The following is a 230,686-nucleotide window of genomic DNA, read 5'->3' as shown; positions in this document are numbered from 1 at the left end:
GACGAAGTTCGCGTCCGGCGACGCTCCGGACATTTTCTCGAACGGCGGATTTGCGGAGCTTGATATGTGGCAGGACAAAATCGAAGATCTGTCCGACCAGCCTTGGGTGAAGGACCTCGTGCCTTTGGCCGCGGAACCGATGACCAAGGACGGCAAAGTGTACGGCATGCCGATGAACCTGGAAGGGATCGGCTACGTGTACAACAAGGATTTGTTCGCCAAAGCCGGCATCACCGAAACGCCGAAAACGATCACCGAGCTGGAGGAAGCGGCCAAGAAGCTGCAGCAAATCGGCGTGACTCCGTTCGGCAACGCTTATCAAGAATGGTGGCTGCTCGGCAACCAGGGGATCAGCACCGCTTTCGCAAGACAGGACAATGTCGACGAATTCATCAAAGGCCTTAACGAAGGAACCGCAACGATCGTCGGCAACGAACAGTTCAAAAACTGGAGCAATCTGCTGAACCTGACTGTGAAATACGGGCAAAAGAACCCGCTGACCACTGACGCCAACACGCATCTGGCCATGTTCGCCAGCGGCGAGGTCGCCATGATGCAGGAAGGCAACTGGGCGCAAACGCTGATCGACAACATCACGCCGAACATGAACATCGGCATGTTCCCGCTGCCGATCGACGACGATGCCGAGAAAAACGACAAGCTGACGGTCGGCATTCCCGCGAACCTGGTCGTAAACAAAGATTCCGCTTCCAAAGAAGAAGCGAAAATCTTCCTGAACTGGCTTGTGACCTCTGATTTGGGGAAAGAATACATCGTAAAAAAATGGAAATTCATCCCGGCTTTGACGACGATCCCGGCAACGTCCGAAGATATCGGGCAATTGGGCGCGGACGTGAAAAAATACGTGGATGAAAACAAAGTGTACGGTCTGCAATCGTCCAAGTTCCCGGACGGCGTAACCCAGGAATTCGCCAGCGCCATTCAAGAGCTGATCGCCGGCAAAGTGGATGAGGGCGGCTGGATGGCCAACATGCAAGCGGCTTGGGACAAGCTGAAAAAGTAAATATAAGCCCGTCTTAGTTTTGGCATCATGGACTGCTTCCGCCATCTTTCGAGAGGATCGATCGGGCGGGAGCAGTTTTGTTATTTTGCAAAATACATAAGTACTATCTCGGCACGCATCCCGAAGCAAGTTATCTTAAGGAGCTGTTCGCGCCGATCGCCGGGGAGCTGAAAATTCCGGTGGTTTCGGATTTGCCGGAGGGCGTGCAGGTCGCAGCGCGGAGCGGCGAATCGGGGGACCTACCTGGTTGTTGCTGAACTTAAGCCGGGAGCCGCTTTGCCGGCAGGTTATCCCAGCGTGCTATACGGCGTCATGAGAGAGAGAGAACGCTTAGCCTTGCCCCTTATGACGTGGATATTTTACAGATATCCTAGAGACGTAAGGCGCTTTAATCGAAATACGTTCCGAAATGCTTGATCAGGAAAGAACAGTGGACGCGCACCGGCATTTCGCTGTACATGTCGTGCCACGCTGTTCTTTTCCATTCCGCGTAGCTCATGCGGTTCCGCACGTACCTGCCGATCCCGATGCCGTCGGCGCCAATCTTTTGCATTTCCTTGACGATTCGGGCCGCTTCCTCCGCGATGTAGTCGCTGACCATGACTTCGACTTTTTGGCGATCGGCGCCGCTGAGCTTTAAATTGCCGATGTATTCTTCGACCCCGCTCACGACATTTATAAATATATCCGCTTCGTATTCTCCGCTTTCGGTTTTTGTGATTTTGATTTTGCGCTTGCTTTTTACGGAGTGGAAAGAAATCGCCTCAAGGTTCGGGTTATCCGTCTTTATGCTGAACTCGCCTCGCGACATATTTTGATACATCAAAGAAAAGATAAACATGTCTTTACATGGAATTTTTCCAACCATCCGGTCTTTCTGAAACATGGCGAGGCCGCTGACGGTAATATCCTTTTTCTGTTCCTTAATCATGACGGCGATCGGGTCCTGGCCGTCGTCAAAATAATCCCGGACGAACTGGTGAAGCATGGTGCGCGGCGAGCCCTGCCTGTTGTATTCTTTTTGCAGCAGTTTGTTAATATAGTTCGCCGTCTTCGTATGGCGCGGAAATTCCTGGCTGATGACCGTCCCGGCGTCACCTTCCACGACAACGACGGAGGTCCTTTGGGAAATGGTCGGATCGCGATAGAATGTATCCATATGCTTCCATAAACCCATACGGGCCAAAGCTTCGCCAAACATCAGCGTCCGGATCTGGCCGCTTACGATGATGCGGCTTGTCCTCAACCCCAGTTCTTTATTCGCTTCTTTGGGGCTTTTGGCGACGGTGGTCAGCAGTTCGTCGGTCGTCTCTCCGTTCTTGGCAAATTGGGTAACCAGCGGAATGCTGACCGTAACCTTGATTTTGCCCTCGGGAGAGGCATCGAAGGCGGCCGTTTCCACATAACCGATCCGTTCCAAAATCCGCTGATCCTGGGCGCATCCCGCCAACAGAAGACAAGCCGAGGCGCAGAGCAAGCCGATCCGTTTACGCATGTTTTTTTCTCCCCCTTTGAAGGAGCAGAAGGATAATCAACAAGAGCGGAAAACCTGCGGAGAAAGCAAGCTGGGCCATCGTAAAATACCGAAACCAGCCTTCCACCTCGATCAGCGTTTTCGGAATGAGACTGATTAGGATCGTCATTACCATGGTCACCAATATGAGAACTTTCCAATTGATCCGCCGGAATACCTGCGAGAGAACTTCCTGGCTTGACCAATAATACATCCCGGCTGTCTGCAAAATCGAGAATAGAAATACGCTGAACAGAAAGTTTTGGACCCGCTCGACGAACGGAAATCTTAAATAGGCGTACATGTCGAGAAGCGGAAACGCGATATGGGTCAGCTCGTCCGAATTAAAATAGCCGTAACTTAAAATGGAAACGATCAGGTAAATCGACACCGTGATGGCGTTTCCGACATGAACGTACCTTAGCCATTTTTTTGATTTCTCCGCATACGGGAACAAGAATAGCGACAGTTCGTAGCCGGCATACGCCCCAAATACCCGCAAAAAGCCCTCCTGCATATCTGTGCCGCCCCGGAAAACAAACGGCGTCAACCGTACGAAATCGAAATCCCTCATAAAGTTGAAGGCCAACGGCAGTTGAGACAGCAGCGCCGCCACAAAAAAAGTGTTGGCCTTGGACATGGTGTAAATCCCTTTGGCAACATACAAAAACACAAGAACGTCCACAAACAGCTTCAGTACCATTTCCGAGGTCGTAGGAAAAATCAGGATCTGATAAATCATGGCGTATTGCTTGGCCACGAGGCAGCCGATCATGCCGAAGATGCCTCCAAGCAGCAAATAAAGCGGGTATAATATAACCCGCGGCAGGGATGCCTGGAGAATTTCAAATACGGAAGCCCCGCGCCCCAGTCGGTAAACCGCCGAGATCAGCATGATATTGAGGGTGACAAACAGGAATACGATCACGATCGCAAGCCAGCCGTTCGTTCCGAAATACTGGGCCGTAAGCCGCGGCAGGATGAACAGCACAATACCGCTTTGGGTATTAAAAATCAGAAACGCGATATGGATACGATGCAGCTTTTCGTGTTCCAAGCAAAGTCACCTATTTCTTCATTTTGTTGGTATGTTGGTTTGGGGTGCGAGACTGTGTCGGTCGTTTGCTCATCATCCAGAACGGCCCGCGGATAAAAATGTCCTTCCAGTCGGCCGGTTTCATCGGGGCGGCGGGAATCGTATACGGCGCGCCGAGGCTGGTCAGCTCGGAGGCGTGAATAATGACCAGGGCAATTCCAACCATAAAACCAAAGTTGCCAAGCATGCCCGATAAAATGATCAGCCCGAACCGGATGATTCGAATCGAACCGCTCATCGTATAGCTGGGGATAACAAAGGAAGCGATGGCAGACATCGCCACGGCGATGATCAGTATATTGCTTGTAAAGCCGGCTTCGACGGCAGCGGTGCCGATCACGATCCCGCCGACGATCCCGATCGTTTGTCCGATTTTCGAGGGCAGCCGGGCGCCCGCCTCGCGCAAAAGCTCCAGCGTTGTTTCCATGAGCAAAGCTTCCAGGATAGGCGGAAACGGCACGCGGCTGCGCGATTCGGTCAGGGAGGCGAGCAGATTTTGCGGAACCATTTCATAATGGTACGTCGTCACCGCCACATACAAGGAAGTCAGCGAAAGCGTAAGTAAAAAGGCGATATATCTGAGCATCCGTAAAAATGTACCGACCGCCCAGCGGCTGTAATAGTCGTCCGGAGTAGTAAAAAACTCGAAGATCGTGGTTGGACCTACGATTACGGACGGACTTTGGTCCATAATGGCGACCACCCTGCCTTCATTCAGCTTGGAAACGGCTACGTCGGGGCGTTCGGAGGTCATAAGTATAGGGAATATCGTACTTGGAAAATCCTCGATCATTTGCGCAAGCATGTTGCTATCGTATAATCCGCTGTATTCAATGCTTTGAATTCGTTCGGACATGCGGTTGACGTAGTCCATATTGGCCAGCTCGTCGATATAGATAACGCAGACCTTGGTTTTGAGGACTTCGCCAACCTCAAACTGCCTGACTTTGAGCCGATTGCTCTTGATCCGGCGGCGGATGATGGACAGATTGGTGTCCAGCGATTCATTAAAAGCGTCATGGGGTCCGATGATGACCGATTCCGTTTGCGATGTTTCGATGGCGCGCGTTTCCGGCCCGTACACATGCACCAAATAAACACCTTGCGGCACAAAAAGCGCCGCATCGCCCGCGCAAATGCCGTTTACGACCGACGCGGCATCTTTGGCTTCGTTGAATTGGGATTGCCGCAGCAATGCTCCGAGTTATTCCTGCCGGATATTTTCCAGCGGCCCCAAGACGTCGCGTTTGAAGATGTTTTTGTCGATCAGGTGGCTGAAATAGATTAATTCGGCCTTAAGGGAGGGAAGCGAACGGCGGGTCAGATCCGAGCAGCCGCGGAATTCGCCCATCACGTTTGCGAGCGAAAGCGGGCCGGGGGCCTGGGGTTCGTTTACATGGGGCCCTGCGTCCACCTGCATCAATTTTTGTTTCTGCTGTTTTGTTTGCTTCGCAAAAAATTTGAAAAGGCGGAATAACACCAAAGTTCCCCCTAATGAGGCATTTTCTTCTATTGTGCGTAGATGGAGGGGAACTATGCAGAGGGGAGGGGGACAGGCGCTTTGAAGCGCGCCTTATTCCCCGAGAAGGAGGCGGCTTAAGTCGGCGTAGCTGAACGCCTGCTCATGCGGACGAAACGCGGATTCGGGCTGGGCGCGCCGGTGGTTGAACCATATGGTCCGCCAGCCGGCACCGGCGGCGCCTACGACGTCATTGCGCCATGAATCGCCGACGTAACAGCATTGTTCTGGGGCTAAGCCGGCCTCCGCGGCCACGCGGTCGAACAGCTTCCGGTCCGGTTTGGTGATGCCGACGGCTCCGGAAATATAGATCAGGTTCGGTGGAATCAGGCGATCCAACTCCAGCGCGCGGATTTTGCGCCATTGGTGTTCCGGCGGCCCGTTGGTAATTAAACCTACGAGGGCTTTGTCCGATTTCAGCTTCCCGATGAGCTCGAATGCACGCTCAAAGGGGCGGATGCAAAACTGGCGGTCCAGATAAGCGGCCTGTACGGCGGCTGCCTGTTCCTGCTTGAGCGTTACACCGAACTCGGCCAGGGAGCGCACGAAACGCTCCGTTCGCATTTCCTCAAGCGCCGGGCCGTGGGTAGGCGTGCCGCCGGCCAGGGCGGACAGGTGGTCGCTGTAATAGCGCATCCGGTGATAAGCGGGTTCATACGGGAAATCGTCTCCAGTGTTAAGCACCGCTTGCAGGGCTCCGCGAAAGGGAAGCAAATGATCGTAGAGCGTATCGTCCAGATCGAAAAAAACGGCATGTGCGCATGCGGCAGGTTTTGTAGACTTCAAGGTTGAATTCCTCCTTCTATCGTTTGGCGCGTAAGGCCGTCTCTCTATTTATTTCGGCCATGTACCGTATATGCTAGATTGATCCTGGCAGACTGCTCCTAAATAACGTGGGCGAAAACATAAGAACAAATCTACTAGTCTAACGTCCATTATACAGGATACCGCGTTTTACCGGCAGACCCGAACGAATTTTGCTGACGCCTGCCAGGCGCTTGGATTATATTATTGGTGGATGTTTTGCAACTTAAGATTGCAGGGAGGAGACCTTTCGAGGTGAGAAAACCGAAACGATGGTTCACCTTAAAAAATCAAATCTTCGTCGGCTTTATGCTTGCCATGGTTCTCGTGCTTACGCTAGCCAGCATCCTGACCTACACCCAGGGCTCCGCCCTGCTGGAGAACAATGCGGAGAAGCATATCGGCCAAACCGCGCTGCAGGCCAACGGCCGGCTTGACGCTTTGCTCGCCCAGATCAAAACGCTGTCGACGCAGGTGGCGACGGACGGCAGCATCCAGCAGCTGCTGCTGTCCGAGGTGGAGGGGACGAAGACGCCGTTCAGCGCACGCCAATCCCTTCTATCGATTCTGGGAAATTATCAGTCGTACGTCACGGGGATTAAATCGCTGGAGCTGTATACGACCGATTACCGCCGGCTGTTCCCGCTGAACGATATTCCGCTGCAGGACACGATCGATCCGAAATGGATCGCCGCCGCCGACCGGGGAAAAGGGGAACTCGTCTGGATCGGCGCCGATCCCAAAGATCCCTCTTCAGTGCTCGCCTTAAGGCGCGTCAGCCTGATCGACCGCTGGTTTTCGTCCGGGGGATATCTGATGGTGCGGATCGACCGTACCTACTTCCAGCTTCAGGAGCAGGTGAGCGGAGAAGGCGGCGAATATATTTTGCTGGTCGACGGGAATTTCCACACGATCGCTTCCAATTTCGGCCGGTCGGCCGGGACGCTGAATTTGTCCGAACTGCTTACCAACGAGGGGAAAAACATTACGATCGGCGGGCAGGAATTTATCGAGGTGAAGCAAAAGTCAGAGCCTACCGGCTGGACGCTCGTATTTTTTACGCCTGTCAGCTACGTCACGAGCGGGATTTCCGCCCTGCGCACGGCCGTGCTCGTGTCCGGCGCGATCGGGGTGCTGTTGTTTCTGATTATGTCGCTATTGCTGTCGACGATGATCACCCGGCCGATCTTCAAGCTGATCAAGGCGATGCGGGGGGCGAGATTCGGGGTGCTGCAGCCCAATCCGATGTTCTCCAACACGATGGAGATCAACGAACTGAACAATACGTACAACCAGATGGTCGACAACATGAACGAATTGATCCGGGTCGTTTACGAGAAGGAACTGCTGCAAAGCCGGACGGAGCTGAAAGCGCTTCAAGCGCAGATCAATCCGCATTTTCTGTTTAATACGCTGGAGGCTTTTTATTGGTCGCTGGAGGAGAAAGGCGAAGAGGAATTGGCCAGCCTTGTCGTCAGCATGTCCAGCCTGTTCCGGTATACCATCAGCCGACCGAACCAGGACGAGTGGGTCACCGTCGAAGAGGAGCTCGAGCATGTCGAGCATTATTTGCAGCTTATGGACATCCGGCTGGGCGAGCGGCTAACTTGGTCAATCGAAGCCGGAACTTTCGGGGGTGTGAAAATTCCCAAGCTGCTGATCCAGCCGCTGGTGGAGAACGCGATTCTGCACGGTGTGGAGACAAAGGAAGGCCCGGGCGTGGTGACGGTGAACGTATCGCCTTCCGGCCGGGAAGGTTACGTAAAAATCACGGTCCGGGACAACGGCCCCGGCATGGACGAAGAGATGCTGCGCAAGCTGAAGCAGGCGTTGGACGGCGGGCCGGCCCTGTCGTCCAAGGGGAGCGGATTCGGGATCGTCAACGTGCAGCGGCGGCTGCGGCTTTATTTTGACAAGGAACAAGGCGCAAAACCGGGACTGGACGTATATAGCCGGCCGGGAGAGGGCACGCTGGTGAGCTTTGAAATTCCGAGCGAATATGGGGGAGCGGTATGATTCATTCCAAAACGATTTTAATCGTGGAAGACGAGCCGAGAACGAGGCAAGGTTTTGTCAAAACGCTGGAGGCCTGGTCCTGCGGGCGCTACCGGATCGAAGCGGCGGAGAGCGGCCAGGCAGCGCTGGCTTGGCTGGAGAACCACGCCGCTCATCTGCTGATCACGGACATCCGCATGCCGGGCATCAGCGGGTTGGAGCTGATCGAAATGCAGCGAAAGCATAAGCCGTTTAAACCAGTAACGATCATCATTTCCGGCTATCCGGAATTCGATTATGCGCAAAAAGCGATGCAGTTAGGCGTCGTCAACTATTTGCTCAAGCCGGTGGATAAGCATAAACTCGTGCAAGCCGTGGAGCAAGCGCTTCTGGTCGAGGGCGATCGGCACCGCATCGAAACGCTGGAGAAGCTGGCCGACCCGCGGCTGCTGGAGACGAAGGAGACCGATGCCCGGTACAATCCGCTGGTTAGCGATGCGCTTCGCTATTTGGACGAGCATTTGCACGAGCCGGTGACACTTCGCCAGGTGGCCGATATGCTGCATTTGAACCCGAGTTATTTCAGCGTCTTGTTCAAGGAGCAAACGGAAATGACGTTCAGCGAGTACCTCAGCCGGCTGCGGATGCTAAGGGCGAAGGAGTTGCTGCTGCGCACGTCTTTACCCGTCGGTGAAATCGCCGAACGCGTCGGGTATCAAACGGACAAATATTTTATCAAAGTGTTCAAATCGTTCGAAGGCATGAGTCCCAGCAAATATAGAAACAGCGTCAAGAACTTTTGATATCTAAAGGGAAAATATGAACGACTCAACCTAGGCGTTGAAAGCTTGAGGATAGGGAAGGCCGGTGGGTTGGTCGGCAGATCAATATCCGCTGGCCAGACGCTTTGCATGATTATCCCTTTTGATCAGGAGGCAGAGAAGAAGATACATTCAGGAGAAGAAGATACATTCAGAGAAGAAGATATATTTGGAAGAAGTGGATATGGGAGAAGCAGACCTGTTCGAGATCATTAAAACTGTTTAAGATCATAGACAGGCTTAAGAGAAGGGAAGCAAGCCTGAGACGGGAAAAATGGGGCAAGACACAAGAAAAAATGAAAAGACCGTGATCTTGCTGCAGCCTGAAATCCGTTTGCAGCAACGTCTGTACCGTTCAAGCATTTCTATCAGGCTGCAGCCGCAAGGGGCTGATTCGGTTGGCGCGCGATCAGTCGGCGGTAAGAGATCGTCGGAATCGCCACACACATCTGCAGTAACTTCTGCCGCATCGTTTCTTCCGCTCCCGGCAGTCCTTCTTGCAGGCGCAGCCGGCGGCGTCCGGTGTACTCGTTCAGGTACGCCTGCAGATGCTTCAGTCCCAAGGCTCCATACGTACTCTTCAGCGATTCCCACGCCTCTCTCACCACTTTCCGTAAGGGCACATACAGCCGAAAGGCCTGAGGGAACAACTGTACCGCCGATGTACGGACATCCACATGCCCGCCAATAAACGCGGTTAGATCGTGACGGTTTGCCCATTTTTCACTTCCCCGCTTATGCGGTACCAGACGGATTTTGACCTGTTCCGGCTCGCCCGACTCTGTGACCGTGCAACCGGCTACGACCGCCGAGGCGTACGGATGCAAAACCTGACACCGGGATGGATTACGCCCATACTGATCGCTGTTCACCTTCACTTCTCCGGAGAGCAGTTCCCGGGCATCGAACTCCCCCACGGCATGGCGTATTTTGTGCAGCATCGACCAGGCGGTTTTGTAGGTGACCCGGATCACCTTGCTCAGCCGCAGCGCCGAGATGCCGCCCTCCAGCAGGAATAAATCCAGGGCCTCGAACCACTTGAGCAAGGGCAGATGCGTTCCTTCAAAAATCGTACCGACCAAAGGCGATGTTTGATGCTTGCACTTTCCGCACTCGAACAAGGGGATATGCCGGGAGGTCAGACGGCTGCACCGGGTGTGAGCGCAACGCGGGCAGACAAAGCCATTTGGCCACTTCATCGCAATCAACGCCTCCATACAGTCCTGCTCGCTGTTAAAACGGCTGCTGAATGGCTGAAGTTCCGTTCCCGCATTGACCTCCATGTTTACTCGCCCCCGAATCAAGAATATACGAACATAAATTCCATTTATTTCATTATACCAAACGTACGTTCTCGAATCAAGCCGAACATCTCACCTGAACCGCCTCATTTTTTCTGTTTCTCTTTTTTCTTTATCCCGTACAATCCCCACCCCCCGCCCCCTGAACGTAAGGGATAATCGTGCAAAGCACCATGCATGGACACCAAGACACAGACACAGACACAGACACAGATACTATAGACAGCCACCGCAGAGGCAAAGTCATAATTTATTTCGTCAAGCACTGGTTTTGAGCCGCTTTTATTGCAAGAAATTATACTTGGTTTATTATATAAGTTTGTAGGTATTTTTCGTTCAAGTTAGCCGAGAAACAAGAAAAAACTAAAGGAGCACTTAATTTTTTTAACTTTTACTAAATGATATGTACTAGTCTGCCGCTATCACTAGCTTTGTAAATGTTTAGCATAAACGGACGCATTAACAACCTAAAAAAAGTGGAATTTTAGCTAATGAGCGTGATCTTATGAGGACGAAACGAAGGTGCTAGAATTCAGGTTAAGCGGTTACATAAAACCGTTAATAATGATGGGGGGATATAACAAATGTCCAACAAAAAGACAGCATCAATCCTTTTGATTGCGCTTTCACTATTGCTGGTGCTTGCCGGCTGCGGCGGGAAATCGAACGGCGGCGCGGCGAGCGGCGGTGGAGGAAATGCTGGCGCCAATGCCGGCGGCGAAGCAGTCAAACCGGCGGACGGCGAGAAAGTCACCATCAAGTTCATGCATTTGTGGCCGCAGGGCAGCTCGGCCCAGCAAAATAAACTGGTCAACGAAATCATTACCCAATATCAGACCGACCATCCGAACGTGACGATTCAGCAGGAGGTGCTGGAAAACGAGCAGTACAAAAATAAGCTGAAAATTTTATCCGCTTCGAACGAGCTTCCCGACGTCGGCGTGACTTGGGCGGCAGGCTTTATGGATCCGTACGTCAAAGGAAACCTGTTTACCCCGCTCGACGATTTGCTGGACGGAGGTTTGAAGGATAAATTCGTCCCGGGCACGACCGACGCTTACGCCGTGGGCGGTAAGACGTACGGGTTGCCGATCGAGCTCAACATTTCGCCGATTTATTACAACAAAGCGATTTTCGAGAAATACAATTTGCAAGTACCGCAAACGTACGATCAATTTTTGCAAGTCGTGAAAACGCTGTCGGAGAACGGCGTGGCCCCGATTGCCCTCGGCAACAAAGACCGCTGGACCGGTTCGCTGTGGTACATGTATCTGGCGGATCGGCTCGGCGGACCGGAAACGCTGAAGAAAGCGATCGACCGCTCCGGGTCGTTTGAAGATCCTGCGCTGATCCAGGCTGCCGCGGAAATTCAAAAGCTGGTGGATACGAACGCGTTCAACAAAGGCTTTAACGGCTTGTCCAACGATGAAGGCAAATCCGAGTTTATGAACGAAAAAGCGGCGATGTACCTGATGGGCACCTGGGAAATTCCGAACTTCACGACGAATCCGGACGTCCCGCAGGAATTCAAAGACAAGGTAGGCTTCTTCAAATTCCCGACCGTGGAAGGCGGGAAAGGCGACATCAACAGCTGGGTCGGCGGTCCGGGCGTAGGCTTGTTCGTCGCCGAAAACTCCAAGGTCAAAGACGAAGCGAAAAAATTCGTGGAGTATTTCATCGGCAAATGGGGCGCGGAATCGGTTAGCACGGCGGGCGTTATTCCGGCCACGAAAGTGGACACCTCTTCTTCCGATCTTCCGCAAATGTACATCGACCTGCTGAACGAACTGAACAATGCCAGCAACCTGACGTTGTTCGCCGACGTGCAAATGAAACCGAACGCGGCGCAAACGCACTTGAACATGATTCAGGCGTTGTTCGGCAAAGCGGTCACGCCGGAGGATTTCGCCAAGGAGCATGAAGCTGCCCTGCAAAAAGGGGAGTAAGGCATGATAGATAGAAAAGGATGATGAAACCTTATGAATAAGGTCATGTCGAATAAATGGGTCATTGCCCTGTATGTGCTGCCTTCTCTGCTGCTGATCATGGCCATGATCTATATTCCCATCGTACTGACCGGTTACTACGGGTTGATGGACTGGGACGGCATCGGAGCGATGACGTTTGTCGGCCTTGCCAACTACAGCACGCTCGTCAAGGATCCGATGTTTTGGCAAAGCGCGTACCATTCCTTGCTGCTGGCCGTTTTCTCCGGGCTTAGCCTGATCGGATACCTGCTGATTGCGCTCGTCTTGTCCGGAAAAATTAAAGGAGCCAACCTGTTTCGAAAAATTTACCTGATCCCAATGCTGTTGTCTTCGGTCGCGATCGCGCAGCTATGGCTGAAAATTTACCACCCTTCGAATGGGGTGCTCAACAGCTTCCTGACCGGGGTAGGCATTACGGACGCGCCGTCCTGGCTGGCGGAGCCGTCGATGGTGCTGTATGCCCTGTTCGTGCCGATCATCTGGCAGTATGCCGGCTTTTACATCCTGATCTATTACGCCGCGCTGAAGAACATCCCGGAATCGCTCGTGGAAGCGGCGCGCATCGACGGTGCGGGCGCAATGTCGATCGCCTTTCGCATCAAGCTGCCTCTGATCGTGGAAGTGATTAAAGTGACGATCGTACTCGCAATTGTAGGCTCGCTTAAGTATTTCGATCTGATCTATGTCATGACCGACGGGGGACCCAACGGAGCGAGCGAAGTGATGGCCTCCTACATGTACCATCAGGCCTTCCGCGGCTTCGACTTCGGTTACGGCAGCGCGATCGGGTTCTCGCTGCTGCTGATCTGTCTGGTCGCGACATGGCTGATCCGCAAATTGACGGCCTCGGACGACACGATTCAATATTCCTAAGGAGGGGCCAATGATGGAAACGCAAAAATCGATCCGTTTGGAACCGGCGGTTTCCGGTCCCGGTCTGCAGCTCGGCCGCAAGCTGGGGTACGGGCTGCTATATATCGTGCTCGTCCTTGTGGCGGCGCTGCAAATTTTGCCGCTGATCTGGCTGCTGTTCTTTTCGCTGAAAAACAATCAGGAAGTTTTCAACATGCCGCCTTTCTCCATTCCGGCGCATCCCCGCTGGGAGAACTACGAAAAGGTATGGACCCAAGGCAATATCAGCGTTTATTTCCTGAACAGCGTATGGATCACCGCCGTATCGCTCGTCTTGACCGTAATACTGGCGAGCTTCGTCACCTTTGCCATCACCCGCATGAAATGGAAAGGGAGCTCGTTTGTTCTCGGTTTATTTATGGTCGGGATGATGATTCCCGTACACTCGACGCTGATTCCGCTGTTTAGCCTGTTTTTGAAAGTCGGCTTGACGGACCATCCGCTGTCGGTCATCCTGTCCTATGCCGCGTTTAACCTGCCGATCACGATTATGATTTTGCTCGGATTTTATTACGCGCTGCCGAAGGAAGTGGAGGAGGCCGCCATTATGGACGGCTGCTCGATCCATCGGATGTTCTTCCGGATCATCCTGCCGATGACCGCTTCGGTGCTGTCGACGACGGCGATCATCAACATGATCTACAATTGGAACGAATTTATTTTCGTCAACACTTTCATCAGCTCGGATCACTTCAAAACGCTGACGGTCGGCGTCCAGAACTTCATCGGCCAGTATACGACCGATTGGGGCGCGATCGGCGCGACGCTGATGATCAGCATTTTGCCGATTCTGCTCGCCTTCTTCATCATGAGCAACCGCATTGTGGAAGGCATCGCCGCCGGATCGGTCAAAGGCTGAAATGAAATATTCATTGCTTTACCGCGATAATGCAAAATAAGAGAATCTGGGAGCAAACGGGAGTATGTTTATGCCCGGCCGGCAAGTGGGCGCTTTCATGACCCTTCACGCTGCCATCCCCGGTCATATCGGGAGCGAACCGGTTTTTCAGCCCGGCCCCAAAACTTTTATACTTATAAGGATTGTACGGATAAAGTATAAATAGAGGAGTGGGCAGCTTGAGTAATGGGGACGCGTTTGAGCGCCGCAGCGAATTGTTGAAAAGACGGATCGGCCGGATGATTTGCAGGGAGAACCAGTACGGATTGGGGCGTCAGGACGCCCTTCTGCTGCAGCGGTTTATTAAGGAGCTGCATCAAAACGAGCAGGAACGGAATGCGAAAGCGGGCAGCTAAGAGAAAGAGTGAAAATTCTCATATAGAGCGGACACGATATGTTAAATACCCCTTATTTTTTTAAGGGGTATTTTTTATGTACGCCCAGCATGGGCGTCATCTATAGGGTGAAAGTCCCGAGCGGGGGCTGGCGAGCGCCTACCGCTAGCCAAGGGCAAGGGTGTCCATCGCGAGGTGGAATCTGAAGGAAGCCGGAGGCAAAAGCACGGGCCAAGGTACACAAACTGGATTTGAGGCAGGATGAACCGGATGAGCTGCCATAACACAGCGAAATCCAAAGCCGCCAAGGATCACTCCTGTAAACTCCAGTGGTCGTGGGCGGAAAGATGACGTTCTTATCTGGGGAGGCCTGCGGGAGAAAAAAAAAATGCGAAGTCACTTCGTAACCGCAACCGAGAGGCTGCGCTGAACCCGCAGGAGTCAGCAGAGGCCATAGTACGCAAGTACGGGACGCCGGAAAGCGGAAGGGCCGAACCGAAAGGAGAGAGGAAACCGATGCGTTCGCGTGAAGAGCAAAGACAGCCGAATATCCCAAAAGGGAGCTGCCAACAAAGAGAAGCGGTGAAGCCGTCAGGGTATGTTGGAGCGCCGAGTTCTTCATCGGCACAAATCGATCCTTCCTCTCACGAGGCAAGTAACGACTTGTTGGAGCGAATGCTCGAAGGGGAGAACCTCAGGCTCGCCTATAAGCGAGTGGTACAAAACGGAGGTGCCCCCGGTGTAGACCGAGTAACGGTAGCGGGGCTACAGGCTTACCTGAACACACGCTGGGAAACGGTGAAAGATGAACTCCTAACGGGAACGTACAGACCGATACCTGTCAGACGGGTGAAAATCCCCAAACCCGGAGGCGGTGTAAGGCTGCTCGGTATCCCGACCGTGATGGACCGCTTCCTCCAACAAGCACTTCTGCAAGTGATGAACCCGATTTTCGATGCCCCCTTCTCTTGGTACAGCTACGGCTTTAGACCGGGGAAGAGAGCACACGATGCCGTGAAGCAAGCCCAGCGATATATCCAAAGCGGTCTGCGATGGGTCGTAGATATGGATTTGGAAAAGTTCTTTGACCGGGTGAACCACGACATTCTCATGGCAAGAGTGGCAAGGAGAGTGACAGACAAGCGAGTCTTGAAGCTGATTCGGGCCTACTTGGAAGCCGGAATGATGGAAGGTGGCATCTGCCAGAAGACGGACGAGGGAACTCCGCAAGGCGGTCCGCTAAGTCCGCTTCTGGCAAACATCTTACTCGATGATTTGGATAAAGAACTGACAAAGAGGGGGCTGCGGTTTGTTCGTTACGCGGACGACTGCAACATCTTTGTAGCGAGCAGGCGAGCAGGTGAACGAGTCATGGAATCGGTCACACGATTTGTGGAAGGAAAGTTGAAACTGAAAGTGAATCGGGACAAAAGTGCAGTGGACAGGCCATGGAACCGGAAGTTTCTTGGCTTTAGTTTCCTGTCGAATAAACAGGCGACGATTCGATTGGCTCCCAAGACAATCTCTCGATTTAAAGAGAAGATCCGGGAGTTGACAAACCGTACCCAATCAGTCTCCATGGAGGAACGTATATCTAGACTGAACCGTTACCTCATGGGATGGATTGGATATTTCCGAATCGCATCGGCGAAGAGCCACTGTGAAAGATTCGACCAGTGGATTCGAAGAAGACTTCGAATGTGCCTATGGAAACAATGGAAGCGGGTACGCACCCGAATTCGTGAACTTCGGGCACTCGGAGTCCCAGAATGGGCCTGCTATGTTATGGCAAACTCCCGCCGGGGTGCATGGGAAATGTCTCGAAACACAAATAACGCCCTTCCGACTTCCTACTGGGAAGTGAAAGGGCTGAAGAGTTTGCTTTCTCGTTACCTGGAGCTTTGTTAACCTTTTGGAACCGCCGTATGCGGACCCGCATGTACGGTGGTGTGAGAGGACGGGGGTTAGTCACCCTCTCCTACTCGATTTTGAATACCCTAAATTTTATATATGGATATGTCGAAATACGTAGTATAATGGCGAAAATATCACAAAAGGAGATACCGCTATCATGAAAACTTTCCGCATGAACGCTTTACGCCCCAAATTTCTTTTAATTTGTCTTTTACTATTGGCCGTTCCCTCCCTTTTGCTTGGCTTCCTGGCTTTTAACATCTCCAAGCAGCAGTTGGATGCGTCGGGCCGGGCGCAGCTGAAACACAGCGTTAATTTGAGCATCGCCATGATCAACAACTTGGACAAAGAGGTCAAAGCGGGACATTTAACGCTTGAGCAAGCGCAGGATATGTTTCGCGAAGAGATTCTCGGGCCCAAAGGCTCCGACAACAAACGGCCGATTAACCCAAAATACGTGGTCGGTCAAAGCGGGTACTTGTATGCGGTCGACAAAAATGGCGTTTCCGTAATGAATCCCGCCAACGAAGGGTCGGATTTGAATACGGTCGTGACCAAAGACGGCGTTCATATGGGCAAGACGCTTACTGAACTTGGCGCGAAAGGCGGGGGTTTTTTTACATACATATGGAACAATCCATTATCCGGCCATGACGAAGCTAAGATTTCGTATGTGGAAATGGACGAAAACTGGGGGTGGATTGTAGGTTCGGGGGCTTATATGAGCGAGTTTAATCAGGGAGCCAACGAGGTGCTTCGGGTTCTGATCATTACCCTGGCCATCTCTATGGTCATCGGCGCGGCCGCCGCATGGTTGTTCGTCAGCTCGATCGTGAAACCGATCTCCGTCATGGCCGGTCAAGTGGAAAAGGTATCCAACGGCGATTTAACGATGGAGCCGCTGGTTGTCAAAAATAAAGACGAAGTCGGAAGACTGGCGCAGGGTTTCAACACGATGACCGCCAACCTCAGGGAACTGATTCGCCATGTGTCGAACAGCTCCGGGCAGGTGGCGACTTCATCCGAAGAATTAAACGCAAGCGCGCAGCAAACCTCCAAAGCCACCGAACAAATCGCGCTTTCCGCCCAGGAAGTCGCGGTCGGAGCGGAACAGCAGGTCAAAACCGCAAATGACGCCAATGAAGTCGTAAGCGAAATATCAAAAGGCATGGAGCAGGTCGCCTATTCGATCCAGGCGGTTGCCGAGGCGGCAGTAAGCGCAAATCAGGAAACGATGAAGGGCAATGAAGTGATTCAGCAAACGGTGGAACAAATGAGTGTGGTACATGACCGGGTTGAAGCTACATCCCATGTGATTCACTCTTTAGGCGAGAAATCGAGCGAGATCGGGGAGGTTGTATCCCTCATTACGGAAATCGCGAACCAAACCAATCTGCTTGCCTTAAACGCGGCCATTGAGGCGGCCAGAGCCGGGGAAGACGGCAAGGGATTCGCCGTGGTGGCCAATGAAGTCCGTAAATTGGCCGGGCAATCATCCGCAGCCACCGAAAAGATACGGGCCATTATTCAGGACATTCAGAATGAAACGCGCGATGCGGTTACGGCTATCCAAGAGGGGACGCAAGCTGTGGACGAAGGGATGAAACGGGCGCAGCAGACCGGGAACAGCTTCAGAACCATCACCAAAATGATCGAGGAAGTATCCTCCCAGTCCCAGGAAGTTTCCGCCATCGTGCAGGAAGTAAGCGCCTCTTCCCAAAACATGGTGGCGATGATCGAAGCCGTAGCGCTGATCTCCGAACAATCCGCAGGGAACTCTCAGAGTACGGCGGCGGCTTCCGAAGAGCAGCTGGCGTCGATGGAAGAGATCACGGCTTCCGCGACCACTTTAGCCACCATGGCGGAAGAGCTGCAGAGTTTGGTCGCTAAATTCAAAGTCTAATTTTTGTGTGATGGAAATGATGAAGGGCACGCGCCAATCCGAATGGCGCGTGCTTTTTTGTTTGCCGTGCATCGGCTAAGTGACGTATCCCCCACAACCTTGCAAAATAGCGGCACTTTATGTACTTATTGTCCGAATGCAGGCATGTACCTCCACATTAACGGCATTTTTTGCCCTTATTTTTCCACGAACGGTCCAGCAGACCGGGATTTTCTTGCGACGGGGAGAAATAACGGCATAAAATGCACTAGCGTTGCATAAAACCTAACGCGAATAATCAAATATTAGTTAAATATGGGTAATTATGATCATTTTTCATGGAAAAAGCATAAAAAATCTCCTATTGTAAAGAGGTAGGTACGTTGTCCATAACTCTCTACAAAAGGAGACCAACCATGGATAACGTTAAAGCTAAAACGGTCATTTGTCAACTGATTTCCTTACTGCCCATCGATGTGCATCAACGTTTACTCTTCGACCATTACACCAAGAAACTTACCACGATGAAAGCGATCATGCTCTTCATCAATGCTCAGTTGAAACAATGGTCATCTTACGGTGAAATGGAAATTGCACTTCGTGCTGAGCCGAAACTTCAGCAGCTTCTACAGTTGGAGAGTATCAGCGGCTCGCAATTATCCCGAAAACTCGATCAGATCCCAACGGAGCTGTTGGAGTGGATGTTTCAGCATCTGGCATCACAAACACAGCAACGTGCTTGCCACCAGGGCCAGAGCGGGAAATTGCACATCATTGATTCTTCCAGCATTCGACTGCCGCTTCAACTTGGAAGTTGGGCCAAGATGTCAAATAAGAGTAGCGGCGTCAAGATGCATCTGCGCCTCGTTGTTACAGCTCCCGACAAGCTATTTCCTGATGCCATGATCCCCAGTTCGCTCAATGTAGGGGATCGTGCGGGGGCCGTTGAACTGGTCGTCCCCTCGGATGCGATTTATGTGATGGATCGCGGTTATGATGATTATGCCCGGATGGATCAATGGGTCCAGGACAACATCCAGTTTGTGATCCGTATGCGAGATCGCGCGCTTGCCACCGTCATTGAGGAGTATCCTGTTCCGGAAGGCTCGAACATCACGCGGGACGCCAAGGTTTGCGTGGGCAGTTCCTTCCGATCCATGGAACATTCCGTTCGTTTGGTGGAGTTTTATGACGAGCAGGAACGGACTTATCGTATTTTTACATCGGTATGGGATAAGACCGCTGAAGAAATCGCGCAGATCTATAAAAATCGCTGGCTCATCGAGTTGTATTTTAAATGGCTGAAGCAACATTTGCGATTGAAGAAGCTGCACAGTCATAAACCACAGGCTATTTGGAACCAGTTATTCTTGGCTTTAATTACTGCCTTGCTCGTGGAGCACATCCGGCACAGCACCCAAACGGCAAAAACAAACTGGCAAGTGCTCCGGATTCTCCGCGAGTACTTGTACCGTTCATGGCGATCCTTTCGAACCGAACTGGATCGGAAACCCAGTCGAAGTAGTCCGGGGAGACGTCCGGGGTCAGGTCCCAAAGCGTTATCGGTGCGCACAATGGTTGGGATAATTAAGCCAAGCAAATTCAAGTAATAATATCCATTATATACATTTAATGGGACATCGCGACCTACGCATTAGGTAACCTTGACTTTTTGGTCTTAAGCTTAAAAAATGACTGTAAAAAAATCCATTTATAGTTTCAATAATCCAAATGTGGGTTTTGCTGAAAATTGATGTTAGTGTTCTTGCAACGCTAGTGCATAAAATGCCTCTATTTCACTCAAAATGGGTGAGCTCACCGAAATAGCGGCTATTGTTGTCCTTATGTTTACGGTCGGAAAAATAATTTTTGCGTTGACATGTAAGCGCTTTTAAAATACAATAAAAACGTATTAGCAATACGTTTTAGCAAAACGATTTAGCTTCGCTTTGCTAACGTGTCCGGCGGATTTCATTGCTCTCGTCTTCAAGGGCCATGTACAATGGAGATTAGGCTGTTTGTTTTTTCCAAGAATATGAACGGGGTGTTATAGTCATGGCCAGTATTAAAGAAATCGCCAAACTTGCCAATGTATCGCAAGGGACGGCCTCGATGGTCCTGAACGGCAAAGGGGACAAATACCGGATATCCGCCGCAACCCAGCGGAAAATACTTGAAGCCGCCAAACAGCTCAACTATCAGCCGAACATCTCGGCGCGCCGTTTGCGCAGCGGGGGAGAGACGGTCCTGCCGATCATTGCGCTGTTCTGGACGCTCGACACCCGCGCCGCTTTGGTCGGGCGGTTTTTGAAGGGACTGCAGCATGCGATGAGTGAGCTGGAAGACGAATACGAGCTGCTCATTCACCCTTACGTGGGCACGAAGCTGAGCGAAGTCCAGAGCCTCGTGACCGGCACGCGGTTCAATGGGGCGATCATCGCCAACTCGACGGAGGAGGACGATGAATTTCTGGAGGCGGCGGACTTGAACGTGCCGGTGGTGCTGTACCAGCGGGATTCCGGCAAATATGCCTCCGTCAGCGTGGACAGCTTCAAAAGCGGCGGGATGGTGGCCGAGCTGCTGCATAGCCGCGGACACCGCAAGGTGGGGCTGATCGTTCCGGACGTTTCCTCCAGGGCGATCCGGCTGCGCGAGGAAGGCTTTATGGCCAAAGCCGCGGAGCTTGGGTTGGACGTCGGCGAAGCGTGGATCGTTTACGAGGACTTTTCGGAACAGGGCGGTTACGAGGCCGTTAAACGCCTAAAGCCGGAGGGCGGGGGGTGGCCGTCGGCGATATTCGCCCTCAGCGACCAGATGGCCGTCGGAGCGTTGAAGGCGCTGGACGAATGCGGCGTGAAGGTGCCCGAAGAACTGGAGATCATCGGTTACGATAACGATGAAGTGACGAACTACACCGTACCGACGTTATCGACGGTTCATCTGCCGGTGGAGGACATGGCCGGCGAGTGCCTGAAGCTGCTGATCGAGATGATGCGGTACCAGACCAACGTAAAGGCCGCCAAAAAGATGGATACGCGGATCGTTACGCGCAAATCCTGCGGCGGGCCGAGCAACTAAGCAAAATTTGTGCCCGAGGCAACACCGGGGGGCGGCCCAAAGCTTCTCCCCGTTAATAAATAAAAGTTGCAAGCTTATTTAAATCCGGTTCAGGAGGTGATCGGCGCATCAGCAACGGCATATAAGAAAGCGCTTACATTATCAAAAACGCTTAACTGCTCGGAATTAATCCTTCAAGGGGGATGAAAACACATGAAAATGAAGAGATGGTCCATGAGAGTGTTACTGGCAACAATGGCAATGGCTTTGACGCTGGCGGGATGCGCGTCCGACCCGAAGCCGCAGGGCGGGCAATCCGGAGCGGGCGGCACGTCTTCTACCGGGAGTGGAGACACCGTCAATATCGACTTCTGGGGCGGATGGACGGGGCCCGATCTCAACACGATGCAGGCGCTGGTCGAAGTGTTTAACCAGCAGCAGACGAAGATTCACGTGGAATTTACTTCCTTGCAGTGGACGCCGCTGTTCACCAAGTTTTTGACGGAAATGAAAGGCGGCAACCCGCCGGAGGTGCTCGTGATGCATCCGTTCGAGCTGGGGCAGTTCGTGGAGATGGGCGTCCTGGACAGCAAGCCGGTGGCGTCGGTGGGAATGGATGAGGCGAATTACTCCGGCTTTGCCTGGGGAGGCACGAAGTATAAAGGCGAGCAATACGCCGTACCGCTGGACGTCCATATGCACGGCCTTTATTACAACAAAGAGCTTTTGGAAAAAGCAGGCATAAGCGAAGCGCCGAAAACCGGGGAAGAACTGATCGCCGCGGCGCAAAAGCTAACCGTGGACAACAATGGAAAACATGCGGGCGAGGACGGCTTTGACGAAAACAATGTCGTGCAGTACGGGCTGGGCTTCTCAATGAACCACCACGTATTTTATCAAATCTACGCCCTTCTGAACCAGCAGGGGAGCAACCCGTTTACCGAAGACATGGCCTCGGTGGACCTGGATGAAGAAAAAACCGCCAAAGCGATCGCTTTTCTTCAGGACCTCGTTTTCAAATATAAAGTTGTACCGAAGGGCGAGAAATCCCCGGTCGACGATTTCATGGGCGGCAAGGTTGCGATGTTCATCGACGGCCCGTGGCAGATGCCGAAGCTGGAAAGCTCCAACATCCAGTGGGCGAGCGCGCCTTATCCGCAGGTATTCGACCGGCCGGCCGCCTGGGGGGCGGCGGAAATCATGACCTTCCCGCTGCAGAAGGACGAAGATCCGGCCAAGCTGGAAGCGGCCGTGGAGTTTGTACGCTGGCTGGACAAAAATTCGGGCCAATGGGCCAAATCCGGACAGCTTCCGTCCAGCAACAACGGCATGAAAACGGCGGAGGGCATGGATGGACGGGAAGCATTCATAAACAGCCTGGACAACGCGGTGCTGCTGCCGGCGCATCCCAAAGCGGCGCAAATCTTCTCCAGCACGGCGCCGAGCCCGATTCTTACGGCGGCGCAGGACGCCGTTTTGAACAACAAGGATCCGCATGAAATCGCAAAACAGCTTAAGAAAGACATGGATAGCTTGCTGGCCGAATAGCGGCCGGCTGGAAAGGTTGTCGACTTTATGAAATCACAAGGAAAAGTCGCGGCGCTGTTTCTGTTGCCTTATTTGCTCGTTTTCCTGGTTTTCCGGTTTGGCCCGAGCGTGGCCGGGCTGTTTATCGGCTTCATGAAATGGAACATCGTGGGCGACGCGGAGTTTGCCGGTCTGAACAATTTCAGGAAGCTGCTGCATGATCCGATATTTTGGGTCTCGCTGAAAAATACGCTGCTGTTCCTGCTGCTGACGCTGCCGCCGCTGATTGTCTTCAGCCTGCTGGTCGCGGTGCTGCTTAACCAGAAGCTGCGGTTTCGAAACGCCGTAAGAACGATTTCGATCATCCCTTACGTGCTGATTCCCGCAGTGGTCGGCATCATCTGGAACTGGCTGTACGACAACAATTTCGGGATTCTGAATTACTATTTGAAAGCGGCGGGGCTCGGCCCCGTGGAATGGCTGACGAGCGAAAAATGGGCGCTGCTGTCGATCGCGATCGTGACGGTATGGTCGTTTCTCGGCTACAACATGATTTTGTATCTGGCCGGCCTTCAGGATATTTCCGCCGATCTGTACGAAGCGGCCAAGATCGACGGGGCGACGGGCGCGCAGGCTTTCATGCGGATTACGCTGCCGCTGCTGAAGCCGATCACCTCGATGGTCATTACGCTAACCTTGATCAATACGATCCAGATTTTTGACCAGATCTTCGTCATGACGAACGGCGGGCCGGGGACGGCCACGCTCACCCTGGTGCAGTATTTGTACGGTACGGCGTTCCAGAACTACAATCTTGGATACGGCTCCGTACTTGGCATGGCCACTTTGCTCATTTTGATCGTATTCGTGCAAATTCAATCCAGACTGCTGAAGCTGGAAGACTAGGGGGGACCTGTGACATGAAGCTCAAAATAACGCTGACATACCTCGTCATGGCGGTCATCGGGGCGGTATTCGTCTTTCCGCTGCTGTGGTCCCTCGTCTCCTCGTTGAAGCCGGAAGCCGAAATCATGAACTATCCGCCAAAATGGATCGCCGCCTTCACCTTCGTCAACTACAAGGCGGTGCTGGAGCAGTACCCCTTTACCGGCTGGATGGCGAACAGCGTGCTGATCACGGTGCTGTCGACGCTGTTCGTGCTGGCGCTGACGACGCCGGCGGCCTACGCTTTCGGACGGCTGAATTTTCGCGGCAAAAAATTGATGTTCACCCTGATCGTGTCCATGCTGCTCATTCCGATTCAGGCCTATATTGTACCGCTGTTCCTGCTCGTCTCCGAACTGAAGCTGCTGAACACGTTCGCCGCGCTGATTCTCGTGGCGGGAGCCAACGTAACGAGCGTGTACATTTTGACCAGCTTTTTCAAACGCATCCCCAACGAGCTTGAAGAGGCCGCCCGTATCGACGGGTGCAAAGATTTCGGCATCTTCGCCAAAATCATGCTGCCGCTGACCAAACCGGCCGTGTCCACGGTGACGATTCTGATGTTCATCTCCAATTGGAACAATTTCCTGTGGCCGATGATCGCGATCCGCGAGAACGCGCTGAAGCCGCTCACCGTAGGGATTGCGCAGTTTATGGGCGGAGCCAACTCCACTGCCCAGTTCCAGTACGGCACGTCGTTGGCCGCCGCCTGCATGGCGATTATCCCGTCGATCATCGTGTTTCTGTCCCTGCAGCGCTACTTCGTCGAAGGGATTACCAATTCGGGGATCAAAGGCTAGGTGAACGTGATGGAGAGGGGGCATGACATGTTAAAAAAAATCGAGAAAGAGCTCATCATGAACGGGGAAAAGCCGTTTGCCTGCTGTCACGCTTCGCATCTGGCCGTGCTTGAAGGCGGCGACGCGCTGGCGGTTTGGTTCGCGGGCAGCCGGGAGGGGGCGGACGACACCGCTATCTGGGGGGCGCGCAGAAGCGGCGGCGTTTGGTCGGAGCCCGGCAAGCTGGCGGACGAACCGGATGAGCCTTGCTGGAATCCGGTGCTGCTGGTTTTGGAGAGCGGCGAAATCATTCTGTTCTATAAAGCTGGCCGATTGATTAAGGAGTGGCGGACGCTGTTCAAGCGCTCGGCTGACGGCGGGCGCACCTGGACCATGGCGGCCGAGCTGGTTCCGGGAGATCGCGGCGGGCGCGGGCCGGTGCGCAACAAAGCGATCGTGCTGGCGGACGGGGCCTGGCTCGCGCCTGCTTCGACCGAGGACGGGCTGTGGCGCGCCTTCACCGACCGCTCGGACGATCGCGGCAGGAGCTGGCGCCGCAGCGGCTGGGTCGGCATCCCCGGCATCGGCGGGGAGGATGCCGGGCCGGCCGGCGGCATATCGGGGAGCGTCACCGCATCGGCATCCGGCAGTCTAGCGGGAAGCAGCGGCGAATCGGCGTTCGGGGCTGCAGCGGGGAACGGAGGCGTTCCTGCGGACTGCAGTGTTCCGGAAGGCGGCGTTGCTCCCGTGGACGACGCGCCGTTAAATGGCAGCGCTCCCGGGCACGGGGCCGCTTCAGCTATTGGCGGCGCCGCTCCGGCCAGCGACATTCCGGTATCGGAGCAGTCCTTCTACGGGCGGGGTGTGATTCAGCCGTCCCTGTGGGAGTCCCGGCCCGGGGAGGTTCATATGCTGCTGCGCAGCACCGAAGGGCAAATCTACCGCAGCGATTCGCCGGACGGCGGGCTGACCTGGAGCGAAGCTTATCCGACCGGGCTGCCCAACAACAACAGCGGGCTGGACGTTGCCCGCCTTGACGACGGGACGCTGGTGCTGTGCAGCAATCCGGTCGGTGCCAACTGGGGACCGCGAACGCCGCTGACGCTGGACATTTCGCGCGACAACGGGCTGACCTGGAGACGCGAAGCGGTGCTGGAGGACGGGGAAGGCGAGTACTCCTATCCGGCGCTGATCGTTCATGGCGGCATCCTATACCTGACTTACACCTGGAACCGGGAGAACATTGCTTTTGTGCGGCTGCGGTGGAAATAACGGGGCTGGAGTCCGTTAGGATTGGCTTTACGATTCCGGAGGCAAAACATAATGACTAACGTGGAGGAACGCACATGAATAGGCAGAGTAATTCGCCCATGGCCGGCGGTGTCTGGCCGACGATGGTCACGCCATTTACGGCGAGCGGACAAATCGACTACGAGGCGCAGGCGCGGGCTGTGGAATGGTATATCGCCCATGGCGTAAACGGGCTGTTTGCCGTATGCCAGTCCAGCGAGATGTTCCATTTGAGTTTGGAAGAGCGGGTGAAGCTGGCCGCGTTTATTAAGGAGAAGGCGGCTGGGCGCGTACCGGTCATCGCTTCGGGGCACATCTCCGACGATTTTGCCGAACAGGTCCGGGAACTGAACGCGATGGCCGGGACGGGCATCGACGCGCTTGTGCTCATTACCAACCGGCTGGCCCGGGAAGAGGAAGGGGACGACGTGTGGAAACACAATCTGGAGCGGCTTCTGAAGGAGCTGCCGGAGCAAATTCCGCTCGGCTTCTACGAATGCCCCTATCCTTACAAACGGCTCATTTCGCCCGAACTGCTCCGCTGGAGCGCCGGCACCGGCCGTTTTTGCTTCCTGAAGGACACGAGCTGCGACACCGGCAATATCCGCTTTAAGCTGGAAGCTACCCGGGACAGCGGCTTGAAAATATACAACGCCAACACGGCCACCCTGCTGGAAACGCTGGAGCTTGGCGTACATGGCTACAGCGGGGTCATGGCCAATTTTCAACCGGACCTGTATGTATGGCTGCTGCAAAACTGGCGGGAACAGCCGGAGAAGGCCGATGAACTGACCGGTTTTCTAAGTATGACCTCGCTGATCGAGAAGCAGCTGTATCCGGTCAACGCCAAGTATTTTCTTATGCTGGAGGGCATTTTCGGCAATTATGGCTGCCGCGTCAAGGATCACCGGAGCTTCACGGAAACGAACCGCTTGGAAGTCCGCCAGCTTCGCGATTTATCGCGGCGTATCTCCGGGCAACTTTCATTATAATTGGGAGGGATAAACAACATGAGCTTACCTATCATAGTAAATCGTCTGGCGGGCGAAATGCCCAAAATCGGCATCCGCCCGGTTATCGACGGACGCCGGGGCGGCATCCGCGAGTCCCTGGAGGAGCCGACGATGAAGCTGGCCGAGGCCTGCGCCCGTCTGCTCACCGAAAAGCTGCGCCACGCCAACGGGCTGCCGGTGGAATGCGTCATCGCCGACACGACGATCGGCGGCGTGGGCGAAGCGGCCAAAACGGCGGAGAAGTTCCGGCGCGAGGGGGTCGGCCTGACGATCACGGTAACGCCTTCCTGGTGTTATCCGCTGGAGACGATCGACCAAGACCCGTGGATGCCGAAAGCGATCTGGGGCTTCAACGGCACGGAGCGCCCGGGAGCGGTGTATTTGGCCGCCGCGTTAGCCGCCCATAATCAGAAGGGTTTGCCCGCGTTCAGCATTTATGGGCGTGATGTGCAGGATATCGGAGACGATACCATTCAGGACGACGTCCAGGACAAGCTGCTGCAGTTCGCCAAAGCGGGACTGGCGGTCGCGGCGATTCGCGGCAAATCGTATTTGTCGATGGGAAGCGTTTCGATGGGGATCGCCGGCTGCATTGTCGACGAGGGCTTTTTCCAGAACTACCTTGGCATGCGCAACGAGTACGTGGACATGACCGAGTTCATCCGCCGGATGGAGCGGGGCATTTACGACCGCGAGGAGTACGCCAAAGCGCTGGCCTGGACGAAAGCCAACTGCCGCGAGGGAGAGGATGTGAATCCCCCTGAACGGCAAAGATCGGCGGAGCAGAAAGAGCGGGATTGGGAGACCGTCGTGAAAATGGCCTTGATTGCCCGCGATTTGATGATCGGAAATCCAAAGCTCGCGGAGATGGGCTATGGCGAGGAAGCGATAGGCCATAACGCGATCGCCGCCGGATTTCAGGGGCAGCGGGCTTGGACCGACCATTTGCCGACCGGCGATTTCATGGAGGCGGTGCTGTGCAGCTCCTTCGACTGGAACGGCATCCGCGAACCGTTTGTGCTGGCGACCGAAAACGACAACCTGAACGCGGTCACGATGCTGCTGGGCCACCAGCTCAGCCAAAGCGCGCAAATCTTCGCGGATGTGCGGACTTACTGGAGTCCGGAGGCGGTGGAGCGCGTTACCGGGCAGCGGCTGACGGGCCGGGCGGCGTGCGGCGTGATTCACCTGATCAATTCCGGCCCGGCCGCGCTGGACGGCACCGGGGAACAGAGCTTGAACGGGCAGCCGGCGATGAAGCCGTTTTGGGAGATCGGCGAGCAGGAGGTTCAGCGTTGTCTAGACGCGGTAGCCTGGTGCCCGGCAAAGGACTTTTTCCCGTCGGGCGGATTTTCCACCGATTTCACTACGCGCGGCGGCATGCCGCTGACGATCGCCCGCATCAATCTTATCCGCGGGTTGGGACCGGTGCTGCAAATCGCCGAAGGTTATTCGGTGGAGCTGCCGCCGGAGGTGCACGAGAAGCTGGACCGCCGCTCCGACCCGACCTGGCCGACCACCTGGTTTGTCCCCAATTTGACCGGTTCCGGTCCGTTCCGCGACGTCTACGCGGTGATGAGCCATTGGGGCTCCAACCACTGCGCGGCCAGCTACGGGCATATCGGCTCGGAGTGGCTGACGCTTGCCGCCATGCTGCGGATTCCGGTCACCATGCACAACGTGCCTGAGGAGCGGATTTTCCGCCCAAGCGCCTGGGACGCCTTCGGCGCAAACGATCCGGTCGGCGCCGATTACCGGGCGTGCGCGGCGTTCGGCCCGCTGTACAAATAGAGGGGCGGAAAGGATGGAGATGGACATGGGCAAGGAGACGGAACCGCGTTATGCGATCGGAATCGATTTCGGAACCGCATCGGGGCGGGCGGTGCTTGTTGATGCGGCGGACGGACGGGAGCTGGCCTGGCATGCAACCCCTTATCCGCACGGTGTAATGGAGGAGGAACTCATCGGCTGCGGTATCCGGCTTGGCCCGGAGTGGGCGCTCCAACACCCCGGCGATTACGTGGAGGTGCTGCGGCGGTCCGTACCGGAGGTGCTGCGCGCAGCGGGCGTTTCCCCCGGGCAAGTGATCGGCATCGGCGTCGATTTCACCTCCTGCACGATGCTCCCGGTGGATGAAGCGGGAACCCCGCTGTTCTTAAAAGAAGGATTCCGCCGCGAGCCGCACGCATACGTCAAACTGTGGAAGCATCACGCCGCCCAGGAGGAGGCGGACCTGATCAACGCCGTGGCGGCAACGCGTGGCGAAGCTTTTCTCAGCCGCTATGGCGGAAAAATCTCCTCCGAGTGGATGTTCCCCAAAGCGCTGCAAGTGCTGCGCGAAGCTCCTGAGGTGTACGCTGCGGCGGATCGTTTCGTCGAAGCGGCGGACTGGATCGTGTTCTGGATGACCGGGGAGCTGAAGCGCAGCAGCGGCTGCGCCGGCTATAAAGCGCTGTGGCACTCCGGGGAGGGATACCCCTCCGCGGCGTTTTGCCGGGCGCTTGATCCGCGGTTCGAAAGCTTCGCGGAGACCAAGCTGCGCGGGGAGATCGCGAAGCTGGATGGGGCCGCGGGCCGGTTGACGGCCGAGGCGGCGGCCGTGATGGGGCTGCGCCCCGGCATCGCCGTCGCTCCGGGGATGATCGACGCCCATGCGGCCGTCCCCGGCGTCGGCGCTACGAAGCCGGGGCAGATGGTGCTGTCTATGGGAACGTCGCTCTGCCACCTTTTGCTCAGCGGCAAGGAGGTGGCGGTAGAAGGGATCTGCGGCGTGGCCAGGGACGGTATTATCCCCGGACTGTACGCTTATGAGGCCGGGCAGGCGGCGGTCGGCGATTTGTTTGGCTGGTACGTGCAGCAGGCTGTGCCGGCGTATGCCGAACAGGCCGCTGCACGCGAAGGCGTGACGGTGCACGAATGGCTGGAGCGGCGGGCAAGCCGGCTGCAGCCGGGGGAACACGGACTGGCTGCGCTCGATTGGTGGAACGGCAACCGCTCCGTACTCGTCAATGCCCATCTCAGCGGCTTGATCATGGGCTTGACGCTGCAAACGAAACCGGAGGAAATTTACCGCGCGTTGCTTGAAGCGACCGCTTTCGGCACCCGCAAAGTGATCGAAACCTTTGAGGCGGCGGGCGTGGAGGTGCGCGAGCTGTTTGCCTGCGGCGGCTTGCCCGGGAAAAACCGGCTGCTGATGCAAATATTCGCCGATGTTACCGGCCGCGAAATCAAGATCGCCGCTTCCGCGCAGACGCCTGCGCTCGGCGCGGCGATGCTGGGCGCGGTAGCCGCAGGTTCGCGCTGCGGCGGTTACGATCGCATCGAGGAAGCGGCGGGGCATATGGCCCGGGTGCAGGAGGCGGCCTATCGCCCGAACCCGGCGCACAAGGCGGTGTATGACCTGTTATACAGGGAGTACACCGAGCTGCACGATCTGTTCGGGCGCGGAGGCAGCGAGGCGATGGCGCGGCTGAAGCGGCTGCAGCGGACGGCCGCGGCGGCAGGAGAACAGCGCGATCCCGAGCTGCCCGGGATGGACGGCGGCCGCGCCAAAGGAAGCGGACGCCGGTGATGGCGGGCGACATCAGGCGTTTCGAGCGGGATAAGCAGGTGTATCCGGCTGCCGTTCGCAGGGGCTTGGAGCATTTGTTTACGGGCCGTCTATCCGCTCTGCCGGCCGGCAGGTACGAACTGGAAGGGGAGCGGATGTATGCGCTGGTGCAGGAATATGTTACCCGCCCGGCAGCCTCGCTGAGCTTCGAGTCCCACGAGACGTACGTAGACATCCAATTCATCGTCAGCGGGGAAGAGCGGATCGGATGGACGATGGATGGCGGCCGCCTGAACATGATTGAGGATCGGCTGCCCGGGGAGGACATCCGGTTTTACGAAGCCGCCGCTGCCGGGTGTGTAAGCGAGCTGCTGCTTGGGCCGGGGCAGTTCGCGGTGTTTTTCCCTTCCGAGCTGCATCGCCCTTGCGGTTATATCCACGAAGAGAGCCCAGTCCGCAAAATCGTGATCAAAATTCACCTGGAGCAGTTCCGTTAATAGGGGAACGGATTTGGCCGTACGAGTACGACAATCGGAGCTACCTAGCGGATTCCAATGGTGCAGCCTAGCGTCGCCGTTGAATCATGCAGGCGGCGCGCCGCCCGCTCCGGCCGGGCCGTAGCAAGCGCCGCGCCGATCGCCCCCGTTCGGGCGCTGCAACCGCCCGCTGCAATCGCCCGCTGCTGCCGCTTCCGATCGCCGCCGGTAAGCGTTGGCGCTGTCACCCCACGTATTTGGCGAGCGAAATCAGCGCCGTCATCGTCACGATATTCAATAAGGTGGAGATAAGCACGGTTTGCGAGGCGAAATCGGGTTCATTGTCGTATTCCTCGGCCAAAATGGTGCTGTTCACGCCGGTCGGCATGCCGGAGGCGAGCAGCAGCGCCTGGGCCGGAACGCCTTTCAGCCCCAGCAGCAAAATTAAACCAAAGCCGATCGCCGGGCCGATCAGCAGGCGCAGGGCGACGCTGACATACACGTCGAACCGGTCGAGCCGCAGCGGGTATTTAACGATTTGCGCTCCAAGCGTCAGCAGGGCGACGGCGACCATGGAGTCGGCGATATACCCCATCGGCTTCGAGACAAAGTACGGCAAGGGCAAATTCAGGACGTGCAAAGCCATGCCCAGCACGAGAGCGTAAGGCACGGGCATCTTCAAAAATCCGATCAGGGCGGCTTTCAGCGTGCCGCCGGATTTGGCCCGCTGCACGGACATCACGCCGTATGTGAAGGTGACCAGGCTTTGAAACGTCATCACCAACGCCTGCACCGAAGCGGCAAGCGGGTCGCCCTTGAATGCCAATTGATTGATCGGCAGCCCGTAGTTCCCGGAATTGTCGAGGATAAGGCTGTTCGTGAACGCGGCCCGCAGCCCGCGGCTGAACTTGAGGGTGCGGCTGACCAGCATGCTGATTCCCCATAACAACAACACATATAATACGTAAAAACCGGTGACGCTGCCGAGCAGCTCCGCGGACATTTGAGATTGGTACATGCTTAGAAACACCACCGCCGGGGTGATGAAATAAAAATTGATTTTGGACAAGGTGTACAAATCGAGCCGGAACGCGCGCTGCATCAGGCAGCCAAGTCCGATCAGCACGAAAATGGGGAGGACGACCTCCAAAATGATATCGCCGATCATCGCGGTGTTCTTCACTTCTTTCGGTAAGAGATGTTATTCTAGCAAAAGGACAACCGATTGTTATTATATCATGCCCCCCGGTTTCGAAGGCGATCGGATTTGAGCAAGCGGAAAGGATGATGCTGGCATGCACAAGCCTCAAGAGCGAAAGAACCGGATTGTTGAGGATGTGGAACGGATTGCCGCTCTGGAAATGAAGATGACGGTGTTCAACAACGAACGGTCGTTATCGCATCTTGAAACAAAACTGACGGCGACGAAAATGGGCGGCGCAACCCTGCTGATGGACCGTCAGTCGCCCCAGTCGAGTTATTATAATCGCGTCATCGGGTTCGGACCGGCCGAAGCGGAGCGGCTGCCGGACATCCTGCGGCATTACGGCACGGCAAATATCGTGCCCTGCTTCGATATGACGCCGGACAAGCAAAGCGGCGCAGTCGCGGAGGCCTTATCGTCGCAGGGCTTTGTTCCGAGGCTGCAGCTTGTTTTTCTTAAACGGGAGCTGGAACCCGAAACCGGCCCCGGCCCCCGGAATCAGGGAGAAGCGGGAGTTCCCGCGCTATCCGTTCGCCGGGTCGCCACGCCGGAGGAGGCAAAGCGGTTTATCGCGCTGATCGGCCGCTCGAACGGCGGCGCAGCCAAGCTGGACGAGCAGGGGATTGAGCGGAAATGCCGCTACTTTTGCCGGGACGACTTTCAAAATTTCGTGGCCTATGCGGACGAGGACCCGGCCGCGATGGGCTCCCTGTTTATCCGCGGCGAGGAAGGATACGTGGCCAACGATTTTACGTTCCCGGATTACAGGGGGCAAGGCTTGCAGACGGCGCTGATCCGGCATCGCCTTCAGGCTGCCGCGGCGCTGGAATTAAAGCGGGTTTACGTCGACGTGGAATTCGGCACGGCCAGCCATCGGAATATGCTGAAAGCAGGGTTTGAACAGGTGTATATGAACACGTTTTGGATGAAGTCGGCGATAGAGGAATAACGGACGCCTGGTTGTGATATTTATCTCATCTTCCCGCGGAAATCCTTGCTACAATTCGAGTTAAAGGATGGCGGGGAGGTGAGCTTAGATGGCGGTATGGAAATGCGAAGCTTGCGGGGAAACGAAGGAAGGGCGCTGCAAGCCGCAAAAATGCCCTAAATGCGAAGCGAAAGGCCAATTCGTCAAAGTGGAAGCCCAGTAAGTAATCCCAAAACATCATACAAAGCGTTGGACAGGCCCCGTAGCGCTCCGAAGAAATGCGGATGCGAGACAGGGCCTATTTGCCGTTTAAGCGGCGCGGATATCTGATCAGAAGCTGGCCGAGCACCTCGGACAACACCAGTCCGATGGCGATCGAACCCGAGATCAAGAAAGCCTGGGCGGCCAACTGGACGGCCAGGTTGTACTCGTTCTCCACGAATTTGCGCATGGCATCGTAGGCGAGGCCGCCGGGTACGAGCGGAATGATTCCCGCGACGCTGAAGATGATGACGGGCTTCTTGTAATATCTGGCAAAAAGGAGGCTAATCACGCCGACGATAAACGTGGCCGCGACGGTGGAGAAAACGGCGTCCGCCCTCTGCTCGAGCAGCACATAGGCGATCCAGCCGATCATGCCGGAGAAGCCGCACTGCAGCAGGGTGCGCCCCGGGGCATTAAACAAAATGCCGAAGGCCGCCGAGGCGATAAAGCTGGTAAGCAGTTGAACGATCAAGTTCATAGGTTTAAAATTCCCTCCGATGCGTCACGACATTTGGTCCGGTGAACAACATTTTGCTGCCGTCAAAACAACGTAAACATCACCGCGATGCCCGTACCGATGGCGAAGGCGGTAAGAAAGGCTTCGGCCCCGCGGGACAAGCCGGAAACGAGGTGGCCGGCCATTAAATCCCGGACGGCGTTGGTGATCAACAGGCCGGGAACAAGCGGCATGACGGAGCCGATGATGATTTTGTCGAGCTCGCGGCCCAAGCCGAGCGATACGAGGAGCGCCGCCAGCAAGCCGATCAGCAGCGAAGCCGTGAATTCGGCAAAAAATTTTACTTTGACCAGGCGGTGAAAAAGAAGAAAGGCCGCAAATCCGGAGCCGCCGCACAGTACCCCGGGGATGAAATCGGGCAGCCCGCCCCGAAACATCAAGGTGAAGCAGCCGCTGGCCACCGCGGCGGCGGCGATTTGCAGCGCCACCGGATAGGCGTTCGTGCCCGCCTCGATTTCCAGGAGTCGGGCGCGGGCCTCGGCGCAGGTCAGCTCTCCGCCGGCCAGCTTTCGCGATACATCGTTGACATCGGCGACCTTTTGCAGATCCGTCGTGCGTTCGACGATCCGGATCAGTTTGGCCGATTCCGTATCGCCGGATTGAAACACGATTCCCGTCGGCGTTACATAGCTGTGCGATCCGGGCAGTCCCAGCGCGCTGGCCATCCGGTTCATCGTATCTTCCACGCGGTAGGTCTCCGCGCCGCTCTGCAGCATGATTTTTCCCGCCAAAAGGCATACCTGGACAGAATCCTGCGGCAACTCCGCAGCCTCATTCAACTCCGCAGCTTCATTCAACTCCGCAGCTTCATTCAACTCCGAAGTCTCATTCATCCGTTTTCACCCTTTCGTCGATCTCCAGAGCCATTATAGCACGCAGTCTATCAAGCCGGAATATGGGCCATCCAGCGCTTTATCCGAGAGGCGCGATGTTTATAAATTTAAAATTTTAAATAATTTGTCGAATTTTTATATAAATAGTGTCGAAATATGACGAAATTTAGGAGGGAAGATGATCTTTTTCATCTATATCTGTGCTATGCTAGCATTATGAATCATCGATTTGCCTGCACTTCCTTCAGAGAGGTACATTCATGATGCTGCACAGTTTACTATCCAATTTTGCCTTGCTTACGGCTTTTATTTATTTCGGCTATATGATTCAATGCAGGTTTTTGTCCAAAAAACAAAGCACGCCGTGGACCCGGGCGTTCCTTGGATTGATGCTGGGGTTGTTCGGCGTCGTTCTGATGTATTATACCTTTCCCATCGGCGCGCAAACGGTTGCCGATTTCCGGCAGCTGCCCGTTCTGATCGCCGTTTACGCGGGTGGAGGGATCAGCGGGGGCATTTCCGCCCTGATTATTGCAGTCTACCGCCTGTTCTTTTTGCACGGGTTTAGCTTCCATTCCATGGCCGGCGCCGTGAACGTGCTGATCACGCTGGTGATTGCCCTGTTTTTTCTGCGCGCGCGAAAGCTTTCGCTGAAGAGGTGGCTGCCGGCCTTGATGTTATCCGCCGCCAATACGATGGTTCTCTTTTTGCTGGTGTTAAACATAAGTTCATGGGCTGCTATAGTTATGTATACCCTTTTATTTATTGTCGCGGGGATGTTTACGTATTTAATGCTCCAGCATTTGCGCGAAGCGGACGAGTCCGTGAAAATGATGAGGGAGGCCGCTACCCGCGATTTTTTGACCCGTCTGTACAACTCGCGGGCGTTTGAGGCCATGATGGCGCAAAAAATCGCCTCCTCCAACCGAAACGGCGCCCCCTTTACGCTGCTGTTTGTCGACATCGATTTTTTCAAACAGGTCAACGACAGCTACGGCCATTCGGCGGGAGACGCCGTTTTATTGCAATTTGCCGATGTGCTGCGGGACACGTTCCGGCCGGGCGATCATATTTTTCGCAAGGGCGGCGAAGAGTTCGTCATCCTGGTCGACCAGTGCGACGCGGAGCAGATCGAGAAGATCGGCGAACGGCTGCGTCAAAACGTGGAGGCGCATCCGTTCTTCCTGCCGGGAGGCGGGGAGCTTAGGCTAACGATCTCCGCCGGCAGCGCAACGTATCCCAACGTTCGTCAGGAAGAGCTGATCGACAAGGCGGACCAGGCGCTGTACGAGGCGAAACAAGCGGGCCGCAACCGGCTGTGCCGGGCGATTTATTAAGCATACGGCGCCAGCGTCGGCATTGTCAGGGGGATTCCCGCAATTTACCGCTAATCCTCATCTCCGTCGTACCCGTTTAACAAATCGGTTCCATGCATTGCGTCCGGATCGGGTGCGACCGGATCAACCGGGCTGTCCTTCTGGATAGCGTCGGCGTCAGGCACATCGGTCAGCTCGCCGAACAGCAGATCGGGAAGGCTGTCGATATCGTTTTGGCCGTCCTCGCCCGTATTTTCGCTGATGCCCTGGGCTACACGCGTATCGTGGTGCAGCAGATCATCATCGGGAATATCGTTCTCCGGGCGGTCTTCGGCTAACAGTTCGTATCTTTCATATACAAAATCCGCCTTGGTTTTATCGTGGTTTGGAGCCATGAACAAGTCCCTCCTATTTAATTCGCGATTATGTTGAGTTTGCCCCAAAATCCGGTGTTCCTCTCGCTTTCATGGAAACTTCCACTTGAAAAATCTGGATCGCCTTACGTCTTATAATGAGAACGTATGTTTGGTATACTAAGAATTGACGATAGGCAAAATTGATTGGCAAAAATGAACGGCAAAAATGAGAATCTACCTAGAAATCGGTGCTTGACAGTTCGGTGCTGGTATGGCGAATCCTCGGCCTTCAAATAGCGGCACATTATGTACTTATTGTCCGGAACCAGCCATGTTCATTCCCATTAGGGGCACTTTTTGTCCTTATTTTCCTATGGATGGTCCAGAATATGGGCATTTCCTTGTGATTCGAGAAAATAGCGACAAAAATTTCCTCTATTTCTCTCGAATGGACGGTTATCGCCAGAATAACGTGCGTTTTTGCCCTTATTTTTTTTCGGTGGAGCTTTAATGTAAGGAGGGAAGGGGATGTCCGAAACCCGGTATGAACATATTCAGACGAAGACGACGTTAAACCGCGTCAAGGAGGAGGCGATGCCCTTCGAATGGTCGATTAATCCGTACCGCGGCTGCGGCCATGGATGCAGCTTCTGTTATGCCAGAGCGTTCCAGACGTTTCTTGGGAGAAGCGCGGAGGACGAATTCCAATTTCATATTTCGGTCAAGGAAAATGCGGCGGAGGCGCTGGAGCGGCAGCTAACGGCTTTGACCCGTAAGTTCGCCTACGATATTGAGGCCGTTAGCCGGCATGTCGGGCAGGTGGCGATCGGCACGGCGACCGACCCGTATCAGCCTGTCGAAGCCAAGGAACAGATCACCCGGGAGTGCCTGAAAGTATTGGCCAAATACCGGATTCATACCAGCGTGACGACGCGTTCTCCGCTGGTGATGCGGGACATCGATATTTTGCGCAAAATGCGCGGCGTTTCGGTGAACATCAGCGTCAATACGCTGGACGCCGAGCTGATCCGCAAGCTGGAGCCGGCTTCGCCTCATCCCGGCAAACGTCTCTCCACCGTGAAATATTTGGCGGAGCACGGTATTCCTGTCGGCATATTCGCCGCACCGGTCCTTCCGTTTCTGACCGATTCGGAGGAAGGTTTGGACAACCTGCTCCGGTCGGCCAAGGAGCATGGCGCCGGGTTTGCCATGATCTCATTGCTTAGGCTTTCGCCGGACGTGAAAGCCTGGTACTTCCGGACGCTGCAGCAGCATGATCCCAAGCTGGTATCCCGCTACCGTGCGCTTTATGCCGGGGCCTACGCGGAGCCGTGGTATACGGACCGTTTTAAGCGGATGGCGCGCGCCCTTTTGGCCAAACACGGACTAGACGGTTCGGAAACGCGCGGGGCCCAGGCTTCATCCGGCATCGGCACGGAGGTCCCGGCCTTGCGGCCGGGGGCCGTCCCGCAGCCGGCCTGCACCGTATCCGAGCGGGAAATTACCCCGGAGGTCGAGCAGCTTTCTTTTCCGTTTTAAGACTGTAAAGGGGTCTTATTTGCAGACATAGAGATATGGTAAATTGCTTGATCAATAATTTTCATGACGATGGCGGATTTGTGACCTCTTTACTTGTTATAGAATTCGGCCACACTCTTACCGCAGGCACTGCCTGCGGTTTTTCGCGTTGCAGCGATAGCTCCTATAGTTCACGGCACTTATTCCTCGTCCAACGGTTATTCGTCAAACGCCGATTTCTAAAGTTGAGCCCAAAATTTCTGGCTCAAAACCGAGATCAGTCCTTGACAAAATAAATTATAGCGTTCGTGTCTTGGTATCCCTGCACGCTGCTTAGCACGATTATCCCTTTGGTTCAGAGGGTAGAGGGTGGGGGCTAATCACGGACCTTTCATTTTTTCCGGTGTCTTGCCCTTCCGGATCAAACGGGATATTCGTGCAAAGCGTCCGGAAAGTGGATATTGATCTGCCGACCAACCCACCGGCCTTCCCTTTCAAGTGCTGATTATTAGGTTGAGCCAAATTTTTCTTTCATTTTTTTGCACCTATTCATAGCTAAAACTTCATATAAACGTTAAAATAACTGTGGTGCATAAAGCTTAAAAAAATTTCTCTAAATTTCCATAAAATTGGAGGTTTTAATAGGGATTGTAGCGAAATGTACAAGGTAGCTCGTTTTATTTTAAGTGCAGAGGTGCTGTAATGAAGGCTTGGATCAAAGGCGTGGCTGTTTTTTTCGTGCTGCTTCTGGCGGCTTTTTGTGTCTTTCTATTTAATAGTTCAAGCGATTCGGGATCGGATGTTATCAAAATAGATCGCTGGCAAATTGCTTGGACGGACCGCTTAGATCCGCAGATGAGCATTGAGCAGCTTGAGGCGCTTGATGGTTGGATCGATGTGAAAGCGGGCGAGAAGATTCCGTTGAAGCCAAACGCGGAGATGGCTCAATGGATCAAGATCCAGCTTCCCGAATTAACCGACAATTCCCTGGTTGTTCTAATCGATAAAATATACGGTAGGCACATTGTAGTTGATATGGATGGAGTTCAAGTTTACGAAACCCAGCGAAAATTCAACTATAACCTAAATAGCGTCCTGTTCCCGATCACTGCTGAAAATTCCGGGCAAACAGTCTATATTGGAGTATCGTCAGCTACCAACAAAATTGGCGTTTTCGATGATATCAAAATCGGTCATTATCAGGGATTGATGAAGGACTTTGTTAGAGGCAACATTGCGGATTTGATTGTGGGCAGTACGCTTATGTTTATCGCCGTAATTATGCTCGTTTGTTCTCTTTTTTTGAAATATGTAAATATGTCGATGTGGTTTTCGCTTTGCGCGGTCATTTTATCTAGCGGGCTGCTCGTGCTTACGTATTCACCGTTTGTAAATTGGCTTTTCGACTATACGACAGCGGGCTCATTATTGTTGATGCTGTTTGACATATCGTTGTTTACCATGCTTCCCTCGGTGATCTTTTTCTTTGAAAAAATATTCGGTCCCGGGTACCGTGGCCTCATTCGACATACTCGGAATTTTTTAGTCGCTTACTTTATTTTTTGTTTCCTTGTTATGCTTGTCAATGAGATGTCGTTTAATCATTTTTACATGATCTACTCCGTGGTTACCGTTCAATTAGTGGGATACATCATGATTGCAGAGTTTATTATTTTGGCCTGCACCTCAACGATCTATATCATGAATCGGAACAAAGAGGCGGTTGTTTTTTTCGCCGGATTTATTACTTTTGCGTTGATCTGCGTTGGGGACCTGTTACAGTATTATTATAACGGCGGGTATTATAAACTTTCTTTATGGAAATGGGGAGTCGTCTGCTTCCTCGTCTCACTGGTTATTATTTTGGGCAGAAGAATTGCCGCCAATCATGAGCAAGTGGTTGAGTACTCCAAGCAGTTGGAGATGTTTAACAATGAGCTGCAGCGTTCGGAGAAAATGGAGATCATTAGCGAACTGGCCGCTTCCGTAGCCCATGAGGTTCGCAACCCGCTGCAAGTTACTCGCGGATTTCTGCAGCTGCTGGCCGAGAAACAGCAAAACTCAGATAAAGTTTATTTAAGCATGGCCTTGGAAGAATTGGATCGTGCGTCGGGGATTATTACGGACTTTCTGACTTTTGCCAAGCCTGAAGCCGGAAAGGTAACGGTCCTCAATGTGCTTGATGAATTTATCCATATCGAAGGAATATTAATTCCGCTCGCCAACCTTCAAGGCGGCAAAATCTCCGTTCATATTCCCAAAAATCTCTACGTTCGGGGAAACTCCTCAAAATTTAAGCAGGCGTTCATCAATATTATTAAAAATAGTATCGAAGCGCTTAATGGGGAGGGCGAGATTCTGATTTGGGGTTATGAGGAAGAGAACAGCATCGTGATTCATATTAAGGACAACGGGGAAGGGATGGGCAATGAGGTGTTGGCTCGGCTAGGAGAGCCTTATTTCTCCAACAAAACCAAAGGGACCGGATTGGGGCTGATGGTTACGTTCCGGATTATCGAGGTGATGAACGGCGAAATACACTTTACAAGTGAGAGAGGGGCAGGGACGGAAGTCGTTATCCGGTTTCCCTCCGTAAATCAAGAGGAACAATCTAACGGATAAGCGTTTCCGCTCCCTGTCCGTTTTGGTGTTAACTGCCCGACGTCGCTGAGTCTGGCTTATTAACTATCCCCAACTTCCGAGCGGTTTGATCTCGCTTTTCACCACATTCGCCGGATTGGGCGGCAGCACCACGTAAAATTCGTCAGAGCTTTCTTCGACGGTTTTAATTTTGATATGATCCGGGAGAATTACGCCGAGTGCCTCCTGAATAGCGGCTTTCGGGTCGGCGAGCAGCTTCGCCTTAAAGCTGGGGTCCTGCCATGCTTTCTCAATAACTTGCGATTGAAGGAGAGCTCCTGTTGTCATAAGATCACCCTTTCCTGAAAAATAGGTTAATATTTCCTCTTAACTATACCATGGAACTCGACAAAGTGCTAGGTAAGCGACTTGTTTTTCGACAGCCAATACTCCAATCCGCCATGAATCAACAAATTTCGCTGCTGCCGGAGATCCAACGCCCCTTGCTTGAGGTTTTGCCGGAGATGTTCGTGAAACTCCCGCAAATGGACAAGGCCGGGGGCGGCCGAGGCCAGAGCCGCGGTGTGTTGATCCGTCCGTTCCGCATAGGTGAGCAGGATGTCCCGCACGTACAACGCCTCTCTGATCTCCTCCGGCGTAGGCCGGCGGTCTCTAGGAATCTGCAGCTCCCGCTGGACATCGGATATCAGGCAATTGTAGCTGCCTTCCCTTAAATCCTTCTCCCAATCCTCCCAATCGTCCAGCATTTGCAGCGTGACCAATACCGTGTCCACCGCCGCTTCTAAAGCGGGAATCCGCGTTTTCCGCCCGGTCAGCAGCAGCGCCCCAGCAACGGACAGTTTGACTGGAGCGGCCTTGTGAGCCACCCGTACCGGGTCCTCTTGGAAAAAATCACTTTCGTGCTCAAACGCGACCGCTTCCGCCCACTCCGCCGCGTATTTGCGGAAATAGCCCCAGAATGGAGAAGCGGCGGGAAAATAGCTGCCGTAAATATGTAAAAATTCAAGCTGAATCAGATTCGCCAACGGCAGTTTCCGTTTATCCGCAGCTTCCGGATCGTCCATTACTTCGTCGATCAAATGGTAATACATCATGACGAAAATCATGGCGACGGTTAAGCGCCGGCTGTCCTCCGTTTTGGTGCCGGCAGCCTCCTGCAGCCAAAACGGCAGCAGGTAGCATATGTAGTTTTGGGAAACGCCCCTTTTAAGCGCGTGAAACCTGTCAAGGTAGGCGGCAGCTTGTCCCCGGAAGGCTTCAGGCATTCCCGATAAAATCTTTTCCGCGTCGCTGAAAGCTGTTTCCAGCTCTTTTTCAAAACTAGTAAACCAGTTCAAGAATACGACCTCCCCCATAAATTAGGAAACCTGTAATCATTATATAATGGGAGGCCGTGCTTGTTCCAATTCGCCAGAGACAGCGTCTGTCCCCGGCATAGTCGCCGCCAAGGTGCGGGGCATCCGCAACCATGATGAAGAACTGGGAGCCGGCCGAATCGGGAATTCGCCCTTAATGCCGTAGCCCGGACCGCCGGTACCATTGCCATCCGGGTCGCCGCCCTGAATCATGAAGTCCGGAATGACGCGGTGGAAGGTGGTTCCGTCGTAAAATCCGCTTTTCACCAGCGAAATCAAGCTGTTTACGGTATTCGGAGCCACCTAAATTTTACAAGTTCTATCTTTTATTATAGCATTTGATGAATTCCGATAAAAATCAGCAGCAGGCCGGAGATAACGGTAGCGTAGTCGCCGAGTTTCTCCGCGGCGTATTTCTCACCGAATCCGGAGCATAACGCCAGCAATAGGAAGCTGAAAATGCCGACCGACAGCGAGGTATACCAAATATTCAGGCTCGTGATTCCGGCGTTAAATCCGCCCGCCAACGCGTTCATGGCTAAAGCGATCCCCAGCACGATCGACTCCCCCAGGCTGATCGATTTGGAACTGTCTGTATCGGCTTCCTCGGGATTGCGCAGCAGCCGGGTAAGCGAATTTGCTCCGTTTGCCGGGGGCAACGGTTTTTTCTCGATGAACGGCTGCAGCAGTACCCATACTCCGACCCCCACGATGACGAGCGTTCCCAGCATTTGCCCGATCCAGGGGTGAAACCACAGGGAGAGCCAACTGCCGAACAGCCCCGATACTAGTGTGGCCAGAAAAGAAATGAAGGAGATGGCCAAATTGGAATACCAGGGAATGTGGATTTTCCGCACCCCATAAGCAATACCGACACCCGCATTATCCAGGTTGGACGCGAGTCCAATGGCGATGACAGCCCACAGACCGTAAGAATCCATGATGTTCGCTCCTTTGCGTTACGTGATGACACAGCATATGCCCAGAAGCGGTTTTTGGTTTCTGGAAGAAGCCGTTATCCTGTCCGCAGAAGACGAAGGGGCGCCGATAAAAGGTTTTCATTATCTTTATAAAGTAGTATAATTGCCACAAAGATAATCCTTAGGGGTGATAAATGTGCTTGAGAATTTGTTGCGTCCTTCTCATTTGCTGCTTTTGGTCATAGCTGCGCTGCTGTTGTTCGGTCCCAGCAAACTACCGGAACTTGGGCGCAGCTTTGGCACGATGTTGAAGGAGTTCAAGAGAGGAGCGCGGGGGGACATCGTTGAGGAGGAGAAACCTCAGGAAATCCAAACCGCGACGGAAACGAATAAACCATCTTAGCATAAAAGAATGAGGCGCCCTCGCGGGCGCTTTTTGTTTGTTCTGGGGGAATTCGCGATTGCCATCAAATAGACAAATTTTTTTCAGCGGGCCAGCTTTGGAAAGTATTGACTTTCATTTTAGGCAAGTGTATAACATTATTATAGGCAATTGTCTAAAAAGGAGATGGATAGCGAATGAGCCGCTTCAAAAAACTGCCTGACACCGAGTTTGAAATCATGAAGGTCGCTTGGGCCAATGAACCCCCGATTACGACAGCCATGGTCATGGAACAGCTGGGCAACAAACGTGAGTGGAAAGCGCCCACCGTCATTTCCCTCATGATGCGCCTGGTTGAAAAAGGTTTTCTGCGAACGGAGAAAAAAGGCAAGGAACGCACCTATTTCCCGCTTGTAACCAAGGAGGATTATCTCAAGTTTGAAACAGGAAAATTTATGCAACTTTATCACGAAAACTCTTTCCTTAGCTTTGTAAATGCGCTGTATGACGGAAAACGGCTCAGCGACCGCGATATCGAAGAATTGGTAAATTGGGTGAGAGAAAGGGGGAAGTAATATGCGGGGATTTCTAGGTACCTTGATCGAGTGTTCCATTTCCATGACCGTCCTTATATTCGGCTTTATGGCCGTCACTCCATGGCTGTCGAAAAGATATGCCGCAAAATGGATTTACTATGCTTGGGCGATCATTGTGGCCGGACTTATTTTTCCGCTCAGGTTCCACGCCGGCGCGGCTTTAATCCCGGTGAATATTATTCCCCCCGCCGAGGTTCGTCAAGCCATGCAGGAATATGGAGATACGGCGGGCACCCAAGCTTTAATCCCGGCCGGAAAAGAGAGCTTGGGATTGACGGCGGCAAGTTCCTGGGAACAAGCGGCGGGAGGCTTATGGCTGGCTGGGGTTGTTATATTTGCCGCTTATTATGGCCTGAAGCATTATCGTTTTCTCAAGCTGGTCAAACGGTGGAGACAACCCGCAGATCCGCAAATGTATGAAATATTGTTGAATATTAAAAGCGATCTCGGCATAACCAAACAGGTCGGATTGTATATCGCCCCCTGCGTGACCAGCCCGATGCTCACCGGTTTCGTAAACCCGGCTTTATTACTGCCCGCACAGCATTTCTCCGCCGATGAATTGCCGTATATCCTCAAGCATGAGCTTATTCATTTTAAACGAAAAGATCTTTGGTATAAAAGCCTGGTATTTGTCGCGGCGGCGATGCACTGGTTTAACCCCGCGGTGTATCTGATGGCCAAGTCGATTGCCAAGCAATGCGAGATTTCCTGCGATGCGGAAGTGGTGAAAGGGGCGGATGATGCCGCAAGGCAGCAATACAGCGAGACGATCCTTCGGGTAATCAGGAATCAATCCAAGCTGCAAACGATGTTTTCCACCAATTTTCACGGAGGTTTAAAAGAGATGAAGCAGCGAATTTTCGGCATAATGGATATAGCCAAGAAAAAGAACGGAATCGTTGTCCTTGGTCTTATCCTCTTAGGAACAATAGGCTCGGGGATAGCCTTTCCGGCGAATCAAGAGGCGGCCGCCGGGTCATATGCTGAAGAAGCTGTCGCATCGGCCCGGGAGCAAGCGGGCACGGCGAACTGGATGGACAGCGAAGAGACCGCGCAGAGTTATGCCGAATATGAAAAGTATGGTTTAACCTTTGATAAAAAAATACACCGTTTTTATTACCACGGCAAATTAGTCCGTTCTTTTGCGGATGAACTGGACGGGAACGGGACTTACCGTTTTTTCACCTTTCCCGACGGCGCGTTCGATTTAGAGGCTGTGCGGAATGCCGATGGCCGCATCGAAAAATTGGTTGAAATCTCGGATAAAAATTGAGATATACCGGGGGCGGTTAAATTGTTTAAGGAGAAATACGCATGGGGGATATTGATCATCTTTGCACTGCTTCTCGGAGGGTGCGCAGGCAGTCCGCAAGCGGCTCCAAATAAACCGAAATCGTTGAAAGTGATGTACTATAGCGAGGAATATTTCAATCAACAATATGGCGATGTGTTTAGAGCGAAATACCCCGATATAGAAATTGAAGTTTTGGACAACAGCCATATAGACTACGCTTCCGAAGACGATGTGGACAAAGCGGAAATCGAATTTATAAAGCGGGAGCAGCCGGATGTTCTGTTGTTGGAGGCGGAGCAATATGAGCGGTATATCGAAGAAGGACTGCTCATGGAATTGGACACGTTTATCCATAAAGACAATTATGATTTGCAAAGTATCTATCCCGCGATTATCGAATTGCTGCAAGAGAAAGGGAATGGAAAAATTTACGGGCTAAGCCCCCGGTTTTACGAAACGGCGGTTTTTTACAATAAAACCTTGTTTGAAAAATACGGAATAACACCCCCTCAGGATAAAATGACTTGGGCGGAACTGATTGAGCTGGCCAAGCGGTTTCCGCAGTACGATAGCAATGGGGGAAAATTATACGGATTTGGCTTAAAGGACGGCCTGTCCTTCGACATTTTGGCTGATCGTATCGCTTTAACACAAGGACTGCGCGTTGTTAACTCTAAAGATATGAAAGTCACGATAAATTCGGATGCTTGGCGGGAAGTTTTGCAGCTTGCGCTGGATGCTTGCGCCTCTAAAAACGTTTATATTCCGCCGGATGAGCGGACAGGCAGTACATATCGCGATTATTTAATGAACGATCCGTTTATAAACGGTTCTATGGCGATGACGGTGGATAATTTGCTTTTGCTCCAGGATCTTGAAAATGCGCAGGGCAGGAATCGGGACTATGCCGCATTTTCATTGGGAGCGGCGGCCGGGCCGGTCGATTCGCACGCACGCGATCTATCCAATGATATACAGCTTAAAGAGATATGGTCCATTAGAAACGGATCGCCTAATGCGGAAACGGCATGGGAGTTTATCAAATACGTGAATAGCGACGATTACGCGAGAGTGAAGGGGAAGACCATGGATGGTTTTATTTTGTCCAGAAGGGGGCATTATGAAGACCTCGGAATTGACCTTAACGCTTTTTATTCACTAAGACCCAATATTGCAAACCATAGTATGGAAGACAATATTCCGGACAAATTTTATCCATCGTTCGAAGAACTGATGCAAAGAGAACTGCAAAAGGTTGCGGAAAACCAAGTTTCCTTGGACGAAGCTATCAAGCAAATTCGACAGCGGGGCAATTTATATTGGATGATCTTTTGAAGAAAAAATAAACGGGCGGCCGGCCTTCCGAAGGACCAAATTCGGAGACCGGCCGTTTGCTTTTGTCCGCGCGCCGTCGTTATGTTTGCAGCAGCAACAATATAATCGAGGACAGCCCTAGGCAGGTGCTGACCAAATAAAGCACCACGACCGCCTGTTTCTGACTGAAGCCGGCGCGAAGCAGCCGATAATGGACCTGGCTGGCATCGGCCTGATACGGTGATTTGCCTTCCATCATCCGCTTAATGACGACGAACAGATTGTCGAAGATCGGCACGCCGAGCGCCAGAACCGGGATAAACAGGGACAGCACCGTCGCTTGCTTAAATGCGCCGTCCAGCGCGATCACGGCCAGCATAAAGCCGAGGAAAGTCGCTCCGGCGTCGCCCATAAACACTTTGGCCGGAGGTTTGTTATAGCGCAAATAAGCGAGCGTTACCCCGATCAACGTGATCGACAGCATGGCGGAGTTCGTTTGTCCTTTCGTCACTGCCACCACAAACAACGTTACGGCCGATATCGCCGACAATCCCCCGGCCAGCCCATCAAGCCCGTCCGAGAAATTGACCACCGTCGTTACGCCGAAAATCCACAAAATCGTCAGTATAAATTGCAGCCATTCCGGAAGAAATACATACTGGCCGCTTAGCGGATTCACGAACCCGTTGAATTGAATGCCGGCAAAATAGACCAGCACGGCTGCCGATACCTGCACGATTAGCTTGGGCAGCGCCGGAAAATCGCGGCCTTTCGTTTTGTACCAATCGTCGACGGTGCCGATCGCCAGCAGCAGCAAGCCTCCGCCAAATAACGCCCCGGTTTCCCAGGAGAAATCCCGCGTGAACAGCAGATACGAAACAAAAAAACCGGTAAAAATGGCGTAGCTCGCCGTCAGCGGGATCGGCTGCCGGTGGATTTTCCGCTCGTTGTCGGCGCGGGGCTTGTCCACAAAGTCGAGACGAAAGGCCAGCTTGCCCAGCGGCGGAATGAGAAAATAAACGATCAAAAACGATAGCAAAAAGGAAAGTACGTATAAAATCTTGCTCACCACCAGATGGATAGACTTATTAACTTTTACATCCCATATTATAAAAAGAATCTTAAAACTTGTCGAATACATGCTACAATAGCTGCATACAGTTAACAGGCGAAGGGTGAACCGAAGCCCGTATCTGTGGTACATTATAGGAAAAGGCAAGAACCGTACGGGGGGATAATAAGAATGCAAGACGATTACTCGCGTAAACTTGAAGACCAGAAAGGTCTGTTCAAACAGCTTGGCATCAAGCTGGATGCGCTCTCCATTCATGAAAAGGAATTTGACGTCAAAATGCGCGGCTACGACAAGGAGGATGTGGATCGTTTCCTTGACGAAATCATCGTCGACTATGAGCGCTTTTACGATATCATCACCGATTTACTGGACAAATATAAGGAAATCCAGCGCCGCCAGGCTTATTGGGAAGAAGAGAAAAAGGCGTTCGCCGCCCGCAAGCCGCAGCTTGAGCTGGAGAACGCCGTAGACCGCCGCCTCGTCGAAGACGGGATCCGCCAGTTGGAGCGCAGCCTGGAGCAGCTAAAACTGCAGGTTCGCAAGGACAAATAAATAGGGAACAGATAAAAGGATGTGAACATTCTAAGGACCGACGCGAAAGGCGCCGGTTTTTTGCATATTGGCGCCGCTTTAGGCGAAGAATAGTCGGTAGCCCCGAAAATAAACAGCCCTGTTAACAGCCCTGTTCAATCTTCACGGGATGTTCATGTTTCCAAGACTTGCAACTTGGGACGTCAAGTGGTAATATATAAACAAGATTTAGATTTAGTCTAAATTTAAGATTTTAAAAGACACAAATCGAAGCGAAAAGGGCATTAAAATTATTGGACATAGGAGGAATTTAAAATGGCAAATCAAACGATGACTCAAGTTGATCAACAGCTGCAGAAACAATTGAACCTGCAAATCGCAAACTGGACTCTGATGTACACAAAGCTGCACAACTTCCACTGGTTTGTAAAAGGCTCGAATTTCTTTACATTGCATGAAAAATTCGAATCCTTGTACGACGAAGCTGCCGGGTACATCGACGATATCGCGGAACGCCTGCTGGCCATCGGCGGAACTCCGGTAGCTACGCTGCGCGAATCGCTGGCGATCGCCAGCCTGCAGGAAGCGAGCGGCAAAGAGACGGCCGATGAAATGGTAGCCGCCATTGTCGCCGATTTCGAGACGCTGTCGAGCGACCTGAAAGACGCCATGGAAACGGCCGCCCGCGTTGAAGATGAAGCGACCGGCGATTTGCTTCTCGGCGTTCTTTCCGCCCTGGACAAACATCGTTGGATGCTGAACGCTTACCTGGGTAAATAAGCTGGCCGATTAAACACCGCCGCAAACAAAAGACCTGCCTTGCAGCCGAACCGCTGCCGGGCAGGTCTTTTTGCAAGGCTTAAACCACCTTGAAGCGGTCGATGAGCCCCTGAAGCTTCTCCGACAAGGAAGACAAGAAGCTGGCCAAAGCATCGATTTCCTGCATCGCGGCGAGTTGTTCCTCGGAAGCGGCGGACATGTTTTGCGCGTTCTCCGCGGTCTGGTTCGCGAACTTGACGATGTCCTCCAGCGAATGAACCAGCCTTTGCGAACTGTCGGAGAGCGCCTGTACGTTTCCGCTGACATCGGTTATAGCCTGAGCGGTAAATTCCGCCGAATTGCCGACATCGGCAAACGAATGCCCGGCGCTGCGGACCAGCTCCGCGCCGCGCCTAACTTCCAGGACGGTCTCGTCCATCGCCCGGCCGGTCGCTTCGATCTGGTTCACGATATGCTCGATCAACGCGGCGATTTGCCGGGCGGAGTCGGCCGACCGCTCCGCAAGCTTGCGGACGGAGGCGGCGACGACGGCAAAGCCGCTGCCGTGCTCCCCGGCCCGGGCCGCTTCGATCGAAGCGTTAAGCGCGAGCAGATTGGTTTCGGCGGTAATTTCCGTCATGATGTCCAGGATGCTTTGGACCTCTTTGGAATTGTCCCCAAGCCCCTGAATCAGCGAGGAAAGCTGCACGATTTTCAGCTCCATCGTCTCCATTTGCCCGCTGCCGAGGCGGATCGATTCCCTGCCTTGCCGCGATGCCTCGGACGATTGCCGTGCCGCCTGCGCCACGTTTTCGGCCCGGCTTGCGATTCTAGCGATCGTACCGGACATTTCGCGCAGGGCCTCCGAATTTGCCTCCAAATTGCGGAGCTGCGTCTCCGCGCCTTCCGCCAGCTTCTGCGTAATGTCCACGGTCTGCTCTCCCGCCCGCCCCGTCTGTTCGGCGCTGGCGGAAAGCTCCTGCGAAGAGGAAGCCACCTGCATGGACATATCGTTCACCTCGGAAATCAGCCGGCGTAAGCTGACGATCATTTCTCCGAAACCTCTCGTCAGCTTTCCTACCTCATCCCGGCTGCTTAGCAGCAGCGGCTTCACGGTCAAATCGCCTTGGGCGACGCGGTCGACCTGGCCCGACAAAGTTTCCAGCGGACGGATCATGCGGTGAATGAAGAAGTAAATAAACGCCACGGCGGCCAAAAATACGACCCCGCCGACGGCGAACGGCAGCGCGATGATATCCCAGGTGCGCTCCCCGATAATGGAAGCGTCGAAGTTAATGACCATCAGGCCGATGATCTCCTGGTTCGGATCGTGGCTTCTGTATATCGGTCCGTAACCGCTGAGCAGCTTGGCCCCATCGTAGTCATAAACCTTCGTATAAACGGAATGTTTCATCGTCATGATCATATCCCGGTCCTGCGGACTGAAGTAGAACGAATCCCCTGCCCGGTACCCGCGTTTTTGCAAATTTTCGTCAGCGGCGAGGATTTTGCCGTCCAGGGACATCAGGAACGCTTCCTTGAACAGCGGCTTATGGGCCACCGTCCAGTTCAGTCGTTTCTCCAGTTCCGTCAGGCCGGACCTGTCCCCTTGAGCCAATGCTTCGATATCCTTCGGATCGACGAGGCCGGTCGTTATGTTGGCGCAGCCTACGGTTTCGATGCCGACGGACTGTTCGACTTGGGCGTACGTCATCCGGTAACCGAAAAAACCGAGCAAAAGCCCGACGATAACGAGCAGTCCGATTAACACGGAAGTTATTTTTTGTGCGAATCCCATGGTTTCTCCCCTATCTTTTTTGCGGAATGATGTCTGAATATGTAGAATGGTCTAAGACACATTATAATGAGAAAATATTTGCATCAAATAAACAACGTCACTAAAAATAAAATATTGGGAAAAAAATCACAAGAGGTGACACGACATGACAGAAACCGGGGAGAAATGGCGTTTGTTCTTGGCGGTTCCCATTCCGGCCGAGGTGAAGCGGAAGCTGGACGACTGGTGCCGCCAGCGGCGGGACCGGCTGCCGTTCCGCAAATGGGTGCACGCGGAGGATTATCATATTACGGTGCAATTTTTGGGAGACATGCCGCCCGAGCGGCTGGGGGAATTGGAAACTTCCCTTACGAAAGCGGCCTTTGGCGTTGCCCCTTTTTCGCTGGAGGCGGGCGGCTGCGGCACCTTTGGCCGGCCGGCCAGTCCGAGCGTGCTGTGGGCCGGAGTGAAAGGGGACCTGCCGGCGCTGGGCCGGCTGCACCGAGAGGTTGCCGAAGCCAACCGGGAGCTTGGTTTCGTCCCCGAAGACCGGCGCTATAGCCCGCATATTACGCTGGCCCGCAAATACCGCGAAGACGCGGCGGCGATAAGCGCCGAGGCGCTGAAGGAGGCTGCCGCGTTCGGTTCGTGGACGGCGGACCGCTTGGTGGTCTACCGCACGCATATGCATGAACGCCCCATGTACGAGACGGTGGCCACCGTCAGCTTTAGCCAATGAAAAAAGGCCCTGGCGGGCCTGGCGGTTTTGCCGGTTAATTCCGGCCGGCGCTTTTTTCTCTCGCTCTGCTAGTTGGCCCGCTGCGCGGCATGGCTTTTGCCGGGGAGATGAGCTCTGGAGGACAAGCGGTCCGCCGTTTTCAGCATCTCCAGCACGCTTGCGGCGCATTGGCCCGGCCGGTAAGGCGAGGAAAGGGCGGTCCGCGTGCGGCGCGGCTGAACGGGGGCGGAATGCCCCTTGCCGCTGCGGATCAAGGCGAGCCAATCGTCCAAAACGTCCAGCGAAGTCAATTCGGAGCCATAGCCATGGCTGACGAAAAACTCGCGGTTTTTCTCCTCCTGCCCCGGAATCGCTTCGAAAAACAGCATCGGAATGCCTTTGGCCAACCCTTCGGTGCAGGTCATGCCCCCAGCCTTCGTGATCAAAAGATCGGCGGCGTCCATCCATTTGCTCACCTCGCGGGTGAAGCCGAGAACTTTCATGTGGGGATGCTGCAGGGCCGGGTGGTTGCGGAGCTTTTCGGCCAGCTTGCCGTTGCTTCCCACGCAGCACACGAATTGCACTTGATCCAGCCAACCCGCTATTCCGGCAATCAGCTCCTCGTCAAACAACAGTCCCCATCCCCCGCCCATCACAAGCACGGTGGGCATATTTTTGAGTCCCAGCTCGGCTCTGGCCTGAGCGGGGTCCTGCTTGACCCAGAATTCCGGATGGACGGGGATGCCGGTCACCTGGATTTTGGCCGGGCTTACGCCGCGGCCCAGCAGCAGCTCCTTTACCTCGGGCGCGGAGACGAGAAACCGGTCCACGCCGGGACTGATCCAGGAGCCGTGAGCATCGTAATCGGTAATGATCGTACATAACGGGATATCGATCCCGGACGCTTTCAGCCGCGACACGATGGCGGCCGGAATCGGATGCGTACAAACGATAAGATCGGGATCCAATTGATTGATCACATCCGCGGCATGCTGATAAAACATTTTATGAAGCGCCAGGCGCGTCAGTTTGCTCACGGGTTTTTCGTAATTTTTGCGGTAAAGCTTGCCGACCAGGGCCGGACTTGTGCTCACGGTCATCCGGTAAGCGGATATAATCCACGGAGCTACCGTCGGATGCAAAAACGACCCGAGCTCCATCACCTTCGTCTGGATATCCGGAGCGAGCTTTCTAAGCCCGGCGGCCAAAGCGTGTCCGGCCTGAGTGTGGCCGCTTCCGAATCCTTCCGATAAGATCAGTACTCTTTTTTTGCGCATGTCGTTCACCTGCTCCAAAGTTTAATCCGGATTCTCTCTTTTTCCTATGGATATTTTATTTCTTTTTTTCATCGGTTTAAAGGGGCTCGGGACGGGTACGGCGCTGGACCTTGGACGGGGAGGCGGCCGCAGATGGGGAATTCGGGCATGTCCCCAAAAGATGATAAAACACCTTGCAGCCGATACTTAATAGTGATAGAGTGAAAATTGACTTAATGACCAAAAATGATATTTCGTTTGATTTTTTTATGCGTTTATTTCTTAGATTATATCATGTACTTTGTACAAGGAGGTGTCCCTTATGGTACTGGTGGACCGCCGCAAGCAGGTCGTCGAAGCCGCGGAAAAATCGTTTTCGCTGTTCGGGTACAAAGCGACGACGATGGACCATGTGGCCAAAATCGCGAATGTGGCCAAAGGAACGATTTATACCTTTTTTAAGAACAAAGAGGAGCTGTTCGATGAAATCCTGCGCTCCGTGATTGTCGATATGCGCCGGATCGTTGAGCGTGAGGTGGACGAGAACAAGCCTTTTTTTGATAATTTGCACCGGGTGATGGATGCGATCTTGGAGTACCGGAGCGAGCATGAGCTGCTTATCAAGCTGTCGCAGGAAGTGCGGGAAATCGGCACGCCCAAGGCCCGCGAAGGTCTGGAACGGGTCGAGAACAACATTTTGGATTATCTGGAACGGCACATCTCCCGCTCGGCGGAGCGCAAAGAGATTCGCGATTTCGACCCCAAGCTGGTTTCGTTCGTGGTGTTCAAGCTGTACATCACCCTTACTTCGGATTGGAACAAAGCGCATAAACCTTTAAGCAAAGACCAGATCAAAAATTTCATCCGCGATTTTTTGGCAAGCGGACTGTCGCCGGTAAAATAAGCCGGGCAAACCCGCTATCTCGCCGATCATCATCCGTTTCCGGAACGTAAGGCCGGGAGCGGATTTTTTTTTGGCTGATATTCACACCGGAAGAATATCCTGCATAAGTAAGAACGCTTTCGCGGCAAGAAGCGGCAGAGTTCCCTGAAAAATATAATCAATAGTGCAAAAGAAATAGAATATAGTGCAAAAACAGACGTGACATTTTCCGTTAGAATAAAAGAAAGATTGTTCCGGGCTTATCCGGCCAAGCAAAGGTGATCAGACTCATGAAATGTTTCGTTAATTATCGCTTATTTTACTTATAGAAAGGTTGCGTCAGATGATGAAACACACCGTTACACCACCCAAGCAGGGACTGTACGATCCCGCTTTTGAAAAAGACGCTTGCGGCATGGGGTTTGTCGCCCATATCAAAGGCCGGGCCTCCCATGATATCGTCAGCAAAGCTTTGACGATGCTGGCGAACATGGAGCACCGGGGCGGTCAGGGCAGCGAACCGAATTCGGGGGACGGCGCAGGTATTTTACTGCAAATCCCGCATCGTTTTTTTGCTGCGGAAGCGCAAAGCCTTGGATTCGCTTTGCCCGAGCTGGGCCATTATGGCGTCGGCATGCTGTTTTTGCCGCATGACGAGGAGCTGCGCAGCAAGCAGGAGGCGCTGCTGACGCAAATTATCGAGGAGGAAGGCCAGCGGCTGATCGGCTTCCGCACCGTGCCTACCCGGGACGACATGCTCGGCAAATCGGCCAAGGAGGCCAAGCCGTTCGTACGCCAGGTGTTTATTGGACGCGCCGAAGGAGTGCGGGATGAGCTGGCCTTTGAACGCAAGCTGTACGTAATCCGCCGGCGGGCCGAATTGGCGATCCGGTACGGCGGGGCGGAGGGCGGAGACGCTTTTTACGTATCCAGCCTTTCCTGCCGCAAAGTGGTCTACAAAGGGATGCTGACGACGGAACAGGTCGGCCGGTTTTACCTGGATTTGAATGACGAACGCCTGGAATCCGCAATCGCGATGATTCACTCGCGCTTCAGTACGAACACGTTTCCGAGCTGGGAGCGGGCCCATCCGTACCGCTTTATGATTCACAACGGCGAGATCAACACCCTGCGCGGCAACGTGAACTGGATGCACGCACGCCAGTCGATGCTTGAAACCGATGCCTTCGGCGATGATCTGGAAAAAGTTAAACCGATCATCAATCCGGACGGTTCCGATACGGCGATGTTCGACAATACGTTTGAATTTCTGTATTTGAGCGGCCGTTCCCTGCCGCATGTGGCGATGATGATGGTCCCTGAACCTTGGGCCGGCCGGGACGATATGGATGACGATAAAAGAGCGTTTTACGAGTACCACAGCTCGCTGATGGAGCCTTGGGACGGACCCGCGGCGATGGGCTTTACCGACGGGATCCAGATCGGCGCGATTCTCGACCGGAACGGCCTGCGTCCGTCGCGTTATTATGTGACGAAAAACGATCTGATCGTGTTGTCGTCGGAGGTCGGGGTGCTCGATATCCCGGCGGAGGACGTACTGTACAAGGACCGGTTGCGCCCGGGGCGGATGCTGCTGGTGGACACGCGGGAAGGACGGATCATTTCCGACGAGGAAGTGAAATCGGCGATCGCCAAAGAGAACCCGTACCGCGAATGGTTAAGCGAGCATATGATCACGCTTGAGGACCTGCCGGAAGCGCCGGAGCTTCCCCAGGAAAGCCATGAGGATATCTCGCTGCGTCAAATGGCGTTCGGCTATACGTACGAGGATTTGCGCAAAGTATTCGAGCCGATGGCCTTGACCGGGGCGGAAAATATCGCTTCGATGGGCTACGATGCGCCGCTGGCCGTGCTGTCGGACCGGCCGCAGCGGCTGTACAACTACTTCAAGCAGATGTTCGCGCAGGTAACCAACCCGCCGATCGATGCGATCCGCGAGGAACTGGTTACTTCCACGATCACGACGATCGGGCCGGAGCGCAATTTGCTGAAGCCGGAGCCGGAAAGCTGCCGGCAAATCCGCCTCGATTCGCCGATTTTGTCCAACGAGGACTTTGCCAAGCTGCGCCATGTGCATCGTCCGGGATTCAAGGCGATCACGATTCCGATCCTGTTCCCGGCCGCTGAAGGAGCCGCAGGGCTGCGCAAGGCGCTCGATACGCTGTGCGAGGCGGCGGACCGCGTCATTGCCAAAGGCCACAACATCCTGATTTTGTCCGACCGCGACGTCGATCCGGAGAACGCGGCGATTCCCGCGCTGCTGGCGGTCTCCTGCCTGCACCACCATTTGATCCGCGAGGAGACGCGGACGAAGGTGAGCATTCTGCTGGAGTCCGGGGAGCCGCGCGAGGTTCATCATTTTGCGCTCCTGCTCGGCTACGGGGTCAGCGCCGTAAACCCTTATCTCGCGTTCGAAACGCTGCAGGATATGATCGGCCAAGGCATGCTGAAAGGCGTGTCGTACGAAAAAGCGGTCTACAACTTCATCAAGGCTGCAACCAAGGGCGTGGTCAAAACGCTGTCCAAGATGGGCATCTCGACAATCCAATCCTACCGCGGGGCGCAAATTTTCGAAGCGGTCGGTTTGGAGGCGTCGTTTGTCGACCGGTACTTTACATGGACGCCTTCCCGGATCGGCGGGATCGGGCTGAGCGAAGTGGCCAAGGAAACGCTCGACCATCACTTCCGGGCGTTTACCGACAAGGACGGCAAAGACAAGGTGCTGGATTCCATCGGGGAATACCAGTGGCGCGACGGCGGGGAAGAACACTTGTTCAACCCGCAGACGGTGCATCTGCTTCAACAGTCGGTGCGCACGGGCGACTATAAGGTGTATAAAAAGTTTGCCGAACTGGTTCAAGGAGAGAACGAAAAGTATCTCACGCTGCGTTCCCTGCTGGAGCTGAAGCCGGTTGGACCGAAGGTGCCGCTGGAGGAGGTCGAATCGGCGGAATCGATCATGCGCCGGTTCAAGACGGGCGCGATGTCGTTCGGCTCGATCAGCAAAGAGGCGCACGAGACGATCGCGATCGCGATGAACCGCATCGGCGGCAAGAGCAATACCGGCGAAGGCGGCGAGGACCCGGCGCGTTACGTGCCGGACGCAAACGGCGATTTGCGCCGCAGCGCGATCAAGCAGGTGGCCTCGGGCCGGTTTGGCGTCACTTCGCATTATTTGGTCAATGCGGATGAGATCCAAATCAAGATGGCCCAGGGGGCGAAACCGGGCGAAGGCGGACAGCTGCCGGGCCGCAAGGTGTATCCGTGGGTTGCGGAGGTGCGCGGATCGACGCCGGGCGTAGGCCTGATTTCGCCGCCGCCGCACCATGACATCTATTCGATCGAGGACTTGGCGGAACTGATCTACGACCTGAAGAACGCCAACCCGCAGGCTCGCATCAACGTTAAGCTGGTGTCCGAAGCCGGGGTCGGCACAATCGCGGCCGGGGTCGCCAAAGGCCGGGCGGACGTGATCCTGGTCAGCGGCTATGACGGAGGAACGGGGGCTTCGCCGCAAAGCTCGATCCGCCATGCGGGTCTGCCTTGGGAGCTGGGCCTCGCCGAAACCCATCAAACGCTGATGCTGAACAATCTGCGCGACCGCGTCGTGCTGGAAACCGACGGCAAGATGCTGACCGGACGGGACCTGGCCGTCGCCGCCCTGCTGGGCGCCGAGGAGTACGGCTTCTCAACGGCGCCGCTCGTGGCGGTCGGCTGCATCATGATGCGCGTCTGCCAGCTTGACACCTGCCCGGTTGGGGTGGCCACGCAAAATCCGGAGCTGCGGAAAAACTTCACCGGCGATCCGCAGCACGTGGTGAACCTAATGAAGTTTGTCGCCGAGGATCTGCGCGAATGGATGGCGGAACTTGGCTTCCGCTCGCTGGACGAAATGATCGGCCGCACCGACTGCCTGGATACTATTAAAGCAGTGGACCATTGGAAAAAGAGAGGCATCGACCTGAACTCGCTGCTGCATATGCCGGAGCTGCCAGAAGGCGGCAGCCGCTATTGCACGAAGCGGCAGAACCACGGGATCGAGGAGACGCTCGATGTGACGAAGCTGCTTCAAATCGCTGCGCCGGCGCTCGAGCGCGGGGAAGCGGTCAGCGCGCGCCTGCCGATCTGCAACGTCAACCGGGCGACCGGCACCGTGCTGGGCAGCGAGGTGACGCGCCGCTACGGAGCCGAAGGGCTGCCGGAGGACACGATCACGCTGCACTTCGAAGGTTCGGCGGGCCAAAGCTTTGGCGCCTTCATTCCAAAGGGCATGACGCTAACCGTGGAAGGCGACGCCAACGACTACACCGGCAAAGGGCTGTCCGGCGGCAAAGTGATCGTGAAGCCTTCGCCGCGGGCGACGTTCGTGCCTGAGGAGAACATTATCATCGGCAACACTTCGTTCTACGGCGCTACGAGCGGCGAAGCGTACATTCGCGGCATCGCCGGCGAACGGTTCGCGGTCCGCAACTCCGGCGCGAATGTTGTCGTCGAAGGCGTGGGCGACCACGGCTGCGAGTACATGACCGGCGGACGCGTTGTCGTCCTGGGTGGAACGGGCCGCAACTTTGCGGCCGGGATGTCCGGCGGGATCGCATACGTGCTCGACGAGAGCGGCGATTTTGCCGGCCGCTGCAACCTGGAGATGGTGCTGCTCGAAGCCGTGGAGGATCCGGCCGAAGCCGATCAGCTCCGCACGATGATCAGCCGCCATGTCCTGTACACGGACAGCGCGGTGGGGCGGCGCGTACTCGGCAATTGGAACGAATGCCTGCCGAAGTTCGTTCGCGTCATTCCGAAGGACTACAAACGGATGCTGGAGCAAATCCGCAAAGTGGAGAACGAAGGCCTTAAAGGCGAAGCGGCCCTGCTCGCCGCCTTCGAAGCCAACGCGCGCGAATTGGCCAGAGCTGGCAAGGACTGACGAGATAACGGCATATTGAAACGAATATACGAGAGTTAAACCGGAAAAACCCGGAGGACCTGCGTTGATCAGGCCTCCGGGTTTTTGTATAAGTGCGAGTTCAAAAAGTCAGGTTTTTAGCACCGAGACATACGCTTGCCTCTCGGCTGAACTTAAGATTCGAACTACTCCTTCTGGCTTGTTTGCTTCTTCAGTTTCGCTACTTGCTCTTCGGACAGCCTTGTAACTTTAATCCCCAGCGATGTCTCCATTCCCTCTCGAAGCATATTGAGTGCCGCCTTCTTCAAGCCTTCATCCTTCATCCTTCATCCTTCATCGTATCCCAAGCGCTTCCACGCAGGCATCAGTTCCATAATAGACTCACCCTCCTCCGGGTATTGTTGCTTCCGCAGTTCCACCTCCTTGTCCGTATCCCCCTGACCCGTGGCACGTTGGAAAAATCCAATAGAATTTCCGGATTGATGGCCACACTGATACATTCATTGGAAAAATCCAATAGATTTCTTCAAATCGGATCAATTTGCCGCTTTGTGGACCAATTCTATTGGAAAAATCCAATCAAACTTGCAGCGAGGGGCCCCATTTTAAATTCTATTGGAAATTTCCAATCAGAATTAACTCAAGTGTTATCCGAGGCAAGTAAAGTGAGAGAAAAACCGCCAGTAAATTTCAAAACGTTTCTAAATTGCTCTACGGAAGGAGCGCATGTTATACTAGGTTCAGACGAAGAACGTCCATTACGCATATCGTGGTATGCGTCGGGACGTTCTTTTTTTATGGTTAATGGGGAGGGAAGCTCATGGAGTTTGAAAAAGCTCATCAGGCGTTTTTAGAGTATCATTTGTCCGGCAGGGCGGGGGAAAGGAAAGGCAGGCTGCTTCGCGGGCATCAATATGCCGAGAAACTTCTATTGCAAAATGTGTGGTGGCCGCTGTTCGGAACTCTTGATAACCTGCACCCGGAGTATGAAGTGTATGATTGGAACCGAAAGTCGCAGTTTCTCGATTTTGCCTTTTTGCCGGCCTTCGGCCGCTTTGGTTTGGAGTGCGATGGGTTTCAAAGCCATGTTAAAGACATGGATCGTGAGAGGTTCAGCTATTCGCTGAATCGGGATACGTTTTTAACCGGGATGGGCTGGACAATGATCCATTTTTCCTTCGATGATGTGCAGCAGCGTCCCGAGGTATGTCGCATGCTGCTTCAGTTAGTGATCAGTCCTTACCTTCTGCGAGACGGCAGGGATCAGGGGTTGCCCGTCAGGGAGAAGGAAATTCTCCGTTTGGCTTGGAGGCTGGGCGGGCGCGTCCGGCCAAGGGACGTGATCCAAGAGCTTGATATCGACTTTAGGACCGCCCGCAATCGCCTTCGAGTCCTTTCGGCCAAAGGAATGTTGGGCCCTATCGAAACGGGACGTGGGGTTCGTGCATACGAGCTCCAGGAACTGGCATTAAACTATCTTCACTAGGCTCAAAAGAATTAGCACAGCAAAAAGGAACTGGGGAGCAGAAGGAGCGGGTTGGGTTGCCATGCAAGGCGTGCAGAAGGAGTAAACTTGTTTGTCCTTGCAAAGCGGCAGGCCGTGCAAAACTTAGCAGTAGGTCCGCAACTTATGTATAACTATAATCGTGTATTCTTCTATATAGGTTTGGCCTGGAAACAAGCGGGTTAAAGGGCATGCCCTTTTGTGGTAGAATATAGAAATATTCTTGATTATAATATTACCTGATTATAATGGTGAAGTTCGGTGATATCGTGCAATCAATGTGCCATGCATTCCAGGTGTTGTTTTGGCCAGGCATTATTTTTGTTGCACATTTTGAAGTATAATAAGAAGTTTCGAAGCAAGGAACTATCGACAAACAAGAAGTAAAGGGGGAGCAACATGACGGTGACGGAGGAGCCTGTTGTGCGGATTCAGGGCGTGAGCAAAACGATCGGCTCCAAGACGTTGATCGATTCTTTGACGCTGGACATTCCGGCGGGACAGGTGTACGGGTTTCTTGGGCCGAACGGGGCCGGGAAAACGACGACGATCCGGATGATGGTCGGCCTGATGTCGATCTCCAAAGGCGATATTTTCATTCAGGGGGCCAGTATCAAGCAGCATTTCGAACAGGCGATTTCGCATGTGGGGGCGATTGTGGAAAACCCGGAGATGTACAAGTTCCTGACGGGGTACCAAAATTTGCTGCATTACGCCCGGATGTCGCCGGGGGTGACGAAGCAGCGGATTTGGGAAGCGGTTGAGCTGGTGGGCCTGGAGCAACGCATCCACGACAAGGTGAAAACCTATTCGCTGGGGATGCGCCAGCGGCTTGGCGTGGCGCAAGCAATCCTGCACCGGCCCAAGCTGCTGGTGCTGGACGAGCCGACCAACGGCCTCGACCCGCAGGGGATTCGCGAGCTTCGCGATTACTTGCGGACGCTGGCCCGCGAGGAAGGCACGACCGTGTTCGTTTCCAGCCATTTGCTCGCGGAAATGGAGCTGATGTGCGATACGGTGGCCGTGATTCAGCAGGGGCGGCTCATCGACGTCAAACCGCTGCGGACGGAAGGGGAAGCGGAACAAGGGCGGGAAATCGCCTTTGAGGTTAGCGACCCGGAGCGGGCTGCCGGGGTAATCGGAGCCGGCCGCATTCAAAACAGCCGCCTGATCGTCGCGGCGGATCGGACCAAGGCGGCGGAAATCAACGCGAAGCTGGTCATGGCGAGCATTTCCGTTTATGAAATCCGGGCGTTGACGCGTTCGCTGGAGGATCAATTTCTGGAGCTTACGGGAGGTGGGCGCATTGAGTAATTTTTGGCGGCTCGTCCAAAACGAAAATATGAAAATATACCGCCGTTTGCGCACCTGGATCATGGCCGGACTGCTGGTTCTGCTGACGTTCCTGTTTGGGACTTTGTATGCGCTGGATGGAGGAATTTCCACGCTCAGCGCCTGGGACGCCGTGGATCAGCTGACCTTTCTGTATTATCTAGTCGGCATTTTCGCCGCCATCGCCGCCGCCGATGTGGTTGCCGGAGAATTTACGTGGGGAACGATCAAGCTGCTGCTGATTCGTCCTTGGACCCGCACGAAGGTGCTCGCTTCCAAGCTGCTGGCCGTGCTGTTGTTTACGCTGGCGATGTCGGCGGTGTTTTTTGCCGCGGCGCTGGCGGTCTCTTTTCTCATCTTTCCGGACATGCCTTCGGCCGTGTTTCCGGAAGGGGCAAGTCCGGCCCTGTCCATTCTGGAAAATTGGCTCTATAACTACATAAAGTTTTTCGTGATTACGATTTTTTCTTTCATGCTGTCCACGGTTTTTCGCTCCGGCGGACTTGCCATCGGTTTGTCCATTTTCATTTTGTTTGCTGGAGACCTGTTCGCGGCGCTGTTTAACCCGGTGCGCTTTCCGTGGGCCAAATACATCCTGTTCACCAATATGAATTTAAGCCAGTACTACGGCGGACGTACAGGACCCGCAGGAATGACGCTCGGCTTTTCATCGGCGGTGCTGGCCGCGTACGTCGTGCTGTTTCTTCTTATTTCCTGGTTTGTATTCAAAAAAAGGGATGTCGCGGCTTGACCGTCAAAGCAAAAAGTTCCCGTTGGCATCTGGCAGGCGGGAACTTTCATGGATACCCGGGGGGTTCCAGTGCCTTGGGCGCACCGGAGATTACCCTGCTTCCGGCTGCGCCGATTTTTTTCGCTTCTCCTTAGCGTTTGCGGGTGCGGGAGCAGGGGCGGGGGCGGCCGGTTCCATTTTGCTTGAGCCGTTGAGCTGCCCGCCTTCGAGAATGATCAGCTTGGCGACGTCGACATTTCCGTCAACCTGGCCGTTTCCCGTAATTGTCAGCTTCCCTCTTGTCGATATGTCGCCGACCACTTTGCCGGCCACGACCACTTCGCCGCCTTGAATATTCGAGCGGGCTTCTCCGGTCTCGCCGATCACGACCTGTCCCAGACACTCGATTTCACCGCTGAATTTTCCTTCCAGACGCAGGTTCGATTTGCACTCCAGTTTGCCTTCGATGCTGCTGCCTTGGCCGATTAACGTGTCGGTGAGTCCTGCGGCATTTTTCCTGTCTTTTAACATCGTTCACTTCAATCCTCCATACTTAGGATATTTACTTCAAATAGGGCAGGGGATCGACGGGTTTGCCGGCCTTCACGATTTCAAAATGAAGATGCGGCCCGGTGCTGCGCCCGCTGCTGCCCAGCTTGCCGATCTGCTGTCCTTTGTCGACCGTGTCTCCTTCGATAACGCCGATCTCGTTCAAATGCAAATACCAGCTTTGCAGGCCCCCGGGATGCTCGATCACGATATATCTCCCATGCGAGCTGTCCTTGTCGGTGGTGATGACTTTGCCGGCTCCGGCGGCGTAAACGGGATCGCCGAGCTTGCCGCCGATATCGATGCCGGCATGAAAAGCGGCCCGGCCGGAAAAAGGATCCGTCCGGTACCCGAAATTCGAAGTCAGCCGCGTGGACAGCGTGGGCCATTCCGAAGGCGTGCCGGAAATGGAGTATTGCGTTTGCCTTGCTTTTTTGAGCGTAACCGGGACGTTTTTCTCCATTTCATCCAGCATGTCGCTCATCATCGCAAAATCGTCGCTCGTCTCCCGGGCAAGGGTTTCAATTTCATTGTCGTGAACGGCGATAAATTCGCCGCCGATCCCGCTGTCCGCAAGCGAATCCTGCGAATTGTCCCAGGACAGGGAAGACAGCTTGCCCAGCTCCTTCGAATCGCCGTACTTATCGATGAATTTCTGAAGCTGGGCCTCCAGCTCCGCCACGCGTTCCATCCGGTCCATCATGTCCTTGGATTGTCCGGAAAGCGCAATCACTTCATTTTGCAGACGCTGGATCGCTTCGTTTTTGTCGGTAACGACCGCTTCAAAAGCGATGGTCTGCGATTTTAATTGTTTTTCCAGCCTGGAAACGGTGTGGTCCGATTGGATTTGCAGGCTGACGATCAGGCCGGAAATCGACAGCAGCGCCAGCAGCGGGACGGCAACAACGAGCGGCTTGGACACTTGAACTTGCTTGACGGGCTGGTTGGCGTCGCGAAGGACAAGCAGCGTCATCCGGTTAGGGTTCGGCAAGCTTACACTCCTCATGGCATCTCCTCCCCTACTTCTCGAGTTGGTTCTATATCTTATCTATTCCTATGACTCTTAAATCATGTCAAAAATGTAATCCCTGTCTGATATAAATCGCGTTTTACGTACGAACCGTCATACAAGGCGAGCGGGATGAATAAACCGGAGGCCGGATGGTTAAAGCTGATGGCTAGGGGAGGCTGAGCCTATGATCTGGTTGCTTGTAGTTTTACTCGCGTACATCGCTCCAATCGCTATGATTCTCATTTTGGAGTTCAGGAACCCTAGCAAGGCCGTGGCTTGGATGTTTATTTTGTTCCTCTGTCCGTTCATTGGATTCATTACCTATTATTTCGTGGCGAAGGATTACACCAAACGCAAATGGCTGCGGCTCCGCAGCCGGCGGCCGTTTCCCGAAGCCCAGGCGAAGCTGCGGAAGCGGATGTCTATCGTAAGCACGGCCGAAGAGGCGCAGAATCCGGCTTTTCAAAATCAAAAACGGCTGTTCGGGCTGCTGACGCATTGGCCGAAAAGTCCCATCACGGGCCGCAATCAAACGCAGGTATACTCGGAGGGCGAAACCGCTTTTTCCGCTATGCTGGAGGAAATGGAGAAGGCGAAGGACCACATCCATGTACAATTTTACATTTTCCGCGCCGACGGGATTGGCTCCCGATTTCAGGAGGTCATGATCCGCAAGGCGAAAGAAGGGGTGAAGGTGCGGCTGCTTTGCGACGGCTTGGGCAGTTATCTGCTGCGGGCTTCCTTTGTCCGCAGGCTGCGGGCGGAGGGAGTGGAGGTTTATTTCTTCCTGCCGCCGCTGACCGCTTTGCAGAGCCGCCGGTTGAATTACCGCAATCATCGCAAAATTATCGTTGTGGACGGAACCGTTGGCTTTGTGGGCGGGCTGAATGTCGGGGACGATTATTTGGGGCTGTACGCTAAAACCGGATACTGGAGAGATACGCATTTGCAGCTGCGCGGCGATGCCGTTTATTTTTTGCAGATGACGTTTGTGCACGACTGGCGGCTGGCTTCCGGCCAGCGGATCGAAGGACCGGGCTTGTTTCCCGACCATCGCTGCGAGGGCAGGGAGCAGGTGCAAATTTTAACGAGCGGCCCGGGCCAGCCGAGGAACAACATCCGGGAAATGTGCTTTGGCGCGATGTCGGTGGCGACACGGAGAATCTGGATCGCATCGCCTTATTTCATCCCGGACGAGGCGGTTTATACGGCTTTAAAAACGGCGGCCCTCAGCGGAGTCGAAGTGATCGTCATTTTGCCGTATCACGCCGATCACCGGCTGGTCAAGCTGGCTTCGCTGTCGTACGTTGAGGAACTGCTGGCCGCCGGGGTGAAGTTCTATCAGTATACGAAGGGTTTTATCCACGCCAAAGTCCTGCTGGTCGATGATTTGCTTGCTTCCGTCGGAACGGCGAATATGGATATGCGCAGCTTTTTCTACAATTTTGAAATGACCGCGCTGCTGTTCGATCAGGGACCGATCGCAAAACTCGCGGACGATTTCGAACGGGATATATCCGACTCGGTCCCGATCCGGCTTGCGGAATTTGCCCGGCGTTCGCGCTGGCAAAAAGGAATGGAGCTGCTTGCGCGTTTGCTGTCGCCTTTACTGTAGCCTTTGCTGTAGCGGGTTACACCTTCACGGGGCCGCGCAAATGCTGCAGAATCAGCTTGACGGACTGGGGCGGAACGGCCGCCAGCAAATCCCTGCGTTCCTTCAGGCGCCGGCCGATGTTCAGCAGGTTGAAGTCGGACGGTTTGGGATCCTTGCGCACCTCCTCCCAAGTCAAAGGCGTCGAGACGCTGGCTGCGGCGCGGGCTCTCGGCGTGTATGGCGCGGCCAGCGTTTTGCCGCCGTAATGCTGCAGATAGTCGAAATAGATTTTGTCGCCCCGGTCCTTTTTCAACCGTTCGATGGTGAACAGGCCCGGATGTTTTTCGGTGACGTAGCGGGCCACAAAGTGGCCGATGGAGCGCAATTCATCGAAGGTAACTCCGTATTCGACGGGGACGATGATCTGCACGCCGGTGGCCCCCGACGTTTTGGGCACGGAGGCAAGTCCCAATGAAGCCAAAACATCGCCGACGATGGCGGCCGCCTCCATGATCCGCGGCTCTTCCTCCCGGGACGGATCGAGGTCGATCATCCATTCGCAGGGCAAGCTTTCCCCTACGTAATGCAGCGAAGGATGAAATTCAATGCAGGCCAAATTGCCCAGCCAGAGCAGGACGGGCAGGCTGTCCATAACGACGTACCGGATGTTCTCGTGCAGCGCCGTGCGCACGAACGGCGGGAGCGGGTCGGGCGCGTTTTTCTGGTAAAAAAATTTGCCGTGGATGCCCCCGGGATAACGGATCGTCGTCAGCAGGCGGTTTTTGCAGTATTTCAGCAGGTACGGCGACAGCTCGGCGAGCTTCTCCAAATAGATCCGTTTGCTGATGCCGGCTTCCGGCCAGAGCAGCTTGTCGGGATTGGATACGGGCACTTCCGCGCCATCGACGAGGATGGTGCCTTTGATCGATTTCGGCATGCGCTTGGGACAGCTCCTTTCAAGCGGGAAGGTCGGTTGGCTGGGGCGATCCGGCCGCGCTTCCCGCGGGGTTATTATCTCTAGGCTTGCCTGGGGGCGCGGAAACTATGAGCCGGCGGGAGAATGGAGCTTGGCGGCGATGGGCAAACTTGGAAACATAACGCTGCACGTATCTTTTTCTGACGGATGGAGGCAAACACTTATGGATTTAAAACCGGTCGCGCCGTTTGAACCGATTCGCAGCGAAACGATCCCGCAGGGGGAAAACTGGGTGGCCCAGGTCAAATGGGACGGCGTGCGGATGCTGACCTACCGTGACGGGCGGGAGACGCGCCTCATCAACCGCAAAGGCAACGACCGGACGGCGCAATATCCGGAATTCATCGACGTCCCCTCGTACTGCCGGGCGAGCTCGGTCATCCTTGACGGGGAGATGATCGCTTTATCCGGGGGCAAGCCTTCTTTTCATGAGATCATGCGGCGCGACAGCCTGCGGCGGGAACGGGAAATCCGCTTTGCGAGCGGACGGATTCAGGCCATTTACATGATTTTTGATATTTTATATTACGACGGCGGCTGGGTGACCGGACGTACGCTGGCCGAACGCCAGCAGCTGCTGCAGGAGATCGTCGTTCCCGGCGACCGGGTGCAGCTTGTTCCCAATACCCGGGATGGACAGCTTCTGTTTAACCTGATGAAAGAGCGGGGCTGGGAAGGCATCGTCTGCAAAAAGCTTGACAGCCCGTACCTGATCGGCGGCAAGGATGGCAGATGGGTCAAGCGGAAGCTGGCCCGGGATCTGCATGCGGCGATCGGAGGCGTTACGTACCGGGACGGCATCGTTAACGCGATATTGCTCGGCTTATATGACGACGAAGGGCGGTTTTTGTACATCGGACATGCGGGGACGGGAAAATGGAAGGTTCGGGAGTGGCGCGAGCTGACCGCCAAGATTCCGGGGCTCGCCGTGCCGGAGCGGCCGTTTTACAACGTGCCCGAACGCATCAAAGGGGCCGTCTGGATTCAGCCGGCCCTGACCGTAAAAGTGCAATTTCTGGAGTGGACGCCCGGCGGAACGATGCGCCACCCGATCATACAAGGCTGGGGGGGCGTCCCGGCGGAGGAATGCAGCGTTTCGCAAAACATGTAGCGTCCGGCCCGTTATTCGGCTTTCGTTTTGGCGGGGCTTTTGCGTTTCGGCTTCGGTTTGACCGCGACGGTTGGCGTTCCTCCCGTTGCTGCGCCTCCCGTTGCTGCGCCTCCCGTTGCTGCGCCTCCCACTGCACCCCTTCCCGCTACCGCTCCTTCCTCCGGCTGCGCTTTGGCTTTTTTGGCGGCGGGCTTGCGCGTTCGTTTGGCGGGGGCGGGGCCGGGATCGGTCGCAACCGGTTTGACCGCCTCGATGCTGGCCTGCAGCGCGGCCATCAGGTCGATGACATTGGTCTCCGGTTTCGCCGGAGCCAGGCTGATCTCCTCGCCGGACACCTTGTGCTCGATCAGTTCAAGCAGCGCCTCCCGGTAGTCGTCGGTATATTTTTCCGGCTCAAACGGGGTGGACAACTGCTCGATCAGCAATTTGGCCATCGTCAGCTCTTTGTCGTTGACTTGAATCGTTTCCGGGAGGTTGGGGACTTGGGAAATCGGCCGGATTTCATCGGGATAAAAAATCGTCTCCACCGCCAGGCAGCCCTCCAGCACCCGAATCGCCGCCAGGCTGCTTTTGGAGCGGATGGCGATTTTGGCGATGCCGATTTTCCCCGACTGCTTCATCGCTTCGAGCAGCAGTTGGTAGGCGTTCGAGCCCGCCTGATCGGGCGAGAGGTAATACGTTTTTTGAAAATAAATCGGATCGATCTCTTCCAAATCGACGAAATCGAGAATGGTGATCGTTTTTTCGACGTGATCGTTCAGCTGCTCAAGCTCCTCTTTTTCAAACAGGACGAATTTCCCTTTTTCGTATTCGTAGCCGCGGGAAATTTCCTCCCAGTTGACATCGACATCGCAAGCCGGACAGCGCCGGACATAGGAGATCGGGCTGCCGCACACTTTGTGGATATATTTCATGGAGATGTCCTTGTCCTCCGTGGCGGAAAACATTTTGACGGGAACATGGACCAGCCCGAAGCTGATCGCCCCTTTCCAGACGGTATGCATGAGGGGATGGCTCCTTTCTTTTTAGGCGTTAGGCGATTTATGCATGTTTATGTGGTTTATGCGGCTGAATTGGTTGCTCAGTTGGCGCATGAAACGCTCATAGGTCTTATTATGGTTTTAAAATATTTTTCTATTAGCGGGGGTTTCGAATCGAAACTATCGTCCGCCGGAGCTCTGACGGTTGTAGCAGCGGCTATTTTACGAAAAAGGATCTTTTCTAAATTCTAACGGTTGCAGGCGCCGTTATTTGCCTGAAAAGACGCCGGTTTGATTTCTAACGGACAGGGGAGTCGCTATTTGCCGGGTAAAGGCCAGATATGTCACTGGCGTTGCATTAACGCCTACACAAAATCTCTGGTACACCTAGCCGGCTATTCCATTTGAGATCACGCCAGAAAATCTAACGGTTGTATTAGTCGCTATTTTGCCAAAAAAGTCCCTTTCTAAATTTTAACGGTTGTGAGCGCGGTTATCTGCTCTAATCTGAGCCCAAATACCCGGGTTATAGCTAAATAAGCGCTATGGCAACCGTTAGAGTGGTTGTGACCGCAAAAAATTGGCCGATTTTGGAACTCTCATGGGGAAAAATCCTGTAGAATACGCTCAAATTGCCCAGTTTGCATCCTACCGTGCCTCATCTATTGGAAATATCCAATCAGGATGCTATATTTACTATTAATTTACAATTCTATTGGAGATTTCCAAGCACAACAACCGTATTGAACAGATAGGTTTCGTGGTTGCGGGGGCTTCGGCGGACCGATATAATGGGGACATACGTTTTTTTGCGATCGTTTCATCCGGCGGGCCGTAAGGACGGGGCCTTCAAGGGCCACGGGGCTATACTGGCTCGCTTAAAGGTGGTTGAGCATGGTGGAATTTGACAAACCCTTTGCTTCGTACGTTTATGAGGCCGAGGATCTGCACGGAACGGAAAAACTGGCGGCCCATTTGGCCCGGCAGGCGCTGCCGGGAACGGTGATCGCGCTGGACGGCGATTTGGGAGCGGGGAAGACGGCGTTTTCCCAATTGTTCGCGAGACACCTGGGGGTAACGGACACGGTCAACAGTCCGACGTTTACGTTGATCAAAGAATACGAGGGCAGGCTGCCGTTTTATCATATGGACGTGTACCGGTTGTCGCTGGAAGAGGCCGAGGAGCTGGGGCTTGACGAATATTTTTACGGGGCGGGCGTTTCTCTGGTGGAGTGGGCCAGCCTGATTGAGGAGCTGCTTCCGGCAAATTTGCTGCAAATCTATATCGAAACCGTGTCGGCCACGGCGCGGAAAATGCATATCAAAGGGCGGGGCGAACCCTATGAAGCGTGGGTGTCCGCCCTGCAAAAGAATGGGGTCTCCTGAAGATGAACAACAATTACGAACAGCGGCCGCAGCAGCGGCTTTTGGCGTTTGACACCTCGACGTCGTCGCTGGCGGTAGCGGTCATGGAGGATGGCCGGTTGCTGGCCGAGCGGAGCATGCACGCCGAACGGGATCATTCGTCGCTTTTGGTTACGGCGATCAAGGAATGTCTGGACGCGGCGGGGCTGTCCAAACGGGAATTGACCGGGATCGCCGCCGGGGTCGGGCCAGGCTCGTATACCGGAATCCGGATCGCCGTCACGACGGCCAAAACTTTGGCCTGGGCGCTGCGGCTGCCGGTATATGGCGTCTCGAGCCTGGAGGCGCTGGCGCTGGGCGGCTGGGCCGGCGCCAGCGGGCAGGACGCGGCCAAGCTGGGCGCTTGGGCCGCTGCCCCGGCTGAAGCCGGCCGGGCCAAGCCGGCCGCCGAGAACCGCCGCTACGCCGGCGGCCACTGGATCGTGCCGCTGGTGGACGCGCGGCGCGGCCAGGCCTATACGGCGCTGTTTGCCGCGCCGGCGTCCGGCGGCTGGCCGCAGCGGCTCGCGCCCGACGCCATCCGGCTAATGGACGGCTGGGCCGGCGAGCTGTTGCAGCGCCTTACCGCGCTGGAGCCGCAGGAGCGCCCGGCCGCGGTTTGGTTTGTGGGCGAAACCGGGAAGCACGAAGCGGCCATTGGCCAGCTGCGTTCCGCCGCGTTGGCGCCGGTCCATCCGGTCCCTTACGAACTGGAAGGTATCTTCATGGGAATGGCCGGCGTGAAGCGGCTGCGGACGTTTCCGGCCGACGAGGTTCATTCGCTTGAGCCGAACTATACCCAGTTGGCCGAAGCGGAAGCCAAGCGGCTGCGCAACGGGTGAAGGGGGGAGCCGATATGATCTCAAGGAAAGCGGAGAATTTCAACCCCGAAAACGTCGGCTTCCGCACCATGAAGCTGGAGGACATCCCGGATATTATGGTCATCGAGCATGAATCGTTTACGTTGCCCTGGAGCGAAGAGGCGTTTCGCAACGAATTGACTCATAATCATTTTGCCCGCTATTTGGTGATGGAATATAACGGCCAGCCGATCGGCTATGCCGGCATGTGGACGATCGTGGATGAAGCGCATGTGACGAATATTGCGGTGAGAACCGCATACCGCGGGTTGCATTTGGGGGAAAAGCTGCTCCGCCGCATGATGAAATGGGCGGCCGAGCTCGGCATGGTCCGGATGACGCTGGAGGTTCGCGTTTCCAACGAGGTAGCGCGTTCACTCTATGGAAAAATGGGCTTTTCCCCTGCAGGAGTAAGAAGAGGGTATTATTCCGATAATCATGAGGATGCGCTCATTATGTGGTGCGAGCTGCCGAAGCGGCCGCACCGGGCAGGGAACACGGAAGGAAGCGAATGGTATTGATGCAGGAACAGGATTGTTATATTTTGGCGGTGGAAACGAGCTGCGACGAAACCTCCGCCGCCGTCGTCAAAAACGGGACCGAGGTCCTCTCCAATTTGATCGCCAGCCAGATCGAAACGCACCGCGCCTTCGGCGGCGTGGTGCCGGAGGTGGCCTCGCGCAAGCACGTGGAGAGCATTACGCGCATCCTGGAAGAAGCGGTTCGGGAGGCGGGTATCCCGCCGGAGTCGCTGTCCGCGATTGCCGTTACGGAGGGGCCTGGGCTTGTGGGCGCGCTGCTCGTCGGGATTATGGCGGCCAAGAGCCTCGCTTTCGCCCTCGAAAAACCGCTGATCGGCGTACATCATATCGCCGGGCATATCTACGCCAACCGCCTGATGGAGGACATTTTGTATCCTTCTATGGCGCTCGTCGTTTCCGGCGGACATACCGAACTGGTGCTGATGGAACGCGAAGGCAGCTTTAAGCTGCTGGGCCATACCCGCGACGACGCCGTAGGGGAAGCTTACGACAAAGTGGCCCGGGCGCTCGGTTTTCCGTATCCGGGCGGACCCTATGTGGACAAGCTGGCCGGCGAAGCGGAGGAGGCCGAGGAGCTCCCGCGGGCGTGGCTGGAGCCGGATTCCTACGATTTCAGCCTGAGCGGATTGAAATCCGCCGTGCTGAACGCGGTGAACCAGCACCGGATGCGCGGGGAAGACGGCTATCAGCCGGCCATTGCCCGCGGGTTCCAGGAGTCGGTGATCGAAGTGCTGGTGGAGAAGGCAGTACGCGCGGTACGGGCGACCGGTTCGCGCCAGCTCTTGCTTTGCGGCGGAGTCGCCGCGAATCGCGGCCTTCGTTCCGCGCTGACCGAGCGCTGCGCCGGCGAAGGGATATCCTTGATTATTCCGCCGCTGGCTTATTGCACGGACAACGCGGCTATGATCGGCGCCGCCGCTTACCTGAAATGGAGAAGCGGGGAATTTTCCAGCCTTGGGCTGAAGGCCGAGCCTTCCTTGTCGCTGGAGGGCTGGTCCGTTCAAACGGATAACTAACTCCATATAAAAAAACAGCTGTGCCATAGACCGTTGCCGGATATTCTATGGTACAGCTGTTTTTGCGTGGTGCCGTTCGGCAATGAATCCTAGCGGTTTTCCCCCGCATTCGCCGCTTCGGCCGCGGCCGCGGTTTCTTTGATGCCGGGGCTTAAGACCGCTGCCGAAGCAGCGGAGGCGCCGCCGCTCATTTTGCTCGTTCCTTCAAAAATACTGCCCTCTTCAACGGAAAGCGCCGCGGTTACGATATTTCCGTAAAGCTTTCCTTTGGACGTGATCGACAGCTTGTTTTTGGCCTGTACATTGCCGTGGACTTCCCCGGCGATAATGATGTTTCTGGCCAGAATGTTGGAGTGAACCAGCCCCTTCTCCCCGATCGTAACGTCCCCTTCGCATTCGATGTCTCCGGTAATTTGACCCTCGATGCGCACGCCGGCCTCCGATTTGATTTTTCCTTCAAAAACGCTGCCTTCGCCAATCAACGTGTCGGTCGTGTTCGGGTCGAGCCTCTCGGGCTGCTGCCTATTGCCTCTTAGTTTCATTTTTGATCTTCCTCTCCGGGTTTTCTTAAATACAGCTCGGGATCAACCGTAGCTCCGTTCTTCTCTACTTGAAAGTGCAAATGGGGCCCCGTGCTTCTGCCGGTCGAACCCATTTCCGCGATCTTCTCGCCCTGTTTGACGGAATCTCCTTTTTCCGCTTCGATTTTGCTTAGATGCATATAGATGGTGCTGAGTCCCGAAGGATGGGAAACCGTTATGTAATTGCCCCGTGCGCTGTTGTGTCCCGCATCCGTCACTGTGCCGTCCGCGGCGGCATATACCGGATCCCCGACCCCGCCGCCGATATCGAGACCTTTGTGCAGCTCATGCCCCCTGCCGTCAAAAGGGTTGTCCCGTTCACCGTATCTGGACGTAATCCGGACCGATTCCGTGGGCCAAAAAGTCGGGAAAATGAGCATCATTTTTTTATACTGCTGCAGCGATGATTTGGCCAGTTCCAGCCGCTGCTGCAATTTCGGCAGTTCGTTTAACGAGCCGGTGATGCTTTTCTTCGTTTCCTCCACGAGGGAGGCGATGTCCTGTTCCATTATAGGAACTGCGTCGCCGCCAACGCCTCCCGCCGCCAAAGCTTCCGTAGCGGTATTTTTGGATAAAGAGGCGGAATTGACGTTGGTTCTCTGGATGATGCCGTCTTTGGTGATCGACTTCAGTTCGGCCTCCAGCTGTTCCAATTCACTCATTTTCGCTTCGATCGTTTTGGATTTTTCGGAAAGCTCCATCAGCTCCGACAATAGCCGGTCAATCTCCTTCTCCTTGTCGACGAATAGGTTCGACGAATCGGAAAGCTCCGCCTCCAGCGAACCGATGCGGCTTGTGTGGCTGCGATTGACGGCAAATAAGGCCAACACTGAGCCAAGCAGCAGGGCTGCGGCGATCAGAACGGCTAACATATGAGTAAAATGAAATTTAAAGCGAAATACGGGATTTGTACCTTCGGGTACGACCAGCATGGTATATCGCCGGTTTAACTTTTTCTTGAATCTTCCCCTCATGTCATCCTCCTGTCATTCTAGCGCCGATATATCTAGTAGGACAAAAGTCATTATTTCTACTTGCCCCTACAATTATTTCGGCAAAATGTTCCAAATTCCTCCATTGTGAAAAAAATTGCTCTTTTTTTCACCATTCAAGCAGGATTTTGTCGAAGGCAAGTGAATGTGCTCATCCGGCTGGTGTATAATGATGGAAGTGCGAGCGGGCATTCCGCCGGGGTGCCGGGATGGGAGGAACATGGTGAAACCGGTTAAAAGGTCAAAATTTCGAATTTGGTTAGGAACTTGTTTCTATCGGACTCAGCGTTACCTGAATTGGTGGTTTGGTCCGGATAAGCTGGCCAAACAGCGGATAACCGAACTTTTTCCCCACCGGATTTTTCAGCATCAAACGGTTTTGCTTAGGCAGCTCAAGGATGTCGATATGCAACTGCAATACAACAAAATAATTAACCTCAAGCTGGCGGTGAAGAACATTGACTGGCTGATCATCCGGCCGGGGGAGACCTTTTCGTTTTGGAGAACGATAGGCAAACCGACGCGGAAAAAAGGGTACGTAAACGGCATAGTATTGCACTACGGGAAATTCAAGCAGGGAATAGGAGGCGGTTTATGTCAACTAGCCAATTTGCTTTATTGGATGGCGTTGCATTCACCGCTTGAAATAACGGAGCGCCACCGCCACAGCTATGACGTATTTCCCGATTCGGGAAGAACCCAGCCCTTTGGAAGCGGAGCCACCTGCTCCTACAACTACCTTGATTTAAAGCTGTATAACCCCGGTCCGGAACCGCTGCAGCTCCACGTTTATTTAACGGAGCGGTATTTGGCCGGAGAAGTCAGATCCATGAAGGAACCGCACTATCGCTATGAGGTTTATGAAAAGGATCACCGGATTTCCCAGGAATATTGGGGAGGTTACATCCGGCATAATTTGCTGTTCCGGCGCACCTACAACCTTGCGGGTGAAATAATGCGGGACGAGTACGTCACGGAAAACCATGCGTTGATGATGTATGAGCCGCTGCTGGAGTCCGGAAGCGGAGGCAAGAATGCCGCCGAACCCTCCAATGGAAGGAGTCGGGTTATGTGAGCTACAAGAACGCGTTTATTCGGGTTTCTCCCGATTGTCCGGCGGATAGGGCCGTTGTTCCGGAGGCGGGCAAGAAGGGAAAACCGATTCATATGATCCAGTACGAGCTGCTGTCGCAGGCGCCTTACCGATACAATCATGAGGAACTGATTTTCGAGGTGCATATCCGCCATAAAGGCATTTCCGAGGAAGAACTCTGCGAGCGCAGACAGGAGATTGGGGACGAATTGTTCAGCAAACCGCACGCCTGCATGCGGGCTTCGGCCCTTCCGAAAAAATACGGATGGGGCGTGCATTACGATGAACATGGAAAAATCGCCTTATACGGCGTGGATTCCCGCGAATACCGCGAGTTCTGCGAAGTGCAGGACGGCCGGGTCAAGCTGCTTGACGGGATGCGCAGCAGCCGGAAGTAGCGAGCAACCAAAAAGGAGAAGGAGAAACGAAACATGGAAGAGATCAACGGCAAGTTAATTACGGTGGAAACGCTGCGGGCGGATATGGTTAACCTTGGCGTTCGGGAGGGAGCGACGCTGCTCGTACACTCCTCTTTTAAATCGTTAGGGGAATGGGTGTGCGGAGGGCCTGCCGCCGTCGTGCTTGCCCTGGAAGCCGCGGTGGGGGAAACGGGCACGATCGTGATGCCGACCCATAGCGGCGATTTGACCGACCCGTCCGGCTGGGGGAATCCGCCGGTGCCTGAGGCGTGGTGGGAGGCGATCCGCGAGCAAATGCCCGCGTACGATCCGTCGCTAACGCTTCCGCTCAAGATGGGCGTCATTCCGGAAACGTTCCGCAAGCAGGAGGGAACCCTGCGCAGCGGGCACCCGCTTTATTCCTTTGCCGCCCGGGGCGCTCGCGCGGATCGCATCGTTACGGCGCATTCCCTGGCGTACGGGCTTGGAAACGAGTCGCCGCTGGCCCGGATTTATGATCTGCGCGGAGACGTGCTGCTGCTGGGCGTCGGGCACGGCAACAACACCTCCATCCATTTGGCGGAATGCCGGTCCGATTATCCGGGCAAAACGAAGCTCATCAACAAGGCCCCGATGAATGTTAACGGCGTAAGACGTTGGGTCGAGTTCCCGGACGTCGCCTACGATGCCGACGATTTTGAACAGCTGGGGGCGGATTTTGCGCAGGATACGGGGTTGGTGAAAAAAGGAAAGATCGCCGGGGCCGAGGCGATGCTCATGCCCCAGCGCGATTTGGTCGACTATGCCGTCGAATGGCTTGCAAGCCATAGAACGGAGCTGGAAGGATAAGCTAAAATGGTTTGGCTGCCGGTGCGATCATTCGGCGGGGAGCCCCGCTTCCACATCGCCATCCCAATTCAGCATGCCTCCCCTGTAGTTGTGAACCCGTTCAAAACCGTTATGCCGGAAGAAGCGTGCTACCTCAAAACTGCGGCTGCCGCTGCGGCAGATAAACACGTATTCCTTGCCCGGATCGAATTCCTCCAGCCGGTGCGGGATTTCGCCCATCGGGATCAGCGGAACACCGGGAATGTGGCCGGCTTCGTATTCGAAAGGTTCCCGGACATCGATAATGATCGTTTGGTCATCCGGGTTTTGCAGCAGGTTCTTCAGTTCATCCGAGTTGATATGGGAAATGCCGTCAATGATTTCGCTCATGAGTAGCGCCTCTTTTCATTAAAAATGTATATGCCTGGTTCGGCGCGGCATTAATGGAAAACGTCCATGCTCAGATAACGTTCGCCGTTATCGGGAGCGATGCACAATATGCGTTTGCCGGCTCCAAGCTTTTTGGCAAACTGCAGCGCCGTCCACACCGAAGCGCCGCTGGAGGGTCCGACGAGGATGCCTTCCAGGGCCGCCAGGCGCCGGACGGTGTCCAGCGCAGCTTCATCGCTAACCTGGACGATTTCGTCATATACTTCGGTGTTCAGAATCGGCGGGATGAAGCCTGGGCTTGTTCCAACCAGTTTATGCGGCCCCGGCTGCCCTCCGGACAGCACGGGCGAGCCCTTGGGTTCGGCGACGACGATGGAGATGCCGGGAATACGCTCGCGCAAATATTCCCCGGTCCCCGTAATTGTCCCGCCGGTTCCCGCGGTGGCGATGAATAGATCCAATTGTCCTTCCATTTGTTGTACGATTTCCGGACCGGTCGTCAGCCGGTGGACTTCGGGGTTGGCCTCGTTTTGAAACTGCTGCGGCATAAAGCTGCCCGGGATTTGAGCGTGAAGCTCCCGGGCTTTTTCGATTGCCCCGGGCATCCGCTTCGCGGCCGGCGTCAGCACGACTTCGGCGCCATAGGCTTTAAGGATGGCGATCCGCTCCTTGGTCATGTTATCCGGCATGACCAAAATCGCTTTATAGCCTTTGGCCGCCGCATTCATCGCCAGGCCGATGCCGGTGTTGCCGCTGGTCGGCTCGATGATCGCGGCCCCTGGCTTCAGCAGGCCGGCCCGTTCCGCGGCCGCGATCATATGGAAGGCGGCGCGGTCTTTGACGCTCCGGCTTGGATTGAAATATTCAAGCTTCACAAATACCTCGGCATCCTGCTCTCCTGCCAACCGCCCCAGTTTAACGGCCGGGGTGTTTCCGATCAGCTCTGTAATATGATTTACTGCTTTGCTGGACATGTCGTGGCGGCACCTGCTTTCCGATACCCGTTATTTTTAATCCATTTTGATCTGCAACTGTCTTCGCTTATTGTATCGGGTTTCAGGGCATTTGGGCAACTCGAAGTAACAAAAGTCACTGCGCAAATAGGTCCTCTGTGTTAATGTACACGCACAGCGTAGAAGGGTTCGGCGAGAACTCTTCTTTTTTTTACACACATGGACGAAAAAGGGGGCTTAAGTTGGCGAGGATTTCAAACAGGTCTGTCGGTACTGCAAAATAATGGCGGGGAAACGGCAAACGAGGAGAATACAAGAAGGAGAAGACAAGCGAGGAGACGGCAGCAAGGAAATGGAGCGGGCTAAGGCAGGGCAGATACCGTAAAGCTGCCGCTGCCCGCACCGCTATTTTACCGGCATTTCCGGCATTACCAGCTAGATAAGGCGGAGCGTTTCCACGTATCTTTGGCAACGCAAACGTAGACATAATTTTCGTCCCAGGCGATTTCCCCCGGGTTGCCCGGCGCATTGGCGGAGGCGGGAGTCCGGGATTGCTGGACCCGGATGCTGTCGCCGTTTACGTCGAGCGCCGCTTGCGGGTCATTGGTTCCGATCCCGACATGGGCGTCGTCGCGTTTGATCGTCAGAGCGCTGTCGACGGCCTCTCCCTGATCGGAATAGCGGACGATATTCAGGTCGGCCCCGGAGTTGTTCCCTTTTTGCTCCGCGCTATTGGCCCGAATGCTCCAAAGCGGCGTCGTGGCGTTATCCTTCCCGTTTTTGGCAAATTCCAGAACCCGGTTTCCTTCCCCGGCAACCCGCAAAATCCCGTTCATTACGTTGAAGTTCGAAGAATGGGTGCGAATCTCGGCGACATCGGTATCATAAGGAATTTCAAAACGGGTGAACAGCTGGTCCTTATACTCCCCGTCAGGGGACATCGTCGTTTCGATCGATATATGCTTATGATCGTGCTGCTCCGGGTTGTTGGCCTTGTCGTGCGAGATGATGGCGGTCTTGTCCTTCCCTTCTTCATTGGCCCAAGCGATGGCCGGTTTGGCCCGCTCCGCCGTCCATTGCAGCCGGATCAAATCGGACAGATGGCCTTCCTCCGCAACCCACTTTTGGTCTGTCGACAAATGAATCCGCTCGTTTAGAGGCAAAGCGAGCCCTCCGCCCGGGAGCTTGGATTCCGTAAAGGCTGGAGCCGTGGATGAAGCGTCTTGCGTCGCGCCAAGCACCTGGCAGCCTCCCAAAAAAGCGAGGCCGGCTCCCAGTGCGGCCAGTGAAGCGGCTTTGACAAGTTTCATTCATTTCTCTCCTTTTCGGCAATCTTTTACAGCTTTCTCTAGTTTTGCTCTATTCGATCATAAAGAGTTTAAAACCGGGAGGGCAATAGGCATTTCGGATGGTTTGCAGGCGGGATGCGGGCGGTGAAACGGTTTAACGGAAAAAGCGGGAAAAAAGAATCAGTAACTTGACAGTAGGAATTAGCATGAAAACGAAGACCGAGGCACCGAAATTCACAAAGTATGTCATTTTGCTTACGCTAAATCCCGGGAAAAGCCTTGACGAGGGGCTGATCCGCGAACATGTGGCCCATTTAAGGGAACTGGATAGGCTGGGATATTTGGTCATGTGCGGTCCGTTTACCGATTATAAAGGCGGGATGATCGTCATCGAAGCGGACACGATCGAGCAGGCTCGGCAAATCGCCGGACAAGATCCGTTCGTGAAATCGGGAGCCGAGAACTATGAGCTTCGAACCTGGGAGATCTCCTGTGAAGAAAACCGGCATTTGGGAATGGGATAATGGAAGGGGAAGAAAAAAGTCTGATTTTGTCAAGATGTGGACAAGGTTATCCACAGATTGTTGGCTAAATTTATGAAAGAAAGATGAAAGCTTGTCCGTCAACTTATGAATGCGGATACGAAAAAAGCCCCGGTTTGTTTTCTGAAAACTGTGGATAATGTGAATAAGTTGGTGGATAATTAGGCGTTTTTGTGAAAAAACCTAGTTAACCTGCAAAAAAAACGGCCCTAAGGGCCGTTTTAATGTGAAAATAATTCAGGATAATGTGGATAAATTTGTGCATAATTCGCTTTATTGTTTTCGTTTTGTAAAATAAAAAATTTTTGTGAAGGTGTTGTAAAATCCATTTTACGCTTCGGCTAAAGTTTCCCATTCCTCATAAGCGGAAGACAACTGCTCCTTGTGCCGTTCGATGGCCGATTGGCGTTCCTGAACCGCCATGTAATCCTGGTAAACCTCAGGCAGCGCAAGTTCGCTCTCCAAAGCGGCGATGTCGCCTTCCAGCTTAGCGATCGTTTCCTCCAACTGCTCCATCCTCCGCTGCCGGTTGCGTTCTTCGCGTTTGGCCTGTTTGTCGGCCTCGTACGAAGCGGCTCCCGTCTTCTGGGAAGCGGAGGCCTGTTCGGGCGCAGGAACGGCCCGGTTGGCCGCGCCCGGTTTAACCTCGCCGGCTCCGGCTTTTTCCGCGGCAAGCTCCGCAAGTTCCTGTTTTTTCGCCAAATAGTCGTCATAATTGCCCAGGAAATGCTCCGCTCCGTTCGGATGAAGCTCCACGATGCGCTCCGCGATTTTGTTCAGGAAATAACGGTCGTGGGATATGAACAGCAGCGTTCCGTCATATTCGAGCAAAGCGGACTCCAAAACCTCCTTGCTAAACAAATCCAAGTGGTTGGTCGGCTCGTCGAGAATCAGGACGTTCGCTTTTTGCAGCATCAGCTTGGCCAGGGCGACCCGGGCTTTTTCGCCGCCGCTTAGCGCGGCTACCTTCTTCAGCACGTCTTCGCCGCTGAACAGGAAATTGCCGAGCACGGTGCGGATGCGTGCCTCTTCCATATGGGGGAAGGCGCTCCACAGTTCTTCAAGCACCGTATTGTCCGGATTCAAGTTGGTCTGCTCCTGATCGTAAAAGCCGATTTTCACCTTAGCGCCCCAGGTGATTTTGCCGGCCGCAGGCTTCAGATCCCCGGTCAGCATTTTGAGCAGCGTCGATTTGCCGATGCCGTTGGGGCCGATCAGAGCGACCGTCTCGCCGCGCTGCAGTGAGAAGGAGACGTTTTGAAACAGCGGTTTTTGCTTGTTTTCGAACGAATATGCAAGATGATCGGCCTGCAGCACGTCCTTGCCGCTCATAACCTCGGCTTCAAAGGAGAAGCTGGCCCGTTTCAGATCGCCCTGCGGGCGGCCGATGACGTCCATCTTTTCCAGCATCTTGCGCCGGCTCTGGGCCCGTTTGGTCGTAGACGCTCTAACGATGTTCCGCTGAATGAAAGCTTCCATCCGGGCGATTTCGTCCTGCTGTTTTTCATATTGCTTCATTTGGCTCTCGTATTCCGCCGCCTTGAGTTCGATAAACCGGCTGTAGTTGCCGGTATATTTACGCGATTGATGGCGTTCGATTTCAACGATGGAAGTGACCAGCCGGTCCAAAAAATAACGGTCATGGGAAACGACCAGCAATGCCCCGGAATAATTCCGCAAATAATCCTCCAGCCAGGTCAGCGTTTCGATGTCCAAATGGTTAGTGGGTTCGTCAAGCATCAGCAAATCGGGCGCTTGGAGCAATATACGCGCCAGCGCCAGCCGGGTCCGTTGCCCGCCGCTTAACGTGGAGATGACGGTGTCCGGCGGGAAATCGCCGAAGCCCATGCCGTGCAGGACGCTGCGGATGCGGGTCTCGATCTCGTAGCCGCCGTGATCCTTGAACCAGTCCGATTTCAGCGCGTAGCGGTTGAGCAAATCCTGATGCGCTTTCTCGTCCCGGGCCAGCTCCGGATCGGCAATCTGCTCCTCCATCCGCCGCAGCTCGCGCTCCGTTTCGATCAACGGGGCAAATACGGCGAGCATTTCCTCCCAGATGGTGCGGTCCGACTGCAGCCCGCTGTTTTGCGCCAGGTAGCCGATCGTCGTTTCCTTCGCTTTGAATATTTGACCGCCGTCATAGGATAATTCACCGGCTAAAATTTGCAGAAATGTCGACTTGCCGGCGCCATTGACGCCCACGAGACCGATGCGGTCACGTTCCAGCACCTGCAGGTTGATTCCCTCCAGAACGGCGGTTACTCCGTATAATTTTGTGATGTTTGTGGCTTGAAGCAGCATATCCGATTCTATCCTCCAAAAACATTATCATTAGAATATGAACATTATTGTATATTTAGTGTACATGAAACGAACGTTAATTGCACCGCTCATTGTGGGAGAACGTATGGCCGGGTTGCCTTTTCCGGTTTAGTTTTCATTTTCATATAACAATGATAAACTAGTTCATAGAGAATACTCGACTTTTTTTGCCATGATCAATGATGAAATCGTACTTTTGCCGTGAACGGAAGGGGATAAGGAATGGAGCTTGCGGAAGCGAAACAAGAGCTGCGCCGGCGGATGCTCCAAGTTCGGGCAAGCATTCCCGAAGCTGCGAGAGCGGAGCAGTCGGTTGCCGCGGCCGCCCGGGCCGAGCGGGACGTGCTGAAACCGCTTCGCGGGCAGCGCGGCGGCCGGCTTAACGTAATGTGTTACGTGTCTTTCCGGGATGAACCCGACACGCGTCCGCTGATCCGAAGCTGCCTGGCGCAAAGCGATCGGATGCTCGTCCCCAAAATTCGCGGGAACCGCACGCTTGCCCTGCACGAAATCAGCGCGGAAGAAGCTTTGCTTCCCGGCACCTGGGGCATTCCCGAACCGGGGGACGAAACGCCGGTTTGGCCGCCTGCCCGGTATCCGGAGATCGATCTTATCCTCGTTCCGGGGCTGGCCTTTGATCGCGGCGGCGGACGGATCGGCTTCGGTGCGGGGTATTACGACCGGCTGATCGGAGATTTGGCGGAGCGCAGCGGGGGAACGGGCCGGGTGGTCCTGGCCGCGCTGGCGCTTGAGGAACTGATCGTTCCCGGCAAGGTTCCGATGGAGCGGCATGATTTTAAGCTGGACCTGCTGTTTACGGCTGCCGGAACAATATATATGAAGGAAAGTAGTGATAAGCTTGATGAACTCGGAATCGGGCCAAGGCATGACTCACTTTAACGAGCAGGGAAGAGCCCGTATGGTGGACATTTCCGGCAAGGCGCCGACCGTCCGCGTCGCCGTGGCCGAAACGAAGATTTCGATGCTTCCCTCCACGTTTGAGGCGATAAAACAAGGCCGGATCGGCAAAGGGGACGTTCTCGCCGTTGCCCAGGTGGCCGGGATTCAAGGGGCGAAACGGACGTCCGAATGGATTCCGATGTGCCATCCTCTGCCGCTGACGGGCGTGGATATCGCGTTTTCCGATAACGGGCGGGACGAGCTGTATGTGGAGGCGACGGTAAAAACGGAAGGGAAAACCGGCGTTGAAATGGAGGCGCTAACAGCGGTTTCCGCCGCGGCGCTAACCGTGTACGACATGTGCAAAGCGCTGCAGAAGGATATGGCGATCGGCCCGACGCTGCTTCGCTCGAAAACGGGCGGAAAAAGCGGGGATTACGTCCGGCCGTGAAGGCTGGGGAGGACTTAAAAATTTAAGCACACGGAACTCGCATTGATGATCCCGGCATGACCGTACTGAATTTGGAGTTCCTACAATGGATAAGGAGGGTGACTTCATGGTTTGGAAAACAGCGATCCTTACAGCAAGCGACAAAGGGGCCAGAGGCGAACGTGAAGATACGAGCGCCCAGGTTATCCGCGAGCTGGTGGAAGAGGAGTTGGGCGGCGAAATCGTAGAATACCGGATCGTTCCCGATGAGCCGGATGAAATTATTGCGGCTTTGATTGAAATGACCGATTATTTTCATGCGGACTTGGTATTCACCACCGGGGGGACGGAGCTGGCGATCCGCGACGTTACGCCCGAAGCGACGAGACGGGTCATCGAGCGCGAGGTTCCGGGCATGGCGGAAGCGATGCGTTACGCGGCGATGCAAAAAAATCCGGCGGCGATGCTGTTCCGCGGGATTGTCGGCATCCGCGGCCGCACGCTGATCGTCAACCTGCCCGGTACGCCGAAAGGTGTGCATGAAAATCTGGCGGCCATTATGGAACAGCTGCCGGAAGCGCTGCTAATGGTAACCGGTCAATTCCGCCTGTAATCGACCGCACTTTTACCGTCGTTTTTTGCTTGAATGTAAAATATATGGACTGTAACTGTGACATTCGTTATGGTATGATGTGGGCGTGTGGTTAAAACATGTTATATCCCTGCCTATTTTGGACGTAGCGAAAGGAGAATATAGCGATGAGCGCAGGCGGATTTTTATTGATTGTCATCGCGGCTTTGCTGCTGTTTGGACCGAATAAATTACCGGATTTGGGACGGGCCGTAGGCCGTACGTTCCGGGAGTTCAAAGAGGCGACGCGGGACATTGTGGACGATGTGCCGGAAGCAAAGCGGACGGAAGCGGCCCCTGCCCGCGCCGAAAGCCCTAAACCGGAGGACCGCCGGCTGCCGGAATGAGCTCAAGGCGGGAAAAGGAGGACGGTTGATGGCTGAAGAGCAGGAGATGCAGAGCATCGTCGACCATCTGTCGGAGCTGCGGCGGCGGTTGATGCTGGTCTGCATCGTTTTTGTCATCGTGCTGGTCGGCGCTTTTTTTGTGGTCGATCCGATTTATCATTATTTGACGACAAACGCCATTTCCGGCGCGAAAATCGAATTGAACGCCTTTTCGTTTTGGGACGGCGTCGGCGTCTACATGAAAATCGCGATGCTGGTGTCGCTGGGGATTACGCTCCCGTTTACACTGTACCAGGTCTGGGCGTTTGTCAGTCCGGGGCTGAGGCCGGCAGAACGCAGAGCGACCGTGAAATACATTCCGTTCGTATTTATCTGTTTTTTGGTGGGGCTCGCCTTTGGTTATTATGTCGTATTTCCGTTGGCGATGTCGTTTACGGGGTCGCTCAACAAGCAGCTTGGCCTGGTCGAAACGTACGGCATGGCGGACTATTTCAAATTCATGATGAACCTCGTTTTGCCGATTTCGCTGTTGTTCGAGCTGCCGCTTATCATTTTGTTTTTGACGCAGCTGAGAATCGTAACGCCGAAGCTGCTGCGGAAAATGCGCCGGGTCGCTTATTTCGCGCTGGTCGTTATTTCGGTGATGATCACTCCCGCCGATTTATTCTCCGCCTTTATGGTGCTGATTCCGCTCGTTATTTTGTATGAGCTGAGCGTGCTCTTGTCGCAGCGGGTGCATAACAGGATCGTGGCGGCGGATGCGGAGCGGGCGGAGAAATATAAATAAGGAAACGCGCCTTTGAGATGGGGCGTGTTTTTTTGTGCATGCGGTTGGTGTTGCGGCAGGTTGGGGAAGGGGCAGAGGCAGAATTTTGGTGGGAACGGTGATTAAGCATCGAGGGGGAGGGAATCAAGCTTAAAAATACTCCGCCGAGAAAATCATATTAGAGGATATTGCAAAGGCTGGGCAACTGAGTATCAGGAATATTTTTCCAACTCATAGGATACAATGGGAAGGGCATCTCCACGCCCGTAAAATATAGAAAAAAATTGCATAAAGGAACTTGAAATCTGTCCGCAAGTTGAGTAATATAAAAGTGGTTGTTAGCACTTGAACAGATCGAGTGCTAATACATATGACCTTACAAACCCTTAAACCAACATATTCAAAGGAGGCTGTTTTTTCATGATCAAACCTTTAGGTGAACGCGTTCTGGTACAACCGATCGAGCAGGAGGAGACAACGGCATTTGGCATCGTGCTTCCGGATACGGCCAAGGAAAAACCGCAGGAGGGCAAAGTAATCGCCGTAGGCAGCGGTACTTTGAAGGACGGGGTGCGCGTTCCGCTTGAAGTTAAAGAAGGCGACCGCGTGCTGTTCTCCAAATACGCAGGAACCGAAGTGAAATACGAAGGCAAAGAGTATTTGATTATGAAAGAAAGCGACATTCACGCGATCATCGGCTAAGAACAGCAGCTAGGTGAAATTTAGCCGAAATATACGAATGAATTTTCATCCAACATTTTCAGGGAGGTAATCTAATCATGGCAAAAGAGATCAGATTCAGTGAAGACGCCCGCCACGCAATGCTTCGTGGGGTTGACGCTTTGGCGAACGCAGTAAAAGTAACGCTTGGACCGAAAGGCCGCAACGTGGTGCTGGAGAAAAAATTCGGCAGCCCGCTGATCACGAATGACGGCGTAACGATCGCTAAAGAAATCGAACTGGAAAACGCTTTTGAAAACATGGGCGCCCAACTCGTTAAAGAAGTAGCTACCAAAACGAACGACGTTGCCGGCGATGGTACGACGACCGCTACGGTTCTGGCGCAAGCGCTGATCCGCGAAGGTTTGAAAAACGTTACGGCAGGCGCCAGCCCAATCGGCCTGCGCAAAGGGATCGACAAAGCGGTTCGCGCGGCTGTTGAAGAATTGAAGAACATCTCCAAAACGATCGAAGGCAAACAATCGATCGCGCAAGTTGCCGCTATCTCCGCTGCTGACGAAGAAGTCGGCGAACTGATCGCCGAAGCGATGGAAAAAGTGGGCAAAGACGGCGTGATTACCGTTGAAGAATCCCGCGGTTTTGCCACCGAACTTGAAGTGGTGGAAGGGATGCAATTCGACCGCGGCTATGTATCTCCTTACATGATCACCGATACGGACAAAATGGAAGCCGTACTCGACAATCCTTACATTCTGATCACTGACAAGAAGATCAGCAGCACACAAGAAATCCTGCCGTTGCTGGAGAAGATCGTGCAACAATCCAGACCGCTGTTGATCATCGCTGAAGATATCGAAGGCGAAGCGCAAGCGATGCTGATCGTGAACAAGCTGCGCGGCACGTTCAACGCGGTAGCCGTTAAAGCTCCTGGCTTCGGCGATCGCCGCGAAGCGATGCTGCAAGACATCGCCGCTCTGACGGGCGGTCAAGTGATCACCGAAAAACTCGGCCTTGACCTGAAGAGCACGACTGTGGATCAACTCGGTAACGCACGTCAAGTTATCGTTACGAAAGAAAATACGACGATCGTGGACGGCAGCGGCGACAAAGCCGACATCCAAGCTCGCGTCAACCAAATCCGCGCGCAACTGGAAGAAACGACTTCCGAGTTCGACAAAGAAAAACTGCAAGAACGTCTGGCTAAACTAGCCGGCGGCGTAGCGGTTGTTAAGGTCGGCGCGGCTACGGAAACCGAGCTGAAAGAACGCAAACTGCGCATCGAAGACGCCCTGAACGCAACGCGTGCAGCCGTTGAAGAAGGTATCGTATCCGGCGGGGGCGTGGCTCTCGTGAACGTATACAATGCGGTGGCTTCCGTTCAAGCTGAAGGCGACGAAAAAACCGGCGTGAACATCGTGCTTCGCGCACTGGAAGAACCGGTTCGCACGATTGCCGCTAACGCCGGCGAAGAAGGCTCCGTGATCGTGGATCGCCTGAAGAAAGAAAAAGTGGGTATCGGCTACAACGCCGCTACCGGCGAATGGGTGAACATGATCGAAGCCGGTATCGTAGACCCTGCTAAAGTTACTCGTTCCGCGCTGCAGCACGCAGCTTCCGTTGCTGGTCTGTTCCTGACGACCGAAGCGGTGATCGCCGACAAACCGGAACCGGAAAAACCAGCCGCTCCGGACATGGGCGGAATGGGCGGCATGGGCATGATGTAATAAGGGCCCCCCGCCCTTATTATCAAAAGTTTCCGTAAACGGAAATGCCGTTTAACCACATAAAATATTAAAAAAAGCTTCTCCGGGCATATGCTCGTGAGAAGCTTTTTTGCGAACATTATAGCATTTATAACTCAACTTTCGCAGAGCAAAAATCAGCTTGAGTCCCTGAGCTAGAGGTGTTCAAAGAATTAAGATAGGCGGACGGAAGAGGTGTCTGGCTCAACCTTATAATCCTTGCTTGCCAGTCAAGTCGAAAACCGCTCGTGGCAAGAAACGCGGAAGGCCGTTGAAAGCTTGAGGACAGGGAAGTGGGGTGGGCGTGGGCGGTAGATCAACACTTGCTGTCCGGAGACTTTGCACGATTATCCCGTTTGATCAGGCAGCTAAGAGTTGATCATGCATCAGAGAAACAGACAAGCTCGGGAGAAGAAAATTTGGTAGAGAAGCAGATAGGTTCGAGATAATTTAGACGGCTTAGGAGAAGGAATCAGGTTTAGGGTAGGTGAAATAGACCGGACAAGAGATCAAGGCAGGAGATCAAGGACCCATTAAGTTGATCTGCATCAAACTCCTCCTAGCGTTCAAGCGCCACGATTCAGGCCGCAGCCGCAAGGGGCTGATTCGGTTGGCGTGCGACCAGCTTACGGTAAGGGATCGCCGGAATCGCCACACACATTTGCAGCAACTTCTGCCGCATCGTTTCTTCCGCTCCGGGCAGTCCTCCGGACAGGCGCAGCCGGCGGCGTCCGGTGTACTCGTTCAGGTACGCCTGCAGATGCTTCAGTCCCAAGGCTCCATACGTACTCTTCAGCGATTCCCACGCCTCTCTCACCACTTTCCGCAAGGGCGCATACAGCCGAAAGGCCTGAAGAAACAACTGTACCGCCGATGTATGGACATCCACATGCCGGCTAATAAACGCGGTTTGATCGTGACGGCTTGCCCTCTTTTCGCCTCCCCGCTTATGCGGTACCAGGCGGATTTTGACCTGCTCCGGCTCGCCCGACTCCGTGACCGTGCAGCCGGCCACGACCGCCGAGGTGTACGGATGCGAAAGCTGACACCGGGACGGATTACGCCCATACTGATCGCTGTTCACCTTCACGTCTCCGGAGAGCAGTTCCCGGGCATCGAACTCCCCCACGGCATGGCGTATTTTGTGCAGCATCGACCAGGCGGTCTTGTAGGCGACACGGATCACCTTGCTAAGCCGCAACGCTGAGATGCCGCCCTCCAGCAGGAACAACTCCAGCACCTGAAACCACTTCACCAAGGGGAGATGCGTTCCTTCAAAAATCGTGCTGACCAAAGGTGATGTTTGATGCTTGCACTTTCCGCACTCGAATAAGGGGATATGCCGGGAGGTGAGACGGCTGCACCGGGTGTGAGCGCAGCGCGGGCAGACAAAGCCGTTTGGCCACTTCATCGCGATTAGCGCTTCCATGCAGTCCTGCTCGCTGTTAAAACGGCTGCTGAATGGCTGAAGTTCCGTTCCCGTATTGACTTCCATATTCGCTCGCCCCCGAATTAAAAATATACGAACATAGGTTCCATTTATTTCATTATACCAAACGTACGTTCTCCTATCAAGCCGAAAATCTCACTTGAACCGCCTCATTTTTTCCTCAGCATTTTTGTGTTTTTTCTTCTCTTTTTTTGGAACCCTTGACTTGCTCTAGCCCCACCCCTGCTCCCTGCTCCTTAACGAAGGGGATAATCGTGCAAAGGCAGACAGCAGGCAGGGACACCACGACACGAACACCACGACACGAACCTTTTAGATAGCCCCTCACCAGGCGTCGATTTGTGACACGGCTCGAAACGGCTACGGTGCAAAAGGTAGATACGCTGCCCCCGCCGGATCGTGACGCTTCCACATCGTTAACGCTTCCTCAACGAAGCAGCCCTGCTGCATCAAGGCTTGTCTGCCGTTTTTTTGCCGCGAAAGTTGAGTTATAACCTGTGTGAAAAGAACTATACTAATAGAACGAATGGATACGTCCTTTCAGATCGTCAATCACCCCAACTAATTGTCATAGAAAAGACATAAAACATCGGTTATTTATGATTATTATCACTCGGATGGGCTATATAAAGAATCAACAGTTATAGCTTATGATGCTATTGGGATATTTTGTGAGAGGAGTGTCCGAATAGGGAGGAAAAGATGAATGTCAAAAGTAAATTCATAATTTTTATTCTGTCCGGCGTCTTTCTGCTAGGTTATCCATTTTGGGATACGTCCGCTGTATATGCCTCCGATGGCGATAACGGGTTTTTACATGAATCCGCTCCTTCTCTGCAGGATATCGTTGATCAAGCCAAACCGGGGGACCGCATTGTGTTGCCGGAAGGGAACTACTCGGGACCGGTCCTTATTAATAAGCCGTTAATCATTCAGGGGTTGGGCAGGGCGACGTTATTAAATGAAGAATCCGAATCGGCGATGACGATACAAGCTGACGGGGCAACGGTTGAGGGACTGCGCATTTTTCAGAAACAAGCCGGGGAAGAGCTGGCGGCCGTCGATGTACGAGGTAACAACGTAACCGTACAAGATTTGCGGATTACCACCCGCGGATTCGGAATTGTCCTGCGCGATTCCAATGACGGCGTGGTGACAGGCAACTTCATTTCTTGGGACAGAAGCCTGGGGACCGCCAAGATGGGGCAAAAAGGCAATGGGGTCGATCTGTACAATGCGGATAATACCGTCATTGAACAAAATAAAATCGTGAATATGAGAGACGGTGTATATCTGGAGGACAGCAAGAACTTGGACATCACGGGCAACCAAATTTTCGGCTCACGCTACGGCATTCATTGCATGTATATCGATGGAACGAAAATCGTCGGAAATCGGGGTGAATTTAACATCACTGGGGCCATGATTATGGGGGTTAGAGATGTGCTGGTCTCGGACAATTCCTTCGCTAAACAAAGCGGCAACGTCAATGCGCAAGGCATTTTGCTTTATGATGTGCAAACGTCCCTGGTTGAGAAGAATGTGGTGGACGGAAACCGGGTGGGATTGTATCTTGAGCAGTCCAGCCGCAATGAAATAAGAAACAATTCGATATACCGAAATTTTGTAGGTATCCAGTTTGTTGATGCGGAAAACAACCTCATTCATGAAAACGATTTTGTAGCTAATGTGATTGAGGCGGAAGCGGCGGACAGCCAAATAAACCAAATGGAACGGAATTTCTGGGATTCGTCCCGTGTCTTGGACTTGAACAATGACGGGATTAGCGAAATCGCCTATTCGATCAATCCGTTTTACCGGGAGTTAACCGCCAAAGATTCCGCCTTTCAGCTTTTTTTCCAGTCGCCCGGGATCAGCTTTTTAAGCGCTATGTATGAGAATGATCGGACCAGCTGGACTACGGACAGCTCACCGCGCATGAATCTGAATACGCCGGTGATCACCGGGGATTCATCAGCGGAGGGGGAATATATTTCGGGCAAAAGCTTCATGCTCATCGTGGCTTCTTTGCTGTTTTTCACATCGGTAATAACCATAATCTATGCGGGGGTAAACAAATCATGAAAAAGGGATTCGCTGCTTTAAGTTTAATTTTGATCGCTATGCTTGCGCTGGCCGGCTGCGGAAAGAAGGCGTACACGGCGCAGCCCGTCAATGAGGATGTCGATGTTTGCGTCATTTGCAACATGCAGGTCAAGGACGATGCCTATGCCACCCAGATCGTGACGAAGGAAGGCAAGAGTTTGAAATTCGATGACATTGGATGTATGAATGAATGGAAAAAGCAAAACGGTACGGACGATATCGGAATGGATTTTGTACGCGATTACAACGATAAAGCATGGATCGAGTTTGCCAAGGCGACATACGTCTATGATCCTTCGATCCGCACGCCCATGGCTTACGGGATCATTAGCTTTAAGGACAAGGCGTCCGCGGAGGCATTTATCAAGGAGCAGGGCGTGGGACGATTGTTAAGCGCGGCGGATCTGAATAATCACACCTGGGAGCAAAGCAAAGGAATGATGGACATGGGGTTATAGCCATGTCAGATATGCTGCAGGTTGCGAAGAAAGAAATCAAGGTTGGACTGCGAAACCCGTGGGCTTACTCATTTTTAGCTTTATTCTCGGTGTTTAGCCTTTGTTTGCTGCTGGTAAATTCGCAAAATGAGATTAGCGGGTATTCCGGGGTAACCGGCTCGATGTTAAGTTTAATATTGTACTTGCTCCCATTGATGGCGCTTTTTCTAGGGTCGTTTTCATTAACCGCAGAAAAAGAAGAAGGCAGTTGGCAGCTGTTATCGACATTTCCTTTGGGAACCATCCCGTTTCTGCTTGGGAAATACTTTGGTTTATCCATCGTCGTGTTAACCATTATTTCATTTGGCTATGGCTTAATGGGCCTAATCACCGCGCTTTTTGGGATCGTTTTTGAAGTAAATACGTATGTGCTCTTTTTTCTGTTTTCGTGCGGGCTGGTGCTGCTTTTTTTGACGCTGGCGTTATTGATCGGGTCATTGTCCAAAAATCGCTGGCAGGCCATGACCATTTCGGTGATGATCTGGTTTTTTGCGGTGATTGGCTGGCCGACGATATTAATCGCTGTCCTTGGATTCCTGCCGTATTTATGGATAAAACCGCTGCTCGTGTTTCTGACGTTTTTAAACCCGGCGGAATTTGTCAGGCTGTTTGTGGTGATTAAGCTTGGAGGCGGTTCCGTGCTCGGGCCGGAATATTACCAATGGGTAAGCTGGATTCAACGTCCTGGCGGCAGTCTTATGTTTGTGGTCTTGCTTGTGGTTTGGCTGGTCATCTCCTTGACGGTTGTCTGCTGGATTTGGGAAAGGGGGAGACGGCGTGGCTGAAGCTTTTGTGATAGCCGAGAGTGTAAACAAAACGATCAAAGGGCAAAGGATCGTCCGGGATGTTTCTTTCCGGCTTCAACCTGGCAGTATCGTCGGATTATGCGGCGGCAACGGGGCGGGAAAAAGTACGGTGCTGCGTATGGTCGCGGGGATCCTTCAACCCACCTCGGGAGAAATTTACGTCAACCGGCTGCAGTGGAAACAAGACAGAAAGAAATTCGCCGGACAGATAAGTTATATGCCGGATGATTTTCAGTTCCCGCAGGGAATGACGGCGGAAGAAATATTAGCTTTTTGGGCTGCATTGCGCAAGGTGCCCGGGCAAAGAGTGCAGGAAGTATTAAGCCTTGTTGGATTGGCAGAAAAGAAAAACAAACTGGTCAGCACCTTTTCAAAAGGGATGCGGCAGCGCGTTCTTTTTGCCCAGGCGATGCTGTCGAAACCTCCTTTGGTCATCATGGATGAGCCGACCAATGGCCTGGATCCTTACTGGATGAAACAGTTTGTAAGCCTGGTGAAAGCCGTAAAGCTCAAAGGCCAAACGGTTCTCTTCTCAACCCACCAATTGGATATTGCCGAAGAGTTGGCGGACTACGTCATCTTTCTGAACTCGGGACGCATTTGCGGCGAAGGCTCCGTGCGGCATTTTCGTGAGATATACGGCTCTTTTCCGCTCCATAAAGCTTTTCAGCATAGTTTGGATGCGGATGCGCCGCAGGGCGGGATAGAGGATGAATAGGACGTTAACCTATTTGATCGTATTTTTATGCGCCGGTGCCGTACTTTGGGTTGCCCTGTCCAATCGTCATAGCAGCGAGGCTCATCAGGGCCATGAGAAACTGAGTATCGGCAGCGCCGCTCCCGTATTCCAGGCGGTAAGTACTTACGGAGAGAAGCTGTCGCTTGACGAGTATCGCGGCAAAGTTATCGTACTTAATTTTTGGGCGTCCTGGTGCGGACCTTGCGTTAAGGAAATGCCGCTCATTCATCGTATTTCCCGAAACAACGCCCCGGATGCCGTAACCTTGTTTGTGAATGTGGGGGAGTCCAAAGGGACCGTAAATGAATTTTTGTCCGATCATCAATTGGATTTCCCCGTCATCATCGACGCAACCGGCAAAATATCGGGATTGTACAAGGTTACAGCCTTGCCGACTACATATGTGATCGATCAAGCGGGGAACATCGCCCACCCGATCATCGGGGAAATCAGCAGCGAGGAGCAGCTTCAAACTTATATAGATTCCGTCAATTAAACGTACAGCGCGGCTCCCGAGATTCTCGGGGCCGCGTTTTTTGCCTTAAAGCTTTTGTTGTCTCCGAAAAAGTGTTGAATTGTATAAATAAGTAAAACCAGATGCCGCTAAAACAAATTCATTTCCTGCAATGGAAAAAATAAACTAAACCCGCATCCTTATCGTGATTTTTTGTTTGACAGATATGGAGCTGAGGTTCATAATACTATTCATACTAAATTAATGGGAATTATAAGTTAAGGAGGGGGCAGCTGTGTTAAAGTACAAAGCGTCTTTAAAGAAATCATTAGGGTTAGGCTTGTCGGCCATTTTATTATTGGTATGGGTCGCCGGATGCTCCGGAGCTAAAAATGCTGCGGATCAAAATAATGGAGCACAGCAAAACACCAATCAAAGCGCGGATCAAAGCGCAAATTCGAAAGAGCCCGCGGCGGGAGGAACCTTCGTCTATGGACGGCCTGCATCGGTCACCTCCTTTGATCTGCATAATCAGATAACGGCGAACAATGCTTTTGCCATTGACAAAGTATTCGAACCCTTGGTTTCGTTCGATAGCAACGGCAAAATTATCGATTGGCTGGCAAAGTCCCATAACGTTAGTGATGATGGATTGACCTATACGTTTGTGCTGCGCGACGGCTTGAAATTCTCCAACGGTACGGACGTAACGGCGGAGGATGCTGTATTTTCGCTGAACCGGCATTTGGAGGTTGGCGGTCCGCTTGCGATCGCGGCCAAGGTGGATTCCGTTAAAGCGCAGGATGACCGCACGCTGGTTATTACGCTTAAGGAGCCGTACACCCCGTTTATTTCGGAGCTGTCCAATTTCTCCAACGGGATCATTCCGAACAATTTCGGCGGGGTTTCCGAGGAAGAATTTTTCAAAAAACCGATAGGCACGGGACCGTTCGTTGTTGAAAAGTGGGATCCGGCAGGCGATGTAACCTTTACGAAAAATCCCTACTATTGGCAGGAAGGGAAGCCTTATATTGATAAGCTTGTCTACAAGCTGATTCAAGATGACAGTCAGGCGATCAACCAGCTTAAGGCCGGGGAAGTGGAAGCGATCGAGTCCCTGGCGCTGCAAAATGCCAATGAAATCAAGCAAGGCCCCGACACCACCGTATTAACCAATGGCAGCTGGGTGACGGAGCAGCTGTTCTTCAACACGCTGGATGAGCATTTTTCCGATGTCCACGTTCGCCGCGCATTGGCTTTGGCCCTTGATCGGGATGGTTTGACCAATGCGCTTACTTTCGGATATGCGAAACGCGCGGATTCCTTGCTGCCGACGGCGATTCCCTATAACGCCAACGATACGATCAAACCGCTGAATTTCGATTTAGCAGCCGCCAAGGCGGAGCTGGCCAAATCGGCTTTCCCTAACGGTTTCACAACCAAACTCCTGGTGGCGTCAGGCAATAGCACAAGAGCGCAGGAAGCGCAAATTATCCAGGCGGCCGGCAAGGAAATCGGGATTAACATCGAGATTGAATCCATTGAGTTGGCGACCTTCCGCGAGCGGTTTTTCGCTTATGATTTCTCGGCCATGCTGAACAGCGGGCAAGCCGATTCGCCCGACGCGAATTCGATTATTGCCTTCCAAACCGATCCGGAGGGCTTCAGCAAATCCTACTGGACGCATTACACAAACGATGAAGTAACCAAGCTTCTGCATGAAGGCCAAACAACGCCGGATGGCGAAGGCCGGGCCGGAGTTTACTCCAAACTGCTGCAAACGCTGGCGGATGAAGTACCGTATATTCCGCTTTATTATCCGGATATTCTGAAAGGCGTCCGTTCTTCCGTGGAAGGCCTCGTGGTTTTGCCTAATGGGAGCCTCCGCTTTGAAGATGTGCGTATCCAGAAATGATGAAGCGGAGCAAAACGTTGAATCCGGCGGCGGGCGCCCCGTCCTCGTACAGGTGGCTGGGGGCGGCTGTCGTAAGAGCCATCGCCGTGATCTTCTGTGTGATGACCGCCGTTTTTTTTCTGATCAGAATCGTGCCCGGGGACCCGGCGAAAATGATCCTGGGAGAGTACAGTACGCCTGAGGCCATCGAGAGCATGCATCATGCTCTCGGGCTGGACCTCCCCTTGTGGGAACAGTTCGCCCGGTTTGTGAAGACGCTCTTCACCCAAGGAGACACCGGCAATTCCATCATTGCCGGCACTCCTACAAGGGAGCTGATTGCCGAGCGGGCGCCGATTACTTTGCTTCTGATCGGGCTGGCTTGTTTTGCGGCGATCGTGATCGCCCTTTTGCTGGCCGTACTTGCCGCTACGCAGAAGGATAAACTGCCGGATCATTTGATCCGTATTTTTCCTACCGTAACCTTGGGTATGCCAATCTTTTGGGTTGGCTTACTTTTGATTCTGGCTTTCAGCGTTCGGCTGGGCTGGTTCCCGGTAGGCGGGGTGCGCGAAGGCTGGATCGGGACATTTCACAGCCTTGCGCTCCCGGCGATTACGGTCGCGTTTTCGCAGATCCCCACCCTCGTCCGGTCGTTAAGAGTGCAGATGCTTGAAGTGCTGGAAGCGGATTTTGTCGTCACCTTGAAAGCCGCGGGAATACCAAGCAGAGTCGTTTTGTTCAAGCATGTGGTGCGGAATGCGGCCCTGCCGACGCTGATGCTGCTTGGCGTAAATATTTCGTATCTGATCGGCGGCACGCTGGTCGTGGAGCAGGTGTTCGGCATCAAGGGGATCGGCAGCCTGTTGTTCACTTCCATTTCCAATCGGGATTTCCCGGTCATTCAAGGCATCGCGCTTTATTGTGCGATCGGTGTCGTGATGATCAGTCTTCTGGTTGAAATCATCTCCTGGTGGCTTGATCCCAGAACGAAAGGAAAACAATGAGACCTATAACCATAAACCCCGACTTGCAGGAAGGCGGTAAAAGAGCGGGCGTCTTCGGCCGGATCCGGCGTACTCCTTCGCTTCTGGCGGGAAGTGTGATGCTGGCGGTGCTTGCCCTGCTGGCGGTGTTCATTCCGTTTATTAGTCCCTATGATCCATCCGGGCAAAATTTGAGCGATTTTTTGCAGCCCCCGTCGGCCGAGCATTGGCTGGGAACGGACCAATTGGGCCGCGATTTGTTTACGAGGCTGATTTATGCGGCGCGGACGGATTTGACCATTATGGTGCTGGCTGAAATCATTCCGTTTTGCACCGGTGTCTTTCTCGGCATGGTCGCGGGGTATTACGGAAAATGGGTGGATACCGTCATTTCGCTGATTACCGATACATTTATCGCTTTTCCGTTCTATTTGATGGTGATTATCGTCGCTTTTGCCAGCGGTGCCGGCCAGCGCGGAATTTATATCACCTTTATCCTGGTCGGCTGGATTGTATTCGCCCGGGTGACCAGGGGGTTGACCGCTTCGTTTCGCCGGCAGGAATGGGTAGCGTCCGCGCAAACCTTGGGCCTGCCCGGTGTAAAAATCATTTTGCGTCATATCTTGCCCAATGTGCTCCCTCAAGCGATCGTCGTCCTCATGACGGATATGGTGGGGCTGCTTGTTGCCATTGTGACGCTCGGGTATCTGGGCATCGGCATCACCCCGCCAACCCCGGATTGGGGGACGATGATTTCCGACGGCCAGCCGTTCATCACCACAGCCTGGTGGCTCTCGGCGGTTCCGGGCCTTGCGGTAGTGTATACGGGAATCGCACTGTCTCTTGTGGGAGATGGATTGGCCGACATATGGAGGAAAAAATAATGTCAACAACTCCAATCCTTGAAATAGAGTCATTGTCCCTGGCGTCCAAAACAAACCCCAAATTGGTCGATAACGTCAGCTTTTCGTTGAACAAAGGAGAAACGTTGGGGCTGGTAGGGGAATCAGGCTCCGGAAAATCGCTTACGCTCCGCGCGATTCTGGGACTGCTTCCGCGCGGTGTCGAGCAGGCCGGCGGGGTCATTAAGCGCGAGGCCGGAAGCGCGATGGTTTTTCAGGACCCCAGAGGGGCGCTGGACCCGCTTTGTCCGGTTGTACAGCAGCTGACGGAAGTCGTGTATTACCGGCAGCGATTGAGCCGCAAAGCTTCCCGCAGAGCAGCGCTGGAGCTGCTTGAAATGCTGGGTCTGCCGGATTCCTTGAAGAAATCCGACCGCTATCCGAGCCAGCTGTCGGGCGGCCAGTGTCAACGCGTCGTCATCGCCATCGCCCTGGCGTGCAAACCGGGGATTCTGCTCTGTGACGAGCCTACAACGGCGCTCGACGTAACCGTGCAGCGGCAAATCATCGAAACGATTTCGGCTTTGCAGCAGGAGCTGGGTTTTGCCATGGTGTTTGTTACGCATAATTTGGCCATTGCGGCGGCGTTGTGCTCCAAGCTGTGCGTCATGAAGGAAGGAAAAATTGTGGAGCAGGGAGAGGCGCGTAATCTTTTGCAAAACCCTCAAGATCCTTATACTCGAATGCTGATGGACTCGGTGCTTCCTGTACCTGAGCTTGAAGGGAGCGTTTAAAGATGGAGTCAGCCCTGCAAGTCAAAAATATCAAGGTGCGTTACGGCGGATTTACGGCGCTGGACGGCATCGATCTGCATGTGCCGATGCATACCACGCTTGGGCTTGTCGGAGAGTCGGGCTCGGGAAAATCCACGCTGGCGCGGGTGATTGCCGGGCTCATTGTGCCTGACGAGGGGCAGATTGTGCTGGAGTCGGAGCCTTTGAAGAAAAAGAGGAGCCGCGAGCAGCGCAAAAAGATCCAGATGATCTTTCAGAATCCCGATGCGTCGCTGAATCCCAAGCATTCGATCCGGCAGATTTTGTCCGAGGCGTTATTGTTTCATCGGATTGTGGACCGCGCTCAAGTCGAGCAACGCTGCAAGGAGCTGCTGGCCCGCGTGCACATTGCCGACAGTGCCTTGGACCGGTTTCCCCATGAATTCTCCGGGGGCCAGCGGCAGCGGATCGCCATTGCCCGCGCATTAAGCGTGGAACCAAGCATTTTGATCGCGGATGAACCGACGAGCGCTTTGGATGTTTCCGTCCAACGGAGCGTGCTGGACCTCTTTAACGCGCTTAAGGCCGAGCTTGACCTTACGATGCTGTTCATTTCCCATGATTTAGGGGTTATTCATGAAATCAGCGATACGGTGGCGGTAATGAAACAGGGAAGGCTGGTGGAGATCAATGCCAAGGAGCGGTTTTTCGCCAGTCCTGAAACGGCGTATAGCCGCGAGCTGTTGTCCGCTGTTCCGAGAATGCCGAAACTAAATACCACAGGAGGTTTGCCTGAGCATGAGCCGAGAACCTAAAGGATACGTACCGCTTTCACGCTCCGAGTATGACACGCTTAAACATCAGCTTTCCAAATTGCTGTTTACAGAGCACGCTCCGGTCATCATCCCCGGGGAGGCGATCCTGGGCATTGAGGCGGTGGCCGCCGGGATCTCCGCGCCCGGCCGGACGATTTTGAATGTCGTGACCGGTCCCTATGGAAGCTTGTTCGGAAAGTGGCTGGAACGCGGCGGGGCCACGGTCGCCCAAGTTGCCGTCCCCTTTGATGAGGTCATTACTGCCGAAGCGATATTGGCGGCGATTAAAAAGCATAAGCCGTGCGCGCTCTCTTTTGTGCAGGCTGAAGTAGTGACGGGCGGATCCAATCCGGCTCGTGAAATATTGAAAATCGCGCGCGACTTCGATCTCATCACGGTGATGGATTCCGTGTCGGCGGTGGGAGGAGAAGCCCTGCCGGTGGATGAATGGGGCGTGGATTTCGCAGCTATTGGCGCGCAAAAAGCGTTGGCCGGTCCGAATGGCGTCAGCGCCGTAAGCGTTTCGCTGCGCGGCTGGGAGTTCCTTGAATCGAACCCGCATGCCCCGCGCAATTCGATCCTGTCCCTGCTGGATTTGAAGCCGGACGGGAATGGTACGGCACCGGTGCGGGTTCCGCCCAACATTCCGGCTTTGGAAGCTAGAGCTTTGATCTCCGCCTTGACGCTTGTGGAAGAGGAGGGATTGGAGCGGGTGATCCGGCGTCATGAATTGGCCGCAGCCTCCGCGATTGCGGGAATAAGAGCCCTGGGGCTTGTGCCTTGGCAGAAGGACAGCCGGTTTTATTCCACGCTAACGACAACGGTGCGGATTTCCGGGAAACCGGGTTTGCTGATCGATCAGCCTGTGGGCATCGTCGCTCCCGGAGATGGGGAATTGTTTGGGCAACTGCTGCGGATCAACCATTTTGGAGCGAACGCCTGCCGGCCAAGCGTAGAAGAGGCTGTCAGGACGCTCGCCCGGTTGTTAAGCCAAGAGCCGGAACACGCCATCGCGGCCGTTTCGCAGGTTTGGGGGGATGAAGTTGATCGATAAAAGCTCCCGCCACCAACCGCAAATCTTGAATCAAGTCCATATAGCAGGGATTGCCGGTAAACGTTTTGATATTACAATCCAGGACGGCCGCTTTGCCTCGATCGTCGAAACCGGCCCGCATCGTGCCGAGGCGGAGTCCCCGGGCCAGGATCTATGGATAAGCCCCGGGGTCATCGATTTGCACACCCATCTGGCCTGGACCGATTTTGACCATGCCGATCAATTGAAGCGAGACCCGCATGAGATTGAAGTGATGCAAGCGGAGGCTTTTGCAGCCACCCTTCGCACCGGGGTGACGACAGCGAGGGATGCCGGCGGCATCCGGCCCGGCACCGTACGGCATATCGTGCAGCACTATGGCCATCCTTTAAGGGTGCACGCCTGCAGCGATATGCTTGGGGCCGCCGATGCCCGCCGCGGCCTGGGGCACCTGGAGCTGCGGCTGCAGCAGATTTTTGACACCGGCGCGGGCTGGATTAAAATTATGGCCACGGGCGGCCTTGGAGCGCCAACGGAAAAGGTGCTCGATCCGACTTTTTCGGAAGAAGAATTCGCCTCCATCGTTCGCCATGCGCATGCTCATCACAAAAAAGTTTTGGTTCATACCTGGGGTGGAGTGACCATAGACTGGTCTATTGCTGCGGGGGTGGAATCTATAGAGCACGGTATGTTTTTGACGGAGGATCAGGCCGGCCGGCTTGCCGCGTCCGGCGTTGCCTTTGTCCCCACGACATCGATCTACCGCATTGCCGCCGACCCCAAAGGTGTGTTGGCTTTGAACCAGGCGATCTGCGACCGGGCAGCCCGGGCGGCCGAAGCCCATCCCAAGGCGATCGCATACGCCCAAAGGGCGGGAGTCCGGATCGGTTTCGGAACGGATTACGCCACCCCTCTGCTTCACGGACACAATCTTCAGGAATTGGATACTTTGATGGATTACGGATTGTCTTGGTCAGATGCGTGGCAGGCCGCCACAACAACCGCCGCCGATATTCTCGGCAGCGGCCGCGAATTGGGAAGGATCGCGGAAGGTTACCTGGCGGATGCGATCCTCTTCAACGCCGATCCTTATCAGGCGCGGAATGCGGAGCAACTGCGGAAGAGCATTGTTTCCGTAATAACCGGCGCCGCTTAACTGCAGCTTCCCGGTCTGGACGAGCGGTGGCCCGGGATTAACGGGGCATAAAAGGGCTCAACCTAAAAATCGGGGCTTGAAGACGGGCTATCGGAACAAAAGACCGCCAGAGCAATTTCCCTGGCGGTTCGCATTACCGGTTTTTTAATTTTTCGACTTCCATTTCGAGATCGGCGATCCGATGGTTAAGGAACCGGACATCCCCCCGAAGTTCGGACTCGTTTTCGTCCAGCTTTTGCTCAATCCGGACCAGATCGCCGTGCATATGATTCACGTCCAGGCATAACGCTTCAAGCTTGGCGTCGGTTTCTTCCTGCCGGTCGCGAATCGCGCTAGTGATTAGCCGCAGTTCTTCTTGTCCTGTCTTCAGCAGTTGGATTTCATCCTTCACTGAACGAATGTCATCCTTTACCGGCTGTTAGGACTCGTTTATGACGAATTGTAGCATTTCTTTTAGCTCCGCGTTGCTCATTGTACAAAACTCCTCATCGTGTTCCTCATCGGCGAGGGAGTTGCTTAATAACCCAATTATACTTTTCCGTCGGCCCTTTGAAAATAAAATTAGGACAAAACTTCACATTTTTCGCAAGAAATTGAACCGAAGCGAGGGACGATGAACATAAATTAAGTCTTAAGAGTGGCTCAAAACCGAGATCGGTGCTTGACAAAATAAATTATGATAGCGTTCGTGTCTTGGTATCCCTGCCTGCTGCTTTGCACGATTATCCCTCTTGTTCAGGGGGAGAGGGGGGGCGGTAATCATATCACGGCCCAATCATTTTTCCCGGTGTCTTGCCTCCAAATCCTCCCGTCAGCTCTGCTCCACTTCTCCTAAACCTCCTTCTGACAAACCTGCCTAACGATCTCGGAACATGTACGCTTCTCCAAACCTATTTTCTTCTCTTAAATTTATCTTCCTCTCTGCTACCGGATCAAACGGGATAATCGTGCAAAGCGTCCGGAAAGCGGATATTGATCTGCCGATATTTATTGTCATGATCGGTTACCGGCCCTCCCTGTCAAGCGCTGATTATTAGGTTGAGCCTTAAGAGTTATATCAAACTAGCTAACCTCGGACCTTCTTAATCTTTAGATAGTATGCGTACAGCCGGAAAATGCTGTCCTAGTCATTACCATTAGCAAATTAATAAAAGGCTTTTTTAGCGAATTGGCAACATTCTCCTCACTTCATACGTTATATAAATTGATGACTCACATTTAGCACAGGAGGGAATTTAAGGAGTATGAAGAAATGGAAATCAATCGCAGCAACCGCCGCAGCACTGTCGCTTATGTTTACCGCGGTCCCGATCCACGCCGAGGAACAGCTGTCCCAATCGGTGGAGCAAAACGGGCAAACCGCGCCGAACATCGATCAGGCCGTCTCGGATAAACTTACGGATGCGCTGAACAAGCTGGCTCCGAATTCGAAAATTACGTTTACCAGCGTAGACGAAAATCTTTGGGTCTTTGAGGGGACGCTGAGCGGGAAGACCGACGCAACTTTCAGCCAACTCTACAACCCCGAGAAAAACCGGGTGGAGTCCACGTCGATTATTTATAAGGCCGACGATATGGATAAAGTGATGGACAAAACTTTGAGTTCTCGTGTAACGTCCTTTCTGAAAACTTTTGACACCGACAAAAAATTCAAACCCGAAGCGCTCTGGCGGTCCTACTCCCCGTACCAAGAGGATAAACAGCTGCGCAATTACTGGGTATTTTTCGGCAATGCCCAAAACCTGTACATCGACTTGGACAATAACAATGCCATTAAAGCAAGTATTTCCTATTCTTTGAAGAGCGCCAATGCGAAGTCGAACAACAAAGCTTCCCGCGCCCTGAAAGCGTTGGGGATCAGCTCCACCAAACCTTTCAACTTCGTCACTCGCGAGAAGGAAGGGGATAAGAAGTTCATATGGAATTATCAGGACGACAACGACTTTAACCATGTTCTGATCGGGGCGAAGACCGGCAAAGTTTGGGAGGTTCTGAATATCACGGGAGAGGACTGGAACGATGAGAAGGATTTTGCCAAATCGTTTGCCAAACCGAAGCTGAGCAAGGCTAAAGCCCTGTCCGTGGCCAAACCGGCGGTTCAATCCATCTTTTCGATCAATCTGAAAGGCTACTCGGTAACGATCAAAGCTAACGAATATACGTTCACCAAAAAAGGAGCCCCCACGCTGGTCGGCAAAATCAACAAAAAAGGCAAATTTTATTCGTGGCAGCAAATCCCGGCGAACGGCGTTATGTCCTAAGCGGAATATTCGCGGCAAAGATTTAAAAACCGTCCGACTTCATCATCGGACGGTTTTTTGCGGTTGCGATTTTATACTCTAATATCCAAATGTTTGCCCAGGTTGGGATCCAGCTGGCTTTGCTCCAACATTTTCACCAGGTTCTGGCCTTGGATTTCGGCCTGGTTTTTGGCCATGCTCAGCACTTGGATGCCGACGGCTTGGGACAGTTTGGCTTGGCTCATAGCGGTTGACGCTGCTGCGATATCCATGTTCTCACCTCCTACCCGGTTTTATCGGCATCTATAAATCAATCGATTAGCTTTGGAATTGGCCATTTATAATTTAAGAGGAAGTTCAAAAAGTCATCTTTTGATCACGAAGCAGGTCAAGAAGCGGATTCGACATCGAATCTTGAATTCAGCCGGGCCTTCCGGTGCTCACGTACCCAAAACGTACGCTCCGCTCCTCAGTCCCTAGCTTCATCCAACCTTCTTGGTGCTGAAAAGCCGACTTTTTGAACACGTAATTTAAGGTAATTTTCAGCTTTCTGTAAGGTTCCTTTAAGCAAGGAATGATATATTTTAAATACTCCCTCTTCTTAATTGATATATATGAAGAAGCCGTCCCGAATAGGGGCGGCTTCTTCTTTTGCGGATCATGTTTATTTCAAATCTTCAATCGAATTGATATCGACGTAGCTTGGAACGACAAGCCCCGTTTTCACACCCGTCATGTTCGGGCCCAGGTCTTCCAACTGATCGCCGTACTTATCCCAGTAGTCCGCGTGGGTCAACGGCAGCCAAGCGGCCGCGGTCGCATCCACGTCGCCACCGGCAACCCCGGTCCACATCGGGCCAGCTTCGACCTGCAGCGCTTCTACCTTATAGCCAAGCTTGTTCTCAAGGATGTATTTCAGCAAATTCGTGCTGGAGATTTCCGAATCCCAAGCGACATAACTCAATTTGAGCTTATCGCCGTTCACCGGCGTCAAGCCCTGGGTCCAACCGTTCACGCGGTCCTCGTGGCTGTCCGCCCAAGCTTTGGCCGCTTCGGCCGGGTCCTGGCCGTCCTGGATCGCCGTCATCATTTCGCCCATTTCGTCCGAAGTCCATTCGAAACGGTCCAGGAATTCATAGGCGGTCGGCTGATCCTCTTTCAGGCCTTTGCGCGCCAGGGTGTGAATTTCTTCGGCTTCCCCGTACACTTTTTGCGGATCATCCAAATATTTCAGATCGTATTTGGCAAACATCCAGTGGGGCGTCCAGCCCGTAATGATAATCGGTTTTTCGGCTTTAACCGCTTTGTCCAGCATCGCGGTCATCGCCGCGCCGGAGCCTTCGATCAGCTTCCAATCGCTAAGTCCGTATTGTTCGATTGCGCTGGCCGTCGCTTTCATGATGCCCGCGCCGGGATCGATGCCGATGATTTCGTAGTTCACTTGTTTGCCGATGGAGCCGGCCGCCGCGTTTCCGCCGGCATTGCTTCCGGCACTGGTGCCGCCCGTTTGACCGCAGGCGGACAGCAGCAGCGTTCCGGCCAATCCTACCAGCATCATCAGGTTCCTCGTTTTTTTCATCTTAATCTCCCCTTTTTTTGGATTTCAACAAATTTTGCGTAAAGCGGTCCAGCACGATCGCGAGTACGACGACGGCCAGACCGGCTTCGAAGCCTTGACCGATTTTAAGCTGGGTCACGGCCCGGTAAACGGTGGCCCCGATTCCCTGCGCGCCGATCATGGACGCGATGACGACCATGGACAGCGACAGCATGATCGTTTGGTTCACCCCGGCCATCAGCGTCGGCATCGCCAAAGGCAGCTCGACCTTAAACAGCTTCTGCCAGGACGTGGAGCCGAAAGCGTTGGCCGCTTCGGTTAATTCGCCGGACACCTGCTTGATGCCCAGATAGGTTAGCCGAATTGTCGGCGGGATCGCAAAAATGACCGAGGCGATGACGCCGGGAACGACCCCCAGACTGAAAAAGGTAACGGCCGGCAGCAAATACACGAACGCCGGCATCGTCTGCATGAAATCAAGCAGCGGTGCGATGATCCGGTGGGTAACTTTGCTGTAGGCGCTCCAAATCCCGATCGGAATCCCCAGCAGGATCGAAATCAGCCCCGACGTGATGACAAGGCCAAGCGTGTTCATCGTTTCTTGCCAATAACCGAGGTTATCGATCAGCAGAAAACCGATCACCGTAAACAAGGCAAGCTTCCATTTGCCGATCAAATAAGCGAGAATGCCGATGATGGCGATAAACAGAAGCGGGTGAGGCAGCAAAAACAAACCGGCAAAGAAATTCACGATCGATTCGATCACCAGGGACAAGCCGTCGAAAAATCCTCCCAAATACGTGCTCATCCAATCGACGATCGACTCAATCCAGTCGGCTAGCGGCAACTTCGGAATCGAGTTCATGACCGGTCACCTCCTTCGTCTCATGATGAGTTTCTCCGGCAAGCGCGCCGAGCACGGCGCCGCGCACGATAACGCCAAGCAGGCGTTCCTGTTCGTCCACAACCGCCAGCGGCACTTTGGACGAGCTAGTGACCTCGAACAAATCGCTCAGCACGGTATCCGGCATAACCCGCGGACCGTCCTGAATCAGGATGTCGCTGAGCGAAGCTCCGGTTTTCGCCGCGGACGAGGCGTCCTCGGCGGTAATGACGCCGAGCAGGCGCTTGCTGCGGTCGATGACAAACAGGTTGGAGATTCCCCGTTCGCGCATCAGCTCCAGGGCCACCCGCGGCCCGCGGTCCGGGTAAATCGTCTCCGGACGCCGCATCACGCGCGCGGCGGTCAGCACTTTGGACAGATCGACGTCTTCGATGAACCGCTCGACGTAGCGGTCGGCCGGGTTCGTCAGCATTTCCTCCGGCGTTCCGATCTGCACCAGCGCGCCGTCCTTCATGAGCGCGATCCGGTCGCCGATGCGCAGCGCTTCGTCCAGATCGTGCGTAATAAAGACGATCGTTTTTTTCATTCTTTCCTGCAGCTCGAGCAGTTCGTCCTGCATGTCGCGGCGAATCAACGGATCCAGCGCGCTGAACGCTTCGTCCATCAGCAAAATCTCCGGGTCGTTGGCCAGCGCCCGGGCCAGACCGACCCGCTGCTGCATGCCGCCGCTAAGCTGCTCGGGATATTGATTTTCCCAGCCCTTCAGTCCGACGAGCTCCAGCGCCTGCATTGCTTTTTCCTTCCGATCGCTTTTGTTTACTTTTTGAACTTCAAGCCCGTATTCCACGTTTTGCAGCACCGTGCGGTGCGGGAACAAGGCGAATTTCTGGAACACCATGCCGATCGATTTTCTCCGCACTTCGCGAAGCTGCGATTTATTCATTTTCAGCAAGTCCTGTCCGTGCAGCAGAATTTCACCTGCCGTAGGTTCGATGAGCCGGTTCAGCATCCGCACAAGCGTCGATTTGCCGCTGCCGGACAGGCCCATGATGACGAAAATTTCCCCTTCGCGGATATCCAGGCTCACCTGGCCGACGCCAATCGTAATGCCTTTCTCTTTAAGCAGGCGTTCTTTCGTATAACCTTGCTTCAGCAAAGGTATGCCCTGCTCCGCGTGCGGGCCAAACAATTTGCTTACTTCATGGACACGCAATATTTCCTTACTCATATATTCACTCCTCTTCTTAACAACTTTGCCCTCCGATGCCTGACTTCGCTGCAGCAAAAAGCAAGGCGAAGCGGTCAGCATCGCATCAACCTATGTATAACAGTCTAACAGGTAAAACAAACATATATCAAAGCTCAAATCCGTACGTAAGGAACGTACAGAAAAAACTGAACGTAACGAATCTACGGATAACTCTCGTATGCTCCCATATCCTGCCGAAGTCGCTTCTTTACATTTCGGCAGGCTTTCCTTAAGATAGAATAAGCGTTAGACTACGCAGTGTTAGATGGCGCCAACACCATAGAATCATGGTTCGCAATGAATAGGAGGTTGCAAGCATGAGCTTGGACCAGCTCACGGAAGAACAGCATGCGTCATTAATGAAGGTACGCAAGCGTGTTATAGAAGCGATTGGCAGAAATATGGACTTATATGGCATTTCTCTATCAACGGGCCATTTGTACGGGCTGCTTTTTTTTGCGGATAAGCCGATGACCCTGGATGAGATGGGCGTCGAAATGAGTATGAGCAAGACCAGCATGAGCACGGGCGTGCGAACGCTGCTTGATCTCAAAATGGTGAATAAAGTATGGGAGAAAGGCTCGCGCAAGGACTTATATGAAGTCGAATACGATTGGTATCAGACGTTTACGGACTTTTTTGCCATTAAATGGAGAAAAGCCGTGGAAGGCAACATTCTGGTGCTGCGCCGTTCCCTGGATGAATTGAACCGCTGTCTGGCGAGCGAGCCGGAAGGACCGCTTCGCAAGGTGCTGGAGGAAGATGCTCGCAAAATGAGGGAAGCGGTAAAATATTACGAGTGGCTGGACCGTTTGATCGATACGATGGAAAGCGGGGACATCTACCAGCTCGTACCTAAACCTGAATAATACGCGCCTTATTGTAAAAAAACGCTTATTCCCGGCCTGTAGATAGGCCGAAGGGAATAAGCGTTTTTAATATACCCCGATGTTGTCCAGCATGATTTTGGCCGGGCCGCCATTCAAGCGGAAGGCCAGGCGGGTAATGCCGGGCGACGGGTCAAAGCCCGGCTTCGCCGCGGCGAAGGCCGCTAACGGCAGGCGGCAGGTTTGGAATACCGCTTCGGTCGGATGCTTGTATTTGCCTTCCGACAGGTTCCGCTCCAGCCACGGATGAATTGTGAAAGTGGTCTCCGGAAGCGGAGCCCTGTCCATAAATGCGGACAATGGCAGGACGGCGGATGTGCCATGGCCGTCGGTCAGCTCTACGCTGATCTCCGCAGAAGCGGCCGCATCGGCAGCCCCCGAATCGTTTGGTTCAAGTTCATGGTTTAAGGCCGCCAATGAAAAGGACAACCATTCGGGAGCGGACCCGCCCGGCCCGGGAACGGGGGCGCCTTGCTCCCATTGCAGAGCGTAAACGGAGCCGGCGCCGCCCCTTGCCGCGCTTTCGCTGCGCTCCAGCACGATGCCGCGGGTCGGTTTGCTGACGTTGTGCCGGTTTTTGGCGTTTTGCTCCGTCCAGATGAGGCCGCTGGCCTCCGCTTTTCCGCCGCCGGGAATCGACGCCCTGTTTGTGTCCTCGTCAAAGCGGGCCCATGGGATAAATGATCCGCTCTCAAACCGGTTATAATAGTCCGTATCCGGCAGCCAGGACATTCCGGCGCGATAGTCCTGAAACAAGGCAAGGTATGACTCTTGCTCCTGTTGTTCCTGCTCCTGCCGCTGCAGCGTTTCCTCCAAAAATGCGGAAATGTACACCTTCGCGATTTCCCGCTGCTCGTCGGGAGCCAGCATGCCGCTTCGGCTAAGCAGGATGCCTTTCGGATAACTGACATCGCTGGCCCCCCAGCTGCTGTTAAACTGGCTGTGGTTGGCGTCGGCGATATAGAGCGAAGCTTTGAATTTGTCCGACCCGCGGGAAAACGTGGTCCTCATGTACTGGCGGTCGCCGTCGAAATCGTTGACATCGCCGTCCCGGGCGCCCTGCAGCGTCAAGTAGCTGACGTCCCGCAGCCTGGTGTATTTGTTGTCCACCTTTTTGTCGGTGGGGGCAATGGCAACCGCGGCTTGAATCCGGAACGAGTCCAGGCTTTGCAGCGACGCGTCGGAACCGAACCAATTCCGGTAATCGGCGGCCATGGCGGCCGCTTGCCCTCCGCGCGAATGGCCGATCAGGGCGATTTGTCCGAAGTCGATTTTCCCGTATAACGGATTGCCCGGCTCGGCGGCAAACTCTCCGATTTGCTGCAAATGCTTCAGCAGCATCCAGGCGCGCACCTTCATATCATTGTCGGGAATCCCCGACCATGCCGAATAGTTCAAAAAGTTTTCGTCCACCGAAACGGCCACATATCCCCGGCTGGCCAAAAGCTCGCCCAAATAAGCGTATCCCCCGTCGGAAAAGTCCTCCATCAAATGGTTGCCGTGAACGATCAGAACGAGCGAATAGGGGCCGGCGTACCCCGAATTTCCTTTGCCCGCATCCGGCATCCATACCCGGCCGTTGACGGGAAGCGCGCGCTGGTCATAACCCCAAAACCAGGTGCGGAGCCTCGGCCAGTTTTTAATGTAAGCGGAGGCGTCAACGGATGCGGACCGCAGATCCGTCTCTTTCCCGAATTCCGGCTGCCAGCGGTCTTTACCGCTCCCATAATATAATGTAGAAACTCGATAAGGTCCCGGATTGGCCGGATTATCGGCCGGTTCGAAAGCGCCGGAAGCGGTAAGGGAAGCCGGCATAAGATCGGTTTGCGGCGAAACCTCCGGCCAGACGGCGGCGGTAAGTCCAAACAGCGCAAGCGCCGCAAGCAGGCCGGTTTTGGCGCGAAGCGGGACACGCAGGCGGACGATCCATGCGGCAATCAAGCCGGCGATGGCTCCGGCCAGCGTCGCCGCGCCGGATATTACCGCCGCAGCGGCAAGAGGCACATCATTATAATAGAAGATGAAAAAAATGACGATCAGATCATACAACACGGTTCCCGCAAACAGGCGGGGGACCGGTATTCCGATCAGCGCCAGCAGGGCCGCGGCCGCGTGCGCGGCGGCGAACATTCCCATCGTCCCCGTCAATACGAACAGCAGCATGTCGAAGGCGGACCCGAGGCCTGTAGGCATGCCCAAAGCCAGCAGCATAAAAGCCAACATACCCGCGCCCCATGGACCGGCTGCGGCAAAACGCCAATAGGCGGTATCGTACCGGTAAGCGCCTTGAATCCGGCGGATCAGCCGGTAACGCAGCGTCGGTTTCTGCAGAACAAGTTCGGTTAGTACCTGTAGTTCCATAATTCCCCCAAACCGGTTTAGACTTCTGACGTTATTGTAACATGCCGGGCATGGACGGAGGAACAGGGGCAAACTGTCTTTCGCTTAGGTTCGCAGGTTAACGGCGTTCTAGCGGCCGCGGCCGGCGCCGGAGCGAAACCGTACCGCCGACCAGACGATCAGCAGGGTCAGCACGGCGAGACAGACCGATATGCTGATCCGGTTTTGCGCGTCAAACAAAAACATCAGGGCGATGACCGATAAGCAGATAATCGTTAAGATCGTAATATAGGGATATCCCCAGACTTTAAAGCCCGGCGTTCCCGGATAGGATTTGCGCAGCTTAAGCTGGGACAAGCAGATCGTAATCCAAACGAGCACCACGACGAAACCCGGCACGGCCATCAGCAGGCGAAATAAGCCGGCTTGATTCAAATAGGCGACCAGCGAACCGAGGATCAGCACGCTGCCGCAGAGCTTCAGGCTGTTGACCGGAACCCCTTGGGCCGAAATTCGGGCGAGTAAAGCCGGAGCTTCGCCGCCCGCCGCCATGGAGTGGAGCATGCGGGTAGCGCCGTAAATGCCGGAATTGGCGGCCGACAAAACGGCCGTAATCAGGATGAAATTCATCAGGTGCGCCGAGCCCTGCAAACCGGCGGATGCCAGCACCTGGACGAACGGGCTGGTCTGTTCGTTCAGGCTGTTCCACGGGACCAGTCCGCAGATGATGAGAATCGGCAGCGTATAAAACAGGACGACGCGCAAAATAAAGCTTTTGACGACCCGGGGCAGCACCTTTTCGGCATTTTGCGCTTCCGATAACGTCAGCCCGATCAGCTCGGAGCCGCCGTAAGAGAACATGACGACCAGCAGGGCCGAGAAAATGGCGGTCCAGCCGTGAGGGAAAAAGCCGCCGTAAGCGGTGTAGTTGTACGGGAACGGTGCCCCGTCCCCGGGAATCCAGCCGAACAGGATGGCCGCGCCCAGCACGATGAACACCACGATCATGGCGATTTTGATGCCGGCGAGCCAAAATTCGAATTCCCCGTATCCGCCGACGCTCATCGTGTTGACGGCCAGGATGAAGGCCGCGCTGGCCAGGCTCAAAACCCAGAGCGGCACGCCCGGGAGCCAAAACTGCAGGAAGCTGCCGGCGGCGATGACCTCGATGACGCAGACGGCCAGCCACATAAAGCAATACAGCCAGCCGATGATAAAAGATACCCGTTCCCCGAACGCTTGGCGGATGAAGTCTTTCATATTCCGGCCCGGATAAACGGTGGCCATTTCGGCGATCGCCCCCATCACGACAAGCAGCAGCAAGCCGGCGAAAACGTAGGAAAAAATGACGCCTGGACCGGCCAGGCTTACCGTTTCCGCGCTGCCTTTGAAAATGCCGGTGCCGATCACGCCGCCCATCGCCATAAAACTGATATGGCGCGGCAGCAATTTTTTTTGCAAAGTGGTTTGGTTGTTGGATTTCATAACGCTAAAGGCCCCCTGAAAAGGATGTTGGTCGTAAATGGATATTTACTAATCTTACTGCAAAATGGCGGAGATAGGAAATGACAAACCTCGTCTTTTGTCTTGACAAATATTTTACAGCCGGGGTTTAATAGGTAAATAGTTTTCGCATAAATGTGAACAAAGAAAGGCGAACTCCATGAATACGCATCTCAAAAACATTCATCCTTTATCCTGGACTATTATTGTTGGCACGATCTTTGGCCGGATGGCCACATCCATGAGCATTCCGTTCTTGTCCATTTATTTGATCAAATCGATGGGCGCGACCGCCTCGGAAACCGGGATCGTCGTCGCCGTCAGTTCGCTGATCGGCGTGTTCGCCAGCTTTTACGGAGGATACATCTCGGACGTCATTGGACGAAAAAGAGTGCTGTATATATCCATTTTCGGCTGGGCGCTCGTGTTCGTCGGCTTTGCTTTGGCGGACAAGGTATGGGTATTTTTCGTCATGAACGCGCTCAACGGGCTGTGCCGGGCGATGTTCGAGCCGACCTCGCGGGCGCTGCTGGCCGACATTACGACGCAGGAGAGCAAGATACTCGTATTTAACCTTCGTTACGCGGCGATCAATCTGGGCGTGGTCATCGGGCCGATTCTCGGCATGCAGCTCGGCGCTTCGGAATCGGGCATCGCTTTTTATTTTGCCGGCCTCGTCTATTTCCTGTACGGCATCGTGCTGCTGATCCAGTTCATGGCCCATAAAAATATCGGCACCGCCGAACGGGGGGCCGGCGAGCGCCTGACATTAAAAGGGGCCCTGCAGGTGACCGGCCGGGATCGGACGTTTGTGTACGTACTGATCGGGATGATCTTTTGCGTGCTGGGCTACGGCCATTTCGACTCCACGTTGGCGCAGTATATGGAAATGAGCCCGGATATCGAAAACGGGGCCAAGTGGTTCAGCTATATGCTGTCGCTCAATGCGATCGTCGTATTGGCCGTGCAGTTTCCGCTCGTCCGGTTGGCCAGCCGTTTTTCGCCGATCGTCCCGATCATCGCCGGCAATTTGTTCGTTTCTTGCAGTTTGCTTCTGTTCGGATCGTTCCATACGATTTGGGCGTTTATCCTCGGGGTCGTTATCTTTACGATCGGGGAAGTGCTGATGTTTACGATGACGGATGTGCTGGTCGACCGGATCGCCAAGCCGGAGCTGCGCGGCACTTATTTCGGCGTTTTCGGGTTCAACAACCTGGGGAACACGCTGGCCCCGCTGCTCGGCGGATTTTTGCTGGATTCGCTGGGCGCCGGGGCGGCGCTGCCCATTTTCGCGATCCTTGCCTTGACGACCGCCTGCGGCGTGCCGTTTCTGCTGTTGGCCAACCGCCATTCGGGGGACGGCAGGCCGGCCAAAGCGGCCGAAGCCGCCGAGGCTGCGGCGCAAAGCTAAGACGGCGCTGGCCACGGCCAGCTCGGCTAAGAGCTCCGTTGCTATACGGCAACGTGTGACTATGTTTCGCCCCGGTGCCTTTTGTAATACTGCGTTGGCGAGACGCCGGCGTATTTTTTGAACAGCTTGCTGAAATGATACGGATCGTCCAGCCCTGTCAAATACCCGATTTCGCCGAAGCTGAGATGGGTCGCCTCGATCAGTTCCTTGGCATGGTTAATGCGGATCAGGTTCACGTAGCGCATGATGCTGTGCCCGGTGAACTTGCTGAAAACCCGGTTGATATAGTCGTAGTTGCAGTCGAATTCCTGCTCGATGTCCGAGCTGGTTATTTTGCCGGCATAGTTTTGGTGGATATAATCGAGCAGGGCATGCACTTTGATGAACGATTTGGAGTTGTTTCTAGGGTCCGCCTGCAGCGCGTTCATAAAATGCTCCCGGGACACCTCGATCAGCCATTCGGTCAGCTTCAGCGCGGTCAGCCCCCGGTTGAAATATTTGCGTCTGTACAGCTGCAGCATGTCGTTCATCGCATGGAAGGACAGCGGCTGGCTGTTTTTGGACAAGGTGTAGGCTTTGGGAAAATAACAAAGCGGGCTGCCCGGCCCCGACTGCTCGGCGCCTTCCTCCACGATCAAATGCCGGGCCAGCGTGAGCAGATCGGGAATCTCGACGGACTTCATGTCCGGATGCTCAAAATGAATGTAATAATAGTCGCAGGCGCGTTTTTCGATCCCCTCGTGCTCCAAGTCCGGTTCAAGGATGAACACATCCCCTTTTTTCAATATATATGGAACCCCGTTCTCCCGGATATGCAATTCCCCGCTTTTAATAAAGTACAAAATATGCTCATTGATCGTTCTTTTAAAATGAATCCACGGATTCGGGTAAGAAACGAACCCCATCAGTTTGATTTTGGGCATCACCTCGATGTTGATGGCAAGCATACGGATATCCCCCTTGGGCAAAATGAAAAAGTCGTTTTTGTACAAAAAGAGTATGTGTTAGGCATTCCCGTTCATTCTATCACAGCCTATACTGGAGTAGAAATTGAAAGCGATTTTGTGTGAAGAGGCGAGGCAGCATGGGAAAGTTGAAAATCGGCGTGATCGGTTTGGGCGGAATTGCGGGGGCTCACATCGCCGGTATTTTGGCCAGCCCGGACGCGGAAGTATGGTCCATTTGCGATGCCAATAAGGAGGCTCTGGCGAAGCGGGGAGAAGAGCTGAATATTCCCGCAGCGCGGAGATATGAAAGTTACTTGCGGCTGCTTGACGACCCCGAGCTGGATGCCGTGACGATCGCCACGCCGAACCAAAGCCACTTTGCGATCGCCCGGGAGGCGATCCGGCAGCGCAAGCCGTTTGCCCTGGAGAAGCCGGTATCCCTTGATACGCGCGAGGCGGCCGAATTGCGCGACGCAATCGCGGCCGCGCCGCTGCCCCACATGGTATGTTTCAGCTACCGCTACAAAAAAGCGGTCAGATATGCCAAGGCGCTGCTCAGCCAGGGGCGTTTGGGCGTAATTAAACATGTGTACAGCCAGTATCTCCAAGGCTGGGGGCTGGACGAACGCATCCCGCTGGTCTGGAGATTCCGCAAAGATCTGGCCGGCTCCGGAGCGCTGGGCGATCTGGGCTCGCATATCCTTGATCTGCAGCGCCTCCTGGTCGGCAACGTCGAGCGGGCGATCGCCGACGCGGACACGATCGTGAAAGAGCGCGCTTTGCTGGACGGCGAAGGCAAAGGCGAGGTCGATGTCGACGACTTCTGCCATGTGCTGGCCCGGCTCAGCGGCGGCGTTTCCGCGACGATGGCGATCTCTAGGTTCGCTTACGGGCGGGGCAATTACCAGCGGATGGAGATTTACGGCAGCGCCGGGGCGCTCGTTTACGATTTGGAGGAAGAGGATGCCCTTTATGTCCGCTTCGACGAAGACGGAGACAAAGATTTCCGCAAAGTCGACATCCCGGATTCCTATCAGGCCGGTCAGATTCAGTCGTTTATCAACCTCGTTCTGGGCAAGGGCGACGGATTTGACGCCACGCTGGAAGACGGTTATATGAACCAACGAACGATCGACTCCATCATCGCTTCGTTTACGGAAGAGAAATGGATCACTATTCAGCAGGAGGATGTTTGGCATGTCAACCATTAAGGTAACGGTATGGAACGAGTTTCGTCACGAGAAACTTAGTGATCAGGTCAAAGCGATTTATCCCGAAGGCATTCATATGGCGATCGCGGGTTATTTGAAGAACAATGAAGATTACGAGGTGAAGACGGCCGTCCTTGACGATCCGGAGCATGGACTGACCGATGATGTGCTGGATCAAACGGACGTGTTGATTTGGTGGGGGCATGTGGCCCATGATGAAGTCAGCGACGAAGTGGTGGAAAAGGTGCGGCAAAAAGTGCTCGGCGGGATGGGGCTGATCGTGCTCCATTCCGGACACGCTTCGAAAATATTCCGGAAGCTGATGGGAACGAACACGGAATTGCTGAAATGGCGCGAAGACGGGAAGAAGGAACGGATTTGGGTGATCGAGCCGGGTCATCCGATCGCCCGCGGCCTCGGGGAATACATCGAAATCCCGAACGAAGAAATGTACGGGGAGCGGTTTGAAATCCCGGCGCCGGACGAGCTTGTCTTCATCTCCTGGTTTGAGGGCGGAGAAGTGTTCCGCAGCGGCTGCTGCTACCGCAGGGGGCAGGGAAAGATCTTCTATTTCAGACCGGGCCATGAAACGTTCCCGATCTATCATCAGCCAGAAGTGCTCAAAGTGATTTCGAACGCGGTGGATTGGGCCGCTCCGGTTCAAGGACCGACGCCGGTTTACGGGAACACCGCGCCGCTGGAGAACATCTAAGCATAGACTTGCGAAAAGCAGAAAAGCCAACCGCCTTCGTGCCAATGCGGTTGGCTTTTCTTTTCATAACGCGATTGAAGTTGAATGCTTATTTTAACGCTCCGATTGCTGTTGGCCTTGGCCGAATGCCGCTTTGGCATCTTCCGCCATTTCTTTGGCAAACTCTTCTCTTTCCTTGCTCGGAACCGGCATTTTGTTGAACTCGTCTCTTTGCACTTCATATTTGCTAGGACCTTGAGACTTTTTCTCCATACTGCTACCCTCCTTCGAGCTCCCGATAAGTCAACAGTAGGGTGCGTTGGCATGATGGGTTTTATGCATGGTAAAAGCGTTTCGGCTTAGGCCCTTGATTATTTTTTGAGTTGTTTCGGCCAAATGAAATATGTGACGGTAATGACCAAATCCACACACAGTACAACACCCCACACTCGCAGCACCCCAAGCAAAGCTTCGGTCCGGCTGGAATCGTTGATGAAATAAATCATCCCGGCGAGCAGCAGACCTCCGATCAGAAACGCGAGGATGTGACGGATAAATCCTTTCAATTCATGTTTGGCATGGTCCATGCCGTAACGCTTTTCCGGCTTGGCGGCTTCCTCTTTGGCCACGTAGTAGCGGAACTTGGCGTCGGCCCAGTCTATCATGCTTTTTCCGCAGGCGATCGATACCCCGATATATACGGCGGCAAGCGCATGGGCCGTCGTGGCCGTTGCCCCGTTGTACAGGTCGACGCCGGTAATGACGAACAGGATCAGGTCGATGACCGGAGTCAGAGCAAGCAAGGCCAACCCCAGCTTGGGTCTTTTCCATAAATAACGAACGATTAATCCTGCGGCAATGACCACCCAAAAGGCGATTTCGCAGGCGACGATTGTCCAGGCCACCGTGTTCATGCGTGTTTTCCCTCCTGCAATTTGCAAAGTCTTGAAGTATTGTAGCATCCTTATTTATTTAATACAACTGTATTTAATAAATTGTATTGTTGGCCCAGGGCTGGTAAACTGAAGATATGCCAAAACAAGTAGATCATGATCAAAGAAAACAAACGATCGCCGAAGCGACGTGGCGGGTTATTTTGCAGCAGGGGATGGAAGGGGCGTCGGTGCGCAATATCGCCAAGGAGGCGGGGATGTCGGCCGGCGCGCTGCGCCATGATTTTTCCTCGCAGGAGGAACTGCTTCGCTATGCCATGAATTTGGTGAAGGAGAAGGCGGCGGCCCGGATTAACGAGATCGCTGAGCTGGACCTGCCGCCGAAGAAGAAAGTGCTGAGATTATTGCTGGAGATCGTGCCGACCCGCGAGGAAACCAGGGCGGAAATGGAGGTGTGGCTGGCGTTTACGTCCTATTTCCGGCACAAGCAGCCCGGCTTTGACGCGCAGCATGACGGGATACATCAAATGATGCGGCAGATCATCGCTTATTTGGGTGAGCAGGGGCTGCTGAATGCGGGAGCGGATCAAGAGCTGGAGGCGGAGCGGTTGTACGCCCTGATCGACGGCATCGCGCTCCATGCGCTGCTCGATCCGCAGCGGCTGGGCGCGGACAAGATCAGCCGCATCCTGGTGCATCACCTGGACTCGATAATGAATGTGGCCGAGAAGTAGGCGGACTGGGCGGGAGCCGTTACGCCGCTACGGCTTATGCCCGCGGGCCTGAGCTATTTGTTTTTCCGCGACAAATTCAGCAGGGACAAGCCGAAAAACAAAACTGTAGTCCCGAGCAAAATGACGATGCTTAGCCAGTTCTCCACCGTGTAGCCGCCGAATTGATACACCACGCCCATGCGCCGCGTGAACTCCGCCTCCATTCCGGCCGGCGCTCCGGCGAAGGAGATCGCCAGCGGCCGCTCCAGCATTACGCTGCGAATGAGCATGCCGGCGTGCGATACGGGAAATGCCTTGATGACCCATTGCACCGCTTCCGGCAGGCTGCCCATCGGGTACGTAAATGCCGGTCAGGAAGCCGCTCAGCGTTCCGATCACCGTGCTGGCCGCCGAGAAGGCGTTTTGGCTGCGCAAAAACGTGGTGAGGAAAAATACGATCGAGCTGCTGGACAGCTTCATGATGTTCAAAATGCAGCTTTTGCTGATCCGCACAAAATCGGCCCGGGCGAATTGCTGCTCCAGCTCGTAAAGCCGCAGACTGCATTCATAAACGTCCTTCTCGCAATAAGCGAACGTTTTGTCGTCGATGGACTCGAAATAGTAGATGTCCTCGGGCCGCAGCGGATAGGTTGCGCCGTCCTTTTTTCCCGTGATGGAAAAGCCGTAAAGGCGAATTTGCGCGATCAGCTTCTCCAATTCGGCGTCGATCAGCCTGCATTTGATGGTGATTTCCACGTCCTCATGGTCAAGCGATTGGTCGATAATCAATTTCAAAGGGTTCACTCCCCGGTATCCTTATCTATTGGTGAGTTAACCATATCACGGCGATTTTTACGGAAGCAATACCGCCGCAGGCAAGCTGCACGCTGAAAGGGGTAAGATGCGTGAGCGAGTTCGCCTGTTCGGCGGGGTAAGGCTTGCGCCATCTTGCAATTTCGGGCGGGGCCCAATGCATCCGCCTGCTTGGCCAACGTTGGCCGAGCCGGAGCTAGTCTGCATAATCGGCCAAGTTCCCTCATAGACATGTATCAGTTTAGGAAATCAAACTGCAGAGGGGATGATCTCATGCGCCGTTTCTCATGGTTGGGGATGCTGACCATCGTGCTGGCTTTAAGCGTTGTGCTGGCTGCATGCGGGAAAAAGGACGCTGACGGCGTCGTCAAGGATTTGGACAAAGTGGTCGCCGGATTAAAGAGTTATCAAGGTTCAGGTACGATGACGCTTTATACCGGCGACAAGCCGCAGGAGTATAAGGTGGAGGTGTGGTATCAGAACCCGTCGTTCTACCGGATCGCGCTGACGAATGCGCAGAAGGATATCACGCAAATCGTGCTCCGCAACGAGCAGGGCGTTTACGTGCTCACGCCAAGCCTGAACAAGAGCTTCCGCTTCCAGAGCGATTGGCCGGAAAACCAAGGCCAGGTTTATCTGTATCAGACGCTGGCCCGCAGCATTTTGACCGACGGCTCGAGGCAGTTCGAAACCGACAAGGACAGCTATATTTTTGAAGTGGCCGCCAACTACAACACCCATGCGCTCGTACGGCAAAAAATCTGGCTGGCCAAAGACAACTATGCGCCGAAACAAGTTCAGGTCTCCGATGCCGAAGCCAAAGTTGTTGTCGAAGTGAAATTCGACAAATTTGATTTTGATGCGAAGTTCAACGACAAATCGTTCGACATGCAGCACAACCTCGACGCGGCGGCACAGGACGCCCAAGGGACGCTGCTGGAGGTCGATGAGAATGGGATGCTCGTCGAGAAGCCGGTCTCGGAACAAGCGGACGGAACCGGAACCGCATCCGCCGGCGGAGCCAGTGCGGAGCAGCCGTCGAGTCCGGCTCTGTCGGAACCGTTCGGCGTCATTATTCCCACCTATTTGCCGGACGGCGTGGAGTACAAGGACGATAAAGTTGTGGAAGGCAGCGAGCGTATCACCGTGCTTCAGCGTTATGACGGTACATATCAGTTTACGCTGTCGGAGACGCGTTCCCCGGACCGCACCGCCTCGCTGGTGCCCGGCGAACTGGTCGACATGGGCTTTACCTGGGGCTTCTTGACCGGCGAGGAGCTGCAAACCTTGACCTGGACCGTGGACGGTTTGGAGTTCCGGATCACAAGCGAAAACCTGCCTGTCCATGAAATGGTTAAAGTCGCCGCTTCTATGCAGGATCAAACGGGTAAATAATGATATGAACAGGCGGATTACGGCTGTTCCGGCTATCGTGACCGAGTTGGCCGGGCCCGTCTTTTCGCCTGCTTTTGTTTGGCCGCCTTCACTTGCCTTAAAATGGGTGCTTCTGCAGAATTGACAGCCGCCCCCCTGACCATTACGATTAGTGTAATGCTCAGGATGTTTTTGGACTTTCAATCTTTAGAGAAGGTGACCTAGAAGTGCAAGTGAAGTATCGACCTACCCATGCAGAAATTGATTTGGACGCGCTTGAAGCGAATTTCTTGGCGCTGCGGAGAAGATTGCCCGCAGACATGAAATTGCTTGCTTGTGTAAAAGCTAATGCTTATGGACACGGTGCCGTGCCTGTGGCGAAAGAATTGGAAAGGATCGGCGCGGATTATCTCAGCGTCGCGTTTTTGGATGAGGCGCTTGAACTCCGGAGCGCCGGGATCAAGCTTCCGATTCTCGTATTGGGGTATACGCCCCCGCATGGCGTCCGTACCGCTTGGGAGCACGACATCACGCTGAACGTGTTCAGCGAAGAGGTGCTGGAGGAAATCGCTACGCTTGATCCGGCGGAATTCCCGCATAAGCTGAAAGTCCATGTCAAAATCGACTCCGGGATGGGGCGTTTGGGCCTGCTGCCGGGAGATGGTGCGGTTGCCTTCGTACGCAAGGCCTTGCAGATTCCGCAGGTGGAAGTGGAGGGGTTGTTCACCCATTTCGCCACGGCGGACGATGCGGACAAAAGCTATACATTGGAACAGTTCAGCCGGTTTCAGGGAGTGGTAAACGCGCTGCGGGAGCATGAAATTGAGATCCCGATCATACATACGGGTAATAGCGCGATCTCCATCGACTTGCCGGAATTGTCGCTCCGGATGGCAAGAATCGGCATCGCTTTATACGGTCTTTATCCGTCCGATGAAGTGCGGAAGGACGAGGTGCAGCTCACCCCGGTGCTGTCGCTCAAAACGCGGTTGGTTTGGGTGAAAACGCTGCCCCCTCATTCCGCGGTCAGCTATGGGGCGAGATACGTAACCCGGCGGGAGGAGCTGATCGGCACCCTGCCGATCGGTTACGCGGACGGGTATTCCCGGATGCTGAGCGGCAAGGCGCAAGTACTGATACGCGGGCGCCGCGTCCCTGTGGTCGGAACGATTTGCATGGACCAATGTATGGTTTCGCTTCAAACTTTGGCTGATGAAGCCGAAGTAATTCAAGCCGGCGAGGAGGTTGTGCTCATCGGTCAGCAGTCCGGCGAGGAAATTAGCGCCGGCGAGCTGGCTTCCGCACTTGGAACCATTCATTACGAAGTGGTGTGTATGCTTGCTCACCGTGTACCCCGGGTATACAAACGCAAGGGTCAGCCTGACGTGTTGATCAATCCGCTGCTGTAAACATTCGTTTCCGCAGACAAAATTCAACAAAACTTTTCGCCCGCATGAAGGATTTTGTGCCAGGTCCATCGAAATAGCAAATAGATGGAAGTTGTTCAGGTATGTACGGCATTGTCATTTTTGTTTATAATGAAATGCAGCATACTTGATATACCAATGGCATATATTTTTGTATAAATTCCCTTGAATAATGCTATACTGATGACAGGGAATCAGGGTCGACAAGGTTTTGGGGGTGGAAGTTAAGGATGGCCAATATGCACAACACCAAAAGAATCATGATCAGTTTGCCGGATCATCTTTTGCAGGAAGTGGATGGGATCGTTGCGATGGAAAATTCCAACCGCAGCGAGTTGATCAGACAGGCCATGAAGCTGTATCTGAACGAACGCAAGAAGCGGTTCATTCGCGAATCGATGCAGCGCGGGTATATGGAGATGGCTAAAATCAATTTGTCCATGGCCTCGGAAGCATTCCATGCGGAGGAAGATGCAGACATCACTCTGGACCGCCTAGTAAGCGGGGTGTAAACATTGATCGTAAAGCGCGGCGACGTTTTTTTTGCAGACCTCTCTCCTGTCGTTGGATCAGAGCAGGGCGGGGTAAGACCTGTGCTTATCATCCAGAATGATATCGGCAATCGATTTAGCCCTACGGCCATTGTTGCCGCTATTACGGCACAAATCCAAAAAGCAAAGCTGCCGACCCATGTGGAGATCGATGCGGCTACGCACGGATTTGACAGGGATTCCGTGATTTTGCTGGAACAGATACGTACGATCGACAAACAACGACTTACCGATAAAATTACCCATTTGGACGAAGAGACGATGAAAAAAGTTAACGATTCGCTGCTGATTAGTCTCGGTTTGATCGATTTTTGATATGTGCGCGCGAGTTTGATGCGCGGACAGACGCTCCGGAGTGTTTCCGGGGCGTTTTTTGTGTTGGTTTAGAAGCAAACCTGAATCGGAGCTTAATATTTTCTGAAAGGATTATCCACAAACAGAAAAACGGGAAAATATTCATGGCATCATTCCCAAAGATCAAGTACAATAATTATAAGGAAAAATCTAGGGAGGACCGCTTTACATGGATCAACATCCGTCTGACACATCTTATCCGTACGCATCATTCAACAGCAATTACCCGCCAGGCCAGCCGCCGCTGCCAGCCAAAACGAACGGCAAATCGATCGCTTCGCTGGTGCTTGGCATACTGTCGATCGTTATACCTTACATCGGCTTTATTTTGGGCATTGTCGCTATCGTATTTTCCACATTGGCATTCAAGGAACTTAAAAAGACGAATGAACAAGGGAAAGGCTTAACCGTAGCGGGACTCGTCTGCGGCATTATCGGAACGGCATTATACGGAATTATCCTGCTGTTCATTGTTATCTTTATCATTGCGTACGCGGCAACGCCGGACTTGTACACGAACTTTTAGGATGAATGTAAGAGAGGGAGAGAGCATCGGTGCCTTAGGGCCCGGTGTTTTTTCGTCATTATAGGCACACTGCCAGCGTTTTGAGAGGTCGGGAGATTGACGGTAAAAAAGGGCCCTATTTTCATCAAAAAAGGAGCTAAGCGAAGATAGAGGAATTTTTTACACCTATTTCCTGCAACGAGGCTGCCCCAACCCCGTTCCTATTCCTTCTCCATAACACGTCAATGGACCGCGGTATAATCGCGGGGAAAAACTACCGCTAATTGCGGTCTGTCTGCTTTGAATTTTACGTTGATGGATGTTTTACTTATAATAGAAACAATCGCTATTTTTTATGAAAGAGGGATCCACATTGTCGCAATCGGAATCGAACGGAACCGCCGGACAGCAAGTCATGGATGCAGGGGAACAGGAACGGATTGCCGGGCAAATCGCCAAGGAGCTAAGCTTGTCCTTGAAGCAGGTGCGCACGACGATCGGGCTGCTTGACGAAGGCAACACGATCCCCTTTATCGCCCGTTACCGCAAGGAGATGACGGGGGAGCTGGATGAGAATCAGCTTCGCAGTATCGAGGAACGCACGCAGTATCTCCGCAATCTGGAGGAACGGAAAAAGGAAGTCGTCCGAATCATCGACGAGCAGGGAAAACTGACGGACGAGCTGGCGGCGGCGATCGCCCGGGCGGTGAAGCTGCAGGAAGTGGAGGACCTGTATCGCCCTTACCGGCAAAAACGCAAGACACGGGCCAGCGTTGCCAAGGAGAAAGGGCTGGAGCCGCTGGCCGAATGGCTAATGTCCCAGCCGAAGCAGGGAGAGCCGCTGGCGGAAGCGGCCAAATACGTGAACGCCGAAGCGGAGCACCCCGTGGAGACGCCGGAGGAGGCGCTGCAGGGGGCGATGGATATCATCGCCGAGATCATCGCGGACGACGCCGCGGTCCGGGCCTGGGTTCGCGCGCACACGATGGATCGCGGTCTGATGGTGTCCGAAGCCAAAACGCCTGGCGAGGAATCCGTGTACGAGATGTATTACGACTATCGGGAGGCGGCCAAAAAAATGCCTTCCCACCGCATTTTGGCCATGAACCGCGGCGAGCGGGAAAACGTGCTTAAAGTGACGCTCGAGGTGGAGACGGAACCTATTCTCCGCCATATTGCCGGCAAAGTGATCAAAGGCCGTTCGGCCACGGAAGACGTGTTGAAGACGGTGATCGAAGATGCGTACAAGCGCCTGATCGCCCCTTCGATCGAGCGGGAGGTTCGCGGGGAATTGACGGAGAAGGCGGAACGCCAGGCGATCTCCATCTTTGCCGCCAATTTGCGCAGCCTGCTGCTGCAGCCGCCGGTTCGCGGCAAGATCGTGCTTGGCGTCGACCCGGCATACCGGACCGGCTGCAAGCTGGCCGTCGTGGACGATACCGGCAAGCTGCTGGAGGTCGCGGTGACTTATCCGACGCCGCCGAACAATAAAAAGCGGGAAGCGTCCGTCAAGTTCAACGAGCTGATCGACAAATACGGCGTGGAACTGATCGTCATCGGCAACGGCACCGCTTCCCGCGAAACGGAGCAGTTCGTGGCCGAGGTGATCGCCGAGCGGCGCGACCGGAAGCTGGCGTATTTGATCGTCAACGAGGCGGGGGCAAGCGTGTATTCCGCCTCCAAGCTCGCCCAGGAGGAGTTTCCCGATCTGGACGTTGCCGAGCGCAGCGCGGCTTCGATCGCGCGGCGGCTGCAGGACCCGCTCGCCGAGCTGGTCAAGATCGAGCCGAAGGCGATCGGCGTCGGGCAATATCAGCATGACGTGTCCCAGAAGCTGCTCGACGAAAGCCTCAAAAATGTCGTGGAATCGGCCGTTAACCATGTCGGGGTGGACGTCAACACGGCATCGCCGGCGCTGCTGTCCTACGTTTCCGGGGTCAATGCCACGACGGCGAAAAACATCGTGAAGTTCCGCGAGGAAAACGGCCGCTTCCGTAGCCGCAAGCAGCTGCAGAAGGTGCCGCGGCTCGGGACCAAAACATTCGAGCAATGCGTCGGTTTCTTGCGGATCAATGAAGGCGAAAATCCGCTTGACCAGACGCCGATCCACCCCGAGTCTTACGAGGTGGTGAACCGGCTGTTCGCGGAGCTCGGGGTCAGCCTCGATCAGCTTGGCTCCAAAGAGCTGGCGGAGCGGTTGTCCGCCCTTGATCCGCAGGAGCTGGCCGCCCGGCTGGACGTCGGCGTACCGACGCTGCGCGATATTTTGGACAGCCTGCGGCGTCCGGGTCGGGATCCGCGCGAAGAGCTCCCGCTGCCGATTTTCCGCACCGACGTGCTGAAAATTGAGGATTTGACGCCCGGCATGGAATTGCAGGGCACTGTCCGCAATGTGATCGATTTCGGCGCTTTCGTCGATATCGGCATCAAAAACGACGGGCTCGTGCACATCTCCCAGATGAGCAAAGGGTACGTCAAACATCCGATGGATGTCGTCTCGGTCGGGGACAACGTCACCGTATGGGTGCTGAATGTGGATGTCAAAAAAGGCCGGGTCGGATTAACGATGCGCAAACCGGCCGGAATAGAGGCTTAATCTTTAGCCTCAGTACGTTTAAGTGTTTAAATTTTTCAATGTGCCGGACGCTGAGCTTTAGCGGGCCGGCGCTTTTTTAAAATCATAGTGGGAATGCCGTTGAAAAGTCTTTAGACTTTTCGGCTCAAAACCGAGATCAGTGCTTGGCAAAATAAATTATGATAGCGTTCGTGTCTTGGTATCCCTGCATGCTTCTTTGCACGATTATCCCTCTTGTTCAGGGGGGAGAGGGTGGGGGGGAATCTCGGCCCTTTCATCTTTCCAGGTATCTTGCCCCGTTCCTCCCGTCAGGTCTGCTTTACTTCTCCTAAACCTCCTTCTCACAAACCTGTCTAACGATCTCGAACATATCTGCTGCTCCCAAACCTATTTTCTTCTCCTGAATTTATCTTCCTCCCTGCTGCCGGATCAAACGGGATAATCGTGCAAAGCGTCCGGACAGCGGATATTGATCTGCCATTCGCAGGACTGGCGCAGAAGTTTGGATGTAGTTGCAGGAAGGGCTCCGAATAAACTCCAATTCGTTCATCGCATTGCCTCCTATGCAAAAAATACGTTCGTCCCGCGTAAGATCGACAACTTCCTTCAAATTTGAAAATACCGAATAAGAAACCGCTTGCAACCAAAAACGGGTTGTGATATAAAAGGATTATAAATCTAAACGATTAAATTATGTTTTGCGGAGCAAATCCGGGGGAGGTGGAACAAGAACAATGTCCAATCCTAGCTCCAATCCTAGCATCAAAGATATTGCCGCCAGAGCCAACGTATCCACGGCAACCGTTTCTTACGTGCTGAACGGCACGCGGAACGTCCGTCCCAAAACCCGCGAACGGGTGCTGGCCGTGATCGAGGAACTGAATTACAAGCCGAACGACATCGCCAAAAGCCTAAAGCGGCGGCGTACCGACACGATCGGCGTGATCGCCGAGGACGTCACCGTGTTCAACACGCCGGAGATCATCGACGGAATCAACGATTATGGCGACCGCCACGATTTACATATCCTGCTGACGAACCTGCGGCTCGACAAACGGATCGGCCGGGATTTCGAACATACGGACAAATACCGGAAATATGCGGCAAGCGCGGTTTCCGAACTGCTCAGCAAGCAGGTTGACGGCATGATATACATCGGCGTGCATCCCCGGGATTTAACCGGACTGATCGACAGCGAAGGCAAACCGATCGTTTATACGTACGCCTATACCCAAAACGACATGGCTATCCAATACAATGATGAACAAGCTTCTTACGAGGCGATGTCTTACCTGGTTGCCAGGGGACACCGGAGAATCGCGATCATCAGCGGTTTAATGGACTCCATTCCATCCCGGCTGCGCCTTAACGGTTACTACAAGGCGGTGACTGAATTCGAGCTTCCTTTTGACCCGGTGCTGATTAAAATGGGGGATTGGGAGCGGGAATCCGGATATCGCTTGACCCGGGAGCTGCTATCCTTGCCCGCGCCGCCTACGGCGATTCTGGCGATGAACGACGTGATGGCGGTTGGCGTGCTGCAGGCTGCGAACGAAGCGGGAGTGAACATCCCGGCCGACTTGTCCGTCATCGGGTTCGACAACCGGGAGTTTAGCGATTATTTAAGCCCGCGGATTACGACTATGGATCTGCCGCTCCATGAGATGGGATACCGTGCGATGGAGACGCTGCATGAAGTGATCAACGGAAAGCAGGCCTGGCGTCCGGAAATGCCGGTGTGCCGGCTGATTGAGCGCGATTCCGTGGCGCCTCCCAAAGGAGGAAAGCCATGACATGAAAACTTTGATATGGAAATTTGGACATAGAAACTTAAACAAGGAAACTATAACACGGAAACTTCGAAACGAAGGCTTTTACGGGAAACTTTCGCGCTGAAGGTTTCTTTAACCGGAAAAATCTAAACGTTTAGATTTTGCTGCGGTGATGTCTTGCGGAAGTGAAGCCAAAAGCCAAAGCTCGCCCCCGCAAGTTCACATATAACATCAACCATAAATTTCAAGGAGGGGTTCGTATGAAAAAGAGCAAAAAATGGTTAGTCCTTGCCTTGGTCAGCGCGTTATGTCTCGGCCTGCTGTCCGCTTGCGGGGGCAAAAATGAAAGCGGTGCCAATCCGAACGGAGCGGCAAACGGCGGAGAAAAAGGAGCGGAGCAAGTGACGCTGCGGTTTATGACCTGGGACTCCGGCCAAACGCTGCAGCCTTATCAAAACGCGATCAACGCTTTTATGGAACAGCATCCGAACATCAAGGTCAAAGTGGAATCCGTACCGGACAACTACGATCAAAAGCTGCTGACTTCCCTTGCTTCCGAGACGGCGCCCGACGTGTTTATGGCTTGGAATTATCCGCTTTATGTTCCTGGAGGGGCGCTGGAGGATATGCAAACCTGGGTGGACAAGGACAACTACGATCTAAACAAATATTATCCCATCATTATGGATTACATGAAATATGACGGAAAACTGTGGGGGCTTCCGACGACCTATTCCACGCGGGCGATTTACTATAACAAGAAGCTGTTTGACGAAGCGGGCGTTCCCTACCCTAAGGACGGATGGACCTGGGACGAGTTCGTCGATACGGTGCAAAAACTGACCAAACCGGGCCAATACGGATTTATTATGACGCCGGACGATGTCATGACGATGCAGCCTTATTTTTGGAGCAACGGCGGGGATATGGTTAGCGATGACGGCAAAACGGTCGATGGAGTGTTGAACAGCCCGGAAAATGTGGAAACGATGACGTTCCTGAAAAAGCTGTACGACGCCTCCTCCAAAATCAATTCGGCCGGCAAATTCAGCACCAACAACGGGCTGGAGTCTTTCCAAACCGGGCAGATCGCCATGTTTGACAACGGCATGTGGCCGCTGGGGGATATGCTGAAGGAAGGCAAGCTGGATATCGGGACCGTAACGCATCCGCTTCCCGAAGGCGGCAATCTGAAAGGTATCATCCATACTTCAGGATATTCCATGCCGAAAGCCGGCAAAAACAAAGAAGCCGCCTGGGAGTTGATCAAGTTCATGTCCGGCGAGGAAGGCATCAAAATCATTACGGCCGACAAATTCGCTTTTTCACCGGTCATTTCCGTGGATGAACAGAACGGTTACGCCAAAGATCCTTATTTGGAGTCCTTCGCCAAGGAATTGGAAGGCACCGATAAGCTGATCGCCAGCATGCGCCATGAGAAGTGGAGCCAAGCGGAAGATTTGATCCGTGCCGGGGTACAGGCCATTTTCTACGGCAACGCCGATATTCAGAAAACGCTGGATGACGCATCAAAGCAAGCGCAAGCGGTATTAAAGTAACGGAATTGCGGGAAGCGCTTACGGCGTTTCCCGTGTTTCCCCAAACGAGGTGATGACAAAATGCAAGCAGCCGGCTCGGATGCCGCCATGTTGCGCCGTACGGCCAGACGGAAAAGACGGCGCGAAAATTTCGCAGGCCTGTTTTTTATCTCTCCGTGGCTGATCGGGTTCCTCCTGTTGATGTTTTTCCCGATGATGTTTTCGTTAGGTATCAGTTTTACCGAGTGGAATATGGTCGGCAGCCCCGAATTTATCGGGATTCAGAATTATGCGCAGATGTTTACGGCCGATCCTTTTTATTGGAATGCCATGACCGTCACGTTTAAGTATGTGTTTATTATGGTTCCGCTCCAGGTGATTTTCGCGATCCTTATCGCCGTGCTGCTGAACCGGGCTTCGTACGGCATCAAGCTGTTCAGGGCCGTTTTTTACTTGCCCTCCTTGATTCAAGGGGTTACCCTGGCGCTTATTTTCAGCTGGATGCTGAACGACGATTTCGGACCGGTCAATTACATGCTGGAGCTTGCCGGCCTGCCGCGGGTGCATTGGCTGACCGATCCGAATGTCGCCTTATACGCTTTGATCTTCATCGCGCTGTGGGGCGTTGGATCGCCGATGGTGCTGTACCTCTCGGCACTGCGTTCCGTTTCGTCGGAATATTACGAGGCCGCCGATATCGACGGCGCCGGTCCGATCCGCAAATTTTTCAACATTACGCTTCCGCTGATCACGCCGACGATCCTGTTCAACATCCTGACCAGCCTGATCTCGGCTTTCCAGACGATCGTGCTCGCGTTTGTTCTGACCGGCGGCGGCCCGGCCAACTCGACGTATTTTTATTCCCTGCACGTGTACCGCAACGCTTTTACCCATTTCAAAATGGGGTACGCTTCCGCGATGGCATGGGTGATGTTTGTTCTGATCGTGCTGCTGACCGGACTTATTCTCAAATCGTCGAAATATTGGGTGTACTATGAAGCCGATGGAGGTGGACGCTGATGCACACGCTGGCGCGAAAAAAACGAATTCAGAATCTGCTGTTCCAAATTTTGATCCTGCTGCTTGCCGCGGCGTTCCTGTTTCCGATCGCCTGGATGCTGTCCACCGCGCTGAAAGCGCCGGAGGATATTTTTACGCCGAAGCCGGAGCTGATTCCCGATACGTGGCAGTTCCGCAATTTTGCCGATGCCTGGAACGCCCAGCCGTTCGGGCGGTTTTTGCTCAATACGCTGATCGTGGTGGGCGTTTCGACGCCGTTTGCCATGCTGTCCGCGACGATGGTCGCCTTCGGGTTCGCACGGATTAATTTCTGGGGCCGGAACGCCCTGTTTCTGCTCGTCATCGGCACGATGGTGATTCCCTGGGACGTCACGGCGATCCCACTGTATATCGAATACAACAAGCTGGGGATGATCAATACGCTGTGGCCGATGATTTTGCCCGGGGCGTTTGGTTCCGCGTTTTTCATTTTCCTGGCCAGGCAGTTTATTATGGGCGTGCCGCGCGACCTGGACGAAGCGGCGGAAATCGACGGCTGCAACCGCTGGCAGATCTACTGGAAAATCATCCTCCCGTTATGCCGGCCGATCGTCGTTGTTATCGGCGTATTCCATTTCGTGTGGTGCTGGAACGAGTTTTTGACGCCGCTGATTTTTATCAACGACCAGAGTATGTATACGCTGCCGCTGGGGATCAATCTGTTCAAAAATGCGTTCAACATCGAATACGAGAAGCTGATGGCGATTTCCTGCCTGTCGGTGCTGTTTCCGGCCACGCTGTTTTATTTTACGCAAAATTTGATTCTGGGGGGCATCTCGCTTAGCGGTGTCAAAAAATAACGAGCCGTCATGACGGAGGGTGGAGAAATATGACCATACTGAGCAATGCAAAGTTTAAGCTGGAGTTTAACGGACGCGGCGCAGTGACGGCGCTGTTGATGAAAGAAGATCCCGCCGCTATGAACTGGGTGGTGGATCCGGAGTATCTGGCCGAAGCGGGGTATGAGGATACGCTGGATAAACTGTTTGGGGAATGGATGGCGGTGGTGGACGGCCGGACGCTAAACAGCGCGGAATTGACGCCGGAAATCACGCGGGAAAGCGATAGCCGGATGCGGGTCCGGTTTATGGCGGAGAAGCTGGAGATTAACCTGACCTATGCGCTGGAGGAGGAGTGCATTCGCTGGATTGTGGAGTGCAAAAACAGGGCGGACAGGAGTGTTCGGATCGAGGGGCTGCATATTTGGTTTGCGCTCGCTTACGTGATGTTCCGGGACGAAAACGTGCTGCGCAATATGCGGCAATCGTGTGCGGTTTTCGCCCATTTGGGCGGCGATTTTGCCAAGTTTGCGGCGATCCGGCGCAGCGATGAGGCGCCCCATTTGGCGGTGTACGGGGTTAAAGGACGCACGGCGGCGTTTGGTTCGTTCTGCCGTTACGAGAACCGGTTTTTGGAGCAGGTTTCGCCCTCGCTGGACGGGGTGCTGTTTCATCGGCTATCGCTGGTGGAGGACGGCGGCTCGATGCCGGAATCGGCGGCGGCAGACTGGATTTATAGGGAAGGATATCATCCGGTCGTGTTGGAGGCCGGTCAGAATATGAGTTGGGAGTACGCCTTCGCTTCCTGCGAGGGACGGGAGGATTTCTACCGGCAGGCAATGGCGTACTGTCATCCGCGCTGGGAATATACGCCGGTGCTGGTCCGGGGAGGAATGTTCGAGGCGGAGCTGGAGCTTCCGGCGGGGGAGCGTGTGCGGGAAATCCGCGTGGTTTCCGCGGTTCCCGATGCGGCTGGAAGCTTCCGTCGCCGCGAGGAAGCGGTGACGGAGCGGTTAGCTGCGGATGGCGAACACGGGGAGGTGCTGCGCTTAGCTTTATGGCGGGAGGAGGCCGGTGAACATAAGCTGGAGCTGACGCTGGACGACGGGCGCAAGGATGTGCTGGTGTGGAACGTGCTGGAGCCGGTCGACCGCATTTTGGAGAAGCGGGCCGAATGGCTGTGCCGGAACAATTACGATCCCGCGGGGACAGCGGGCAGGCCGCATGCTTTTTTGCCTTTGTCCAACCAGGGCGAATCGTTGGGCAAGCTGGCTTTTTTGCTGATGAAAAACAGCCTGGCGGCGCCGGTCCCGGAGCAGGTGGCGATGGCGGAAGCCTCGGCGGTATTGGACATGAAACACCATTGGTTCGAGGGCGGCGATTTCTCCCGGCCGCGCGTTTTGTACGGGACGTTTTACCGGATTTTCGATCTGGATTATATCGCTCATGTGTTTTATTTGCTCTCCCGGATGGATGCGGCGCTGCTTAAGCTCCATCCGCCGCAAACGTACTTGCGGTGGGCCGCCGAAGTTTTGTGCGTACGGCTGGATCCGGACTGTCATGAGGGGCAGCGGGAAAAAAACGAAACGGGTTTAAACGGCGTGTTTATTATGTATGTGCTAGACCTGCTGGCGGATTTGGCGGCTTGCGGCCTGACCGGGGAGCTTAACCGTTTGCAGGCGCTGTGGGAGGCGTTCGGAAGCCGTTTGAAGCGAAATGCCAGCCAGTTTGCAGGGGCCGTCACCGAGCATTTTTACGACAACGCGGGGTTTGGCCCGACCTGCGAAACACTGCTGCGCGCCGGCTTGACCGGCGAGGGAGAGAAGTATGCCCGGCTGATTTTGGCCAACATCGGCTTCAGCAACGATTACCGGGGGCAAAATCCGGACCGCTGGTGGGAGGCGTTGTCCTATATGATTCACTCCCTGTGGGGCGGTTTGGTTGCGGCTTCGGCGCGGACGGCTTACGAGCACCTGGGGGACCCGCGGTATCTGGAAGCGGCTTACCGGGCCAGCATGGCCGTCTTCAACTGTTACGACTGGAATGTGGTGTCGACGCCGCGCCGCCTGCAGCCGGGCGAAGCCGCGTCGACCTACAGCGTCGCCGCCCCCAATCTGAACATGCCGTCCTTGTCGCGCAACCGTTTCGGCCAATCGGTGTTCCGGGGTGCGAGCGACCCGCTGTTCGCCCGTTTGTTCGCGAATGCCGCGGGCGACGACTGGGACATGGGCGAGGAACTGGTGGCGTATCTGCTCGGGTTCGGGACGACCGCTTATTTGTACCGTGATGAGCTGGGGCGGCTCCGCTGCGCGAATGGCTGTTTAACACGGGATGGGGACGGGGATGGCTGGATAATCACCAGCTATGCCGCTTACCCGCGGCAAATTGTGATGCGGGAGGAAGGGCTGGTGCTGCGGGCGCAGCCGGGCGAGGCGCTTCGGCAAGCGCGGTATCGCGACGGCAAGCTGGCGCCGTTGTTGTGAACGGGAAGTGCAGGCTGGCGTCTTTGAGTTGAGCCGCCTCGCTGGGTGCGAGGGGCGAGAGACCGAGAGCAAGTTGGGAACGGCTGCTTAGGTTGAATCGGGCGGCAGCTATTTCCATCGGTCCGAAATAACGTTCTGATTGGAAATATCCAATAGAATCGGAAGTTTGTATGGGAATGCCGCGGCTTGAATGGATATTTCCAATAGATCGGTCTCGGCAGAGAGCAGAACAAGCGATTTGATCGAAATCTATTGGAGAATTCCAATGAGAGCTCGAAATCGCATTAGATGTCCGTCAATCTATTGGATTTTTCCACTGAGAGGCGAGGGGCGAAATGTGCTGCCGGGTGCTCAGCCCAGTGGTGAAATAGTATAAAATGAAGCAGCCGTCCCCAATCCGTATAAGCGGAGGGGACGGCTTTTTTCCAGCGTTTACTGCATACTGCTCGTTTCTCCTTGGCTGTTCCGGCGGCTGTAGTAAAAGAACCAACAATCGTTCAGCAGCCGAATTTGACGGCGGTCTCTTTTGTTAAAGGCACGCATGATCTGATTGCTGAGCCAGTTAGGCAAATGTATCTCCTCCTCCGGCAATCACCTTGGTATGTTTAGACTATGGGGCGAATCCCCAAGATGTGCACGTCCTTCCGGAAGAAGAAGCGAAAATCACGGCTTTTGATCACGAAGCGGATGCTAAAGAAGCGGATTCGGCGTCGAATCTTGAATTCAGCCGGGCCTTCCGTTGCTCACGTAGGATTTTCCTACGCTCCGCTACTCAGTCCCTGGCTTCATCCAACCTTCTCGGTGCTGAAAAGCCGTGATTTTCGACTTTATTTGAAAGAGGAAGCAAAAATCACGGCTTTTGATCACGAAGCGGGTGCTAAAGAAGCGGGTTCGGCGTCGAATCATGCGTTCACCTTCGAAGTCCGGTGCTCATGTACACTGGCGTTGGCAGTAACTCTTGCTCAAGCTTTCCCATAAAAGCAATCTAACGGTTGTATCAGCGGCTATTTGCCGAAAAAAGGCCTTTTCTAAATTCTAACGGTTGCAAGAGCCGTTATTTGCCTGTCTCCAAGCAAAAATTGCCGGTTTTCAGTGAAATAAGCTCCATGGCAACCGTTACAATTTGAAATCAACCGTATTGGAACAAATAGCGCTTGTGGCAACCGTTAGAATATTGGTGTCCCCAGAAAAGGTAGCTTGCCAGATTTAAATGCAACGCTAGTGGCTCATGTAGGCTTTTCCTACACTCAATCCTAAATTCAGCTTGCGCCTTCTTCCTCGTACCACTGCTCGAGCTGGGCCTGAAGAGCACGAATTTCGGTCAGCAGTGAAATCAGTGGATAATTTTCTTCCTGGATGGAAGAAAAGGCGGCCTCCAGCTCATTGATATAATCCAGTCCGCTCGTAATCCTCAGCGATTCCTGCAATAGATCCAACCGGTCGCATTCGGCGATCGCACGCGGCAGCGCCGGGACCTCCCGGGCCGTTAATTTGTCAATCTCCTTATTTAACCGCAAATTCAATGCGCTGAGTTGATAAGCATAGTCCGCCGGCATCTCCACGAACTTCAACTCCTGGCCTTGCTGCAAAATCACGTACCTCATCATGGACATCGCTTATGATCTCCTTTTCTATTAAACTACTTGACAGTGTAGCGTAATAGGAAGTTAAATTTCAAGTAAAAGTCCACGCTGGCCCAAGCCGGCCATTCCGGTGACTACAACCCGCCGGGACGAAGTTCAGCAAGAAAGGAGAACCCGATGAACAACGACCAATTGCAAGCCTGGATCGAGCAAATCTCGCTCCGTGATTTCGGCGTTCCTTTTCGCCACCGGGCCCGGTTTAACAGCCGGCTGCGTACGACCGGGGGGCGTTATTTTACAAAAACCCATGACATCGAAATCAATCCCGCGCAGCTCGCCGTCCATGGGCAAGAGGAAGTCGAGAAGATCATCAAGCACGAGCTTTGCCACTACCATTTGCATTTGTCGGGGCAAGGCTATCAGCATCGAGACCCGGAATTTAAGGCTCTATTAAAAAAGGTCGGAGGAAGCCGGTTCTGCAACGCTTTGCCCGGAAATCAACAAAGAAAAACTTTGCCTTACCGTTACAAACTGGTCTGCGTAGAGTGCGGCATGGAATATCTACGCAAACGCCGCGCGGATCCGAACCGCTACCGCTGCGGAAAATGCGCCGGACGGCTGCGCTTAATCCAGCTCCTCGGCAAATAGGCGGAACATAGGTCCGATATATGATATACTTTGATCATAATGCGAAAGAAGAAGCGAAAATCACGGCTTTTGATCACGAAGCGGATGCTAAGGAAGCGGGTTCGGCGTCGAATCTTGCGTTCACCTTCGAAGTCCGGTGCTCATGTAGGCTTTCCCTACACTCCGCTCCTCCTTCTTCAGGTTCACGCAACCTTCTCGGTGCTGAAAAGCCGTGATTTTCGACTTTATTTGAAAGAGGAGTGATTGAAGATGGCTGAGTCCAAAGCCAAAAAGCAACGCAACAAGCAGATCCGCGAAGGGAAGAGAAATCCCGAACTGAGCCGCAGCCCGTTTGTTTTCGCGGATTTGAGGACCCGTAAAACGAAAACGAAGCTGGAACAAATGAACAAGCAAAAATATAAGGACCGCGCTTCCGCTTATGGAGACGAGGGTTCTTTTTATTTTCCCGGAGAATCCGTGTTTTTGGCTATGGTGAAAAAAATTTCATAACGTTCGGCATCCGGAGATTTGTTATCTTCCTGGTGCTGTTCGCAGAAATCATTGATCCACCGGAATAATTCCTCCGCTTTTTCCTTCGTCAAAAAAACGCTCGGACTCGTCATTTGCGCCGAAGGCGGGGTAAGCCTGGAGGCTTTCAAAAAGCGCTGCTTGCTTTCATCGTAAAGATGGCTGAGCAGTTTTTCCGTCTCGGATTGAAAGACCTGCCCGATCACCTCGTCCATCTCGCTTTTTTTAATATGGATTGCCCCTTTAAAAGGCTCATAATATTTGGCCGTAATGCCGTTGACCAGTTTGGTGTCCGCCAGCTGCAGCAGCCCGATGCGCTCCAGTTTTTTGGCGTGGTAATATACTTTGGCAGGCACCTCCCGCATCGCATCCGCCACTTCCTTGATCGTCGCCGGACGATTTAAGCGCTGAAATTCGTTTATGATCTGCATGCGATACGGATCCGAATAAATGCGGATTTCCTCCAGCGTTTTCAGTTCCTTGATTTCCATGTGCGCGCACCCCATGTTAAGACTAACAACCGGTTATTTTTTCGTTTAATTTAGTATAGCTTATCCATGGAAATGCGCAAAGCAGCTGGCGGTTCGTCAAATGTTCATAAACTTACGCTGCTTCAACAGGTAAAAGACGGGCAGCAGCATGAATATTCCAAAAACGAGATAGAGCAGGTGGACCTGCATCCATTCCCCTATCACGCCAGCCAGGGCGCTCCCCGCCGGAATCGCACAGGTGCAGACCATGTTGTTAAGGGAGCTTACTCTTCCAAGCAATTCATTAGGTACCGATTCCATGAAGTACGTCGTGCACGGGGTGTTGATTAAAGAGATGGCCAAGCCCATGCCAAAACAGAAAGCCGCAGCCGGATAAAGCGGATGTACCGGTAAAATAGCGGGGACATACAACAAAGCGTAATTGCTTCCCAGCAGCAAGTAACCGGTGATGATGAGCCGGCTTTTTTTAAAGTGGACGCCCTTTTTGCCGATCCATAATCCGCTGGCGATCATCCCGATGATCAAGCTAATGCCCAACAGACTGAGAGCCTCGGGGCCGGACCGTAAAATTTCATTAACGTATACCGCATTCAGCACATTGTACGGCGACAGACAAAAGTTCACATAAGCTGCGGTGAAAATAATGGTTAGGACAAGTTTGTTCGCTTGAAGGTAGCGCAGACCTTCCTTGACTTCTTGAAAAAAGGCGCTGCTTGCTTGGTTTAACGGGGGAAGGGTGGCCGGGGGAACGCGAAGGAAGGCCAGGAGCGCGGCTGCGGCCGTGAAGGTAAGTCCGTCTATTAAAATCGCGGCCGATATTCCCCAAAAGGCGATGATACCACCGGCCGCCGCCATGCCCGCCAACTCGGCGATTCTTGACGCAGTGGCGCTGAGGGAATTGCCGCTGAGCAGCTTTTCCTTGGAAAGAAGCTGTGGAACCAAGGCGGTCTCGGCGGGGGAGGCGAAGCATTCAAGCGTGGAAATCAACAAGGTAAAAATATACAAGTGCCACGGAGCCAGAAGCCCTTTCCAATACATCAAAGCGGTGACGCTGACGAGGATTCCCCGGCCCAGATAGGCTGCAACAACGACATTTCTTTTGGGCCAGCGGTCCACCAGGGTTCCCGCAAAAAAGCTGAACAGCAAGTTGGGGACATAATTCAAAGCGAATAGAGTCCCCATTAAAACCTTGGATCCCGTTAGCATATACACCATCCAGCTGTAGGCAATGGAATCGATCGAATCCCCAAATCTGGAGATGACGCGGGCAAGAAGGAGATACGTAAACGGTCTGCTTACTGTCAGCTCCTGCTTTAAACCTCCTAATCCTTTTCTTTTGACCAGGACTTTTTCGCTCAAAACAATCACCTCGTTAAAAAATAAATTTAACGTTAAAATTATTTTAATGTTAAGTTTATTTTATTGATTTCCCTGCGGATTGCAATATTTATTTTCCATTGCTTGTCCTTCAGGGGAATGGCCGCTAAATCTTGACTTTGCCGCCTAATCGTGATAAATTTATTGGTGTTCTCACAATTTCTAATGTTCCCCGATAGCTCAGTCGGTAGAGCACTCGACTGTTAATCGAGTTGTCACAGGTTCGAGTCCTGTTCGGGGAGCCATATTCTTGGAGAGATACCCAAGTGGCTATAAGGGGACCCTCTGCTAAGGGGTTAGACTGCGTAAGCGGTGCGAGGGTTCGAATCCCTCTCTCTCCGTTTTGAAATATCGATCTAAAGAACCTCCCGTTCATCCGGGAGGTTCTTTTATGCAGAGGGATGAGAATGATATCCAGTGATGAACTGGCACGCAGGATAATTCCCTATAATTCTCTCAAAAAGAATTTTAAAAGGTAAACCTGAAAATTAGGGGTTGCAAGGCGATCATGTTTTTGCTATACTCAATTTTGTCGCTGCTTCCAAGCGGCATGAGGCTGTGGCCCGTTGGTCAAGGGGTTAAGACACCTCCCTTTCACGGAGGTAACAGGGGTTCGAATCCCCTACGGGTCACCACTTTCTTAATAGCTTCAAGTAGGGGTGAGAAGCCCTAATAGGGGTTCGTCGGAGCATAAGTTTCGGCAGGAACACTTCGCAGTCTCGAGCGAAGCGAGAGTATTCTCTAACGGGTCGACACTTTCTTCAAAGCTTCAAGTAGGGGTGGAAGCCCTGAACATATGAATATGCGGTCGTGGTGGAATGGCAGACACGCTATCTTGAGGGGGTAGTGGGCGTACGCCCGTGGAGGTTCGAGTCCTCTCGACCGCATCAAATTGCAGAAAGAACCTTGCAGAACGCAAGGTTCTTTCTGCATAATCAAAGGCGATTCGCGGGACAAGCATTAATATTTAGCAAAGCGAGCTTTTGGTTAGGACTTTACAAGATACATCTTTAACCGCAGAACAAATTTAACGGTTGTCACAAGCGCTATTTGTTCCAGGAACGTTGATTTCAAATTGTAACGGTTGTCATGGCGCTTATTTCGCCGAAAACCGGTAATTTTTGCTTGGATTAAGGCAAATAACGGCGCTCGCAACCATTAGAATTTAGAAAAGGTCTTTTTTCGGAAAATAGCGGCTGCTGCAACCGTTAGATTTCTGCCGGGCGATAGTGTCTCGCGAAAACCTGAGTTTTTGCGGGAATTCTGAAAAGTATCAGCGTTACAAGCTCTTGGGCAAGAGTTCCCCCGAGTTTTTTACGGGCCTAACCTTGAAGCCGCCACGCTCACGTGTTCCATGAACCGTCCGCTACAGTTTCAGCAGGTGGTTCAAAGCGTAAGCCACGCCATGGTGATTGTTGTCGCGCGTGACCATGGTGCTTAATTGCTTGATTTCATCGACCGCGTTGCCCATCGCAATGCTTGTCCCGGCTACGCGAAACATGGAGATATCGTTGTAGCTGTCGCCGATCACGACGGTATCGGCCATGGGGACCCCCAAATGCTCGGCCATAAAGCGCAGGGCGTTCCCTTTATCGGTTTCGGTCGATATAATTTCCACTGTGTGATCGGCGGAAGACGTCGTATGAAGATGGCGCTGCCCGCCAAAGTGCTTGCGGATACGGTCCAGCTTGGCTTCGTCGTAAGTAAATACCAGCAGCTTATAGACCGGCGCCCCGCGCTTCAATAGCTGCAAAGGGTCTTCGATCTGTTGAAAACCAAATTGGACAAACTGGATTTGGGCGCTTTTCCACAAGCGCTCGCGGCTGGCCGCCGGATTGGCGCTTGCCAGCACATCCAGTTCCGCCTGCAGCTTGCGCTCCCCGCCGTAAAGGGAATAAATCGCCTCAGGGCAGAATATCTCAAAATAAACTTGCTGCTCCAGCAGATATCGAACCGCGTCCAGAGCCGCGGCTGCTGCGATCGGCGTTTCCCGCAACAGCTGTCCGCGTTCGTCATAAACGGCGGCTCCGTTAAAACCGATAATCGGGATAGCCAGGCCGCCCGTCAAATCTTTAGCGTCAAAGCTGGCCCGGCCGGTGCATAGGGTTACGGTGTGGCCTTTGGCGGCCGCTTGGCGAATCGCATCCAGCCCCTCGGTGCTCGGCTTGCTTTCGGATGTCAACAGCGTACCGTCCAAATCAACGGCGATCAGTTTCATGAATGGTCTCCTCCTTACCCAAGTGTGTCTCTCTATCGGGTCTATTGGTTTATATTTTTTGATCTCCGTATAAAAGTATAGTTTATGAAATGCATTTCAGGTCAACAGGCCCGGGCAACGCGTTCATTTCGGCAAAATACATATGCAAAAATGGGGTGAGGGTAAACGTGACCAGCGCTTTCTGGATTATTATGATGATTGGAGCGGGGACTTATTTATTGCGCGCGGGATCTTTGGTCCTCGGGAGCCGCATAAAATGGTCCGAACGCACGAAAGAGTGGCTTTCATTTGTTTCCCCGGCCGTGCTTGGAGCGCTGATCGGTCCTTTGCTGCTGCTGGACGACGGGGAGTGGATACCGCTCATGGAAAATAAAATGCTGCTGGCCGCCATCCCGACGATGGCGGTAGCTTGGTGGTCGCGGCGTTTACTGCTGACGGTTGCGTCCGGGATTGCTTTTTATGCCGCGGTTTATTATTTGATTGGATAGGGGGGCGGTGGAGATGAAACGTTATGATGAAATAGGGCTGGCGCTGCGCCATGCCGTCCCGATTATGCTTGCCTATTTTCCCTTATCCATGACATTTGGTTTGCTTGCGGCCGCCGGCGGACTCTCCGGATCGCTTACGGTTTTTAGTTCCCTGTGGATTTTTTCCGGAGGGGCGCAATTTATGCTGCTGGGCATGTTTGCCTCCGCCGCTGCGCCGTTTACGATCGTAACGACCATTTTGCTGGTGAATATGCGCCATATTCTTTATGGAGCTACGATGGGGCCTTACTTGACCGGATGGCGGGAAGGCCAAAAATGGCTGGCGGCGATCGGGCTGACGGACGAAGGTTTTGCCGTTACATCAACCCGGGCAGCCAGCGGCGAACCGCTAAATCCTTCCTATTATATAACGTTTTCTTTGGCCATCTACGGGTCCTGGATTGCCGGAACCGCTGTCGGAACCGGCCTCGGCGGTTTGGTCACGCCCGAGGCGGCGGCTATTCTCGGCTTCGCTTTGCCGGCGTTATTCCTGGCGCTGCTGTTCGGCGGCGAACGAACTTTGCCTTCCATGGTGGCAGCCTGCACCGGCATCGTTTTATCCACTTTGGGGGAGATGGTGAATATGGGCGGCCTCGGCCTTGTCGCCGGCGGGGTAGCGGGCGCTACCCTTGGGCAGATGGTGCGGCGGACGAGGAAAAAAGCGGCAGCCGTCAAAAGTGAGACAGCTTAGCGCCCCGGGTTAGGTCCGTTCGAAGAAAGCCGGGCGGGCCCGTCATATGTCATCCTGCCTTTCCAAAATGGATGAATATTTGGGATAAAGCAGGCGGATGCAATCGGGACAAATGTCATGGGTAAATTCGGCATGGGCATGCTTTTGCAAATAAGCTTCGATCGAATTCCAAATTTCATTTTCGTCCTTGATTTTTTTGCAGACGGCACAGATCGGAAGCAAACCCCGCAGCGCATTAACATGCGACAAGGCTTGCTCCATATGCTGCTCCCTTTCCTTAAGGCGTGTAATATCGGTACAACTGACGACCATTCCTTGCGCCGGAGTATTGCGTGTTTTTCCCAAGGGACTAATCTCCGCCAGAAACCAGTTAATTCCTTGAGGGCCAACGGCCCGAATTTCCATAGCGTAATAATCGCATGTCCCGTCGAGGATTTGGAGGATATGTTGGAGAAGCTGGCGGGACTCAGGGTCGTCGCGTTCGGCGCTGCGAAAATACTCAATCACGTTTATTCCCGGGCGGTCCCAAAGGGGCGTTTGGCCATATTGACATGCCCTTTTGGCCCAATTGTGGTTCACCGCCAGGACGATTCCATCCGGACCGATTACGGCAATGCTTTGGCTTAGCGAATGAATTGCTGCTTCACACAGGGATATTTCCTTCACGGCGGATGCGCTCCTGTCAATGGAATAAGGGCAGTCATGGAGACCTATTAAGTCCTTCAAGGCGCTGTGTTAAGATGTAAGCAGCCTCTTAATCTTCAAAACCCCTTCTTTACACGAATACGCAGGTACAATAGTTTTTGTTTCATTCACACTGTATACGTAAATGCGTAAATTAACAATCGAAAAAATAACGTAAATGCGAGATGATTACGGTGTTATGGGAAGGTTGGGGAAGAAGTTGTCCATTTACGAGCGTATCGAACTGCTGATTAAAAATGCGGGTTTGACCAAAAAGGCGTTTTGTTTGAAGCTTGGCATCAGTACGGGGAATTTGGGCGACTGGAAACGCGGGAAGTCAACGCCGAGCTCGAATAAGCTGATCGAAATTGCGGATTTTTTTGACGTAAGTTTGGATTGGCTCATGACCGGACGGGAAAAACAGGCTTCCGCCGTAAACGAAGGCAAAGCCAAATATACGGCCCGGGACGGCGACTGGGACGCCTTTTTTGCCGCGCTGTCGGAATCTGAGCGGGCTTTCGTCCGGGAGTATATCGAATTTGCCCGCTACCGGAAACAAAGGGGAAAGCAGTCTGGAGAATAATACCACTTTACATTTAGCCGCCGCGAAGATATAATAGTAATGTTCGTTTCTAAACCATTCGCGGTCGTGGTGGAATGGCAGACACGCTATCTTGAGGGGGTAGTGGGCGTACGCCCGTGGAGGTTCGAGTCCTCTCGACCGCATCATATGGAAAGATGACGGAGATGTCCCGTAAGTGCAAACTTGCGGGGCATCTCTTTTTATGTTTTCGCTATATTAAGGCTGAGATTTTTTACCAAACAAGAACAATCTTATAACATCGGGCTAATACTCCCCAATTAAACTTCTCTTTAGTTCGTCATTTTGGGGAGGGAAAGCAATGAACAAGTTTTGGAAAGGATTGGCCATCAGCGGCTTGGCGCTGTCCGTCGTATCGGCGGGAAGCTTCGTCCAGGCAAAAGGGGAGCAGCCGGAGCAAAACGCGGCAAACGGAAAATCGCGGAATCTGATCGTGCTGATCGGCGACGGCATGGGTCCGGCGCAAATCTCGGCGGCGCGTTATTACCAGCAGTACGAGCACGGCACGAAGTCGTTGAATCTGGATCCGTATTATGTCGGTCAAGCGACTACATACGCGGACCGCGGGGAAGACGGGGGCACCGTCGTGTCCGGGATCGTCACGGATTCGGCTTCGGCCGGAACCGCTTTCGCCACCGGACACAAGACGTATAACGCCGGCATCAGCGTATCGAACGAAGACGTCTCCAAGCCGTTCGCTTCGATCATCGAGGCGGCCGAGCGCGGCGGCAAGTCGACGGGTCTGGTGACGACGGCGCGGATCACGCATGCGACACCGGCCGTTTACGCCTCCCATGTCCGCAATCGCGATAACGAAAACGCGATCGCTTCGCAGTACCTTGACAGCGGCGTGGACGTGCTGCTCGGAGGCGGGGAATCGTTTTTCGTGACCAAGGGAGAAAAAGGAAAACGCAGCGACAAAAACCTCCTGCCCGAGTTTAAAGCCAAAGGTTACCAAGTGGTGAAAACGGCCCAGGAACTGAAGGCTCTGCCGGCGAAAGAAGGTAAAGTGCTCGGCCTGTTCGGCAGCTCGCACGTCGCCTATGTGCCCGACCGCACGGACGAAACGCCAAGTCTGGCGGATATGACGTCCAAAGCGCTCGAGATTTTGTCCGCTGACAAAAACGGCTTTGCGATCATGATCGAGGGCGGCCGGATCGACCATGCCGGACACGCCAACGATTTGCCGACACTGGTGCAGGAAGCGCTCGATTTCGACGCGGCTTTTAAGGTGGCGCTTGATTTTGCCAAGAAGGACGGCAATACGTCCGTCGTCGTTACGGCCGACCATGAGACCGGCGGTTTATCCCTGTCCCGGGACAATATTTATGAAGTCAACATCGACCTGTGGGACAAGCAAAAGCATTCCTCCGAGTATCTGGTGACGGCGCTGAATGAAGCGAAAACGATTGCCGACGTGAAAAAAATCGTTGCGGAGAACACCTGGATCACCGACTTGACGGATGAAGAAGCCAAGCTGATTCTCGATGGCGACGGTTCTTCCTACAAACGCGAGGGCGGATATAACGCCGTTATTTCCAAGCGGCTGCTGATCGGCTGGTCCGGCCACGGACACTCCGCCGTCGATGTAGGCGTGTGGGCGTACGGGCCGATCGCCGACAAAGTCAAAGGACAGATCGACAACACGCAGATCGCTTTTGCCGGCGCCGAGGTGCTGGGCGTGGACTTGCAAAAGGCGACGGCTGAGCTGCAATCCAAATATGTGTATCCGAAATTCAAAATCAACCGCGAAAATGAAGTGCTCTATCCGGCGAAGGCTTTAACGGAAGCGCTCGGCGGGACATACAATGAATCCGGCAACACGGCGACGTTGAGCGGAAAAGGCGGCAAGACGATAACGGTGGACCTCAAAGCGGGATCCGCAAAAACCGCCGAGGCCTCGAATAAGCTGACGGTCGACGTGGACAACGGTACATTGTACTTGCCGCTGGCGGCGTTTAACGAACTGACCGGAAAATCGCTGAAATGGGACTCGCTTTCCGAACGGATCGCATTGCAGTAATCCGGCTGGCAGACTTTCCGAAAAAACAGGAGAAACGATCCGTGTTCTCCTGTTTTTCCATCTTAACGGATTAACGGAGGGAGAGAGCACTCATGCTAAACATTCGCGGTTTGAGAAAACAGTTTCAGGTTGCCGGGCGAAACATTCCGATTCTGGATATCCCCCAGTGGGAGGTGCGCCAAGGGGAGAAGCTGGCGATTACCGGGCCGAGCGGATCGGGCAAAAGCACGTTGCTGCATATCGTCAGCGGCTTGATGCGTCCCGACGAAGGCGAGGTACAGGTGTTTGACCGGGAACTCCAGCAGATGTCGGAAGCGGCCCGGGACCGTTTCCGGGCGAAGCATATCGGCTACATCCTTCAGGATTTTCACTTGATTCCTTCCCTGACGGCCAGGCAAAACGTAGAAATTACGCTGCCCCGCACGAAAGGAAGAAGAGAGCGTCGAGAGCTGATCGACCATTGGTTTGAGCAGGTCGGCTTAAGCGACCGCGGCCGCCATTTGCCGTCCCAGTTGTCCCGCGGCCAGCAGCAGCGGGTGGCGATCGTCCGGGCGCTGATCAACGATCCGGCGCTGGTGCTGGCCGACGAACCGACGGGAAGCCTGGACTGGGAGACGGCGGAGGAAGTGACGGACCTGCTGCTTCGGCTGTGCGAAGGCCGGCAGCATACGCTTGTGGCGGTGACCCATGACCTCAATTTGGCGGACCGGTTTCCGCGCCGCCTGCATATCGCGGAAATCAACCGATTGTCCGCAGAGCGCCGGAGACTATCCGCCGCCGGCAGCGGCGGTTCCGCGCCTGCGGCCTTGGAGGAGCAGACGGGATGAGTTTGTTTCAGATTTTGCTGCGCAATATTTGGCACCGCAAGTTTCTTTCGCTGTTGACCGTCGTTTCGGTGGCGGCAACCGTGGCCTTTACCGTGCTGCTTTCGCTGTCGCGGGACAGCGTGGAGCAGGGGGCCGAGAAAGGCTACGGGCCTTTCGATATCGTCGTCGGGGCGGCGGGGAGCGAAACGCAGCTTGTGCTCAGCACGTTTTATCATATCGGAGCGCCGACCGGCAACATCCCGCTGGCAACGCTGGAGACGGTCCGCCAGGACCCGGGCGTGGACGCGGCGTATGCGATGACGGCGGGGGACAACTACAACGGGTATCCGATCGTCGGGATCGAGCCGTCCTATTTTTTGACCCGTTACGGGGATCGTGCTTTAGCCGCCGGGGAGCTTTACGGGAAAACCGGCGAGGTTGTGGTCGGGACGTATGTGGCGAGCATGCTCGGCCTTCAAGTGGGCGATACATTTGCCGGAGCGCACGGATTGATCGAGGGAGCCCATCGCCTGGAGGAAGAGTCGGAAGAGCACGGCGAGCACGATGGGCACGGAAGCTTCAGGTATACGGTAAAAGGGATTCTTCCCAGGCTCAACACGCCCGATGACCGCGCCGTCTTCACGACGGTCGATTATGCCTGGGCCGTGCATCAGGAGGCTGACGAGGAAATCACGGCGATTCTGGTTAAGCCGGCGACGCTGCTGGGAGCGCAGCAGCTCAAAAACGCTCTGGAGCAAACGGGGCAAGTGCAGGTTGCCTATACGAGCAAAGCCGTTGCCGACGTCGTCAACCTGGTGGACCGCGGGGCGGAAATCGTTGAAATCCTGACCTGGCTATGCGTTATTTTGGCGGCGATTTCGATCCTGCTGTCCCTGATTGCCGCCGCCGGCGAACGGACGAAGGATGTCGGCCTGCTGCGCCTGCTGGGAAAGTCGAAGGCTTACGTCTGGATGACGATGATCGGGGAAGGGCTGCTCGTCACCGCCGCGGGGCTGGTGCTTGGCATCCTGGCCGGCCATATTGCCGGGTTTGTTTTGAAGGACGCGCTGTTTGCTTACGGGGGGGTTCAGATTGAACCGTTCCGCGGTTCGCCGGACCAGGCGTATATTGCTGCGGGGACGCTTATCATCGGGCTGGCGGCTTCGCTGGGGCCGGCGATCCGGCTGTACAGAATGGACCCGCTCGCTTTATTTCGGGCGTAACGAGAGGAGATGGCCTAGCGTGAAAAAAAAATTATCCCTGCCGTGCCTGCTGTTCGTGCTGTCGGCGCTGCTGCTGCAAGCCTGCGGCAAGGATGAGAGCTTAGAGGGCGGAGCCGGATCGTTCGGCACCGCAGCGTCGGCGGGGACGGCCTTCAGTTATGAGGTGCAAAGCTCGGGTACGGCGGAGAGCGAACAGCCGCAGCAGGAGCCGGCTTCAAACAATAATCCGGCCGTCCGGAAGGACGGGGACGCTCCGGGAAATGAGCGCACGGCCGATTCCAAACTGAAAGCCGCCGCCACACCGGATAAAGCGGCTGCGCCGGACACGGCCGCCGGAGCTCCGGGGGAGGCAGCGTCTGCGGCGGGCGCGGGCGAATCGGGCAAGGGGGAAGAAAAAAAAGCCGAAAAGCCGGAGTCCGCGGACGACGGCTTATCTTCCGCCTCAAACTCCAAAAAGCCGGGCACCGCGAAGTCCGGGCAAAGCCAGGCGCCGGGCAAGCACGCAGCGGCGGCTTCGCCCAAGAGCTCCGGTTCAGACGGGACTCCGAAAGTCGAAACGTCCGGCGCCGCAAGCGAAACGGCCCGCACTTCCGCTTCCGATAAAGCGAAGGGCGCAAAGTCGGGTGTGACGACCATCGGCTGGTCCGAGTTTTTTGACGGGGACGACCAGACGACGCCCTCCGAACGCTTTTGGGATCTCAGCGGTTCAACGGTCACCATCAAGGGGTTTATGGGCGAGGTGCTGTCGTTTGAAAACCACTGGTTTCTGCTCATTCCCGAGCCGGGTGCGGAATGCCCTTTTGACAACGGGGACGAGACGTATTGGAACAAAATCATGATCGTGTTCGTACCGGACGATGTCAACCTTCGCTACAAGCCGGAGGCGCTGCAGATAACCGGCCGGCTCGATGTTGGCATCAAAATCGACGAGTCCGGTTACAAGACGATGTTCCGGCTGTACGACGCCGCTTTTGAAGAGATCAAAGAATAATGACAAGCCCCCCCGCTCTGAAAATAAACGAAGGCGGGGTGCTTTTTATTTAAAAACGGCTTGGCGAAGAATGAAATCGCTTTTTTTTGCGCATCCTATCCAAATGCAGGAATTATAATGCCAAACAAGCTTTTTTAGCGCCTTTTTAAGTTGACACGCCGGAGAAAATTATTTAATATGTCTAAGTACTAAAAGTGCGGGTTCAAAAAGGCCGGTTTTCAGCACCGAGAAGGTTGGATGAAGCTAGGGACGTCAGGAGCGGAGCGTACATTTTGGGTACGTGAGCACCGGAAGGCCCGGCTGAATTCAAGATTCGAAGCCGAGCTACTTCTTGACTCACTTCGTGATCAAAAGCGGTTTTTTTGAACAACCTCTAAAAGAGAGTATCTCTGGAGCGGAATGAAATTTGATAATACGGGTGATCGAATGTCTTACAGACCGAAAGTTGTGAACGTGACGAAGGCCGGAAGCAACTACAATGATGGATTATACGAGTTTATCGCCAAATTGGCCGATGGAACGGAATGCCGTGTGTTTTACCACCGCGATCCGAACTGGCGGTTAACGAACGTCAACCGGCTTCAAAAGACGCCGTGCCCGGTCTGCCGCAAAGATTTTATTTGCCAGTGCATGGAGAAGTTTTCCGGTGAAATTCACCGTCAGATCGATGAGGGACAATGGCTTGACAAGCTTTTGTCGGAGTAATTTTTAAGAGTTTGCGGGCACGGGGAAACCCGTGCTTTTTTCTTTTAATTTGGGACTTGCCGAGGACCCAAAACTGTGATATTCTTACAGTAAATTTCAGGAATAACGGGAACGGTAGCACCGTCCATGATCCGATTTGTGTCGGGTTTTGGGCGGTGCTTTTTTGTTTTCGTCCAAAGGAAGGTGAAGACTTATGGGGCCGATCCGGCTTGTGCTTGCCGTGCAGGATGAGCAGTATATCGAAGCTTTTTTATATTACGCCCGCAGCGGGGAGTTCAACCGCAATCTGATCTTGACCGCGTTCAGCCGCAAGGAGGCGCTGGACAGATACCTGGAGGAGTCCGCCGGGTTTGTTGACGCCGTGCTGGGAGAAGCGGTTTTTCGGGAAGCGATGGATGCGGCCGACAAGCGGGGGATTTCATGGATCGTTCTCGGCGAAGAAGGCAGCGCAAATGACGGCAAACCTTGCGTGGAGAAATATCAGCCGCTCCACCTGCTTCTGCAAACGGTGCTGGACTATGTTCGCGGCGGCAAAGCCGGGAAGGCGCCGGAGGAAGGCCAAGCGGCGGTCATCGGGGTTTACTCCAGCGTCGGCGGATGCGGCAAAACGACCGTGGCGCTGAACATCGCCCGGCAGCTGGCCGCGGAAGGAGGTAAAGTGTTTTATTTGAACCTCGAGACGTTAAGCAGCGGCAGCCTGTTTGCCGGACCCTCGTTCAGGGAAGGGCAGACGGCCGGACTGGCCCGGTTGTTGTATGACCTTAAGGCTGCCGACGACAAACGGGCGGCCCCGGAATTTCCGATTTCCATGTATGCTTACAGGCATCCGGTACTGCAGGGAGATACGTTCGGCCCGCTGGAGAATATCAACGAAATGCTGGAAATGGAACGAAAGGATGCTGTCGGGCTTATCGAGTACATCGCGGGGAGCGGACTTTATGACGCGGTCATTATTGATCCTGATTCCTATCCGGGCGGAAGAACGGAAGGCGTGTTTGAGCGGGCGGATCAATTGGTGTGGCTTGTCACGGATGAATGGGGCGTGATGCGGAAGACGGGGGGTTGGCTGTCCCATCTGGAACGCTCGCGGACTGCTTTATACCATGAATTGCTCGGCAAAACGCGGTTTGTCCTGAACAAGTACACCGGAAATATCGTAACCGAATTGCCGAAGCCGGGGCTTTCGATTCAAGCGACATTGTCGTTTGTCCCTTCCTGGAGCCAGGGAAGCAGGCAGGGCGAACTGCCGTATTCCCCCGCGTTTCAGCGGGATGTGCTGAAGTTGTGCCGCGAGCTTTTGGGCGGTGCGGAAACTAGCCCGGCATGGGAGGGGTAAAGGTGAAGGAGGAAATATTCGCCGCGCTGCGCAGCGATATACGCATGGGGCTCGATGTCACAAAGGTAATGAGCGACGCGCAGCTGCTGGAGTACATTGAAGAGTATGTGCTGAACGATGCCCGTTTGGCCGATTTGACGGCTTCCGACAAGCGCAAATGGGTTCGCCGGTTATACGATTCTTTCCGCGGTCTCGATGTGCTGCAGCCGCTTGTTGAAGACCGGACGATCACGGAAATCATGATCAACAGCCACGAGGAGATCTTCGTCGAGCAGGAAGGCCATGTCCTAAGGCTTCCCGTCCGTTTTGAATCCCGTGAGCGGCTGGAGGACATTATCCAATCGATCGTCTCCGGCGTAAACCGGGTCGTCAATGAATCTTCGCCGATCGTGGACGCCCGGCTTCGCGACGGCTCCCGGGTAAACATCGTGCTGCCGCCGATCGCCCTGAAAGGCCCCACCATGACGATCCGGAAATTCCCGGCGCAGCCGCTGACAATGGAGAAGCTGGTCGCCATCGGATCGCTGAGCGAGGAGGCCGCTTTGCTGCTGCAGAAGCTCGTCAGAAGCAGATACAACATTTTTATCAGCGGCGGTACCGGTTCAGGCAAAACGACGTTTTTAAATGCGCTCTCGCAGTTCATCCCGCCGGACGAGCGGGTGATCACCATTGAGGATTCGGCCGAGCTGCAAATCGTGACCGTGCCGAATCTGGTGTCGCTGGAGACCCGCAATGCCAACACGGAAGGAAAAGGCGAAATCGCCATTCGCGACCTGATCCGCTCGTCGCTGCGGATGCGCCCCAACCGGATCGTCGTCGGCGAGGTCCGGGGCCGCGAAGCGCTTGATATGCTGCAGGCGATGAACACCGGTCACGACGGGAGCTTATCGACCGGGCACGCCAACAGTACGGCGGATATGATCAGCCGCTTGGAAACGATGGTGCTCAGCGGCGCGGATTTGCCGATCGGCGTGGTCCGCCAGCAGATCGCCTCGTCGATTGACATTTTTGTGCATTTGTCCCGGCTGCGCGACCGCTCGCGCCGGGTGATGGAGATTTCCGAGGTGGCGGGGTTAATGAAAGGGGAGGTGGTGCTGCGGCCGCTGTTTGTCTTTCAGGAGGAAGGGGAGCGGGAAGGCAAAATCATCGGCCGGCTGAAAAGTACCGGAACAGGGCTTTTGCATACGGACAAGCTGCGGATGGCGGGGATGCCGCCGGAGGCTCCGGCAGAAGGAGGAGGGACCGCATGACATGGCGGACTGATGTTTTTTCGGGGGAAAGAAACGCAGCGGGCGGGGCCCGCTCCGAAGGTCTTGCCGATTACCGTGTGTATGTTTTGACGGGGCGGCAGAAGGCTTTATGCATGCTGCTCGGCGGTGCGGCTTTATTCGCCGTCGGCTGCGTTTTTTTTCATTCCATCCCGCTGGCTTTAGGGTTGTCCGCCGGCGCGTTGTTTGTGCCGAAGCCCTGGAGCAGGCATTTGCTCCGGAAACGAAGAGAGAATCTCAGCTTGCATTTCAAGCAGGCGCTTTATTCGCTCTCCTCATCGCTGGCCGCCGGCCGATCGGTGGAAAACGGATTTCGCGAAGCGATCGATGATTTGAAATTGCTGTACCCGGACGGGGATAACGATTTGATCAGGGAACTTGGGATTATTTGCGCGCGTATGGAGTACGGACAGCCTGTGGAGGAAGCGCTGCTGGACTTCAGCCGCCGGGCCGGCATGGAGGATATCAGCAATTTTGCCGACGTGTTTACGACCTGCAAACGCTCCGGCGGGGATTTGGTGGACATTGTCCGGCGGACCTCGGCCCTGATTAGCGAGAAGTTGGAGATCGGGCAGGAAATCAGCGTCATGATTGCCCAAAAGCGCTTTGAAGCGAAGGCGATGCTTGCCGCTCCCATCCTGTTTTTATTGTTTATGGAAATGACTTCGCCGGATTATATGCAGCCGCTGCACAGCGGAGTCGGGCTGTTAATCTCGGCGGCCGCGCTGCTCGTTTTTGCCGGGAGCTCCTGGCTGATGCTTAAAATCGTCGATATCCGGGTTTAAGGAGGGCTTTGCTGGATGTTCCTGATGCTTTGGGGGATCTTGCTGGTTTTGCTGGGAGGCTGGGGATGGGTATACCGGATATCCTTCCGCCGCTTTAGCGGATACACCCAATTGATCATGGAGGGGCTGAGGCTTCAGCGTTTGTCGCCGCCAATGCTGTATTTGCTGGAGCGCATCAAGGTGTCCCGGCGGTTTCCGGGCGTATTCTTTAAAGTGAACCGGGCGGTGCAAAAAATTTGCGGCGACCGGCGCAGCGGTGAGTTTACGCTGCTGTTTCTCGCCGAAACGCTCACCTACAGCTGGCTGCTGCTCACTTTGGGGTGCGTCTTGTCCCTGCTGATGAATGGCGATTCATCGGGGCTCCTGCTCGGTGCGGTGTTAGCTTTGCTGCTTCCGGCAGCGTTGATCCATGATCTGCACCGCAAGGTGGTTCGGCGGGAGTATGCCGTTATTCTGGAGCTTCCCGAGCTGCTGAACAAAATCGTGCTTCTGGTCGGGGCCGGTTCAACGGTTCAGCAAGCGATCAAGCTCTGTTTGGAACGCAAGCGCGAGCAGGAGACCCATCCCCTTTACCGGGAGCTGTTCCAAATGCTGCGGGAGTGGGAAGGGGGCTATTCTTTCCAGCAGTCGATGGAGGGCTTTAGCAAACGCTGCGGGATTCAGGAGGTTTCCGCCTTCACCACCGCCGTGCTGCTGAATTACCGCCGCGGGGGTCATGATTTTGCCCTGGCGCTGCGCGACTTGTCCCATTCGTTATGGGAGAAGCGCAAGGCCGTCAGCAAAACGCTGGGGGAGCAGGCTTCGTCAAAGCTGGTTTTTCCCATGGTGCTGATGTTTATGGCGATCCTTCTGCTGGTTGGCGCCCCCGCATTTATGATCATGGACCTTTAAGAGGCAGTTCAAAAAGTCAGTCGTCTTTTGATCACGAAGCAAGAACACATGGAGTGTATGCGGCATCGAATTTTTGAAATTTAAGGAGGAAAAGGCCGATGTTAACGACAATGGGCAAGGAAGTTAAAGGTTTTTTGCATGACGAGGACGGCTTGGGGATGCTTGAGATGATTTTAATTATCGCGGTCATCGTCATTATTGCCGTGATCTTCCGTTCGCAACTGAAAGAAATCGTAAGCAGCCTGCTTGGCAAAGCAAGAACGAAAACCGAAGACTTTATGGACGGGAAGTAGGCGAAACATGCGGCGTTGCCTGCGGGATGCGAGGGGAAGCTTTACGCTGGAAGCGTCCTTGGTGTTGCCGGTCATTTTTTACGCGATATTGGTCTTGCTGTTCTTCTGCTTGTATCTGTACCAAAACGCTCTGCTTGGGCAGGCCGCTTCCGCGGCCGCGGAACGCAGCGCTTACACTTGGGACAACAGCTATCGTAACGATTTGACCGGAGCTTTTGAGGAGGGGCACTATGACTCCTTATATTGGCGTCTCAAGGACGACGGTATGCTGCAGAGCATTTTCGGTTGGGGCGAGGCCAACGGAGCCGTCCGGCTTCGCTTGCCTGCCGGAGCGGACTCCGCCGATTCGCTGGCCGGCAAAAAGCTGGCCAGGACAGGAAGCGGGCTGCCCGGGAACATCTCGGGAGAAATGGAATATGACAACCGCATGCTTTTGCGCAAAGTTAAAGTGGCAATGGAACGGTTCGTTCCATTGCCGCCGCTGGAGAGCTGGTTGGGCGATATTTCCCAAACCGGATCTTCTTACGCTTATGTTATCGAACCTATGGAATTTATTCGCACCGTCGAGTTGGCGCGCTATTATGGGGCAAAGTTTAAGGGCAAAGGCGGAGACACGATGGACCGGACGGAGGCCGGAAACGCGCTGAAGCTGTTTGGCAAATAGGCCGGGAATCAGGGATGGGGGATGGAAAGGAGGCGAAGCGTTTGTTTGCAAAGAGACGCTCGGAGTCAGGAGCGGTTACGGTCTTTTTAGTTGTGGTGTTTGCGGCGATATTCGCCTTTGTGGCTATTTTTATCGACTTTGCCAGAATGTTTGCGCTGCAGGCCGAGACGGAAGCATTGGCCCATGCCGCGGCCAGATCCGCGATGTCTTCGTACGACCGGGAATTGGCCGAGCGGTACGGTTTGTTTGCGTTAGGAGAGACCGACAGCAATTACATTATGTCCAAAGTGCTCCAGGATTCTTTGCAGCTTGCGGGAAGAAGCGGCGGATTGCCGCTGCTTGGAGCGAAGCTGGAATCCTCGGCAATTGAACAACTCCGTCCGCTCGGTTCCTACGCCGCGTTTGAACGGCAAATTCAGGAGCAGATGAAATACCGGGCGCCGATTGATCTAACGGTAGAAATTCTAAATCGCTTCAAACCGATGGCGCAAGTGATGAAGGAAGCGTCGAATACGGTCGATTTGCTCGGTAAATTGCAGAAACTGTACGATAAGCGCGAAGCGAAACTCGACGAGCTGCTGGAAATGCAGCGCCAGGCAGCACGCGCGGCGGAGGGGTTCGGGGAATTGCTGCCCAGGGGTTCGGCGCTCGCGATAGACGACGAACCTTTGGGCGGCAAGATCTCTTCAGTCCTGGACTTTACTGCCCAATATGACGATTACAAGGAAAAGGTTGAGCTGGATAAGAAACCTGGGCCAGGGAACCCAAAGTACCGATGGAAGATTAAAATCTACCGTTCCGAAACGTCCAAAGTATACAAGCAATTGGACAAAATTCGCGCCAAAGCCGAAGAAAAGCATGAAAATTTGCTGCTGCAGGCCAAAGCGCTGCTTACTGAGGCGCGCCAAATCAATGAGCAGATGAAACAAACGATAGAAGAGGCGGGGCAGCGCGCCGCCCAGAAGGGGTACAACGAAGTGGCTGCAGGGCCAAGCACCAGGGACGACGGCCAAGTGAGCGGGATGGAGGAGATTGCTGCAATACGGGAGCAAAGCGGTTCGCTTGTCCTCTCCGAGGAACTTTTTACGGATCTCGAATCGGATACGGACGATCAAGCCGCGGCTTTTCAGCAATTGAACGAGGAAATCACCTCGCTGCGCACCCTGCAAAGCGGGGTCTTATCGGCGGTAACGTCTTCAAGAAAGCTGCAAACGGCTGTACGCCGGGTTGGCTGGAAGGCGGATAAATATATGCGGAGCTATGTGGACCGGGGAGCGGCGAATGTTTTGGAGGCCAATATGCAGCTGCTGGAATCGCATCGAGGGAGCGATAAGGAGCGCAAGTCGGCGGAGAAGACGGCCAGGGCCAAGCTGAAAGAAGCAACTGGTCTACTCGCGCGAATTAAGCAGTTTGGCAACAAGCTGAAGGCCCAGCAAGAGCGCTTTAATCAATTAAAAGCGGATTATGAAGCGAACCGGGACATAAACCAGGCTGCATCGGGCGGGGATGAGGCGGCGGGCGCCGCGATCGATAACGATCCCTATCGGGCGGGGGATTCGGCGATGACGGACATGGACGGCTTATTCGGGGGGTTATCCGGACTAATGGGCGGAATGACGGACAACGCTTTTCAAACCGAATACATCGCCAGCTATTTCCGTTGCTTGGATTTAAGTGCGCTGAATGAGCTGCTGCAGGGGAGCTCCGGCACGGACAAACTGAATGCGCTGGGCGATCAGTTTGCGCCTGAGCGGCAGGAGGCCGAATATATTTTATACGGCTTTCACAATCCGGTAGGCAATATCGCCGCCGCTTACGGAGAAATCTTTGCGATGCGTCTGGCAATCCGGACGATGGAGGGATTCATCAAAAACGCATCAAAGGGCCATCCTCTGCTGGTTCTGGCCGCCGCGTTGCTGTACGGCGCGGAACATGCGCTGTCGGACATGCTTGCCTTAACGCGCGAAGGTAAAATACAGCTGAGCGAGTACATCAAAGTTGATCTTACCTACAGGGATCATTTACGGATTTTTTTGCTGTTGCATGGAAGAAGCGAGAACAGATTGTCGCGCATGCTCGCAGTAATCCGGATGAACACGGGGATTGACACGGGTGAGCGGGCGACCTATACGAGCGGGAGAGTTTCGGTATCGATGCCGCTGTGGTTTTTGCCGGGGGTTGCCAGAGCGTTGGGAGTGGCGGGCGTACTGAAAGGAAATGTGGAAGGAAGCCGGTATTATGCCGAGAAACAAGCGGACTTCTCATATTGATGAACGACAAGTTGCTGGCCGGAAAAGTGGCTTGGCGCGAGGAAGCATTGTCCTGGAAGCCGCACTGGTTATGCCCGTTTTTGTGATGGTGCTGTTCTGGTTTATTTATATGGTACATATGACGCTGTTGTCCAGCCAGCTGAATACGGTCGCATCCAATGCCGTCAGGCAGGTTTCCGCCCATATATACCCCGTTGCTTTGGCGGTGTCGGCCGGCTCAGGCGAATCTGCGGGAAATGCCGGGGGCGAGGACGAATCGCCAGGCGAAGGATCTTCTTTTAACTGGAAAATGCCAAGCCTTTCTGTGAGCGAATGGGCCAAGCAATATGCCGGCGTTTTGCCTGAACCGATCTCCGATTGGGTAATGGATGCCGCGGAGAAGGGGGACGAGCCGCTGCAGCATATCAAAACAGGCGTTGCGGAAAGCGTCCTTGATCCCGCGGTTAAACCGCTGCTTCTGCCGTTTCTTGAAGGAACGCTGTTAACCGAAAAGCGTTTGCATGTAAGCCGCGTTACCGTGCCCGACTTAAAAACGGGAAAGCGGCCATATTTCGGGCTGGAAATCAGCTATGAGCTTCCGATTAAAGTACCGTTTACATCAAACCGCGTCGTGCTTCAATCGCGGGCCGAGGAACGCATTTGGATCGGCGATACCGGGGAACTGGAATCGGGGGAAGCCGGGGGCGACGGCCAGGGACGAGCTCCGGTCATTCTGTCCAAGCCGGATCCGGCTTACGCCGGGCATCGGGCGACGGTGAAGGCGAAGATAGGGGCGGGGCAGACGGCCAAGTTGACCGTCTTTTACAAGAGCGGCGTCAGCCAAGCTAAATATTTGGGAGAAACTACGGCGGACGGCGAAGGCATCGTGGAATGGAATTGGCTGGTCGGGGGAAACACGACGCCGGGAACGTGGACGTTTGTTGTGGAAACGGAAGACGGGTTGCGGACGGCGATGGAGTTTGAGGTAACCAGTCCCAAATAATGTGAAGGGGGCGCAAATGGATGCCATGGGAATATTGGGGTTGTTTTTTGATGCTGACAGCGGCTTTCGTAACGGATATCCGAACGATGAAAATCCCTAACTGGATTACCCTGACGGGTTTGGCGAGCGGATTTTTGTTTCACGCCTTGACCGGGGCGTGGAACGGAATAGGGGATGCTTTTAAAGGCGCGGCGGTTGGATTCGGTCTGATGTTTATCCTGTATCTGCTGAAGGCCGTCGGCGGAGGTGACGTTAAGCTGTTTGCCGGAATTGGGGCGTGGACGGGCATTAGTTTTACGTTATCCGTTATGATGTATTCGATTTTGGCCGCCGGGTGTATCGGGCTTTTCATTTTGTTGTGCCGGCGGGAGACGCTGTTTCGGCTGCGGCGGGTCGTCAGGGGCGTATGGGGAGCGGTCATTTTCCGCAGCACTACGCCTATTCAGTCCGCGGCCAAGGGGCAGCTGCAGTTTCCGTTTATGCTGGCGGTGCTGCCCGGGGCGATCCTTTCGTTTTGTTATCAGTGAAGGGGACTATGCATTTGAAAAAGGAGGTGCCTGATTCATGCGGAAGCAGCTTCAGACCGATTTTGTCAGGAACGGCGGAATCTACATGCTTTTAAAGGCCGAGGAGGGGCTGCGCTCGGAAGAGTTGAGCCGGGTCCAAAGGAATATGCTGGCCGCGGTTTCGGTGCCCAATTTGCTGCGGCTGGATATTCGCGAGGTGGATTTCGAGGTAAGCCTGCATTATGATATCACCGGCAAAAAAATGCTTTCACACTGTCTGAAGAGCGACAAAATCGGCATGTCCGAATTTTACGGTTTGCTGCTTCAGGTGGTTGCCGTGCTGGACGATTGCAAAAAATACATGTTATCTCCCGCCAATGTTTTGCTCGACGAGGAGCATATTTTTGTGGAGGAGCCCTTACCCTGCGGAGTTTTTTACTTTGCTTATTTGCCTTTGAACGATACTCTGGCCGTTGTCCCGCTATCTCAAGCGCTGCTGGCTTTGATCACCCGGATGCTTGTTAGCGTGAGCCGGGTGGAGGGAAACGGGATACAGCAGATCATCTCTTTTTGCGGCAGCGAGGAGCATTTTTCCTTACCCCGGTTGAAAAAAATGCTGCTGGAGCTGTTGACCGCTGCGGAGCAGGCTGAAGGGAATCCAGCGTTCCCGGAAGAACCGCTTCGGTTCAAGCCGCAGCAAGCCGGCCCAAACCAAGGGAAACAGGCGCAAGCTGCTGGGCCTGCTGCCGCCGTAGCCGCTGCCGCTTCAGAGAACGCGAGGAAGAGCCGGACGCCGCTGCGGAGGGAGGAGCGCTTGAAGCCGGACCGTTTAAATATGGCCCGCCAGAATGCGCCGGCTGAGTTGAAATCATCGCATACGGTGATCAAAGAGTACTTGCCGGACGGTCTCTTCTCCGGATATGCGCCGGAGATCCCAAAGGCTGCTACGGTGAATCCCGGGCGGGAACAGTGGCCCGGCTTGGAGGAGGAGGAAGCCGGGCCCAAAGTTAGGATAACGCCGACATCCTGCATTTTGGGGGCCGTCCTGCTGGACGCGCTGTGCTGGAAGTTTCTATACCTGGACCGGCCATGGAACATCGGCCTTTACATTTGCTTCGCGGCAACGTTTCTATTGGCCGGGGCAGCCTACCTCATTTTCAGCGGAAAGCTGCCCGTTCTGCAATCCGCAAGCGGGGCAAAGCAGCGTGAAAACGCAATCGGTGAGCAGCCCGATGCCATTCCCGCATATGATCGAAACGGCACCTTTCCCGAAGACATTTTTGGAGATTCGCCGTTTCTTCAAGTCAACCGATCTGAGTCCGAAGCGGGTACGGGGAACGGGGGGGAGGCTGTGGAATTAGCGATGTCCGGAACCGGGCAGGAGCATTTTTCGCCTGCCTATGGAGGGGCATCCTCATGGGAGGCTTCAAGCGGTGGCGCCGGCCAACCGGCAACGATGCTTTTGAACAAGCCGATGCTTTCCGGCGAGTCGAAGCACGCAATCGAACCCCGGTATTATTTGGAAAGGTTTAGCGGTGACGGAGTAAGCCCGGAACGGATAACCTTAAAGCCGGGGAGCTTTGTGATCGGCCGCTCCGAGGAGATGGCCCAGTACGTGGAGCGAACGCCGGGCGTATCCCGCGCTCATGTTGAAGTAATGGTGACCCCGGGGAAATGCTGCCTCAAGGATCTGGGGTCCCGAAACGGAACGCGTTTTAAGGGAGAACTCATTGCTCCCTATAAAGAATATAAACTCGAAACCGGGGATGTTTTTTCGTTGGCGGAGGTATCCTTCAAGTTTGGCAAGGAAATGCTTTAAGTTTATTTGCAGCGTGTATCGGGTACCAAGGATTGTACCCTGGTTCAACGAACCTCCTTTTTAAAATTTGTGCTACCCGTAGATTATCCGTCCAAAAGCAGTTATAATTAACGAGAATGATTCTCAATTACGTGACTTAACGGGTTTCATCGGTTGCATAGGCAATAAATTTTGTTTAAGGGATGGTTCAGCATATGTCGGCAGTCACACAATCTTCCAAGCCGCAATTCCGCTCTCGCCCGCTTGCGGCAACAATTGTACTCATTGGCGGAGCGGCGCTGCTAGTTTTTGCCGTTTGCCTTTCGATTTCGGTCGGAGCCGCGGACATCGGACTGGGAACGGTTTGGAACGCGGTATTTCATTTTCAGCCGGAACTGACGCAGCATCAAATCATTATGGAGCTGCGTCTGCCGAGGGCGATTGCGGCCGCCTTGATCGGAGCGGCGCTCGCCGTAGCGGGGGCTATAATGCAGGGCATGACGCGGAATCCGATGGCCGATTCCGGTTTGCTCGGACTTAATGCGGGGGCCGGTTTGGCGCTGGCCGTCTGTTTTGCGTTGCTGCCGGGGACGCCGTTTTTGGTGATGATGTTCTATTCATTCATTGGAGCCGGACTGGGAGCCGGACTGGTGTTCGGCGTCGGTTCCCTGTCCAAAGGCGGCTTGTCGCCCGTCCGGCTTACCTTGGCCGGGGCCGCGGTCAGCATGCTGCTGACCGCCATCAGCGAAGGGATCGCGCTTTATTTCAGGATAGGACAAGACCTTGCGTTCTGGTATGCAGGGGCTATTTCCGGCTCCACCTGGCTGCAGATTAAACTGGTGTCGCCTTGGATCGGTGCCGGGCTTATCGCCGCTGTGCTCCTGTCCAAATCCATTACGCTGCTCAGCCTCGGGGAAGAGGTAGCCACAGGGCTGGGTCAAAAAACGGGAACGATCAAAATCGCCGGGATGCTCATCGTGCTCGTCCTTGCCGGCAGCGCCGTGTCGATCGTTGGGGCGATCGGTTTCGTCGGTTTGATGATTCCTCACGTCGCCCGGTTTCTGGTGGGCGTCGACTATCGGTGGGTGATTCCTTCCTCCGCGCTCCTAGGCGGTTTGTTGTTGGTGTTTGCCGATATTTTGGCGCGGATGGTCCATCCTCCGCATGAGACGCCGATCGGGGCGTTGATCGCCGTGATCGGGGTTCCTTTCTTCCTCTATCTGGCTATGAAGCAGAAGGGGGGATTGGAATGAACAAGGGGAATTATCCGCTGCATCTGCAGCAAAGATCCCGCAGAGCGTATATCGTTATGATCATTTTTGCTTTGCTGATCGTCGGCGTGTTCATTTTTAGCATGAATACCGGCTATTTTCGTCTCTCTCCGGTTGACGTGTTCAAAACGCTGTTCGGCATGGGGACGGATAAACAGGAACTGGCCTTATTCCAATTCCGCCTGCCGCGGATCGTCAATTCCGTCCTAATCGGCATGGGAATGGCGGTTGCCGGCTGCATTTTTCAAGGAATTTCGCGCAACCCGTTGGCCGATCCCGGCGTGCTGGGGATTAATGCCGGGGCAGGGCTCGCCGTCACTTTGTTTATTTCGTTTTATCCGACGACTTCCGATGCCCCCGTGTTTTTGATGCCTTTGCTGGCGTTTTTGGGATCGGCGTTGGCGGCTGCGCTTATTTACGTATTGTCGTTCAAGAAAAATTACGGGTTGCTTCCCATTCGTATGGTGCTGGTCGGCATTGCGGTTGCGGCGGGAATTAACGCCGCGATGATCGTATTGCAATTGCGCCTGCGGCCGGAAAATTTTCAAAACCTGCAAATTTGGCTGGTAGGGAATATTTGGGGGACGTCTTGGAAATTCGTGCTTGCCTTGATTCCGTGGATCGTTGTTTTGATACCTTATGTATTTACAAAAGCGCGCGCGCTAAACGTAATGAACTTGGGAGACCAAACGGCGACGGGGCTGGGCGCGCCGCTGGAGCGCTCGCGGTTCGGCCTGCTGGCCGCCGCAGTCGGGCTAACCGGCTCCTGCGTCGCCGTCGGGGGCGGCATCTCGTTCGTCGGCCTCATTGCGCCGCATTTGGCGAGAAGATTGGTCGGGCCGAAACACGAGTATTTGCTTCCGGCCTCCGCGCTGGCCGGGGGGTTGCTCGTTATCGTCGGCGACACGCTGGGACGCTGGGTGTTTCAGCCTCATGAAATTCCGACCGGTATCGTCGTTGCGGTGATCGGGGCTCCTTACTTCCTGTATTTGCTTTCAAAGTCGAGAGTATAGCTGAAGAAAAGGTCTGATTTGAGAGGGAGCGGGATGCGCAAATCGATATTTTAGGCGTACAGGAAAGTATGGTATGGGGATGGGAAGCTTCTTCTCTGAGGTAGAGGTAATTTGTGGCGCTATTTTGAGATTTCCCCCCTCGTGCCCTAAAATAGCGGAACTTTTTGGCTTTATTTAGGGAACATGCTTGGATAAGGCGCCTTATTACCCTCATCTTCTAAAAATAGGAGTAAAAAACTCCTCTATTTCTATTTAAATCCTTTTCTTGCTGAAGATAAGGACCTTTTTTACCGCTATTTCCGCGACCGACCTCCACAAAAACGCGGGCAATGCGTTCCTAAAAAAGCCCAGAATCTCCGAGCTATCGGGTTCTGGGCTTTGCTGCCTTTATTTTTCATCGTGCAAGTGAGCGGCCGCTTGTTCCAGTTCGGGATAAGCAAAGGTGAACCCGGCGCGCAAAGCCGCTGCGGGGAGCGCCTTTTGCCCCTCCAACAGGAGCATCGACCGCTCGCCGAGCAGCGTTTTGAGCATTGCGGACGGCAGCGGGAGCCAAAACGGGCGCCGGTAGACGCGGCATAAAATCCGGCCGAATTGTTCATTCGTTACCGGATTCGGGCTGACGGCGTTTACCGGGCCGCGGATGTCCGGATGGGTCAGGACGTAATCGAATAGCGAAACGATATCCTTGAGGTGAATCCACGGCACCCACTGCCGTCCGCTTCCAATGGGTCCGCCGGCCCCCAGCAAGCAGGGAAGGCGCATAAGCGGATAAGCGCCCCCGTCATTGCCCAGCACCACGCCGATGCGCAGCTTGACCAGACGTTGCCCGGAAAACCCTTTGTCCGCGGCGGCCTCCCAGGCAGTGGTAACCTCGGACAAAAAATCGGCACGCTCCGGGGCGAGCGGGGAAAACTCGTCAAACTCCTTGGTTAAGGAGGTGCCGTAAATTCCCACGGCCGAAGCTTGCAGAATCACTTCCGGCGGGTGGGGGAGCGCCCGCGCGAAACGTGCGATCATCCTCGTCGCAGTTAATCTGGACTCCAAAATCCGCCGTTTATTGCGCTCGGACCAGCGCGTGTTGAGCGTTGTCCCCGCCAGATTGACGAAGGCGTCCGTTCCTTCGAGCGGAGAGACGTCCTTTTCGAGCTCACTCCAGGTGACATAGCTGGGGAGGGATGGGTGTAAGGCGGCCTGATCATCGGGCTTTGACTGCATAGGATTGCCGCCGCCTTTTTCACGGCTGACGATAAGCACTTGGTGCCCCCGCTCAAGCCAATAAGCGGTTAAGGCCCGGCCGATAAAACCCGTGCCGCCGAAAACCGCGATCTTCATCCTTACGCCTCCTTATAAGAAACATCCGGCTGTCTGAATAGCTAATTCATGTGCCGGATGTTTTTCGCGTTGCGATTATTTATTTAACAGATGCCGGTATGGCTGGTAATCGATCTGGTTCTGTTCCAGAAACCGGACCAGAAATTTATTGTCGCGTTTTGGCGTGGCTACGATATACCCTTTGATGCAGTGATCGCGGGTGACCGCGGGAGCTTTTTCCTCAAGGGCGATTTTGCCGATTTCCGCCGCGATGGAATGTTTGGCGATGTCCCGGAACGGTCCGGGCACGGGCTCAACGAGCTGATCGAGAAAGGCTTTACTTTCGGCGGTCCACAGATGGCGGCTTTTCTCGACCCAATGATTTTGCCAGTCCAGCTTGGACATGCCGTCCGCTTTGGGGAGCACCTTTAAAAATTTGCGGAACATGAAAAATCCGCCGATCGTCATCATGCCGAGCAGCACAAATCCCCAAAACGCAATCCCGTTCATAAACCAGCGATTGGGCCCTTCCGCCGTTAATAGTTGAACCCCCATTTGCAGCATTGATTCATCACCTCAGGCGCTTGTTTAGATTTTCTGCGCGTTTTACGTTACAATATACTTCAAATTGAAATTATACCTTATTTCTTTATTTATTTCAGCATTCAAGCTAAAATAGGCTTGTTTAGCGATTTACTGTCCAAAAGGGGGAAAATGTTCATGCTTAAAATCGGTTCCCATGTTTCGTTCTCGGACAAAGGCCTGCTGAGCGCAACGGCCGAGGCGGAATCCTACGGCTCCAGTTCGTTCATGATATACACCGGGGCTCCGCAAAACACTCGGCGCAAGCCCATCGATACGATGTACATTGAAGAAGGCAAAAAGGCGATGGAGCAGGCCGGGATCGGCGAAATCGTCGTTCACGCGCCGTACATCATCAACTTAGGTTCATATAAGTCGAACACTTATCAGCTTGCCGTTGATTTTTTGCAGGAGGAGATCCGCCGCACCCACGCGCTGGGCGTGCGCAATATCGTGCTTCATCCCGGCGCTTTTACGGACAAGGATGCCGAGTATGGCGTGAACCGGATTGCGGAAGGCCTAAATGAAGTGTTGAACGGCACGAACGAGACCGAAGTGCATATTGCCCTGGAAACGATGGCCGGCAAAGGGACGGAAGTGGGGCGCAGCTTCGAAGAAATTGCGCAAATCATCGACAAGGTGCAGCATAACGAACGTTTGACGATTTGTCTGGATACATGCCATATTCATGATGCCGGATATGACATCGTTAACGATTTGGACGGCGTTCTGCACAAATTCGATCAAACGATCGGACTGAACCGGATTGAGGTCGTGCATATCAACGACAGCAAAAATCCGGCCGGCGCGCAAAAAGACCGGCATACGCCGATCGGTTCAGGCTGGATCGGGTTCGAGGCGATCCACCGGGTCGTGCACCATGAGGCGCTGCAGGGACGGCCGTTTATTCTGGAGACGCCATGGGTCGGCAAGGATGCGAAAACGCAGCGTCCGATGTATGAGGTGGAAATCGCGCTGCTGCGGGGCGATACGGCGATGCGGTTCGGTGACGCGTTCCTGACCGACGTAGAGCGTTTGGGGGACTTTTTCGGCAAACAGGAAATTCATCCGCGCAGCTTTGTGCTGGACACCTGGACGGTGCTGAAAAACGATGCCAAAGCGAAAAAGGCCGATCCGCGCGAACCTATGGAGCGCCTGTTCGATATGGTCATCGAAGCGGGCCTGTTCCCGGACCAATCGGAGGAACAGATCAACCAGCGTCTGGTCGCATGGTTTGCGAGCGCGCACAAATAATCGACATAAATCATTAGGAGCAAGGGGATTGGAGAGCAATGGAAACGCATATTCACTCAGGCCGGCGGCCGGTGAAACCTTATGAAAGCAACCGGGCCCGGATGCTGATTTCCTGTCCGGACGGACCGGGGATCGTGGCGGCGGTGTCCCGCTTCCTGCATGAGCACGGGGCGAACATCGTGCAATCGGACCAGTATACGATGGATCCCGAGGGCGGCATGTTTTTTATGCGGATAGAGTTTGATCTGGAAAATCTCGCTGGGCGGATCGCCGGGCTGGAGCGGGATTTTGCCGCCATCGCCGGGCAGTTCGGCATGCAGTGGAATATTTATCAGCTCAGCCGCAAAAAGAAGCTGGCGATTTTCGTGTCCAAGGAGGACCACTGTCTGGTGGAACTGCTCTGGCAGTGGCAGGCCGGCGATCTGGACGCCGAAATTTCCATGGTCGTCAGCAATCATCCGGACATGAAAGAGTACGTGGAATCCTTCGGCATTCCGTATTATCATATCCCGGTGACGCCGGAAACAAAGCGCGAAGCCGAGCAAAAACAGCTGGAGATCGTCGGCGGCAAAGTCGACTTGATCGTGCTGGCGAGATATATGCAAATCGTGTCCCCGGCCTTGATCGAGCCGTACCGCAACCGCCTGATCAACATCCACCATTCCTTCCTGCCGGCTTTCGTCGGCGGCAAGCCGTACGCCCAAGCCTACGAGCGCGGCGTGAAGCTGATCGGCGCCACGGCCCACTACGTGACGGAGGAACTGGACGGCGGCCCGATCATCGAGCAGGACGTGCAGCGCGTCACGCACCGCGACAATGTCAGCGAACTCAAGCGCATCGGGCGGACGATCGAACGCGTCGTATTGGCCCGGGCCGTCAAATGGCATATTGAGGACCGCATCCTGGTACATCAGAACAAGACCGTCGTGTTCAACTAAAAAACAAGGTAAATAAACGTCTGTGCAGCAACTCTACACGCTGTGCCGGCGTTTTTTATTTTGACATAGGGTAACCTTTTCAGCCAATTAACGTTATTATAAAAGACGATAGTTTCCAAATTTATCGATCATTGGGGAGGAGAGTGTCAGGTGTTGTTTCAAGCAAAACGGATCGTACCGCTGATCGTGCTCTGTGCGGCGCTGCTGGCGGGGATCGTTTATGCGGTTCCGCAGCCGGCCCGAGCGGCGGACAAGCCGTCCATCACCATAGAGAGCGAACTTGGGTTTAACGGTACTGTCAAGCTGGGCGAATGGAATCCGCTTACCATTACCCTTACGAGTAGTGCCGACATAAGCGGGGAACTGGTTGTTGAGGCGCAGATTCCGTATACCGGGGAGAGTACAACCCATATCCAGGCGGTGGATTTGCCGGCCGGCTCGCCGAAAAAAGTTACCTTTGCGGTGCTTGGAAACCGTTTCGACCAATATAACAATTCGATTCGTTTTTACGAAGGAACGGCGGAATCGGGGAAAATGATCCCGTTTGCTGCGGGCAGCTCCTATTTGGAGACGATCCCCAAGAACGGAACGCTGGTCGGGACCCTGGCCGCCGATCCGGACAGCTTGAACTTTCTAAGGACGCTTAACGGTTCGGGCGGAAACGTGACCGTCGTTCCTTTAGACAAGGAGCAGGTGCCCGAGGACGGTACGCTGCTGTCTTCGCTGGATGTGCTGCTTATTAACGATTACTCCGCCGATACGCTTGGCAAGGGGCGAACCGGGGCCATTCGTTCCTGGGTTCATAAGGGCGGCACGCTTATCCTCAGCGGCGGAGGCGGTTATCCCAAAAGCGCGAAAGGCTTCGAGGACCTGTCTCCGGTCGATTACGCCGGCAATACGAGTGTATCCGAGCTGCCTGAGCTTGAAAAACTGGGCGGGAAAAAGCTATCCCTGGATCGTTCTTTCCCCGTTTCCGCGGCTAAGCTGAAGGAAGGGGCCGCGGCCATCGCACAGTTTGATTCCGAGCCGCTCATCGCGTCTTGGTCCGTGGGGCAAGGTAAGGTCATTTATGCGGCTTATGATGTTGCGATGGAACCGCTTCATGCCTGGAGCGGACATCCCGGGGTCTGGTCTTCGGTCCTGCAGCTTGATCTAACGAGCGGCACCGGCAAGCCGGAAGGCAGTAAAAGCGAACTGTTTTCGGGAATCGACGGCCTGCTTGATTATTTTCCGTCTATGACCCTGCCGCCTTTCTCACTATTAATATGGCTGCTGTTGGGTTATGCGGTGCTCGTTGCGCCTTTACTGTATTACATACTTAAAAAGCTGGACAAGCGGGAGTGGTCTTGGGTACTGATTCCGCTCATTGCCGTTGCGGCGAGCGGCGGCATTTATATGGCCGGGACCTCCGGAGGGTCGTCGGTTCAGACACATACCTTCAATATTATGGAGCTGGACGGAAAAGGACGGGCCGAACGAACGACGGCCTCGGCTATGTTCGTCCCGAGAGGCGGAGATTACCATGTAGAATTGCCCGCCGGCACGTACGTGTCGGTGAAGCGGGAGGACGGTCTGCTCGCCGGCGGACAGCATCAGGAGCCGAACCGGCAGTCCATCCGGGTGCAGGCGGATCGTACGACGGTGAAGCTCAAGGGCATGACCCACCGTTCCTTCGCCAAGCTGTGGATGGATCAGCCGGAAGACAGGGAATTCGGAGCGGTCAGCGTTGAAGCCGGATTCGACGGACAAGGCAGGCTGCAAGGCACCGTAACGAACCGCACGGATGCGGATTTGAGCGATGCCGCGCTGATTGTGGGCAAAAAAGTGTTTCTGCTGGGAGAGCTGCCGAAGCAGCAATCCGTTCCGATTGCGCCCAGTTCGATGACGGTTCCCTATGATGATTACGGGGGGAATTTATTCCCTTATAACGGCAGCGGCACCCGGCGGGACAATATGCTGCTGGAGCGGCAAAGAGGACTTGTGAACAGCTATTTGAACGTTCTTTTTGAACAGGACAAGTATCTGTTTATCGCCTGGAGCAAAGAACAGCTAAGCGACTACAAGGTGAACGGAAAGAGCGTAAAATCCGACCAATTGAACATGTGGGTGCAGCCGTTCGAACCGGCTCTTGGCCAGAATGGGGAAATGTATTTGCCGTACGGTTTTGCGGCAGGACGGGTTTTGAACGTAACTTCAAGCCAATGGAGCGAGGAAGGCAGCGGCAGAGTCAATATGGCTCCCGGAGAAATGCAGATCGAGTACCGGCTGCCGGCGGCGCCGAATCCGGCCTATTCACAGCTGTCGATAGCCATTCGTCAGCAGGATAAGGGGAGCAGGACGACGGCGGCGATTTGGAACGCGGAGAAAGAAGCCTGGAGAGAGCTGAATTGGAAGAATGGCGAAGTTAAATTTGCGGATCAAGCAAATCAATATTTGCAAAACGGAACTAACTTGCGGATCCGCATCACGGCCGAGGAATGGACGAGCTTTGATATACCGGAACTTTCCCTGCAAGGGAGGTACAGCGAATGATCGAGATCAAAAATCTGACGAAAACCTACGGCAGCTTCGAGGCGCTGAAAGCGGTGAACCTGTCCATCGCCAAAGGGACGGTGTTCGGGTTTGTCGGTCCGAACGGGGCCGGGAAAACGACGACGATGTCGATTTTGGCCACGCTGCTGCTGCCGACGTCTGGCACGGCTAAAGTAGGCGGCTTCGAAGTTACCGAACAACCGCAGGAAGTGCGGAAAAGAATCGGCTATATGCCGGATTTCTTCGGGGTTTACGATCAGTTCAAAACGACGGAGTACCTGCACTTTTACGGGGCCAGCTACGGAATTCCCCGCGCTGAGCGCAACGCCTTGATTCCGCAGCTATTGGAGCTGGTGAACCTGAGCGACAAAAAAGACGCATACGTGGACAGCCTGTCGCGCGGGATGAAGCAGCGCCTTTGCCTGGCCCGCTGCCTTGTGCATGATCCCGATGTGCTTATTTTGGACGAACCGGCCTCCGGGCTTGACCCCAGGGCGCGGATTGAAATGCGGGAGATCTTGAAGGAATTGAAGCTGATGGGCAAAACGATCATTATCTCCTCGCATATTTTGCCGGAGCTGGCCGAGATGGTCGACGAAATCGGTGTGATCGAGCGGGGCAGGCTGATTGCTCAGGGCAAGGTGGCGGAAATACAGAATCGTCTGCGCGTTAAAAGAGTGCTGCATATCCGCGTGCTCGACCGGGCCGATGAATTGGCCGGGCTGCTGCAGGATGAGATGCATGTCAGCGAGGTGCTGCAGGATGAAACCGGCGTGCATGTTCATTTCGGAGGCGGGGACGCGGAGCAGGCGCAACTGCTGGGCCGCATGATCTCTTTGGGGTTCCAGGTGCTGTCCTTTAACGAAGCGCAGACCAACCTGGAAGATGTATTTTTGGAGATTACCAAAGGAGGGGCAAGCGATGAACTGGCGTAGAAGGCTGATCAATCCCGTGCTGGACAAAGAGTTTCGTCTCCGGATGCGAACACCCCGTTCGGCGTTTATCGTGTTTGCCTATATTCTGGTGACGGGGCTGCTGGCGATGGCCATCATTTATATGACGACATCTAAAGGGTTTAGCGCCGGCGGACGGTTGGATCCCGGCGTCAGCCGGATCATCTTTTACGTGCTCAGCATCGGCCAACTGGTACTGATCGCGTTCATGACCCCCGCCTTGACGGCCGGGGTGATCAGCGGCGAACGGGAGAAGCAGACGCTGAACATGCTGCTTACCACGCAGCAGAGCTCCGCAACGATTATTTTGAGCAAGCTCCTGTCTTCCTTAAGCTTCATGACGCTTGTTATTCTGGCGACTTTGCCGGTGTACAGCATCGTTTTTTTATACGGGGGACTCTCGCCGAAGCAACTGGCGCTCGTCTTTTTGTTCTATCTGTTTGTCATGCTGCTGTTGGGTTCGATCGGGGTGTTTTATTCCACTTTGTTCAAAAAAACGATCGTATCGGTCATCATGACTTACGGCACGGGCTTGATCATTTTTCTGGTGACGGGCATTGTCTATATCATTGCGATGGGGATCGAGCAGGCGAGCTACTACAGTTCGGGGGGGCCTCCACGCTCCTATTCATGGGTAGGCTTCATCCTGGGGTTAAATCCCGCGGGAGCGTTGATCAGCCTATTTGAGCCGTCTTTTTCCGAATCCGTGTTCCTGGTCCGGGGAGGCAATATGCAGTCCGGCGCGCCGGTTGAACTGTGGCAGCAATTTCTGGGGGTTTACAGCCCGTTGATCGCGCTGTTTCTGTGGCTGGCCATCCGTCATGTTCGCCCGGTGAGAAGAAGAATAAAAAGCCGCGCGATCGAGACAACCGAACCGGGGACGATGACCAAGACCAAGACGGAAGAGTAGACGGCAGGGTCGAGAGCACGGGATCATCGGGTACGAACGCCATAGTACAAAAAAACGCGAAACGGAGGGGACCTGGCGCGTGGAGACAATCTATCGTCAGCTTGATGTTGTGCGCCGCCGCATCCGGCGGTTTCGGGGGCTGGACGGGCTCAGATACGGCCTGCTGACCGGTTTGGCGGCCGCTCTTGTCTGGCTTGCGGCGGGGAGGCTGTGGCCGCTTGAATACGGAAAAATCGCGGCCGCGGCCAGCCTCATTTTGTGCACTGCCGGAGGCTGGGTGTGGGGACGGCTCCGCCGGGTATCCGTCATTTTGGCGGCGCAGACGATGGATCGTCCCGAGGCCGGGCAAGAGCGGCTGGACCTGATGACGACGGCATTGGCCTACGCGAAGCTGCAGACGTTTCCGGCGCAGCTCGAGCGGGAGCAGGCCGAAGAATACGGCGCGGCCTTTGTACGGGATATCAAGCAACGCCTGCCGCTGCCGCGCCGCCGCGTATGGCGGATTCCCGCCGTGCTTGGCCTTCTGGCCGCTTTGCTGCTGGCTATCCTGCCGAATCCGATGGATCAGCGGGTCGCCCAGGCGCGAGAGGAGCGGGCATGGATCAATGCGCAGAAGGAAGAGACGAACGGGCAGATTGCCGAACTGGACCGCCTGAAGCTGGATATGAAGGCGAAGGAAGCCCTTGCTAAAGAGCTGAGCGAGTTGCGCCGGGCGCTGGAGACGAGCCGTAAGCCGGGAGAGGCGCTCAAAAACGTGGAGGAAACGATGAAGCGGTTGAGGGAAATGTCCGAAAAGCTGGAGCTCCGGCAGCAGGCAAGGACGGAGTGGCTCAAGCGGTGGGACGCTCATCCGCTGACGGGAAAGCTGGCCAACGCTTTACGGGACAAAAGCACAGCGGAGTTGACCAAGCAAGCTGAGGCTTTTCGCAAGCAGTTGTCCGGCTTGACGGAGCAGGAACGGGAGGAGCTTGCCGATAAGCTGAAGCGGATCGCCGAAGCGGCGCCGCCCGATAACGAGCGGGCGAAGGAACTGGCGGATGCGCTGAAAAAAGCCGCCGCTGCGGTGAAGGAAGGTCAGCAGCTATCCACGGATCAAGCGCTGGCGAACTTAAACGAGGTTATGCTGCAAAACATGCGGGCTGTGGAGGCATCTTCCGGGCAGGCGGACGCCGCGGCCGCCCTGGCATCGGCCCTTGCCGAGCAGGGGCTCGGCCTGGCGGAAAATATGCAAGCGTCGGGGCTGGCCGTATCGGACACGTGGAGCATGGGCGGCAGCGCCGAACAGCTGGCCGCAGGCGGCGGCCCTGGCATGGGCCAAGAGGGCCCGGCCGCAGATTCCGGGCCCGGAGCAGGCCAAGGTTCCGGGGCGGGAGGCGCTGCCGGGACGGGACCGGGTGCTGGAGCCGGTTCGGGCTCAGGCTCGGGTTCCGGCAGCGGTGGCGGCGGCGCGGGAGCGGGCCAAGGCCAGGGCGGCGGAAATGGGGCCGGAGCTGGACTAGGCAGCGGAGGCCGGGCGTTGGTGACTACGCCGCGCGACCTGGCCGGCAGCGGCAACGGCAACGTCAAGCAAGACGGCGGACCGGCAACCGGCGGCAGCGTCCAGAGAGGGGGCACCTCCCCAGTATTTGACGGGGTTAGCCGTCCGTATGAAGAGGTTTACAGCGATTATGCGGCCGAAGCCAAGGAGTCGCTAAAGCGCGGCGATTTGCCGCAAAGTCTGCAGAGCCTGGTGGAGAACTATTTTATCGAAATCGATCCGGGTTCGTAGGCGAAGGAGCGTAAACGAGGAGGAGAGACGATGGAGGATGCGAAAGCCCGGTTGGAATTGTGGAGCGGTACGGTCGCGGCCGTGCAGGAGCAAATTTCGCGTGTAATCGTAGGGCAGCAAGAGGTCGTGGAACAGATCCTGTGGTGTGTTTTTGCGGGAGGACATGCGCTTTTGGAGGGGATTCCGGGACTCGGCAAAACGATGCTGGTGCGCACGATCGCCGACTGCCTGGCCCTGTCCTTTTCGCGGATTCAGTTTACGCCGGATTTAATGCCGAGCGACATTACCGGCACGAATGTGATCCGGTTCGGACCGCAGGGCGCGACCGATACGGTATTCCAGCCCGGCCCGGTGTTCAGCAGCATCGTGCTGGCCGACGAGATCAACCGGGCGACGCCGAAAACCCAAAGCGCCCTGCTGGAGGCGATGCAGGAGCAGACGGTGACGGTAGGCGGGGAGACGCGGCGGCTGCCGCAGCCTTTTTTTGTGCTGGCGACGCAAAATCCGCTGGAGAACGAAGGTACTTATCCCCTCCCGGAAGCCCAGCTGGACCGGTTTATGCTGAAAATTCATGTGGGTTACCCGTCTCCCGCGGAATTGACGGAGATCGTCAGAAGGACGACGGCGGCCGATCAGCCCAAGGCGGAAACGATCGCTTCGGCGCAGCAATTGCTGGAAATCCGCCAGGCCGCCAAAGAAGTGCTGCTGGCGGATGAAGTGCTGGAGTACGGGGTGCGCTTGCTGATGATGACGCACCCCGAGGAGCGGGACGCGCCCGAATCGGTGCGCAGTTACGTCCGTTTCGGCTCGGGGCCGCGCGGCATCCAGGCGATGGTTTCGGTCGCCAAGGTAAGGGCGATTTCCAAAGGGCGCATGCACGTATCGACCGGAGATATTAAGGCGGTTGCCGTGCCGGCCTTGCGGCACCGCTTGTTTCTGAATTTCGAAGGGCAGGCGGCGGGCGTGGCGACGGATCGGATCATTGAGGACATTTTGGCGGCGCTGGAGGGAGCGCAATGACTTCTTCCCTCTTGCCTCCGTCTCTGCTGCCCCGGTTGGAACGGTTGTCGATCGCCTCACGGAGGAGAATCCGGGGAACGCTGCAGGGCAAACGGCGCTCCAGCCGTTTCGGAAGCTCCCTCGAATTTGCCGATTATCGCGAATACGCGCCCGGAGACGATATCAGGCGCTTTGACTGGAGCGTTTATTCGCGTACGGGCCGCCCTTTTGTCCGTCAATATTGGGATGAGCAGGAGCTGCGGATCAACCTGTATGTGGATATTTCCGCATCGATGGATTTCGGCGGCGGTTCGGAGCGGCGCGCTGAAACCGGGCAGGCGCCGGAGAATAAGCTGCTATACGCTAAGCGGTTGGCCGCTTCCGTCGGTTATATGGCGCTGGCAGGCGACGATGTGGTGCAGGCGGCCGTTTTTTCGAAAGAGATCAAGGGCAAGCTGCCGCCGTTGCGGGGAAAGGCTTCCGCTTTCAGGCTGTTCTCGTTCCTGCAGGAGATGGGGCCGGCCGGACCGGGGGATCTGAGAGGGGCGCTGCGGCAGCCGGGAGCGCTTCCCGCGCAGCCAGGAATGACCTGGATATTTTCGGATTTGTGGCTGGAGAGCGGGGCCGAGGGGCTTGCGGAGACGTTGGCTTTTTTTCAGGCGGCCGGGCAAGAGATCGTACTCGTCCACGTGCTGTCGGAAGCGGAGCTTCGTCCTGTGCTCAGCGGAGACTTGCGGCTCCTCGACAGCGAGCTTGGGACCGGCAAAGAGATTGCGTTAACCGGCAAAATCCTGGACAGGTACGGGCGCGAGCTGGACGAGTACTTCAAGGAAATCGGCCGCTTTTGCGGCGGGCGCGGGATTCGTTATGTGGTTGCCCCAACCGATGTGCCGCTTGAGCAAGGGATTGTGAAAATGATGGACAAGGCGGGAACGACCGGGGGGAAGTAGCCGGATCGGACCAAGGCCGTGGGCTCTTTTTGCCTCATCAATGATCCGGGACGCCGCTCGTGATTTGTTGCGTATGTTAGATCATCAACGTGGGGGAATGAAGTCATGGGGGTATTGGATTGGTCGGGGCTGTGGTTTGGCCTTGCGCTTCCGGGGATCGTACTGATGTATCTGTTCAAACGAAAATATACCGATACGCTCGTGCCCAGCCATTTGCTGTGGAACCGCGTGCTGCGCAACATCGAAGCCAACCGTCCGTGGCAGAAGCTCCAGAATCGGCTGCTGCTCTGGCTGCAGCTGCTCGTCGCCGCTTTGCTCGTATTTGCGCTGATGCAGCCTTTCGTGTGGACCTCTGGCAGCCGTACCGGGCATGTGGTCATCGTCGTCGACACGTCAGCCAGCATGAGCGCAGCTTGGGGCGGCGGAGAGGCGGAGAACAAACCGGGCTCTCGCCTGGACCGGGCCAAGGAACAATTGCGCTCGCGCATTGACGCTTTGGGAACGGGGGCGGAAATCACTTTGGTGAGATTGGGCCGCGAGCCGGAAGTGCTGTTGTCCCGGGAGCGGGACCGAAGCGCACTGAACCGGGCGGTCGACGGGCTTGCCCCCGATTACGGGCAAGCGGCATACCGCGAGACTTTGTCGCTTGCGGAAGCCTTGACGCGGGACGATCCGGAAGCGAGCGTCATCGTATATTCGGATGGCCGCTGGCCCGAACGTACCGATGATCTCGCGGCGGGCGGCGTACCGGTTGAGATCGCAGCCGTGAACGAAGGAGCGGAAGCGAACGCGGCCGTCGAGCAATTCGGGGTAAAGAACGGCGGCGGTCGCCAAGACATGGTTGCGGGTACAGCTGTGGTGCGGAATTACCGGAATGTCTCCATCCAGGCCAATCTGGATTTGTTTGGCGACGGGAAGCTGCTCGCCTCCAAGCAAATTACGGTGGAAGGCGGAAAAAGCCTGCAGGTTCCGTTCGATGAATTGCCCTCGGCGGACGTATACCGGCTCCGCTTAAGTCCCGAGGACGACTATGCGCCCGACAACGAAGCCTTTGCTTTTCTCGAGAGTGGAGATGAGCCGGACATCCTGTTCATCTCCCCCGGGAATCTGTTTCTGGAGAAGGCGCTGCAGTTGTCCGGGGCCCGCGTTACCCGGATGAATACAGTCCCGGCCGGAACGGATGAAGCCGCAGCGGCGGGGCGGCCGGCTTTGCCCGGGATTAAGCCGGATCTGATCGTGATCGACGGTGTTCCTCCTGCGTTTCTGCAGGGGGAACCTTGGGCTGCGCTGCTTCGTCAAACGCCGCTGTGGACCTGGGGAGGCGATGGAAAAAAAGCGGCTCTGGCCAGCGGGGAAGTGAAGTCGGTCAATCACCCGGTCACCCGTTATTTATCGTTCACGACTCCGCCAACGGGCGAGCTTCTCGATCAGGAGGTTCCGGCATGGGGCAAACCGATTTTGGAGATCGGCGGACAGCCGGCGGCGTATGCCGGGACGGAAGCCGGGCGGAAAAGGCTGGCGTTCCTATTTGCGCTTGAAGACAGCGATTTGCCGCTTCGCCCGGAATTTCCGATCCTGGTGAGCAATGCCGTAAAATGGCTGCAATCCGGTCAAGCGGCCGGGCTCGGCCGCTTGACGGCGGGAACCGAGGTCGATATTCCCGTCCCTGCGGAGGCGGAGCAGGCCACCTGGGTTCCTGTTGACGGTTATGCTTTGCGCTCCGGCGCGGCGAAGCTTCCCGCAGCGCGCAAGATGGGCCGCGTGGCCTCCCGGCAGACCTCCCCGGGAATCCCGGGATTGTGGCGCTTTGAGATGCTAGGGGCTGACGGTGAGAAGCTTGCAGCTTATCAGCTTGAGGTTGCCGCCGATCCTGCGGAATCGGGCATTTCCGGGGGAGGGCAGCCGTTTCCGATTGGATTTTCCGGCGATTCGGCGGCACCGGTGGACAGCCATGGGCTTAAGGGTGCCGAGGGTTCCAAAGACACTGAGCATAGCAAGCTTTCGGGCGCTTCGCCGCCGCAATCGCGGCAATCGCTTGTGCCGTTGGCGGCTCTGCTGGCTTTGCTGGTGATTTTGGCGGAGTGGGGGGTGTATCAGCGTGGGCGTTCGATTTGATCATCCCTGGTTTCTGCTGCTCCTTGTGCCGCTGGCTGCCGGCGTGGTCTACGCCTATCGCTCCGACTTTAGATTAAGCGGGGGGCGCCGGAAGCTGGCGGTCGGTTTGCGCGCGGCGATCCTGGTGCTGTTGGCAGCGGTTCTGGCCGGCGTCCAGACGTACACTTTGGTGAAGGACAAGGAAGTCGTGATTTTGACGGACCGCTCCGCCAGCATGCCGGAGACGGGGCTTGTTAGCGAGTGGATTGGGCGGGCCGGGGAAGGAAAAGCAGCGGGAGACCGCGTAGGCATCGTAGTTGCCGGGCTGAACGCCGCAGTGGACAAAAGTCTGGATACGCAATCCGTCTCCGCAGACAGCCTGAAGGCGGCGGTTCATCCCGATTTTACCAACCTGGAGCAGGGCTTGGAACTATCCGGCAGTTTGTTCGGAGGACGGGGTAACCAAAGGATCATTTTGATTTCCGATGGCGAAGAAAACGTAGGCGATGCGCTAAAGGCGGCCAGCCTGCTGAAGGAGCGGGGGATTGCCGTCGATGTGCTGCCCGTACCCGTCAAAGAGCGGAAGGATGCGTCCGTCGAGGAGTTTCAGGTGCCCGGGAAACTGTATCAGGCGGAATCGTTTGCCTTTGAAGTACTGATTCGCAGCACGTTCTCGGGCAGCGCCGAGCTTGGCTTATACGAGGACAACCGCGAGATCGGCCGGCACAAAGTGACTCTGGAGCGTGGAGACAACCGCTTCACGCTGCAGGGGTTGGCGCAAAAGCAGGGGATGCACCGCTATCGGGCGGAGATTTTCGCTGACGGCGACGAGCAGTCGGCCAACAACGCGAACTATGCGTTTACACGGGTCACCGGAAGTCCGAAGGTGCTGATCGTGGAAGGAGCGCGCGGGACATCCGCCAATCTGGTAAACGCCTTGAAATCCGGTCTGGTCGATTACTCTGTAATCGATCCGGGGATGCTGCCAGCGGATTTGACCAAGTATGCCGGCTATGACAGCATCGTCTTTAACAATGTGTCCGCCGAGCGGATTGGCGGGAAGACGATGGAATTGATCGAGCAGGCGGTCCGCTCTTTTGGCATCGGGTTTGTGATGGTCGGCGGTGAAGACAGCTACGGGATGGGCGGCTATTTCAAAACGCCGATCGAGCAGTTGCTGCCGGTATCGATGGAGTTGGAGGGCAAACGGCAAATTCCTTCCCTCGGCCTGATTCTCGTGATCGACCGGTCGGGAAGCATGGACGGGGACAAATTGAAGCTGGCCAAGGAGGCGGCGCAGCGCACGGTCGAGCTGCTGCGTCCTCAGGATACGGTCGGCGTCGTCGCTTTCGACGATCAGCCTTGGTGGGTGGTCGAACCGCAGAAGCTGGGCGATAAGAAAGACGTGCTGGGGCAAATTAACGGCATTCCGAGCGGGGGCGGGACAAATATCTACCCGGCCGTCGAAGGCGCGCTGAACAAGCTGCTGGATGTCCAGGCGCAGCGCAAGCACTTGATTTTGCTGACCGACGGGCAGTCGGCCGCGGACTCGGGATACGGCGCGCTGCTCGAAACGATGAATAGCTCAAAAATCACGCTGTCCACGGTCGCGGTCGGGGAAGACGCGGATGCGGCGTTGCTGCAGTCGCTGGCTCAGGAGGCCAAAGGCCGGTATTATCCGGTAACGGATGCCACGACACTGCCGGCGATCTTTAGCCGGGAGGCCGCCATGGTCGCCCGAACGTACATTGTGGACAAGCCGTTTGTGCCGGCCCTGATATCGCCGGGGGATTGGGGAAAATGGTTTGCGGGCGGGGTGCCGAAAATTTACGGTTATGTGGCCGCTACGCCAAAAGCGACGGCTCAAACGGTGCTGTCCAGCCCCGAGCCGGACCCGCTGCTGGTTAGATGGCAGTACGGCTCCGGCCGCAGCGTGGCCTGGACCAGTGATCTGACCGGAAAATGGTCGCGGGATTGGGTGAATTGGCCGTCCTATGCCGGCCTGTTCACAGAAATGGTGAAATGGACGTTTCCGCAGTTTTCGGCGTCTCCATTTGAGGTAAACACGACGATTCGCGGGAACGAGGTTCTATTTGAGGTTACCGCCGAGGATGAAGCTCCTCCGGAAGAGCTTGAAGCGGCGGTCAGCGGCGAAAATCTGCGGGAGGAGCGGGTGCCGCTGGCCCAAACCTCGCCGGGGGTTTACCGGGGGACGATGCTGGCCGATGAACCCGGTTCGTTCCTCGTTCATCTGCAGGGCAAAAGCGATGGGGAACAGGTGGATGGTGGGACCGGGACCGGTTTTGTCATCCCTTATTCCCCGGAGTACCGGCTGCCGAGCGGGGCGCCGCCGGACACGCTGCGGAAGATCGCGGACAGCACGGGGGGCCGGGTGCTGGATTGGAACAAGCCCGAAGCGGCCTTTCAATTTGCGGCCAAGCCTTACCCGTCGCCGCACGATCTGCAGCGGCCGCTGCTGATGGCAGCGCTGCTGCTATGGCTCGCGGACATCGCGATCCGCCGCCTTGCGCTGCCGTGGGACCGCATGGCGGCGGCGCTGGTGCGCGCCGCCATGCCTTGGCGCCGCCGCGCGCCGGGCGGCGCGGCGGACGGGGCCGCGCCCGGCGCGTCCGCGGAGGCGGACGCCGGGCTGGCCCGGCTCGCGGCGCGCAAGTCGCGCGCGGCCGCGTTTTACGGCGGGGCAGGCGCCCGCCGCGGCGGCGCTGTCGGCGAGAACGCCGCCGACAGGGCGCCAGCGGCGCCCGCCCCGCCGGCCCGCCCTCCGCGCAGCGGGGCGGGCGGGGGCCAGGGGCCCGCGAGCGAGGAGCCGCGGGCCGAAGTGCCGGCTCCCCCGCGGGAGGGAGCCGGTTCGGCGCCTGCCGGCCCGCCGCAGGACAGCGGGCCGGGGGCTTCGCCGCTTGGCCGCCTGCTGGAGGCCAAGCGGCGAAGCAGGCGTTAGCCTCTTCCCTTTAGTTACGCAACATAAATGGGAGGACACGTAGCGCTTGGCGAGAGTCCATCCGACGATGATTTACGCTAACGGTTGTGAGCGTGCTTATTTGGTCAAAAAGTCGAGGGTTCCATTTCTAGCGGTTGTGACTGAGCTTATTTACAAGAAAAAAGCCCGAAACCGCCGAGAAAAGGCTAAATTAGCCTTCTCAAAACCGTTGCTATGAACGTTTTTGTCAAGCCCTCCGTGTGAGAGGTGCCTGAGCACGTGGCGCGAGAGCAAAAATGCGAGCGACGGTCGGCACGCTGCTATCCGTGGGTTGGTACCACATGTTATGCCTTCGTCAAGGAGAGCTCTTGCAAGCTAGAAGCGCACGTTCAGTTACTCACCTAGTGCAAACGGTTGACGCAAATTCTCTCCCGGAACCTTCGTTTGCTCCCGGGCCTCGTGCTCAGGCGTGAGCTTGTCAAGCGCTTTTCTTGACAAGCGGTTAGGTTCAAATCAACACTTTTCCTATTCCTCATTGGAAATGAGGAACGCCTCACGGCGAGTGTGGGGGTGCAGGGGGCAACGCTCCCTGCGTCTCCCCAAAGGGGACGGAAGGGGCGTTAGTTAGCCACCGGTTGTTCCACCGTTCGAGCAACAGCCCATATGAACCCGGTTAGCTCCCTGGCCACCGCGCCTACGGCCACATTTTTGTGTTTGTTCTTTCCAAAAATGAGATGACGGTATTTGTAATGCAATCTTTCTTGCGCTTTCCACGACAACAGTTGTATATCGGCCGGCATGCCATCCAAACGCTTGGCGAGATCTCCTTTCACCGCAGGCCGATGACGGTAGCTCCAGGCGGATTCCACCAAGGATCGGCGCAAGCGCCCGTTACCGGCTTTGGTCATACTTCCGCGCCGAGTACTCAGGCCGGTTGAACTCTCACGAGGAACCAACCCTAAATACGCCATGAGTTGGGCCGGGGAGCGGAAGCGAGTAAATGAACCGATCTCAGCAGCTAGAGTGACGGCCGTCAGTAGTCCAATCCCACGCAGGGACTGAAGCACCCGAATCAGAGTTGCCTTGGAGCCGACCGTGGCTTGCTGAACCAAGGCTTTTTCCAAACGCCCCATCCGCTGCTCGATCTCATTTAAGGTATGGAGCATCTCGTCGAAGGCTACTTGCATGGGCTCATAAGGGAATGTCAGTTGCTCCAGCCAGGAACGGTACTTCCGGGTCCAACGACGCTTTATCGTAGCCGGCGGTTCGATTTGATGGCGGAGCAGGAACTTCAATATCCGCTGGCGTGCCCGATGCGCGTCCTCTTTGGCGGCCTCCCGGGCGCGAACCAACTCCCGCAAAGCCTCGTCTTCCCGCTCCGGGACGTAGACAGGAGTCAATTCTCCTGCACGAAACAGACGGGCAAGCTGCTCGGCGTCCCGTCGATCCGTCTTCACGTGATCGCCAGGGCGTTTGGGAATAAGCGACGGAGCAATGACAACGCAATGGGCTCCCATGGAGGTGATCCAGCGATAGGTTTCGTAACCTGTCGGACCTGCCTCATAACAAAACGATAGCGTTTCGGCCGGTCCCAGTTCTTTGATCAGCTTGCGCAGCGCCGCCGGGGTGTGAGGAATGCTCCCGTAATAGCGAGGAGTTTCACCGCTTGCATCTGCAATAGCAACCGAAATTTTTTCTTTGGATACATCTAAACCGACGAATTTTGTGGTAGACTGCATAGTATCAGCTCTCCTTTGCTATGTAGCTCTGAAATGGTTTGGTTTTCACTATCCATTTTAACCTACGAGATGTAGCAATATGGAGGGCTGTCTTTTGTTTACGTTCATCATAGCTAGAACACTGGCGTTGCATTAACGCCTACACAAAATCTCCGGTACACCTTGCCCGCAATTCCATTTGAGATTACGCCAGAAATCTAACGGTTGTATTAGTCGCTATTTTGCCCAAAAAGCCCCTTTCAAAATTTTAACGGTTGTGAGCGCGGTTATCTGCTCAAATCTAAGCCCAAATCGCCGGGTTTTAGCTAAATAAGTGCTATGGCAACCGTTAGAATTTGAAAACGGCGATATTGGAGCAAATAGCGGCTGTGGCAACCGTTAGAGTGGTGGCGAGAAATTGTATTTTGTCGGATTTAATGCAACGCTAGTGCCGTTAGAATGGAAAAACCCTTGATTATGCCGTATTAGCGTCGCTCACAACCGTTAGAACATTTCTTAGTTTTCGAGTTTTACTGAAAAACAGAATTAAGAAGGGCGATCTTGCTTTTATCAATTCTATCGGTGTTTTTAGGAGTGTACCTCCTTAATAAGGATTGGCCATAACTAGGTTTAGCTCCTTTGAGTAATAGGCCCGAATAAGGTCCTTCTCTCTAAAGGGGCTTTTTTTATTTAATGGTGACGTTCGAGGGGGGGGGGGAGATCGTCGCCTGCATGAAAGAGCGGCAAAAATGATTGCAAAGTAATTTCGAGTGAACACCTTGGCAATAATGATATGGTAATGGGTTACAAATGATGATACAATAAATAAAGTCAAAATGATTTTTTCAATTTGATTGTTTTGTAATCGCAAAGTTAAGTTTTCATGGTTTTCAAGGATCTTTTGATGATTAAGGAGGAAAATGAATGCCACTTTCAGAGAACAACACGATCGATAATTTGTCGATTACGACGATTCGGACGCTGGCGATCGACGCGATCGAAAAGGCGAGATCCGGCCATCCCGGCATGCCGATGGGGTCCGCGCCGATGGGTTACCAGTTGTTTGCCAAAACGATGAACCATAACCCGGACGTTCCGAACTGGATCAACCGCGACCGCTTTGTTTTATCCGCCGGTCACGGCTCGATGCTGCTGTACAGCCTGCTGCACCTGTGCGGGTATGACCTGCCGATGGAAGAAATCAAGCAGTTCCGCCAATGGGGCAGTAAAACGCCGGGCCACCCGGAATTCGGGCATACTCCGGGCGTAGACGCCACGACGGGACCGCTGGGCCAAGGTCTGGCGATGGCCGTCGGCATGGCTTTGGCGGAAACGCAGCTTGCGGCGACTTACAATAAAGGCGATCTGAAAGTCGTCGACCACTATACTTACGGCATTTGCGGCGACGGCGACCTGATGGAAGGCGTGGCCAGCGAAGCGGCTTCTTTGGCCGGCCACCTGAAGCTGGGCAAATTGATTTTCCTGTACGACTCCAACGATATTTCGCTCGACGGCAAGCTGAATCTGAGCTTCTCGGAGAACGTAAGACAGCGCTTCGATGCTTACGGCTGGCAAACGCTGCTCGTTAAGGACGGCAACGATCTGGCCGCGATCGAAGCGGCGATCGAAGAAGCTAAACGCGATACGGAGCGCCCGACGCTGATCGAAGTGAAGACGATCATCGGCTACGGCAGCCCGAACAAGCAGGGCAAAGGCGGCCACGGCGGCACGCACGGCTCCCCGCTGGGGGCGGAAGAAGCCCAATTGACGAAAGAGTTCTATAAATGGGTTTATAAAGAAGACTTCTATGTCCCTGAAGAAGTGCGCGAGCATTTTGCCAAAGTCAAAGAACGGGGCATCGCTACTTACAAAGCATGGCAAGAAACGTTCGCCCAATATAAATCCCAATATCCGGAGCTTGCGGCTCAATTCGAACGCGCGGTAGCCGGGGATTTGCCGGCAGGCTGGGATGCGAAGCTGCCGAAATACGGCGCTTCGGATAAGGCGGTATCGACCCGCGTCGCTTCCGGCAACGCGCTGAACGGCCTGGCGCCGAACGTACCGCAGCTGCTTGGCGGCTCCGCCGACCTGGAAAGCTCGACGATGACGCATTTGAACGACCTTGCCATGTACACGCCGGAAACCCGCGACGGCCGCAACCTGTACTTCGGCGTCCGCGAATTCGGAATGGCCGCGGCCATGAACGGAATTATGCTGCACGGCGGTTTGAAAGTGTTCGGCGGCACGTTCTTCGTATTTACCGACTACTTGCGTCCGGCGGTGCGTTTGTCGGCCCTGATGAAGCTTCCGGTAACTTACGTGCTGACGCACGACAGCATCGCCGTTGGCGAAGACGGCCCGACCCACGAGCCGATCGAACAGCTCGCATCCCTGCGCATCATTCCGGGCCTGACGGTCATCCGTCCTGCCGACGGCAACGAAACCTCCGCAGCCTGGGCTTATGCGGTTGAGAACAAAGCGAATCCGGTAGCGCTCGTATTGACCCGCCAAAACCTGCCGATTCTCGAGAACACGGCAGAGCTGGCGCGCGACGGCGTAAAACGCGGCGGCTACGTCGTATCCGACGCGAAGGACGGCAAGCCGGTGGCGCAGATCATCGCGACGGGCTCCGAAGTGCAGCTGGCGGTTAAAGCGCAAGCCGCGCTGGCCGAAGAAGGCATTCACGTCCGCGTCATCAGCCTGCCGAGCTGGGATCTGTTCGACCAGCAGGATCAAGCGTACAAAGATTCCGTCATCCTGCCGAACGTCAAAGCCCGCGTCGCCGTGGAAATGGCGCATCCGTTCGGCTGGGAACGTTACGTCGGCGAAAGCGGAACCGTGCTTGGCATCGATAAATTCGGCGCGTCCGCTCCCGGAGACAAAGTTATCGCCGAATACGGCTTCACCGTCGAAAACGTCGTTAAGCACGTAAAAGCGCAATTGAACAAATAATCTCGGCGGCCGGGTCGCGAAGGGAGAGGGGAACGTGGCGCAGCAATTGCAAAATGTTACCGTGGAGAAGAACGCCAATATTTATTTTGACGGCAAAGTGACCAGCCGGACCGTATGGCTTCAGGACGGCAGCAAATTGACGCTGGGGATCATGCTCCCCGGGGAATACGAGTTCGGAACGGATTCGCTGGAAGTGATGGACATTTTGTCCGGGGACCTGAAGGTCCTGCTTCCGGGCGAAACGTTGTGGAGAGAAATCAGCGGCCGCGGAACGTTTACCGTTCCCGCCAAGTCTTCCTTCAAGCTGGAAGTGCGGAGCGTCACGGATTACTGCTGCTCGTACGTCTAGCGGCGGGTGCGCGCATGCCGCAAAAAGCAAATAAAAAGGCAGGTTAACAGCGTTATGGCGCTGTACCTGCCTTTTTACAAATATCGGGGAGAGCCCGATGGATCGTTACACCGTTTTATCGCCGATTTTTTGGCCGATCCAAGCCTCGTAAAGCTTTACGACGGAGGAGAGGTCCTCTTCGCCGAAGCCTTGCGTTTCGCCCGCCTGGAACAGGCTTTTGGCCTGGTTCAGCATCGGCGCGGGAATGCCCGAGCCGTCGGTCAGAGCCGAGGCCAGCTTGAGGTCCTTGAGCATCAGCGCCAGGGAGAATTGGTTGGAAAAATCGTGTTCGATGATTTTCCGGCCTTTCAGCTCGGCCGCTTTGCTGCCTGCGGAACCGAGCTGCACCAGCTCCAGGAACAGGTCGGCGGGCAGGCCGGATTTGGCGGCGATGGCGAAGCCTTCGGCAAGCGCCAAGTTGTTGATGCCGACGATGGTGTTATGGGCCAGCTTGGCCACCGCGCCGCTGCCGTTTTCGCCCATATGCAGCACTTTTTTGCCCATCGTCTCAAAGATGTCCATGACCTCGGCCAGCGTATCGGCCGGCCCGCCGACCATAAAGACGAGCGTGCCGGCGATGGCGGCCGGCGAGCTGCCGGTGACCGGCGCGTCGAGAAAAGCTCCGCCCAGCGCGAAAACTTGTTGCGCCAGCTGCTTTACGAGCGCGGGCGAGATCGTGGAGCAGTCGATGACTTTAGTCCCGGGACGCAGGCCGGCAAGCACGCCTTCGGGCCCTTCGTAAACGGCGGCGATGGAGGCGTCGTTGCTGACCATCGTGATGACGACGTCGGCGGCGGCAGCGGCTTCCTTTGGCGAGGCGGCCACGGCGGCGCCTTGTTCGGCGAGAGCAGCGGCTTTGGACGCGGTGCGGTTGTAGACGGCAACCTCATAACCCTGCTTCAGCAGGTTGGAGGCCATCGGAGCGCCCATCGTGCCCAGTCCGATAAATCCGATTTTTTTCATAAACGATCACCTTTCAACAAAAATTGAACAGCATTTAATTATTTTAGCATAGAGGGCCTAAAACCTGTATAATGTGCCCTTGTTTTCGCTGGAAATTTACAGTATCCTAGGTTTAAGTTGTTTGAGAGGAAAGTTCAGCTCAAGACGTTAAAATGATCACGCCTCAGCTTTTGAATGTTGCCTCTTAGGATAGGAAAGTGGGTTAAATAAATAGACGGAGGTATTTTCAAACATGTCGAAAAAAGTAACCTTTGACTACAGCAAAGCCCTGCAATTTGTCGGACAGCATGAAGTGGATTATCTTGCCGAGCAGGTCCGTACGGCTCATGAGCAGTTACATAACGGTACGGGGGCCGGGTCCGACTTTCTGGGATGGATCAACCTTCCGACCGAATACGATAAGGAAGAGTTCGCCCGCATTAAGAAGGCGGCGGCCAAGATCCAAAGCGATTCCGACGTGCTGATCGTCATCGGCATCGGCGGCTCCTACCTGGGCGCGCGCGCGGCGATCGAATCGCTGTCTCATTCGTTCTACAATATTTTGCCGAAGGACAAGCGCAAAACGCCGGAAATTTATTTTGCCGGCAACAACATCAGTTCGACTTACGTAAATCACCTGCTGGAGCTGATCGAAGGCAAGGATTTCTCCGTCAATGTCATCTCCAAATCGGGGACGACAACGGAACCGGCGATCGCTTTCCGGATTTTCCGCGCGGCCCTGGAGAAGAAATACGGCAAGGAAGAAGCGCGCAAACGGATCTACGCGACGACCGACCGCGCCAAAGGCGCTCTTAAGAAGCTGTCCGACGAGGAAGGTTATGAAACGTTCGTCATTCCGGACGACGTGGGCGGACGTTACTCCGTGCTGACGGCCGTCGGCCTGCTCCCGATCGCGACCGCCGGCATCAGCATCGACGAAATGATGCAAGGCGCGGCGGACGCGGCCAAAGAGTTCAGCAACCCGAACCTGGCCGAGAACGCCAGCTACCAGTACGCGGCTGTCCGCAACGCTTTGTACCGCAAAGGCAAAGTGACGGAAATTCTCGTGAACTACGAGCCTTCCCTGCACTATGTGTCGGAATGGTGGAAGCAGCTGTACGGCGAAAGCGAAGGCAAAGACTTTAAAGGGATCTACCCGGCATCGGTCGACTTCTCCACGGACCTGCACTCCATGGGGCAGTTTATCCAGGAAGGCAACCGGAATATTTTCGAGACGGTCATTCAGGTGACGGAAGTGCCGAGCCACATCACGATCGAATCCGATCCGGCCGATTTGGACGGGCTGAATTTCCTGGCCGGCAAAACGCTCGATTTCGTGAATAAGAAGGCGTTCCAAGGCACCTTGCTCGCGCATACGGACGGACAGGTTCCGAACCTGGTCGTCAACGTGCCTGATTTGACGCCGTATTCGTTTGGCTACCTCGTGTACTTTTTTGAGAAAGCCTGCGGCATCAGCGGTTACCTGCTGGGCGTCAATCCGTTCGACCAGCCGGGCGTTGAGGCCTACAAGAAAAACATGTTTGCGCTTCTCGGCAAACCGGGATACGAAAAGGAAAAGGCCGCACTGGAAGCAAGACTTTCCGAATAACGGCTTTTCGGAAGCAGGTCCCCTTTTCGAAGGAAAGATACAGCGCCAGGAAGCAGTTCGCCGCATGTTTCGGCCGGGCTGCTTCTTGGCACATTCATAAGGATGGATTCATATGCTGGAACGGTATAAGACGGTTCGAAGAGCCGGCGAGAAAGAAATCGTCATCAAGAAATCGAGGTTTATCGGACACGTCAGGCCGGTGGAAACGGAAGACGAAGCGATAGCTTTTATTGAGGAAGTCAAGAAAAAGCACTGGAACGCCACGCATAATTGTTCCGCTTATATGATCGGCGAGCGGGATGAAATCCAGAAGCAGTCGGATGACGGGGAGCCGAGCGGCACCGCCGGCAAGCCCATTTTGGAAGTAATCAAAAATCAGGGCCTCAAAAACGTCGCCATCGTCGTTACCCGGTATTTTGGCGGCATCATGCTGGGGGCCGGAGGTCTCATCCGCGCTTATACGGACGGGGCGGTTGCGGCGATCGAAGCGGGGGAAGCCATAACCCGGGTACTGCACCAGGAAGTGTTTGCGGAACTGGAATATACTTGGCTGGGCAAGGTGGAAAATGAACTGCGAAACCGCGGAATCCGTACGGGGGATACGGTGTTTGCAGATAAGGTGACGCTCTGCTGTCTGCCGCTTCATCATGAAGCGCAGGCCTTCATCGCTTGGATGACGGATCTGACGGGGGGACAAGCGCTGATGGCGGAAGGTGACCAGGTTTACTTTATCGAAGGGGAATAACGCCTATGGCAAGAAGAGCAGTAGATCAGGAGTTGTCGAGAGAAAGAATTATGGAAGCGGCCCGGCATTTATTCATTACAAAAGGGTACCGCGGAATTTCCATGCGGAGCATCGGTCAGCATTTGGGTTACAGTCACGGCTCGTTGTATTATCACTTCAAGGAAAAAGCCGAATTATTTTACGCTATCGTGGTCAAGGATTTCGAATCTTTAGCCCATCTGTGCGAGCAGGTGGCCAAACGTCCGCCCGCTGAGGGTTTGACCAAGACTGAGCAGCTGATGCTGGAATTCATCAAGTTCGGCTTGGAGCATCCGCACCAATACGAAATCATGTTCATGCTGAGGGATGAGGAAATATTGGCGTATTGCCGCAGCGAGCAAACCAAATGCTTTAACATGTTCGAATCCATCGTTCGCAGTTTTTTGCAGGAGGAAAAGCACCCGCTGGAAGATAATCCGTCTCTTCCGCTCAGCATGTTTTTGGGGATGCATGGATTTATCTCTTACTACATCCAGGATCGGCTGACCTTTGAGGAAATCAAGCCCGCAGCGGTGGCCCATGTGAAAATTTTGAGCCACAGCTGTTACCGGATAACGTCATGAGGCGTTTTTGTTTTAAATTAACGCTTTAATCATTTACACTATCATAGCATCAATACTTTATAACATTACTTTACAAAACCGGTGGACGTGAAATGAACCAGCTCATTTCGCAAGCAGCCGGTTTTATTTTTTGCCATAAAAATGTTTCTCATAGCGCTTGGCCTTAGCCCATTTACGGATTGACGGAAGGCCCGGGGTTTGGTAATCTATCCATATATAAAGCCGAGTATTTACATCAGAATAGACATAATGAAGGGGTTCATGTTTTTTCGGGAAACGGTTTGACGGCACGGGTGGCTTGCGGAATCTGGAAAGGATGTGGCTTTGCATGCATGTTGAAGTACGAAATCTGGATAAACATTTCGGCGCTTTTCATGCCGTACAGAATGTCAGCTTCGGGATCGAGAAGGGGCAGCTGATCGGTTTGCTGGGGCCCAGCGGCGGCGGCAAAACGTCGATTTTGCGGATGCTGGCCGGACTGGAGCAGCCGGATGCGGGGGAGATTCTGTTTCATGGAAAACGGGTAAACGAACTCGCTCCCCAGGAACGGGGCATCGGTTTCGTATTCCAAAGTTACGCTTTATTTAAGCATATGACCGTTTTTGATAATATTGCCTTTGGCCTGCAGGTTAAGAAGGCGCCTAAGGCGGAAATACGAAGCCGGGTCAGCGAGCTTGTCGAGCTGACCGGGCTCAAGGGCTTTGAGAGCCGCTATCCCCATCAGCTGTCCGGCGGTCAGCGGCAACGGGTCGCTTTTGCCCGCGCTTTGGCGCCTCAGCCGCAGCTGCTGCTGCTCGACGAGCCGTTTGCGGCGATCGACGCGAAAATCCGCCAGGAGCTCCGTTCCTGGCTGCGGGAGCTGATCGAGCGCGTCGGCATTACGTCCATTTTCGTCACCCACGACCAGGACGAAGCGATTGAAGTGGCCGATGAAATCATGATCATTAACCAGGGGCGCCTCGAGCAAAAAGGCACGCCCTGGGATATTTACAAGGAGCCGCAAACCCCGTTTGTCGCCTCGTTTATCGGGCAATCGACTTTGGTCGAGCGGGCGGCCGACCTCAAAGGATTTGAGGAAGAAAGCGGCGGACCCGGGACGCGGGCGCTGATCCGGCCGGAATACATCGAGGTGGGGGCCGAACATGAGTTTACGCTGCTTTCCGCTACGGCTCCGGGGATCGTAAAGCACCTGCATTTCCGCGGCAGCGAATGGCTGGTGGAAGTTGAAGTCGGGGGCCACACGTTAACGACCTTCCGCTCGCTGGAAAAAGAGACGCTGAAACCCGGGCAAGAGGTGCGCGTGCTCGTCCACCGGGCTTATCTGTTCAATGACGAGCGCAGCTGGATCTTGGAAAACCCGCTGAAAGGCAACCCGCTTAGCGTTATTATCTGACATTATTCCATTGGAGAAATCCAATAGATTGGCGAATATCAAACGAGAATTTGATCTCTCATTGGAAATATCCAATAGAATTCGCTCAAATTGTCCGTTTTACGTCCTGTCGAGCCTATCTATTGGAAATATCCAATCTAGTTGATGTATTTTCCGCTCAGTTTCTAATCTATTGGATATTTCCAATCAGACGCCGTCCCTGCCCGCTTAACCGGCATAAAAAGGCGGCCTCACACCTCTTAAGAAGCCGGTGTGGGGCCGCCTATTTGCCCGGAAACCGTGTGTTTTTAGGCCGCCATTTCTATTTTGAATATTCCGCACCAAAGTTTCCCGCACACTCCAAACGCCTCTACTCCAAACGCCTCTACTCCAAACGCCTCTACTCCAAACGCCTCTACTCCAAACGCCTCTACTTCAAATCTATCTATTCCAAATCTATCTGTTCCAAATTTACACTCTCGAACGCACTTCCTGGCGCATGAACAGCACGTAGGACAGGCCGAAGCAGATCATCGTGGCGGCGAGCAAACCGGTGAGTTGCGGCCAGATCAGCAGCAGGCTTTGCCCCAGCGATAACGGGCTGGCGATCGCCCCGATGAGCTGATCCATCGTCAGCGGCCCCAGCGAGCGGACGCCGGGGGAGAGCATCGTTGTGATCGTCTCCGAAAACAGCTCCGTCGGGGACAGCCGGTTCAGCGTCAGGACAAAGTTCATTTGCCGCAGCTGCACGTCCGCCGCCGCCATTTGCGAAACGGCCGTGGCGCTGTCGATCATATTGATGATCATGCTGTAAAAAATCGTGAAGAACAGCCAGACAGCGATCGAAGAAAGCGCCGAGGTGGCCGCCTGGCGGAAGCGGATCGAGAACAAGATCGACAGGCACAGCCAGAAGCCGATATAGACGACCGCGATCAGCAGGAAGATGAGGATCCGCCCGAATTCCTCCGGCGTCGGCGGATACCCGATCGTCATCAGGCCCAGCCCCATCACCAGAAATCCAAGCGAAAACACCACGATCCCGATCATGAATAGGGACGATACAAACTTGGCTTTGATGAAATCGTCCCGGTAGATCGGCTGCGACAACAGCCGGCCCAAGGTGCCCTTGTTCCGCTCGGAATTGACGGCGTCGAACCCGAGCGTAATGCCGATCAGCGGCCCCAGCCAGGACAGGAAGGTGGCAAAGGACGGCACCGCCAGAGAGGAACTGGTCAGCGTGTACATTTTCAGGAACAAAAAGGTGTCTCCACCCCCGCTGTCGCTAGTGGCGCTGCCGCCGGCGATCGCGGTGACCGCCGAATAAATCGAGCCGATGCAGGCCAGGACGATGATCCCCATCAGGATGCCGAACCTCCAGCTGTGGAGATGATCGCCGATTTCTTTTTGCACCATCACCCAAAACGAGGAAGAGGAGCGCACCCGGGCGCCGCTTCCGTCTTCCGCATCGCGGCGGGGAAGAAGCTCATGCAGCGTTTTTTGCATCCGCTTCCGTATGTCTTTCAGATGCAGCGTTTCCTTTACGGAAGAAAGGTTCCACGCCATCTTGCCCTTAGGCATCATCGCTCTCCTCTCCTTTCGAAGTATCGATGGTAAATGTCATCCAAACCATACTCTTTGCGCCGGATGTACACGAGCTCCGCTTCGGCGCGGATGACGGTTTCGGCGATTTGCGCCGTCAGGTCGCGGCTGCAGATGACCGTCGCGGTAACGCCTTGGTCATGCTCCGCGCCACCCGCCTCCGGATAACGGATTTCCTGCACCCCGTCCAGCTGCTTGATTTGGTCCGCGAGCGCTTCCGGCCAGGTTTTGGTGCCGACCTCGATGTAGGTTTTGCCGTCTTCGTCCAGCTGCTTCGACAACGTTTGGATATCGCCCACGGCAATCAGCTTGCCCTGAACGAACAGGCCAACCCGGTCGCAGATTTGCTGGACCTGATGCAAATGGTGCGAAGACAACAGCACCGTCAGCTTCTCGTCGCGGCTCAGCGAGGAGATCAGCCCCAGCAGCTCGCGGACCCCTTCCGGGTCGATGCCGAGCGTCGGTTCGTCGAGGATGATGACCTCCGGGTTTTTGATCAAAACGTCGGCCAGTCCCAGACGCTGCCGCATCCCGCGGGAAAACGCCCCGACCTTTTTGCCGCTGTGCGCGGTAAGGCCGGTTTTCTCCAGCAGCTCTCCGGCCCGCCGGACGGCTTCTTTTTCCGAAATTCCGTTTAGTCTGGCGGTGTATACCAAATTGTCCAGGGCGGTCCGGTCCTCGTAAAAGCCGATGTCGTCAGGGAGGTAGCCGACAATCCGTTTTACGCGGAGCGCTTCACGGGTCGGATCGAGGCCGCAAATCCGGGCGTGCCCGGAAGTCGGCTCGGTCAGCCCCAGCATCATGAGGATCGTTGTCGTTTTTCCGGCGCCGTTCGGGCCAAGCAATCCGAAAATTTCCCCGCGCGAAATGCACAGGTCGAGATGGTCTACGGCGGTGGCTTCTCCGTATTTCTTGGTTAACTGGCTGAGCTGCACGACAGGTTGATCATCGGCGGCAACCGCTGTGGGATTCATGCCGGTCACCATCGTTTATCTTCTCCCGTATTTCCGGAACAAATAGTAAATCCCCGCGCAGACGGCCAGTATGATGAGAACTCCCACCCATCCCCATAATACGGACGATTTCACCGTCACCCGCAGATCGGCGTTCGCGCTTTTATTGGCGGAAGAAGCGGTCAGGCTGACGACGTAGTCTCCGGCCAGCGCTTTTTCGCTCGATTTGATCGTGGCCTGGACCTGCTTGCTCTCCCCAGGGGCGATGGCATTGATCGCGGACGGTTCAAAGGAAACCTCCCAGTCGGTTGGCGCGCTCGACGAAAAAGAAAGGTCCTGCAGATCGGCCGAACCGGTATTTTGCACCACAAACGTCAGCTTGCGTTCGGAGCCCGCTCTAACATCCGTGCTGAGGACTTCATTGGATGTCGTAAACTTCATATCGTAGGTGCCGGTAACGACCGCTTCGATGCTTGCGTTCGCCGTCGAGTCGCCGCTGGCGGCCGCGATCGGGATGTCGTACGTGCCGGCTTTGATTTGCTCCGGCGGCTTGACCTCGATCGAGATCGTTTTTTCCGCGTTCGGTTCGACTTCCACGGAGGTCACGCTGTTGGAATCCGCTTTGAACCGGACGTCCCAGCCTTGCTCGGCCTGGGCGGTTAAGGCGTAGGTTTGTTTTTGCGTCGTCCGGTTCCGCAGCACCGCGCTGTACGTGAACGTAGAGTCGGAATGGCCCTCCATGTTCGCTTGATCCAGGGTCAGCTCCGTTTTGAAGGTGCCTTGCTCCGAGACGTTGACGACGAGCGGAAGCGTAGTCTGATCGGCTTTCAAATTAAAGGCGTAACGGCCCTTATCGACCTTCAGCGGCACTTCCAAGTCCAGGGTAAAAGTTTGCGATTCCCCGGGTTTTACGGCAAGCCGGGAAATGGCCCGCCCGCCTGCGGACATGTCATAGGTCCAGTCCATGTGCGCGGTCTCCAGCGACAGGCTGGCGGAAGCGGTGGACGACCCGTGGTTGACGAGGTCGATCGAATAAGAGACGGTTTCGCCGGGAGCGGCCGACCACTCGAGATACGGGGTGTACAGCTCCAGCGAGCCGGCTGCGGAAGCTTTGCCCGGGCCGGTCAGAGCGCTGCCCCCGAGCGCGGTAAACAAGATGAGCAGCGTCAGCGACGCTTTTCGAAAAAATAGAAGCATCTCTTTGATCCCCCTATGGTTAAAATGTTGTTTCATAAAGGATACGAACGGGAAAACGGGTTGGATTTATTCGCCGGGAAAAAAACTCAACCTAATAATCTGTGTTTGACAATCAAGCAGGCAACCGATCGTGGTAAGAAATGGCGGAAGAGCGTTTAAAGCAGATTAAACATCCGTTATCAGGACGCTTTGCACGATTATCCCGTTTGATCAGGAAGCTTGATCAGGAAGCAGAGAAGAAGATAACTTCAGGTGAAGCACTAGCGTTGCATAAAACCTAACGCGAATAATCAAATATTAGTTAAATATGGGTAATTATGATCATTTTTCATGGAAAAAGCATAAAAAATCTCCTATTGTAAAGAGGTAGGTACGTTGTCCATAACTCTCTACAAAAGGAGACCATCCATGGATAACGTTAAAGCTAAAACGGTCATTTGTCAACTGATTTCCTTACTGCCCATCGATGTGCATCAACGTTTACTCTTCGACCATTACACCAAGAAACTTACCACGATGAAAGCGATCATGCTCTTCATCAATGCTCAGTTGAAACAATGGTCATCTTACGGTGAAATGGAAATTGCACTTCGTGCTGAGCCGAAACTTCAGCAGCTTCTACAGTTGGAGAGTATCAGCGGCTCGCAATTATCCCGAAAACTCGATCAGATCCCAACGGAGCTGTTGGAGTGGATGTTTCAGCATCTGGCATCACAAACACAGCAACGTGCTTGCCACCAGGGCCAGAGCGGGAAATTGCACATCATTGATTCTTCCAGCATTCGACTGCCGCTTCAACTTGGAAGTTGGGCCAAGATGTCAAATAAGAGTAGCGGCGTCAAGATGCATCTGCGCCTCGTTGTTACAGCTCCCGACAAGCTATTTCCTGATGCCATGATCCCCAGTTCGCTCAATGTAGGGGATCGTGCGGGGGCCGTTGAACTGGTCGTCCCCTCGGATGCGATTTATGTGATGGATCGCGGTTATGATGATTATGCCCGGATGGATCAATGGGTCCAGGACAACATCCAGTTTGTGATCCGTATGCGAGATCGCGCGCTTGCCACCGTCATTGAGGAGTATCCTGTTCCGGAAGGCTCGAACATCACGCGGGACGCCAAGGTTTGCGTGGGCAGTTCCTTCCGATCCATGGAACATTCCGTTCGTTTGGTGGAGTTTTATGACGAGCAGGAACGGACTTATCGTATTTTTACATCGGTATGGGATAAGACCGCTGAAGAAATCGCGCAGATCTACAAAAATCGCTGGCTCATCGAGTTGTATTTTAAATGGCTGAAGCAACATTTGCGATTGAAGAAGCTGCACAGTCATAAACCACAGGCTATTTGGAACCAGTTATTCTTGGCTTTAATTACTGCCTTGCTCGTGGAGCACATCCGGCACAGCACCCAAACGGCAAAAACAAACTGGCAAGTGCTCCGGATTCTCCGCGAGTATTTGTACCGTTCATGGCGATCCTTTCGAACCGAACTGGATCGGAAACCCAGTCGAAGTAGTCCGGGGAGACGTCCGGGGTCAGGTCCCAAAGCGTTATCGGTGCGCACAATGGTTGGGATAATTAAGCCAAGCAAATTCAAGTAATAATATCCATTATATACATTTAATGGGACATCGCGACCTACGCATTAGGTAACCTTGGCTTTTTGGTCTTAAGCTTAAAAAATGACTGTAAAAAAATCCATTTATAGTTTCAATAATCCAAATGTGGGTTTTGCTGAAAATTGATGTTAGTGTTCTTGCAACGCTAGTGCAGGTGAAGGAGATATATCCTGCGAGAAACAGATATGTTTAGGGAGAAAGCAGATATATCTAGGAGAAGAAATGTTCGGGAGAAGCAGTTATGTTCGAGATCATTAGACAGGTTTTGGAGAAGAAGGTTTAGGAGAAGTGAAGCAGACCTGACAGGAGGGATAGGGCAAGACACCGGGAAAAATGAAAAGACCGTGATCTTGCTGCAGTCTGAAATCCGTTTGCAGCATTGTCTGTACCGTTCAAGCATTTCTATCAGGCTGCAGCCGCAAGGGGCTGATTCGGTTGGCGCGCGATTAGCCGGCGGTAGGGAAGCACCTGCACCGCCACACACATGTGTAGCAACTTCCGCCGCATCGTTTCTTCCGCTCCAGGCAGTCCTCCGGACAGGCGCAGCCGGCGGCGTATGGTGTATTCGTTCAGGTACGCCTGCAGATGCTTCAGTCCCAAGGCTCCATACGTACTCTTCAGCGATTCCCACGCCTCTCTTACCACTCTCCGCAAAGGCGCATACAGCCGAAAGGCCTGAGGGAACAATTGTACCACCGATGTACGGACATCCACATGCCCATTGATGAACGCGGTTAGATCGTGACGGTTTGCCCTTTTTTCGCTTCCCCGCTTATGCGGCACCAGGCGGATTTTGACCTGCTCCGGCTCGCCCGACTCCGTGACCGTGCATCCCGCTACGACCGCCGAGGCGTACGGATGCGAAAGCTGACACCGGGACGGATTACGCCCATACTGATCGCTGTTCACCCTCACGTCTCCGGAGAGCAGCTCCCGGGCATCGAACTCCCCGGCGGCATGACGTATTTTGTGCAGCACTAACCAGGCGGTTTTGTAGGTAACCCGAATCACCTTGCTCAGCCGCAGCGCCGAGATGCCGCCCTCAAGCAGGAACAACTCCAGAGCGTGAAACCACTTCACCAGGGGGAGATGCGTTCCTTCAAAAATCGTGCCGACCAAAGGCGATGTTTGATGCTTGCATTTTCCGCACTCGAACAAAGGGATATGCCGGGAGGTCAGACGGCTGCACCCGGTGTGAGCGCAGCGCGGGCAGACAAAGCCGCTTGGCCACTTCACCGCGATCAGCGCCTCCATGCAGGCCTGCTCGCTGTTAAAACGGCTGCTGAATGGCTGAAGTTCCGTTCCTGCATTGATCTCCATGTTTGCTCGCCCCCGAATCAAGAATTTACGAACATAAGTTCCATTTATTTCATTATAGCAAACATGCGTTCCCTTATCAAGCTGAAAATCTCACCTGAACCGCCTCATTTTTTCCTCATCTTTTTTGTTTTTTCTTCTCTCTTTTTTGGAACCTTTTCTCTAGCCCCCCTGCTCACTGCTCCATGAACGAAAGGGATAATCGTGCAAAGGCAGGCAGCAGGCAGGGAAACCAAGACACGAACACTATAGACAACCCCTCAGAACAGCGCCTAAAGTCGTCATTTATTTCGTCAAGCAATGATCTCGGTTTTGAGCCGAAAAAAATTAGGGTTTTCAAAAGGGAGCGTTTTTGGTAAAACGAAAATTAAATAGGAAGAGGAGAACAATTTGCGGGAGGGAAGGGAATGGACCTGCAAAATGAAGAGATGACGCGGCGCCTGCGCGAGATGTGCGGCGGTTCGGTGCAAGCGTTTGATGCGTTTTACGCTGAGTTTTCTCCATTTGTGATGCAGGTGGCCAGCCGTTTGGTCGGAGAACGGATGGAAGCCGAGGATGTTTGCCACGAAGTATTCATCGAAGTGCTCCGCCGAGGCAAAGATTACGATCCGGCCCGCGGCTCGATCAAGGCGTGGCTGGCCGTCATGACGCGAAGCCGCAGCCTTGACCGGATGCGGCGCAAGGCACGGTTGGAGTACCCTGGGGATGAGGCGCTGCAGCGGAAAACGGAAGAGGCCGGCGGTTCGGGCGAAGACGAGGTGTTGTCCAGGCTGGAGCGCGAAGCGATCCGCACCGCGATTTATACGCTGCCGGAGTCGCAGAAAAAAGCGATCATGGGCTCCTATTATGCACTGCAGACCCAGCGCCAAATGTCGGAGGCCTGGAGCGTGCCGATCGGCACGGTGAAATCGTGGGTCCGGTACGGGCTGCACAATTTGCGCAAGCAATTGGAAAAACAGGGCTGGGTAGACCAACTGGAGGGAGGGAATCCGCATGATCGGACGACACATCGATCCTAGCACCAGCGGGGTGAAACGGAAAGCGGACGATCCGGGTGCCTGCGTCCGCTTGTATTCGGAGCAAGAGTGGATCGACTGGCTGCTCGGCTCGCTGGCGGCGGTGAAACGTTCGGAGATGGCGGCTCATTTAACTTCCTGCGCGGTCTGCCTTGAGCATAAGCGGCGCTGGGAAGAAATTTTGGACATTCGCGGCGGCGGCCAAGACGCCGCGTATAAGACGAAAGAACCGGCTTATGCTCTGGCGTACGCCGGCGAAGATTACGGTCTGCCGGCCAAGGTCCCTTCCGACTCGATCCGCAGAAAACTGCGTCTCCGGGTACAAATGACCGGGTGGCGGCTCGGCGTTTCCCGTTTTTTTGCGCACCGCTGGAAATGGACGGTATCGTTTGCCGCTGTTTTGATGGTGCTGATCGGGATGGGGGTCGGTATCGGCCGCTTGACGCAGCCGGATGCTAAGTGGGACCGCTATGTGCAAACCTATGAGCCCGAGGCGCTGCCGGTAATGTCCAAGCCGGGGACGATATCTTATCAGATCGATATGGGGCGGCTGGAGCCGGACGGCGGCATGGTCTGGTATAATGCCGATTCCCGGGAGATGTTGATGCTGGTCGGCGGGCTCGTCCCGGATAAAAATCAACTGGTAAGGGTATGGATCGTCAAGGAGGGCATGCGCGACAGCCTGGGCCTCTTGCAGTATCACGCCAACCGGGCCCATCTTTACGTCAAGGACAAAACATTAAGCGACGCCGACAATCTGGAGCTTACGATCGAACCGGCGGGCGGAGCGCCGGAAGGAAAGCCGCTTTTGCATACAATCTCTTTGGATTTGCTGGGGCGGTAGCCGCCGGCCGGATGGGGCATGGACACAAAAAGAGCGCGAGCGCAAGGGGATAACCCTGACGGCTCGCGCTTTTCGGCAATCAGACATGTTTCGGATGGTAATATAATTCGTCCAGCATGGCCAGCAAATTTTTGTAATTCGTCAATGTCTCCTGATCTTCGACCTTCGTGCCGGACTGGTAAAACACGATATCGCCCGTACCTTCGTGCAATTGCCCTCTAGCTTCGAGGATGCGTTTTAAGTTTTTGGCGGTTCCGAAACTCCCCGAAATGATGTCCACTTCCGGCGGAAACAGCTGTCTAAGGCTATTTTCGAAATAAGGGAAATGCGTGCAACCCAGAACAACGGTTCCATACTGGGTAAGATCCAGGGGAGACAATTGTTCTTTTAAATAGGACACGGCGACCTCTTCGGCGAATTCAAACTTCTCCGCAAAACGGACTAACCCCGGAAGAGGCAAACTCTCCACGATGTCCTCGTGGTCGATTCTTTTGACTAGATTATGGAACTTTTCCTCGTTCAGCGTTAACTGTGTCGCCAGCACCAAAACTTTTTTCCGCCGTCCCTCCCATTTTTGTACTGCGGGTTTTACGGCCGGTTCTATGCCCACGATCGGAAGATCGTATTTCCGGCGGAGATCCTCGATCGCGATGCAGGTCGCCGTGTTGCAGGCCACGACCAGCGCCTTCACGCCTTGGCTCACAATAAAGTCCACCGCATCAAAAATATACCCTTTAACTTCTTCCTTCGGTTTTTCGCCGTACGGGACGTGCAAGGTATCCGCATAAAAGATGTAATCCTCGTTCGGCAGCAGCCGCAGCGCCTGGTGAAGCACGGTAATCCCGCCGATCCCGGAATCCAAAAATCCTATTCTCACTGCTTTCACTCTTCTCGTTAATGATTTCTGTTTTATTTTAGCATTCAAGTCTTCTCTGTACCATTTATAGTTATTTCCTTCGAAAGGGACATGGTTTATTTTACGATATTGCCGCACGGCCCGTAAGGTCGATTTCCACTACCCGACATAAAAAAAGGCGTTTTTGCTTGTTGCGAGTATCCTTCTAGAGATAGAATGGAGGTATGGAAATTTAGCTTAAAGAGGTTGTTCAAAAAGTCATCTTTTGATCACGAAGTAGGCCAAGAAGTGGATTCGGCGTAATCTTGAGCTTAAAGAAAGGAGCGGACTCCTGCATGGATCAGCTTGTATTTATCGGCACCGGCGACGCGATGGGGGTTCCGAGAGTATATTGCGAATGCGAGGTTTGCGGGGAGGCCCGAAGCTCGGGCGTCAACCGGAGGTACCGTTCGCTCGTCTCGGTCGAGGGGGAAGAAGGGGGCTTTCTGGTCGACTGCGGCCCGGATTGGCGGACGGGAATGGAGCGGAGAGGCCAGCGTTTTGCCGAGCGGATTTTGGTGACTCACGCCCATTTTGATCATATCGGCGGGCTGCCGGAATGGGCTGACGCCTGCCGCTGGCTGAACCGGAGAGGGCAGCTGTACGCGCCGCGTGAGGTGCTGGACATGATCGTCCGGCAGTACCCCTGGCTGGGCGGAAATCTCGATATGCATGCGGCGGATGACGCGATCACCCTCGGCGGATGGCAAATCCGCGGCTGGAAGGTGTTTCACGGCAAAAACGGGTTTTCGTACTCGTACCGGTTCGAGAAAAACGGCTTCGCCTGGGCATACTGCTCCGATTCGATCGCTTTGCCCGAGGAACAGCGTGCCCCGCTGCACGGTTTGGATCTGCTGGTGCTGGGCACGAGCTTTTACCGGGAAGAGGCCGAATTTTCCACCAGATCGGTATATGACGTCACCGAAGCGCTGGAGCTGCTGCGCGAAACCCGGCCGAAGCGGACGCTGTTCACCCACATGTCCCACGATATCGACCTCCGCCGCGATTACGGCTTGCCGGCCGGCGTAGCGTTTGCGAGAACGGGGATGAGCGTATGGCTTGGCGAATAATGGATATCGCCGGATTAGCGGCACTTTATGTACTTATTTTTGGAGGAAGTTGTGCTAGGCGGACAAGATCAAAAAGAGGTTATCCTTGGTTTTGCCGTATTGGATGCGCGGCGCTTTACAAGGATAACCTCTTTCATTAGGGGCGGATTTAAGCTTCCGGAGCTACCGGATTCAGCACGAACTTGTCGATGACGTGTTTGACGCCGTCCTCATTGTTGCTTAGCGTCACGTAATCGGCGATTTCTTTGAGGGCCGGGATGGCGTTGCCCATCGCCACGCCGAGTCCGGCGGCTTCGAGCATTTCGTGATCGTTCCAGGAGTCGCCGATGGCGATCGTTTGCGACAGGTCGCAGCCGAAATGGCCGGCCAGGAATTTCAGAGCGTGGCCTTTGGTGCCTTCCTCGTGCATGATCTCCAGGAAATTCGGCTTCGATTTCGTGATATGCACGCCTTGGCCCAGCAGCTCGCGAAGCTCCGGGGCAATCTCGTCGAGAAAATCGGGCTCGTCGATGATCAGCATTTTTGGCGTCGGCTGTTCGACCAATTTTTCAAAATCGGGTTCGATATAATAGCGGGTCCGGTTCAGGTTCGTGTAGTCAATCAGCTTCTGATTTTCTTCGCGGGCGTACAGCTTGTCATCGATGTAGGTCTGCAGATGCAGATTGCGGCGGATGCAATATTCGAACAGTTTGCGGGCCGCTTCCTTCGGGACATACCGCTCGTAGAGCACCTTTTCGTCCATCAAATTCTTGATCAGCGAACCCTGGTACGTAATGATCGGCACATTGAGCCCTGTCTGGCGGGCAATCGCCTGCGCGGAAGCGTAGGCCCGGCCGGTCGCCAGCGTGACGACAACGCCTTTTGCCACCGCTTGTTCCAGCGCCTGCTGAGTGGCCGGAGTCACCTCCTTGTCGTCGTTGATCAAAGTATCGTCAATGTCGATCGCTATCAGTTTGTACATGATTTCTCTCCTTATTTTTCCATTTCTATCGGCCGGTTCGAGGACTTCCCCCTCATCGGGCCGGTATCTTCAAACCATAAGGAACCGATGACGCTAAGGATGCCGACCGCCGCCATCTGCAGCGAGGCTAAGGGCAAAGCCGGATAGCGGGGCGCAAATACGCCGGTGTAAGCCACGTGCAGGGCAAAGCCGATCGCGCACAAAAAGACGAGTCCGTCGCCCAGGTTCCAGGCCAAAGCGGACCCGGCAAAGGTCAGCAGATATAAGCCCGCCGCGGCCAGCATAGCGCTGAGCCAAGTATATCGGGAAATCGAGTGCTTAAGCAGCCATACGGACAAAAAAGGAACGATAACGACGGACAAACCGGTAATGAAACCGGCATTCGATGTCGTCGTATACAGCAGCCCCACCGTTTGAAACGAATAGCCGGCGAACAGGAACAGGCCGAGCAGGGCGGCGTGCCCCGCCATACGCCAGGACAGCTCGCGCCACTGGCCGCGGTAAAACAGTGAAATGATCAGGGCGAGCAGCAGGGCCGCTCCCAGGAAGCGGATGCCGTTAAAGGCAAACGGCGGCAGCACCCGGACGGCGTTCTGCACGATCAGGAACGTGCAGCCCCACATCAGCGCCACGAGCAGCAGCGCGGCATCGGCAAGACGGGCGCGTTTCATCGCAGCCCCTCCCCCGGTGCGGAAAACGTCTTATTCTTCAAGGAATACCAGTCCGATAAAGTCGTCAAATTCCAGATTGCCGAAGTAATGTTTAATGTCGATCCCGGCCAGCGCGGTTCGCGCGGCCTCTTCCGCGTATTTTACGCCCCGCAGCTTGTCCTCGATATCGGCGACGTCGCCGACGCCGAAGAAATCGCCGTAAATCTTGATCTCCTGAATATGCCCGTCCTTGATGTTCATGCGCAGATCGATGATGCCGACCGGGAATTTTTTCGCGTGTTTGACGTTGCATTCCGGCGACAATCCGTAGTTCCAGTCCCAGTTTTTGTAGCGCTGGTTGGAGATTTCATGGATTTTGGCCCAATCGCTTTCGGTCAGTTTATATTGCGGCACCGCCTCCGGCTCCATGCCGAAAATATGGCGCAGCAGCTCGGCGCGGAACTCTTCGATCGTCATTTTTTTGTCCAGAAAATCAATGATGTTGGCGACCCGGCTGCGCACGGATTTGGTGCTTTTCGATTTGAATTTTTCCGGGTTGGCGTGAAGCGAAGCCTGCACGTTGTCCAAGTTCAGATTAAACATCAGCGTGCCGTGGCTGAACATCCGCCCGCGCGTGGAAAATTGGGCGTTGCCGGAAATCTTTTGCTCCCCGACCTGCAGGTCGTTGCGCCCGGTCATCTCCGCGTTGACGCCCAGCGATTTGAGCGCCTGCACGACAGGCTCGGTAAATTTGCGGAAATTGTGGAACGACTGTCCGTCATCTTTGGTGATGAAGCTGAAATTGAGGTTGCCCAGATCGTGATATACCGCTCCGCCCCCGGAAAGCCGGCGAACGACCTGCACGCCGTTTTCCTTGACGTATTCGGCGTTGATTTCCTCGATCGTGTTCTGGTGTTTGCCGATGATGATCGACGGGGCATTGATATAAAAAAGCAGATAGCTGTCGTCTTCCAGCGGAAGATGTCTGAGGGCGTACTCCTCGATGGCCAGGTTTACGGACGCATCGGTAATCCCCTCGTTGTCGATAAATAACATTAGGTTTCTTTCCCCCTATCACTTTTCGTCTGCGGACGGCCCGGCGTTCGAGCGTTTCCCGCAATCTTTGAAAACAGCTTCACTTCTATTGTAAACCAATCGGGCTTGAAACCAAAGAACCGTTTCAGCGGAGTTCAGCCTATCGTTTTTTGCGGTCGGCCGCGTTTTTTGCGGATTGACGGAGACTGGCCGGAACTTCATAATGAGGGCATTGGTGAAAATGGAAGGATTTGCGGAACATGAAAAGAGGAATGATGGACGTGTTGGAAATTTACGGACACGGGGGAGATCTGGAAACGGCCACGCTTAAATACGGCGCGGCGGCCGGCGGATTTACGGACTTCAGCGCCAACATCAATCCGCTCGGTCCGCCGCCGGGATTGCTGGAAGCGCTCAGGAACGCGCTGCCGGAGGTGGTGCGCTACCCGGACCCCGGGCACCGGCGTCTTGTCGCGCTGCTGTCGGAACGCTATCGGCTTGCCGAGCCGTCGTTTGTCATCGGCAACGGGGCCGCGGAAAATATGGCCTTGGCCTTGCTCGCGCTGTCTCCGGGAAAAGTGGGGATCGTCGAGCCCTGCTTTTCGGAATACCGCAGCTTGTCGGAGCGGTATGGCGCGGAGGTGGTTGCGGTGTTCGGCACGGAGGAGCGCGATTTCAAGGCCGACCCGGACGAGGTGACGCGGCTGATCCGCGATACGGACATGGTGTTTGTCGGGCAGCCGAACAATCCCAACGGGGTGCAGTACGGTTTGGACGAGCTGCGGCGGTTCGCTGAAGCGGGGGAAGCGTACGGCACCTATGTGGCGGTGGACGAAGCGTTTATCGATTTTATCCCGGAGGAGCGGCGCTGCACCTTGCTTCCCGAGCTTGAGGCGTACCCTCATCTGATCGTCATCCGCTCGATGACGAAGTTTTACGCGATCCCGGGGCTGCGGCTCGGGTTTGCGGCGGCGCATCCAAGGCTGGCTGCGGCGATGCGGGACAAGCGGGTGACGTGGAGCGTAAACATGCTGGCGCTCTTGGCCGGCGAAATTTGTCTGCGGGCGGATGCCGATTATGAACGGGCGACGATCGCGCTGGTTGAGCGGCAGCGCGAACGGCTGCGCGAGGCGCTAGGGCGGCTTGGCTGCCGGACGTGGCCGGGGGAAGCGAACTTTTTGCTCGTCCGCCTGCCGGAGCTCTGGACCGCGGAACGGATGCAGGAAGCGCTCGGACGGCGCGGGGTGCTGGTGCGCAGCTGCGCGATGTATCCGGGGCTCGGGGAGCGGGATATTCGCGTTGCCGTTAAGGATGAAGCGGCCTGCGCGAAGCTGGTGTGGGAAATGGAACAGGTAATGGGAGGATTGGAGGGTTAATAGTATGACGATGCCTTTTGTGACGGGGGAACCGGGAACCGTTTATAACTCGGAGGTATGGCCGGGGCTGCGCCTTCATTTTGAGGAGCGGCATTTGCTGCTGGAGGCCCCGGAAGAGCTGGACGGCCTTGGCAGCTTGGTGTTTGGCGGCGGGCCCGGGGTTTTACGGCGGATGGTCAACATCTATGTTGACCGGACTTACCGCTGCGACGCCCCGCTGCGGGATATTGCGGCGCTGCTGCGCGAGTGGGGATATCCGGCGGAAGGGACGGCCGGATTGCTGACGGCCGTGCAGCTGCGGCACGCCGCCGTAGCGGAGGAACGCGGCGAAGATTTCGCCGTCTTCTGCTGCGCGACGGCGGGGGCGGGGAACGCCGCGCGGGCCGGCGTGCGGCGGACGACGTTCCCGGCCTCCTGGACGCCGGGAACGATCAACATCATGCTGGCCGTGGACGGGCGGCTGACGCCGGCGGCGCTGGTGAACGCCGTGATCACGGCGACGGAGGCCAAAACGGCCGCGCTCGCGGATCTCGGCGTGCGCGACGCCGAGAACGGCCTTGCGGCCACCGGCACCACGACCGATGCGGTTGTGCTCGGCGCAAGCCAGCGGGCCGGCTGGCCGCTGCTGCACGCGTACGCCGGCACCGCCACGGACCTTGGCGGCACGGTGGGCCGCCTGGTGTACGCCGCCGTGACCGAGTCGCTGCGCGCTGCGGCGGAGGCCGAAGCGGAAACGGGGGCAGGGGCAGGGACAGGGCAGGAGCTGCGCCCATGACGGCGGCGTGGTGGGTGTTGCCGGTCGCGTATTTGCTCGACCGGCTGCTCGGCGACCCGCGCTGGCTGCCCCATCCCGTCGTCGGGATGGGCAAGGCGGTCGCCGCGCTCGAGGCGGCGCTCCGCCGCCTCGTTCCTCCCCGCCGCTACCGCGCGGCGGGGGTGTTGCTGCCGCTGCTGGTCGCCGGCGGCAGCTTTGCCTTGACCTGGGCCGCGCTGCGGCTCCTGGCCCAGGTCAGCCCGTGGCTCGCGGCGCTGGCGGAAGCCGCGCTGATCTGGACGACGATCGCGGCCAAAGGCCTGCGAGACGCCGGCATGGACGTGCACGGCCACCTGCTGCGCGGCGACCTCCCCGGGGCCCGGCGATCGCTAGGCATGATCGTCGGCCGCGACACGGCGCACCTGGATGCGCCGGAAATTACCCGCGGCGCCGTCGAAACGGTCGCGGAAAACATCGTCGACGCCGTGGTGTCGCCGCTGTTTTTCGCGCTGCTGGGCGGGGCCCCGCTGGCGATGGCTTACCGGGCGGTCAACACCCTCGATTCGATGGTCGGCTACAAAAACGACAAGTACATCGATCTCGGCTGGGCTTCCGCCCGGCTGGACGACATCGCCAATTTCATCCCCGCCCGGCTGACGGCGCTGCTGCTGGTCGCGGCGGCCTGGACGCTTCGGCTCGACGCGGCCCGGGCCTGGCGCACGGTGCGCCGCGACGCCCCGAAGCATCCGAGCCCGAACAGCGGCCGCCCGGAGGCGGCGGTCGCCGGAGCGCTCGGGGTGCGGCTGGGCGGCAAAAACAGCTACCGCGGCGTCGTCTCGTTCCGCGCTTATATGGGCGACAAAACCCGCGAGCTAGAGCCCCAGGACATCCCGCGCACCGCTCAGCTGCTTTTTTGGGTGGCCGGCGTCTTCGTCTTGCTGGGCACAGCGCTGTGGATTTGGCGAAGCGGGGGAATTGCCTGGATCTAGCGGCTTGCTTCTTAAATAACGTGGTTCATCTGCGGGTGAGTACCATGTATCGCTGATTTCCATTTGTTCTTGGTGCCAGAAACGAGGATACTCAGCGAGCATGAACCGAATTGCAATAAAAATCAGGCTGTCTCAGAAACGTCCATACAAATAACGGAACTATATGTTCTTATTATCCGGAGTCTAGCCTGTTCATCACCTTTAGCGGAATTTTATGGTCTTATTTTCCTATGACGCTGCAAAAAATGCCCATTCCTCTGCGATTCGAGAAAATAGCGACATAAATTTCCTCTATTTTTCTTAACATGTGGGATATCGCCGAAGTAACGCCATTTTTTTCCCTTATGTTTCAGCCGCCTGGGTTTTCAACAGGCTAGTACGCAGGATAATTGTCGAAATAAAGTCGAAAATACCCCTTGACAAAAATGAAAGCGCATTCCATAATGTCGATATAGAAATAGAACGACGTTCTCTAATGTAGAACGACGATAAAAGAGAGAGGTCCTGAGGCCATGGAAGAATCAAAATTAAAGTCCCTGTCCAAAGCGTTGGATGTTCTGGAATGTTTTTCCGTTGAAGAGCCGGAGCTGGGCATCACGGAGATCTGCAACAAGCTTGGTTTGTACAAAAGCAATGTGCACAACATCGTATCCACTTTCGAAAAACACGGTTATTTGACGAAGAATCCGCAGACCAACAAATATAGGCTGGGCCTCAATATCCTGAAGCTCAGCAACATTATCAGCAGCAATCTGCACGAAAGAGACTTCATCCAGCCGCACATCAAGCAAATCGCCAACGAAACGGACGAAATCGTATATTACGCCATTCTGCACAATAAACAGGTGCTCTACCTGGACTACGCCTGCACGTCCGGCACGATCATGGAGACATCCAAGATGGGCGTCATGGCTCCAGTGTACTGCACCGCGACGGGAAAAGCGATGCTGGCTTTTTTGCCGGACGACGAACTCGAAAGCTTGCTGCAGGACGATTTTACGCAATTTACCGAAAACACGATCACCAATAAAGAGGCGATGCGGGCCGAACTGATCAAATCAAGAAAAAGGGGGTATTCGGTAGACAACATGGAGCATGAATACGGAATCAAAGGCGTCGGTGTTCCCATTATGGACAGAAGAGGGTATCCATTCGCGGCAATCAGCATATCCGGTCCTTCCTTGCGGTTTGACGAGGACAAAATTGAGTTTTTCGCCGGCCTGCTGAAGCAGCACAAGCAACAAATCGAAAGACAGCTGCCTTAATCTCATTGTACGCCTGAAAGGGGGGACTCCGCTTTTTTTTACGCAATATCAAGAACGATGTTCTATAATATGGAACAAATTCCATCATTTATACTTTAATATCTAAGGCAGGAGGCAGACAAATGGAGACGATCGGGAAGAAAAATAGCGAAAAATGGATTGCCTACGCTTTTATGGCCCCCGCGCTGCTGCTGGTTTTGCTGGTATCGTTTTATCCGATCGCCGTGGCCATAAAATGGAGCATGTACGAAACGGAATATGTAAAAACGGGAGCTTATGTGGGCGCCGGCAATTTTCTCTCCATTTTCAAAAATGAAAGCGGTCTCAAAAACATCGGAAATTCATTTGTCTACGTATTCGGTTCGATTCTGATCGTAGTTCCCCTAAGCACGCTGCTGGCTGTTCTGTTAAATATGAAAATCAAGTTCAGAGTTTTGTTCAGAACGGCGATCATCTTGCCTTGGGTCATTTCGCAAACGGTTACGGCGCTATTGTGGAAATGGCTGATCAACGCCAACTATGGTCCCGTGAATTATGTGATCGAGCGGTTTGGCGGCGCCAAGGTCGATCTGCTCAGCACCAGCGGGGGAGCCAATCTCGCGCTGATCGCCGCCAACGTTTGGAACACCTTCCCGATCGCGCTGGTGCTTATTTTGGCCGCGCTGCAGACGATTTCCTCCGAGCTTTACGAAGCGGGGCGGGTCGACGGTGCGACCGGCTGGAAGTCGTTCACGCACATCACGCTGCCGCTGATCAAACCGACGGTTCTGGTTACGTTGATCATGCTTAGCCTGGAGTATTTTAACATGGTGACATTAATTTACGTCTTTACCGGCGGCGGACCGTTCAGCGCTACGGAGACGTTAAGCCTGCGGGCGTTCAAGGAAGGCTTCGAATATTGGAACATCGGCATGGGTTCGGCGTTCAGCGTCCTGCTTTTCGGCTTCAACATCATTTTGAGCTTACTATATGTGAAAGCGCTTAAAAATAAAGAATAGCGAACACAAGAAAGGGGGAACGGCTATGCAAAGCAGGCTAATATCCAACGGAAAATGGTTTAATCTCCTCGTGTATGTCGTATTGATTTTAAGCTCCGCCTTTGCGCTTATCCCGATTTTATGGGCGGTCAGCACTTCGCTCAAGTCCGAGGCGATGATCGTGCAGTATCCGCCGCAATGGATTCCGGCGCAGCCTACTTTCGAGAACTACGCCAACGTGCTGTTTCATTCCAACTTTCCCCGCTATTTTCTGAACAGCATGCTGGTCGCGGCCGTTTCCATCCTGGCTTCCCTGTCTATCTCCGCGCATGCGGCGTACGCGGCTTCAAGATTTCATTTCCGGGGCAAAAAAATAATCCTGTTCCTGATTCTCATGACTTCGATGATTCCGGGCATTGCCGTTCTGATTCCGCTTTATTTAACCGCCGTCAAGGCCGGTCTGTACGACACCTTTATCGGCATGATCCTGATTTACACGGCCTGGCGAACGCCGATGCTGATTTGGGTGCTGCGCGGGTTCTTCGACTCCGTCCCCAAGGAGATCGAGGAAGCGGCCAAGGTCGACGGCAGCTCGCCGCTTCGCACCTTCTACCAGCTGATTCTTCCCGTCTCCCAGCCCGGACTGGCCGCCGGCGCGCTGTTGTCCGCCATCTACGTATGGAACGATTTTCTTGTGGCCTTCTCCTTTACGACCAAGGACGAGCTGCGGCTTTTGTCCGTCGGCCTGTACAACTACATTACCCAGTACGGCATCAACTGGGGACAACTGATGGCCGCTGTGGTCATCTCGGTCATTCCGGTCGTCGTATTGTTCGTCTGTTTGCAGTCCAAATTCGTGGACGGCTTGTCCGCGGGTGCGGTCAAGGGGTAATCGGCGGTGTCAAGAGGGACAACCTCTTCACATAACTAAACGACTGGGGGGTTTTAAACATGAAAAAGCTTTGGGCCTTTATCTTTACCGTAGTGATGATCGGAGCGCTGGCCGGTTGCGGCAATTCGGGGGGCGGGGAAACGTCGGGCAGCTCAAACTCGCCGGGCAATTCGGCAACCGGAGATGCCGGGAAACCCGTGGAGCTAAGATTGTGGACGTTCCTTAACCCGGAGCAGCAGGACGATCCGAGATCGGCGGCGTTAAAAAGCATCGTCGCGAGCTTTAACGCCAGCCAGAGCGACATCAAAGTTTCGGTTGAAAGCGTTCACTTTTCCAAGATCGATTCCCAGGTCATTCAAGCAACCGCTTCGGGCGGAGGACCGGATATTTTGAACGTTTACACCGATCTGTTGAAAATGCATACCGAAGCCAAGACAATTCAGCCCATCACTAAATACGCGGCAGAATGGCTGGCTCAGGAAGGCCAAGACGATTATATCTATTCGGCGGACCAGCTCAAGCTGAACGGCGAAATTATGGCGATGCCTTGGGAGGCGAGGGTATTCACCCTGTTCTACCGCAAAGACCTTTACGACGCGGCCGGTCTGAAAGCTCCGGAAACGCTGCCCGAGCTGCTCGCAGCTTCGAAGCAGGTGGGGGACGGCAATCGGCTGGGATTCGCGGTCGGCATGTCCGAAGGAGCAAACGCGGCATCGTTTATGGAGACCTATATTCCGATTTTGCGGGCGGCGGGCGGCCAGATGTTCGACGCGGACGGTAAAGCGGTGTTTAACGATGACGCCGGCGTCAAAGCGATCAATTTCCTGAAAGACATGGTGGACAGCGGGGCGATGAACAATCAGACGATTTCGATGACGGCCGACGACATCACAAGCGGGCTCAAAGCCGGCAACATCGCCACGGCGGTGTCGGGAACGATGCGCGCTTCGGCGATCAGAGGCTCCGAGGTCGGCCAAAACATTCTGACGACGCCGATGCCTCCGTTCGAAAAAGGGCAGCCTGCGCCGACCATGGTCGCCGGCCAGACGCTGGCGATCGGGGCGAACACCAAACATCCCGATCAGGCGTGGGAGTTCATTAAATATTACTTGAGCAAAGAATCGCAGATTAAATGGGCCGAGGCCGGCGTTATGCCCGTGCTGTCCTCCGCTTACGAGGATGCCGCGGTAACTGCGTTGCCGAACTACGAGGAACTGCTGCGCTGGAAGCAGGAGGCAAGCGAAAGCGGTCAAATCGTTTTCTATCCGGCGGATTATACCCTTTTGAGCACGGATCTGGCCAAAGCGGCGCAAAGAATTATTTTCCAGAACGCTCCGGCCAAGGAGACGCTGGACGCGGTTGCGGGCAACTACAACGCCGGCAAGCAGTAAGGTAAGCGGTTGGAACGGTATTGGGCGGAGCTTTTCGCCAAACTTAGGAAAGGCTCCGTTTAATATAAAACATCAGGCATGGGAGGAAGAGAACATGGTCGAAAAAGAATATGATGTCATCGTCATGGGCGGCGGCCCTTCCGGTTTTATCGCGGCGATTGCCGCGGGCAGGACGGGGGCGCGCACGCTGCTGGTGGATAAGAACGGTTTTCTGGGGGGCGCGGCCACTTCGGCGGCATTGGGTCCCATATCTCCTTTTCATATTCGGGACGAACAGGTCGTCAAAGGCATTCCCCAGCAATTTATGGATCGAATGGTTGAGTACGGCGCGAGCCCGGGGCATTGCAAAGTGCTTGATCCTTACGGCAGCGGGGCTTATCTGGGCTTTTTCGACCGGGAGAGATACAAGTATATCGCTTACGAAATGGTCAGGGAAGCCGGCGCGGACGTTCTGCTGCATTCCATGTTCAGCGGCACGCTGACGGAAGCCGGCCGGGTGACGGGCGTGAAGGTCGTCAACAAATCCGGCGAAAATATTTTGAAGGCCAAGGTGGTCGTCGATGCGACGGGGGACGGGGACGTGGCCGGCGGAGCCGGCGCGGAGTTCGTGCTGGGGAGGGCCAAAGACCGGAAAATGCAGCCATCGACTTTGATGTTCGAAATGGGCAACGTGGACACGGAGAAGCTTTACCAATATATCCTCGATAATCCGGACGATTTCGAATGGAAATCCGACGTTATTCCGATCCGAAAATATTCGGACAGGCTTGTGAGCAAGTATTTTGTCGCGCAAGGTTTCAAACAGCTCGTGAAGCAGGCGGTCGACAATGGCGAGCTTCATATCGGGCGGGATTCGATCCTGCTGTTGAATTCCGTTCATCCCGGGGTCATTCATTTCAATTCCACGCGGGTGATCGACGTGGACGGCACAAACGCCGATTCCAGAACGGCGGGGGAGATCGAAGGCCGCAGGCAGGTTGAATCGATCGTCAAGTTCATGAACAAATATGTGCCCGGGTTTGAGCAAGCCTTCTTAAGCATGACCGGCAGCGAGCTCGGCGTGCGCGAATCCCGGCATATCGTCGGCAACTATGTGCTGCAGGCGGACGATGTGATCGAGGGCAGAAGGTTCGACGACGTCATCACGAGAGGCTATTTTCCGATCGATGTGCATAACATGGCGGGCAAAGCGGGGTACGGCGATCCGGAAACCGCAGGAGCGTGGATCGACATCAAGGACTCCTACGACATTCCATACCGCTGCCTTGTGCCGGTCAAAGTCGACGGGCTGCTGATGGCGGGGAGATGCATCTCGGCGACTAGCGAAGCCCACGGCTCCTTCCGCACGCAAGGCAGCGTGATGGCGATCGGGCAGGCGGCCGGCACCGCGGCGGGGCTGAGCGCCAAGCAGGGGATTCAGCCGCGGGAGCTGGATATTAAGGAGCTGCAGGCCGAGCTGCTGAACAACGGCGCATCCTTGCGCCGCGACCCGGAAGCGGTGGAGAGAGAAACGCGGAACGCGCAAAAATACGCGGCGGAGTTTTTGCAGGCGAACAAACGCCATATTACACCGAATATTTAAGTCGGCTCACATTTGGCTTAGCAGCTGCGATGGAAAGGATGGGAACGGGGAAAACCGGACCCATCCTTTTGGCCGTTTAGGCGGGGATTGTCGGTGCGATCTGCTGGCCGTCTGGGTTGCCCGCGGCCGCTATTTTGGGGCGCAACCCTGCAAACCCTGCAAACCCTGCAAACCCTGCAAACCTTGCTCGCCTTGCCGCTGCCAGGGCGATAAGGAAAGGTTAAAATCGGAGCGGCTAAAGCTGCCAAGCTTGGTCTTGAGGAGTATAATCATGGGAGAAACTATACAGCGGCGAAAGCGAAAGGAGGGAGGGAAGTGCGGATCGAATGGTGGCTTATCCGTCACGGATTAACCGAGTGGAACGTTCAGCATCGGTATCAGGGGCATAGCGATCCTGCGCTGCTCCCCGGCGAAGCTTCCGGGCTGGAACCGCTTCGGCTGGAGCTGGCGGGGGTGGACTTCTCCGCCGTTTACTCGAGCGATCTTGTGCGCTGCCGGCAAACGCTGGAATACGCCCGCCCGGATCTGATGGAGCGCTGCGTGGCCGACCGCCGTTTGCGGGAAATGGATTTCGGGGCGTGGGAAGGCCGGACGTACGAGATGATGAAGGACGATGCCTCGTACAGGGCCTGGATCGACGACCCGCAGCGGGTCACGCCGCCGGGCGGCGAGTCGTGGCAGGCGTTTCGGGCGCGGCTTGAGGGCGTGCGCCAGGAGCTGGCGGCATATTCGCAAGCTTTGGCCGCGGGTGGACGGTTGCGCAGAGAAGACGCTGGGCAGATACGGGGAAACGTAGATGGGGAACGGATAGATGCCAAGGAGATGCGTGAGAACGCCGTGACGATGGGGGAATCGGCCGAGGAGATGCGTGAGAACGCCGTGACGATGGGGAAACCGGGCGGGGAGATGCGTGAGAACGGCGAGCTGATGCAGGAAAATGTGGAGGTTTCGGGAGAGCATGCTGAGGTCGTAGGGGAACCAGCAGAGCCATTGTGGAAATGTACCGGGGCGATGAGCGAACATATTGATGTGAGGCTTGAGACAAGCAAGGTTTTGCCGCGGAACTCCCGAACGATACGGCTGCTGATCGTCACCCACGGCGGGGTCATCTCGCTGTTGTCATCGATGCTGGAGCCCGGGCTCGGCTTTTGGGATACCCGGCTGCCCCCGGGCGGAATTAAGCGGCTTCAGTGGGAGCAATGAATTTGAAGCGGTGAATTTGATAAGGTATCCGTAACGTTCTGAATTGAAAATATCCAATAGGGTTGACGATCATAAGGTAATTAGAGTGGCTTGATTGGACATTTGTGATATAACTGGAAAAAGGTTGATAGATACAGCGATTTGATTGGATTTTTTCCAAAAGATCAGGTTCAGAAGGGCGCAAAATGGACGGTTTGAGCGAAATTTATTGGATATTTTCCAATGAGTGCTCAAGCAGGCGGGGGATTTCCGCCAATCTATTGGATTTTTCCAATGAGAGATGAAGGAACGGCGCTGGCCTAGGGGAGCTTTGGCGGCCGGTATGCGATAATTATGGCGGGGAGACTGATCCCCGCTACTACATACATCACTTGAAAAGAAAGGCGGGATCGGTTTGGCCGTGCCGAATATCAACTTTAAGCTTGGGGTGCTGGATATGGTTCCAAAGCTGCCGGGCCATAGCGCCGAGGAGGCTTTGGCGCAGGCCGTGCTGCTGGCGCAGCGGGCGGAAGAATGGGGTTGCGTGCGCTACTGGACCTCGGAGCACCATGACATGGAGATGCTGGCCAGCGCCTCCCCCGAGGTGCTGCTGTCCCATATCGGCGCGCGGACAAGCCGGATTCGGCTCGGCTCGGGCGGCGTACTGCTGCCGCATTACAGCCCGCTGAAGGTGGCGGAATGCTTCCGGCTGCTGGCCGCCCTTTATCCGGGCAGAATCGACCTCGGCATCGGCCGGGCGCCCGGGGGAGAAGCGCATACCGTCATGGCGCTTAGCGGCAATTTTTTGGAGCGGGTGGCCCGTTACCGTCAGTTGGCCGGCGATCTTGCCGCCCTGCTCCGGGACGAATACCGCTATGAGGAGCGCCCCGTAACGGCCCGGCCGGTTCCGCAAACGCCGCCCGAGCTTTGGCTGCTGGGCACGAACGTCAAAAGCGCCCGCTTTGCCGCCGAGCTCGGCACGGGGTACGTGTTCGGCCGCTTTATGAGCGAGACCGACGGCATCGAAACGCTGAAAGCGTACCGGGATGCTTTTCAGCCATCCTCTTTTCAATCAGCGCCGAGGACGATCCTTGCGGTCAGCGTGATTTGCGGCGAAACCCGGGAGGAGGCCGAAGCCATGGCTGCCGGTGTGGAAGCGGCATATCGTGCCCGCGGCGGCTCCCCTTTCAGCGGATTTGCCGGAACGGCCGGGCAAGTAAGAAAGCAGTTGGCGGAGATGCAGCGGCAATACGGCAACGAGGAATTTCTGATCGTGACGCCGATTCCCGATTACGAAAAACGGCTGCGCTCCTACCGGCTGCTTGCGACATCGGTTGCGGAGTGCGGAGTCTGAGGTCTTCCGTTGAAGGCAGCACGTATTGCCTCTGCATGCTCCTTCGGAAGAATGGCGCGGCTTGACCGAATCAAATGCAAAAGTGCATTTCAACTCATTATAAATTTCCGTTTTGAGTGATTGAAATGCAAAAATGCATCTGATTTGGGGCTATCGGATCAAAAAGTATCTTTTGCCCGGAAATGAAATGCACTTTTGCAGTTGAGCCGCCTATTTCGGGGAATATCGACGAAATTCGCATGCTCTTTTGCATTTAGCAGGATGTGGCATAGCCTTGGGTTAGTATGTCCCTGGCCGTAGACCAGCTTTCTTTAATTCATACTTGACTGGTAAGAATAATTGGTTTAATATGATGAAAAATCGTTCACAGCTCATTATCTTAGCGCTAAGAGAAGTCTAAGATACGCTTTGGACTGCAGCCGATTGGACCGCCAAAGGCTTCCGGAGGCTCCCTGTTGAGGGGAGCTTTTGGGGGCCTTTTATTTTTGCCGAAGGAGGTGATACGCATATCCGGTTGTCATGCGGAGTGGGAACTGCTGGAGGAAGCCGACTGGCTGTTCCGCAAAGTGGTCAGACGGTTTGTGAAGGAAAGGGACAAAGTGGAAGTTGTAGGGATTGCGCTTCCCGGACTGCTGGTCATGCAAAAAATGATCCGGGAAGGGCCGCAGCGGCTTGGCGATTTGGCGGAGGAGCTCGATTTCACCTCCGGCGCCGTGACGGGGCTGTGCGACAAACTGGAGCAAAAAGGGTTCGCCCGGCGGGTCCGCCAGACGCTCGACCGGAGAACGGTATGGTTGGATATAACGGAGCAGGGCAGGGAAATGATGGCCCGCAACCGCAATATCGGCGCGGCGTGCATCACGCTGCTGTTCGATGGCTTCTCCCCGGAGGAGCTGAAGCAAATGGCCGGCCTTTTCCAAAAGCTGGCCGGGAATCTGGAGCATTTCTCCGGTACGCTGAACGCGCTGGCGGAGAGCAATGCCGGACAAAAGCCGAGCGAAGGCAGTAAGCGCGCGGACCAGGAGCTACAGTTGGGCCGGAAGCAGGAACTGGGTCAGGACCAGAGCCAGGGCCAGGATCAGGGTCAGGATCGGGGTCAGGATCGGAATCGGGATCGGGATCGGGATCACAACCAGGATCACGACCAAAATCAGAATCACGATCAAGGCCAGGACCAGATCAACAACCGTAACAAGAACCAGGTCCAGAGCAGATTTTTATCTTATTGAAGGAGTGGGGAACATGGGGCATCCGACGATTTATCCGACGGGGGCAACGATTTACAAGCCGGAGAAAGCTTATGGCGGCTACACGATTTATCAGGCGGCCGAACAAGGCGCGCTGCTGATCGATATGAACGGGAGAGAAATCCGGCTGTGGCAGGGGCTGCGCGGTTTTCCCAACAAGCTGCTGCCCGGAGGATATGTGCTCGGAAGCACGGCCGAACGCGATCCGCAGCACGGGTTCCAGGACGAGGCCGATCTCGTTCAGGTCGATTGGGACGGCAATATCGTCTGGCGCTTCAACCGCCACGAATGGATCGAAGACCCCGGGCATGAGCCGCAGTGGATGGCGAGAGCCCATCACGACTATCAGCGGGCCGGCAATCCGGTAGGTTATTTTGCGCCGGGACTTGAGCCCGAAACGCAGGGGGGCAACACACTGATTTTGGTTCACAAAAATGTGCGCAACCCGAAAATTTCCGATAAATTGCTACTGGACGACTCCATTATCGAGGTCGATTGGGAAGGCAACATCGTTTGGGAATGGAACTGCCACGAGCATTTTGACGAGCTGGGTTTTGACGATGCGGCGAAAAAGGTGCTGCGCGAAGAACCGAATACCCGCTTTTTCGGCAATGAGGCCGGGGATTGGATGCATATCAACTCGATGTCGGTGCTCGGACCCAACCGCCATTACGACGCGGGCGACGAGCGCTTTCATCCCGACAACATTATTTGGGACGCCCGGGAAAGCAACATCATCGCGATCATCGACAAAAAAAGCGGAAACCTTGTCTGGAAGCTGGGACCGGACTATTCGGCGCCAGAGGTCAACCATCTGGAGTGGATCATCGGCCAGCATCACGCCCATCTGATCCCGCGCGGCCTGCCCGGCGAAGGCAATCTGCTCGTATTCGACAACGGCGGCTGGGGGGGGTACGGGCTGCCGAATCCGGCTTCGCCGACCGGCCAGAAAAACGCCGTCCGCGACCACTCGCGCGTGCTGGAAATCGATCCGGTCACCCTGGAGATCGTCTGGCAGTATACGCCGGCGGAAGCCGGATTTCAGGCGCCGCTCGACTCCTACCGCTTCTACAGCCCGTACATCAGCTCCGCGCAGCGCCTGCCGAACGGCAACACGCTGATAACGGAAGGAGCGGATGGGCGGATTTTCGAGGTGACGCGGGAGCATGAGCTCGTATGGGAATATATTTCCCCGTACAAAAACAAGCGGAACTCCAACATGGTCTACCGCGCTTACCGCGTTCCTTACACTTGGGTGCCGCAGCTTCCGCATCCCGAGGAGCGGGCGATCGAGCCGCTCGACGTGACCAGCTTCCGGGTGCCCGGCGCCGCGGGGAAAGGCACGGATTCGGTCGTCACCGTGGAAGGGACCGTCTCCTACGGCGAAGGCGCGCTTTGCGTCGCCCGGATTGATGAACGGCCGCGCACGGCTGCGGATCCGTCTTAACGGGAACCCACATAGAAGAAAGGAGCGACCACGTATGGCCATATCCTCAAAAACGAAGGCAAAAACGGTGCCGAGCCTGATTATTTGGCTATTTGCGGCCTTGCTGCTCGTCTTAAGCGGCTGCGGTTCGGCGAAGGAGGGTTCCCAGGCGGCAGTGCAGGCCGCGGGCGCCGGGAGCGGCGGGGGGCAAGACCGGCAGAAGCAAGCCCCCGTTACCTTGAATATCGCCGACATTTCCACCAATCCGGTGCTGCGCACGGCGGTAAGCAAAGGTTTTTTTGAAAAACACGGCATTGAAGCGAAGCTGGTCGCTTTCGCCACGCCGGCGGAAGGCATCAACTCGCTGTTCATCAAGCAGGCGGACATCGCCTGGGGCGCCGATTTTCCGATTTTGAACGCTGTGAGCAAAGGGGAGTTTGCGATCATCGCCTCGACCGGCACCTCGACCGAACAAAACGCGAAGCAGTGGAAGCTGTTCGTGCGGGACGACATCGGCAAACCGGAGGATTTGAAAGGGAAGAAGCTTAGCTTTTTGCGCGGGACTTTTCTCTCCTATTTATGGGACGAATATTTGGCCGAACACGGCCTCGCCTTGGACGACGTTAAGCTCATCGGGCAAGGCGGCTCGGACGAAGCGTATATCGCTTTGAAAAAAGGCGAGGTGGACGCGGTCTGGGTCAGCGGCGCGGCGCTGGTGGCGAAGTTCGAGGCCGCCGAAGGGGTCCGCCAGCTGACCGACATGTCGCAGACGAAGGTGCGGATCGGCAGCCAGATCGCAGCGCCCGAAGCGCTGATCCGCGAGCGTCCGGAGGCGGTGGCGAATTTCCTGCGCGCCCTCGATGAAGCCTCGCGGTTCGTCAAGGAAAATCCGCAGGAGGTCGCGGACATTTTGTATAAGGAAGTCAAGCAGCCGAGGGAGTCTACGCTTAAGGACCTGGAGGTGCTTAATTGGAACGTCGATTTTACGGAGGCCGCTTACGACAGTTTGACAAGGCAGAAAAAATATATGGTGGAGAACGGAATTATCGAAAAAGATTTTGAACTGAAGGATAAAATTAAGCTGGAATTTCTGCGCGAGGTTTTACCGGATCGCGTAACGATTACACCGTAAGGAGGGGAAGGGCATGTCCGTGTCATTGGTTTCGCAGAACCGCACGATTACGATCGCGGGGCTGGGCAAGAGCTATAGCGATCAGCGTCCAGCGGGGAGCGGGGAGGTTCACTACATTATCAAAGATGTCGACCTCGTCGTCCGGGGCGGCGAGTTTTTTATCCTGCTGGGGCCCAGCGGCTGCGGCAAATCGACGCTGCTGAACATGATCGCCGGCTTCATCTCCAAAACAAGCGGCAGCCTGCGGGTTGGCGGCGCGGATGTCGACCGGCCCGGGCGGGATCGGGCGGTTGTGTTTCAGCAGGCCGATTCCTCGCTGTTTCCCTGGCTGACCGTCCGCCAGAACGTTGAGTTCGGGCTGAAGATGAAAAAGGTGCCAAAGCCAGAGCGCCGCACTGTGTCCGACCGTTATCTGGAGCTTGTCGGGCTGGCCGGCCACGGAGATAAATTTCCCAAGGAGCTGTCCGGCGGCATGAAGCAGCGGGTTCAACTGGCCCGCGTGTTGGCCAATGATCCGGAAATTTTGCTCATGGATGAACCGTTCGGGGCTTTGGACGCCATGACCCGCCGGACGATGCAGAAGGAGCTGGTGCGCATTTGGCGGCAGACGAACAAAACGATCGTCTTCGTGACGCACGATATTCAGGAAGCGATCCTGCTCGGGGAACGGGTGGGCATCATGTCTTCGGGTCCGTCCTCCAACATTTCGCGGATTTACGAGATTCCGCTGGCCTATCCGCGCGACGTGTCCGCGGCGGAATTTTACGAGCATTACCAGCGGATTCAAGCTCATTTTGACGAATAGAAAGGGCGAATCTTATGACATTGCTGAAAAAGAAATGGGCCGGCCTGCTCTTCTTGTGGCTGTTCATCCTGGCCGCCTGGCAAGGCGGCGCCTGGCTTTACGGTCCCGAGGTGGTGCCCGGGCCGGCGGATACGGCGGCGGGAGCGCTGGAGCTGCTGCGGGACGGCTCGCTGCCGAAATATATCGGGATCAGCTTCTACCGGGTGTTCAGCGGCTGGATGTTGGGGAGCCTGATCTCCATCCCGCTTGGCATTTTGATCGGCAAGGTGGATTTTATCCGCCGTTTTGCCGAACCGCTGCTGAACTTCATCCGCTTTATTCCGCCGATCGCCTTCATCACGCTGTTTCTCGTCTGGTTCGGCATCGGCGAGCAGTCGAAGATCGCGCTGATTTTGTACGCGACGCTGTTTATCGTCATCATGAACACGCTGACGGGGGTACTGGCGGTGGAGGAGGACAAAATCCGCGCGGCCCGCAGCATGGGCGCTTCGGAGTGGCAAATCGTCCGGCACGTGATCGTGCCGGCGACCGCGCCGTATATTTTCACCGGCGTCAGATTGGCGATGGGCACCTCGTATATGGCGATCGTCGGGGCGGAGATGATCGCGGCGAACGAAGGCGTCGGTTACCTGATCTGGAACTCCCGGCTGTTCTTCCGTACCGACTGGATTTTTGTCGGTTTGCTCAGCCTGGGGTTGATGGGATTTGCCACCGACCGGCTGTTCGGCTGGTTTGGCCGCAGGGTGCTGTGGCGGTACGGGGTGATCGGCACCGCGCCGGCCGGAAGAAGGTAAACCGAAAGCGTTAGACCGGGCGGCGGCGTTTTTTCCAGAATTGTGGGGGTTCCGAGGGGAACAGATGGCCCGTGTATTTGTGTATGTCCTGAGATAACGACAAATACGGGTCTTATTTTTGTGAAAAAAGGGTGCACAGTAAAAATAGGGGATTTTTTTGCCTCTATTTTTGAGATATGACGTCAAATGGGCGATATTTCCCAGATGAATTCCCAAATAACAACTTAAATTACCTCTATTTTGAGTAAAAGGGATGAAACCCAAGAATAAGGCCATAAATTGTCTTTATTTCCGCTAGAGACCTGCTTGTACATTAAAAGGACCGCACAGGGACTGCACAGGAACTGCAAGGGAGTGCACAGGAACTGCAAAGGAACTGCAAAGGAACTGCAAAGGAACTGCAAAGGAACTGCAAAGGGACTCATAGGGGCCGCCGGAACGAATTCCTTCGGACTTCGGCGGTCTTAATCATTGACAAGAACGTGTGTTCGCAATATAATGCTGTCAAAAGGGAGGCCATAGCGTATGGATGTGTATGACAAGCTGACCATTTTGACGGACTCGGCCAAATATGACGTATCCTGTTCGTCCAGCGGGGCGGAGCGCGGGAACGGCGGGGGCAGCGGAGGCAGCTCGCTGGGAAACGCCGTCAGCTCGGGGATCTGCCACAGCTTTGCTACGGATGGACGATGCATTTCGCTGCTGAAGGTGCTGATGACGAACAGCTGCATTTATGATTGCAAATACTGCGTGAACCGCCGCTCCAACGATACGCGCCGGGCTATGTTTACCCCGGAGGAGCTGGCGGAGCTTACGATAAATTTTTATCGCCGCAATTACATAGAAGGTCTGTTTCTCAGCTCAGGCATCATGCGGAATCCGGATTACACGACGGAACAGCTGATCCGGGTGCTGGAACTGCTGCGCCGGAAATATCATTTCGGCGGTTATATCCATGTCAAGGCGATTCCCGGCGCCGATCCGGCGCTGATTTCCCGGTTGGGCCTGCTGGCCGACCGGATGAGCGTGAACATCGAACTGCCTTCACAAGACAGCCTGCACCAGTTGGCCCCGGACAAAAGCAAAGAAGCGATCCTGAGGCCGATGACCGCGATCCGGCAGGGCATTCGGGAGAACAGCACCGATCTCGTCAAATACCGCCACGCTCCCCGGTTTGTGCCGGGCGGGCAAAGCACCCAGATGATCGTAGGCGCGACGCCGGACAGCGATCTTAGGATCTTAACCTTAACGGAGGCGCTGTACAGGAAATACGAGCTGAAACGGGTATATTACTCGGCGTATACCCCGGTCGCGGAGCATTCGCTGCTTCCGTCGCCCGGCAGCAAGCCGCCGCTATTGCGGGAGCACCGCCTGTACCAGGCCGACTGGCTGCTGCGTTTCTACGGTTTTGAAGCGAAGGAACTGCTGGATGAGCACACCCCGAATTTCAATTTGTTCATGGACCCGAAATGCCATTGGGCGCTCAATCATATCGAACGGTTTCCCGTGGAGATCAACAAGGCCCCTTATGAAGAGCTGCTGCGCGTGCCCGGCATTGGCGTTCGCAGCGCCAAGCGGATCGTGGCTGCGCGCAGAACGGCGCGGCTGGATTTTTCCGGCTTAAAGAAGCTGGGTGTCGTGCTCAAACGGGCCCAATATTTTATCATCTGCTCGGGCCGGCGGCTTGAGGGGTTGAAAGTGAACGAAAGCACAATCCTCAGGTCGCTGCTGTCCCGCAAAGAAATCGATATGTTCCTGCCCAAGCCGAAGGTGGAGCAGCTGTCGCTGTTTTCGGACGAGGAGCTGGCGGGGCAGACCGGGAAGGAGCTAAGCCCATGGCTGCTTGGATAAGCGATGCGGCTTACGCTTACGACGGCAGCTTTGACGGCTTGCTGAGCTGCGTGTTTGAGAGCTATGCGCGGAAGGAGGATTTGGTCGACCTGCGTTCGGATGCTGACCCGCAGTATACTCTGTTTGTAACCCGCTGGGTGGAAACCTGTCCGGAGAAGGCTAACAGGGTGTACGCGGCCATCGGGCAAAAAATATCGCCGGCCGCCCAAGAGCTCGTCCGCCGCGGTTTTCTCACCTGCGATCCGCAGAAGGATTTGCTGATTTACCGGTTCCTGCGGCTAGGCTTCAAGCATGGGCGGGCGGTGATGGATATGCTGACGGAGAACACGGTGCACCGATTGCGCAAGGCGGTGCGGCATTTGAACACGGAGAGCCATGCCTTGATGGGCTTCGTGCGCTTTTCGGTGTACGGAGAGACGCTGGTCTCGGTCATTGAGCCGAGGAACCGGGTGCTGCCGCTGCTGGCCGCGCATTTTTGCGACCGCTACCGGAAGGAGTCTTTTATGATTTACGACAAAACCCATGGACAGGCGCTCATTCACCGTGCGGAGGAAGCGGGGGCAGGGAAAGCGGAGATCGTGGACGTCGACGAGCTGATTATGCCTGAGGCGGGGGAGCAGGAACAAGCGTACCGCCGCCTTTGGAAGCAGTTTTACGAAACGGTGGCGATCCGGGAGAGGATTAATCCTCGGGCGCAGATGTCCCATATGCCCAAGCGCTACTGGGGACAATTGACCGAGATGCAGGGAGTGCGCGAATACCGCCCCGACTCTCCGGAGTCGAAGCGCCTGCGGTAAACGCCAGCGGTAAACGGCCTGAGGTAAACGCCAGCGGTAAACGCCAGCGGTAAACGGCCTGCAGCAAGCGCCTGGGGTGAACGCCTGCAGTAACCGCCCGCAGTAAACGCCTGGATACGCTTGGCATCGTCCGATTTCCCGCGGTTCTGGTACAATGGACGGAAAGGTATTTTTAGAGGGGAAGTTGACGGAGTGGATTTGAATCAAACGCCTTTGCGGTACATCTATCCTTTTGCATGCCATGAGAACGAGCTGGAGCTATGCCGGATGGAGCTTCGCGCCCTGTTTGGACAAGAGCCTGGGGCGTTTGCTTTGATAGACAGCCGTTTACGGATTGAACCGAACCGGAGTCCGTTTGTTTCCATGCGGGTGGACGTTTTGCTGGCCGCCGGGACGCTGGAGGAAGTCATCGCCCGGATGGCAGAGCTGGAACTGGACGGGCGTACCTTTAAGGTGTTGTATCTCAAAAACGGTTTGAAACGGACTTATGAGCAGCAGCGCGAATTGGAGCGGCAGCTAGGCGGAAGGATCCGCGGCAAGGCCGACATGAGGCAGCCGGATGTGACATTTGGACTGCTGTCGTTAGACGATGGCTGGATGTTCGGCATTTGCCGGCCGGCCGAGCCGGTCTGGCAGCGTCATAAGCATAAACCGCAAAATTATTCCACAGGCCTGACGACCGTCGTGGCCCGGGCATTAGTGAACATCGCCGTGCCCGATCCGCAAGGCGTGCGCGCGATCGATCCGTGCTGCGGCATGGGCAACGTGCTGATCGAAGCGCTGTCGATGGGCATCGATATCGTAGGCCGGGATCTCAATCCGCTGGCCGTTCGCGGGGCGCGGGTTAATTTGCGCCATTTCGGTTACGATGATGCGGGTCTGGTAGCCATCGGCGACTTGAACGATATTAACGAGCCGTTCGATGCGGCGATCGTCGATCTGCCGTACAATTTATGCTCCGTCCTTTCCGCCTCCGAGCGCAGCCGCATGCTTGCCAGCGTAAAGCGGATCAGCAAGCGGGCGGTGATCGTCTCTTCCGAACCGCTTGAGTCCGAAATTGAAGCCGCAGGCCTGAAAATCATCGACTCCTGCTCCGTCAGCAAAGGAGCTTTTGTCCGTCATGTATGGTTGACCGCACAGCAGCCGGTATAGGCAATAAATACGGTTAAGCCTTTGCCGTTATTCACTCATCTATGTGAAAAGGAAAAGGAATACGTATCCGTCCTAAGCGGAGGTACGCATTCCTTTTATTTTTTAGAGGTTAACATGCACTTTTGGGCGGATTAGTTACCTTGCGGTACGGTCAAGCCGAGGCCTTCGGCAACGCGCGTTCCATATTCCGGATCGGCTTTGTAGAAGTGCCCGATTTGCCGCAGCTTGATTTCGTCTTTTTCCACCGGTTTCATGGCGTTTACGATGTTTTCGACCAGACGTGTGCGTTCTTCTTCGCTCAGCAGGCGGTACAGGTCGCCGGCTTGCGTATAGTGGTCATCATGGTCGTAGGCGACACTGTCGGCATATCCCGACACTTCGAACGGCGAAATTTTATGCTGCGGAGATTCCGCCGGGCCGCCGTAGCTGTTGGGTTCATAGTAAACGGAGGCTCCGCCGTTGCCGTCTCCGCGCATGAAGCCGTCGCGCTGATTGTTGTTCACTTCGGCGATCGGGCGGTTGATCGGCAGTGTGTTATGATTGGCGCCGACGCGGTAACGATGCGCGTCAGAGTAAGCAAACAGGCGGCCCTGCAGCATTTTGTCCGGGGAAGCTTCGATGCCCGGGACGAAGTTGCCCGGCGAGAATGTCGCCTGCTCGACTTCGGCAAAATAGTTCTCCGGATTCCGGTTCAGCGTCATCACGCCGACCTCGATCAGCGGGTAATCTTTTTGCGACCATACTTTGGTCACGTCGAATGGATCGAAACGGTACGTTTGCGCATCTTCGACCGGCATGATTTGCACGTACAGCGTCCAGCTCGGGAAGTCGCCTTGAGCGATCGCGTTGAAAAGATCCTCGGTATGGTAATCCGGATTTTCGCCCGCCAATTTTTCGGCCAGCTTGACGTCAAGGTTTTGGATGCCTTGATTCGTTTTGAAATGATATTTCACCCACACCGCTTCGCCTTCCGCGTTCACCCATTTAAAGGTATGGCTGCCGTAACCGTTCATATGACGGTATGTAGCCGGAATACCGCGGTCCGAGAACAATATCGTCACCTGATGCAGCGACTCCGGCGACAAGGACCAGAAATCCCACACGGCGTTCGGATTTTTCAGGTGCGTTTGCGGGTGCCGTTTTTGCGTATGGATGAAGTCCGGGAATTTGATCGCATCGCGGATAAAGAACACCGGCGTATTGTTTCCGACCAGGTCGTAGTTGCCTTCCTCGGTGTAGAATTTCACGGCGAATCCGCGCGGGTCGCGGACGGTATCCGCGGAGCCCAGTTCACCGGCTACCGTCGAGAAACGGATAAACATCGGGGTCTGCTTCCCGACTGCGGACAGAAACGCCGCTTTGGTGTATTTAGAGACATCGTTCGTCACTTCAAATACCCCGTGGGCCCCGGCGCCTTTGGCGTGAACGACGCGTTCGGGTACGCGCTCCCGGTTGAAATGAGCCAGCTTCTCAAGCAAATGGACGTCCTGGATGAGGACGGGGCCGCGCTGACCGGCCGTAATCGAGTTTTGGTTGTCCCCGACTGGAGCGCCCCAGCTGGTGGTTAACCGTTTTTTATCATTAGTCATTTGATCACCTCTTAGTAAATATGGATTATTCAATTTTCCTCGTTTTGATAACTTAACTTTACCGGGACGGGGGAGCTTTGTCATGAAGGCGCGATGAATCGATGATGAAATATGCATGAAGGTTGTATAAAGGCGCGTTCGAGCTATCGGCTGCCGAAACGATCAGCTACCGAAACCATCGGCCTTCAAAATAGCGACATTTTAAGTGCTTATGATCCGAACTCCAACATGTACATCCCCATTAGCGGCATTTTATGTACCTATTTTCCTTTGAATGGTCCAGGATGGGGCATTTCCTTGCGGTCCTAATAAAATAGCAGCATAAAATGCCTCTATTTCTCTAAAATGGGCGGGGATCGGCGAAATAAAGACACTTTATGTCCTTATTTTTCGCCGGAGTTGTTCAGGGACTGAATGGGTTAGGATGAAGAGGCACGGCTGAATATTTTGTATTAAGCGCGTTTTTTGGCTGAGCCTCCAACAAAAGGGTGGTTATTGTAAGTTTTATTTTTTTAACCTATAATCCTAAAGTGAAGAAAGCCTGGAACCAAGCGAAAATCAGTGCCCGTAGGTCCTTGAAGCCGGTGCGTTTGCCGCCGCGGCTTCTCGGTTAAAAGGGAAGCCGGTGCAAATCCGGCACGGTCCCGCCACTGTAAACAGGGACGCAGCTCATATTGCCACTGTCATCCGCTTAAGACGGGGGATGGGAAGGCGAGCCGGCGTCGAAGCCTGCAAGTCAGGAGACCTGCCCACGGGAGATTAAAGACGGTCCTTCGAGGAAAGGATAACGTTCTGCTAAGAGCACCATGCCCAAAAGGCGGGAGATCCGTTTCCCGCAGAAGGCATGGCTTTGTGGACGTACCCCCATCCGCCCGGGATTGGGGGTTTTCTTGTTTGAACGGGTAAATCCCGGTGCCGTACGCATCGCTTAGATTCGGGCGTGTCAGTAGGCTTTGGAACACCCGGAAGAAATGCAGAGCAGAGGAGAGATATTGATGAAGAAATGGCTGAATTTATGGGGGATCGCGCTGCTGGCGATGGCGCTGTTATTGGCGGGCTGCGGCCAGGATAAAGGCGCGGGCGGCCAAGGAGCGGCGGGCAACGCCGCAGGCCAAACCGGGCAAAATGCAAGTTCGAATGCCGGAAACGGAGCACAGGGCGAACAGGGCGCCAAACGGACGGTGTATCCGCTGACGCTGAAGGATTCGAGCGGAACGGAATTTACGTTTGAGTCGGCGCCGCAAAAAATCGTTTCTCTGGCCCCGTCGGAGACGGAGACGCTGTTCGCGCTCGGGCTCGATCAGCAGATCGCCGGCGTTTCGGATTTGGACGATTATCCGGAAGCGGTGAAGGACAAGCCTAGAATGGGCGGTTTCAAGGTGAACGTAGAGGCGATCGTCGCCGCGCAGCCGGACCTGATCGTGGCGGCCAGCCTGATCGACGAACAGACGGTCAAAAGCTTGAGCGATTTGGGGTTCAAGGTGTTCCAGTCCGATCCGAAAACGGTGAGCGGCGTGATGGAGCACATCAAGGCAATCGGCGAGATCACCGATCATCAGGCCCAAGCTGAAGAAGTCGTCGGCCAAATGCAGCAGGAATTGAGCCGGGTGACCGATGCGGTCAAATCGCTGACTGAGGATCAGAAGAAAAAAGTGTACATCGAATTTTCGCCGGGCTGGACGGTCGGCAAGGGCGAGTTCATGGACGAAATGATCACCCTGGCCGGCGGCGTTAATGTAGCTTCCGACATTGCGGGCTGGAGCGAAATCAACGAGGAGAACATCATTAAAGCGAATCCGGACGTGATCCTGTACGCCAAAAGCGTCGTCGACAAAAACAATCGCACGCTGGCGGACATTATCAAAGGACGCGCCGGTTGGGATCAAATTGCCGCGATCAAGGAAGACCGCGTCGTCGGGCTGGACGACAATTTGCTCAGCCGCCCGGGTCCGCGGGTGACGCAAGGATTAATTGAGGTAGCCAAAGCGATTTATCCGGAACTGATTCAGCCATGATGACCGGTAAGCTGGCCGGTTACGGGACCGTTCTGCTGGCGCTGCTGGCCGTAACGCTGCTGTTTTGCATCGGAATCGGTTCGGTATCGCTGCCGCTCGGCGATATCGCCCGCATTTTGCTGCACCGGATTCCCGGCCCGGGAAGCTGGATCACGGCGGACTGGAGCGTGGCCTCGGAGCAAATCGTCCTACAGGTGCGCCTTCCCCGCGTTTTGTTGGGGATGCTGGTCGGCGCCACGCTTGCGGTGGCCGGGGCAGGCTTTCAAGGCGTGCTGCGCAATCCGCTGGCCGATCCGTTTACGCTCGGGGTTTCGTCGGGATCGGCGATCGGCGCGGCCGTGCTTATTTTTTTCGGCTGGCAGTTTTCGTTGCTCGGGGTGTTTACGCTGCCGGCGGTCGCTTTCCTGACGGGTGCGATCACGCTGTGGATCGTCATTTGGCTGGCGCGCGAAAACGGGAAAATTCCGATTGAAAGCCTGATTTTGTCCGGTGTCGTCATGCAGTCGTTCCTTGGCGCGGTGGTGTCGTTTTTGACGGCGATGTCCAAGCAAACGGTCAATGAAATTTTATATTGGACGATGGGCAGCTTGTCATTGCGCGGATGGTCGTATACGGCCATCCTTTTCCCGTATTTGCTGGTGGGCGGGGCGTTTCTGTGGAGCCGGGCCGGAACGCTTAACTTGCTGGCGCTCGGCGAACGTCAGGCGGCGCATTCGGGGCTGAACGTGGAGCGGACGAAGCTGACCGTGCTGCTGGCAGCCACGCTGATGACGGCGGCGGCCGTGTCGGTGTCCGGCGTTATCGGCTTCGTCGGCCTGGTCATTCCGCACATGATCCGCCTGATAACCGGGCCCGATTATCGTCTGATTATTCCGCTGTCCGCGCTTGGCGGCGGGATATTTATGATGTGGAGCGATCTTGCGGCCCGCTCCCTGCTGACGCCGACGGAGATCCCGCTTGGCATCGTTACCGCTTTTGTCGGGGCCCCCTTCTTTGGCTATTTGCTGCACCGGAAAAAGAAGGAGCGGGAGGGGGAACTGCGTTGATCGAGGTGAAAAAAGTTTCCAAAACGTACGGCCGCCAGGCGGTTCTCCACGATGTAACCTGGAGCGTGCGAAAGGGCGAATTTTGGGGGCTGATCGGACCTAACGGCAGCGGCAAAACGACGCTGCTCAATCTGATTTCCGGTGTGGAGCGGCCGGGCGCTGGGGAGATCGCGCTGGACGGACGTCCGCTCTCTTCCTATGGCCGCAAGGCGTTATCGCGGAAAATCGCCGTCCTGCAGCAGGACGGTTTGCCTCCGGTTTCGTACAGCGTCCGCGACGTGGTCGAGATGGGGCGCTTTCCGTATCAGGACTGGCGCGGCAGGGAGAAGGACGGACCGGAGGGCTCCCGGCGGCTGCTCGGCGAAATTATGGATAAGCTGGAGCTGAGCGCGCTGGAGCACCGGCCGCTAAGCGCGCTTAGCGGAGGGCAACGCCAGCGCGCCGCGCTCGGCAAGGTGATGGCGCAGCAGCCGGAGCTGGTACTGCTCGATGAACCGACGACGTATTTGGACCTTCGCTACCAAATGCAGTTCATGGAACTGGTCTCAGGATGGCAGCGGGAGGAAGGGCTGACGGTCGTGGCCGTGATGCATGATTTGAACCTGGCCGCTTTGTTTTGCGACCGTCTCCTGGTGCTGAGCGAAGGGTGCGTTGTGGCGGAGGGGCCGCCGGAAGACATTTTGTCCGCGGCTATGGTAGATAAGGTTTATCAAGTGAAGGCGCACCGGGTGCCGCATCCGGACAGCGGAGTGCCGCAGCTGCTTCTACAGCGAAGGAAGGCGGAAAGCGGGGAGGCCAAGGGGATTAGGAGCGGCGAAACCGGCGGCTGAGGAGGAAAAGGCCGGCTTGAGATACGAACGGATGAAGCGGGCAAATAAAGCGGGCGGATGAGCCAAACAAATAACCGAATAGATGAACTGAATGGATGAACCACGGGGGAGGGAAGAACAATCATGGGGCATAACGCTATTTTGGAACTTGCAGGGAGCATCGGCAGGCTTGATGCGGCGGCAATGGCTGCCGCCGAGGAACGCTTGGGCCGGTTGACGAAGCCGCCCGGCAGCCTCGGCAAGCTGGAGGAATTGGCCGTCAGGCTGGCCGGCATAACGGGCGAAGCGCTGCCGGAGTTCCCGCGGCGCACGGTGTTTGTGATGGCTGCCGACCACGGCGTTTGCGAGGAAGGCGTCAGCGCCTTTCCGGCGGAAGTGACGCCGCAGATGGTGGGCAATTTCCTCGCCGGCGGAGCAGCGGTGAACGTACTGGCGCGCCAGGCCGGCGCCGACGTCGTGTGCGTCGATATCGGCGTGAACGCGGAGCTGTCGCATCCGGCTTTGGTGTCGCGGAAAGTGCGGTACGGCACCGCCAATATGTCCAAAGGCCCGGCGATGACCCGGGAGGAGGCGGAGGCGGCCGTGCTGATCGGAGCGCGGCTCGTGGAGGAAGCGGCATCCCGCGGCGTCCGCCTGTTCGTTACGGGCGAGATGGGCATCGGCAATACGACGGCCAGCGCGGCGATGATGAGCGCTTTGACCGGGATTTCGCCGGAGCAAAGCGTCGGCCGGGGGACCGGGATCGACGATGTACGGCTGCGCGGCAAGATCGAAGTCGTGCGGCGCGCCCTGGAGATCAATCGCCCGGACCCGGGAGATCCGCTCGGCGTGCTCGCCAAAGTGGGCGGCCTGGAAATCGCCGGGCTCGCCGGAGTCATTCTTGGTGCGGCGAAAAGCCGCTGCCCCGTCGTGATCGACGGCTTTATATCCAGCGTGGCCGCGCTTGCCGCAAGCCGGCTTGCGCCGGAAGCGGCCGGGTATATGATCGCATCCCACGTCTCCGCGGAGCAGGGGCATCGCCAGCTGCTGCGGGAGCTGAAGCTCGAGCCGATGCTGGAGCTTGGCATGCGGCTCGGCGAGGGAACCGGCGGGGTGCTCGCCCTGCATTTGGTGGACGCGGCGAGCCGGATCGTGCGGGAGATGGCGACCTTTGAGAGCGCGGGGATTTCCACGGGCGGCGACCGGTAAAATGGGCGGGGCGCTGCCCGGCTGAAATCGCGGTGACAGTCAACATGAGTTTGGGGGTAAAGCGATGAAAGTAATGGTCACGGGCGGCGCCCGCAGCGGCAAAAGCTCGTTTGCCGAGCGTTGGATTATGAAGCACGCGGAAGCCGCGTTGTATATCGCGACCGGGCAAGCTTTCGACGAAGAAATGACCGAGCGGATCGCCCTGCACCGGCAGCAAAGGGAACAAAGCGGATTCACCTGGACGACGCTGGAGGAGCCGTTGCGGCTGGCGGAAAAGCTCACGGCATTAGGGGACGAGCTGCGGGCAGGCGGGGCGGAAGCGGCCGGGATGGACCGGCAGGGAACGGAAAAGGCCGGCTCGTCCGCCGCGGCCGTCGTGCTCGTCGACTGCCTCACGTTATGGCTGTCAAACATGCTGCTTGAGCAGGGGGAAAGGTCCGACGCGGCTGAGGTCATGGAGCGGGAAATCGGGCGGCTGGCTGCCGCGGCCGAAGCTTTCCCCGGCACGCTGGTGATGGTCACCAACGAGGTGGGGAACGGAATCGTGCCGGAATACCCCTTGGGCCGGCTGTATCGTGATCTGGCGGGCCGGTTGAACCGCAGGATGGCCGCCATTTCCGGACAGGTGTTTCTCGTGACGGCGGGCATTCCGATCGAGTTGAAAAGCAGGGAGTACCGGCTATGAGCGATGAGAGCAAGAACAAGCAGAACGAGCAGAGCGGCCCGCGGCAGCCGATATTGGCTGCTTTCCAATTTTTGACGCGGTTTCCGGTCCGGGCCGAGCTCGATTTCACGCCCGAGTTGCTGCGGCGAAGCGTCCGATATTACCCGCTTGTCGGGGCGGCCGTGGGGCTTAGCGTCTGGGCCGCCGCGGTTTTGTCGGCGTGGCTGCTGCCGCCGCTTCCCGCCGCCGTGCTGGCGCTGATCGTTTGGGTCTGGGTCACCGGCGGGCTGCATCTGGACGGCTGGATGGACACGGCCGACGGCTTGCTCAGCTACCGGCCCCGGGAAAAAATGCTGGAAATTATGAAGGACAGCCGGGTCGGAGCGATGGGGGTGCTCGCCTGTGTGCTGCTGCTTATGCTGAAGGCTTCGCTGCTGGCTTCCCTGCTGCAGGGCGGCGTTTGGCAAACCGGGGCCGCGCTGCTGACGGCGCCCGTTTGGAGCCGCTGGTTTATGACCCGGGCCATGCGGTTGTGGCCGAACGCCCGCCAAGGGGAAGGCTTGGCCGGGCAGTTCCGCGGGTTGGGGGCCCGCGATGCGCGGGGAGCAACCGCTTGGGCGATCGTATTGACCGCGGCGGCGCTGCTGCCCGCTGTGCTGCTGATCGTCTTGCTGGCTATGCTGCCGGCGACGGATGCGCTATCGCAGACAGCGGCGCTGCCGGGAACAGAGGCCGCCCATCGCGGCCGCATCGAACCGGCCTTGGCGGAATTGCTGCTGTACGCCTGCCTGCACCCGGTGCTGGCCTGGGCGGCGGGAACCCGGGCGGCCCGCTGGATGAGCGCCAAGCTCGGCGGTCTAACCGGCGACACTTACGGGGCGCTGAACGAAGGTCTGGAAGCGGCGCTGCTGCTGTTGGCGGTTTTGATATTCCGGTAATCGCTGGCGCGCAAAACGGAAGGGAGAGGAAGCGGATGGAAAATAGAGAAACGGTGAACGGCGCGGTGCTTATGGTGCAGGGTACGGCCTCGGATGTCGGGAAAAGCGTCATCGTGACGGCGCTCTGCCGCATTTTCGCCCAGGATGGGTTTCGCACCGCCCCCTTCAAGTCCCAAAACATGGCTTTAAACTCCTACGTTACCCCGGACGGCCGGGAAATCGGCCGGGCCCAGGGGGTTCAAGCCGAGGCCTGCGGCATCGCCGCCACCACGGACATGAATCCGGTGCTGATCAAGCCGACCGGAGACATGCATTCGCAGATCGTCGTTCACGGCCAGCCGCTCAAGCGTCTCAGCGCGGCGGATTACCGGGAGAAGTTTCTCCCGGAGGCGAAGCCGCTTGTGATGGATGCCTTGAACCGCCTGCGCCGGCAATACGACATTGTCCTCATGGAGGGGGCCGGCAGTCCGGCGGAAATCAACCTGAAGCAGCGCGACATCGTTAATATGAATCTGGCCGGGTGGGCGGATGCGCCGGTTATTTTGGTCGGGGACATCGATCGCGGCGGGGTGTTCGCGTTCCTGGTCGGAACACTGGAACTGCTGGAGCCGGAGGAGCGGGCCCGAGTCAAAGGCTTCATCATCAACAAATTCCGCGGGGATCTTTCCCTGCTCCAGCCGGGGCTAGATTGGCTGGAGCGGCGCACCGGCATTCCCGTGCTCGGCGTGTTGCCTTATCTTCCCGACCTGGATATTGAAGCTGAAGATTCGGTCGTTTTGGATACTTATCCTTCGGCGGCGGAATCCGCCGGGGAGCAAGCCGCGGTCGATATCGCCGTAATCCGTTATCCGCGCATTT

The 230,686-nt window shown here is 55.1% G+C and carries 210 protein-coding genes, 5 tRNA genes, 1 pseudogene and 1 riboswitch (2 of these 217 running past the window's edge); of the genes and pseudogenes, 155 read left to right on the top strand and 61 right to left on the bottom strand.

All coding sequences use genetic code 11. The features are described 5' to 3' along the window. On the top strand, window positions 1-1,024 hold the 3' portion of the coding sequence (locus DYE26_RS15925; protein WP_036625394.1) for an ABC transporter substrate-binding protein. It extends 287 nt beyond the left edge of the window; the window shows 1,024 of its 1,311 coding nt (coding positions 288-1,311); the start codon falls outside the window, past its left edge; the stop codon is at window positions 1,022-1,024. A gap of 77 nt (window positions 1,025-1,101) precedes the next feature. Further along, complete coding sequence (locus tag DYE26_RS15920) at window positions 1,102-1,281, top strand: hypothetical protein (protein ID WP_036625393.1); 180 nt, start codon at window positions 1,102-1,104, stop codon at window positions 1,279-1,281. A gap of 131 nt (window positions 1,282-1,412) precedes the next feature. Here DYE26_RS15920 and DYE26_RS15915 read toward each other — a convergent pair whose 3' ends face one another. From DYE26_RS15915 to DYE26_RS15900, 5 genes are all read right to left on the bottom strand, one after another. Beyond that, a complete protein-coding gene (locus tag DYE26_RS15915) occupies window positions 1,413-2,519 on the bottom strand; it encodes a Ger(x)C family spore germination protein (RefSeq protein WP_036625391.1) in 1,107 nt (368 codons plus the stop codon). After that, window positions 2,512-3,594 (bottom strand): GerAB/ArcD/ProY family transporter, encoded by a 1,083-nt coding sequence (locus DYE26_RS15910; protein ID WP_036625389.1) that lies wholly within the window; start codon window positions 3,592-3,594, stop codon window positions 2,512-2,514. Before DYE26_RS15910 ends, DYE26_RS15915 begins: the two co-directional genes overlap by 8 nt. A 10-nt stretch (window positions 3,595-3,604) precedes the next feature. After that, a complete protein-coding gene (locus DYE26_RS15905) occupies window positions 3,605-4,828 on the bottom strand; it encodes a spore germination protein (RefSeq protein WP_051985664.1) in 1,224 nt (407 codons plus the stop codon). Between the two features lie 9 nt (window positions 4,829-4,837). Then, window positions 4,838-5,113 (bottom strand): hypothetical protein, encoded by a 276-nt coding sequence (locus DYE26_RS34225; RefSeq protein WP_051985663.1) that lies wholly within the window; start codon window positions 5,111-5,113, stop codon window positions 4,838-4,840. A 93-nt stretch (window positions 5,114-5,206) separates the two neighbouring features. After that, entirely contained in the window at window positions 5,207-5,938 is a 732-nt protein-coding gene (locus tag DYE26_RS15900) for an HAD family hydrolase (protein WP_036625387.1), read from the bottom strand. Between the two features lie 273 nt (window positions 5,939-6,211). Between DYE26_RS15900 and DYE26_RS15895 the strand changes: the two genes are divergently transcribed. After that, complete coding sequence (locus DYE26_RS15895; protein WP_036625385.1) at window positions 6,212-7,972, top strand: cache domain-containing sensor histidine kinase; 1,761 nt, start codon at window positions 6,212-6,214, stop codon at window positions 7,970-7,972. Next, the gene (locus tag DYE26_RS15890; RefSeq protein ID WP_036625382.1) at window positions 7,969-8,754 is read left to right on the top strand and encodes a response regulator transcription factor; all 786 of its coding nucleotides are present in this window, start codon (window positions 7,969-7,971) and stop codon (window positions 8,752-8,754) included. Before DYE26_RS15895 ends, DYE26_RS15890 begins: the two co-directional genes overlap by 4 nt. Window positions 8,755-9,140: 386 nt before the next feature. Here DYE26_RS15890 and DYE26_RS15885 read toward each other — a convergent pair whose 3' ends face one another. Then, on the bottom strand, window positions 9,141-10,055 hold the full coding sequence (locus DYE26_RS15885; protein ID WP_115311237.1) for a transposase: 915 nt from the start codon (window positions 10,053-10,055) through the stop codon (window positions 9,141-9,143). 602 nt (window positions 10,056-10,657) lie between these two features. Here DYE26_RS15885 and DYE26_RS15880 point away from each other — a divergent pair. The 16 genes from DYE26_RS15880 (at window position 10,658) to DYE26_RS15810 (ending at window position 30,660) form a co-directional block, all read left to right on the top strand. Next, window positions 10,658-12,019, top strand: a complete 1,362-nt coding sequence (locus tag DYE26_RS15880; protein ID WP_115311236.1) for an extracellular solute-binding protein — start codon at window positions 10,658-10,660, stop codon at window positions 12,017-12,019. 33 nt (window positions 12,020-12,052) lie between these two features. After that, on the top strand, window positions 12,053-12,934 hold the full coding sequence (locus tag DYE26_RS15875) for a carbohydrate ABC transporter permease (protein ID WP_115311235.1): 882 nt from the start codon (window positions 12,053-12,055) through the stop codon (window positions 12,932-12,934). A gap of 13 nt (window positions 12,935-12,947) precedes the next feature. Then, entirely contained in the window at window positions 12,948-13,832 is an 885-nt protein-coding gene (locus tag DYE26_RS15870) for a carbohydrate ABC transporter permease (protein WP_115311234.1), read from the top strand. A 218-nt stretch (window positions 13,833-14,050) separates the two neighbouring features. Then, window positions 14,051-14,227, top strand: coding sequence for a hypothetical protein (locus DYE26_RS33475; RefSeq protein ID WP_155621468.1), 177 nt, complete (start codon window positions 14,051-14,053; stop codon window positions 14,225-14,227). A 495-nt stretch (window positions 14,228-14,722) separates the two neighbouring features. After that, window positions 14,723-16,114: a group II intron reverse transcriptase/maturase gene (gene ltrA, locus DYE26_RS15865; RefSeq protein WP_036621729.1), complete on the top strand. Its 1,392-nt coding sequence runs from the start codon at window positions 14,723-14,725 to the stop codon at window positions 16,112-16,114. A gap of 163 nt (window positions 16,115-16,277) precedes the next feature. Next, entirely contained in the window at window positions 16,278-18,023 is a 1,746-nt protein-coding gene (locus DYE26_RS15860; protein WP_036625378.1) for a methyl-accepting chemotaxis protein, read from the top strand. Between the two features lie 395 nt (window positions 18,024-18,418). After that, on the top strand, window positions 18,419-19,612 hold the full coding sequence (locus DYE26_RS15855; RefSeq protein WP_115311229.1) for an IS4 family transposase: 1,194 nt from the start codon (window positions 18,419-18,421) through the stop codon (window positions 19,610-19,612). Between the two features lie 445 nt (window positions 19,613-20,057). Continuing rightward, entirely contained in the window at window positions 20,058-21,080 is a 1,023-nt protein-coding gene (locus DYE26_RS15850) for a LacI family DNA-binding transcriptional regulator (RefSeq protein WP_036625373.1), read from the top strand. 192 nt (window positions 21,081-21,272) lie between these two features. Next, window positions 21,273-22,607: an extracellular solute-binding protein gene (locus DYE26_RS15845; protein ID WP_082207904.1), complete on the top strand. Its 1,335-nt coding sequence runs from the start codon at window positions 21,273-21,275 to the stop codon at window positions 22,605-22,607. 27 nt (window positions 22,608-22,634) lie between these two features. Beyond that, window positions 22,635-23,492 carry a carbohydrate ABC transporter permease gene (locus DYE26_RS15840; protein ID WP_036625370.1) on the top strand — a complete coding sequence of 286 codons (858 nt, stop codon included), beginning with the start codon at window positions 22,635-22,637 and terminating at the stop codon, window positions 23,490-23,492. Window positions 23,493-23,506: 14 nt separating this feature from the next. Beyond that, complete coding sequence (locus DYE26_RS15835) at window positions 23,507-24,331, top strand: carbohydrate ABC transporter permease (protein WP_036625367.1); 825 nt, start codon at window positions 23,507-23,509, stop codon at window positions 24,329-24,331. Between the two features lie 27 nt (window positions 24,332-24,358). Further along, window positions 24,359-25,582 carry a sialidase family protein gene (locus DYE26_RS15830; RefSeq protein ID WP_036625364.1) on the top strand — a complete coding sequence of 408 codons (1,224 nt, stop codon included), beginning with the start codon at window positions 24,359-24,361 and terminating at the stop codon, window positions 25,580-25,582. Between the two features lie 74 nt (window positions 25,583-25,656). After that, a complete protein-coding gene (locus DYE26_RS15825) occupies window positions 25,657-26,592 on the top strand; it encodes a dihydrodipicolinate synthase family protein (RefSeq protein WP_082207903.1) in 936 nt (311 codons plus the stop codon). An 18-nt stretch (window positions 26,593-26,610) separates the two neighbouring features. After that, window positions 26,611-28,404: an L-fucose isomerase gene (locus DYE26_RS15820; protein ID WP_036625359.1), complete on the top strand. Its 1,794-nt coding sequence runs from the start codon at window positions 26,611-26,613 to the stop codon at window positions 28,402-28,404. Window positions 28,405-28,429: 25 nt separating this feature from the next. Then, window positions 28,430-30,184, top strand: coding sequence for a ribulokinase (locus DYE26_RS15815; RefSeq protein ID WP_082208092.1), 1,755 nt, complete (start codon window positions 28,430-28,432; stop codon window positions 30,182-30,184). Then, window positions 30,184-30,660, top strand: a complete 477-nt coding sequence (locus DYE26_RS15810; protein WP_036625356.1) for a NanQ anomerase/TabA/YiaL family protein — start codon at window positions 30,184-30,186, stop codon at window positions 30,658-30,660. Before DYE26_RS15815 ends, DYE26_RS15810 begins: the two co-directional genes overlap by 1 nt. Window positions 30,661-30,704: 44 nt before the next feature. Here DYE26_RS15810 and DYE26_RS15805 read toward each other — a convergent pair whose 3' ends face one another. Beyond that, window positions 30,705-30,887 carry a hypothetical protein gene (locus DYE26_RS15805; protein WP_036625353.1) on the bottom strand — a complete coding sequence of 61 codons (183 nt, stop codon included), beginning with the start codon at window positions 30,885-30,887 and terminating at the stop codon, window positions 30,705-30,707. Beyond that, window positions 30,884-31,807, bottom strand: coding sequence for an AEC family transporter (locus DYE26_RS15800; RefSeq protein WP_036625350.1), 924 nt, complete (start codon window positions 31,805-31,807; stop codon window positions 30,884-30,886). Before DYE26_RS15800 ends, DYE26_RS15805 begins: the two co-directional genes overlap by 4 nt. Window positions 31,808-31,934: 127 nt before the next feature. Between DYE26_RS15800 and DYE26_RS15795 the strand changes: the two genes are divergently transcribed. Then, the gene (locus tag DYE26_RS15795; RefSeq protein WP_036625348.1) at window positions 31,935-32,792 is read left to right on the top strand and encodes a GNAT family N-acetyltransferase; all 858 of its coding nucleotides are present in this window, start codon (window positions 31,935-31,937) and stop codon (window positions 32,790-32,792) included. Between the two features lie 88 nt (window positions 32,793-32,880). After that, complete coding sequence (locus tag DYE26_RS34685; RefSeq protein ID WP_036625345.1) at window positions 32,881-32,994, top strand: RCKP-type rubredoxin-like domain-containing protein; 114 nt, start codon at window positions 32,881-32,883, stop codon at window positions 32,992-32,994. 75 nt (window positions 32,995-33,069) lie between these two features. Here DYE26_RS34685 and DYE26_RS15785 read toward each other — a convergent pair whose 3' ends face one another. Both DYE26_RS15785 and DYE26_RS15780 read right to left on the bottom strand, forming a co-directional pair. Next, complete coding sequence (locus tag DYE26_RS15785) at window positions 33,070-33,513, bottom strand: threonine/serine exporter family protein (protein WP_172531701.1); 444 nt, start codon at window positions 33,511-33,513, stop codon at window positions 33,070-33,072. 62 nt (window positions 33,514-33,575) lie between these two features. After that, window positions 33,576-34,385: a threonine/serine exporter family protein gene (locus DYE26_RS15780; protein WP_082207902.1), complete on the bottom strand. Its 810-nt coding sequence runs from the start codon at window positions 34,383-34,385 to the stop codon at window positions 33,576-33,578. A gap of 260 nt (window positions 34,386-34,645) precedes the next feature. Between DYE26_RS15780 and DYE26_RS15775 the strand changes: the two genes are divergently transcribed. Next, the gene (locus DYE26_RS15775; protein WP_036625340.1) at window positions 34,646-35,722 is read left to right on the top strand and encodes a GGDEF domain-containing protein; all 1,077 of its coding nucleotides are present in this window, start codon (window positions 34,646-34,648) and stop codon (window positions 35,720-35,722) included. 50 nt (window positions 35,723-35,772) lie between these two features. On the opposite strand, the gene DYE26_RS15770 is transcribed toward DYE26_RS15775, so the two are convergent. After that, window positions 35,773-36,096, bottom strand: coding sequence for a hypothetical protein (locus DYE26_RS15770; protein WP_115311233.1), 324 nt, complete (start codon window positions 36,094-36,096; stop codon window positions 35,773-35,775). Between the two features lie 489 nt (window positions 36,097-36,585). Between DYE26_RS15770 and DYE26_RS15765 the strand changes: the two genes are divergently transcribed. Both DYE26_RS15765 and DYE26_RS15760 read left to right on the top strand, forming a co-directional pair. Further along, a complete protein-coding gene (locus DYE26_RS15765; RefSeq protein ID WP_036625337.1) occupies window positions 36,586-37,596 on the top strand; it encodes an SPL family radical SAM protein in 1,011 nt (336 codons plus the stop codon). A 681-nt stretch (window positions 37,597-38,277) separates the two neighbouring features. Then, window positions 38,278-40,197 (top strand): sensor histidine kinase, encoded by a 1,920-nt coding sequence (locus DYE26_RS15760; RefSeq protein ID WP_036625334.1) that lies wholly within the window; start codon window positions 38,278-38,280, stop codon window positions 40,195-40,197. 63 nt (window positions 40,198-40,260) lie between these two features. Here the strand turns inward: DYE26_RS15760 and DYE26_RS15755 are convergent, their stop codons facing one another. The 4 genes and pseudogenes from DYE26_RS15755 to ytaF form a co-directional block, all read right to left on the bottom strand. Then, a complete protein-coding gene (locus DYE26_RS15755; protein ID WP_036625332.1) occupies window positions 40,261-40,503 on the bottom strand; it encodes an NHLP leader peptide family RiPP precursor in 243 nt (80 codons plus the stop codon). Window positions 40,504-40,571: 68 nt separating this feature from the next. Further along, window positions 40,572-41,513 carry a hypothetical protein gene (locus tag DYE26_RS15750; protein WP_036625329.1) on the bottom strand — a complete coding sequence of 314 codons (942 nt, stop codon included), beginning with the start codon at window positions 41,511-41,513 and terminating at the stop codon, window positions 40,572-40,574. Further along, window positions 41,497-41,834 (bottom strand): annotated as a pseudogene (locus DYE26_RS34220) (peptidylprolyl isomerase); the annotation flags it as partial. The gene DYE26_RS15750 and the pseudogene DYE26_RS34220, both read right to left, overlap by 17 nt. A gap of 26 nt (window positions 41,835-41,860) precedes the next feature. Then, the gene (ytaF, locus tag DYE26_RS15740) at window positions 41,861-42,472 is read right to left on the bottom strand and encodes a sporulation membrane protein YtaF (RefSeq protein WP_036625327.1); all 612 of its coding nucleotides are present in this window, start codon (window positions 42,470-42,472) and stop codon (window positions 41,861-41,863) included. Window positions 42,473-42,647: 175 nt separating this feature from the next. Between ytaF and DYE26_RS15735 the strand changes: the two genes are divergently transcribed. The 4 genes from DYE26_RS15735 (at window position 42,648) to DYE26_RS15720 (ending at window position 46,061) form a co-directional block, all read left to right on the top strand. After that, on the top strand, window positions 42,648-42,854 hold the full coding sequence (locus DYE26_RS15735) for a twin-arginine translocase TatA/TatE family subunit (RefSeq protein WP_036625324.1): 207 nt from the start codon (window positions 42,648-42,650) through the stop codon (window positions 42,852-42,854). 176 nt (window positions 42,855-43,030) lie between these two features. Further along, window positions 43,031-43,408 (top strand): BlaI/MecI/CopY family transcriptional regulator, encoded by a 378-nt coding sequence (locus DYE26_RS15730; protein WP_036625322.1) that lies wholly within the window; start codon window positions 43,031-43,033, stop codon window positions 43,406-43,408. Between the two features lies 1 nt (window position 43,409). Further along, window positions 43,410-44,705, top strand: coding sequence for a M56 family metallopeptidase (locus DYE26_RS15725; protein ID WP_051985661.1), 1,296 nt, complete (start codon window positions 43,410-43,412; stop codon window positions 44,703-44,705). Between the two features lie 21 nt (window positions 44,706-44,726). After that, window positions 44,727-46,061 carry an ABC transporter substrate-binding protein gene (locus tag DYE26_RS15720; protein ID WP_036625319.1) on the top strand — a complete coding sequence of 445 codons (1,335 nt, stop codon included), beginning with the start codon at window positions 44,727-44,729 and terminating at the stop codon, window positions 46,059-46,061. Window positions 46,062-46,140: 79 nt separating this feature from the next. Here DYE26_RS15720 and DYE26_RS15715 read toward each other — a convergent pair whose 3' ends face one another. Then, complete coding sequence (locus DYE26_RS15715; protein WP_036628648.1) at window positions 46,141-47,100, bottom strand: MraY family glycosyltransferase; 960 nt, start codon at window positions 47,098-47,100, stop codon at window positions 46,141-46,143. A 183-nt stretch (window positions 47,101-47,283) separates the two neighbouring features. On the opposite strand from DYE26_RS15715, the gene DYE26_RS15710 reads away from it, so the two are divergent. Beyond that, window positions 47,284-47,667 (top strand): DivIVA domain-containing protein, encoded by a 384-nt coding sequence (locus DYE26_RS15710; RefSeq protein ID WP_036625317.1) that lies wholly within the window; start codon window positions 47,284-47,286, stop codon window positions 47,665-47,667. Between the two features lie 294 nt (window positions 47,668-47,961). Then, a complete protein-coding gene (locus DYE26_RS15705; RefSeq protein ID WP_036625314.1) occupies window positions 47,962-48,426 on the top strand; it encodes a Dps family protein in 465 nt (154 codons plus the stop codon). Window positions 48,427-48,505: 79 nt separating this feature from the next. Here DYE26_RS15705 and DYE26_RS15700 read toward each other — a convergent pair whose 3' ends face one another. Further along, window positions 48,506-50,203 (bottom strand): methyl-accepting chemotaxis protein, encoded by a 1,698-nt coding sequence (locus tag DYE26_RS15700; protein WP_036625311.1) that lies wholly within the window; start codon window positions 50,201-50,203, stop codon window positions 48,506-48,508. Between the two features lie 145 nt (window positions 50,204-50,348). On the opposite strand from DYE26_RS15700, the gene thpR reads away from it, so the two are divergent. Then, window positions 50,349-50,921, top strand: a complete 573-nt coding sequence (gene thpR / locus DYE26_RS15695) for an RNA 2',3'-cyclic phosphodiesterase (RefSeq protein ID WP_036625308.1) — start codon at window positions 50,349-50,351, stop codon at window positions 50,919-50,921. 68 nt (window positions 50,922-50,989) lie between these two features. Here thpR and DYE26_RS15690 read toward each other — a convergent pair whose 3' ends face one another. After that, window positions 50,990-52,177 (bottom strand): UDP-N-acetylglucosamine--LPS N-acetylglucosamine transferase, encoded by a 1,188-nt coding sequence (locus DYE26_RS15690; protein ID WP_036625306.1) that lies wholly within the window; start codon window positions 52,175-52,177, stop codon window positions 50,990-50,992. A gap of 301 nt (window positions 52,178-52,478) precedes the next feature. On the opposite strand from DYE26_RS15690, the gene DYE26_RS15685 reads away from it, so the two are divergent. Both DYE26_RS15685 and gltB read left to right on the top strand, forming a co-directional pair. Then, complete coding sequence (locus DYE26_RS15685) at window positions 52,479-53,060, top strand: TetR/AcrR family transcriptional regulator (RefSeq protein ID WP_036625304.1); 582 nt, start codon at window positions 52,479-52,481, stop codon at window positions 53,058-53,060. A 325-nt stretch (window positions 53,061-53,385) separates the two neighbouring features. Continuing rightward, entirely contained in the window at window positions 53,386-57,984 is a 4,599-nt protein-coding gene (gene gltB / locus DYE26_RS15680; protein ID WP_036628647.1) for a glutamate synthase large subunit, read from the top strand. A 164-nt stretch (window positions 57,985-58,148) separates the two neighbouring features. On the opposite strand, the gene DYE26_RS33470 is transcribed toward gltB, so the two are convergent. Further along, complete coding sequence (locus DYE26_RS33470; protein WP_164815239.1) at window positions 58,149-58,286, bottom strand: hypothetical protein; 138 nt, start codon at window positions 58,284-58,286, stop codon at window positions 58,149-58,151. Between the two features lie 497 nt (window positions 58,287-58,783). On the opposite strand from DYE26_RS33470, the gene DYE26_RS15675 reads away from it, so the two are divergent. The 3 genes from DYE26_RS15675 (at window position 58,784) to DYE26_RS15665 (ending at window position 61,550) form a co-directional block, all read left to right on the top strand. Continuing rightward, the gene (locus DYE26_RS15675) at window positions 58,784-59,449 is read left to right on the top strand and encodes a PDDEXK family nuclease (protein ID WP_036625302.1); all 666 of its coding nucleotides are present in this window, start codon (window positions 58,784-58,786) and stop codon (window positions 59,447-59,449) included. A 417-nt stretch (window positions 59,450-59,866) separates the two neighbouring features. After that, entirely contained in the window at window positions 59,867-60,781 is a 915-nt protein-coding gene (locus tag DYE26_RS15670; protein ID WP_036625298.1) for an ABC transporter ATP-binding protein, read from the top strand. Further along, a complete protein-coding gene (locus DYE26_RS15665) occupies window positions 60,774-61,550 on the top strand; it encodes an ABC transporter permease (protein WP_036625297.1) in 777 nt (258 codons plus the stop codon). The genes DYE26_RS15670 and DYE26_RS15665 overlap by 8 nt, the downstream gene beginning before the upstream one ends. 90 nt (window positions 61,551-61,640) lie before the next feature. Here the strand turns inward: DYE26_RS15665 and DYE26_RS15660 are convergent, their stop codons facing one another. Both DYE26_RS15660 and DYE26_RS15655 read right to left on the bottom strand, forming a co-directional pair. Next, the gene (locus DYE26_RS15660; protein ID WP_036625294.1) at window positions 61,641-62,060 is read right to left on the bottom strand and encodes a bactofilin family protein; all 420 of its coding nucleotides are present in this window, start codon (window positions 62,058-62,060) and stop codon (window positions 61,641-61,643) included. 31 nt (window positions 62,061-62,091) lie between these two features. Then, window positions 62,092-63,084, bottom strand: a complete 993-nt coding sequence (locus DYE26_RS15655) for a M23 family metallopeptidase (RefSeq protein ID WP_036625292.1) — start codon at window positions 63,082-63,084, stop codon at window positions 62,092-62,094. Window positions 63,085-63,274: 190 nt separating this feature from the next. Between DYE26_RS15655 and cls the strand changes: the two genes are divergently transcribed. Beyond that, complete coding sequence (gene cls, locus DYE26_RS15650) at window positions 63,275-64,705, top strand: cardiolipin synthase (RefSeq protein WP_036625291.1); 1,431 nt, start codon at window positions 63,275-63,277, stop codon at window positions 64,703-64,705. Between the two features lie 16 nt (window positions 64,706-64,721). On the opposite strand, the gene ligD is transcribed toward cls, so the two are convergent. After that, complete coding sequence (ligD, locus tag DYE26_RS15645; protein WP_036625289.1) at window positions 64,722-65,621, bottom strand: non-homologous end-joining DNA ligase; 900 nt, start codon at window positions 65,619-65,621, stop codon at window positions 64,722-64,724. Between the two features lie 202 nt (window positions 65,622-65,823). Between ligD and DYE26_RS15640 the strand changes: the two genes are divergently transcribed. Further along, window positions 65,824-66,771 (top strand): ATP-dependent DNA ligase, encoded by a 948-nt coding sequence (locus tag DYE26_RS15640; protein WP_036628646.1) that lies wholly within the window; start codon window positions 65,824-65,826, stop codon window positions 66,769-66,771. Window positions 66,772-66,782: 11 nt separating this feature from the next. Here DYE26_RS15640 and ku read toward each other — a convergent pair whose 3' ends face one another. Beyond that, entirely contained in the window at window positions 66,783-67,775 is a 993-nt protein-coding gene (ku, locus tag DYE26_RS15635; protein ID WP_036625286.1) for a non-homologous end joining protein Ku, read from the bottom strand. 870 nt (window positions 67,776-68,645) lie between these two features. Here ku and tsaE point away from each other — a divergent pair. Genes tsaE through tsaD form a run of 4 tightly spaced genes read left to right on the top strand, consistent with a single transcriptional unit; the run spans window position 68,646 to window position 71,573 of the window. After that, window positions 68,646-69,137 (top strand): tRNA (adenosine(37)-N6)-threonylcarbamoyltransferase complex ATPase subunit type 1 TsaE, encoded by a 492-nt coding sequence (gene tsaE / locus DYE26_RS15625; protein ID WP_036625281.1) that lies wholly within the window; start codon window positions 68,646-68,648, stop codon window positions 69,135-69,137. 2 nt (window positions 69,138-69,139) lie between these two features. Next, on the top strand, window positions 69,140-69,997 hold the full coding sequence (gene tsaB, locus DYE26_RS15620) for a tRNA (adenosine(37)-N6)-threonylcarbamoyltransferase complex dimerization subunit type 1 TsaB (protein ID WP_036625279.1): 858 nt from the start codon (window positions 69,140-69,142) through the stop codon (window positions 69,995-69,997). A gap of 14 nt (window positions 69,998-70,011) precedes the next feature. Further along, window positions 70,012-70,536, top strand: a complete 525-nt coding sequence (gene rimI / locus DYE26_RS15615; RefSeq protein ID WP_036625274.1) for a ribosomal protein S18-alanine N-acetyltransferase — start codon at window positions 70,012-70,014, stop codon at window positions 70,534-70,536. Beyond that, window positions 70,527-71,573, top strand: coding sequence for a tRNA (adenosine(37)-N6)-threonylcarbamoyltransferase complex transferase subunit TsaD (gene tsaD / locus DYE26_RS15610; protein ID WP_036625272.1), 1,047 nt, complete (start codon window positions 70,527-70,529; stop codon window positions 71,571-71,573). Before rimI ends, tsaD begins: the two co-directional genes overlap by 10 nt. Window positions 71,574-71,662: 89 nt before the next feature. Here the strand turns inward: tsaD and DYE26_RS15605 are convergent, their stop codons facing one another. Both DYE26_RS15605 and DYE26_RS15600 read right to left on the bottom strand, forming a co-directional pair. Further along, the gene (locus DYE26_RS15605) at window positions 71,663-72,115 is read right to left on the bottom strand and encodes a bactofilin family protein (protein WP_036625270.1); all 453 of its coding nucleotides are present in this window, start codon (window positions 72,113-72,115) and stop codon (window positions 71,663-71,665) included. Beyond that, window positions 72,112-73,128 carry a M23 family metallopeptidase gene (locus DYE26_RS15600; RefSeq protein WP_036625268.1) on the bottom strand — a complete coding sequence of 339 codons (1,017 nt, stop codon included), beginning with the start codon at window positions 73,126-73,128 and terminating at the stop codon, window positions 72,112-72,114. The genes DYE26_RS15605 and DYE26_RS15600 overlap by 4 nt, the downstream gene beginning before the upstream one ends. Before the next feature lie 238 nt (window positions 73,129-73,366). Here DYE26_RS15600 and DYE26_RS15595 point away from each other — a divergent pair, with 238 nt between their 5' ends. The 3 genes from DYE26_RS15595 to DYE26_RS15585 are packed head-to-tail and all read left to right on the top strand — an operon-like array spanning window position 73,367 to window position 75,486. Continuing rightward, window positions 73,367-74,221: a VanW family protein gene (locus tag DYE26_RS15595; RefSeq protein WP_244927436.1), complete on the top strand. Its 855-nt coding sequence runs from the start codon at window positions 73,367-73,369 to the stop codon at window positions 74,219-74,221. Beyond that, on the top strand, window positions 74,218-74,637 hold the full coding sequence (locus DYE26_RS15590; protein WP_036625266.1) for a DUF6157 family protein: 420 nt from the start codon (window positions 74,218-74,220) through the stop codon (window positions 74,635-74,637). The genes DYE26_RS15595 and DYE26_RS15590 overlap by 4 nt, the downstream gene beginning before the upstream one ends. A gap of 33 nt (window positions 74,638-74,670) precedes the next feature. Then, window positions 74,671-75,486 (top strand): AAC(3) family N-acetyltransferase, encoded by an 816-nt coding sequence (locus tag DYE26_RS15585; RefSeq protein ID WP_036625263.1) that lies wholly within the window; start codon window positions 74,671-74,673, stop codon window positions 75,484-75,486. Between the two features lie 27 nt (window positions 75,487-75,513). On the opposite strand, the gene DYE26_RS15580 is transcribed toward DYE26_RS15585, so the two are convergent. The 3 genes from DYE26_RS15580 to DYE26_RS15570 all read right to left on the bottom strand — a co-directional run bounded on the left by DYE26_RS15580 (window position 75,514) and on the right by DYE26_RS15570 (window position 78,118). Then, on the bottom strand, window positions 75,514-75,855 hold the full coding sequence (locus DYE26_RS15580; protein ID WP_036625261.1) for a rhodanese-like domain-containing protein: 342 nt from the start codon (window positions 75,853-75,855) through the stop codon (window positions 75,514-75,516). Between the two features lie 50 nt (window positions 75,856-75,905). Beyond that, entirely contained in the window at window positions 75,906-76,829 is a 924-nt protein-coding gene (cysK, locus tag DYE26_RS15575) for a cysteine synthase A (RefSeq protein ID WP_036625258.1), read from the bottom strand. Window positions 76,830-77,236: 407 nt separating this feature from the next. After that, the gene (locus tag DYE26_RS15570; RefSeq protein WP_036625256.1) at window positions 77,237-78,118 is read right to left on the bottom strand and encodes a hypothetical protein; all 882 of its coding nucleotides are present in this window, start codon (window positions 78,116-78,118) and stop codon (window positions 77,237-77,239) included. Between the two features lie 185 nt (window positions 78,119-78,303). Here DYE26_RS15570 and DYE26_RS15565 point away from each other — a divergent pair, with 185 nt between their 5' ends. Continuing rightward, the gene (locus tag DYE26_RS15565; RefSeq protein ID WP_051985659.1) at window positions 78,304-78,621 is read left to right on the top strand and encodes a YciI family protein; all 318 of its coding nucleotides are present in this window, start codon (window positions 78,304-78,306) and stop codon (window positions 78,619-78,621) included. A 348-nt stretch (window positions 78,622-78,969) separates the two neighbouring features. Here the strand turns inward: DYE26_RS15565 and DYE26_RS15560 are convergent, their stop codons facing one another. After that, complete coding sequence (locus DYE26_RS15560; RefSeq protein ID WP_036625255.1) at window positions 78,970-80,940, bottom strand: ABC-F family ATP-binding cassette domain-containing protein; 1,971 nt, start codon at window positions 80,938-80,940, stop codon at window positions 78,970-78,972. A gap of 243 nt (window positions 80,941-81,183) precedes the next feature. Here DYE26_RS15560 and DYE26_RS15555 point away from each other — a divergent pair, with 243 nt between their 5' ends. The 7 genes from DYE26_RS15555 to groL all read left to right on the top strand — a co-directional run bounded on the left by DYE26_RS15555 (window position 81,184) and on the right by groL (window position 86,440). Further along, entirely contained in the window at window positions 81,184-81,861 is a 678-nt protein-coding gene (locus DYE26_RS15555; RefSeq protein ID WP_036625251.1) for a 5-formyltetrahydrofolate cyclo-ligase, read from the top strand. Next, window positions 81,824-82,312, top strand: coding sequence for a cyclic pyranopterin monophosphate synthase MoaC (moaC, locus tag DYE26_RS15550; protein WP_240534173.1), 489 nt, complete (start codon window positions 81,824-81,826; stop codon window positions 82,310-82,312). Before DYE26_RS15555 ends, moaC begins: the two co-directional genes overlap by 38 nt. Window positions 82,313-82,418: 106 nt before the next feature. Next, window positions 82,419-82,904, top strand: a complete 486-nt coding sequence (locus tag DYE26_RS15545) for a MogA/MoaB family molybdenum cofactor biosynthesis protein (protein ID WP_036625245.1) — start codon at window positions 82,419-82,421, stop codon at window positions 82,902-82,904. A gap of 146 nt (window positions 82,905-83,050) precedes the next feature. Then, window positions 83,051-83,269: a twin-arginine translocase TatA/TatE family subunit gene (locus DYE26_RS15540; RefSeq protein WP_036625242.1), complete on the top strand. Its 219-nt coding sequence runs from the start codon at window positions 83,051-83,053 to the stop codon at window positions 83,267-83,269. A gap of 28 nt (window positions 83,270-83,297) precedes the next feature. After that, entirely contained in the window at window positions 83,298-84,056 is a 759-nt protein-coding gene (gene tatC / locus DYE26_RS15535) for a twin-arginine translocase subunit TatC (RefSeq protein ID WP_036625240.1), read from the top strand. Window positions 84,057-84,455: 399 nt separating this feature from the next. Next, a complete protein-coding gene (groES, locus tag DYE26_RS15530; RefSeq protein WP_036625239.1) occupies window positions 84,456-84,737 on the top strand; it encodes a co-chaperone GroES in 282 nt (93 codons plus the stop codon). Between the two features lie 77 nt (window positions 84,738-84,814). Continuing rightward, the gene (groL, locus tag DYE26_RS15525) at window positions 84,815-86,440 is read left to right on the top strand and encodes a chaperonin GroEL (protein ID WP_036625237.1); all 1,626 of its coding nucleotides are present in this window, start codon (window positions 84,815-84,817) and stop codon (window positions 86,438-86,440) included. Between the two features lie 598 nt (window positions 86,441-87,038). Here groL and DYE26_RS15520 read toward each other — a convergent pair. Beyond that, window positions 87,039-87,953, bottom strand: a complete 915-nt coding sequence (locus tag DYE26_RS15520) for a transposase (protein WP_051985658.1) — start codon at window positions 87,951-87,953, stop codon at window positions 87,039-87,041. A 657-nt stretch (window positions 87,954-88,610) separates the two neighbouring features. On the opposite strand from DYE26_RS15520, the gene DYE26_RS15515 reads away from it, so the two are divergent. The 12 genes from DYE26_RS15515 to DYE26_RS15460 all read left to right on the top strand — a co-directional run bounded on the left by DYE26_RS15515 (window position 88,611) and on the right by DYE26_RS15460 (window position 100,009). After that, window positions 88,611-89,993, top strand: coding sequence for a right-handed parallel beta-helix repeat-containing protein (locus DYE26_RS15515; RefSeq protein ID WP_036625235.1), 1,383 nt, complete (start codon window positions 88,611-88,613; stop codon window positions 89,991-89,993). After that, window positions 89,990-90,472 carry a nitrous oxide reductase accessory protein NosL gene (locus DYE26_RS15510; RefSeq protein ID WP_082207901.1) on the top strand — a complete coding sequence of 161 codons (483 nt, stop codon included), beginning with the start codon at window positions 89,990-89,992 and terminating at the stop codon, window positions 90,470-90,472. The genes DYE26_RS15515 and DYE26_RS15510 overlap by 4 nt, the downstream gene beginning before the upstream one ends. 2 nt (window positions 90,473-90,474) lie before the next feature. Beyond that, window positions 90,475-91,296 (top strand): ABC transporter permease, encoded by an 822-nt coding sequence (locus DYE26_RS15505; RefSeq protein WP_036625233.1) that lies wholly within the window; start codon window positions 90,475-90,477, stop codon window positions 91,294-91,296. Then, window positions 91,289-92,035 (top strand): ABC transporter ATP-binding protein, encoded by a 747-nt coding sequence (locus DYE26_RS15500; RefSeq protein WP_051985657.1) that lies wholly within the window; start codon window positions 91,289-91,291, stop codon window positions 92,033-92,035. Before DYE26_RS15505 ends, DYE26_RS15500 begins: the two co-directional genes overlap by 8 nt. Beyond that, complete coding sequence (locus DYE26_RS15495) at window positions 92,028-92,552, top strand: TlpA family protein disulfide reductase (protein WP_036625231.1); 525 nt, start codon at window positions 92,028-92,030, stop codon at window positions 92,550-92,552. The genes DYE26_RS15500 and DYE26_RS15495 overlap by 8 nt, the downstream gene beginning before the upstream one ends. Window positions 92,553-92,805: 253 nt before the next feature. After that, the gene (locus tag DYE26_RS15490) at window positions 92,806-94,425 is read left to right on the top strand and encodes an ABC transporter substrate-binding protein (protein WP_036625229.1); all 1,620 of its coding nucleotides are present in this window, start codon (window positions 92,806-92,808) and stop codon (window positions 94,423-94,425) included. Further along, window positions 94,422-95,411 carry an ABC transporter permease gene (locus tag DYE26_RS15485; protein WP_221928475.1) on the top strand — a complete coding sequence of 330 codons (990 nt, stop codon included), beginning with the start codon at window positions 94,422-94,424 and terminating at the stop codon, window positions 95,409-95,411. The genes DYE26_RS15490 and DYE26_RS15485 overlap by 4 nt, the downstream gene beginning before the upstream one ends. Further along, window positions 95,408-96,274 carry an ABC transporter permease gene (locus tag DYE26_RS15480; protein WP_082207900.1) on the top strand — a complete coding sequence of 289 codons (867 nt, stop codon included), beginning with the start codon at window positions 95,408-95,410 and terminating at the stop codon, window positions 96,272-96,274. Before DYE26_RS15485 ends, DYE26_RS15480 begins: the two co-directional genes overlap by 4 nt. Next, window positions 96,274-97,026, top strand: coding sequence for an ABC transporter ATP-binding protein (locus tag DYE26_RS15475; RefSeq protein WP_051985656.1), 753 nt, complete (start codon window positions 96,274-96,276; stop codon window positions 97,024-97,026). The genes DYE26_RS15480 and DYE26_RS15475 overlap by 1 nt, the downstream gene beginning before the upstream one ends. Before the next feature lie 2 nt (window positions 97,027-97,028). Then, window positions 97,029-97,820: an ABC transporter ATP-binding protein gene (locus tag DYE26_RS15470; RefSeq protein WP_036625227.1), complete on the top strand. Its 792-nt coding sequence runs from the start codon at window positions 97,029-97,031 to the stop codon at window positions 97,818-97,820. Continuing rightward, a complete protein-coding gene (locus tag DYE26_RS15465; RefSeq protein ID WP_036625225.1) occupies window positions 97,804-98,874 on the top strand; it encodes an aminotransferase class V-fold PLP-dependent enzyme in 1,071 nt (356 codons plus the stop codon). The genes DYE26_RS15470 and DYE26_RS15465 overlap by 17 nt, the downstream gene beginning before the upstream one ends. Beyond that, window positions 98,864-100,009 carry an amidohydrolase family protein gene (locus DYE26_RS15460; RefSeq protein ID WP_051985655.1) on the top strand — a complete coding sequence of 382 codons (1,146 nt, stop codon included), beginning with the start codon at window positions 98,864-98,866 and terminating at the stop codon, window positions 100,007-100,009. Before DYE26_RS15465 ends, DYE26_RS15460 begins: the two co-directional genes overlap by 11 nt. Window positions 100,010-100,142: 133 nt before the next feature. On the opposite strand, the gene DYE26_RS15455 is transcribed toward DYE26_RS15460, so the two are convergent. Continuing rightward, complete coding sequence (locus DYE26_RS15455) at window positions 100,143-100,400, bottom strand: hypothetical protein (protein WP_051985654.1); 258 nt, start codon at window positions 100,398-100,400, stop codon at window positions 100,143-100,145. An 853-nt stretch (window positions 100,401-101,253) separates the two neighbouring features. Here DYE26_RS15455 and DYE26_RS15450 point away from each other — a divergent pair. Beyond that, a complete protein-coding gene (locus DYE26_RS15450; RefSeq protein ID WP_036625223.1) occupies window positions 101,254-102,270 on the top strand; it encodes a hypothetical protein in 1,017 nt (338 codons plus the stop codon). A 71-nt stretch (window positions 102,271-102,341) separates the two neighbouring features. Here DYE26_RS15450 and DYE26_RS15445 read toward each other — a convergent pair whose 3' ends face one another. The 4 genes from DYE26_RS15445 to DYE26_RS15430 all read right to left on the bottom strand — a co-directional run bounded on the left by DYE26_RS15445 (window position 102,342) and on the right by DYE26_RS15430 (window position 105,879). Beyond that, entirely contained in the window at window positions 102,342-102,521 is a 180-nt protein-coding gene (locus tag DYE26_RS15445; protein ID WP_036625221.1) for a YjfB family protein, read from the bottom strand. 392 nt (window positions 102,522-102,913) lie between these two features. Then, window positions 102,914-103,828 carry a glycine betaine ABC transporter substrate-binding protein gene (locus tag DYE26_RS15440; RefSeq protein ID WP_036625219.1) on the bottom strand — a complete coding sequence of 305 codons (915 nt, stop codon included), beginning with the start codon at window positions 103,826-103,828 and terminating at the stop codon, window positions 102,914-102,916. A 1-nt stretch (window position 103,829) separates the two neighbouring features. Beyond that, window positions 103,830-104,672 (bottom strand): ABC transporter permease, encoded by an 843-nt coding sequence (locus tag DYE26_RS15435; RefSeq protein WP_155620563.1) that lies wholly within the window; start codon window positions 104,670-104,672, stop codon window positions 103,830-103,832. Beyond that, the gene (locus DYE26_RS15430) at window positions 104,632-105,879 is read right to left on the bottom strand and encodes a quaternary amine ABC transporter ATP-binding protein (RefSeq protein WP_036625217.1); all 1,248 of its coding nucleotides are present in this window, start codon (window positions 105,877-105,879) and stop codon (window positions 104,632-104,634) included. The genes DYE26_RS15435 and DYE26_RS15430 overlap by 41 nt, the downstream gene beginning before the upstream one ends. 338 nt (window positions 105,880-106,217) lie before the next feature. Between DYE26_RS15430 and DYE26_RS15425 the strand changes: the two genes are divergently transcribed. Continuing rightward, window positions 106,218-106,769 (top strand): GbsR/MarR family transcriptional regulator, encoded by a 552-nt coding sequence (locus tag DYE26_RS15425; protein WP_036625216.1) that lies wholly within the window; start codon window positions 106,218-106,220, stop codon window positions 106,767-106,769. A gap of 66 nt (window positions 106,770-106,835) precedes the next feature. Here the strand turns inward: DYE26_RS15425 and DYE26_RS15420 are convergent, their stop codons facing one another. After that, window positions 106,836-109,148, bottom strand: a complete 2,313-nt coding sequence (locus DYE26_RS15420) for an alpha/beta hydrolase family protein (RefSeq protein WP_036625215.1) — start codon at window positions 109,146-109,148, stop codon at window positions 106,836-106,838. Between the two features lie 108 nt (window positions 109,149-109,256). Further along, window positions 109,257-110,612 (bottom strand): amino acid permease, encoded by a 1,356-nt coding sequence (locus DYE26_RS15415; protein WP_036625213.1) that lies wholly within the window; start codon window positions 110,610-110,612, stop codon window positions 109,257-109,259. A 178-nt stretch (window positions 110,613-110,790) separates the two neighbouring features. Between DYE26_RS15415 and DYE26_RS15410 the strand changes: the two genes are divergently transcribed. Continuing rightward, on the top strand, window positions 110,791-112,041 hold the full coding sequence (locus DYE26_RS15410; RefSeq protein ID WP_036625211.1) for an MDR family MFS transporter: 1,251 nt from the start codon (window positions 110,791-110,793) through the stop codon (window positions 112,039-112,041). A 59-nt stretch (window positions 112,042-112,100) separates the two neighbouring features. Here DYE26_RS15410 and DYE26_RS15405 read toward each other — a convergent pair whose 3' ends face one another. Continuing rightward, entirely contained in the window at window positions 112,101-112,988 is an 888-nt protein-coding gene (locus tag DYE26_RS15405) for an AraC family transcriptional regulator (protein ID WP_036625209.1), read from the bottom strand. Between the two features lie 137 nt (window positions 112,989-113,125). On the opposite strand from DYE26_RS15405, the gene DYE26_RS15400 reads away from it, so the two are divergent. Then, window positions 113,126-114,199: a Gfo/Idh/MocA family protein gene (locus DYE26_RS15400; RefSeq protein WP_036625207.1), complete on the top strand. Its 1,074-nt coding sequence runs from the start codon at window positions 113,126-113,128 to the stop codon at window positions 114,197-114,199. Continuing rightward, window positions 114,186-114,911: a ThuA domain-containing protein gene (locus tag DYE26_RS15395; protein ID WP_036625205.1), complete on the top strand. Its 726-nt coding sequence runs from the start codon at window positions 114,186-114,188 to the stop codon at window positions 114,909-114,911. Before DYE26_RS15400 ends, DYE26_RS15395 begins: the two co-directional genes overlap by 14 nt. A gap of 93 nt (window positions 114,912-115,004) precedes the next feature. Here DYE26_RS15395 and DYE26_RS33465 read toward each other — a convergent pair whose 3' ends face one another. Then, window positions 115,005-115,163, bottom strand: coding sequence for a hypothetical protein (locus DYE26_RS33465; RefSeq protein WP_164815300.1), 159 nt, complete (start codon window positions 115,161-115,163; stop codon window positions 115,005-115,007). Between the two features lie 98 nt (window positions 115,164-115,261). Beyond that, a complete protein-coding gene (locus tag DYE26_RS15390) occupies window positions 115,262-115,804 on the bottom strand; it encodes a hypothetical protein (protein ID WP_036625203.1) in 543 nt (180 codons plus the stop codon). Between the two features lie 116 nt (window positions 115,805-115,920). Here DYE26_RS15390 and DYE26_RS15385 point away from each other — a divergent pair, with 116 nt between their 5' ends. After that, the gene (locus DYE26_RS15385) at window positions 115,921-116,517 is read left to right on the top strand and encodes a TetR/AcrR family transcriptional regulator (RefSeq protein WP_036625202.1); all 597 of its coding nucleotides are present in this window, start codon (window positions 115,921-115,923) and stop codon (window positions 116,515-116,517) included. A gap of 27 nt (window positions 116,518-116,544) precedes the next feature. On the opposite strand, the gene DYE26_RS15380 is transcribed toward DYE26_RS15385, so the two are convergent. After that, window positions 116,545-117,291, bottom strand: a complete 747-nt coding sequence (locus DYE26_RS15380; protein ID WP_051985653.1) for a LytTR family DNA-binding domain-containing protein — start codon at window positions 117,289-117,291, stop codon at window positions 116,545-116,547. Window positions 117,292-117,582: 291 nt separating this feature from the next. Here DYE26_RS15380 and DYE26_RS15375 point away from each other — a divergent pair, with 291 nt between their 5' ends. The 6 genes from DYE26_RS15375 (at window position 117,583) to DYE26_RS15350 (ending at window position 124,116) form a co-directional block, all read left to right on the top strand. Then, on the top strand, window positions 117,583-118,704 hold the full coding sequence (locus tag DYE26_RS15375) for an outer membrane lipoprotein-sorting protein (protein ID WP_036625199.1): 1,122 nt from the start codon (window positions 117,583-117,585) through the stop codon (window positions 118,702-118,704). Between the two features lie 206 nt (window positions 118,705-118,910). Then, window positions 118,911-120,092 carry an alanine racemase gene (gene alr / locus DYE26_RS15370; protein ID WP_036625196.1) on the top strand — a complete coding sequence of 394 codons (1,182 nt, stop codon included), beginning with the start codon at window positions 118,911-118,913 and terminating at the stop codon, window positions 120,090-120,092. Between the two features lie 248 nt (window positions 120,093-120,340). Beyond that, a complete protein-coding gene (locus DYE26_RS15365) occupies window positions 120,341-120,622 on the top strand; it encodes a CopG family ribbon-helix-helix protein (protein ID WP_018750966.1) in 282 nt (93 codons plus the stop codon). Between the two features lie 3 nt (window positions 120,623-120,625). Next, on the top strand, window positions 120,626-120,976 hold the full coding sequence (locus DYE26_RS15360) for a type II toxin-antitoxin system PemK/MazF family toxin (RefSeq protein WP_009226461.1): 351 nt from the start codon (window positions 120,626-120,628) through the stop codon (window positions 120,974-120,976). A 208-nt stretch (window positions 120,977-121,184) separates the two neighbouring features. After that, window positions 121,185-121,541: a DUF4190 domain-containing protein gene (locus DYE26_RS15355; RefSeq protein WP_036625190.1), complete on the top strand. Its 357-nt coding sequence runs from the start codon at window positions 121,185-121,187 to the stop codon at window positions 121,539-121,541. Between the two features lie 394 nt (window positions 121,542-121,935). After that, on the top strand, window positions 121,936-124,116 hold the full coding sequence (locus tag DYE26_RS15350) for a Tex family protein (protein WP_174905532.1): 2,181 nt from the start codon (window positions 121,936-121,938) through the stop codon (window positions 124,114-124,116). Between the two features lie 385 nt (window positions 124,117-124,501). Here the strand turns inward: DYE26_RS15350 and DYE26_RS33460 are convergent, their stop codons facing one another. Continuing rightward, on the bottom strand, window positions 124,502-124,645 hold the full coding sequence (locus DYE26_RS33460; protein WP_172531700.1) for a hypothetical protein: 144 nt from the start codon (window positions 124,643-124,645) through the stop codon (window positions 124,502-124,504). Window positions 124,646-124,829: 184 nt separating this feature from the next. On the opposite strand from DYE26_RS33460, the gene DYE26_RS15345 reads away from it, so the two are divergent. The 5 genes from DYE26_RS15345 (at window position 124,830) to DYE26_RS15325 (ending at window position 131,726) form a co-directional block, all read left to right on the top strand. Next, window positions 124,830-125,888 (top strand): LacI family DNA-binding transcriptional regulator, encoded by a 1,059-nt coding sequence (locus DYE26_RS15345; RefSeq protein WP_036625184.1) that lies wholly within the window; start codon window positions 124,830-124,832, stop codon window positions 125,886-125,888. Window positions 125,889-126,127: 239 nt separating this feature from the next. Continuing rightward, window positions 126,128-127,426, top strand: a complete 1,299-nt coding sequence (locus DYE26_RS15340; protein WP_036625181.1) for an ABC transporter substrate-binding protein — start codon at window positions 126,128-126,130, stop codon at window positions 127,424-127,426. Between the two features lie 60 nt (window positions 127,427-127,486). After that, the gene (locus tag DYE26_RS15335; protein WP_036625178.1) at window positions 127,487-128,425 is read left to right on the top strand and encodes a carbohydrate ABC transporter permease; all 939 of its coding nucleotides are present in this window, start codon (window positions 127,487-127,489) and stop codon (window positions 128,423-128,425) included. Further along, window positions 128,425-129,264, top strand: a complete 840-nt coding sequence (locus tag DYE26_RS15330) for a carbohydrate ABC transporter permease (RefSeq protein ID WP_036625176.1) — start codon at window positions 128,425-128,427, stop codon at window positions 129,262-129,264. The genes DYE26_RS15335 and DYE26_RS15330 overlap by 1 nt, the downstream gene beginning before the upstream one ends. Window positions 129,265-129,293: 29 nt before the next feature. Beyond that, window positions 129,294-131,726, top strand: a complete 2,433-nt coding sequence (locus DYE26_RS15325) for a hypothetical protein (protein ID WP_036625172.1) — start codon at window positions 129,294-129,296, stop codon at window positions 131,724-131,726. 432 nt (window positions 131,727-132,158) lie between these two features. Here the strand turns inward: DYE26_RS15325 and cmpA are convergent, their stop codons facing one another. Both cmpA and DYE26_RS15315 read right to left on the bottom strand, forming a co-directional pair. Continuing rightward, window positions 132,159-132,296, bottom strand: coding sequence for a cortex morphogenetic protein CmpA (gene cmpA / locus DYE26_RS15320; RefSeq protein WP_115311231.1), 138 nt, complete (start codon window positions 132,294-132,296; stop codon window positions 132,159-132,161). Between the two features lie 689 nt (window positions 132,297-132,985). Further along, window positions 132,986-133,339: a hypothetical protein gene (locus tag DYE26_RS15315; protein WP_036625169.1), complete on the bottom strand. Its 354-nt coding sequence runs from the start codon at window positions 133,337-133,339 to the stop codon at window positions 132,986-132,988. A 147-nt stretch (window positions 133,340-133,486) separates the two neighbouring features. Here DYE26_RS15315 and DYE26_RS15310 point away from each other — a divergent pair, with 147 nt between their 5' ends. Both DYE26_RS15310 and DYE26_RS15305 read left to right on the top strand, forming a co-directional pair. Next, complete coding sequence (locus DYE26_RS15310; protein ID WP_036625168.1) at window positions 133,487-133,957, top strand: SprT family protein; 471 nt, start codon at window positions 133,487-133,489, stop codon at window positions 133,955-133,957. A 249-nt stretch (window positions 133,958-134,206) separates the two neighbouring features. Further along, window positions 134,207-134,446: a hypothetical protein gene (locus DYE26_RS15305; protein WP_036625166.1), complete on the top strand. Its 240-nt coding sequence runs from the start codon at window positions 134,207-134,209 to the stop codon at window positions 134,444-134,446. Here DYE26_RS15305 and DYE26_RS15300 read toward each other — a convergent pair. Together DYE26_RS15300 and DYE26_RS15295 are read right to left on the bottom strand one after the other, a co-directional pair. Beyond that, window positions 134,395-134,955, bottom strand: a complete 561-nt coding sequence (locus DYE26_RS15300) for a winged helix-turn-helix domain-containing protein (RefSeq protein WP_036625165.1) — start codon at window positions 134,953-134,955, stop codon at window positions 134,395-134,397. The two genes, DYE26_RS15305 and DYE26_RS15300, sit on opposite strands and share 52 nt — an antisense overlap. A 96-nt stretch (window positions 134,956-135,051) precedes the next feature. Continuing rightward, entirely contained in the window at window positions 135,052-136,314 is a 1,263-nt protein-coding gene (locus tag DYE26_RS15295; RefSeq protein ID WP_036625164.1) for an MFS transporter, read from the bottom strand. Window positions 136,315-136,501: 187 nt separating this feature from the next. Between DYE26_RS15295 and DYE26_RS15290 the strand changes: the two genes are divergently transcribed. The 4 genes from DYE26_RS15290 (at window position 136,502) to DYE26_RS15275 (ending at window position 137,219) form a co-directional block, all read left to right on the top strand. Further along, a tRNA-Asn gene (locus DYE26_RS15290) sits at window positions 136,502-136,577 on the top strand. Window positions 136,578-136,584: 7 nt separating this feature from the next. Continuing rightward, window positions 136,585-136,673: transfer RNA gene (locus tag DYE26_RS15285), tRNA-Ser, on the top strand. Window positions 136,674-136,892: 219 nt separating this feature from the next. Further along, window positions 136,893-136,967, top strand: a tRNA-Glu gene (locus tag DYE26_RS15280). Between the two features lie 169 nt (window positions 136,968-137,136). Continuing rightward, window positions 137,137-137,219 (top strand) — tRNA-Leu (locus DYE26_RS15275). Window positions 137,220-137,698: 479 nt separating this feature from the next. Here DYE26_RS15275 and DYE26_RS15270 read toward each other — a convergent pair. Further along, window positions 137,699-138,550: a Cof-type HAD-IIB family hydrolase gene (locus tag DYE26_RS15270; RefSeq protein ID WP_036625163.1), complete on the bottom strand. Its 852-nt coding sequence runs from the start codon at window positions 138,548-138,550 to the stop codon at window positions 137,699-137,701. A gap of 167 nt (window positions 138,551-138,717) precedes the next feature. Between DYE26_RS15270 and DYE26_RS15265 the strand changes: the two genes are divergently transcribed. Together DYE26_RS15265 and DYE26_RS15260 are read left to right on the top strand one after the other, a co-directional pair. Further along, window positions 138,718-139,038 carry an AzlD domain-containing protein gene (locus DYE26_RS15265; protein WP_051985651.1) on the top strand — a complete coding sequence of 107 codons (321 nt, stop codon included), beginning with the start codon at window positions 138,718-138,720 and terminating at the stop codon, window positions 139,036-139,038. A gap of 13 nt (window positions 139,039-139,051) precedes the next feature. Further along, window positions 139,052-139,768 carry an AzlC family ABC transporter permease gene (locus DYE26_RS15260; protein WP_036625161.1) on the top strand — a complete coding sequence of 239 codons (717 nt, stop codon included), beginning with the start codon at window positions 139,052-139,054 and terminating at the stop codon, window positions 139,766-139,768. A 42-nt stretch (window positions 139,769-139,810) separates the two neighbouring features. Here DYE26_RS15260 and DYE26_RS15255 read toward each other — a convergent pair whose 3' ends face one another. Next, complete coding sequence (locus DYE26_RS15255) at window positions 139,811-140,434, bottom strand: hypothetical protein (RefSeq protein ID WP_036625159.1); 624 nt, start codon at window positions 140,432-140,434, stop codon at window positions 139,811-139,813. A 217-nt stretch (window positions 140,435-140,651) separates the two neighbouring features. On the opposite strand from DYE26_RS15255, the gene DYE26_RS15250 reads away from it, so the two are divergent. The 19 genes from DYE26_RS15250 (at window position 140,652) to DYE26_RS15160 (ending at window position 159,878) form a co-directional block, all read left to right on the top strand. Continuing rightward, window positions 140,652-141,035, top strand: coding sequence for a helix-turn-helix domain-containing protein (locus DYE26_RS15250; protein ID WP_036625157.1), 384 nt, complete (start codon window positions 140,652-140,654; stop codon window positions 141,033-141,035). A gap of 60 nt (window positions 141,036-141,095) precedes the next feature. After that, window positions 141,096-141,178: transfer RNA gene (locus DYE26_RS15245), tRNA-Leu, on the top strand. Between the two features lie 176 nt (window positions 141,179-141,354). Beyond that, the gene (locus DYE26_RS15240) at window positions 141,355-143,076 is read left to right on the top strand and encodes an alkaline phosphatase (RefSeq protein ID WP_036625156.1); all 1,722 of its coding nucleotides are present in this window, start codon (window positions 141,355-141,357) and stop codon (window positions 143,074-143,076) included. Between the two features lie 92 nt (window positions 143,077-143,168). Continuing rightward, window positions 143,169-143,903, top strand: coding sequence for an ABC transporter ATP-binding protein (locus DYE26_RS15235; protein ID WP_063836323.1), 735 nt, complete (start codon window positions 143,169-143,171; stop codon window positions 143,901-143,903). Beyond that, the gene (locus DYE26_RS15230; protein ID WP_036625154.1) at window positions 143,900-145,105 is read left to right on the top strand and encodes an ABC transporter permease; all 1,206 of its coding nucleotides are present in this window, start codon (window positions 143,900-143,902) and stop codon (window positions 145,103-145,105) included. The genes DYE26_RS15235 and DYE26_RS15230 overlap by 4 nt, the downstream gene beginning before the upstream one ends. A gap of 19 nt (window positions 145,106-145,124) precedes the next feature. Continuing rightward, window positions 145,125-146,096 carry a hypothetical protein gene (locus DYE26_RS15225; RefSeq protein ID WP_240534172.1) on the top strand — a complete coding sequence of 324 codons (972 nt, stop codon included), beginning with the start codon at window positions 145,125-145,127 and terminating at the stop codon, window positions 146,094-146,096. 426 nt (window positions 146,097-146,522) lie between these two features. Continuing rightward, window positions 146,523-146,801: a hypothetical protein gene (locus tag DYE26_RS15220; RefSeq protein ID WP_036625153.1), complete on the top strand. Its 279-nt coding sequence runs from the start codon at window positions 146,523-146,525 to the stop codon at window positions 146,799-146,801. Window positions 146,802-146,994: 193 nt separating this feature from the next. Beyond that, complete coding sequence (locus tag DYE26_RS15215) at window positions 146,995-148,137, top strand: P-loop NTPase family protein (protein ID WP_036625151.1); 1,143 nt, start codon at window positions 146,995-146,997, stop codon at window positions 148,135-148,137. A gap of 2 nt (window positions 148,138-148,139) precedes the next feature. Then, window positions 148,140-149,387, top strand: a complete 1,248-nt coding sequence (locus tag DYE26_RS15210) for a TadA family conjugal transfer-associated ATPase (protein WP_036625149.1) — start codon at window positions 148,140-148,142, stop codon at window positions 149,385-149,387. Further along, window positions 149,384-150,190 carry a type II secretion system F family protein gene (locus DYE26_RS15205; protein WP_051985650.1) on the top strand — a complete coding sequence of 269 codons (807 nt, stop codon included), beginning with the start codon at window positions 149,384-149,386 and terminating at the stop codon, window positions 150,188-150,190. The genes DYE26_RS15210 and DYE26_RS15205 overlap by 4 nt, the downstream gene beginning before the upstream one ends. Window positions 150,191-150,205: 15 nt before the next feature. After that, window positions 150,206-151,081 (top strand): type II secretion system F family protein, encoded by an 876-nt coding sequence (locus DYE26_RS15200; RefSeq protein WP_036625148.1) that lies wholly within the window; start codon window positions 150,206-150,208, stop codon window positions 151,079-151,081. A 98-nt stretch (window positions 151,082-151,179) separates the two neighbouring features. Then, window positions 151,180-151,374, top strand: coding sequence for a Flp1 family type IVb pilin (locus DYE26_RS15195; protein WP_036625147.1), 195 nt, complete (start codon window positions 151,180-151,182; stop codon window positions 151,372-151,374). Between the two features lie 7 nt (window positions 151,375-151,381). Beyond that, window positions 151,382-152,038 (top strand): TadE/TadG family type IV pilus assembly protein, encoded by a 657-nt coding sequence (locus DYE26_RS15190; protein ID WP_036625146.1) that lies wholly within the window; start codon window positions 151,382-151,384, stop codon window positions 152,036-152,038. 41 nt (window positions 152,039-152,079) lie between these two features. Further along, window positions 152,080-154,308, top strand: a complete 2,229-nt coding sequence (locus DYE26_RS15185; RefSeq protein ID WP_036625145.1) for a TadE/TadG family type IV pilus assembly protein — start codon at window positions 152,080-152,082, stop codon at window positions 154,306-154,308. A gap of 31 nt (window positions 154,309-154,339) precedes the next feature. After that, window positions 154,340-155,290, top strand: coding sequence for a TadE/TadG family type IV pilus assembly protein (locus DYE26_RS15180; RefSeq protein ID WP_227872688.1), 951 nt, complete (start codon window positions 154,340-154,342; stop codon window positions 155,288-155,290). A 20-nt stretch (window positions 155,291-155,310) separates the two neighbouring features. Then, the gene (locus DYE26_RS15175; protein WP_036625143.1) at window positions 155,311-155,817 is read left to right on the top strand and encodes an A24 family peptidase; all 507 of its coding nucleotides are present in this window, start codon (window positions 155,311-155,313) and stop codon (window positions 155,815-155,817) included. 37 nt (window positions 155,818-155,854) lie between these two features. Continuing rightward, the gene (locus tag DYE26_RS15170) at window positions 155,855-157,615 is read left to right on the top strand and encodes a DUF6382 and FHA domain-containing protein (RefSeq protein ID WP_036625142.1); all 1,761 of its coding nucleotides are present in this window, start codon (window positions 155,855-155,857) and stop codon (window positions 157,613-157,615) included. A 182-nt stretch (window positions 157,616-157,797) separates the two neighbouring features. Then, window positions 157,798-158,847: a FecCD family ABC transporter permease gene (locus DYE26_RS15165; RefSeq protein ID WP_036625141.1), complete on the top strand. Its 1,050-nt coding sequence runs from the start codon at window positions 157,798-157,800 to the stop codon at window positions 158,845-158,847. After that, complete coding sequence (locus tag DYE26_RS15160; RefSeq protein WP_036625138.1) at window positions 158,844-159,878, top strand: FecCD family ABC transporter permease; 1,035 nt, start codon at window positions 158,844-158,846, stop codon at window positions 159,876-159,878. The genes DYE26_RS15165 and DYE26_RS15160 overlap by 4 nt, the downstream gene beginning before the upstream one ends. A gap of 387 nt (window positions 159,879-160,265) precedes the next feature. Here DYE26_RS15160 and DYE26_RS15155 read toward each other — a convergent pair whose 3' ends face one another. Together DYE26_RS15155 and DYE26_RS15150 are read right to left on the bottom strand one after the other, a co-directional pair. Beyond that, window positions 160,266-161,210, bottom strand: coding sequence for a TIGR01777 family oxidoreductase (locus DYE26_RS15155; protein ID WP_036625136.1), 945 nt, complete (start codon window positions 161,208-161,210; stop codon window positions 160,266-160,268). A 75-nt stretch (window positions 161,211-161,285) separates the two neighbouring features. Next, window positions 161,286-161,753, bottom strand: a complete 468-nt coding sequence (locus DYE26_RS15150; protein ID WP_036625135.1) for a DUF2621 domain-containing protein — start codon at window positions 161,751-161,753, stop codon at window positions 161,286-161,288. A gap of 156 nt (window positions 161,754-161,909) precedes the next feature. Between DYE26_RS15150 and DYE26_RS15145 the strand changes: the two genes are divergently transcribed. The 10 genes from DYE26_RS15145 (at window position 161,910) to DYE26_RS15100 (ending at window position 177,128) form a co-directional block, all read left to right on the top strand. Further along, window positions 161,910-163,025, top strand: coding sequence for a deoxyribonuclease IV (locus DYE26_RS15145; RefSeq protein ID WP_036625132.1), 1,116 nt, complete (start codon window positions 161,910-161,912; stop codon window positions 163,023-163,025). Between the two features lie 38 nt (window positions 163,026-163,063). Next, window positions 163,064-163,963 carry a formyltetrahydrofolate deformylase gene (gene purU, locus DYE26_RS15140; protein WP_036625129.1) on the top strand — a complete coding sequence of 300 codons (900 nt, stop codon included), beginning with the start codon at window positions 163,064-163,066 and terminating at the stop codon, window positions 163,961-163,963. Window positions 163,964-164,113: 150 nt separating this feature from the next. Next, a complete protein-coding gene (locus tag DYE26_RS15135) occupies window positions 164,114-166,495 on the top strand; it encodes a DUF7408 domain-containing protein (RefSeq protein WP_036625126.1) in 2,382 nt (793 codons plus the stop codon). Then, window positions 166,492-167,430, top strand: coding sequence for an ABC transporter ATP-binding protein (locus tag DYE26_RS15130; RefSeq protein ID WP_036625123.1), 939 nt, complete (start codon window positions 166,492-166,494; stop codon window positions 167,428-167,430). The genes DYE26_RS15135 and DYE26_RS15130 overlap by 4 nt, the downstream gene beginning before the upstream one ends. Further along, the gene (locus DYE26_RS15125) at window positions 167,417-168,358 is read left to right on the top strand and encodes an ABC transporter permease (protein ID WP_051985648.1); all 942 of its coding nucleotides are present in this window, start codon (window positions 167,417-167,419) and stop codon (window positions 168,356-168,358) included. Before DYE26_RS15130 ends, DYE26_RS15125 begins: the two co-directional genes overlap by 14 nt. A 79-nt stretch (window positions 168,359-168,437) precedes the next feature. Further along, window positions 168,438-170,126, top strand: a complete 1,689-nt coding sequence (locus DYE26_RS15120; protein ID WP_036625120.1) for a hypothetical protein — start codon at window positions 168,438-168,440, stop codon at window positions 170,124-170,126. Between the two features lie 30 nt (window positions 170,127-170,156). Then, on the top strand, window positions 170,157-171,146 hold the full coding sequence (locus tag DYE26_RS15115; RefSeq protein WP_036625117.1) for an AAA family ATPase: 990 nt from the start codon (window positions 170,157-170,159) through the stop codon (window positions 171,144-171,146). Then, on the top strand, window positions 171,143-172,075 hold the full coding sequence (locus tag DYE26_RS15110) for a DUF58 domain-containing protein (protein WP_036625116.1): 933 nt from the start codon (window positions 171,143-171,145) through the stop codon (window positions 172,073-172,075). Before DYE26_RS15115 ends, DYE26_RS15110 begins: the two co-directional genes overlap by 4 nt. A gap of 105 nt (window positions 172,076-172,180) precedes the next feature. After that, a complete protein-coding gene (locus DYE26_RS15105; RefSeq protein ID WP_036625114.1) occupies window positions 172,181-174,190 on the top strand; it encodes a vWA domain-containing protein in 2,010 nt (669 codons plus the stop codon). Further along, on the top strand, window positions 174,174-177,128 hold the full coding sequence (locus DYE26_RS15100; RefSeq protein WP_115311230.1) for a VWA domain-containing protein: 2,955 nt from the start codon (window positions 174,174-174,176) through the stop codon (window positions 177,126-177,128). The genes DYE26_RS15105 and DYE26_RS15100 overlap by 17 nt, the downstream gene beginning before the upstream one ends. Before the next feature lie 599 nt (window positions 177,129-177,727). Here DYE26_RS15100 and DYE26_RS15095 read toward each other — a convergent pair. Then, window positions 177,728-178,846: an IS110 family RNA-guided transposase gene (locus tag DYE26_RS15095; protein WP_036623922.1), complete on the bottom strand. Its 1,119-nt coding sequence runs from the start codon at window positions 178,844-178,846 to the stop codon at window positions 177,728-177,730. 903 nt (window positions 178,847-179,749) lie between these two features. Here DYE26_RS15095 and tkt point away from each other — a divergent pair. Then, on the top strand, window positions 179,750-181,777 hold the full coding sequence (gene tkt / locus DYE26_RS15090) for a transketolase (protein WP_036625110.1): 2,028 nt from the start codon (window positions 179,750-179,752) through the stop codon (window positions 181,775-181,777). Between the two features lie 34 nt (window positions 181,778-181,811). Further along, the gene (gene ppnP / locus DYE26_RS15085; protein ID WP_036625106.1) at window positions 181,812-182,126 is read left to right on the top strand and encodes a pyrimidine/purine nucleoside phosphorylase; all 315 of its coding nucleotides are present in this window, start codon (window positions 181,812-181,814) and stop codon (window positions 182,124-182,126) included. 105 nt (window positions 182,127-182,231) lie between these two features. On the opposite strand, the gene DYE26_RS15080 is transcribed toward ppnP, so the two are convergent. Further along, window positions 182,232-183,128 carry an NAD(P)-dependent oxidoreductase gene (locus DYE26_RS15080; protein ID WP_036625103.1) on the bottom strand — a complete coding sequence of 299 codons (897 nt, stop codon included), beginning with the start codon at window positions 183,126-183,128 and terminating at the stop codon, window positions 182,232-182,234. Between the two features lie 232 nt (window positions 183,129-183,360). On the opposite strand from DYE26_RS15080, the gene DYE26_RS15075 reads away from it, so the two are divergent. The 4 genes from DYE26_RS15075 to DYE26_RS15060 all read left to right on the top strand — a co-directional run bounded on the left by DYE26_RS15075 (window position 183,361) and on the right by DYE26_RS15060 (window position 187,456). Next, window positions 183,361-184,716, top strand: a complete 1,356-nt coding sequence (locus DYE26_RS15075) for a glucose-6-phosphate isomerase (protein ID WP_036625100.1) — start codon at window positions 183,361-183,363, stop codon at window positions 184,714-184,716. 112 nt (window positions 184,717-184,828) lie between these two features. Next, entirely contained in the window at window positions 184,829-185,461 is a 633-nt protein-coding gene (locus tag DYE26_RS15070) for a YigZ family protein (RefSeq protein ID WP_036625098.1), read from the top strand. A 5-nt stretch (window positions 185,462-185,466) separates the two neighbouring features. Then, window positions 185,467-186,063 (top strand): TetR/AcrR family transcriptional regulator, encoded by a 597-nt coding sequence (locus tag DYE26_RS15065; protein ID WP_036625094.1) that lies wholly within the window; start codon window positions 185,467-185,469, stop codon window positions 186,061-186,063. 328 nt (window positions 186,064-186,391) lie between these two features. Next, window positions 186,392-187,456, top strand: a complete 1,065-nt coding sequence (locus DYE26_RS15060) for a sulfate/molybdate ABC transporter ATP-binding protein (protein ID WP_036625091.1) — start codon at window positions 186,392-186,394, stop codon at window positions 187,454-187,456. 450 nt (window positions 187,457-187,906) lie between these two features. Here DYE26_RS15060 and DYE26_RS15055 read toward each other — a convergent pair whose 3' ends face one another. Genes DYE26_RS15055 through DYE26_RS15045 form a run of 3 tightly spaced genes read right to left on the bottom strand, consistent with a single transcriptional unit; the run spans window position 187,907 to window position 191,184 of the window. Further along, the gene (locus tag DYE26_RS15055; protein WP_227872687.1) at window positions 187,907-189,016 is read right to left on the bottom strand and encodes an ABC transporter permease; all 1,110 of its coding nucleotides are present in this window, start codon (window positions 189,014-189,016) and stop codon (window positions 187,907-187,909) included. After that, window positions 189,013-190,020 carry an ABC transporter ATP-binding protein gene (locus DYE26_RS15050; protein WP_051985644.1) on the bottom strand — a complete coding sequence of 336 codons (1,008 nt, stop codon included), beginning with the start codon at window positions 190,018-190,020 and terminating at the stop codon, window positions 189,013-189,015. The genes DYE26_RS15055 and DYE26_RS15050 overlap by 4 nt, the downstream gene beginning before the upstream one ends. A 3-nt stretch (window positions 190,021-190,023) precedes the next feature. Beyond that, window positions 190,024-191,184 (bottom strand): COG1470 family protein, encoded by a 1,161-nt coding sequence (locus tag DYE26_RS15045; RefSeq protein ID WP_036625089.1) that lies wholly within the window; start codon window positions 191,182-191,184, stop codon window positions 190,024-190,026. A 408-nt stretch (window positions 191,185-191,592) separates the two neighbouring features. Here DYE26_RS15045 and DYE26_RS15040 point away from each other — a divergent pair, with 408 nt between their 5' ends. After that, the gene (locus DYE26_RS15040) at window positions 191,593-192,786 is read left to right on the top strand and encodes an IS4 family transposase (protein ID WP_115311229.1); all 1,194 of its coding nucleotides are present in this window, start codon (window positions 191,593-191,595) and stop codon (window positions 192,784-192,786) included. Between the two features lie 423 nt (window positions 192,787-193,209). Here the strand turns inward: DYE26_RS15040 and DYE26_RS15035 are convergent, their stop codons facing one another. After that, window positions 193,210-194,124 carry a transposase gene (locus tag DYE26_RS15035; RefSeq protein ID WP_051985643.1) on the bottom strand — a complete coding sequence of 305 codons (915 nt, stop codon included), beginning with the start codon at window positions 194,122-194,124 and terminating at the stop codon, window positions 193,210-193,212. 404 nt (window positions 194,125-194,528) lie between these two features. Between DYE26_RS15035 and DYE26_RS15030 the strand changes: the two genes are divergently transcribed. Both DYE26_RS15030 and DYE26_RS15025 read left to right on the top strand, forming a co-directional pair. Beyond that, on the top strand, window positions 194,529-195,140 hold the full coding sequence (locus DYE26_RS15030; RefSeq protein ID WP_036625075.1) for an RNA polymerase sigma factor: 612 nt from the start codon (window positions 194,529-194,531) through the stop codon (window positions 195,138-195,140). After that, the gene (locus tag DYE26_RS15025; protein WP_036625073.1) at window positions 195,115-195,981 is read left to right on the top strand and encodes an anti-sigma factor; all 867 of its coding nucleotides are present in this window, start codon (window positions 195,115-195,117) and stop codon (window positions 195,979-195,981) included. Before DYE26_RS15030 ends, DYE26_RS15025 begins: the two co-directional genes overlap by 26 nt. Window positions 195,982-196,060: 79 nt before the next feature. On the opposite strand, the gene murI is transcribed toward DYE26_RS15025, so the two are convergent. Beyond that, a complete protein-coding gene (murI, locus tag DYE26_RS15020) occupies window positions 196,061-196,858 on the bottom strand; it encodes a glutamate racemase (RefSeq protein ID WP_036625071.1) in 798 nt (265 codons plus the stop codon). A gap of 314 nt (window positions 196,859-197,172) precedes the next feature. Between murI and DYE26_RS15015 the strand changes: the two genes are divergently transcribed. Then, window positions 197,173-197,946, top strand: a complete 774-nt coding sequence (locus DYE26_RS15015) for an MBL fold metallo-hydrolase (RefSeq protein WP_036625070.1) — start codon at window positions 197,173-197,175, stop codon at window positions 197,944-197,946. Window positions 197,947-198,094: 148 nt separating this feature from the next. Here DYE26_RS15015 and DYE26_RS15010 read toward each other — a convergent pair whose 3' ends face one another. The 3 genes from DYE26_RS15010 to lplA are packed head-to-tail and all read right to left on the bottom strand — an operon-like array spanning window position 198,095 to window position 200,613. Then, window positions 198,095-198,907, bottom strand: coding sequence for a Cof-type HAD-IIB family hydrolase (locus tag DYE26_RS15010; RefSeq protein WP_036625068.1), 813 nt, complete (start codon window positions 198,905-198,907; stop codon window positions 198,095-198,097). Between the two features lie 11 nt (window positions 198,908-198,918). Further along, entirely contained in the window at window positions 198,919-199,578 is a 660-nt protein-coding gene (locus tag DYE26_RS15005) for a DMT family transporter (RefSeq protein WP_082207894.1), read from the bottom strand. 30 nt (window positions 199,579-199,608) lie between these two features. Further along, complete coding sequence (lplA, locus tag DYE26_RS15000; RefSeq protein ID WP_036625067.1) at window positions 199,609-200,613, bottom strand: lipoate--protein ligase; 1,005 nt, start codon at window positions 200,611-200,613, stop codon at window positions 199,609-199,611. A 239-nt stretch (window positions 200,614-200,852) separates the two neighbouring features. Between lplA and cobD the strand changes: the two genes are divergently transcribed. The 18 genes from cobD (at window position 200,853) to DYE26_RS14905 (ending at window position 221,558) form a co-directional block, all read left to right on the top strand. Beyond that, entirely contained in the window at window positions 200,853-201,968 is a 1,116-nt protein-coding gene (cobD, locus tag DYE26_RS14995; protein WP_036625065.1) for a threonine-phosphate decarboxylase CobD, read from the top strand. 4 nt (window positions 201,969-201,972) lie between these two features. After that, window positions 201,973-202,743 (top strand): adenosylcobinamide amidohydrolase, encoded by a 771-nt coding sequence (locus tag DYE26_RS14990; protein ID WP_051985642.1) that lies wholly within the window; start codon window positions 201,973-201,975, stop codon window positions 202,741-202,743. Further along, window positions 202,740-203,711 carry an adenosylcobinamide-phosphate synthase CbiB gene (gene cbiB, locus DYE26_RS14985; protein WP_036625063.1) on the top strand — a complete coding sequence of 324 codons (972 nt, stop codon included), beginning with the start codon at window positions 202,740-202,742 and terminating at the stop codon, window positions 203,709-203,711. The genes DYE26_RS14990 and cbiB overlap by 4 nt, the downstream gene beginning before the upstream one ends. A 512-nt stretch (window positions 203,712-204,223) precedes the next feature. Next, window positions 204,224-204,976, top strand: coding sequence for an IclR family transcriptional regulator (locus DYE26_RS14980; RefSeq protein ID WP_036625060.1), 753 nt, complete (start codon window positions 204,224-204,226; stop codon window positions 204,974-204,976). A gap of 122 nt (window positions 204,977-205,098) precedes the next feature. Next, window positions 205,099-205,974, top strand: coding sequence for a carbohydrate ABC transporter permease (locus tag DYE26_RS14975; RefSeq protein WP_036625057.1), 876 nt, complete (start codon window positions 205,099-205,101; stop codon window positions 205,972-205,974). A gap of 25 nt (window positions 205,975-205,999) precedes the next feature. Beyond that, window positions 206,000-206,845, top strand: coding sequence for a carbohydrate ABC transporter permease (locus tag DYE26_RS14970; RefSeq protein WP_036625054.1), 846 nt, complete (start codon window positions 206,000-206,002; stop codon window positions 206,843-206,845). A gap of 59 nt (window positions 206,846-206,904) precedes the next feature. Continuing rightward, a complete protein-coding gene (locus DYE26_RS14965; RefSeq protein WP_036625052.1) occupies window positions 206,905-208,236 on the top strand; it encodes an ABC transporter substrate-binding protein in 1,332 nt (443 codons plus the stop codon). 94 nt (window positions 208,237-208,330) lie between these two features. Further along, window positions 208,331-209,818, top strand: a complete 1,488-nt coding sequence (locus DYE26_RS14960) for an FAD-dependent oxidoreductase (protein ID WP_036625049.1) — start codon at window positions 208,331-208,333, stop codon at window positions 209,816-209,818. A gap of 315 nt (window positions 209,819-210,133) precedes the next feature. Next, window positions 210,134-211,021, top strand: coding sequence for a histidine phosphatase family protein (locus tag DYE26_RS34215; protein ID WP_051985641.1), 888 nt, complete (start codon window positions 210,134-210,136; stop codon window positions 211,019-211,021). A 400-nt stretch (window positions 211,022-211,421) separates the two neighbouring features. Then, window positions 211,422-212,354, top strand: coding sequence for an MsnO8 family LLM class oxidoreductase (locus DYE26_RS14945; RefSeq protein WP_036628596.1), 933 nt, complete (start codon window positions 211,422-211,424; stop codon window positions 212,352-212,354). A gap of 485 nt (window positions 212,355-212,839) precedes the next feature. Then, entirely contained in the window at window positions 212,840-213,583 is a 744-nt protein-coding gene (locus DYE26_RS14940; RefSeq protein WP_155620490.1) for a MarR family winged helix-turn-helix transcriptional regulator, read from the top strand. Window positions 213,584-213,596: 13 nt separating this feature from the next. After that, window positions 213,597-215,048 carry an aryl-sulfate sulfotransferase gene (locus tag DYE26_RS14935; protein ID WP_036625047.1) on the top strand — a complete coding sequence of 484 codons (1,452 nt, stop codon included), beginning with the start codon at window positions 213,597-213,599 and terminating at the stop codon, window positions 215,046-215,048. A 34-nt stretch (window positions 215,049-215,082) separates the two neighbouring features. Continuing rightward, window positions 215,083-216,159, top strand: coding sequence for an ABC transporter substrate-binding protein (locus DYE26_RS14930; RefSeq protein ID WP_051985640.1), 1,077 nt, complete (start codon window positions 215,083-215,085; stop codon window positions 216,157-216,159). A 13-nt stretch (window positions 216,160-216,172) separates the two neighbouring features. Continuing rightward, window positions 216,173-216,964 (top strand): ABC transporter ATP-binding protein, encoded by a 792-nt coding sequence (locus DYE26_RS14925; protein WP_036625044.1) that lies wholly within the window; start codon window positions 216,173-216,175, stop codon window positions 216,962-216,964. Window positions 216,965-216,978: 14 nt separating this feature from the next. After that, a complete protein-coding gene (locus tag DYE26_RS14920) occupies window positions 216,979-217,758 on the top strand; it encodes an ABC transporter permease (RefSeq protein WP_036625042.1) in 780 nt (259 codons plus the stop codon). Between the two features lie 525 nt (window positions 217,759-218,283). Further along, on the top strand, window positions 218,284-219,609 hold the full coding sequence (locus DYE26_RS14915; protein ID WP_036625039.1) for a putative DNA modification/repair radical SAM protein: 1,326 nt from the start codon (window positions 218,284-218,286) through the stop codon (window positions 219,607-219,609). Further along, window positions 219,594-220,406 carry a TIGR03915 family putative DNA repair protein gene (locus tag DYE26_RS14910; protein ID WP_036625037.1) on the top strand — a complete coding sequence of 271 codons (813 nt, stop codon included), beginning with the start codon at window positions 219,594-219,596 and terminating at the stop codon, window positions 220,404-220,406. The genes DYE26_RS14915 and DYE26_RS14910 overlap by 16 nt, the downstream gene beginning before the upstream one ends. 192 nt (window positions 220,407-220,598) lie before the next feature. Then, on the top strand, window positions 220,599-221,558 hold the full coding sequence (locus DYE26_RS14905) for a TRM11 family SAM-dependent methyltransferase (RefSeq protein ID WP_036625036.1): 960 nt from the start codon (window positions 220,599-220,601) through the stop codon (window positions 221,556-221,558). Window positions 221,559-221,689: 131 nt separating this feature from the next. Here DYE26_RS14905 and katA read toward each other — a convergent pair whose 3' ends face one another. Continuing rightward, window positions 221,690-223,147, bottom strand: coding sequence for a catalase KatA (katA, locus tag DYE26_RS14900; RefSeq protein ID WP_036625034.1), 1,458 nt, complete (start codon window positions 223,145-223,147; stop codon window positions 221,690-221,692). A gap of 552 nt (window positions 223,148-223,699) precedes the next feature. Further along, a riboswitch (cobalamin riboswitch) is annotated at window positions 223,700-223,914 on the top strand. 228 nt (window positions 223,915-224,142) lie between these two features. Here katA and DYE26_RS14895 point away from each other — a divergent pair. From DYE26_RS14895 to DYE26_RS14865, 7 genes are all read left to right on the top strand, one after another. After that, the gene (locus tag DYE26_RS14895; RefSeq protein WP_036625032.1) at window positions 224,143-225,162 is read left to right on the top strand and encodes an ABC transporter substrate-binding protein; all 1,020 of its coding nucleotides are present in this window, start codon (window positions 224,143-224,145) and stop codon (window positions 225,160-225,162) included. Beyond that, window positions 225,162-226,208: a FecCD family ABC transporter permease gene (locus DYE26_RS14890; protein ID WP_036628592.1), complete on the top strand. Its 1,047-nt coding sequence runs from the start codon at window positions 225,162-225,164 to the stop codon at window positions 226,206-226,208. Before DYE26_RS14895 ends, DYE26_RS14890 begins: the two co-directional genes overlap by 1 nt. After that, the gene (locus DYE26_RS14885; protein ID WP_051985639.1) at window positions 226,205-227,038 is read left to right on the top strand and encodes an ABC transporter ATP-binding protein; all 834 of its coding nucleotides are present in this window, start codon (window positions 226,205-226,207) and stop codon (window positions 227,036-227,038) included. The genes DYE26_RS14890 and DYE26_RS14885 overlap by 4 nt, the downstream gene beginning before the upstream one ends. A 123-nt stretch (window positions 227,039-227,161) precedes the next feature. Then, entirely contained in the window at window positions 227,162-228,226 is a 1,065-nt protein-coding gene (gene cobT / locus DYE26_RS14880; RefSeq protein ID WP_036625031.1) for a nicotinate-nucleotide--dimethylbenzimidazole phosphoribosyltransferase, read from the top strand. A 64-nt stretch (window positions 228,227-228,290) separates the two neighbouring features. Further along, window positions 228,291-228,911, top strand: coding sequence for a bifunctional adenosylcobinamide kinase/adenosylcobinamide-phosphate guanylyltransferase (locus DYE26_RS14875; RefSeq protein ID WP_036625029.1), 621 nt, complete (start codon window positions 228,291-228,293; stop codon window positions 228,909-228,911). Continuing rightward, window positions 228,908-229,828, top strand: coding sequence for an adenosylcobinamide-GDP ribazoletransferase (cobS, locus tag DYE26_RS14870; RefSeq protein WP_051985638.1), 921 nt, complete (start codon window positions 228,908-228,910; stop codon window positions 229,826-229,828). Before DYE26_RS14875 ends, cobS begins: the two co-directional genes overlap by 4 nt. 35 nt (window positions 229,829-229,863) lie before the next feature. Continuing rightward, window positions 229,864-230,686, top strand: partial view of a cobyric acid synthase gene (locus tag DYE26_RS14865; protein ID WP_036625027.1) — the beginning only. 857 nt of this gene lie beyond the right edge of the window; only the first 823 of its 1,680 coding nucleotides appear in the window; the start codon lies at window positions 229,864-229,866; its stop codon lies beyond the right edge, outside the window.

Source organism: Paenibacillus macerans, from assembly GCF_900454495.1.
Taxonomy (GTDB): domain Bacteria; phylum Bacillota; class Bacilli; order Paenibacillales; family Paenibacillaceae; genus Fontibacillus; species Fontibacillus macerans.
Note: the sequence above shows the minus strand (reverse complement) of the source record. Positions and strands in the feature narration are given on the sequence as shown.

Bases quoted from the DNA above. Each gene is read 5' to 3' on its own strand.
- DYE26_RS15915 (WP_036625391.1), bottom strand. From the start codon at position 2,519: ATGCGTAAACGGATCGGCTTGCTCTGCGCCTCGGCTTGTCTTCTGTTG.
- DYE26_RS15890 (WP_036625382.1), top strand. From the start codon at position 7,969: ATGATTCATTCCAAAACGATTTTAATCGTGGAAGACGAGCCGAGAACG.
- DYE26_RS15885 (WP_115311237.1), bottom strand. From the start codon at position 10,055: ATGGAGGTCAATGCGGGAACGGAACTTCAGCCATTCAGCAGCCGTTTT.
- DYE26_RS15880 (WP_115311236.1), top strand. From the start codon at position 10,658: ATGTCCAACAAAAAGACAGCATCAATCCTTTTGATTGCGCTTTCACTA.
- DYE26_RS15875 (WP_115311235.1), top strand. From the start codon at position 12,053: ATGAATAAGGTCATGTCGAATAAATGGGTCATTGCCCTGTATGTGCTG.
- DYE26_RS15870 (WP_115311234.1), top strand. From the start codon at position 12,948: ATGGAAACGCAAAAATCGATCCGTTTGGAACCGGCGGTTTCCGGTCCC.
- ltrA (WP_036621729.1), top strand. From the start codon at position 14,723: ATGCGTTCGCGTGAAGAGCAAAGACAGCCGAATATCCCAAAAGGGAGC.
- DYE26_RS15860 (WP_036625378.1), top strand. From the start codon at position 16,278: ATGAAAACTTTCCGCATGAACGCTTTACGCCCCAAATTTCTTTTAATT.
- DYE26_RS15855 (WP_115311229.1), top strand. From the start codon at position 18,419: ATGGATAACGTTAAAGCTAAAACGGTCATTTGTCAACTGATTTCCTTA.
- DYE26_RS15850 (WP_036625373.1), top strand. From the start codon at position 20,058: ATGGCCAGTATTAAAGAAATCGCCAAACTTGCCAATGTATCGCAAGGG.
- DYE26_RS15845 (WP_082207904.1), top strand. From the start codon at position 21,273: ATGAAAATGAAGAGATGGTCCATGAGAGTGTTACTGGCAACAATGGCA.
- DYE26_RS15840 (WP_036625370.1), top strand. From the start codon at position 22,635: ATGAAATCACAAGGAAAAGTCGCGGCGCTGTTTCTGTTGCCTTATTTG.
- DYE26_RS15835 (WP_036625367.1), top strand. From the start codon at position 23,507: ATGAAGCTCAAAATAACGCTGACATACCTCGTCATGGCGGTCATCGGG.
- DYE26_RS15830 (WP_036625364.1), top strand. From the start codon at position 24,359: ATGTTAAAAAAAATCGAGAAAGAGCTCATCATGAACGGGGAAAAGCCG.
- DYE26_RS15825 (WP_082207903.1), top strand. From the start codon at position 25,657: ATGAATAGGCAGAGTAATTCGCCCATGGCCGGCGGTGTCTGGCCGACG.
- DYE26_RS15820 (WP_036625359.1), top strand. From the start codon at position 26,611: ATGAGCTTACCTATCATAGTAAATCGTCTGGCGGGCGAAATGCCCAAA.
- DYE26_RS15815 (WP_082208092.1), top strand. From the start codon at position 28,430: ATGGGCAAGGAGACGGAACCGCGTTATGCGATCGGAATCGATTTCGGA.
- DYE26_RS15810 (WP_036625356.1), top strand. From the start codon at position 30,184: ATGGCGGGCGACATCAGGCGTTTCGAGCGGGATAAGCAGGTGTATCCG.
- DYE26_RS15800 (WP_036625350.1), bottom strand. From the start codon at position 31,807: ATGATCGGCGATATCATTTTGGAGGTCGTCCTCCCCATTTTCGTGCTG.
- DYE26_RS15795 (WP_036625348.1), top strand. From the start codon at position 31,935: ATGCACAAGCCTCAAGAGCGAAAGAACCGGATTGTTGAGGATGTGGAA.
- DYE26_RS34685 (WP_036625345.1), top strand. From the start codon at position 32,881: ATGGCGGTATGGAAATGCGAAGCTTGCGGGGAAACGAAGGAAGGGCGC.
- DYE26_RS15785 (WP_172531701.1), bottom strand. From the start codon at position 33,513: ATGAACTTGATCGTTCAACTGCTTACCAGCTTTATCGCCTCGGCGGCC.
- DYE26_RS15780 (WP_082207902.1), bottom strand. From the start codon at position 34,385: ATGAATGAGACTTCGGAGTTGAATGAAGCTGCGGAGTTGAATGAAGCT.
- DYE26_RS15775 (WP_036625340.1), top strand. From the start codon at position 34,646: ATGATGCTGCACAGTTTACTATCCAATTTTGCCTTGCTTACGGCTTTT.
- DYE26_RS15770 (WP_115311233.1), bottom strand. From the start codon at position 36,096: ATGGCTCCAAACCACGATAAAACCAAGGCGGATTTTGTATATGAAAGA.
- DYE26_RS15765 (WP_036625337.1), top strand. From the start codon at position 36,586: ATGTCCGAAACCCGGTATGAACATATTCAGACGAAGACGACGTTAAAC.
- DYE26_RS15760 (WP_036625334.1), top strand. From the start codon at position 38,278: ATGAAGGCTTGGATCAAAGGCGTGGCTGTTTTTTTCGTGCTGCTTCTG.
- DYE26_RS15755 (WP_036625332.1), bottom strand. From the start codon at position 40,503: ATGACAACAGGAGCTCTCCTTCAATCGCAAGTTATTGAGAAAGCATGG.
- ytaF (WP_036625327.1), bottom strand. From the start codon at position 42,472: ATGGATTCTTACGGTCTGTGGGCTGTCATCGCCATTGGACTCGCGTCC.
- DYE26_RS15730 (WP_036625322.1), top strand. From the start codon at position 43,031: ATGAGCCGCTTCAAAAAACTGCCTGACACCGAGTTTGAAATCATGAAG.
- DYE26_RS15725 (WP_051985661.1), top strand. From the start codon at position 43,410: ATGCGGGGATTTCTAGGTACCTTGATCGAGTGTTCCATTTCCATGACC.
- DYE26_RS15710 (WP_036625317.1), top strand. From the start codon at position 47,284: ATGCAAGACGATTACTCGCGTAAACTTGAAGACCAGAAAGGTCTGTTC.
- DYE26_RS15705 (WP_036625314.1), top strand. From the start codon at position 47,962: ATGGCAAATCAAACGATGACTCAAGTTGATCAACAGCTGCAGAAACAA.
- DYE26_RS15700 (WP_036625311.1), bottom strand. From the start codon at position 50,203: ATGGGATTCGCACAAAAAATAACTTCCGTGTTAATCGGACTGCTCGTT.
- thpR (WP_036625308.1), top strand. From the start codon at position 50,349: ATGACAGAAACCGGGGAGAAATGGCGTTTGTTCTTGGCGGTTCCCATT.
- DYE26_RS15690 (WP_036625306.1), bottom strand. From the start codon at position 52,177: ATGCGCAAAAAAAGAGTACTGATCTTATCGGAAGGATTCGGAAGCGGC.
- DYE26_RS15685 (WP_036625304.1), top strand. From the start codon at position 52,479: ATGGTACTGGTGGACCGCCGCAAGCAGGTCGTCGAAGCCGCGGAAAAA.
- gltB (WP_036628647.1), top strand. From the start codon at position 53,386: ATGAAACACACCGTTACACCACCCAAGCAGGGACTGTACGATCCCGCT.
- DYE26_RS33470 (WP_164815239.1), bottom strand. From the start codon at position 58,286: ATGAAGGATGAAGGCTTGAAGAAGGCGGCACTCAATATGCTTCGAGAG.
- DYE26_RS15675 (WP_036625302.1), top strand. From the start codon at position 58,784: ATGGAGTTTGAAAAAGCTCATCAGGCGTTTTTAGAGTATCATTTGTCC.
- DYE26_RS15670 (WP_036625298.1), top strand. From the start codon at position 59,867: ATGACGGTGACGGAGGAGCCTGTTGTGCGGATTCAGGGCGTGAGCAAA.
- DYE26_RS15660 (WP_036625294.1), bottom strand. From the start codon at position 62,060: ATGTTAAAAGACAGGAAAAATGCCGCAGGACTCACCGACACGTTAATC.
- DYE26_RS15655 (WP_036625292.1), bottom strand. From the start codon at position 63,084: ATGAGGAGTGTAAGCTTGCCGAACCCTAACCGGATGACGCTGCTTGTC.
- cls (WP_036625291.1), top strand. From the start codon at position 63,275: ATGATCTGGTTGCTTGTAGTTTTACTCGCGTACATCGCTCCAATCGCT.
- ligD (WP_036625289.1), bottom strand. From the start codon at position 65,621: ATGCCGAAATCGATCAAAGGCACCATCCTCGTCGATGGCGCGGAAGTG.
- DYE26_RS15640 (WP_036628646.1), top strand. From the start codon at position 65,824: ATGGATTTAAAACCGGTCGCGCCGTTTGAACCGATTCGCAGCGAAACG.
- ku (WP_036625286.1), bottom strand. From the start codon at position 67,775: ATGCATACCGTCTGGAAAGGGGCGATCAGCTTCGGGCTGGTCCATGTT.
- tsaE (WP_036625281.1), top strand. From the start codon at position 68,646: ATGGTGGAATTTGACAAACCCTTTGCTTCGTACGTTTATGAGGCCGAG.
- tsaB (WP_036625279.1), top strand. From the start codon at position 69,140: ATGAACAACAATTACGAACAGCGGCCGCAGCAGCGGCTTTTGGCGTTT.
- rimI (WP_036625274.1), top strand. From the start codon at position 70,012: ATGATCTCAAGGAAAGCGGAGAATTTCAACCCCGAAAACGTCGGCTTC.
- tsaD (WP_036625272.1), top strand. From the start codon at position 70,527: ATGGTATTGATGCAGGAACAGGATTGTTATATTTTGGCGGTGGAAACG.
- DYE26_RS15605 (WP_036625270.1), bottom strand. From the start codon at position 72,115: ATGAAACTAAGAGGCAATAGGCAGCAGCCCGAGAGGCTCGACCCGAAC.
- DYE26_RS15600 (WP_036625268.1), bottom strand. From the start codon at position 73,128: ATGAGGGGAAGATTCAAGAAAAAGTTAAACCGGCGATATACCATGCTG.
- DYE26_RS15595 (WP_244927436.1), top strand. From the start codon at position 73,367: ATGGTGAAACCGGTTAAAAGGTCAAAATTTCGAATTTGGTTAGGAACT.
- DYE26_RS15585 (WP_036625263.1), top strand. From the start codon at position 74,671: ATGGAAGAGATCAACGGCAAGTTAATTACGGTGGAAACGCTGCGGGCG.
- DYE26_RS15580 (WP_036625261.1), bottom strand. From the start codon at position 75,855: ATGAGCGAAATCATTGACGGCATTTCCCATATCAACTCGGATGAACTG.
- cysK (WP_036625258.1), bottom strand. From the start codon at position 76,829: ATGTCCAGCAAAGCAGTAAATCATATTACAGAGCTGATCGGAAACACC.
- DYE26_RS15570 (WP_036625256.1), bottom strand. From the start codon at position 78,118: ATGAAACTTGTCAAAGCCGCTTCACTGGCCGCACTGGGAGCCGGCCTC.
- DYE26_RS15565 (WP_051985659.1), top strand. From the start codon at position 78,304: ATGAAAACGAAGACCGAGGCACCGAAATTCACAAAGTATGTCATTTTG.
- DYE26_RS15560 (WP_036625255.1), bottom strand. From the start codon at position 80,940: ATGCTGCTTCAAGCCACAAACATCACAAAATTATACGGAGTAACCGCC.
- DYE26_RS15555 (WP_036625251.1), top strand. From the start codon at position 81,184: ATGGAGCTTGCGGAAGCGAAACAAGAGCTGCGCCGGCGGATGCTCCAA.
- moaC (WP_240534173.1), top strand. From the start codon at position 81,824: ATGAACTCGGAATCGGGCCAAGGCATGACTCACTTTAACGAGCAGGGA.
- DYE26_RS15545 (WP_036625245.1), top strand. From the start codon at position 82,419: ATGGTTTGGAAAACAGCGATCCTTACAGCAAGCGACAAAGGGGCCAGA.
- DYE26_RS15540 (WP_036625242.1), top strand. From the start codon at position 83,051: ATGAGCGCAGGCGGATTTTTATTGATTGTCATCGCGGCTTTGCTGCTG.
- tatC (WP_036625240.1), top strand. From the start codon at position 83,298: ATGGCTGAAGAGCAGGAGATGCAGAGCATCGTCGACCATCTGTCGGAG.
- groES (WP_036625239.1), top strand. From the start codon at position 84,456: ATGATCAAACCTTTAGGTGAACGCGTTCTGGTACAACCGATCGAGCAG.
- groL (WP_036625237.1), top strand. From the start codon at position 84,815: ATGGCAAAAGAGATCAGATTCAGTGAAGACGCCCGCCACGCAATGCTT.
- DYE26_RS15520 (WP_051985658.1), bottom strand. From the start codon at position 87,953: ATGGAAGTCAATACGGGAACGGAACTTCAGCCATTCAGCAGCCGTTTT.
- DYE26_RS15515 (WP_036625235.1), top strand. From the start codon at position 88,611: ATGAATGTCAAAAGTAAATTCATAATTTTTATTCTGTCCGGCGTCTTT.
- DYE26_RS15510 (WP_082207901.1), top strand. From the start codon at position 89,990: ATGAAAAAGGGATTCGCTGCTTTAAGTTTAATTTTGATCGCTATGCTT.
- DYE26_RS15505 (WP_036625233.1), top strand. From the start codon at position 90,475: ATGTCAGATATGCTGCAGGTTGCGAAGAAAGAAATCAAGGTTGGACTG.
- DYE26_RS15495 (WP_036625231.1), top strand. From the start codon at position 92,028: ATGAATAGGACGTTAACCTATTTGATCGTATTTTTATGCGCCGGTGCC.
- DYE26_RS15485 (WP_221928475.1), top strand. From the start codon at position 94,422: ATGATGAAGCGGAGCAAAACGTTGAATCCGGCGGCGGGCGCCCCGTCC.
- DYE26_RS15480 (WP_082207900.1), top strand. From the start codon at position 95,408: ATGAGACCTATAACCATAAACCCCGACTTGCAGGAAGGCGGTAAAAGA.
- DYE26_RS15475 (WP_051985656.1), top strand. From the start codon at position 96,274: ATGTCAACAACTCCAATCCTTGAAATAGAGTCATTGTCCCTGGCGTCC.
- DYE26_RS15470 (WP_036625227.1), top strand. From the start codon at position 97,029: ATGGAGTCAGCCCTGCAAGTCAAAAATATCAAGGTGCGTTACGGCGGA.
- DYE26_RS15465 (WP_036625225.1), top strand. From the start codon at position 97,804: ATGAGCCGAGAACCTAAAGGATACGTACCGCTTTCACGCTCCGAGTAT.
- DYE26_RS15450 (WP_036625223.1), top strand. From the start codon at position 101,254: ATGAAGAAATGGAAATCAATCGCAGCAACCGCCGCAGCACTGTCGCTT.
- DYE26_RS15445 (WP_036625221.1), bottom strand. From the start codon at position 102,521: ATGGATATCGCAGCAGCGTCAACCGCTATGAGCCAAGCCAAACTGTCC.
- DYE26_RS15440 (WP_036625219.1), bottom strand. From the start codon at position 103,828: ATGAAAAAAACGAGGAACCTGATGATGCTGGTAGGATTGGCCGGAACG.
- DYE26_RS15435 (WP_155620563.1), bottom strand. From the start codon at position 104,672: ATGAACTCGATTCCGAAGTTGCCGCTAGCCGACTGGATTGAGTCGATC.
- DYE26_RS15430 (WP_036625217.1), bottom strand. From the start codon at position 105,879: ATGAGTAAGGAAATATTGCGTGTCCATGAAGTAAGCAAATTGTTTGGC.
- DYE26_RS15425 (WP_036625216.1), top strand. From the start codon at position 106,218: ATGAGCTTGGACCAGCTCACGGAAGAACAGCATGCGTCATTAATGAAG.
- DYE26_RS15420 (WP_036625215.1), bottom strand. From the start codon at position 109,148: ATGGAACTACAGGTACTAACCGAACTTGTTCTGCAGAAACCGACGCTG.
- DYE26_RS15415 (WP_036625213.1), bottom strand. From the start codon at position 110,612: ATGAAATCCAACAACCAAACCACTTTGCAAAAAAAATTGCTGCCGCGC.
- DYE26_RS15410 (WP_036625211.1), top strand. From the start codon at position 110,791: ATGAATACGCATCTCAAAAACATTCATCCTTTATCCTGGACTATTATT.
- DYE26_RS15405 (WP_036625209.1), bottom strand. From the start codon at position 112,988: ATGCTTGCCATCAACATCGAGGTGATGCCCAAAATCAAACTGATGGGG.
- DYE26_RS15400 (WP_036625207.1), top strand. From the start codon at position 113,126: ATGGGAAAGTTGAAAATCGGCGTGATCGGTTTGGGCGGAATTGCGGGG.
- DYE26_RS15395 (WP_036625205.1), top strand. From the start codon at position 114,186: ATGTCAACCATTAAGGTAACGGTATGGAACGAGTTTCGTCACGAGAAA.
- DYE26_RS33465 (WP_164815300.1), bottom strand. From the start codon at position 115,163: ATGGAGAAAAAGTCTCAAGGTCCTAGCAAATATGAAGTGCAAAGAGAC.
- DYE26_RS15390 (WP_036625203.1), bottom strand. From the start codon at position 115,804: ATGAACACGGTGGCCTGGACAATCGTCGCCTGCGAAATCGCCTTTTGG.
- DYE26_RS15385 (WP_036625202.1), top strand. From the start codon at position 115,921: ATGCCAAAACAAGTAGATCATGATCAAAGAAAACAAACGATCGCCGAA.
- DYE26_RS15375 (WP_036625199.1), top strand. From the start codon at position 117,583: ATGCGCCGTTTCTCATGGTTGGGGATGCTGACCATCGTGCTGGCTTTA.
- DYE26_RS15365 (WP_018750966.1), top strand. From the start codon at position 120,341: ATGGCCAATATGCACAACACCAAAAGAATCATGATCAGTTTGCCGGAT.
- DYE26_RS15355 (WP_036625190.1), top strand. From the start codon at position 121,185: ATGGATCAACATCCGTCTGACACATCTTATCCGTACGCATCATTCAAC.
- DYE26_RS15350 (WP_174905532.1), top strand. From the start codon at position 121,936: ATGGATGCAGGGGAACAGGAACGGATTGCCGGGCAAATCGCCAAGGAG.
- DYE26_RS33460 (WP_172531700.1), bottom strand. From the start codon at position 124,645: ATGAACGAATTGGAGTTTATTCGGAGCCCTTCCTGCAACTACATCCAA.
- DYE26_RS15345 (WP_036625184.1), top strand. From the start codon at position 124,830: ATGTCCAATCCTAGCTCCAATCCTAGCATCAAAGATATTGCCGCCAGA.
- DYE26_RS15340 (WP_036625181.1), top strand. From the start codon at position 126,128: ATGAAAAAGAGCAAAAAATGGTTAGTCCTTGCCTTGGTCAGCGCGTTA.
- DYE26_RS15335 (WP_036625178.1), top strand. From the start codon at position 127,487: ATGCAAGCAGCCGGCTCGGATGCCGCCATGTTGCGCCGTACGGCCAGA.
- DYE26_RS15330 (WP_036625176.1), top strand. From the start codon at position 128,425: ATGCACACGCTGGCGCGAAAAAAACGAATTCAGAATCTGCTGTTCCAA.
- DYE26_RS15325 (WP_036625172.1), top strand. From the start codon at position 129,294: ATGACCATACTGAGCAATGCAAAGTTTAAGCTGGAGTTTAACGGACGC.
- DYE26_RS15315 (WP_036625169.1), bottom strand. From the start codon at position 133,339: ATGTCCATGATGAGGTACGTGATTTTGCAGCAAGGCCAGGAGTTGAAG.
- DYE26_RS15310 (WP_036625168.1), top strand. From the start codon at position 133,487: ATGAACAACGACCAATTGCAAGCCTGGATCGAGCAAATCTCGCTCCGT.
- DYE26_RS15305 (WP_036625166.1), top strand. From the start codon at position 134,207: ATGGCTGAGTCCAAAGCCAAAAAGCAACGCAACAAGCAGATCCGCGAA.
- DYE26_RS15300 (WP_036625165.1), bottom strand. From the start codon at position 134,955: ATGGAAATCAAGGAACTGAAAACGCTGGAGGAAATCCGCATTTATTCG.
- DYE26_RS15270 (WP_036625163.1), bottom strand. From the start codon at position 138,550: ATGAAACTGATCGCCGTTGATTTGGACGGTACGCTGTTGACATCCGAA.
- DYE26_RS15260 (WP_036625161.1), top strand. From the start codon at position 139,052: ATGAAACGTTATGATGAAATAGGGCTGGCGCTGCGCCATGCCGTCCCG.
- DYE26_RS15250 (WP_036625157.1), top strand. From the start codon at position 140,652: ATGGGAAGGTTGGGGAAGAAGTTGTCCATTTACGAGCGTATCGAACTG.
- DYE26_RS15240 (WP_036625156.1), top strand. From the start codon at position 141,355: ATGAACAAGTTTTGGAAAGGATTGGCCATCAGCGGCTTGGCGCTGTCC.
- DYE26_RS15235 (WP_063836323.1), top strand. From the start codon at position 143,169: ATGCTAAACATTCGCGGTTTGAGAAAACAGTTTCAGGTTGCCGGGCGA.
- DYE26_RS15230 (WP_036625154.1), top strand. From the start codon at position 143,900: ATGAGTTTGTTTCAGATTTTGCTGCGCAATATTTGGCACCGCAAGTTT.
- DYE26_RS15220 (WP_036625153.1), top strand. From the start codon at position 146,523: ATGTCTTACAGACCGAAAGTTGTGAACGTGACGAAGGCCGGAAGCAAC.
- DYE26_RS15215 (WP_036625151.1), top strand. From the start codon at position 146,995: ATGGGGCCGATCCGGCTTGTGCTTGCCGTGCAGGATGAGCAGTATATC.
- DYE26_RS15205 (WP_051985650.1), top strand. From the start codon at position 149,384: ATGACATGGCGGACTGATGTTTTTTCGGGGGAAAGAAACGCAGCGGGC.
- DYE26_RS15200 (WP_036625148.1), top strand. From the start codon at position 150,206: ATGTTCCTGATGCTTTGGGGGATCTTGCTGGTTTTGCTGGGAGGCTGG.
- DYE26_RS15195 (WP_036625147.1), top strand. From the start codon at position 151,180: ATGTTAACGACAATGGGCAAGGAAGTTAAAGGTTTTTTGCATGACGAG.
- DYE26_RS15190 (WP_036625146.1), top strand. From the start codon at position 151,382: ATGCGGCGTTGCCTGCGGGATGCGAGGGGAAGCTTTACGCTGGAAGCG.
- DYE26_RS15175 (WP_036625143.1), top strand. From the start codon at position 155,311: ATGCCATGGGAATATTGGGGTTGTTTTTTGATGCTGACAGCGGCTTTC.
- DYE26_RS15170 (WP_036625142.1), top strand. From the start codon at position 155,855: ATGCGGAAGCAGCTTCAGACCGATTTTGTCAGGAACGGCGGAATCTAC.
- DYE26_RS15165 (WP_036625141.1), top strand. From the start codon at position 157,798: ATGGTTCAGCATATGTCGGCAGTCACACAATCTTCCAAGCCGCAATTC.
- DYE26_RS15160 (WP_036625138.1), top strand. From the start codon at position 158,844: ATGAACAAGGGGAATTATCCGCTGCATCTGCAGCAAAGATCCCGCAGA.
- DYE26_RS15155 (WP_036625136.1), bottom strand. From the start codon at position 161,210: ATGAAGATCGCGGTTTTCGGCGGCACGGGTTTTATCGGCCGGGCCTTA.
- DYE26_RS15150 (WP_036625135.1), bottom strand. From the start codon at position 161,753: ATGCTGCAAATGGGGGTTCAACTATTAACGGCGGAAGGGCCCAATCGC.
- DYE26_RS15145 (WP_036625132.1), top strand. From the start codon at position 161,910: ATGCTTAAAATCGGTTCCCATGTTTCGTTCTCGGACAAAGGCCTGCTG.
- purU (WP_036625129.1), top strand. From the start codon at position 163,064: ATGGAAACGCATATTCACTCAGGCCGGCGGCCGGTGAAACCTTATGAA.
- DYE26_RS15130 (WP_036625123.1), top strand. From the start codon at position 166,492: ATGATCGAGATCAAAAATCTGACGAAAACCTACGGCAGCTTCGAGGCG.
- DYE26_RS15125 (WP_051985648.1), top strand. From the start codon at position 167,417: ATGAACTGGCGTAGAAGGCTGATCAATCCCGTGCTGGACAAAGAGTTT.
- DYE26_RS15115 (WP_036625117.1), top strand. From the start codon at position 170,157: ATGGAGGATGCGAAAGCCCGGTTGGAATTGTGGAGCGGTACGGTCGCG.
- DYE26_RS15110 (WP_036625116.1), top strand. From the start codon at position 171,143: ATGACTTCTTCCCTCTTGCCTCCGTCTCTGCTGCCCCGGTTGGAACGG.
- DYE26_RS15105 (WP_036625114.1), top strand. From the start codon at position 172,181: ATGGGGGTATTGGATTGGTCGGGGCTGTGGTTTGGCCTTGCGCTTCCG.
- DYE26_RS15095 (WP_036623922.1), bottom strand. From the start codon at position 178,846: ATGCAGTCTACCACAAAATTCGTCGGTTTAGATGTATCCAAAGAAAAA.
- tkt (WP_036625110.1), top strand. From the start codon at position 179,750: ATGCCACTTTCAGAGAACAACACGATCGATAATTTGTCGATTACGACG.
- DYE26_RS15080 (WP_036625103.1), bottom strand. From the start codon at position 183,128: ATGAAAAAAATCGGATTTATCGGACTGGGCACGATGGGCGCTCCGATG.
- DYE26_RS15075 (WP_036625100.1), top strand. From the start codon at position 183,361: ATGTCGAAAAAAGTAACCTTTGACTACAGCAAAGCCCTGCAATTTGTC.
- DYE26_RS15070 (WP_036625098.1), top strand. From the start codon at position 184,829: ATGCTGGAACGGTATAAGACGGTTCGAAGAGCCGGCGAGAAAGAAATC.
- DYE26_RS15065 (WP_036625094.1), top strand. From the start codon at position 185,467: ATGGCAAGAAGAGCAGTAGATCAGGAGTTGTCGAGAGAAAGAATTATG.
- DYE26_RS15060 (WP_036625091.1), top strand. From the start codon at position 186,392: ATGCATGTTGAAGTACGAAATCTGGATAAACATTTCGGCGCTTTTCAT.
- DYE26_RS15055 (WP_227872687.1), bottom strand. From the start codon at position 189,016: ATGATGCCTAAGGGCAAGATGGCGTGGAACCTTTCTTCCGTAAAGGAA.
- DYE26_RS15050 (WP_051985644.1), bottom strand. From the start codon at position 190,020: ATGGTGACCGGCATGAATCCCACAGCGGTTGCCGCCGATGATCAACCT.
- DYE26_RS15045 (WP_036625089.1), bottom strand. From the start codon at position 191,184: ATGCTTCTATTTTTTCGAAAAGCGTCGCTGACGCTGCTCATCTTGTTT.
- DYE26_RS15040 (WP_115311229.1), top strand. From the start codon at position 191,593: ATGGATAACGTTAAAGCTAAAACGGTCATTTGTCAACTGATTTCCTTA.
- DYE26_RS15035 (WP_051985643.1), bottom strand. From the start codon at position 194,124: ATGGAGATCAATGCAGGAACGGAACTTCAGCCATTCAGCAGCCGTTTT.
- DYE26_RS15030 (WP_036625075.1), top strand. From the start codon at position 194,529: ATGGACCTGCAAAATGAAGAGATGACGCGGCGCCTGCGCGAGATGTGC.
- DYE26_RS15025 (WP_036625073.1), top strand. From the start codon at position 195,115: ATGATCGGACGACACATCGATCCTAGCACCAGCGGGGTGAAACGGAAA.
- DYE26_RS15015 (WP_036625070.1), top strand. From the start codon at position 197,173: ATGGATCAGCTTGTATTTATCGGCACCGGCGACGCGATGGGGGTTCCG.
- DYE26_RS15010 (WP_036625068.1), bottom strand. From the start codon at position 198,907: ATGTACAAACTGATAGCGATCGACATTGACGATACTTTGATCAACGAC.
- DYE26_RS15005 (WP_082207894.1), bottom strand. From the start codon at position 199,578: ATGAAACGCGCCCGTCTTGCCGATGCCGCGCTGCTGCTCGTGGCGCTG.
- lplA (WP_036625067.1), bottom strand. From the start codon at position 200,613: ATGTTATTTATCGACAACGAGGGGATTACCGATGCGTCCGTAAACCTG.
- cobD (WP_036625065.1), top strand. From the start codon at position 200,853: ATGAAAAGAGGAATGATGGACGTGTTGGAAATTTACGGACACGGGGGA.
- DYE26_RS14990 (WP_051985642.1), top strand. From the start codon at position 201,973: ATGACGATGCCTTTTGTGACGGGGGAACCGGGAACCGTTTATAACTCG.
- cbiB (WP_036625063.1), top strand. From the start codon at position 202,740: ATGACGGCGGCGTGGTGGGTGTTGCCGGTCGCGTATTTGCTCGACCGG.
- DYE26_RS14980 (WP_036625060.1), top strand. From the start codon at position 204,224: ATGGAAGAATCAAAATTAAAGTCCCTGTCCAAAGCGTTGGATGTTCTG.
- DYE26_RS14975 (WP_036625057.1), top strand. From the start codon at position 205,099: ATGGAGACGATCGGGAAGAAAAATAGCGAAAAATGGATTGCCTACGCT.
- DYE26_RS14970 (WP_036625054.1), top strand. From the start codon at position 206,000: ATGCAAAGCAGGCTAATATCCAACGGAAAATGGTTTAATCTCCTCGTG.
- DYE26_RS14965 (WP_036625052.1), top strand. From the start codon at position 206,905: ATGAAAAAGCTTTGGGCCTTTATCTTTACCGTAGTGATGATCGGAGCG.
- DYE26_RS14960 (WP_036625049.1), top strand. From the start codon at position 208,331: ATGGTCGAAAAAGAATATGATGTCATCGTCATGGGCGGCGGCCCTTCC.
- DYE26_RS14935 (WP_036625047.1), top strand. From the start codon at position 213,597: ATGGGGCATCCGACGATTTATCCGACGGGGGCAACGATTTACAAGCCG.
- DYE26_RS14930 (WP_051985640.1), top strand. From the start codon at position 215,083: ATGGCCATATCCTCAAAAACGAAGGCAAAAACGGTGCCGAGCCTGATT.
- DYE26_RS14925 (WP_036625044.1), top strand. From the start codon at position 216,173: ATGTCCGTGTCATTGGTTTCGCAGAACCGCACGATTACGATCGCGGGG.
- DYE26_RS14920 (WP_036625042.1), top strand. From the start codon at position 216,979: ATGACATTGCTGAAAAAGAAATGGGCCGGCCTGCTCTTCTTGTGGCTG.
- DYE26_RS14915 (WP_036625039.1), top strand. From the start codon at position 218,284: ATGGATGTGTATGACAAGCTGACCATTTTGACGGACTCGGCCAAATAT.
- DYE26_RS14910 (WP_036625037.1), top strand. From the start codon at position 219,594: ATGGCTGCTTGGATAAGCGATGCGGCTTACGCTTACGACGGCAGCTTT.
- katA (WP_036625034.1), bottom strand. From the start codon at position 223,147: ATGACTAATGATAAAAAACGGTTAACCACCAGCTGGGGCGCTCCAGTC.
- DYE26_RS14895 (WP_036625032.1), top strand. From the start codon at position 224,143: ATGAAGAAATGGCTGAATTTATGGGGGATCGCGCTGCTGGCGATGGCG.
- DYE26_RS14890 (WP_036628592.1), top strand. From the start codon at position 225,162: ATGACCGGTAAGCTGGCCGGTTACGGGACCGTTCTGCTGGCGCTGCTG.
- cobT (WP_036625031.1), top strand. From the start codon at position 227,162: ATGGGGCATAACGCTATTTTGGAACTTGCAGGGAGCATCGGCAGGCTT.
- DYE26_RS14875 (WP_036625029.1), top strand. From the start codon at position 228,291: ATGAAAGTAATGGTCACGGGCGGCGCCCGCAGCGGCAAAAGCTCGTTT.
- cobS (WP_051985638.1), top strand. From the start codon at position 228,908: ATGAGCGATGAGAGCAAGAACAAGCAGAACGAGCAGAGCGGCCCGCGG.